The organism is Prevotella sp. oral taxon 313, from assembly GCF_003043935.1.
GTDB classification, from domain to species: Bacteria; Bacteroidota; Bacteroidia; order Bacteroidales; family Bacteroidaceae; genus Prevotella; species Prevotella jejuni.
Genome location: NZ_PYXE01000001.1, coordinates 461372 through 692057 on the forward strand (window position 1 = coordinate 461372; position 230686 = coordinate 692057).

The 230686-nt window shown below is 43.6% G+C and carries 142 protein-coding genes and 3 tRNA genes (2 of these 145 cut by a window edge); 68 read left to right on the forward strand and 77 right to left on the reverse strand.

Annotation, left to right across the window (positions count from 1 at the left end; genetic code table 11):
- Together AXF23_RS01845 and AXF23_RS01850 are read right to left on the reverse strand one after the other, a co-directional pair.
- Window positions 1–3038: the 5' portion of a glycoside hydrolase family 95 protein gene (locus AXF23_RS01845; protein ID WP_107624108.1), read on the reverse strand. 454 nt of this gene lie to the left of the window's left edge; the window shows 3038 of its 3492 coding nt (coding positions 1–3038); it begins with the start codon at window positions 3036–3038; the stop codon falls past the left edge of the window.
- 269 nt (window positions 3039–3307) lie between these two features.
- Window positions 3308–4618, reverse strand: a complete 1311-nt coding sequence (locus AXF23_RS01850) for a hypothetical protein (RefSeq protein ID WP_089365610.1) — start codon at window positions 4616–4618, stop codon at window positions 3308–3310.
- Window positions 4619–6895: 2277 nt separating this feature from the next.
- Between AXF23_RS01850 and AXF23_RS01860 the strand changes: the two genes are divergently transcribed.
- Window positions 6896–7990, forward strand: a complete 1095-nt coding sequence (locus tag AXF23_RS01860; protein WP_107624109.1) for a DNA adenine methylase — start codon at window positions 6896–6898, stop codon at window positions 7988–7990.
- Between the two features lie 1009 nt (window positions 7991–8999).
- Here AXF23_RS01860 and AXF23_RS01865 read toward each other — a convergent pair.
- The 13 genes from AXF23_RS01865 to AXF23_RS01935 all read right to left on the reverse strand — a co-directional run bounded on the left by AXF23_RS01865 (window position 9000) and on the right by AXF23_RS01935 (window position 23256).
- Entirely contained in the window at window positions 9000–9977 is a 978-nt protein-coding gene (locus AXF23_RS01865; RefSeq protein WP_107624110.1) for a F0F1 ATP synthase subunit gamma, read from the reverse strand.
- 12 nt (window positions 9978–9989) lie between these two features.
- Window positions 9990–11573 carry a F0F1 ATP synthase subunit alpha gene (gene atpA, locus AXF23_RS01870; RefSeq protein ID WP_009010250.1) on the reverse strand — a complete coding sequence of 528 codons (1584 nt, stop codon included), beginning with the start codon at window positions 11571–11573 and terminating at the stop codon, window positions 9990–9992.
- A gap of 14 nt (window positions 11574–11587) precedes the next feature.
- Window positions 11588–12124 (reverse strand): F0F1 ATP synthase subunit delta, encoded by a 537-nt coding sequence (locus tag AXF23_RS01875; RefSeq protein WP_009010251.1) that lies wholly within the window; start codon window positions 12122–12124, stop codon window positions 11588–11590.
- Window positions 12125–12130: 6 nt separating this feature from the next.
- The gene (gene atpF, locus AXF23_RS01880; RefSeq protein WP_089365616.1) at window positions 12131–12643 is read right to left on the reverse strand and encodes a F0F1 ATP synthase subunit B; all 513 of its coding nucleotides are present in this window, start codon (window positions 12641–12643) and stop codon (window positions 12131–12133) included.
- A 55-nt stretch (window positions 12644–12698) separates the two neighbouring features.
- Window positions 12699–12938, reverse strand: a complete 240-nt coding sequence (gene atpE / locus AXF23_RS01885) for an ATP synthase F0 subunit C (RefSeq protein WP_107624111.1) — start codon at window positions 12936–12938, stop codon at window positions 12699–12701.
- Between the two features lie 95 nt (window positions 12939–13033).
- The gene (atpB, locus tag AXF23_RS01890; RefSeq protein WP_107624112.1) at window positions 13034–14131 is read right to left on the reverse strand and encodes a F0F1 ATP synthase subunit A; all 1098 of its coding nucleotides are present in this window, start codon (window positions 14129–14131) and stop codon (window positions 13034–13036) included.
- Between the two features lie 3 nt (window positions 14132–14134).
- Window positions 14135–14545 (reverse strand): hypothetical protein, encoded by a 411-nt coding sequence (locus AXF23_RS01895; RefSeq protein ID WP_176414837.1) that lies wholly within the window; start codon window positions 14543–14545, stop codon window positions 14135–14137.
- Window positions 14546–14575: 30 nt separating this feature from the next.
- The gene (locus AXF23_RS01900; protein WP_107624113.1) at window positions 14576–14815 is read right to left on the reverse strand and encodes a FoF1 ATP synthase subunit delta/epsilon; all 240 of its coding nucleotides are present in this window, start codon (window positions 14813–14815) and stop codon (window positions 14576–14578) included.
- A gap of 39 nt (window positions 14816–14854) precedes the next feature.
- Window positions 14855–16378 (reverse strand): F0F1 ATP synthase subunit beta, encoded by a 1524-nt coding sequence (atpD, locus tag AXF23_RS01905; RefSeq protein WP_107624114.1) that lies wholly within the window; start codon window positions 16376–16378, stop codon window positions 14855–14857.
- A gap of 66 nt (window positions 16379–16444) precedes the next feature.
- Window positions 16445–17422, reverse strand: coding sequence for a 6-phosphofructokinase (gene pfkA / locus AXF23_RS01910; RefSeq protein ID WP_089365620.1), 978 nt, complete (start codon window positions 17420–17422; stop codon window positions 16445–16447).
- Between the two features lie 1602 nt (window positions 17423–19024).
- Complete coding sequence (locus AXF23_RS01925; protein WP_107624116.1) at window positions 19025–20215, reverse strand: YncE family protein; 1191 nt, start codon at window positions 20213–20215, stop codon at window positions 19025–19027.
- A gap of 26 nt (window positions 20216–20241) precedes the next feature.
- Entirely contained in the window at window positions 20242–22656 is a 2415-nt protein-coding gene (locus AXF23_RS01930) for a TonB-dependent receptor (protein WP_107624117.1), read from the reverse strand.
- 6 nt (window positions 22657–22662) lie between these two features.
- Complete coding sequence (locus AXF23_RS01935) at window positions 22663–23256, reverse strand: TetR/AcrR family transcriptional regulator (RefSeq protein WP_107624118.1); 594 nt, start codon at window positions 23254–23256, stop codon at window positions 22663–22665.
- 1853 nt (window positions 23257–25109) lie between these two features.
- On the opposite strand from AXF23_RS01935, the gene AXF23_RS01950 reads away from it, so the two are divergent.
- The 6 genes from AXF23_RS01950 (at window position 25110) to AXF23_RS01975 (ending at window position 35309) form a co-directional block, all read left to right on the forward strand.
- On the forward strand, window positions 25110–28424 hold the full coding sequence (locus AXF23_RS01950) for a SusC/RagA family TonB-linked outer membrane protein (protein WP_107624120.1): 3315 nt from the start codon (window positions 25110–25112) through the stop codon (window positions 28422–28424).
- Between the two features lie 11 nt (window positions 28425–28435).
- Complete coding sequence (locus tag AXF23_RS01955; RefSeq protein ID WP_107624121.1) at window positions 28436–30019, forward strand: RagB/SusD family nutrient uptake outer membrane protein; 1584 nt, start codon at window positions 28436–28438, stop codon at window positions 30017–30019.
- Window positions 30020–30031: 12 nt separating this feature from the next.
- On the forward strand, window positions 30032–30919 hold the full coding sequence (locus AXF23_RS01960; protein WP_107624122.1) for a zinc-binding metallopeptidase: 888 nt from the start codon (window positions 30032–30034) through the stop codon (window positions 30917–30919).
- 158 nt (window positions 30920–31077) lie between these two features.
- Window positions 31078–32355, forward strand: a complete 1278-nt coding sequence (locus AXF23_RS01965; RefSeq protein WP_107625764.1) for a DUF4302 domain-containing protein — start codon at window positions 31078–31080, stop codon at window positions 32353–32355.
- 2 nt (window positions 32356–32357) lie between these two features.
- Window positions 32358–33425, forward strand: coding sequence for a BACON domain-containing protein (locus AXF23_RS01970; RefSeq protein ID WP_107624123.1), 1068 nt, complete (start codon window positions 32358–32360; stop codon window positions 33423–33425).
- A 1707-nt stretch (window positions 33426–35132) separates the two neighbouring features.
- Window positions 35133–35309, forward strand: a complete 177-nt coding sequence (locus AXF23_RS01975) for a hypothetical protein (protein ID WP_233251215.1) — start codon at window positions 35133–35135, stop codon at window positions 35307–35309.
- A 505-nt stretch (window positions 35310–35814) separates the two neighbouring features.
- Here the strand turns inward: AXF23_RS01975 and AXF23_RS01980 are convergent.
- A tRNA-Asp gene (locus AXF23_RS01980) sits at window positions 35815–35888 on the reverse strand.
- A gap of 437 nt (window positions 35889–36325) precedes the next feature.
- Here AXF23_RS01980 and AXF23_RS01985 point away from each other — a divergent pair.
- The 6 genes from AXF23_RS01985 to AXF23_RS02010 all read left to right on the forward strand — a co-directional run bounded on the left by AXF23_RS01985 (window position 36326) and on the right by AXF23_RS02010 (window position 41401).
- Entirely contained in the window at window positions 36326–36805 is a 480-nt protein-coding gene (locus AXF23_RS01985; protein ID WP_006045148.1) for a hypothetical protein, read from the forward strand.
- Window positions 36792–37190, forward strand: a complete 399-nt coding sequence (locus AXF23_RS01990; RefSeq protein WP_107624124.1) for a hypothetical protein — start codon at window positions 36792–36794, stop codon at window positions 37188–37190. The genes AXF23_RS01985 and AXF23_RS01990 overlap by 14 nt, the downstream gene beginning before the upstream one ends.
- Entirely contained in the window at window positions 37187–39253 is a 2067-nt protein-coding gene (locus AXF23_RS01995; RefSeq protein ID WP_107624125.1) for a bifunctional DNA primase/helicase, read from the forward strand. Before AXF23_RS01990 ends, AXF23_RS01995 begins: the two co-directional genes overlap by 4 nt.
- The gene (locus AXF23_RS02000) at window positions 39241–39549 is read left to right on the forward strand and encodes a helix-turn-helix domain-containing protein (RefSeq protein WP_107624126.1); all 309 of its coding nucleotides are present in this window, start codon (window positions 39241–39243) and stop codon (window positions 39547–39549) included. Before AXF23_RS01995 ends, AXF23_RS02000 begins: the two co-directional genes overlap by 13 nt.
- A gap of 189 nt (window positions 39550–39738) precedes the next feature.
- Window positions 39739–40503, forward strand: coding sequence for a type IV toxin-antitoxin system AbiEi family antitoxin domain-containing protein (locus AXF23_RS02005; protein ID WP_107624127.1), 765 nt, complete (start codon window positions 39739–39741; stop codon window positions 40501–40503).
- Window positions 40496–41401, forward strand: coding sequence for a nucleotidyl transferase AbiEii/AbiGii toxin family protein (locus AXF23_RS02010; protein WP_107624128.1), 906 nt, complete (start codon window positions 40496–40498; stop codon window positions 41399–41401). The genes AXF23_RS02005 and AXF23_RS02010 overlap by 8 nt, the downstream gene beginning before the upstream one ends.
- Window positions 41402–41461: 60 nt before the next feature.
- Here AXF23_RS02010 and AXF23_RS02015 read toward each other — a convergent pair whose 3' ends face one another.
- The 3 genes from AXF23_RS02015 to AXF23_RS02025 all read right to left on the reverse strand — a co-directional run bounded on the left by AXF23_RS02015 (window position 41462) and on the right by AXF23_RS02025 (window position 51386).
- The gene (locus AXF23_RS02015; protein ID WP_107624129.1) at window positions 41462–47791 is read right to left on the reverse strand and encodes a helicase-related protein; all 6330 of its coding nucleotides are present in this window, start codon (window positions 47789–47791) and stop codon (window positions 41462–41464) included.
- 92 nt (window positions 47792–47883) lie between these two features.
- Window positions 47884–49956: a type IA DNA topoisomerase gene (topB, locus tag AXF23_RS02020; protein ID WP_107624130.1), complete on the reverse strand. Its 2073-nt coding sequence runs from the start codon at window positions 49954–49956 to the stop codon at window positions 47884–47886.
- A 20-nt stretch (window positions 49957–49976) separates the two neighbouring features.
- Entirely contained in the window at window positions 49977–51386 is a 1410-nt protein-coding gene (locus AXF23_RS02025) for a DUF3945 domain-containing protein (RefSeq protein WP_107624131.1), read from the reverse strand.
- A 219-nt stretch (window positions 51387–51605) separates the two neighbouring features.
- Between AXF23_RS02025 and AXF23_RS02030 the strand changes: the two genes are divergently transcribed.
- From AXF23_RS02030 to AXF23_RS02075, 10 genes are all read left to right on the forward strand, one after another.
- The gene (locus AXF23_RS02030; RefSeq protein WP_077195302.1) at window positions 51606–51812 is read left to right on the forward strand and encodes a helix-turn-helix transcriptional regulator; all 207 of its coding nucleotides are present in this window, start codon (window positions 51606–51608) and stop codon (window positions 51810–51812) included.
- Window positions 51813–51845: 33 nt separating this feature from the next.
- A complete protein-coding gene (locus tag AXF23_RS02035; protein WP_199222147.1) occupies window positions 51846–56417 on the forward strand; it encodes a hypothetical protein in 4572 nt (1523 codons plus the stop codon).
- A 62-nt stretch (window positions 56418–56479) separates the two neighbouring features.
- Window positions 56480–58477 carry a fibronectin type III domain-containing protein gene (locus AXF23_RS02040; RefSeq protein WP_233251216.1) on the forward strand — a complete coding sequence of 666 codons (1998 nt, stop codon included), beginning with the start codon at window positions 56480–56482 and terminating at the stop codon, window positions 58475–58477.
- Window positions 58474–61701, forward strand: a complete 3228-nt coding sequence (locus AXF23_RS02045) for a SprB repeat-containing protein (protein WP_107624133.1) — start codon at window positions 58474–58476, stop codon at window positions 61699–61701. The genes AXF23_RS02040 and AXF23_RS02045 overlap by 4 nt, the downstream gene beginning before the upstream one ends.
- A gap of 33 nt (window positions 61702–61734) precedes the next feature.
- Entirely contained in the window at window positions 61735–66753 is a 5019-nt protein-coding gene (locus tag AXF23_RS02050) for a hypothetical protein (protein ID WP_146156720.1), read from the forward strand.
- On the forward strand, window positions 66750–67172 hold the full coding sequence (locus AXF23_RS02055; protein WP_107624135.1) for a hypothetical protein: 423 nt from the start codon (window positions 66750–66752) through the stop codon (window positions 67170–67172). The genes AXF23_RS02050 and AXF23_RS02055 overlap by 4 nt, the downstream gene beginning before the upstream one ends.
- Window positions 67173–67288: 116 nt before the next feature.
- Window positions 67289–67516: a hypothetical protein gene (locus tag AXF23_RS02060; RefSeq protein WP_107624136.1), complete on the forward strand. Its 228-nt coding sequence runs from the start codon at window positions 67289–67291 to the stop codon at window positions 67514–67516.
- Between the two features lie 344 nt (window positions 67517–67860).
- On the forward strand, window positions 67861–69216 hold the full coding sequence (locus AXF23_RS02065; RefSeq protein WP_107624137.1) for a PKD domain-containing protein: 1356 nt from the start codon (window positions 67861–67863) through the stop codon (window positions 69214–69216).
- Between the two features lie 39 nt (window positions 69217–69255).
- A complete protein-coding gene (locus AXF23_RS02070; RefSeq protein ID WP_233251217.1) occupies window positions 69256–70911 on the forward strand; it encodes a TonB-dependent receptor in 1656 nt (551 codons plus the stop codon).
- 12 nt (window positions 70912–70923) lie between these two features.
- Window positions 70924–72402, forward strand: coding sequence for a RagB/SusD family nutrient uptake outer membrane protein (locus AXF23_RS02075; RefSeq protein WP_107624138.1), 1479 nt, complete (start codon window positions 70924–70926; stop codon window positions 72400–72402).
- On the opposite strand, the gene mobC is transcribed toward AXF23_RS02075, so the two are convergent.
- The 3 genes from mobC to AXF23_RS02090 form a co-directional block, all read right to left on the reverse strand.
- Window positions 72392–74395 (reverse strand): conjugal transfer protein MobC, encoded by a 2004-nt coding sequence (gene mobC / locus AXF23_RS02080; protein WP_107624139.1) that lies wholly within the window; start codon window positions 74393–74395, stop codon window positions 72392–72394. The two genes, AXF23_RS02075 and mobC, sit on opposite strands and share 11 nt — an antisense overlap.
- Before the next feature lie 66 nt (window positions 74396–74461).
- Complete coding sequence (gene mobB / locus AXF23_RS02085) at window positions 74462–75739, reverse strand: conjugal transfer protein MobB (RefSeq protein WP_107624140.1); 1278 nt, start codon at window positions 75737–75739, stop codon at window positions 74462–74464.
- A complete protein-coding gene (locus tag AXF23_RS02090; RefSeq protein WP_370445500.1) occupies window positions 75736–76155 on the reverse strand; it encodes a plasmid mobilization protein in 420 nt (139 codons plus the stop codon). Before AXF23_RS02090 ends, mobB begins: the two co-directional genes overlap by 4 nt.
- Before the next feature lie 584 nt (window positions 76156–76739).
- Between AXF23_RS02090 and AXF23_RS02095 the strand changes: the two genes are divergently transcribed.
- The 16 genes from AXF23_RS02095 to AXF23_RS02170 all read left to right on the forward strand — a co-directional run bounded on the left by AXF23_RS02095 (window position 76740) and on the right by AXF23_RS02170 (window position 89684).
- Complete coding sequence (locus AXF23_RS02095) at window positions 76740–77543, forward strand: division plane positioning ATPase MipZ (RefSeq protein ID WP_107624142.1); 804 nt, start codon at window positions 76740–76742, stop codon at window positions 77541–77543.
- Window positions 77530–78057: a DUF3408 domain-containing protein gene (locus AXF23_RS02100; protein WP_107624143.1), complete on the forward strand. Its 528-nt coding sequence runs from the start codon at window positions 77530–77532 to the stop codon at window positions 78055–78057. The genes AXF23_RS02095 and AXF23_RS02100 overlap by 14 nt, the downstream gene beginning before the upstream one ends.
- Window positions 78054–78824, forward strand: coding sequence for a hypothetical protein (locus AXF23_RS02105; protein WP_107624144.1), 771 nt, complete (start codon window positions 78054–78056; stop codon window positions 78822–78824). Before AXF23_RS02100 ends, AXF23_RS02105 begins: the two co-directional genes overlap by 4 nt.
- Before the next feature lie 133 nt (window positions 78825–78957).
- Window positions 78958–79257: a DUF4134 domain-containing protein gene (locus AXF23_RS02110; RefSeq protein WP_004342556.1), complete on the forward strand. Its 300-nt coding sequence runs from the start codon at window positions 78958–78960 to the stop codon at window positions 79255–79257.
- A 4-nt stretch (window positions 79258–79261) separates the two neighbouring features.
- Complete coding sequence (locus tag AXF23_RS02115; protein ID WP_006046155.1) at window positions 79262–79597, forward strand: DUF4133 domain-containing protein; 336 nt, start codon at window positions 79262–79264, stop codon at window positions 79595–79597.
- Window positions 79594–82107 (forward strand): TraG family conjugative transposon ATPase, encoded by a 2514-nt coding sequence (locus AXF23_RS02120; RefSeq protein WP_107624145.1) that lies wholly within the window; start codon window positions 79594–79596, stop codon window positions 82105–82107. The genes AXF23_RS02115 and AXF23_RS02120 overlap by 4 nt, the downstream gene beginning before the upstream one ends.
- 27 nt (window positions 82108–82134) lie before the next feature.
- Window positions 82135–82764 carry a DUF4141 domain-containing protein gene (locus tag AXF23_RS02125; protein WP_004353763.1) on the forward strand — a complete coding sequence of 210 codons (630 nt, stop codon included), beginning with the start codon at window positions 82135–82137 and terminating at the stop codon, window positions 82762–82764.
- A gap of 51 nt (window positions 82765–82815) precedes the next feature.
- Window positions 82816–83853 (forward strand): conjugative transposon protein TraJ, encoded by a 1038-nt coding sequence (gene traJ, locus AXF23_RS02130; protein WP_107624146.1) that lies wholly within the window; start codon window positions 82816–82818, stop codon window positions 83851–83853.
- Window positions 83854–83898: 45 nt separating this feature from the next.
- The gene (gene traK / locus AXF23_RS02135) at window positions 83899–84522 is read left to right on the forward strand and encodes a conjugative transposon protein TraK (protein WP_107624147.1); all 624 of its coding nucleotides are present in this window, start codon (window positions 83899–83901) and stop codon (window positions 84520–84522) included.
- Window positions 84523–84526: 4 nt separating this feature from the next.
- Window positions 84527–84829, forward strand: coding sequence for a hypothetical protein (locus AXF23_RS02140; RefSeq protein ID WP_004353772.1), 303 nt, complete (start codon window positions 84527–84529; stop codon window positions 84827–84829).
- Window positions 84822–86093 (forward strand): conjugative transposon protein TraM, encoded by a 1272-nt coding sequence (gene traM / locus AXF23_RS02145; RefSeq protein ID WP_107624148.1) that lies wholly within the window; start codon window positions 84822–84824, stop codon window positions 86091–86093. Before AXF23_RS02140 ends, traM begins: the two co-directional genes overlap by 8 nt.
- Window positions 86094–86142: 49 nt before the next feature.
- A complete protein-coding gene (traN, locus tag AXF23_RS02150; protein WP_107624149.1) occupies window positions 86143–87093 on the forward strand; it encodes a conjugative transposon protein TraN in 951 nt (316 codons plus the stop codon).
- The gene (locus tag AXF23_RS02155) at window positions 87087–87677 is read left to right on the forward strand and encodes a conjugal transfer protein TraO (RefSeq protein ID WP_107624150.1); all 591 of its coding nucleotides are present in this window, start codon (window positions 87087–87089) and stop codon (window positions 87675–87677) included. Before traN ends, AXF23_RS02155 begins: the two co-directional genes overlap by 7 nt.
- A 12-nt stretch (window positions 87678–87689) precedes the next feature.
- The gene (locus AXF23_RS02160; RefSeq protein ID WP_107624151.1) at window positions 87690–88148 is read left to right on the forward strand and encodes a DUF3872 domain-containing protein; all 459 of its coding nucleotides are present in this window, start codon (window positions 87690–87692) and stop codon (window positions 88146–88148) included.
- Window positions 88149–88159: 11 nt separating this feature from the next.
- The gene (locus AXF23_RS02165; RefSeq protein WP_107624152.1) at window positions 88160–88666 is read left to right on the forward strand and encodes a glycoside hydrolase family protein; all 507 of its coding nucleotides are present in this window, start codon (window positions 88160–88162) and stop codon (window positions 88664–88666) included.
- Window positions 88667–88772: 106 nt separating this feature from the next.
- On the forward strand, window positions 88773–89684 hold the full coding sequence (locus tag AXF23_RS02170) for a bacteriophage abortive infection AbiH family protein (protein WP_233251218.1): 912 nt from the start codon (window positions 88773–88775) through the stop codon (window positions 89682–89684).
- 134 nt (window positions 89685–89818) lie between these two features.
- Here AXF23_RS02170 and AXF23_RS02175 read toward each other — a convergent pair whose 3' ends face one another.
- From AXF23_RS02175 to AXF23_RS02310, 19 genes are all read right to left on the reverse strand, one after another.
- Window positions 89819–90037 carry a hypothetical protein gene (locus AXF23_RS02175; RefSeq protein WP_006948373.1) on the reverse strand — a complete coding sequence of 73 codons (219 nt, stop codon included), beginning with the start codon at window positions 90035–90037 and terminating at the stop codon, window positions 89819–89821.
- 8 nt (window positions 90038–90045) lie between these two features.
- Entirely contained in the window at window positions 90046–90300 is a 255-nt protein-coding gene (locus AXF23_RS02180; protein WP_006948374.1) for a hypothetical protein, read from the reverse strand.
- 27 nt (window positions 90301–90327) lie between these two features.
- Window positions 90328–91602, reverse strand: a complete 1275-nt coding sequence (locus AXF23_RS02185; protein WP_107625766.1) for a PcfJ domain-containing protein — start codon at window positions 91600–91602, stop codon at window positions 90328–90330.
- A 4-nt stretch (window positions 91603–91606) separates the two neighbouring features.
- Window positions 91607–92026 carry a PcfK-like family protein gene (locus tag AXF23_RS02190; protein WP_006948376.1) on the reverse strand — a complete coding sequence of 140 codons (420 nt, stop codon included), beginning with the start codon at window positions 92024–92026 and terminating at the stop codon, window positions 91607–91609.
- Window positions 92027–92048: 22 nt separating this feature from the next.
- On the reverse strand, window positions 92049–92480 hold the full coding sequence (locus AXF23_RS02195) for a hypothetical protein (RefSeq protein WP_107624153.1): 432 nt from the start codon (window positions 92478–92480) through the stop codon (window positions 92049–92051).
- A gap of 677 nt (window positions 92481–93157) precedes the next feature.
- Window positions 93158–93577, reverse strand: a complete 420-nt coding sequence (locus tag AXF23_RS02205) for a hypothetical protein (protein WP_233251219.1) — start codon at window positions 93575–93577, stop codon at window positions 93158–93160.
- Between the two features lie 140 nt (window positions 93578–93717).
- Window positions 93718–94185, reverse strand: a complete 468-nt coding sequence (locus AXF23_RS02210) for a DUF1896 domain-containing protein (RefSeq protein WP_107624155.1) — start codon at window positions 94183–94185, stop codon at window positions 93718–93720.
- A gap of 25 nt (window positions 94186–94210) precedes the next feature.
- Window positions 94211–95443 carry a site-specific integrase gene (locus AXF23_RS02215; RefSeq protein WP_107624156.1) on the reverse strand — a complete coding sequence of 411 codons (1233 nt, stop codon included), beginning with the start codon at window positions 95441–95443 and terminating at the stop codon, window positions 94211–94213.
- A gap of 356 nt (window positions 95444–95799) precedes the next feature.
- Window positions 95800–95873 (reverse strand) — tRNA-Asp (locus tag AXF23_RS02220).
- A gap of 351 nt (window positions 95874–96224) precedes the next feature.
- The gene (locus AXF23_RS02225) at window positions 96225–96743 is read right to left on the reverse strand and encodes a GNAT family N-acetyltransferase (protein WP_042855784.1); all 519 of its coding nucleotides are present in this window, start codon (window positions 96741–96743) and stop codon (window positions 96225–96227) included.
- 3 nt (window positions 96744–96746) lie between these two features.
- The gene (locus AXF23_RS02230) at window positions 96747–97949 is read right to left on the reverse strand and encodes a glycosyltransferase family 2 protein (RefSeq protein WP_107624157.1); all 1203 of its coding nucleotides are present in this window, start codon (window positions 97947–97949) and stop codon (window positions 96747–96749) included.
- Window positions 97950–98402, reverse strand: coding sequence for a hypothetical protein (locus AXF23_RS02235; protein ID WP_107624158.1), 453 nt, complete (start codon window positions 98400–98402; stop codon window positions 97950–97952).
- A gap of 8 nt (window positions 98403–98410) precedes the next feature.
- Entirely contained in the window at window positions 98411–99019 is a 609-nt protein-coding gene (recR, locus tag AXF23_RS02240; protein WP_107624159.1) for a recombination mediator RecR, read from the reverse strand.
- Between the two features lie 168 nt (window positions 99020–99187).
- Window positions 99188–99682: a hypothetical protein gene (locus tag AXF23_RS02245; protein ID WP_199222148.1), complete on the reverse strand. Its 495-nt coding sequence runs from the start codon at window positions 99680–99682 to the stop codon at window positions 99188–99190.
- A gap of 1575 nt (window positions 99683–101257) precedes the next feature.
- Window positions 101258–101416, reverse strand: a complete 159-nt coding sequence (locus AXF23_RS15910; protein WP_158267678.1) for a hypothetical protein — start codon at window positions 101414–101416, stop codon at window positions 101258–101260.
- Between the two features lie 2285 nt (window positions 101417–103701).
- Window positions 103702–104115, reverse strand: coding sequence for a hypothetical protein (locus tag AXF23_RS02295; RefSeq protein WP_107625768.1), 414 nt, complete (start codon window positions 104113–104115; stop codon window positions 103702–103704).
- 2535 nt (window positions 104116–106650) lie between these two features.
- The gene (locus tag AXF23_RS15915) at window positions 106651–106743 is read right to left on the reverse strand and encodes a smalltalk protein (RefSeq protein WP_157600212.1); all 93 of its coding nucleotides are present in this window, start codon (window positions 106741–106743) and stop codon (window positions 106651–106653) included.
- Between the two features lie 494 nt (window positions 106744–107237).
- Window positions 107238–107771 (reverse strand): HU family DNA-binding protein, encoded by a 534-nt coding sequence (locus AXF23_RS02305; protein WP_089365636.1) that lies wholly within the window; start codon window positions 107769–107771, stop codon window positions 107238–107240.
- Window positions 107772–108266: 495 nt separating this feature from the next.
- Entirely contained in the window at window positions 108267–108752 is a 486-nt protein-coding gene (locus AXF23_RS02310) for a D-Ala-D-Ala carboxypeptidase family metallohydrolase (protein WP_107624163.1), read from the reverse strand.
- 3352 nt (window positions 108753–112104) lie between these two features.
- On the opposite strand from AXF23_RS02310, the gene AXF23_RS02330 reads away from it, so the two are divergent.
- A complete protein-coding gene (locus tag AXF23_RS02330; protein WP_107624165.1) occupies window positions 112105–114039 on the forward strand; it encodes a DUF262 domain-containing protein in 1935 nt (644 codons plus the stop codon).
- A 1-nt stretch (window position 114040) separates the two neighbouring features.
- Window positions 114041–116704 carry a DUF262 domain-containing protein gene (locus tag AXF23_RS02335; RefSeq protein ID WP_107624166.1) on the forward strand — a complete coding sequence of 888 codons (2664 nt, stop codon included), beginning with the start codon at window positions 114041–114043 and terminating at the stop codon, window positions 116702–116704.
- 1134 nt (window positions 116705–117838) lie between these two features.
- Here the strand turns inward: AXF23_RS02335 and AXF23_RS02340 are convergent.
- The 11 genes from AXF23_RS02340 to AXF23_RS16205 all read right to left on the reverse strand — a co-directional run bounded on the left by AXF23_RS02340 (window position 117839) and on the right by AXF23_RS16205 (window position 139557).
- Window positions 117839–118918 (reverse strand): hypothetical protein, encoded by a 1080-nt coding sequence (locus AXF23_RS02340; protein WP_199222149.1) that lies wholly within the window; start codon window positions 118916–118918, stop codon window positions 117839–117841.
- A gap of 2 nt (window positions 118919–118920) precedes the next feature.
- On the reverse strand, window positions 118921–124056 hold the full coding sequence (locus tag AXF23_RS02345; RefSeq protein WP_107625769.1) for a DEAD/DEAH box helicase: 5136 nt from the start codon (window positions 124054–124056) through the stop codon (window positions 118921–118923).
- 56 nt (window positions 124057–124112) lie between these two features.
- Window positions 124113–125183 carry a DUF1848 domain-containing protein gene (locus AXF23_RS02350; RefSeq protein WP_107624167.1) on the reverse strand — a complete coding sequence of 357 codons (1071 nt, stop codon included), beginning with the start codon at window positions 125181–125183 and terminating at the stop codon, window positions 124113–124115.
- A gap of 3097 nt (window positions 125184–128280) precedes the next feature.
- On the reverse strand, window positions 128281–128946 hold the full coding sequence (locus AXF23_RS02375) for a hypothetical protein (protein WP_107624169.1): 666 nt from the start codon (window positions 128944–128946) through the stop codon (window positions 128281–128283).
- Between the two features lie 934 nt (window positions 128947–129880).
- Window positions 129881–130600 carry a hypothetical protein gene (locus AXF23_RS16195; protein ID WP_233251221.1) on the reverse strand — a complete coding sequence of 240 codons (720 nt, stop codon included), beginning with the start codon at window positions 130598–130600 and terminating at the stop codon, window positions 129881–129883.
- 226 nt (window positions 130601–130826) lie between these two features.
- On the reverse strand, window positions 130827–132563 hold the full coding sequence (locus AXF23_RS02385; RefSeq protein ID WP_107624170.1) for an LlaJI family restriction endonuclease: 1737 nt from the start codon (window positions 132561–132563) through the stop codon (window positions 130827–130829).
- 9 nt (window positions 132564–132572) lie between these two features.
- Complete coding sequence (locus tag AXF23_RS02390) at window positions 132573–134435, reverse strand: DUF4268 domain-containing protein (RefSeq protein ID WP_107624171.1); 1863 nt, start codon at window positions 134433–134435, stop codon at window positions 132573–132575.
- 553 nt (window positions 134436–134988) lie between these two features.
- On the reverse strand, window positions 134989–136098 hold the full coding sequence (locus AXF23_RS02400; RefSeq protein WP_107624173.1) for a HigA family addiction module antitoxin: 1110 nt from the start codon (window positions 136096–136098) through the stop codon (window positions 134989–134991).
- Window positions 136082–136414: a hypothetical protein gene (locus AXF23_RS02405; RefSeq protein ID WP_009010290.1), complete on the reverse strand. Its 333-nt coding sequence runs from the start codon at window positions 136412–136414 to the stop codon at window positions 136082–136084. Before AXF23_RS02405 ends, AXF23_RS02400 begins: the two co-directional genes overlap by 17 nt.
- Before the next feature lie 1307 nt (window positions 136415–137721).
- Entirely contained in the window at window positions 137722–138882 is a 1161-nt protein-coding gene (locus AXF23_RS16200; RefSeq protein WP_233251222.1) for an ATP-binding protein, read from the reverse strand.
- A gap of 75 nt (window positions 138883–138957) precedes the next feature.
- Complete coding sequence (locus tag AXF23_RS16205; RefSeq protein ID WP_233251223.1) at window positions 138958–139557, reverse strand: AlbA family DNA-binding domain-containing protein; 600 nt, start codon at window positions 139555–139557, stop codon at window positions 138958–138960.
- Window positions 139558–144615: 5058 nt separating this feature from the next.
- Here AXF23_RS16205 and AXF23_RS02420 point away from each other — a divergent pair.
- Window positions 144616–144984 carry an SMI1/KNR4 family protein gene (locus tag AXF23_RS02420; RefSeq protein WP_107624175.1) on the forward strand — a complete coding sequence of 123 codons (369 nt, stop codon included), beginning with the start codon at window positions 144616–144618 and terminating at the stop codon, window positions 144982–144984.
- 392 nt (window positions 144985–145376) lie between these two features.
- Complete coding sequence (locus tag AXF23_RS02425) at window positions 145377–145727, forward strand: cyclopropane-fatty-acyl-phospholipid synthase (RefSeq protein ID WP_107624176.1); 351 nt, start codon at window positions 145377–145379, stop codon at window positions 145725–145727.
- Between the two features lie 1202 nt (window positions 145728–146929).
- Here AXF23_RS02425 and AXF23_RS02435 read toward each other — a convergent pair.
- Together AXF23_RS02435 and AXF23_RS16050 are read right to left on the reverse strand one after the other, a co-directional pair.
- Window positions 146930–147451 carry a hypothetical protein gene (locus AXF23_RS02435; RefSeq protein ID WP_233251224.1) on the reverse strand — a complete coding sequence of 174 codons (522 nt, stop codon included), beginning with the start codon at window positions 147449–147451 and terminating at the stop codon, window positions 146930–146932.
- 224 nt (window positions 147452–147675) lie between these two features.
- Window positions 147676–148314 (reverse strand): hypothetical protein, encoded by a 639-nt coding sequence (locus AXF23_RS16050; protein WP_199222151.1) that lies wholly within the window; start codon window positions 148312–148314, stop codon window positions 147676–147678.
- A 4-nt stretch (window positions 148315–148318) separates the two neighbouring features.
- Between AXF23_RS16050 and AXF23_RS16055 the strand changes: the two genes are divergently transcribed.
- The 5 genes from AXF23_RS16055 to AXF23_RS02475 all read left to right on the forward strand — a co-directional run bounded on the left by AXF23_RS16055 (window position 148319) and on the right by AXF23_RS02475 (window position 158932).
- Window positions 148319–148543: a hypothetical protein gene (locus AXF23_RS16055; RefSeq protein ID WP_199222152.1), complete on the forward strand. Its 225-nt coding sequence runs from the start codon at window positions 148319–148321 to the stop codon at window positions 148541–148543.
- 6168 nt (window positions 148544–154711) lie between these two features.
- Entirely contained in the window at window positions 154712–155398 is a 687-nt protein-coding gene (locus tag AXF23_RS02460) for a hypothetical protein (RefSeq protein ID WP_107624179.1), read from the forward strand.
- A 591-nt stretch (window positions 155399–155989) separates the two neighbouring features.
- Window positions 155990–156652, forward strand: a complete 663-nt coding sequence (locus AXF23_RS02465; RefSeq protein ID WP_009010307.1) for a ParA family protein — start codon at window positions 155990–155992, stop codon at window positions 156650–156652.
- A 300-nt stretch (window positions 156653–156952) separates the two neighbouring features.
- Window positions 156953–157585 (forward strand): hypothetical protein, encoded by a 633-nt coding sequence (locus tag AXF23_RS02470; protein WP_199222153.1) that lies wholly within the window; start codon window positions 156953–156955, stop codon window positions 157583–157585.
- A gap of 696 nt (window positions 157586–158281) precedes the next feature.
- On the forward strand, window positions 158282–158932 hold the full coding sequence (locus AXF23_RS02475; RefSeq protein ID WP_107624180.1) for a hypothetical protein: 651 nt from the start codon (window positions 158282–158284) through the stop codon (window positions 158930–158932).
- 552 nt (window positions 158933–159484) lie between these two features.
- On the opposite strand, the gene AXF23_RS15785 is transcribed toward AXF23_RS02475, so the two are convergent.
- Window positions 159485–159679, reverse strand: coding sequence for a hypothetical protein (locus tag AXF23_RS15785; protein WP_146156721.1), 195 nt, complete (start codon window positions 159677–159679; stop codon window positions 159485–159487).
- Window positions 159680–161122: 1443 nt separating this feature from the next.
- Between AXF23_RS15785 and AXF23_RS02480 the strand changes: the two genes are divergently transcribed.
- The 3 genes from AXF23_RS02480 (at window position 161123) to AXF23_RS02490 (ending at window position 163366) form a co-directional block, all read left to right on the forward strand.
- The gene (locus tag AXF23_RS02480) at window positions 161123–161311 is read left to right on the forward strand and encodes a hypothetical protein (RefSeq protein ID WP_107624181.1); all 189 of its coding nucleotides are present in this window, start codon (window positions 161123–161125) and stop codon (window positions 161309–161311) included.
- A 254-nt stretch (window positions 161312–161565) separates the two neighbouring features.
- The gene (locus tag AXF23_RS02485; protein ID WP_089366854.1) at window positions 161566–161787 is read left to right on the forward strand and encodes a hypothetical protein; all 222 of its coding nucleotides are present in this window, start codon (window positions 161566–161568) and stop codon (window positions 161785–161787) included.
- A gap of 37 nt (window positions 161788–161824) precedes the next feature.
- Window positions 161825–163366 carry a hypothetical protein gene (locus AXF23_RS02490; RefSeq protein ID WP_146156722.1) on the forward strand — a complete coding sequence of 514 codons (1542 nt, stop codon included), beginning with the start codon at window positions 161825–161827 and terminating at the stop codon, window positions 163364–163366.
- A 345-nt stretch (window positions 163367–163711) separates the two neighbouring features.
- On the opposite strand, the gene AXF23_RS02495 is transcribed toward AXF23_RS02490, so the two are convergent.
- Window positions 163712–164971, reverse strand: coding sequence for an ATP-binding protein (locus tag AXF23_RS02495; protein ID WP_107624183.1), 1260 nt, complete (start codon window positions 164969–164971; stop codon window positions 163712–163714).
- 715 nt (window positions 164972–165686) lie between these two features.
- On the opposite strand from AXF23_RS02495, the gene AXF23_RS02500 reads away from it, so the two are divergent.
- The 4 genes from AXF23_RS02500 (at window position 165687) to AXF23_RS02515 (ending at window position 169390) form a co-directional block, all read left to right on the forward strand.
- Window positions 165687–166922, forward strand: a complete 1236-nt coding sequence (locus AXF23_RS02500) for a replication-associated recombination protein A (RefSeq protein WP_107624184.1) — start codon at window positions 165687–165689, stop codon at window positions 166920–166922.
- A 446-nt stretch (window positions 166923–167368) separates the two neighbouring features.
- Window positions 167369–168319 (forward strand): D-2-hydroxyacid dehydrogenase, encoded by a 951-nt coding sequence (locus AXF23_RS02505; RefSeq protein ID WP_107624185.1) that lies wholly within the window; start codon window positions 167369–167371, stop codon window positions 168317–168319.
- Window positions 168320–168566: 247 nt separating this feature from the next.
- Window positions 168567–169214 (forward strand): trimeric intracellular cation channel family protein, encoded by a 648-nt coding sequence (locus tag AXF23_RS02510; protein WP_009013381.1) that lies wholly within the window; start codon window positions 168567–168569, stop codon window positions 169212–169214.
- 102 nt (window positions 169215–169316) lie between these two features.
- A tRNA-Arg gene (locus AXF23_RS02515) sits at window positions 169317–169390 on the forward strand.
- A 684-nt stretch (window positions 169391–170074) separates the two neighbouring features.
- On the opposite strand, the gene AXF23_RS02520 is transcribed toward AXF23_RS02515, so the two are convergent.
- The 3 genes from AXF23_RS02520 to AXF23_RS02535 form a co-directional block, all read right to left on the reverse strand.
- A complete protein-coding gene (locus AXF23_RS02520) occupies window positions 170075–170968 on the reverse strand; it encodes an Abi family protein (protein ID WP_233251225.1) in 894 nt (297 codons plus the stop codon).
- 983 nt (window positions 170969–171951) lie between these two features.
- On the reverse strand, window positions 171952–172188 hold the full coding sequence (locus AXF23_RS02530; RefSeq protein ID WP_107624186.1) for a hypothetical protein: 237 nt from the start codon (window positions 172186–172188) through the stop codon (window positions 171952–171954).
- Between the two features lie 324 nt (window positions 172189–172512).
- Window positions 172513–174306 carry a M6 family metalloprotease domain-containing protein gene (locus tag AXF23_RS02535; protein ID WP_107624187.1) on the reverse strand — a complete coding sequence of 598 codons (1794 nt, stop codon included), beginning with the start codon at window positions 174304–174306 and terminating at the stop codon, window positions 172513–172515.
- 2007 nt (window positions 174307–176313) lie between these two features.
- On the opposite strand from AXF23_RS02535, the gene AXF23_RS02550 reads away from it, so the two are divergent.
- On the forward strand, window positions 176314–178014 hold the full coding sequence (locus AXF23_RS02550; RefSeq protein WP_107624188.1) for a glycoside hydrolase family 10-like protein: 1701 nt from the start codon (window positions 176314–176316) through the stop codon (window positions 178012–178014).
- Between the two features lie 1676 nt (window positions 178015–179690).
- Here AXF23_RS02550 and AXF23_RS02565 read toward each other — a convergent pair.
- The 6 genes from AXF23_RS02565 to AXF23_RS02615 form a co-directional block, all read right to left on the reverse strand.
- On the reverse strand, window positions 179691–180749 hold the full coding sequence (locus AXF23_RS02565) for a hypothetical protein (protein ID WP_107624190.1): 1059 nt from the start codon (window positions 180747–180749) through the stop codon (window positions 179691–179693).
- 962 nt (window positions 180750–181711) lie between these two features.
- A complete protein-coding gene (locus tag AXF23_RS02570; RefSeq protein ID WP_107624191.1) occupies window positions 181712–183664 on the reverse strand; it encodes a hypothetical protein in 1953 nt (650 codons plus the stop codon).
- Window positions 183661–184341, reverse strand: a complete 681-nt coding sequence (locus tag AXF23_RS02575; RefSeq protein ID WP_107624192.1) for a hypothetical protein — start codon at window positions 184339–184341, stop codon at window positions 183661–183663. Before AXF23_RS02575 ends, AXF23_RS02570 begins: the two co-directional genes overlap by 4 nt.
- Before the next feature lie 3761 nt (window positions 184342–188102).
- Window positions 188103–189197 (reverse strand): glycosyltransferase family protein, encoded by a 1095-nt coding sequence (locus tag AXF23_RS02605; RefSeq protein ID WP_107624194.1) that lies wholly within the window; start codon window positions 189195–189197, stop codon window positions 188103–188105.
- A gap of 142 nt (window positions 189198–189339) precedes the next feature.
- On the reverse strand, window positions 189340–190323 hold the full coding sequence (locus AXF23_RS02610; RefSeq protein ID WP_199222154.1) for a glycosyltransferase family 2 protein: 984 nt from the start codon (window positions 190321–190323) through the stop codon (window positions 189340–189342).
- Window positions 190275–191168 carry a glycosyltransferase family 2 protein gene (locus AXF23_RS02615; RefSeq protein WP_107624195.1) on the reverse strand — a complete coding sequence of 298 codons (894 nt, stop codon included), beginning with the start codon at window positions 191166–191168 and terminating at the stop codon, window positions 190275–190277. Before AXF23_RS02615 ends, AXF23_RS02610 begins: the two co-directional genes overlap by 49 nt.
- Before the next feature lie 57 nt (window positions 191169–191225).
- Between AXF23_RS02615 and AXF23_RS02620 the strand changes: the two genes are divergently transcribed.
- The 3 genes from AXF23_RS02620 (at window position 191226) to AXF23_RS02640 (ending at window position 195123) form a co-directional block, all read left to right on the forward strand.
- Window positions 191226–192731 carry an oligosaccharide flippase family protein gene (locus AXF23_RS02620; RefSeq protein ID WP_107625773.1) on the forward strand — a complete coding sequence of 502 codons (1506 nt, stop codon included), beginning with the start codon at window positions 191226–191228 and terminating at the stop codon, window positions 192729–192731.
- Entirely contained in the window at window positions 192718–193728 is a 1011-nt protein-coding gene (locus tag AXF23_RS02625) for a glycosyltransferase family 2 protein (RefSeq protein WP_107624196.1), read from the forward strand. Before AXF23_RS02620 ends, AXF23_RS02625 begins: the two co-directional genes overlap by 14 nt.
- A 1164-nt stretch (window positions 193729–194892) precedes the next feature.
- Window positions 194893–195123 (forward strand): hypothetical protein, encoded by a 231-nt coding sequence (locus tag AXF23_RS02640; RefSeq protein ID WP_107625774.1) that lies wholly within the window; start codon window positions 194893–194895, stop codon window positions 195121–195123.
- 1771 nt (window positions 195124–196894) lie between these two features.
- On the opposite strand, the gene AXF23_RS02650 is transcribed toward AXF23_RS02640, so the two are convergent.
- The 10 genes from AXF23_RS02650 to AXF23_RS15920 all read right to left on the reverse strand — a co-directional run bounded on the left by AXF23_RS02650 (window position 196895) and on the right by AXF23_RS15920 (window position 209890).
- Window positions 196895–198592: a hypothetical protein gene (locus AXF23_RS02650; RefSeq protein ID WP_107624197.1), complete on the reverse strand. Its 1698-nt coding sequence runs from the start codon at window positions 198590–198592 to the stop codon at window positions 196895–196897.
- Between the two features lie 26 nt (window positions 198593–198618).
- Window positions 198619–198810 (reverse strand): hypothetical protein, encoded by a 192-nt coding sequence (locus AXF23_RS15790; protein WP_146156724.1) that lies wholly within the window; start codon window positions 198808–198810, stop codon window positions 198619–198621.
- A 659-nt stretch (window positions 198811–199469) separates the two neighbouring features.
- Window positions 199470–199655 carry a hypothetical protein gene (locus AXF23_RS02655; RefSeq protein ID WP_107624198.1) on the reverse strand — a complete coding sequence of 62 codons (186 nt, stop codon included), beginning with the start codon at window positions 199653–199655 and terminating at the stop codon, window positions 199470–199472.
- Window positions 199656–200043: 388 nt separating this feature from the next.
- Window positions 200044–201963, reverse strand: a complete 1920-nt coding sequence (locus AXF23_RS02660; RefSeq protein ID WP_107624199.1) for a hypothetical protein — start codon at window positions 201961–201963, stop codon at window positions 200044–200046.
- Window positions 201964–202081: 118 nt separating this feature from the next.
- Window positions 202082–202273 carry an aminotransferase gene (locus tag AXF23_RS02665; RefSeq protein ID WP_107624200.1) on the reverse strand — a complete coding sequence of 64 codons (192 nt, stop codon included), beginning with the start codon at window positions 202271–202273 and terminating at the stop codon, window positions 202082–202084.
- 1289 nt (window positions 202274–203562) lie between these two features.
- On the reverse strand, window positions 203563–205575 hold the full coding sequence (locus tag AXF23_RS02670) for a hypothetical protein (protein ID WP_199222155.1): 2013 nt from the start codon (window positions 205573–205575) through the stop codon (window positions 203563–203565).
- A gap of 88 nt (window positions 205576–205663) precedes the next feature.
- Complete coding sequence (locus tag AXF23_RS15795; RefSeq protein ID WP_146156725.1) at window positions 205664–205852, reverse strand: hypothetical protein; 189 nt, start codon at window positions 205850–205852, stop codon at window positions 205664–205666.
- A gap of 1983 nt (window positions 205853–207835) precedes the next feature.
- Window positions 207836–209428, reverse strand: a complete 1593-nt coding sequence (locus tag AXF23_RS02675; RefSeq protein ID WP_107624201.1) for a hypothetical protein — start codon at window positions 209426–209428, stop codon at window positions 207836–207838.
- A 57-nt stretch (window positions 209429–209485) separates the two neighbouring features.
- The gene (locus AXF23_RS16465) at window positions 209486–209611 is read right to left on the reverse strand and encodes a hypothetical protein (RefSeq protein ID WP_255413675.1); all 126 of its coding nucleotides are present in this window, start codon (window positions 209609–209611) and stop codon (window positions 209486–209488) included.
- A 138-nt stretch (window positions 209612–209749) separates the two neighbouring features.
- Window positions 209750–209890 (reverse strand): hypothetical protein, encoded by a 141-nt coding sequence (locus AXF23_RS15920; RefSeq protein ID WP_158267679.1) that lies wholly within the window; start codon window positions 209888–209890, stop codon window positions 209750–209752.
- Between the two features lie 1337 nt (window positions 209891–211227).
- On the opposite strand from AXF23_RS15920, the gene AXF23_RS15925 reads away from it, so the two are divergent.
- From AXF23_RS15925 to AXF23_RS02690, 3 genes are all read left to right on the forward strand, one after another.
- The gene (locus AXF23_RS15925; protein ID WP_158267680.1) at window positions 211228–211398 is read left to right on the forward strand and encodes a hypothetical protein; all 171 of its coding nucleotides are present in this window, start codon (window positions 211228–211230) and stop codon (window positions 211396–211398) included.
- Between the two features lie 28 nt (window positions 211399–211426).
- On the forward strand, window positions 211427–213409 hold the full coding sequence (locus AXF23_RS02680; protein ID WP_107624202.1) for a hypothetical protein: 1983 nt from the start codon (window positions 211427–211429) through the stop codon (window positions 213407–213409).
- A gap of 520 nt (window positions 213410–213929) precedes the next feature.
- On the forward strand, window positions 213930–214001 hold the full coding sequence (locus AXF23_RS02690; protein ID WP_233251322.1) for a transposase: 72 nt from the start codon (window positions 213930–213932) through the stop codon (window positions 213999–214001).
- Between the two features lie 421 nt (window positions 214002–214422).
- On the opposite strand, the gene AXF23_RS02695 is transcribed toward AXF23_RS02690, so the two are convergent.
- Together AXF23_RS02695 and AXF23_RS02700 are read right to left on the reverse strand one after the other, a co-directional pair.
- Window positions 214423–216264: a hypothetical protein gene (locus AXF23_RS02695; protein WP_107624203.1), complete on the reverse strand. Its 1842-nt coding sequence runs from the start codon at window positions 216262–216264 to the stop codon at window positions 214423–214425.
- Between the two features lie 28 nt (window positions 216265–216292).
- Window positions 216293–216520, reverse strand: a complete 228-nt coding sequence (locus tag AXF23_RS02700; protein WP_107624204.1) for an aminotransferase — start codon at window positions 216518–216520, stop codon at window positions 216293–216295.
- 1101 nt (window positions 216521–217621) lie between these two features.
- On the opposite strand from AXF23_RS02700, the gene AXF23_RS02705 reads away from it, so the two are divergent.
- The 6 genes from AXF23_RS02705 to AXF23_RS02725 form a co-directional block, all read left to right on the forward strand.
- Complete coding sequence (locus AXF23_RS02705; protein ID WP_146156726.1) at window positions 217622–219340, forward strand: hypothetical protein; 1719 nt, start codon at window positions 217622–217624, stop codon at window positions 219338–219340.
- A gap of 57 nt (window positions 219341–219397) precedes the next feature.
- On the forward strand, window positions 219398–219559 hold the full coding sequence (locus AXF23_RS15930; RefSeq protein WP_158267681.1) for a hypothetical protein: 162 nt from the start codon (window positions 219398–219400) through the stop codon (window positions 219557–219559).
- A 523-nt stretch (window positions 219560–220082) separates the two neighbouring features.
- Window positions 220083–223460, forward strand: coding sequence for a SusC/RagA family TonB-linked outer membrane protein (locus AXF23_RS02710; RefSeq protein WP_107624206.1), 3378 nt, complete (start codon window positions 220083–220085; stop codon window positions 223458–223460).
- A gap of 156 nt (window positions 223461–223616) precedes the next feature.
- On the forward strand, window positions 223617–225449 hold the full coding sequence (locus tag AXF23_RS02715) for a SusD/RagB family nutrient-binding outer membrane lipoprotein (protein ID WP_107624207.1): 1833 nt from the start codon (window positions 223617–223619) through the stop codon (window positions 225447–225449).
- A gap of 100 nt (window positions 225450–225549) precedes the next feature.
- Window positions 225550–228582 (forward strand): endo-beta-N-acetylglucosaminidase, encoded by a 3033-nt coding sequence (locus AXF23_RS02720; protein WP_107624208.1) that lies wholly within the window; start codon window positions 225550–225552, stop codon window positions 228580–228582.
- A gap of 427 nt (window positions 228583–229009) precedes the next feature.
- Window positions 229010–230686 carry the 5' portion of an endo-beta-N-acetylglucosaminidase gene (locus tag AXF23_RS02725; protein ID WP_107624209.1) on the forward strand. 2070 nt of this gene lie beyond the right edge of the window, so the window shows 1677 of its 3747 coding nt (coding positions 1–1677); the start codon lies at window positions 229010–229012; the stop codon falls past the right edge of the window.

Genomic DNA, 230686 nt, shown 5'->3' on the forward strand with positions numbered 1-230686 from the left:
ACGAGCTTGTCGTTGTAGCTCTGTAAGAGCATCTCAGCCACACCCGCTGTGTAACCAAAGTTACCATCAATCTGATAAGGCGCATGTGCGTCCCAAAGGTTCTCATAGATACCTCCTGCAGCTTCGTTAGTTCCAGTGTCCCAGGTCTGCTGCAAGGCTCGTTTGATGAGGTTATGACAGTGGAAACCCTCGTAGGCACGGGCATTGAGGTTTATCTTATGGCCCAGTGACCAGCCTGTTCCATGACCATCACCACGGGCTATCAGCGACTGACGAGCTGCCTCAAAGACGGTCTTATCGGCATCTTCACTGATCTGAGAGCAGGGGTAGAGGCCCATTAAATGGGAGATGTGACGGTGTGCCTTATACTCGTTAACACCAATCTTACTTGGGTTATTGAACTGTGAAGAGTATTTCCACTCACGGAGATAAGTCTGTCCATCAGTGGGATTAACCTCTGTATGACACCCGTCATCAAGCTTTGCAAAGTAAGTGGAGAGCGAGTCTCGGAACGACTTAGACACCACGTTATCACCGAGAACAGCAATGGCTTTGCGCGTGTTGTTGAAGAGGTCCCATACTAACTGTTGACTGTGTGCGGTCGCATTCTCGGTTGGTCCGTGTTCAGGCGACCATTCGTCAGGACATTCGTATGTGCCGTCAGCAGCCTTGACAAGTTTCTTAAACCAATAGTCGACAGCCGTCTTCATTGCTGGGAAGGCCTTTGTGCGTAGGAACTCCTTGTCCATTGTGTAGGTGTAGTGCTGCCAGAGGTGCTGACAATACCACGCATTGGCAACGGTATAGGTATTGGCAAAGGTAGTACCCGAGCCATAGATGTTATTCTCCGTTGGTAGTGTCCATCCCGTGTTGACGTGTCCCATGTCCTGTGCAAAGCGTCTCCATGTAGGTTTCACACATGCTTCTCGATAGATGTAATCGAGGAATGGGCGATGAAGCTCAGACAGATTGGTAGGCTCAGCAGGCCAGTAATTCATCTGTACGTTGATGTTTGCATGGATATCTGAGTGCCATGCTGGGGTGTTATTGTCGTTCCATATACCCTGCAAGTTGGCTGGTAGCGACACACCACGGCTTGAACTGATAAGGAGGTAACGCCCGTAATTGAAGTAGAGCTCCTCTAAGAAGAGGTTGTCATGTTGGTTGTCACGATAGTTGCTGATGAGCTGTGGCGTTGGGATAGTGTTCTTACTATCAGCGAGGGTCAGCTGACAACGGTCGAAGAGCGACTTATAGTCGGCTTTATGGGCTGCTAACAAGGCATCGTAACCCTTGTTCTCTGCATTGTTGACGGTCGCTGCGGCACGTCCTGCAAGACGGTCGGCTCCTGAGACATACTCGGCTGCGTCGGGGTCGAAATCGGTCAGGCCACGGAGATAAACAGTCATACTATTAGCGCCACTGACCTCTATCAAGCCCTTTGCATTCTTAGTGACACTACCGCCATCGGTCACGATGCGCGCTGCACAATAGTAGCTCTCTGGGGTTGTCGCACCCTTGTCATTCTGGCGTGCCACCTTCCCCTCAAAGGTTATTGTGGCCTGATTGTTATTATCAACGGTATAGTTAACGTTCTTACCGTTCTGATTCTTCAGTGTGAGGGTGGTATTGATTTTACCCTTCTCTGAGGCTGTGTAGCGGATTACCAAGCAACTATCGGGATTGGTAGCAAAGTAGGTTCGATGGTAGGATACGCCATCCATCGTATAACGCACACCTGCTATGGCATCGTTGATATCAAGGTAACGCACGTAGTCGGTCACCTTCGTCAATTCACGACTGCGTATATATAGGTTACCAAAGTTAAGATAATAACCGTAGGCTGCCGTACTTGTCAGTCCTCCGAGCTTTCCACTCCATAGCGTTTTATCGTTGAATTGTACGTCGTCAATGGCTACATCGCCCATTAATGTGGCTCCGAACTGTCCGTTACCAATAGGAAGACAGGAGGTCATCCAGTTGGTTGCGGGCTTTGTGTACCATAGTGTGTATTTGTTGGCAGGGTTGAAGGTAGTAATACCAGACACGGGTACCATCTCATCAGAGGGTACGAAGCGCACCACATTACCGCCATCGCCTAAGTCCCAGAAGCTGATGTACTTACCATCGCCTGCCCCTTGGAACATATTAAAGAAATTGCGTCCACTGGTAGACTTACCTATCTCGAAGCCACCCAACGTGTTCTTCGACTCTACCATCGTAAAGAGTGTGTCCTTCACGGTGCGGCTCTTGGTTGCATTCACGTATGAATCGCTGACGTAGAGTATCTTTCCACTCTTGCTGACAAAGCTGTACTTACCATCTTTCTCGGCCACTCTCCACAGCATATCATCGGGATTACCATTATGCAATGACGCTGTCTGACAGGTAGCCTTCTCTCCCTTAGCACTTAGAAGCCAGTTGCCTGTCTGGAACTGAATGTAGTAATAGATGGGGTGAGCCGCTGTTGAGAGTACAGGCATCGTATAAGGGAACACCATCTCGTCCTTATCAACAAACGAGAAGAGGTTGTTGACGTCGCCTATGGTCCATAGTCCTAACTCCTGACCGACCCTTATCTCAGCCACTTGGTTCATGGCGTTGCTGCCTGTGGAGTCTGGCGCAAGCTCTAACGCACCCTCCCCATAACTGCTGTTCGTGCTCTGAAAGATGTGGAATGATTGGATATCTGTAGCCTTAGTAGCCGCCATAAAACGCGAACTATAAGGATTTGTGCCATTGACATAGAGCGTGCGACCGCTCTTACTAACCAACTGGTACTTCTTATTATGGCTAAAACCCTCTGCCTCAACAACCTTCCATAACTGGCGGTCGGCGCCCATGACCTGTGGAACAGCCGTGCGACAACCTTGCTTATCGCCCTTCTCTTCCAACACGTTATTAGACCGAAGATACTTAACATAGTACCAATGCTCATTGCCTACGGTACTAACACGAGGGTAGCCTTGTGCCATCACTTGTCCTACACAGACTGTAGACAAGAGGAAAAAAGCACAAATACGCTTACAGATATTCATAGATATATAATAATGAGATATGTTGTTATAATTATTTACGTTTGAACGATAAGACGAAAAAGGGGGTTGTATCAAAATCGTGTCAGTGGTCAACAACAGGACTGCACACTACGTGCTCCTATGCTTTACCTGCTGACAGGGCACACACGCTGGTACGCCCTTGCTTTTGATACAGCCCCTTAACCCTATCAGTCGGTCAACAATGCGGTAATCACTCTTATTCTTTGCACTGCTTCCCGACCGATGAGAGTTAGTTTATTCATTGTGAATTACTTCACAACAACCTTCTTGCCATTTACAATGTATAAGCCCTTTGCAAGACCATTAAGGCTCTTTGATACCAAACGACCATCGAGGGTGTAGACATAACCATTTGCCTGCTTGTCCTGTACCTTAACGTTTGAAATGCCAGCAGCTACTGTTGCTGCGTCTGAAGCCTGTATCTGTTCCGCGCTCAATATATCAGTGATTGGGACGAACTTGAGGGCGTTGTTAGAGTCATTTACCTTCCACTTACCCATGAGATGGTGCCATGCTATGTTACCCCAAGCGTTGAGGAAGTTGGTAGAATTCCTATCCTCGCTATCACCAATAGAGTAACATTCACTGCCCTGGTTGCTATCGAAGATATGAAGAGTCTGTGGTTCGGTAGTTGCCATGAAAGCTCCTGTCATCTTACCGCCTCCACTCTTGCCGTTACGAACCCATTCACCAGCCTCGTTCTTCTTATACATATCGTTACCACCAGGCATCTCTGTTGCCAATTCAGCGTACTTAATATACTGACCAGCCTCGTTTACGAGAACTATCTCCTTTGTTGATGCATCGAATGAGGTTACATGCCATACCTTAAATCTAAAGTCTGGGTCGTTTTCTATCAGTTGATCAGCAATCAAAGTATCCTTGTCTACAGAGAGGATCAGCTTATCACCTGTGAGGCCCTCCAAGTTTGTTGGGCCATTCTCAGGCTTGTTTGCTGCAGCTCTGTTGAACTGAATGAAGTAACGAGTACTGTTGTCACCCTGCTGGAAAATATTAAAATTGAAATTCCAAGTAGGAATCTCTACCTCAGAAGCCTTGACAAAGTAAACCTTAGAACCGTTGTCACCATCAGCCCAAGGACCAAACTCACTGCCTAAGCTCTGTCCTCCGAAGATGTTAACGTATAAGTTTCCACTTTCGCCCGCCTTCATCTTGATAGCACTGTATGCATTTGAAGGATCGTCATCATGAGCTGTAATAGTGAAATCCTTGAAGTTTGAGCCTGGATCAGTACCTGCTGCAAGACGTTCACCTTCGTTTGTGTACATCGTCCACTCCTGCCCGTCAACAGTAACAGTGAATTTCCAAACATCATTCTCGCCCTTTGTACAAGTCCAAGTCTGCTTTTCCTTGTCACCTTCTGTAGCTGCCTTAGCTGTCAGCTTACCGCCGTCTTCATTCGCAGTGATGTAACCCACCTTGTTGTTACCTACTGCAATGTAATACTGTTGACCACTCTCAGGAGTAGCAACCCAGTCCTGTGCGAATGTTGACAACGCAACAAAGCACAATGAAAGTAGTGTAAAGATTTTCTTCATAATTGTAATAAATAATTGGTTTTTGTATATTTTTAATTACTTTTAATGCCAACTTTTAGGCGTTCTAACCGTTTACTTTTTAGGTTTATGATTTGTTCTGTTATTAGGTTTTATGCTTTAGGCTTCTTTAAAGGAGTCGTTTTCCTCTTAAAGTCGGTCACAAATATAAACATATTCTTTTGAATATTCATTGTTGACTATACAATATTTAATATATTTAACACTTTCCTCTCCACCACTGATGGGTGTTGGGTGAATCAGTGGAAAGTCCGGCCTCACCCCCAGCCCCTCTCCGAATGGAGAGGGGAGTAGTATGTGAGGTTACCCCTACAGGGCTGCTTGCATACTTCGTAGAGTTTTATTTCTCACAGAACTCACAGATTTAACAGAACATTTCAACCAACGTTTCGACCCCACAGAACGCCTCCGGCATACAGAATTCACAGAACGTTATAGCTAAAGGTGGGTGTTGGGTGGTGAGTGTTAGGTGCTGATGATTAGCTAACGTTGGCTGTAAGGTTCTGTGAAATCGGTTGACTTAATGTCTCTGTGGGCCTTTGTGTGTTCTGTTCATCTGTGTTTTTCTGTGAGAGAAAGATTGTTGGATACTCGCAGTGGGGAGTTATATCTCTCACAGAGCGCACAGAGTTCACGGAGCCTTTTGGCGCACATTTCGAGCCCACAGAAGGCCTTCGGCATACAGAGAACACAGAGGCCTTTCAACTAAGATTGGCTGTAACGTTCTGTGTTATCGGTTGACTTAATGTCTCTGTGAGATGCTGTGTGTTCTGTTCATCTGTGTGCTCTGTGAGAAAAAGAATATTGGAGAATTGTCGTGGGGAGTTTCTTCTTTCACGAAGGGTATTTCTTTTTCTCACAGAACTCACAGATATAACAGAACATTTTGGCGCACATTTCGATCCCACAGAACGCCTCCGGCATACAGAATTCACAGAACGTTACTGCTAAAGCTGGGTGTTGGGTGATGAGTGTTAGGTGCTGATGATTAGCCATAGGGGTATCTCGGTGATCACTCCCCTCCCTTTTGGGGAGGGGACGGGGGAGGGGCCTCTTCCTCACATGGGTATCTCGGTGATCACTCCCCTCCCTTTGGGGGAGGGGTCGGGGGAGGGGCCTCTGACCCACAGAACGCCTTCGGCATACAGAGAACACAGAGCATTTCTGCTGAAGATTGGGTGAAAATTAGGAAAGAGGAGAATTTATAGAGTAATAAAAAATCATTACATTGTAGTGAAAGAAATTTCCTCTAAATAAGAATATAACGTACCTTGCGATTACTTTTATAACCTTCACGAAATCAGAACGTTACGAATAGTGTTTGAGAACATGCCCCTCTTGCTCGTAGAAGACGCCCTTCTTGTGGCAAGAAAGGCATGTTCTCGAACGCAGAAGGGCCTCTTCATGCTTCAAGCTCAGCCCGTTCTCGATTGTAGAAGGGAACAGTCTGTGAAATATCTTGACATTTCCTGTTTGCATGGTTAGTATTCTTGCTAATGTTGGCCCCTCCCCCATCCCCAGCTGGCCCCTCCCCCGTCCCCTCCCCCGAAGGGAAGGGGAGTGATTACCGAGATACCCATGTGAGGAAGAGGCCCCTCCCCCGTCCCCTCCCCAAAAGGGAGGGGAGTAATCACCGAGATACCCCTATGGCTAATCATCAACACCTAACAACCATCACTTAACACCCATCTTTAGCAGTAACGCTCTGTGAACTCTGTATGCCGGAGGCCTTCTGTGGGCTCGAAACTGTGCGCAAAAAACCTCCGTGAACTCTGTGCGCTCTGTGAGAGAAAAAATCACCAGCGTGAGAGAAAAAACTCTCCAGCAAGTTACATGCGTCTCATCTCATAGAGTGGGTGCGTTCTATTTCTCACAGAAAAACACTGAAGAACAGAACCTTTTGGCGCACTTTTCGAGCCCATGAGGGGGAGGGGCCAGCTGGGGAAGGGGGAGGGGCCAGCTGCTATTAGTACGTGAAGTTACCCCAACAAAGTGGCTAATAAAAGGAGAGAAAACTTTGTTTATTGTTTGTAAGTATTACCAAAAAATAATAACTTTGCATCAAACAATAATATTCTCACGTAAGACGAAGCTATCAAAAGGATTAAAGGTTGCCCGCTGATAACTTACACTTTTAAGCCTACACCAGACAGTGTTAGGCAAAGTCATGTGTTTTGTTCACGATAGCTAACAAGCAAAGCTATTCGAGATGGGCTGAGACTATCATTTAATCTTACCAATAGTAGATACATTAGTATAATGGAGTGTTCCTTATTCAAGAATGATTATCTGAATTATAAGTTCCCAGAACCACAGTACTTGGGCGCGAAATACATTCATAGGGCATGGATTGCACAATTCATCCCGACTGACTCGTGCGTTGCTCTTGACGCTTTTGGAGGCTCACAATCCATTGCTTATCTGCTGAAGCAGATGGGGAAGACTACCTATACTAACGATTTCTTGAATTTTAACTATCAAATTGGTAAGGCACTGATAGAGAACGCTGGGAACGTACTTAACCAAGAAGACATTGACATCCTATTCTCTCCTAATCAGAACCCGACGGAATATAACCTGATAGAAAAGCTATACGCAAACCTCTTCTTCTACCCAGAAGAGGCGGCTTGGCTCGATAGCTTTAGAAGTAATGTGCCTCGTCTACAAAACACATTCAAGCAGTCACTGGCCCTGTCGGTCATGTGTAGGAGTATGACAAGGAAGGTTACGATGGGCCACTTTGCCCATACTCAAGCATTAACCTACGCTGAAGACCCTGCAAGAGTGAAGAGAAACCGCAGCTTAATACGCCCTTTAAGGGACATCTTCCTTGATATTCTGCCACACTACAATGCTGCTGTTTTTGATAACCAAAAGGCCAACAAAAGCTTTCAAGAAAATATACTGGACCTACTGCCGACATTGTCTGATGTCGACTTAGTCTACTTTGACCCACCTTACTGCAATAGTCATGCGGATTACCAGTCCTTTTATCACCTCCTTGAGACCTTCGTCGAGTATTGGAAAGACAAACAATTCGTCAATGGCATCAAGCGTTATGAACCTAAGAGATATAGTGGCTTCGATAAAAACAGTGAGGCTATTAACAGCTTAAAACTGTTGTTTGAAAGGGCACAACATATCCCCACTTGGCTTGTTAGCTATAATGACCGAAGCTACCCAGACATAAATACGATGGTGAACATGATTGAACCTTATAGAAAAGTTAAGGTAGAACATAAGAGATATACCAATGGTAGAGGCGGGAAAGGTAGCGTTGCGGGGAGTAGTGAGATTTTATTATTCTGTAAAAGCTCCCCTTCTTCGTCCAAAACCTTTGTCTATGACAAATGAGTTGAAGGTGGATTGCAAGTGGTGCCTTTCCTCTCATCGCCCCTCTCCAAGCACGAGAAAGAAGCCCTCATATCCTCTTCACGCCAAAACAATAGGCCGAATATGTAAACTATTTTCGTCACTCTCCCATCCTGCCCATGCCCTTCAACGTTCGAGAACATGCCCTTCTTGCACGTTGAAGACGCCCTTCTTGATGCAAGAAGGGCATGTTCTCAATTCGTGTTCGTAACTCTCTGAGGACGTGGTGGTTATATTCCACTTCCTTATCAATATTCCCATCGTAAGTAAAGGGCGACCTTGTCGTGTCCTGTAAAGGTTTTTCACGCAAGTTAAGTATGACTCACATCATCACAAAAGGGGTCGCTCACCGATTCTTAGCTTAGCTTCCTCCCACGTTGGGGAGGTTTATCTCTCACAGAGCACACGGAGGTCACGGAGGTTTTAAGCGCACGGTTTCGAGGCCACAGAACGCCTCCGGCATACAGAGTTCACAGAGCGTTACTGCTAAAGCTGGGTGTTGGGTGATGAGTGTTAGGTGCTGATGATTAGCTAACGTTGGCTGTAACGTTCTGTGAAATCGGTTGACTTAATGTCTCTGTGGAACGCTGTGTATTCTGTTCTTCTGTGTTATCTGTGAGAAAAAGAATATTGGAGAATTGTCGTGGAGAGGTTTTTCTCTCACAGAACTCACAGATTTAACAGAACCCATTTGCGCACTGTTTCGATCCCACAGAACGCCTCCGGCATACAGAGAACACAGAGCGTTTCAACTAATGTGGATACTAATAAGTAGACAACTCGAAGCCTGCATCCTTCTTATAGGGGTATCTCGGTGATCACTCCCCTTCCCTTCGGGGGAGGGGAAGGGGGAGGGGCCAGCTGGGGTCGGGGGAGGGGCCGCTATCTTTCTAACCCTGCCTTCTTCTCCACAAAAAAGGGGACAAGCATTATTGCTTATCCCCTTTTGTGGTTAGACTCAGTCCGTGCACGGTGTGCGACGACCGAGTGATTAGTTGTTTACCGAACCACCCATGATATCGAGCAACTCAGATGTGATGGCTGCTTGACGCGACTTGTTATACTGCAAGTTGAGTGAGCGAAGCAGGTCGTCGGCGTTATCCGTGGCGGTCTGCATGGCAACCATTCGTGCTGCATGCTCTGAGGCATTACTGTCTAAGAGGGCAGTGTAGACCATGAGATGTAGTAGTTTCGGTACGAGTGATGTCAAGACAGTATGCAAGTCGGGCTCAATGATGAAGTCATCATTCAGAGGAGTGACAGTCTGACTATTAGACTTCTGTGTTCCAGTCTGTCCCTTCTTCTTAAGGTAGTCCTGCGCTGCTTTCGTCGAGATGTTCGAAGAGAGGTCGCGCACAGTATCCTCATTAAGTTCCTCTTCAAGGTCGATAGGTAGGAAATTCTTACGTTGTAAGACCTGGCTACCAGCACTTTTGAAGTGATGGTAGATGATTTCCACCTTATCGAACTCACCTTTAAGCCATTTCTGTCCTAACTCTTTAGCGATATTACGGCACTCCTCAGAGTTAGGTTTATCAGCGAGTTGCGGATAGGGATAGACACATTCATATCCACGCTTCTTCGCTGCCTCGAACACTTTTCGGCCTACGGGGTAGATGACAATATCCTTGTCGGTCAACCCTTTAGCATGATACTCGTCGATAGTCTGCTGTAGGAGCTTGATGACATTGGCATTGAATCCCCCACAGAGCGAGCTGTTAGAGGAGAAAACGAGCAAGGCAACACGCTTGACAGGTCGCTCTTCATCGAACGGAGTGTCCGTATCGGGTGTAGAGACAAGGAACGTCTTTAGAATGTGTTCGAGCATCGCCTCGTAGGGAAGCATACTCTCGATAGCATTCTGTGCATGGTGCAGCTTACTCGAGGCCACCATCTTCATGGCACTTGTAATCTTACGCGTGCTCTGAACACTGGCTATACGAGTCTTGATTTCCTTTAAGGATGCCATTCTTTATAGTCTTTATTTGAATTGTCCGGCAATATTGCCCATGACCTCTTCGATTACCTTGATAGATGTATCTTCAAGCTTACCAGCAGCCAAGTCGTTGATGACGTCGGCATGAGTGGTGCGCATGGTGTCGAGGAACTGGTCCTGACAAAGGCGAACCTGGTCGACTGGTACGTCACGCATCAAGCCATGTACACCGCAGTAGAGGATAGCGATCTGCTCTCCTACAGGCATTGGGCTATACTGTGGTTGGATAAGAAGCTGGTTGTTCTTACGTCCACGGTCAAGGGTCATAGCGGTGACCTTGTCCATGTCAGAAGAGAACTTTGAGAACGCCTCCAACTCACGATATTGGGCCATATCAATCTTCAACGTACCTGCAACCTTCTTCATACTCTTTATCTGTGCAGAGCCACCTACACGCGAAACGGAGATACCCACGTTGATAGCTGGGCGGAAACCTTGGTTGAAGAGGTCGGTTTCAAGATAGATCTGACCGTCGGTAATAGAGATTACATTGGTAGGGATGTAGGCTGACACGTCGCCTGCTTGGGTCTCAATGATAGGCAGTGCGGTGAGCGATCCACCTCCCTTTACATGTCCCTTCATACACTCTGGCAGGTCGTTCATCTTCTCTGCAATCTCCTGCTGGTTGTTGATGCGCGCTGCACGCTCAAGTAGTCGAGAGTGGAGATAGAACACATCACCAGGGTAGGCCTCACGTCCTGACGGACGACGAAGTATCAGTGATACCTCACGATAAGCCACCGCCTGCTTTGACAAGTCGTCGTAGATGACGAGAGCAGAGTAGCCTCGGTCGCGGAAGTATTCGCCGATAGCCGCACCCGCAAACGGTGCATAGTACTGCATAGCAGCTGGGTCGGCAGCCGTTGCGCTCACGATGATGGTATAAGGTAAGGCCCCACGCTCCTTGAGGTTCTGCACCAGTGTAGCCACGGTAGAGGCCTTCTGTCCGATAGCAACATATATACAATAGACAGGGTTGCCCTGTTCATAGAAGCTCTTCTGGTTGAGGATGGTGTCAACAGCAATGGCTGTCTTACCCGTCTGACGGTCGCCAATGATAAGCTCACGCTGTCCACGACCGATAGGTATCATGGAGTCGACCGCTTTCAGACCTGTCTGAAGTGGTTCCTTAACGGGTTGACGATAGATAACACCCGGTGCCTTACGGTCGAGTGGCATCTCGAAAGCGCCGGTGAGGTCTATTTCCCCCTTGCCATCGATAGCCTCTCCAAGCGGATTGACGACACGTCCCAAGAAGTTATCATTCACTCGGATAGAGGCAATGCGGTGGGTTCGCTTCACGCTCTGACCCTCTTTGATGCCCTCAGAAGGACCAAGAAGGACACAACCAACATTGTCTTCTTCCAAGTTCATGACGATAGCCATGGTGCCATTCTCAAATTCAAGCAACTCGTTGGCTTCAGCGTTTCGAAGGCCATAGACACGTGCCACGCCGTCACCGACGGTCAGTACGTTGCCGACCTCATCAAACTTTTCCTCGGAGTTGATGCCTTGCAGTTCCTTAATAAGGATTTCAGACACCTCACTTGGTTTAATTTTATCTGACATGTTTATTATTCTAATTACTGTTTTAATTGTGTGAGGATAGCATTCAGTTTGCTCTTCACGCTGGCATCCATCCGATAAGTGTCATACTCAAGGATAAATCCACCGATGAGTGAAGGGTCAACCTCAGTGTTGAACTCAACTGTTCCCTGCGCTCTGGACTGTACCATCTCCTTCATCTTGTCCTCTGTCTGGGCAGAGACAGGCGTGGCTGTGACCACCTTCCCACGTATGATATGCTTCAGCTTACGGTAAAGCGTAACATAGTCATTCGACATGAGCTGTAGCAGGTCCTCTCTGTCTTCTTTTAAGACAAGGTCGAAGAAATTCTCAACTAACTTAGGACAGTCGCCACCACAGGCTACTTCCAATAGCTTGCGCTTCTTCTCCTTCGGAAGCATCGGGCTCTCAATCGTCATGCGGAGGTCGGACACTTGGAGGTAGCTCTGGGCAAGTGTCTGCATAAAAGCATACACCTTGTCCTCGATACCCTGCTCACAAGCAGCCTTCAAGAGCGCACGAGCATAGCGAACCGATATTACACCTGTATTCATAAGCGATTATTTACTTTCTGTTCCGTTAGTAGAAGTAACGTCATCCAATAAGCGATCGATAAGCTGAGTCTGCTCGGCTGATGTCGACAACTCCTTCTGCAGTATCTTCTCAGCTATCTGTACAGAGAGCTCGGCAACCTGTGCTCGGATGTCGCGGATGGCAGCCTGCTTCTGACTCTCTATCTCTGCCTTGGCTTCTGAGAGGATGCGAGCACTCTCTTCGTGTGCTTTCTCCTGTGCCTGTCCGACTATGGTATCACGTGTCTCAGACGCTTCCCGAAGGATTTGCGCCTGTTTCTCACGTGCTTCCATAAGCAGCTCCTCACCTTGTTTCTGAATGTTAGCAAGCCTCAAGTTGGCTTCCTCGGCTTTGGCAAGGCTCTCGTCAATATACTCCTTACGCTCGTTCACCATCTTGATGATAGAAGGGAAGCCCCATTTCCATAAGACGAAGAAGACCACTAAGAAGACGAGTGTCATCCAAAAGAGTAAGCCACTATCTGGCAATAATAATGACATAAGCTGCTAAATTACTTTTCTTACCAATTTTGATTCAATTATTCTTCTGCGCTGTTTAGAATACACAGAGGAGCGCAATGATTGCAGCAAAGAAGGCAACACCCTCTACCAATGCCGCTGCAATAATCATAACAGAACGAAGCTCACCGATCTTCTCTGGCTGACGAGCCATGGCATCCATAGCCTGACCACCGATACGACCAATACCAAGACCTGCGCCTACGGCTGCGATACCTGCACCGATAGCGGCGCCTAACTTTGCAGTTTCTGCTGCTAATAACAATGATGTCAACATAGTTTTTTGCTTTTTAATTATTAATTGTTTTTTGTTTTCTTGTCGTGAAGTGGGTGACAAGGATTGCTTATCGCCCACTGTTTGTTTACTGCTGTTTATCCTTCTGCCTCATGGACACGTGCCAAAGAGATGAAGACGGCACTTAACATCGTGAATACCAGGGCCTGAATGAAACTTACAAGAAGCTCCAAGAGCATCATGAAGATACTCATTGCCACACTCACCACCGTCATGGACGTACTAAGGACTATACCCATCGTAGCCATGATGAAGATGATACAGGTCAGTGCCAACGCTATAGCGTGTCCTGCCATCATATTGGCAAAGAGACGCACCATCAATGCGAAGGGCTTAGTAAAGATACCGAATATCTCTACCACAGGCATCAAAGGCACCGGAACCTTCAACCATGCGGGTACATCTGGCCAAAAGATATCCTTCCAATAATGCTTTGTTCCTGAGAAGTTGGTTATTAAGAAGGTGCAAACAGCTAAGAAGAAGGTAATAGTGATATTACCTGTCAAGTTACCACCCCCCGGTGGGAATGGTACGATACCCATGATGTTAGCCACGAAGATAAAGAAGAAGCAAGTCAGAAGATAAGGTGCATAGCGATCGGACTCCTTACCTAATGTTGGCTTGATCACCTCATCGTAGACATACATCACAAACATGTGCATCAAGCCAGTAAAGCCTTTTGGGGCCTTATCGGTCACCTTATGGCGACGACACCAGCGTGCTGGTATCAAGATACATAGCATGAGAATGATGGCATCAATGAAGAGTACGCACACCGACTTAGTGATTGAGATATCGAAAGGACGCACTTCTGTGCCATCCTTCTGTATCTCGACGATACGTCGTTCATAGTTTCCTTTCGTCGCAATGAACAGGTCGGGGTTGTTCTTACAAGGTCGATAACCCGCATGCGGACCACTCTCTAAGGGCTCCTCAGCGAAGTCTTCAGCCCAACCCATGTACCAGCCGTTTGATGTCTTCACAATGACTGGCAGATTGATGATGATAGGCTTATCTCCAATATTGGTTACATGCCACTCGTATGAGTCCTTGATATGTCCCCACAATATCTCCTGCAGGTTTACTCCCTCCCCTTTACTCTCTGACGCCGCAGCACCAGGTAGCAACAGGAAGAGCATCATCACCATGCAAATCAGATGCTTGAGATATTTCATTCGTTATTTATTAATTTTATTGTTCTTTTCCACTTTGTAAAAATAGAAGGTATCGAATACCAATAGTATAAGGTAGAATATCATGAAGATAACGGCGAAGCTGATCAGTCTCGTACGGTCCTTCACCACAAAGGCATAGACGACTATCACCATGAAAGCCAATAGCATCCGCAGTCCTGACGCTGCAAGATAGAACTTATTGAGCACTGCTGGCGACTGACTGACGATGGCCTTCCACGCACCTCCATAGACAGAGGCTGTGACAACGGAGAAGACAGCACTAATCGTGAGCATCGGTATGTAGGAAAAACGCTCTGTCAGCTGTACCACAAGTATCCCAATAAGATAGAGCGCAGCGGCAATCCACAGGCTATACTTATAGTATTTCTTATAGACTTTATCGTAATCCATCATACTAACTATGCTCTCCGTCGATTATCTTACTTAGATTTCTACACAGAGGTCGACGTTATTCTTCTTCACCTCGACGAACCCGCCTACTATCTGAAGCTCTGTCTTCACTCCTTTTACGGTATAGGCTACCTTGCCTTCAACGAGCGTTGAGATGATAGGAGCGTGATTGTTAAGGATTTCGAAAGGTCCTACTGCTCCTGGAACCATCACACTATCCACCTCACCTGTGAAGACAATCCTTTCGGGAGAAACTATTCTAAGTGTCAACATAGACAATTCAATTATTATTCTATTTGTACAAGAAGATGATTACTTAGATGCTTCTAACAGCTGCTTAGCCTTCTCCTTGACATCTTCTATCGTACCAACGTTCAAGAAGGCCTGCTCTGGTAGGTCGTCTACCTCACCATTCAAGATGGCATTGAAGCCCTTGATAGTCTCCTCGATTGGTACCATAACGCCCTTAACACCCGTGAACTGCTCAGCAACAGTAAATGGTTGAGAGAGGAAACGCTGCACACGACGCGCACGGTTTACCACCTGCTTATCCTCATCAGACAGCTCGTCCATACCTAAGATGGCGATGATATCCTGCAACTCATTATAATGCTGCAACAGCTGCTTTACTCTCTGCGCACACTCATAGTGGTCCTTACCAACAATCAGCGGGTCGAGGATACGTGAAGTACTGCCCAGTGGGTCTACCGCAGGATAGATACCAAGCTCGGTGATCTTACGACTCAACTCCGTTGTTGCGTCCAAGTGAGTAAAGGTAGTGGCTGGCGCTGGGTCGGTCAAGTCGTCTGCTGGCACATAAACGGCTTGTACAGAAGTGATTGAGCCATGCTTCGTTGAGGTAATACGCTCCTGCATAGCACCCATCTCACTGGCCAATGTTGGCTGATAACCAACGGCTGAAGGCATACGACCCAACAGTGCTGACACCTCTGATCCGGCCTGTGTAAAACGGAAGATGTTATCGATGAAGAACATGATATCTGCTGCCTCACCATTCTTACCACCATGGTCACGGAACTCCTCAGCAACGGTCAGACCTGACAAAGCCACGGAAGCACGTGCCCCTGGTGGTTCATTCATCTGTCCATAGACAAGAGTAGCCTGCGACTTCTGCAACTCCTCTTGGTCAACAAGCGACAAGTCCCACTTGCCTTCATCCATGGCTTTGCGGAATTTCTCGCCATAACGGATAACACCTGACTCCAACATATCACGTATCAAGTCGTTACCTTCACGCGTACGCTCGCCGACACCGGCAAAAACAGAGTATCCATTATGACCCTTAGCGATGTTATTAATCAACTCCATGATAAGCACCGTCTTACCTACACCGGCACCACCAAAGAGTCCAATCTTACCACCCTTCATATAAGGCTCCAATAGGTCGATGACCTTAATACCCGTCTGAAGCATCTCCTTATGCGTAGAGAGGTCTTCAAACTTCGGTGCCTCACGGTGGATAGGGTATGCACCTTCCATATTCAGTGCCTTCATACCGTCGATAGGCTGGCCTATAACGTTCAACATACGACCCTTAATCTGGTCGCCAGCGGGCATGACGATAGGACTACCCGTTGGTACTACCTCAAGGTCACGTTGCAAACCATCCGTATTGTCCATGGCCACACAACGTACAGTGTCCTCTCCGATGTGTTGCTGTACCTCGATAATCAAATCCTGCCCATTAGCTCGTTTAACACGCAGAGCATCGTGAATCTTTGGCAGAACCTTCTCAGGATTCTCGCCCTTAGTATCAAAGTAAACATCGATAACAGGACCGATAATCTGGGAAATGCGCCCATTAATCTGTGACATAAAATATCTTTCTTGTTTTTTTATTATTACTTCTTCTATATATATAATAAGGTGGAAGTGGTGCACTTAGATACTCAACTCGTCGAGTACCTTGATGAGTTTCTTGTCGAAAGGCTTGTCTGAACGGATTGCCTCAGACAATGGGACGTAGACTACCTCGTTGTTTCTCACACCTACCATAATATTGCGCTGACCCTGTATAATGGCTTCTATGGCTCCAACACCCGTACTACTTGCAAGGATACGGTCGCGAGCTGATGGCCGACCACCACGCTGCAAGTGGCCAAGAATTGACACACGAACATCATAATCAGGGAACTCATTGCGCACACGGTCGGCATAATACATCGCACCACACTTTGGACTCTCTGACACAATGACGATACAACTTCTCTTAGACTTACGTATGCCGCGCTCCATGAAGCGTGCCAACTGGTCGACATTCGTGGAGTCTTCTGGGATGATAGCGGCCTCAGCACCACTCGCAATAGCCGAGTTCTGAGCTAAGAAACCTGCATCACGACCCATCACCTCCACAAAGAAGATACGTTCATGGCTCTGGGCAGTATCACGAATACGGTCTACACACTCCACTATCGTGTTCATCGTCGTGTCATAACCTATCGTACTGTCCGTACCATAAAGGTCGTTATCTATCGTACCAGGCAAACCGATACAACAATAATCAAACTCTTGTGCAAACAACATAGCACCCGTCAGCGAACCATTACCGCCGATGACCACCAGAGCATCAATACCCTGACTAACAAGGTTGTCGTATGCTTGCTGTCTACCCTCCTTTGTTGTGAAACCTTTTGAGCGTGCCGTCTTAAGAATCGTACCGCCCTGACCGATAATGCCACTGACATTCTCGGTCGTAAAAGGCTTTATGTCACCTGTTATCAATCCTTCGTAACCTCTATAGACGGCCTTTATCTCAAAACCGTTATATATGCCTGCTCTGGTCACAGCACGGATAGCTGCATTCATACCTGGGGCATCACCGCCTGAGGTCAAGATACCTATTGTCTTTATCTTACTCATAACATTATGTATGTCTTAGACTCCCTTTTTACGAAAATCTACTCAATCATCCGCAAAGATAACAAATAAATACATATAGACAAAGCCGAAAAGAAAAAAAGTTGTGAATTATGTCAGAAAAAGAAGATAAGGAAGCCCCCCTCACACAACACCCGACACAGAAACAAGCGGCCCCTCCCCCGTCCCCTCCCCCGTAGGGAGGGGCGTGATTACCGAGATACCCCTAACGGCTTGCCGCTCGTTGCTTACGGTGCTATATGCGGTTGTATCATACCTTGTTCTGCACACTCTGTATCTTATTTGAGGTACATTAAAATCCTTGTTAATGGTGTATATTCTGTCATTCTTTGTCACTCTGTCATTATGTCTATAACCATTAAAAACACAACTCAACATGTTCTTTCTGTCATTCTATGTCTTTATGTCATTCTGTCTATAACCATTAAAAACACGACTCAACATGTTCTTTCTGTCATTATATGTCTTTCTGTCATTCTGTCTACAAACATTAAAAACACGCCTCAACATGTTCTTTCTGTCATCTTATGTCTTTCTGTCATTCTGTCTATAACCATTAAAAACACAACTCAACATATTCTTTCTGTCATTATATGTCTTTATGTCATTATGTCTTTGTATATTAAATTCTCGTTCAGTATGTATGTTTCGCCTGTCTCTGTAACCTACATGAAATCAGGAGGTTGCAAGTTGCGTTGAAGAAGGGCCTTATCAAGCATCAAGAAGGGCGTGTTCTTGGACGTAGAAGGGCATGTTCTCGAATGGAGAAGGGCATGTTCTTGAAACGAGCGGGGCTGAGAATGAGTGTTCTGTTGGCTGTAAGGTTCTGTGAAATCAATTGACTTAACGTCTCTGTGGGCCTTTGTGTGTTCTGTTAATCTGTGTTTTTCTGTGAGAAAAAGAACACACCCTCTCTATGAGATAACACACAAACAACTCGCTGGGGAGATTTTTCTCTCACAGAGCGCACAGAGTTCACTGAGCATTTTGCGCACAGTTTCGAGCGCACAGAAGGCCTTCGGCATACAGAGGTCACAGAGCGTTACTGCCAAAGGTGGCTGTAACGTTCTGTGAAATCGGTTGACTTAATGTCTCTGTGGAATGCTGTGTATTCTGTTCTTCTGTGTACTCTGTGAGAAATAGAACGCACCCACTCGTATGAGATAACACACAAACAACACTCTGGGGAGTTTTTTTTCTCACAGAACTCACAGACGTAACAGAACATTTCAACCAACGTTTCGAACTCACAGAACGCCTCCGGCATACAGAATTCACAGAGGCCTTTCAACTAAGATTAGCTGTAACGCTCTGTGAAATCGGTTGACTTAATGTCTCTGTGTGCCTTTGTGTGTTCTGTTCATCTGTGTTTTCTGTGAGAAATAGAACGCACCCACTATGAAGAAAAGATATGTGAGGTTACCCCTACTGGCCTTCTGATGATAGGAGATAAGCTGCTAAACATACAGAGGACATACAGGGGTATCTCGGTGATCACGCCCCTCCCTTTGGGGGAGGGGACGGGGGAGGGGCCGCTTGGGGGAGTGGCAAGCTGGGGAGTGTAGTATGTTCAGCGGCCCCATCCTACCTCAACTCATGCACTGCATACGGTGCACCAGAGGTTTTTACCTTGAGGGTCTCGTAGGTGGAGGTGGCTGGATGGTAGATGGAATAACCCATTCCTTCGTCAGTAGACATACCGAAGATGATGTCATTACCCGACTTACAGATGGCTGCGGCCCACCCTGCTGTGGCGGAGAGGTCCAACTTCTTGCAGGTCATATTGTAGAGATTAATCTCGAAAGGTTGGAAGCATTTATCGTGGACATAGTCTGGTGGGTTGCTTGCTGCACCTGGTATGTTGAGGTAAGCATACACCTTTCCGTTGCCGCCATAGACCTTCACGTACGCATACGACGTCTTATTACCTTTGACACCCACTAAGTTAACATCAGCAAGGGTGAAGCAGTAGGATTTATCAAAGTCTGTTTCTCCTTTCTTAATACGCAGGAATCCCTCCTTGACACCCGGTTGATAGCCGAACATCGCTACACAGTAAAAGTAGATATCGCCCTTCTCATCGATGAAGGGGTCGCCGGCTGGCGACTCACCAGAAGCCATTGAGACACGAGGATCACTGACGACTTTGATTGGCTTATCGGTCTTTGTGTCAATCAAAGCCACGTAAGCACCCGCCTCACAGGTGTAGGCTGACTTCATCTGACTAAGTGCCACGTAGAGTATTCCGTCTCTTATGACAGATGCGGCAGGCTCTGGATTATTGTCACCAACGGCTTTCCCCAAGGAATACTCCGCCAAGTCAATCTCTCCAACCTTCTCCATTGTGGTAGGGTCGATGATGATCACCTTTCCTAACCCATGACAAGAGACGTAGGCCTTATGGTCGGAAGCGAAGGTGATGCACATTGCTACCGCTCCACTGGGTAGAAGGATAGTGTTCCCTTCCTGCACGAGTTTACCCTCTTTCTGGGCATATTTATAGATGTGTTCGGTGTCGGTAATATACACTTTCCCCTTATATACGAAGGAAAAAGCACCCTTTGGCATCACCAGCGCATTATCGGTATTGAGCGAGCCAACGTTCATGTCTTTGAAAACACTTACGTATGTATTGTCTCCGATGTTAACACTATGGACGAAGCCCATCTCCGTCTTGGCCGGTGTAGGCGGTGTGTCAGATGAGTCTTTGTCGCAAGATAGTAGTCCGACGGTCGTGAGCAGCATGATAGCTGCGGTTAAGAAATAATGTTTCATTGTGTTTTGATTAAAGAAGTTAATAATTATAAGCTCATTGCCCCACCTGCCAGTTTGTCTCTGAACAGGTTGAAGCGTAGTTTTGCCTTTAATGTTCTTCCGGGCAGAGGCATCTTAAATTCCATGTAGTTCTCCTTGTTGAAGACGTTTTCTAACTCAAGGCTCAGTGACATGTTATTATGCCATAAAGACTGTTGGAGGCCTATCGTGAAGACATCATTGGATGGGATACGCCATTTCCTACGCTCCTCTGCAAGCGAACTCATCTGCCATCCCCAGTCAAACTCGCCCACATGCGACACGTCGATATAGACTCTCGACAGCTCTCGGCGCCCTATCAAGCCCTCTGCATGGTACTCCATGCCATAGTTATAGTAGAAGGCAGGGATGTTAGGGACGTGCTTATTATAGGTAGGGTTGCTCGTTCCTTGTTCGTCATTAAACCATCTTTGCTTGTCTCGGATGTCCTGTAAGGTCAGATTAAAGTAGAGATAGACATTGCGTGTGACATCCACTTTCACGTCGGTGTCCATTCCGATGGTCCTTGTCTTCCCTAAGTTCGTATAGATAGAACGTGTGTCAGCAGGGAAGAGTCTTATCATGTTCTTCATCATCATATAGTAGAAATTCGTCTCCCACTGTACCCTCATGAGTCCGCACAGTCCTCTTCTATCGACGATAAAACCAAGGTTCAGATTATTCCCCACCTCTGGCTGCAGGTTGACCGACGGTTTGATGCTTACCCCATTACCAAAGAGTTCGCCCGTATCGGGTATCCTCACGTTATGCGAGAACGACAGCTTCACCCGCACATCCTTCCATAGTTCATAGCTGAAGCCCTCACTGAAGCCATAATACGACCGTTCCACACGGGTCTGCTTCGGTGCTAACTCGTCTGTTGCCTGCCCTTTCGCCAGTGCGTCACTGGTTCTGTAAATCCTCGAGTTAAGGTAGTAGATGCTGAGAGTCAATGCGTTTTGAAACCGATGATTAGCCGAGACAAACAGATGACTGAGGCCGATGTTGTTAGCAGTCATCCTGCTTGGATAGGCACTGGGGTCAAAGCCAAGATAGCCTTTCATGCGTTCGTCCTTAGGAGTATAAGCCGAGTAGGCGTATTGGTCATTGAGATTAAGAGTGTGCCGACCCCGTGTATATTTCAAGTTAAACTTACTCCTCACCTCAAACTGCCGATCATGCGACTCGTTGAACAGGTTGTCATCCGTCTCTCCTACGGCTTGCGTGACGGTTCCGTCCCATTGTCTCCTCGTAGTGGCGGTGTCTGTCATATTCGAGCGGATGATAGGTGTGACGATAGCATACTTCATATCTAATCCTTTAACGAGGAAGTCTTGTTTCTCCAACACGAGGTTTGGCATGATATTTATCCCTTTTGTATAGGCATGACGAGCGTCGAAATTAAGCGACTGTATCCCCTTCTTGTTCTGATAAAAGGCACATTCTAAGTCGAACTTATCAAAGTAGAGCTTCCTAAACCCTATCCCCACATGATAGAAATTGGCTTCGTAATAGTCGTTCCGACGTCTCACCTTTCTATAGGCCGACGCTGGCAGATTGGTCTCGAACACTGGCCACGACATCATATAGTCGTTTTTCGACTTATTCTTAAAGAATGCCACGTTAAATAATATCCCTGGTCGGCTAAAGAGCTTTTGTCCACTTACGAGCGTCTTCACCGTCCCAAAGGATGCCAACTCCTGTGTGAAGCCCACCAAGTCGCACTCGTCTTCTCGTGTGACGATGTTGATGGCGCCTCCTAAACCGTCTCCGCCATACTCCGCAGGGACAATTCCTTTATACACCTCGATATACTTGATGACGTCTATCGGGATGTCGTTAATATCGAAGGAACCGTCAGGACTGTTCAGTGGGAACCCATCGATATATACCGCCACACGCTTCCCTTCTAAGCCATGTACCGAGATGCGCGATGCACTACCCAGTCCACCTGCCTTCCGAACCTTAATTCCTGATGTCCTCGTCAGTATCTCCTCAATGCTACTCGACCGTCCTCTCAGTTTCGCACCGTCCACAACTGTCACGGCCATAGGGCTTTGTCGTATCTGGTTTATCTCTGCACTCTGTGCCGAACTCCGCACGACAACCTCACGCAACGAGGTCGATGAGGGTTCAAGATAGTAGTCTCTTGTCACATCACCACCCGCTGCAACGACCTCCCTCAGCCGTTTGTAGCCTACTGCCGACACCTCTATCGTGTAAGCACCCGCTGTGGGAACCGTCAGCTGATAGTCGCCAGCCTTGTCAGAGAGGGTCTTCTGCTTCGTTCCCTTGACTGCTATGCATGCTCCACAGATAGGAGTCGACGTCTCTTTCTCCATGATCTTACCCCTTAGCAGCCGTTGGGCCGCCACGAGCAGAGGACACAGACACACGATTATGATAAGGATTAATCTCTTCATACCTACTTATTGTTTTATGAGTTCCTGCCACCCAGCCGTGTTGTAGCGTATATATTCGGTCAGAGCCTGCCTCACCTCCTCTTGCTGAAGGTCGGGTCTTGACACAATCTCACCGATAATCGTCAGCCATGTAGAGGCGCTGATACGAAAGAAGAGGGGCGACACACTCGTCTCCACCTGCTCCATGTAAGTCCTACTTATCGCCACTTGTTCGTCGATAAAGGTCTCACGGAAATTCTCTAAGGAGGTGCCCTGCGATTCAAAGAGCAGTAGCCTCAACTCCTCCTTATATAAGAAGATGATGCGAAGCATACTCGATAAGAATTCCTTCTGCCGTTGTCGAGAGAAGTCAAGACGCTTTTCCTCGTGCTCACCCTTGCTGTGCTCCGCCATACGCTCGCCTATCACAGAAAGCAGCGGACGAAGAACAGCACAGAAGATATCGTCCTTTGTCTTAAAATAGTTGTATATATTCCCCAGCACAACACCAGACTTAGCCGAGATTGTACGCATCGATGTCTTCCTATAACCACACTTAACAAACTCACTGCGGGCGGCCATGACAATCCTACTCCGCACGTCTTCTTTTAATGTTTTCATAATAGTCTTATTAACGGACAATGTCTTGTTTTGTTCATAAAAAAAAGCGTATTGCATTCAATCTGCAATACGCTTTCTTCCACTTGACGTTCTATGGCATTCTAATCGTTTCTCCATTCTGTCGACTTTTGCTGCAAAGATAGGCAAAGATTTCGGTCTTGTCAATACTTACTAATAGGTATTTTAAGTCTCTGTCGCTCTGTTGTAATGTGGTTGACGGTGTAGCCTTAACTCTCTTTCATTCCCCCTTTCTCCCAACCTCCTCACCCGCTTGTCAATAATTTTCGCCTGTCATCAAGGCAACACATGCCCTTCTTCATTCAAGACCATGCCCTTCTCCATTCGAGAACACGCCCTTCTTGCGTGCAGAACACGCCTTTCTTGGGGCAAGAAGGGCGTGTTCTCAAACGCAACTTATAACCTTCTGATTACTTGTGGGTTATGAACTCTATCAAAGGAGGCTCCACCCTCTCATTTTAAGGATAGTTGGCTCAGTTATATGTAAAGGTTTTTTACGCTCCGAGTTGGGATACATGCAAAGGGGATAGAGAGTTTTTTCTCACGCTGGGGAGTTATTTCTCTCACAGAGCACACGGCGGCCCCTCCCCCTTCCCCTCCCCCGTAGGGAGGGGCGTAATATGTGAGGTTACCCCTATTGGGCTGCTAACACGGTTCTTGGGTAGTTCTTTCTCTCACAGAGCGCACAGAGTTCACTGAGCATTTTTGCGCACAGTTTCGAGCCCACAGAACGCCTTCGGCATACAGAGTTCACAGAGCGTTACTGCTAAAGGTGGCTGTAACGTTCTGTGAAATCGGTTGACTTAATGTCTCTGTGGAATACCGTGTGTTCTGTTCATCTGTGTAAATCTGTGAGAAAAAGAAGGTACCCTCGATATGAGATTAGGCCTATGAGACTTGCTGCGGAGTTTTTTCTCTCACAGAACACACAGATTTAACAGAACTCATTAGCGCACTGTTTCGATTCCACAGAACGCCTTCGGCATACAGATATCACAGAACGTTTAAGCTAAAGGTGGCTGTAAGGTTCTGTGATATCGGTTGACTTAACGTCTCTGTGGGCCCCTGTGTGTTCTGTTCTTCTGTGTTCTCTGTGAGAAAAAAAACATTTGCGAAACTCGCTGGGGAGGTTTATCTCTCACAGAGCGCACAGAGTTCACGGAGGTTTTTGGCGCACATTTCGAGCCCACAGAGGGCCTTCGGCATACAGAGTTCACAGAGCGTTACTGCTAAAGGTGGCTGTAAGGTTCTGTGAAATCGGTTGACTTAATGTCTCTGTGGAATGCTGTGTGTTCTGTTCTTCTGTGTTTTTCTGTGAGAAAAAATATGTCATTCTTCTTTTGTCATTATGTCATTATGTCTAAAAAATCACACCTGTCTTCTTTTGTCATTATGTCATTCTGTCTTAAAAAAAACACCTGTCTCCCTTTGTCATTATGTCATTATGTCTAAAAAATCACACCTGTCTTCTTTTGTCATTATGTCATTCTGTCTAAAAAATCACACCTGTCTCCCTCCGTCTCTCTGTTACTCTGTCTTAAAAACCACCCCATCTGTTACTCCTGTCTTACTCTGTTACCCTGTCTCCCATACCCTGTCTCCCTCATGCCGTGTGTTCTCCTGTCTAAAGATGTATATGTTTGTATTTTTTATAAACTATCTATTATTTCGTTGCACACTCAGTTTTTTTTATTAAATTTGCACAATTAATACAACAGTTGATTAACGGAACGAATTAAATTGATCAATCCTCTTGCGATAAGAAAGGAGTTTTCTTGTAATAAAGGAGCAATCTAATAGAATGAATAAAACCAGAGTAAATAAAAACAAAGTTTATGAGTAAAAAGTTACTTATTTGTTTTGTCATGCTGTTAACCTACGTTTCAACAGCATTGGCACAAACGAAGATTTCGGGAACCGTGGTGGGTGCCGAAGATAACCAACCCGTTATCGGAGCCACCATCATGGTCGTAGGCACCAAAGCGGGTGTAGTGACCGATGTCGATGGAAAGTTCTCGCTGACCACTGACGTTGCTAATCCTCAAGTCACTGTGGGCTATATCGGTATGGTCTCACAGACGTTGAAGGGCACTACCGACATGAAGGTGGTGCTTAAGTCGAGCACACAAGCACTGAAGGAGGTGGTTGTGACGGGTCTTACCCGCACCGACCGCCGTCTCTTTACAGGTGCTACAGACAAGGTAGATGCCGACAAGGCTCGTCTAAGTGGTGTGGCCGACATCAGTAGATCATTAGAGGGTCAGGCCGCTGGTGTGTCTGTTCAGAATGTCAGTGGAACCTTCGGTACAGCGCCAAAGATACGCATCCGTAGTGCTACCTCTATCTATGGAAGTAGCAAACCACTATGGGTTGTCGACGGAGTCATCATGGAAGACGCCGCTAACGTGGGTGCTGACGACTTAGCATCGGGCAATCCAGAGACCCTCATCTCGTCGGCCATCGCAGGACTCAACGCTGACGACATCGAGAGTTTTCAGATACTTAAGGACGGTTCGGCCACCTCTATCTATGGTGCAAGAGCCATGGCTGGTGTGATTGTAGTGACCACCAAGAAGGGAAAGCAGGGTCAGGCCCACATTAGTTATACGGGTGAGTTCACCTCACGTTTGGTTCCTTCGTATCGTAACTTCGATATTCTCGATTCAAAGGAACAGATGGGTATCTATCGAGAGTTGGCCGATAAGGGTTGGCTAAACTTCTCTGAGGTGCTCAATGGCAGCGAGTATGGCATCTATGGAAAGATGTATGAGCTGATAAACACGTATTATCCAACCACTGGTCGCTTTGCTTTAGAGAACACGACCGAGGCTCGCAACCGTTATCTCCAGCGTGCTGAGTTCCGCAATACCAACTGGTTTAAGGAGCTGTTCTCGTCAAACATCATGCAAAGTCACTCTATTAGCTTAAGCGGAGGAACGCAGAAATCAAACTACTATGCGTCGTTCAGTGCATTGTTAGACCCAGGATGGTATAAGCAGAGTAACGTCAACCGCTATACTATCAACGTCAACCTTACGCATCATCTGGCTGATAATCTGTCGTTGAACCTCATCGGTGGTGCCGCTTACCGTAAGCAACGCGCCCCAGGAACATTAGGTCAAGATGTCGACGTAGTAGGTGGTGAGGTGAAACGCGACTTTGATATCAACCCTTATTCATACGCCAGCAACACCTCAAGAGTGCTGGATCCGTCGGCAACCTACGTAGCCAATTATGCGCCATTCAATATCTTCCATGAGTTAGACAATAACTATATCGACCTGAACACACTTGATGCTCGTTTTCAGTTAGAACTGAAGTATAAGCCACTGAAAGGCTTGGAGTTGTCGCTCTTGGGTGCTTTTAAGTATATGACCTCCACACAGGAGCATTATGTGAAGGACGACTCCAATCAGGCTTTGGCCTATCGTGCGATGGCAAACGGTATTATCCGTGATGCCAACAAGTATCTCTATAAAGACCCCGACAACCCTTACGTACTGCCAATGAGCGTCTTACCTTACGGAGGACTGTATCATAAAGGTGATAACCGCATGAGTGATTACGACGTGAGAGCCACTGCCAATTACAGTCATACGTTCGCTGAGAAGCATATCATGAACCTCTTTGGGGGTATGGAGCTGACCAATATCGAGCGTCAACGCAATGCCTTCGAGGGTCCGGGACTACGTTATAATGCGGGTATGGTACCTTTCTATATCTATCAATACTTCAAACGTTCGTTGGAGTCGGGCAACACCTTCTATACTATCACACCTACTAACTCTCGCAGTGTAGCGTTCTACAGCAATGCAACCTACAGTTATCAAGGACGTTATGTATTCAATGGTACGCTGCGATATGAGGGTTCTAACCAGATGGGAAGGAACCGTAGTGCACGCTGGATGCCTACGTGGAACGTGTCAGGAGCATGGAATGTGCATGAAGAGAACTGGTTTGCAAAGCTCTCACCACTGTCTCGTCTGACGCTGCGCGCCTCATACAGTCTGACAGGTACACCTCCTGACGCCTCTTATAGTAACTCAACAGCTATCCTCACAGCCTCAACACCGTTCCGACTCTTCGCTGAAGACCAAGAGCCACAACTTGAGATTAGCGAGTTGGCAAACTCTACCTTGACCTATGAGAAGAAGAATGAGCTAAACCTTGGGTTTGATGCTTCGTTGTGGAACAACCGCTTGGGCATCACATTCGACTATTATACACGTAAGAACTTCGATGAGATAGGACCGATGGTGACCGCTGGCTTGGGTGGTGAGATTATACGAGCTGCCAACGTGGCCGAGATGAACTCGAATGGTGTTGAGCTCAGTCTCTCCTCTGTCAACATGCGTACAAAGGACTTCACATGGACCACCAACTTCATCTACTCGCATGCTACGACGAAGATAACAAAGCTCTTTAACCAAGGAAACGTCATGAGCTTGGTCAGTGGTAACGGTTTTGCAAAGAAGGGTTATCCTGCTCGTGCACTGTTCTCCATACCTTTCGTGGGACTGAACAACGACGGTGTGCCTATGGTAATCAATGAGAAAGGACAGGTGACTACCGATGATATCAACTTCCAAGAACGTACACAAACAGACTTCCTAAAGTATGAAGGGCCTACTGACCCTACACATACAGGATCATTGGGAAATATGTTCACTTACAAAGGACTCCGTCTGAACGTCTTCTTTACATACGCCTTTGGGAACGTCGTGCGCCTCGACCCTAAGTTCAGAGCACGTTATAACGACCTCGTTTCGATGACGAATGCGTTCAAGAACCGCTGGATGGCATCAGGAGAAGAGAAGGAAACCAACGTACCAGGTATCCTCTCTAAGAGCCAGTATATGGCCAACACGAATGTGCGCTTGGGTTATAACGCTTATAACTACAGCGATGTACGTATCGCAAAGGGCGACTTCATTCGTCTGAAAGAGATTTCCTTAGGATATGACTTCCCTGCTGCAATGTTCCAACACAGCATGATCAAGAACCTTGCCTTGAAGCTTCAAGCAACCAATCTCTTCCTCCTTTATGCCGACAAGCGCCTCAACGGACAAGACCCAGAGTTCTATAATGTGGGCGGTGTAGCATCTCCTATGCCAAAGCAATTTACGTTAACAGTGAAACTTGGACTATAATACTTACGAAGATGAAAGTCAATAAATATATTACCTACTTGCCAGTAGCTTTGTTATCACTTGCCTTTACGGCGTGTAACGATTTCTTGGACAAGTATCCCGACAGCCGTATGGACCTTAAAACGCCTACGGAAGTGAGCCAACTCTTGGTGAGTGCTTATCCACAAGCTCACCCTGCTTATCTCACAGAGATGTACTCTGATAATACTGATGAGCAACTCCATAGTACGTGGAGTGCCTTCGATAGATTTCAGGAGCAGGCTTATCAGTGGAAAGACATCGATGACGTCAGCAATACGGAGACTCCTTACCAGCTGTGGTCGGCCCACTATGCAGCCATCTCAGCATGTAACGAGGCCATAGAATACATCGATAAAACCGTTAAGGACACGCAGACTGAAGAGGAGTATAGCGCACAGTTGGGCGAAGCCTTGCTCTGTCGTGCCTTCTCAATGTTTCAGTTATCAACCGTCTTCTGCCAGGCCTACGACAAAGCCACAGCCGATAAGCAGTTAGGACTGCCTTATCCTACACAGCCTGAGAAGGTCGTTGGACGCACTATGGAGCGTGGCACGTTGGCCGAACTCTACCAGAAGATAGAGGCCGACATGCTTAAAGGCATATCACTCGTTGGTACGAAGTATGCTAAACCAAAGTTCCATTTCACCAAGCAGGCCGCTTACGCCTTCGCTACTCGCTTCTATCTCTATGCTCAACAGTATGATAAAGCGGTGATGTATGCCAATAAGGTATTAGGCGAACACCCTACTGACATCCTGCGTAACTGGGCTGAGTGGAACCGCTTAGGACCAAGTGGAAACGTACAGCCAAACGCTTTCGTGGCTGCAAGCGACAATGCTAACATCCTCTTGTTGACGGTTCCTTCACAGTGGGGAGTCATCAGTATTCCTATTCTCGCTGGTAGTAAGTATGCCCACGGAGAGCTGATTAGCAAGAACGAGACCCTCCAAGCACCGGGACCATGGGGTGACAGCGGTTCGACACTGAACTATACTGTCTTATATAATAATGGTGTGTCAAAGTATTGTCTACGTAAGATTCCATACGTACCAAAGGTGATTGACGCTACAGCCGAGATTGGTGTGCCTTACGGAGAGTATGCTGTCTTCAACACCGACCTCACCCTCTTGGAGCGTGCCGAGGCTTATGCCCTCTCAGGACAGTATGCCAAAGCGTTGCAGGACATCAATAGTGAGCTATCTGTCTTCTCAAAGAATAGGAAGCAGTTGACGCTGGCCGAGATACAAGACTTCTATCGCTCAATGGCCTACTACACGCCGACGAAGCCTACTCCAAAGAAGGCTCTTCACCCATCGTTCAGTATTGAGTCGACAACACAAGAGCCTCTCTTGCAGTGTCTCTTACAGCTGAAACGACTCGTGACCATCCACGAAGGACTCCGTCTGCAGGATGTGAAGCGTTACGGAATAACCCTCTATCGTAGGAAGGTAGACGTTCAGTCGAACGTGACAGCCGTCACCGACTCTATGAAAGCTGGTGATCCACGACTCGCTATACAGTTGCCTCAAGACGTTATCACGGCTGGCATCACAGCTAATCCACGTAATAATTAATAAAGAAAGGTTATGAAAAAGTATTTATATTTGGTCGTTACCGCACTTGTAGGCTGTGGTGTGCTACTGTCATCATGTAGCGATGACAAGATTGAAGGCGACTCTATCTTCTCGACAGCACCCGTGCATCGCAACCCATTCGACCAGTGGTTGTATAAGAACTACACCATGCCTTATAACATAGAGTTTCAGTATCGACTCAAGACAGAGGAGACCGACCAAGCTTATAACTTTGTTCCGGCCGACTCAGCAAAGTCGGTTAAGTTGGCTATCCTCACGAAGTACATGTGGTTTGACGCTTATGCAGAGACCGTTGGACTTGACTTTGTCAAAGAGAACTCGCCACGTATCATCGTTGTCACGGGTACTCCTGGCTACACACGCTATCGCACTGAGGTCATCGGTAGTGCTGAGGGCGGATATAAGGTGCGTCTCGGTAAGGTCAATGCACTCACTGATGACCAGCTGAAGGACTATGGTAGTATGACAAACTACTATTTCCATACCATGCACCATGAGTTTATGCACATCTTGAACCAGAAGAAGCCGTACGATGAATCGTATGATAATATCTCTCGTTCGGACTATGTTAGTGGCAACTGGACCTCTATCCCTGATAAAAAGGCACAGAGTATGGGATTTGTTTCGGCCTACTCTATGGAGAACCCTGCCGAGGACATCGCCGAACTCTACTCTATCTACGTGACGAGTACACCACAGGATTGGGCCACTATCATGCGCAATGCGGGTAATAAAGGTGGCTCTATCATCAACAGAAAACTAAAGATGATACGTGAATACATGAGTAATTCATGGAATGTAGACATCGAACTGCTGCGCAACGCTATCCTCCGTAGAGGTGGGAAGATTGGTTCGCTCGACCTTAACACGCTGGAGTAAGAATGGTGTTGTACGTATATTATCAATAAACTAACAATCAAGGGGTTACGACCTTAGCCTCCTCTCCCACAAAGGGACTGCCGATGGGCAAACAAGACGGCCCACGGCTGCCGAGAAGACAAGGCCAACTGACCCAATAAAAGGAAATGGATAAGCAAATGAAAAAGGTATATTTACTGTTCATGGCTATCATGCTGACGCTCTCTCTGCAGTCGTGTCTGCATGACGATAAGACCACCTTCGACCTCCCAGCGGCCGACCGCATAGAGAAGAAAGTTGCCGATTACAAAGCACTCTTAGAGTCGGCTGACGACGGATGGGTGATGCAGTATTACACAGGTAAGAACTATAGCTATGGCGGATATACGTTGTTACTGAAGTTCAAGAACGGCAACGTGACCGCTATGGGCGATGTGAAGGATATCGAAGCACAAGCTACTTCGGGCTACGATGTCGTGAAAGACCTCGGTCCGACACTCTCTTTCAATGGCTATAACGCTGTCATTCACCCCTTGGCGGAGACCTGGTTGGGTAGTCCTGACGGTGCGCAAGGCGACTATGAGTTCTCTATTCTCCGTGCAACAAACGATAGTATCTTCCTTAAAGGACGTAAGTGGCACAACGAGATGCTCCTCACTCGTCTGCCTAAGGGTACTAACTGGGAGGAATACATGCTCGGTCTTGCCACGGTGATGCAGGGGATGAACGTCGAGACCTACGACTTTGTCTTGGGCAATGACACCCTCGCTCAGGGCACACTGACGCAGGAGGTGAGACGACTCAACGTCACCATTGGCGACTCTACATGGTCGATGCCATACTGTACCACCAATACGGGTATCGTACTTCGTCAACCGCTTGTCATCAAGAACAAGAAGTATCAGCATTTTACATGGAATGAGGAAGACCACTCGCTGACGCAGGACGACCTCAAAATCATACAGTTCTTGCCGAAGAGCCATAAGGATATCGACTTCTGGATAGGTGAGTGGCAACTCAAGACGAGCCTCCGCAAACGTATCAGACTTACCTTGGAGAGGGGCACGGTGGCTAATACACTGAAGGGAAAGTTGAACCTCAATAACGTCAACTACGAGATTCTCCTCACCTACGACCCTGCCACAGGCCACTTGGAGTTGCCGGGACAGCCTGTTACCGACCCTACTTATAAGTATCCGGCAGGTATTCTTCTGATCCCAGCATCCGCTAAGGAGGGTAAACTCTTTGGTGAAGGAACGGGTAGTCTGTTCTTCACTTGGGACGACGACATGGAGCGTGCGAAGGCTGAAGACAGTGGACAGATAACGGGTCACACGGTTGACTCCTTCTTTGGAGTGGCTTACGGCGAAGACCTCCAACCGGTCACTGACGCACAAGGCAACTATGTCTATGCCTTCACGCTACCTAATATTCAATACATGACGAAAATTAATTAAGGATGAAAAAGTATATTTCTTTATTCATGATCGCTGCTGCGGCCGTACTCGGAACGGCTTGCAGCAACAATGAGAACGAACTGCCGGAGTATGCCGCTGGGCTGAATGTCGTGAAGGCGGAGACGGCCTTTAATGTCGTCGGGGGTACAAAGGAGGTGAAGATGACGTCTGAACCGGCCAAGGCTTACGCTCAAGACGCCTGGCTGACGGTGACGAAGAAGGCTGAGACGCTCCTCCTGACAGCAACAACGAATACGAGTCCACAGAGCCGTAACACGCTCTTGGTCGTTAAGAACGCTCAGGGCGACTCTATCACACTGAATGTTCAACAGGAGGGTATCACCTTTGGACTCCCTGCGGGGCAGGATATCTACACTGACGACAAGGCGGTGCAGAAGACTATGATTGCTACTGCAAACCTGCCTGTGACCTATACGACAACTGGCGACTGGCTTTCTGTGGACGAACAGAGTGGTGAACTGACCGTGAAGGCGACGGAGAACACTACGGGTAAGGCACGTGTGGGATGGGTCATAGCAAAGGCTGCAGGACTGGTCGACTCGCTGAAGGTGGTACAGGCTGCTCTCTCCGATTTCGTTGGCGACTATGTTCAGACGGCGAAGATGCGTGACGCGAACCGTAACTTGGTTCGCAAGACGTCTAACGTACGCATTGAAGCGACAGGAACGAATAAGGCGAACTTCATTGTCGACAATAAATACACGTGGCCAGTAGACTTTATTCCGGGCAAGGGCTTTAAGATGACGAATGGTAAGGTGGTCTTTAAGCATGAGGTGCAGACTGGGGTTTACGAATACTACATCTCTGTCATCGTGGCTGATGACTTTAGTAAGGAGCACGAGACGGCTATCAATGGTACGCAGGAGAGTATCTTCTTGGCTATTGACAATGCTGGTAAGCTGGGCTTCAAAGAGTACCAGAAGCTGGCGTCTGAGCAGACTTTCTCTTCTTACGGATGGAACCGTTTCTCTGATTCTAAGCCTGTCATGGGGGCCTACCGTGGTATCGGGGAGGTCTATGTGGAGCCGACAATAGAAAAGACAAATTGATTGATTGGTTGACGAGTTGACGAGTAGACAAGTTAACCAGTTGCTTGTAAAGACAAAGTATTTGTTAGACAAAGTAACATGCGAACTGTCCCAGTAAACAAGGGAATGGTTAGACAGAGTAACAAAGGAACGGAGATTAGTAACACGTTAACAAGTTAACGAGTCTGCCATGGGCTTGCTGAGACAGAGTAAAAGTAAGACAAAGTAACATGCGGACGTGTCTCAGTAGACAAGGAGATGGTTAGACAGAGTAACAAAGGAACGGAGATTAGTAACACGTTAACAAGTTAACGAGTCTGCCATGGGCCTCTAACGTAGACTGAAACGTATGGCAAGTTGACAAGTTTACGAGTTTGACGAGTTGACCTGTTGCTTGTTGAGACAGAATAAAAGTAAGACAAAGTAACATGAGGACCTGTCTCGACAGACAAGGGAATGGTTAGACAGAGTAACAAAGGAACGGAGATTAGTAACACGTTAACAAGTTAACGAGTCTGCCATGGGCCTGCTGTGACAGGATAAAAGTAAGACAAAGTAACATGTGGACGTGCTACAAGTTAACAAGTTGACCTGTTTGACGAGTTTACAAGTTGCTTGCGAAAAGCGAAAGAATATACTGACATATTTTAGTTGACGAGTGAGTGAGTTTCTAAACTTGCTCGCTCGTTTTCTTTTAACTGCTTCTCATCAACATTATCTATTAACCCTTCTACTCGCAAACCCGTTTACTTGTCAACTTGAACACCCAAGCCATCAACCCACAAACCCGTTTACTCGTCTACTTTAACAGCCTCCTCACCCACACTATCAATTAACCTGTCAACTCGTAAACTCGTCTACTCGTCAACTGTACTCCCCCTTTTACAGAAATAGAAAAGCCTCTTCTCCATTCGAGAACATGCCCTTCTTGCATGCAGAACACGCCCTTCTTGAGGCAAGAAGGGCATGTTCTCAAACGCAACTTGTAATATTCTGATTTCTTGAGGGTTACAATCTCAATTTTAAGGGATATCACACTACCTTTTAGATGGTAATTCAATTGAATTTATGTAAGGCTATTTTACCGTCTTTCTAATTCCTCTAAAAGGTGGAAGTAATCATGGAGTAAGTCTTTGGGGAGTTTTTTCTCTCACGGAGGGGAGTATTTTCTCTAACATAGGGGAGTTTTTTCTCTCACAGATCTCACAGATTTAACAGAACCTTTTTGCGCACTGTTTCGATCCCACAGAACGCCTCCGGCATACAGAATTCACAGAACGTTACTGCCAAAGATGGCTGTAAGGTTCTGTGAAATCGGTTGACTTAATGTCTCTGTGAAACATTGTGTGTTCTGTTCTTCTGTGTTCTCTGTGAGAAAAAATATGTCATTCTCACTTTGTCATTATGTCATTATGTCTTAAAAAAAACACCTGTTACTTTTGTCCTCATGTTACTCTGTCTTCAAAACGACCCACCTGTTACTTTTGTCTTCATGTTACTCTGTCTTAAAAACCACCCCGCCTGTTACTCCTGTCTTACTCTGTTACCCTGTCTTCCTTACCCTGTCTCCTCCCGTCCTCATGTTACTCTGTCTTAAAAACCACCCCATCTGTTACCTCTGTCTTACTCTGTTACCCTGTCTTCCTTACCCTGTCTCCCCTGTCCTCGGTTATTCTGTCTTTCAAGCGGAAGCAAGAGGAGAAGAAAGCGGCAAGTCTTTTCCTGCGCATGGGGAACTTTAATGAGCGGCAAGCACAGATTATCAAGCTCTTTGCTGATGAACCCACTGCAATGGTGACCATCAAAGACTTGGAGGTTAAATTCGGTGTTAGTCCAACGACAGCCAAGTCGGATATCATCGGTCTGTTAGGTGAGAACATTGTCTCGGAAATCTCATTAAACTAGGTGAAAAGGGCTTATATCAAAGGAGATGGCTTAGACGAAATACTCTCTAAAGTGTAGGAAGCATCGTTGTCAATTCTTTCCAATTCTGCAAACATTGGAAAGAATTGGAATACATGACGGCTTTATTCAACCTTTGTGAGGTGCCTTTTTCGTTCTGAACACGTTTTTCATGAAACTTGATTAGGGTTACAACGCCTTAAGCCTTTTGTTCGGTAGCCATAAACAGGCACTCATCGGAATTACATCAGGCGGTCGCCTCCGTTCTGAGGCAGTATTCTGAATGAGGCGTTAGGGGCTGGGGGCGGTTCCCACTCATACACTTCATGCTACAAGTGGGTTATAATGATTACAGCTACAAGCGGCTGTTCTGGGTCGGCACTTATACACATCAACAGACAAGTGGACGGTGAATATTACTGTTATTAGGGCAGAGTTCGATTCTACACATACAAGATTAAGACTCGAGAGGATACAAAAAAAACCTCGGTAAATACCGAGGTTTAAGCGGTGCGTACGAGACTCGAACTCGTGACCTCCTGCGTGACAGGCAGGCATTCTAACCAACTGAACTAACGCACCAAGCATTACAGAAGGGGTTTCAGCGGTGCGTACGAAACTCGAACTTGTTTCTGTAACACTCTGTATCACAACTATTTTTATCACTCTCTTTCTTCTATGTAGCCAATTTGTAGCCTCAATAGAGTATTTTGAGAGTACTTAAATAATTTGCTCTCCTGACATCAGCTATGTCATTTCGGGTACAAAGGTACATAAAAAATGAACTACTGCCAAATATTTGAGTGAAAATCTTTTAGAAAAATTCTGGCTACAATTTCAGTGCACGGTGCAAGTCCTTATATATAAAAGGGACTTGCACCGTGCACTGATGGTCTATGCCGTAGAAAAGCAATTAAAATTGCAAATGGTATTATATTACCAACATTGGCAATCTAATATTCTAAAAAAAGGTTTATTTCTTTAGAACTTTGCACTTGGAAATCAATTTAATACACAAAATGGATAAGAAGATGATACCTCAAAAGGGAGAGGGACGCTTATTTATCGTGCTTCCCACTCTTGAAACCATGCTGTCTTCTTGCGATAACAGCAAGATGCGAGCCCAAGGTGCCGGTATGGAGTATTCCAATTTTAGGAAACATTGTAAGATGCAGACGGATTTGAGAATTGAGACCTATACCAAATGTGCCTCCGCATTCGATATGGATGTGCTTCTTTTGCATCTTCCCAAAGGAATGATAGAATCTTTGGTGCATACCACTGAAGATAAAGACCATAGTTTCTTTACAATTGAAAAAGAAGATCTCATCTTTTTATTGAACAAGCTCTGTCATGTAGATCACAAAAGAATGATTCAGCATATCATATTTCTAGCCAACCGTATAGTAAAAAAACAAAATAATATGTCTGAATTTCGAGATATGATGGAAGCTATTGAGAAACTTATTAAAAAACTGATGCATAATGACAGAGAATAACATGCTTTCTGCCACTCTTTTGGAAGAGATACATTCCTTGAAAGAAAGTATAGATCAAATTGCAGGCTTCATTCTTGAACTGAAACAGAATTATGTTGTTTTGGAAGAAAAGATTGAACTGAACTCTTCTGATGTATTGCGCCTTCTCGGTATATCCAGAGCTTCACTGGCACGATGGAGAGACAGTCAGGTAATCCCTTATCGTTATGTTTCCTGCAATCATGTGGTCTATCCTTTCAAAGGATTATATATTGCAATCAAGACGGGACGTGCTTCCTTCAAAGGTTTTCGTAGAGTGGAAGCTCTTCAAAGGCTCAATGCTTACAAGGACGGTATCCTAAAAGGATATATGGGAGACTCACAAATTTCGTTTGAGGAGCTATGAACATTAAGGAAGAGATATTGGAACACACAAACAGGGGACTGGAAATTTTTTGTTTCTATATGCCGATTGATTTCGTTCCCAAACGGAATTTCCGGAATCCACTTTATAAGGACAAACGGGCATCCTGCAACATCTACCTTGATACAAAATCGCAATGCTACCGCATGAAGGATTTTGGGAACGAGGCATATTCGGGTGATTGCTTTTGGTTTGCAGCAACGATGCTTGGTCTCGATGTTCGATCGGATTTCAAGAAAGTCTTATTGACTATCATACAGGATTTAAATCTCAATATCACCATGGATTTTAAGACTGAAGAGAATAGAAAAACAAAATCTTTCAAGGATATTCGTCTTGTTTCTTCAACATCAACCAATGTAAAAGAAGAACTTTCCGAAAAGAAAAAGATATTTAAGCTATACGAACAACCTTTCAGGGCAGACGAAATCGCCTATTGGCAACGTTATGGAATAACTGACAAGGTTTTACAAAAATATCATGTGAAGTCACTGTTCCGTTATGAGACAATTTCCAATCAAGGGAATCCTTTTAGTCTAACCTCTACTAAGAATGAACCTATCTTTTGTTATGTAATGGGCGATTTTGTCAAGATATACCGCCCAAACAGCAAGTTACGGTTCCTTTATGGAGGGAATAAATCGAAGGATTATATCTTTGGTTTTGAACAGCTACCAAGTAAAGGGGATATTTTATTTATCACTGGCGGAGAGAAAGATGTATTGTCATTATCTTCGCACCATTTTAATGCAATCTGTTTCAATAGTGAAACAGCCTCCATCCCTGAGCCTATTATCGAAAGTCTGCAACTAAGATTTCGACACATCATTCTGCTTTATGATACGGATGAAACCGGATTAAGAGAAGCAGAGAGGCAGGCCAAGCAGTTGGAACCATACCATGTATTTTGTCTGAGTCTTTCTTTGCAAGGAACAAAAACCGAAAAGGACATTTCTGATTTTTTTGCTTTGGGAAAGACGGCAAAGGATTTAACTTCTTTGTTAACAGACAAGCTGTCAAGTATATATACCCATACAATTATGATGCTACAATCATGTGAAATAGACTATGAGAATCCTCCTGATGCTTCAAAGTCCATCGTAGCAGTAAATGGTGTGCCGCTGGGTACGCAGGATAATCTGCTTTGTATTACAGGGGGCGAAGGAACTGGCAAAAGTAATTATGTGGCTGCCATTCTTACTGGGACATTAGGAACAGAACGGTTACCTGCCGAGAGGACATTGGGATTGGAAATTACGCCCAACCCTAACGGCTTGGCGGTATTACACTACGATACGGAACAGTCCGAGGCACAACTGCATAAAAACTTGGGTAAAACCTTACAACGCGCTTCACTGAAAAATGTGCCGAAGTTTTACCATTCCCTATATCTAGCCTCGCTCTCACGCAAGGACCGCTTGAAACTTATCCGTGAGAGTATGGATTTGTTTTACCACAAACATGGAGGTATTCATCTTGTGGTAATAGATGGTATAGCCGACTTAATACGTTCCGCCAACGATGAAACGGAAAGTATAGCCATTGTTGATGAACTCTACCGATTAGCAGGAATATACAATACTTGCATCATCTGTGTGCTTCATTTTGTGCCTAATGGTATAAAGCTACGTGGGCATATAGGATCGGAACTTCAACGCAAGGCGGCGGGCATTCTCTCCATAGAAAAGGACGACAATCCTGAATACTCGGTCGTAAAGGCATTGAAAGTCCGTGACGGAAGTCCGTTGGACGTACCGATGATGCTTTTCGGCTGGGATAAGGCTGAGGACATGCACGTCTATCGTGGCGAGAAGTCTAAAGAGGACAAGGAAAAGCGCAAGACTGATGAACTCATTGCCGTTGTCAAAGAAACCTTCCGAAATTCTTTCAAGCTCACTTACCAAGAACTTTGTGAGGTTCTGATGCGCAAAATGGAAATCAAGGACAGAACTGCAAAGAAATATATTGCCTATATGAAAGAGCAGCATATTTTGATACAAGATACAAGTGGGAATTATCAAAAAGGAGAATTATGCCATACTTAGATCAACAGCCAGAAAATGTATGGCAGAAACGCCTGTTTGATAAACTGAAGAATATGGAAGACAAGCTCGACCGTCTGCTTGTCCTACGGGAACAGGAAGTAGATACGACCATTCACCCTCCATTGAAACCCGAATACTTGGATATCATAGATGTCTCCAAAATTTTGAAGGTGGAACAAAAGACTATATACAACTGGGTTTGGGCAGGAAAAATTCCCTACCTTAAAGCCAATGGCAGGTTACTTTTCCTTCGGGAAGAGATAGATGAAATGGTACGGAAGCGAGAAGGGTGGTAGAAGTCAGTTCTATACAAGTATATTGGAAATGCTCATTTTTTATTTCATTCTTTTTTTTTCACTATGGTTGAAATATTATCCTGCAAGTCAACTATTAGTTTACTTTTGGGAAAATAATTCAACCAATCGACTGTAATTAGTAAAGTCTTTTGTACCTTTGCGGTTGGTTTTAATTACAGCAAGTAAACTATGAGTATACTAAAAGGAAAAAAAATAAACCAAATGCTTCAATCCGGGCAAAAGAACGGATTGCTGTTTGCGACATGGCTCGTAAAGCATGGCTATTCCAGGCAGTTGTTGAGCAGATATCGTTCTTCCGGTTGGTTATCCTCTCTATGTAAGGGAGTCATGTACCGCACAGGCGACACGCTGTCCGCTTTTGGTGCTTTGCAGTCCTTTAACGAACAAGTAGGAAAGAGTTTTCGTGTTGCAGCGCATTCTGCTTTGGAGCTTTGGGGTTTCAACCATTATGTTCCTATGGGCAAACCCCTGTTAATGGTATCAACGGCAAGTGATAAAATGCCACAATGGATGAAGCATGACATTTTCGACCGTGAATTTAAGTTTTTCAAGACAGAGGTGTTTACCAGTGCACAGATAACAACTTTAACATACTTGGACTGGAGGCTGCTTATATCCTCCCCTGAGCAGGCCTTTATGGAATGTCTGTTGTTAACTCCACGCCAATATAACTATATGGATCTATTTTATATAATGGAACAGTTGACCACTCTGCGTCCGAATGTCGTCCAATCGTTATTGGAAACCACAAAACATTACAAAATGAAGAGGCTGTTTCTATATATGGCTGAGAAAGCGGGGCATTATTGGTATGAAGATTTAGACCTTACAAAAATAGATTTGGGGACACATAAACTCCAACTCGTCAAATCTGGTATATATATCAGCAAATATAAGATGATTATACCAAAAGAATTAAACGATTATGAATGATCAACAATATAAAAAACAGGTGGCATTGTTACTACGCATTCTGCCTTTGGTTTACAAGATAACGGACTTTGCTGTTCATGGAGGTACGGCTATTAACCTGTTCCACCAGAATATGCCGCGTTACTCGGTTGATATTGACCTTACCTATATTCCGATAGAGCCACGCACGGCGAGTTTGGAAAAGATAAATCAATATCTCGGAAAACTGAAAACAAGTATAGAACGTGCCATTCCCGGAATACATGTGGAACATAAATCCGAAGTATGGAAATTGCTGTGCACACATGATGGCGCTACGGTGAAAATAGAGGTAAATGGTACAAAACGGGGCATACTTGGAGAGGTTGAAATTATGGAACTCTGTTCGAAAGCGATGGAAGAGTTTCAAGCCAGCTGTAAGGCACGTATAGTTCCTTATGCTCAACTTTATGGGGGGAAGATTACAGCTGCCCTCAGCCGCCAGCACCCACGTGACATGTTTGACTGCAAATACATGAAAGACCAAACACTTGAAGATGTAAAAGACGGGCTTATCTTATGCTTATTGGGAAGCGACAAGCCTATCGTAGAATCTCTGTCTCCTAATAGCATAAACCAAGAGGAGGCACTTGAAAACCAATTCAAGGGAATGTCAGATATTCCATTTACCTATACAGACTATGAGCAGGCTCGTGAATCCATTATTAAAAAGGTAAATGACAGCCTTACAAATACAGACAAGGAATTCCTCGTTTCCTTTGAGGAGGGAACACCACAGTGGGAGAAATGTTGCGCAGGTGATTTAAGCCAATATCCATCTGTACAATGGAAATTACTGAATATAGGTAAACTTAAGAAACAGACTCCCGATAAGCATAAAGAAGGAATAGATAAGCTAAAAGGTTATTTGCAGGTATAATGATAAAAGTCAGACATTCAATACGGATGTCTGACTTTTATTTAGCCCCTCGGCATGTGTTTAGTGTCTCCATTTGGGTCTAAAACTCTGTAAACGGCTATTATCTTCTCTGTCTTGGACAAGATAGCTTTCGTTCTTTACTCCTCCAGAATGATAATGGTCGGATAAACCCTCTCCTTGCTTCATTTCTTCTGTTTCCTCTTTTTCCTCTTTTTTCCCCTCTGGTGGAGCAAGGGTAAGCGCAATCTTTCTGTCCAATTCAGCAGCTTCACTTTTAAGTGAGCGAAGCTCATCCTCTTTTTTCCAAGAACTGTTGGCAATGTTAGTGTAAACGTCTTTGTTGGCCACAACCTTTGCCATTTCCTTCTCATGCGATTCTATCACCTTTGGAATACGCTCCAATGCGTTAATGAAGTTCTGACACGCAAGTTTCGGGTCAGTTGCCAACTTTCCATTATTGTAAGTGTAGTAGATAGACTCCTGTCCTTTCACAAAAAAGCGGTTCACCGAACAGTCGAATAAGTCTTTGGAAGTACTCTCTGTCTTGACCATAATGGAGAAACCATAGATTTCGCCAATTTTGTTGTACTCTCCTTTGGTGCGTGCTTTTTCGTCTATTTCCTGCAGACGTGCAGCAATGATCTTGATATCAGTGCTGTCTTCCACACCTTTGATAGTCAGTTTATTGACGGGAAATCCTTCCGTATCACGTTCAACACGCTGCTCAAATAGAGCCAGGTCTGACTGTGCCTCCTTTATTTTGTCTGTATGGAAGGATACAGAACTCTCAATCTCTGCCAACTTGCCGTTTGCTGTATCACGCTCACGGAGAAAGTTCTTGCGCTCTGATTCCAAGGTGGTGATTTTCTTGTCAAGTCTTGCTTTTTCCAAAAGGTCGGTGTTACCTGAAAGTACTGCTACGTATTCTGAAAAGTTCATGCCGCTGTCCTCATCCATTGAACCCTCGTCAATGGTACGGCTACCAAGCGTGTTTGTTTTTAGCTGATTAATGAAGAGCTGCTTGTTATGCAGCAGGTTAAACTTGTAGCTATCCAAGGAACGTTCCACGGCATAGATAATCACATCGACCTTGTTGTCCGCAAATTCCTTGGCGATAAGGTTTCCCTTGCGCACCGCTCGTCCGTTACGCTGCTCTAAGTCCGAAGGTCGCCAAGGCGTGTCCAAATGATGGACTGCCACGGCACGTTGCTGAGCATTCACACCAGTACCCAACATAGAGGTAGAACCGAAGATAATGCGAATGTCACCACGGTTCATCGCATCCACCATCGCCTTCTTAGCTTTCTCATTCTTGCATTCCTGAATGAAACGTATTTCATAGGATGGAATATGATAATCCTCTACCAACTTTCTCTTGATTTCCGAATAGACATTGAAATCTCCACCGGGCTTATAAGTACCTAAATCAGAGAAAACAAACTGCGTTCCTTTTTGTGTATCGTACTTTTGGTAATAGTCATTGAGCATCTTGGCACAGTGACTTGCCTTGTTGTCTATATGATCTGAGTACCCATTTTCATCAATCATACGTAAATCAAGGCTCATCTTGCGCGCGTAGTCTGTTGCAATAAGCATCTTTGCCCTTTCCTCACTCTCACTCAGAGGTGCACGTCCTAAGATTGTAGCATCGCCACTCTTGGCAAACTCCATCAGCTTGCCGATAAAAACTTCCTGCTCGGGTGTCGGTGGTATGTTGTGCAGTATCTCATTCTTCTCAGGGCGGTCGATACCGATGTCTTTGGCAGTGCGAAAATCGCAAATCTCCGCATAGAAAGCAGCCAGTTCAGGCACCTTGATGAAGGTACGGAACCGCTCTTTCTGAATGATGTCGTTCGTGATGGAGAACTCGTAATCTGTGGATTTCTTGGCAAAGACGGCTGCCCATGCGTCAAAGCTGTTGATACCTTGCTTTTCCAAAGCCTGCGGACGAAGATACTTGAACAGAAGATACAACTCCGTCAGACTATTTGAAATGGTCGTTCCCGAAAGGAAAGTGGCTCCCAAATCCTTGCCGGACCTCTCCTGTATGGTACGAATAGCAAAGAGCATGTTTAAGGCACGTTGTGAGCCATCAGGATTGCCCAAGCCCGACACACGATCGTGGCGTGTGTTGAACATTAGGTTCTTGAATTGGTGCGATTCATCTACAAAGAGGTGGTCAATACCCATCATCTTAAAATCTACAGCATCGTCCTTACGCTCTGCAATGCTATCCTGTATGTTCTGCAACTTGGCTTCAAGCGTCTGCTTGCGCTTCTCCAATCCTTTGAGCATCCCACGAGAGATGTCTCTTCCTTGTTGCCGCAACACTTCGAGGTTCTCTTCCACGGAGTCCAGTTCCTTCTGCATAATCGCTTCCTGTATCTCCATGGCCTGCGGTATCATGCCGAACTGTTCGTGCGTAAGTATGATACAGTCCCAGTCGTTGTTCTTGATATCGTTAAAAATACGTTGGCGGTTCTGCTTATTAAAATCGTTCTTACCTGGATAGAGTACCTTAGCATTAGGATAAGCTTTCCGAAAAGTGTCGGCAATATCGAAGACGTTTGCCTTTAGTCCGATAATCATCGGCTTGTTTGAGAGTCCCAATCGCTTCATCTCGTAGGCTGCCGTACACATAATGAGCGTCTTGCCCGCTCCCACCTCGTGGTCGCAGATGCCGCCACCATTGGTTTTGAGCATCCACACGGCATCTTTCTGACTCTTGTAGAGGTCTGCAATACCCAATCGTCTGAGGTCAAGATCGGGAAACGTCTGGTGCGTGCCGTCAAAGTTGGGGCGAACGAAGCAGTTGAAAAGGCGGTTATACCTGTCTGAGAGCTGTTGTTTGAAGGTGTCGGGCGTGCGCCCGAGCCAATCGACAAAGCCCTGTCTGATTTCCTCTATCTTGGCATTTGCCATCTGGATGGCATGTCCGTCCCTTACTTTAATGGTCTTGGTCTCTCCCGTAACCTTGTCCGTAACTTCCTTGCTCTTGTTGATGTCGGGAATGGTATTGTGCAAGGCGTGCTTCAAGAGATTGATACCGTCATAGCGGCGGAACTCACCCTGTACGGCATACTTGTGCCAGATATTAGCATTCTTTCGGTCGCAGACAATGCTGTACTCATCCATATTAGAATGATAGGATACGCCAATATCCGTCTCGAAGAACTCCGAGGCGAACCTGCCATAGACTTTGGCAGGTATCCAGCGTTCACCGAGATTGAAGTCAAGGTCCGCAAATGGAATGTGTGTCGGCGTAGCTGCACGCAGGGCAGCAAGGCTCTGCTTTGCCTCTTCGTGGTCGGGATGGTCCAAGAGCCACGACTCGATACGCTCCGCCTTTTCTATTACATTGCCCGAAATGAACTTGTCCGCCACCTCATAGGCATTCGTTTCAGGATTAAAGTAGATACGACCTTCCAAGGAAGAAATAATGTCGTTTTCTTCCATATCAGGTAAAAGCGAACTCATGTAGTCAAGTTCCACCGTACCGTATTTGTTGAGCGATGCACCCAATGCCTCCATTGGGTCTGCGGCAACGGTCAGTTCCGTGGTGGAAAATGCCGTCGGATGATCAAAGATGTCCGCCTTGACGTATCTGCCGTTTTCGGAGCGTTCCAAGAAGAGCATTTCCACACCTGTAGCATCCATCTTGATGATGTCGGTGTTCGCCTTTTGGTTAAAGTAGCCCCAGCGTGCAACATAGTCATCATACAGGTGGTTGAGCCTGCTGCGGTCCTCCTTGTCCTCTGCATGGTTCTCTGCCTCGTAGTCATAGAGACGATGATAGCACTCCCGTATCTCGATATAGCTTTTTAGACGGGAAAGCTGCGCATACGGCAAGTCCATCGGGTTGAAGGTCGGATGTCGCTTCAGGTCAGAAAGAAACCCCACCTGCCCTTTCTGCACGACAATGGAGCCGTCTCTTAGGTGTGAGTCCGGCGAAGAGAGAAAAGGACGTGGGGAAGCGTCAAACTCCTTTCTGACTTCTGCTATCGGCTGTGGCTTGCGTTCCTCGTCTTCGTTCATGAAGTCGAAAAGGGATGGCTCACGTGAAGAGGAAGAAGCTGCTTTCCTGCTACTACGGGTACGACGTTGAGGAGAGATTACTGACTTTTGTATATTGGACTCCGATGGTTTCTGGGGAGCAGTTTGAGTTATAGGACGGCGTGCCTGTGAAGTTCCTGAATTATCCTTGATTTCATTGTTCACACGAGTAACTTCTCTTGTCCAAAGGCTGTATTCCTCCGGGGCAAACAGTGACAGTTGCTCCGGTTGTCCGATATCTTCTATGTTATTGTCCACCACCGGATGATGATCGTCGTCAAAGAATATTGTCTGTCCGTTCATCTCTCTTGGGGCTTCAATATCCGTACGGATTTCCGACCTTTCCTGTTCGTATTGTCGGTGAAGTGTCAAGGCGGGTACACCTTCGGGTGCAGGTTCAACGTTTATGGATGGTTGCTCTGACACAGATTGCTGTGGTACAGACTCCGATGATGGTGGTTGCAACGGAGTGGTCTCTCCATTGGAAATGGTATTTTCTGTTGCCTGTACCTTGGTAATGGTAAAATCGTCCGGTTCTATGACTTGCCCGACATTAATTTCTGTTTCAGTTTCCAACTCTTCCTTGGATATCTTGATTCCAGAAGTACCGTTCACAGTCTTCTTAACCGTGTCTTCTGTATTTGTTACCGCTTCTTCCTTGATTTCCTCTGCCACCACTTCTTCTTTGGTATATTGTCCCCTGACTATTTCTTCCAGTTCGGCTATCTCGTGCAATTTCTTAGGAGAGAAGTACAGGTCACGTTCAATGCCCAGTCCTCTTACTTTTACGCCTTCCATCTCATCGAGGGACATATTGCCAAGCTCCCAGCCATAACCCATCGTGACAGCACCGAAACCAATACGGCTCTTAGGGTCATATTCCAGAAGGTAGGCTGTGTATGCTCCCATAGGGAAGAAATAGCGTGCATAGGCTATCTTATCGCCTATGAGTTCCTTTTCCGTGCTGTAAAGTTTTGGTAGTTGCTTCCTGATACTGTCGGGCATGAGGTTATAAGCATCATTTATTCCCTCATCTTCAGTCTTTGTCTTCTCAGTTTCTTCTTTCCGACTTATGGTAATACCCAACTTGCGAAGCTGTTTCTCTGCTTCTGCCTCCCGCTCTGCCTCTGTCATCGGTATACCTGTTTCATATAGTTTACGGTCGATACGTTGTTCCATTTCAAGGGAGAGCCGTGTTCGGAGGCTTTCTGCCATCTCCTCAATCCCTCCCGTGAACCGATACTCCCATGCAGGTCTTCCATAAGGGTCTGTACCCATTATGCGCTCTGTGGCAATGGTGCGTTGAGAAATTTCCTTCCAATCTCCTACAAAAAGAGAGTTATGCTTGAAGACGACTGAAGACCCTTCTTCTTTGGAAACAGAAACGGTTTCTACGAACTGCTGTTCGATGCCCTTGCTGATTTCTTTACCTGTCTGCTTCTGTAGGACGATGAGGTCACTGCCTACGTCCGTTCCTGCATTGTCTGAAAACATACCCGATGGCAGGCGGAGGGCGGAGATAAGGCGACTGCTCTGCATGAGGTAACGGCGTATGGCTTCATTGCGGGGACTGTCCAATACGCCCTGTGAGGTGATGAATGCCAAAATTCCACCTTCCTTGATGCAGTCCAGACCTTTCACGAAGAAGTAATTGTGGATGGCACGTGTGGACTCACGTTTAAGAGTGTCCTTACCTTTGCTGTATTCTCGGTCATAGACCATGAAATCTCCAAAAGGAATGTTACTTGTTACAAGGTCGTACTTATCCTTGTCTTCCAGCTCTCCAATAGCTTCAAAAGGCTCATTTCTGACGAAGATGTTCCCTTTTCCATAGAGGTGCAGGGCTTGGCTGATACGGGCAGTGAGCAGGTCCTTTTCCATTGCATCTACAACTCCCGCTTGCCTTGCAAATGCCTCGGCAAAGGCACCCATACCCATAGAAGGGTCTAAACATCGTCTTACCTGCAGGTTTGTGGAGGCAAGTGCATCAGAGATGGCAGAAACGATACGGGTATCGGTATAGAAGGAGGTCAGTACGCTTGCCTTGATGCTCTCCCAATACCGCTTGGCGGTGTTAGCATCTAAGGCTTCACGATAAATCATCTGTTTGAGCTGCTGTGTAGGTTCAAAGAGATTCTGCTCTGACTTGCTCCAATAGCGTATATCATCGGGATTGTCTGTGCGATTGAGTACACATTTCAAGCCACCGAAGCCCTGATAGTTTCGTAAGATACTTTTTTCAGCTTCGGTGGCTTCGCGGCGTTCTTTTTCCAGGCGCAAGACCACACGGATAGCCTCCGTGTTGGCTTGCAGGACTTCTTTTTTATTGTATGCCATAAGGTATAACGTATTCTATTATGGGAATAATCACTCTGACACCTAAGCTTGACCGTAATGCCAGACTTTAGTATCAGAAATGAAGTTGTATGCTATTTCCGTTTCTTGTTTTGTTCAAACTCAAAGGTGGTGGTATAATCATCCTTCAGAACAAGTCGGGCATTGAATTTCTTGCCTGCCTTGCTGGTCAGCCCTTTAAGGATAGGCGTACGACCAGAACTTATCAAATCACAAATATTATCTTCAGAGAGATGTATGCCACAGACTTCACGAAACACGTGGAAACCACAGGTTTCATGCCTGCACTTGGCTACCTTGGCATAGATGCCGACACTCTGCTGTCCGCATTTTGGGCATCGGTAAACAGGATAGGACTTCTGATCTGAAGAAAGCGAGAGGAGTTCCTCGCAGATGGTGCCGACGTATGAGTTGATGCCTTGTGAAAACTTATCTGCAGGCATCTTTCCCGCTTCAATAGCAGCAAGAGCAAGTTCCCAACTGCCTGTCATCTCAGCATTGGCAATCTTCTTATCTTTGACAATCTCATAGACTGCCAGCCCTTTCTCGGTAGGTATGATGGCTTTCTTGTCCCTTCGGATATAATCACGGAGAATAAGCGTCTCGATGATGTTGGCACGGGTGGCAGGTGTTCCGATGCCATATTCTGCCATTGCCTTGTGCTTATCGTCTTCCTTCACATCCTTGCCTGCATTCTCCATAGCAGAAAGCAGTGTTGCTTCTGTGTAGAGAGGTTTAGGTTTGGTCTTATGCTCGGTGATGTCCGCATTGACAAGTGATAGGACTTCACCTTCTGCTAAGTTCGGCAATGAAGACAAAATCTGTTCATCACCATCTTCTTTCTTATCTGCTTCCGCTTCTTTACCTTTCTGTACAGCTTTCCAACCTAAAGAGATTTGTCGGCATGCTTTCCAAGTAAAGGTGTTGGTGCCATCCGTGAACCGCACCTGCATACGCTCTTCCTCTGAATTGGAGGAAAAGGATTCGACAAAGCGATTGACCACCATTTGATAGACAGTTGTTTCATCTGTCGACAATCCTGATGGTGTTTCACCTGTTGGAATAATGGCGTGGTGGTCAGTAATCTTTGCATTGTCCACAGAATGGGGGTTAAGTGGATTGGATAGTGTCTTGCCTATCTTACGCAGCAGGGCGGGTACTTCCTCGAAGACATCCTCACTGATGTAACGGCTGCCTGTGCGCGGATAGGTCGTGATTTTCTTCTCATAGAGACTTTGGGCTATTGAGAGGGTTTTGTCCGCTGAAAAGCCGTAGCGTCTGTTGGCATCCTTCTGTAAGGCAGTAAGGTCGTACAAGAGTGGTGGCGGTGTACCAGCCACCTTTCTTACGACCGATTCCACTGTAAGCTGGCTCTGACTGCGGAGCGTAGCGAGGGCTGTCTGTGCCGATGCTTCACTCTCATAGTCTGTAATGCCAATGGCTTTCAGCGATACGCCCTCTTTCTCTGTAAGGACGAATAATTTCCAATAGGGTACGGAAGAAAAATCACGGTTCTCTATGTACCGACGGCAGACCATAGCCAATGTCGGGGTCTGTACCCGTCCCAACGAATAGCCTCCCCTGCGGGCAATGGACAGGGCACGGCTGGCATTGATACCCACGAGCCAGTCGGCTTCGCTTCTTGCCTTGGCGGAATGATAGAGATTGTCGTAATAGTTTCCAGGTTTGAGATTGGAAAGTCCTTCACGAATAGCCTTATCGGTGAGGGAGGAAATCCACAAGCGGTCGAAAGGCTTATGGCAGTTTAAGTGTTGGTGGATATATCTGAAGATAAGCTCACCCTCTCGCCCTGCATCGGTGGCGACAATGATACGATCTGCCTTATCAAAGCAGGAACGTATCACCTTGAGCTGTTTGAGTGCCGCTGGATCGGATATATACTCCTTGTCCCTGCGCGCTTGTCGTACTACTAACTGAAAAGGATTGGGACGGATGGGTAAGTCTTCGGCTTTATAGGTAGAAAAGCCATAGGCTTCGGGCATGGCAAGGGCGATGAGGTGTCCCATTGCCCAAGTAACGAGATAACCGCTGCCTTCCATATATCCTTCTTTTTTACTCTTTGCCCCTACGATGCGGGCAATATCTCTGGCTACCGAGGGTTTCTCGGCGATAATACAAGTTGTCATAGTGTAGAATGGTTTTAAGGTTACATCTTACGTCCACGGGATTTCTTCTGTTTGTTCTCGTCCTGCTTTTGCTTCTGCTCAGCAGTAGGTTGAGTCTGTCCCGTTTTTAGCGGTTCTTTCACGTTCTTGGTGGCTTCATTCGTCTTGCCGTGGTTGTTCACGGCTACCTGCGTTTTGTGTTCTTCGGCTACGGCAACCACCTTTTCTTTGCCAGTCTCCTGCTTCTTGTCAGGATTCCACTTGTAAAAACGTGGTCTATTCTGTTCCTTGTCCATACGAACGTATGCATTGAATGATTGTCCCTGTTTGTCCACCATATTCTTTAGATATAGTGTACGACCGCTATCCAAGGCTTCACGCTGTTTTTCTGACAGCTCCAAGCCGCAGAGCTTATGTGGGATGCCTTGCTGCTGTGTCTGTTTGTGTTCCTGTCGTTCTCTTAAACTCTTGTTGTCGCCAAAGATAAACTCAATGCCTTTCCGCTCGGCATTGACCTGCAGGGTTGCATTGAATGTCTTACCACTCTTGGCAGTCATGCCTTCCACCTTCACGGCTTTGCCTTCCACAAGATCTTTGTACTGGATATCAGAGAGAGATACGCCCTTGATTTCCTTAGGGATGTTCACACGGTCAGCACGCAGTGCTATAATTTCATTGGTCTGCGGATCAATAGAAACGTAAGCAGAAAAAGGCTCAGCCTTCTTAGGTGTTACCTCAATAGTCTTGCCAAGATTACCCGTAGCAAGGAGTTGCTCCTTTTCTTCGGGAGAGAACTTGTAACCCATATAGGGAAAGTCAAGCTGTGGTTCTTTTCTCAAAGGATGAATTGCCAAACCGATATTGCCGTTATCGTCCGTGCGAAAAGCAAGGCGAGCTTCGGTGTAGATGGTTGTGTCTCCAATGGGAACGGCAATCGTCAAAAGATTGCTCTTCTGCCAATTGAGCATCTTTTCCAATTCTCCACTCTGCTCCAATCGCTCACGGGTAAGTCCGAGATTATCGAGTTGCTTCCAATCAACCTTCGACTCATCGATGGCAGTAGCATTCTTCTGCTGGGGCAGATAGTCCTCAAAGGGAATGCCTATCTCTGCCAGCTGCTGTTTACTTTCAGACTTCTCACGGCTTTGTAACATAGTACGCAGGTTGTACACGCCCTGCTCCACATTGTCTGCCAATACCTTGTACAACCCGAAATGAGTCGGGTTATTGAACTGTTTGAGGAAGTTAGTCATGAAGTTTTTGAGAAGTCCATCCTTGTTGTTGAATTTCAAGAACGCTGCCTGATTGGCAGCGATTGCCTCGGTGGTTTTAAGGTTTCCCTTGTCGTCAATACCCGACACAACGGACAACTTGCTCGCTTCCTGCTCACTTTTTACTTCCGTGCGGTCTTCCAAGACCAGCACGTAATTGTCATTGTTATTTGATTCCATTGCTTGATAATTTAAATGGTGAATACTGTTATCAAGCAGCTAAATTATAGTAACATTCTTAAAGATTTAAGAGTAAAGGAATTAGCGGGAATAGTCAAGAAATAACAGGAAAAAGATGGACATATAAAAAATAAAGAAGAATTTGTTTGCAGCGTCGCTAAAAATCAACTACTTTTGCAAACGAAAGTTAATAACCTTGTAGAGTTATAAAATCAAATTATGGCTGTAATAAATAGAATTAAAGCTGTCTTGGCTGAAAAGCAGCTGACCGGCAAGTGGCTTGCTGAAGAAATAGGAAAGTCTGAAAATACCATATCAAAATGGTGTTCCAACAAGGTACAGCCCCCATTGGAAGTGCTTTTAGAGATTGCTACACTACTTAGTATAGATATCCGAGAACTCCTTATCTCAACGAAACCTCTGTAAATACGAATGATTCACATCTTTTGAATTTGTCACATGAAAAAAATAACTCTCGCCATTACGGGGCTTCTAAAATTCAATATTAGCAAATATAAGCGAATCACTTTTCTGCTTTGTATCCTGTTATTGAGCATACATGTATCCTATGCTCAGACTAAAAGTAATTCAGTACAGCAGATAAACGAACTCAATGACATGTTTGCTCGCATTGCTGCGAGTAATTCTTATGTGGAGGATTTGAATTATAATGATGCAGAAGCCATAAACCTTCCTCTTGGTTTGAAACGAACAATTGGTGGTATGGAGATAACGATTGCCATCAGTCGTTTTGCCTTGCAGACTTCTTCTACAGAGCTTGGCGTTTACGCAAAGGCGGTCATTCCACAAGGAACAAAAGGCGGGCGTACAGTGCTTTTCTTTGGGGCAGAAGGAATAAAAGGAACACATACTGGTGGTCTGGCAGGAGAATTGAAGCTTTCGCTCCTGCACGATGTCGAGATACCTTTCAATCGCGGAAATACAAAGATTGTCCTTAAGGGTAATGGACTAAGCAAGGACAGGGGTATTTCTCAAAGTGACACCTACATGACCATCGGCTGTGATGGTTTCCATAATTTAGCCATTGACGCAGAAGTACACTTTCCAACCTCCCTCATAGTCAGGGCCGGGGGACAAGATACTACAAATGGCAGTACTTATAAACCAGCTACAAATAATATAATTAAGGATAGGAATTTATCAAATCAAGTCATAGGTCATTTTAATACTGTTATAGAAAGTTGGAATGACCTTCTTGTGTCTTTAGACCTACCAAATTTTGAAATCAAAGGACTGAAAGACTACGTATTCTCATTGAATAACGTCATTTTAGATTTCAGTAGTAAGCGGAACGCCAAAACGATAAGTTTTCCAGAGGAATACCAGCAATATTATCTTCCCGATGAACAGGTGCTATGGAGAGGGATATATGCAGAAAATGTCTCTGTAACATTACCGGAGGCTTTTTCACGAGCTAGTTTCTCGGCTAAGGGATTGTTAATCGATGATTATGGTATAACGGGGCTTTTCTCTGCCGATAGTATTCTCTCGCTTGATAAGGGCAGTGCTGACGGCTGGCGGTTTTCTGTTGACCATTTTGGACTGAACCTTATGGCCAGTGAACTTGTCGCCGCAGAATTCACGGGGCGACTAGGCTTGCCGTTCAAGGGTAAAAATACTACCTTGGGATATGAAGGATACCTGCAACCTAATAATGAATATACGATGCGGATTAAAAATGAAGATGCACTTGATTTCTCCATTTTTAAGGCAAAGGCTCATCTCGAAAAGAATTCCAGTGTCACTTTACGCTTAGTAGAAAATCGTTTTATCCCAGAAGCAATACTTCATGGATATATGACTCTTGGAAAAGAGGGAAACAGCGACTCCACATCACAAACAAAATTTGATAAGATTAGTTTCCGCGGTCTTAGACTCACGACAGTTGCTCCTTACATTTCCGCAGAATACTTCGGTTATGAAGGAGAGGCAAAATTGGGACACTTTCCTTTATCTATAAATAAACTTGCACTTAATCATTCAGATACACAGCATGTAAGATTAACAATAGGGGCAGGGATTAATCTTGGGAAGAACTTATTTTCCGGAGCAACGGAATTAAACCTCCTTGCAAAATATGAAAATCAAACTTGGGTGTTTGATAAATTAGAGGTAGGTTCCATTGCTGTAAATTCTGTTATCGCAGGTGTTATAACGCTGAACGGGCATCTCAATTGGCATAGAGGTGATGCGATTTACGGTAATGGGTTCGCCGGTGATGTAACTCTTGGGTTTTCTTTTGATGGCAAGGTAGAAAAAGATACGAGTATAAAGTCAAAGCATGATATTTCCATTACTGCTCGAGCTGCTTTCGGAAGAAAAGATGATTTCCGCTATTGGTATGCTGATGGAATGGCAACTTTCCATCCAGGCATACCAATTATCGGAGCACTGACTCTTAACGGAATAGGTGGTGCTTTAACATCAGGGGTGCGTGCTGAAGGTAGAAGTCCGGAAGGTGGGCGCTTTACCAGTTCAAACTATATCCCTGATGCCTCTATGGGCTTTGGATTCAAGGCTTCTACTGTTATTGAAATCGGTAAGGTCGCCTATGGCGAAGCTGCTTTTGAAATGATATTTTCAAAGGCAGGTGGATTGGCATCTGCAGGATTCTATGGTTATGGGGAATTTCCTAACAGGGGAGGAGGCGGAGGTAATACCTCTGTCAGTGACAAGCTCGAAAAACAACAGCAAACATTCCCAGCCAAGTTATCGGAACAGTTTAAGCAAAATGACTGGGCACAGTTAGCCAAGGCCATCAAATCTATTCCAGGAGCAATTAAGGATATGGGACTATCAGGAACATTATGTATCCAGATGGATTTCCAAAACCATGTACTGCATGCCAGTTCTGAAGTTTATCTCAATACTCCCGCAGAATTCATTCGTGGTGTGGGAGAACGAGGTCAGGCCGGTTGGGGAGTTCTGCATATAGACCCCAAAGAATGGTATTTGCATTTAGGCACTCCGTCCAACAGGCTTGGCGTACAGTTGGCAGTAGGAAATATTCTTGCCATAAAGACTGGCTCTTATTTTATGGCAGGAAGCCGTATTCCAGATATGCCGGCTCCCCCACAGGCTGTAGCCGACATATTGGGACAAGACCTAAACAGGCTGAGTCTTGGACGGAATCTAAATGCACTAAGTACGGGGAAAGGATTTGCATTCGGATCAGAACTATCCGTCAAGACCGGTGATATTCAGTTCTTGATAATGTATGCTAATTTCGATGCAGGTTTGGGTTTTGATGTGATGCTCAAGGATTATGCACAGGCACAATGTCGAGGCCGTTCCGGTATTATCGGTATGGACGGTTGGTATGCTATGGGGCAAACCTATGCCTATTTACAAGGAGAATTGGGCGTAAAGGTAAAGTTATGGCTTATCCGTATCCGTGTACCGGTAATCAAGGGCGGTGCAGCAGCTCTTTTGCAGGCAGGACTTCCTGATCCAACCTTCTTTAAGGGCTATTTAGGAGTGAATCTCAATGTGCTCGGATTGATTAAGGGTAAGGCGCGTTTCAAACTTTCCATCGGTGAGGAATGCGATGTTGTAATACCGGGGAGTTCTCCGATAGAAGAACCAATGATAAATGATTTGGCTCCTGCTGATAAAGAGAATGAAGTCAGCGTATTCTCCGTTCCTCAGGCAACTTTCAACATTGCAATAGGAAAGAGTTTCGAAGCGACCACTGATGCTGGAGAAACGACCTATTACCGCATCAATCTCAAGGAATTCATAGTCAAAGATAAAAAGGAACATGTCATACCGGGTAAGCTCCTTTGGGGAAAAGATAAGACGGATGTTCGTTTCCAGTCTAAAGAAATTCTTCCTCCTAATACAGATTTGACGGCAGAAGTCCGTATTGTTTTCGAAGAATTGAAGAATGGTGTTTGGAAGCCGGTACTGACCTCAGGGAAACCAGCCTTTGAAGAAAAGATAAATCATTTTACGACAGGTGGCGCGCCGAGTGACATTCCTATGCGGAATATTGTCTATGCCTATCCAGTGATAGGGCAGAGATACTTCCTTCCCAAAGAATACTCCAAAGGCTATGTGCAACTACAGTTTGGACAAAAATACCTGTTTGAAAAAGGTTTTGACTACAAGCTTAGTTTTGTAACAAAACAGAATGAGCGTATATCTACAGATTTCAAATATAACGAAGCAGAGAATCGCTTAGAGTTTACTCTGCCGGAATTGAGAAGGCAGACAGAATACAAATTAGATTTGGCGTATTCTGCAGCACAGAAGGATATGGCAAACGACAATAAAAAATCTTCTGAAATTAAGGAAATAAAAGACAAAGATGATTTCTCAGGACAAATTGGTGGCGACAAAGCTATAGCAAAGATTTCCAATGAGATGGAACAATCGATTCTGAAATATGATTTTACAACCAGTCAGTATGCCACTTTCAGAGAGAAGATGCGAAGTGTCAAGGTCCGTGATAACCTTGCCATAGATGCAGGTGTTGCGCTGTTGCTTGGAGCTAATGTACAAGGTAAGGAAGCCTTCGACGAAGCTGAAGTCATCGGTGTGGAGAAGACTCAATACAAACCTTTGCTCACTCTTCGCTCCGACCTCAAGGAAGAATATTTCAGAGGTGCAGTCTTGCCACTTGTTTATGAAGGATACCCTTATGGAAATATTCATCTCTCCGAGAGGGAAGAACAGCCAATCGGCGTCCCTCCCTATAGAGCTTTCTCACCAAGCCAGAACTACCTTTCAGCTTTACATTCAGAATCGGTGAACTTATCTTTATATCACTTCCCCTTTACATTTGATGCTTCTTTGGTATCATACAATGATTATCGAGACCTTCAGAATAGAATCATAAATAGTAGGGATGCTGTTACCCCGCAGGTTTACAATCGGTTTGTCATGGGCTCTTTGCCTGTTTTGAAAAAAGGCAAGTATCAAACAACTATCAGTTACGTATTGCCTGATGGAACAGTAACAAACAGTGTAGACTTCATCTATACAAACCAACTTAATTTGAACAAATAAATATGCGTTATATTAAGAAGACTCTTTTTCTGTTCGCTTTCTGTATTTACGCCCTTATTGGAATGGCACAACAGAAATTGACATCCAATATCAGAACCCGTGCAGAAATACATTCTGACCGTATTCTCTTGCGTTGGATTCCAAGTGATGCGAAAAGTTGGGACTTGCTTAATCAATATGGTGTTCGTTTGGAGCGTTTGACAGTATCACGTTCTGGTGTCGTATTGGATAAACCTGAGTTGAAAGTTCTTTCGGAAAGGTTGAAACCAGAAGCGACAGATACATTAAAACGGATTGCAGCACAATATCCGATGGGAGCAGTCATTGCACAGGCTGTCTTTGGGGAAGACTTTGAAGTCAGTTTGGGTAATAATCCTATATCTAAGGCCATTTCCCTTGATGAAATGCGGCAGCAACGCTATTTATTTTCTCTTTATGCCGCGGATCTCTGTTTCCCAATGGCTAAGGAAATCGGCTGGGGATGGGAGGATAAGGATATAAAAAATGGTGAACGGTACTTGTACCGTATTACTCCTCTTGTACCTAAGGGAAAGTATCAAATAGGGCAAGGGTCTGTTTTTACCATTGTCGGTGATACAGCTAAACTAATTCGTCCCGTCGGATTGTCTGCCCGTTTTAGCGAAGCCGGGGCTTTTTTATCGTGGGATTATAATACGCTATCCTATCTTTATTCTTCTTATTTTATTGAGAAGAGCGAGGATGGTAAGATTTTTAAGCCAATTTCAGACTTGCCCGTTACACGCATTGCAGATGTGGATAAGAATCCTTATGCTCCGATTACCTATTTGGATAGTATCCCTGAAGGGAAGGCCATATATTATAGGGTTGTTGGCGTAACGCCTTTCGGCAGTAAGGGGGCGTACAGTGATATTGTTTCCGGGATTGCTTATCCTGCTTTGAAGGCTATACCGATGATAACAAGTTCCTCATTTGACAGGAACGGTGGAGCAGACATATCTTGGCAGTTTGATGGTGCATCACAGGAGTTAATCAAAGGCTTTAATGTTCTTCATTCTACTGACGACAAGGATTATACCATTCTTATCGGCAACCTCAATCCACAGCAGCGGAATTATCATATAACGAATATTGGAAGGCATATCTATTATAAAATTGAGGCAGAAGCCAAGCAAGGTGCTTCTACCCGTTCTTTACCGGTACTTATCCAGCCCGTGGACAGTGTGCCGCCGGGAATACCACAAGGTTTATCTGCACAAATAGACAGCCTCGGTGCCGTGCATTTGTCATGGAAGCCCAATTCTGATGCTGATATTTATGGTTATCGGCTATATCGCGGACAAACAAAGGGAGAGGAACTGATTCCCATTACGGATTTAGCCATCCGTGAAACAGCCTATACGGACAGTATAAACCTTGACAACCTAAATAATAAGGTTTATTATGCTTTAACAGCCCTTGATGAACGATATAACCAGTCTGATCTGAGTGAGACGATAGAGGTTATTAAGCCAAATGTTATTCCCCCAACGACACCTGTAATTGTCGGGTGGAAAGCAGAGAATGGGAGGAATATTATTGAATGGACCCAAGATGAAAATCCCTATCTTGCCGGATTTATTGTGGTACGTACTGACGTGGAGGACAGAACTCGTCTTGTTGCTCGGCGTGTTGAAAGTCCCATAAGTATGAGGTATGAAGATTATGACATTGAATCAGGGAAAAGTTATCTCTATCAGGTGATTGCTTATACCTCTAATCAGTTACGTTCTCACTTATCCAATCCTATAATATTGAAATCTAAGATGCAAGGGATGGACAATGATTCGATTAAATTCGACTTGGAAGCCTTGCCAGAAGGTATCGCTATCAAATGGAATATACACTATAATGATTTGATGTCCGTAGCATTATATAAGTTAGACGATTCCAAGACAAAATTCCTTTATAGAGAGAATCTACCGGCTTCAGGAGAATTTGTAGATAAAGAAATCTTACAAGGAAAAGAGAATGAATATATCTTAGTCGTTAAAGCAAAGAATCATAGCTCAATAAGTCAAAAGAAGAGGCTCAGATTATGAAACAAATAAAATATTTCTTATCAATATTGCTCTATTCAATATGTGCATTTCCTATGAATGCACAAGTAGAAGGGGAGTACCAATTAACAATTTCATTTGGCAGAATGAGAAATTCAGGAAATCCAATGAATTCTACAGAATATAGCATCTCTAGCGTATCCAATGTTGGAACTAAATTCTTAAGATATTGGAAAACTGGTTCTCTTGATAAGGGAGAGTATTTTAATGCCCCCTCTCCTATTATAAGTAGATTTACAAAAAAAGAAAGACCCTATAAGTTATTATTTTGGGGGAAACGTACATGGGGTTGGGTAATTCATCATTCATCAAAAGGGGATAATGAATTGTTGATAGATAGTAATACCCCCTATCTGCATAGGGTAGTTTCTCATGGAGATGATGGGAAAGACTTCTTTCCTTTAGTACAAACAATATTGACAATAGAAGTCCTTCCTGTTTTTATCCATCTCCATTACTACACCGATAAAGGTCAAGGAACGGCGTCCTCTTTGAACTTGCTGCCGGACAATGATGTTATCACGTTGAAAGCAACTAAGGGATTTGTGGAATCCACCTATAAGTGGCAATATCAAACAATAGGCGAGAGTATATGGCATGATATGCCTAATACAGTATCTTACAGTGAAGGTAAATCTGTTGTAACATTCAAGGGGACAGACCTGTATGCACGAAGTGCATTTAACGAACTGGTAAGGCAAGGGAAGAATATTCTTTTCCGTATCAATGCTATAACTGACGAAACTAGAAATGAGGCTGACTATAAAAAGATTATATTGACACCGACCTATTCTGCCCCTCATATTCTATCCCATGATATAACATTGGAACAATGCCATCAATCTGGTGATGCATCTTTACGTGTATTCCTTGACAGACCACTCTGGCCGGGAGAAGCTTTAGCTGTTTTTAAAACAGGAGGCACAGGTTCTAATATAGATGCACTTGATGCTGAAAATAGTTTTCGAATTAACGACCTTGCTGCAGGTGCATATACGTTCCAATTAAGGGGCACGCACAGTAATGGTCAAAATACTTATCGTGAAACTTCGAAGCATATTTTAAATGTAACGATAAATGAACGGCCTGCCATCACCCACTCCTTTATCCAAAAGAATATCAGTTGTTTTTCCGGTCATGATGGAGAGATTATGCTGACGGCATCCGGTGGAACAGGGAATTTCACCGCTACACTTACAGATGCAGGCGGTTCTGTTGTGCAGACACAAACATTCAATACGGGCAATGTAAGTTTCAAACGGCTATCAGCTGGCAATTATACCTTACGTGTGCAAGACAGCAATGGTTGTGTTGCTAAGACATCATCAGGAGAAGAACTTATCCACCAAGTGATACTTACAGAGCCAAGTGAGGCTGTAAGTATTACAGAAAAGAGCAAAACCAGCCCTTTGGCCTATCAATCTTCCGATGGGGCTATTCAAATAGCTGTTTCCGGTGGCACCCCTTCCGCTTCCGGATATACAGTACGTTTTGTGCGGAAGAGTGATGGACAAGTCTTTGCACCAACAGATTCGCATTCGGATGGTAATCAATACATCTATACACTTCGCAATATTCCTCGTGGCGAATATACTGCTATAGCTGAAGACATGAGATTTGCTCTGTTAGGGAATGAAGACAAACAGGATCCCTGTGGTTGCCATGCGCAATTAGCAATGACACTTTCTGCACCGCCTCTTTTAACTGTAGATGTTGAAGAAACACATTTTGTCAGCTGTCATGGTGATAGTGATGGGGAGTTGACTGCTCATGGAAAAGGTGGTAAACCTATTATTTCCGCACAGCTTCCCTATACTTATGCTTGGTATAAAATATCAGGAAGTACAAAAGAACAACTTCCGTTGCAGATAGACAGTGTTGCCCATAATCTTTCAACGGGGCAATATCAAGTTAAAATTACAGACAGCAATGGAATATCCGTAGAATCGGCTGTGTTTGAACTTAAACAGCCGGACTTGCTGTCACTGTCATTTACAACACGCCCACCTTCATGTAGCGGAGGAGCAGGACTTATTTCAACAACCGTAACCGGTGGTACGGCTCCCTATACTTATGAATGGAACAAGGAAGGAGCAACGGAAGCAAATCTCACCATCAATGAAGCAGGCAGCTTTTTTGTCAGAGTTGTAGACAGTCGCGGCTGTTCCATTACCGGGAATGTCGAGGTAACAACTCCTGAAGCCATTTATATCAAACCAACGATTACCAATCCGACTTGTTACGGTGCAGACAATGGTGCAATATCTCTTGAACTGTCAGGAGGTACGGCTCCTTATACCATACATTGGGAAGATGACAATACCATATCTACACCTAATCGGGAACATCTCAAAGCAGGAGAGTACGTAGCTGTCGTTAGCGACCAAGCCGGCTGTTCCCTCCATTATCGTGTTGTCTTGGAACAACCGGAAGAGATGACGGTAAAACTTAATGGCGGGTTTACACTTTGCCATGAGCAATCACGTAAAATAACAGCCATACCGAGCGAAGAAAATGTCACCTATCAATGGCTGCATGACGGACAAGTCCTAACAGAAACCGGCAAGGAACTTATAGTAAGCAAAGCCGGTCATTATCGAGTTGTTATTACGAATGAGAAAGGTTGTACGGCAACAGCTGAGGTTGAAATCAAAGCCAGCAACACAGAATTGCCTTTGGATATAACCATACCGTCATCTGTCACAGCTGGTTCTCCTATTCATGCTGTCAACATCAGCCGTATAAGGGCAGACAAATTAGAATGGTCCTTGCCCGACAATGCTGTTATTACAAGCAAGTCCAACGAAAGTGTTGTCTTTACCATTCCAACACCCGGTATCTATGAAGTAACACTCACAGGATATTTGGGTGACTGTTCTACGGTTGTCAGCCAAAGATTAGAAGTCCTTGGTGAAGGAGGAGTAGTTTTGCCCGATGGAAAAGGAGATGCGATCAAACAGTTTTTGGTTAGCCCTAATCCGACTACAGGGGATTTTAAAGTATATGTAGAACTCAAAGAACCAAGAGATTTTACACTTAGACTCCTCTCTCCGACATCTGTTGAAATGGATAAAAAGGAGATTAAAAACATCCAAAAGCATACTTTTGAGTATGAATTGCGTGGTGATACGGAAGGAGTATTCAAAGTGGAGCTGTCTGTTGGAAACGAGAAATCCACACTTAGAATCACGAAAAAAAGAAAATAACAATTGATAGGACTCATGATAAAAGCAGGTCATATGAACAGACAACATACTCATTTCTATTGGCGTTTTAAGGTTTTATTGATTTTCCTCATCCTTTGTTGGGCAGGAAAGCAGCAGGGGTATGCCCAGTACTATCCTATCCATGCCACCGTTCAATGGCCGTCTCCTCAAAGTCCTTACTTGTCGGATTATTATAGCGGAAGCCGTGACAGACTGATTGTCAATCTGCTCAACCGCGACCTGCAGCAACCTTTACTCTTTGCCAGACTACGCATTAAGATTAAGAGCACAGGTTTTCTTGCCACCAGCCGTGAGGAAATCAGCTACCCGATGCTGGAGCTCAGTGCAAATGTCCCGACCCGCCTGACCAATATAGACCTGTCCCCCTATCTTCAACCACAGAACCTGCAAATTAATGGCAGTCTGCGTAACGGACAGTTACCCACCGGATATACGGAGTTCTCTGTGCAAGTGGTAGACTATTATACTGGACGAACGCTTTCTGATTGGCATACGGGACGTTCCTATTTGGATGTGAAGAAACCTCCGATTCTCAACTTTCCTGAAAAGGATGCCCAAATTGGAGTCACAGAGCCGCTCTATCTTCGTTTCCAATGGATGCCCCGTCATCAGGGACTTGCAGGCACAGAGTATGAGTTTGTGCTCAAAGAACTTCCCAATAACGGAGCTGCTCCACAATCAGCCTTTGCCTACGGCAATGAAATTTATCGTGTCCGCACGCGCAATACGACTTTGAATTATACCCATCTTGAACCAGTTCTCTTCCCTAACCGTTGCTATGCATGGCAGGTGCAGGCCATAGCCCGTGACGGTGTTGATGAAGTGGGTATGTTTGAAAACGGCGGTTATAGTGAAATCAACTGGTTCTATCTTAATGACAACTGTCAGGCACCGACGGGTTTGAGAGCCCTTCCCCGTTTTGCCAAGGTGGATCTTTCATGGAACAAAGTTATAGGAACCACTGGCTACATTGTGGAATGTCGTCCCAAGACCAAGCTCAATACTTATGAATGGAGCAGAACCCGGATAGCAGGTGAACACCTTACACTGTCCCAATTGAAATTAGGTTGGACATATGAATGGCGTGTGGGGACGCTTTGTACGGATGACCGTCCGGTATTCTCTGGTGTCAGTGAGTTTACACTCAGCAAACAGAATGATGAGCTACTGGCTGACTGTGGAAAGGAACCTGTGAGGAAAGACCTGTCGCAGGAGCCGAACTTACGGATAAAGGCAGGGGACATCGTTACTATTGGTGGTGATTATCCCATGACCATCATCGATGCTGTTCCCCTGGGGGATGGCTGGTACTCCGGACGTGGCAAGACCCGACTGAAAACCATTATTGACGCTCCTGTTGCGCTTCGTTTTGACCGTCTACGCATCAATGTGGATAACTTTCAGATAGACGGTACGGTAGAAGCGTCCTACGATGAGAAGAAGGGGAAGATAGCCAACCTTGATTATGTTGATGATGGCGGTAAGGATATAAAACCTGCTACTATCCGTATGCGTGAACATAAAATGGGCTTTACACTCCCCGATATACCACAATTTATATACAATCCCAAGACAGGAGAATTAGAAACAACCGATGCTGATGGTAATCCACAGACCATAAAAGTAGATGTGCCAGAGAATGCCTCGTATGAGCGTATTTTCCCTATGCTCGTTACTGACAAAAAGGGAAATACCTATCAGATTAGCCCGTCAGAACAAAATACCGAAGGGACTGGCAATGATGTCGAAACGGGGAGAAAGGACGAAAAGATAGAACTTAATTGTGAACGTGTGAATCGTGTTGGAGATTTCAATACGGAATCTCTGTCAAGCAAGTATGGCTATATACACTTTAAGCCTGGAGAGGGGAAATATGCCTTTGATGATGGTCAGGAGAAATGGTACAAGAAGAGTGTTAAGGTAGACCGCTTTTACAAGCCATTTGCCAAAGGCTATATTGCACCTTGGAAACTTGTTCCTGTGGGAGAGAATGATGTTGTTACGGCAAAGTATGATGGCTTGAGGAATATTGACTTGAAAAAGGTTCACTTTGCCTCTGAACCCAATACTGCTGCACTGCCGGCAAAGCTTAATGAGGCAGAACAGACATGGACGATTAGCCTGCGTTCCGTATCGTCTGGTGCAAGTTATGATGTTTTTGCCGTCTACGAAGGAGTGGTTATCGGCAAACTCCGTGTGGTGAGCTATACGAAACAGCAGCATAAGGTAACTCTTGTTCCGATAAACGAAGTTAAGTTAGATAAATCTGCTATTGAACAGCAACTCAATACCATCTATAATCCTGTTGGCGTGCAGTTTACAGTGAATGTGGATGAAAGCATGCGCGGCAATTATGACTGGGAAGTAGAAAGTGAAAAGGATGGACTGCTGAGTACGGTCGGCAAGTCTTTCTGGGGCTATGACAAGGAACTCAAGGAGAGCCAAGAAATGCGTAACCTGCAGAAGACTTACCAGCAGGAAGCAGGGACACCTGACGGCGTCTACCTATTTGTTCTTAATGGAGCCAAGGGGTTTGAGGGACAAAAGGAAGGTTTACTTGGTGAAATGCCTCGCAAAAGTAGATTTGGATATATCTTTGCAGATAATGGTGTCAAGGTAAATTCATTGGCTCATACCATTTCCCATGAATTGGGACATGGCATTTTCACACTTCAGCATACTTTTGATGCTGAATATGGGAAAGGTACGCAGGGAACAACAAACAATTTGCTTGATTACACTGAAACGGGAACCGACCTTGCTGCTTTCCAGTGGAATATCATGGCCAATCCTGCAGTATTTACCATGTTTGACAAGAGTGAAAAAGTCAACTTGACAGAAAAGGTTGCAATGGTCTCTGGTAGCAATTTGGGAATAAGTCCATCTGGACAACTCATCTATCGTGTAAATACTCCTGTTCGTGACGGGACTATTGTGAAAATCATTCATATTGGTTCTAACCGTATTTGGGGATATGTACTCTATGGTGGGGATGGAAAGCTAATAGATAATTATTCATGGAATAATAATGTAAAAGACTATGTTAATCAGAATGGGGTTAAAGCAGGAGATAGCAAAGCGAAAAATATCAAAATATTTTATAATACAACATCAGAACCAAGTGAAGTTATAATCTATAAATATCAGGGTGATGGTTGTGTTTATGCATATGCGACAGCTACTTGTACATCCAATCCTATAACAGGAGAAGTACATCTTCTCAATCAAAGTGAATGGAAAACAGAAATACTTTGGAATGCAGATGTCTCATGCCGTAGTGCGTATACGGGGAAACAGGTTAAACTTTGTCCGGATGAGAAGTTAAAGAGTGATAGCATATCTCTTTCCTCACTTAGTAATAAAACAGATATAAAGATTGTTAATGAAGTCATAGATTCTGTTTGTATTACTTCCCTGAGGACTTTGCCATACAATAGAATAATCGACTTAATAGAAATAATTGTTTCATCAAAAAATATAAAAGAACCTTCAGAAAGATCTATCTTACGTCTTCTCTCTTGCATAAAAGGACAAGATTATTCAACCTTTTTTGTAAAATTAGAAGAGAATGAAGCGTCTTTGCTAAAAAAATTGATAGCTGGAATGGATGATGTGAGAATTCTTCCTTGGGAGGGACGGAATTACACTCGATTCATAGACATATTAGTATCAATGTATTTGGAAACACCAAAATTTTATAGTTCAAGAATCGAGTCACAGAGTTCTGTACTAGTTCTAAATTTGGAGCCAATTCGACTATCAGAGACAATGGCTGGATATACACAATATGTGTATAAAGGGGAATTAACAGATGAAGGTAAGGTTGATATTAAACGTAGGACTGAGCATATAAGTTATGTAAGAAACATAATTACTTCTAACCAACAGGATGAAATTGTTACAAAATTATTACCCTTTTCACCTATTTTACTTTTGCCTAAAGATTTAGAAATTGATTTAATAGGAGAAGCTTTAGGGGGACAGCTCAAAGACTCAACATATTATATTGTACCAGCTGTTTTTTTACAGTATTATAATGATAAGCTGTTTAACGACAAAGTAGAAAAAAACTCTTTACTTGCAGTTGATATTGCTACAATTGCTCTAAGTGGAGGAACAGCGTTAGCTACAAAAGTCCATTGGGCCCGTAGACTTTGGGCAATGGCTGAAGTTGCAGGAGCCGTTGGGAATATTGCGATTAACACACAGATGATTAGTAGCCCTAGAGTGAAAGAAGTGGTGGAGATTTACAACGCTGCTATGGGGCTTATCGGTTTAAAGAACCTAGGACAAGGTGGCTATAAGTTTGTCAAAGAGTTGCCAGAATCGTTGAATCAAAGTTTTAAAAACCAATTAGTATCTAAATATTTAGATTATCGAATAGCAATAACTAAGTTGAAGAACTCCAATGATTGGGCAGAACTCTCTGCAGAGGTAAGGCAGAATGTAATAAAACAAGAAAAAAGTTTTATAGCTTTTGCAGACGCTAAAAATCTTCCAAATGATAAATGGGGAGCACCTGATGATATTTTTATCAATGGTAAAACCAAACAGGATATTTTAAGTATCAGGAAGGGGGAACGTCCAGCACCTGAAACCTATTTAAAGACACGTTATATAAAAGAGCATTTGGCTAAGTTTGAAGGAGAGGTTTCTTGTCTTTCGTTTGAGAAATCTGTTAATACTTATGGACAAATAGGAAGAGATGATGGATTATTTATAATGCCCAAAATAGAGATGGACAAACTTTTACAAAGAACGGGTAAAAACATTTCACAGATTGAAAACGAATTGGGTATTCCAGAAGGTTCATGGTCTTCAAAATTACATCAAGGTGATAAATTGATTAGAGTTGATATTAAAATTAACACACACTCTAAATTAAGAATACCATCAGGTAATGAAATAGGGGCTGATGAATTGCTATGGATTCCTGGAGGCAAGACTTTAGGAGGTTTCTCAGAGGCAATTATAGAACCCATAAAAGTAAAAAATACGAATATATACACAACTCAAATAATTATCCAATGAAAAGAGAAGATGAAATAATCAAATCATTGAACTACACGAGGTGTTCAAAAGAATATAATATTGTTAAAAAATCTGTTTTTGACGGAAATCTGATAAATATTATAGTAGCAAAGCATTATGATAGTAATGCCGAGGTGATTGATTGTTCAAATATTGTATGGGCTCTGCATGCAATGTTAGTGGATAATGAAGTAAGCCTTGACAGAATAAATAAAATAATTAATGATGTTGAAGTAAACAGAAAAAATGTTTGTAGGATACTATACTTCATTTATCTATGTAAAATAAAATTATATATAGATCGCTATTTGGTTTTTGATTATAGTAATCTCTATGAAAGGATAAAACAAAAAAAAGAATTTACTCAGTTGAGATGCTATAGCACTTTGATAAATGAAATAGAAGATTTCCAGAGATAGTTCGATGTTAAATATATGCTGCAAGTGTCTGGAAATACTGCCTTACCAACAGAAGCTATTATTAAAACGGAAGGTATGATAAAAGATATTGATTACAGTGTTAAAGAGATTTTAAGATGAAGAAGTTAGTGCAAAAGAAAGATTGGGATTATTCTATATATAATGTAAATGGGGTAAAAATCATTAGTGTGGTTTTTTACAATAGTTTTGTGGATTACTCGCGAAGTTTTCTTTTGAGGAAAGAAGAAGAGTGTTATAGTTTTGAAGAATTTGCTATATTGGCCGAAAAAATTAGAGATAATGTGACTATATACGAAGATAGAGAGATTGTGCCCACATTATAAGTTGTCAAAAAGACGAATATTTTGGAGAATATTAATCTAAAAATAAAATTGAGGAGTTTGTAATTCAGTCCGAAATCAAATTGACAAGAAAGGTAAATTTGAAAACAGGCAAAATAATAACGTTTAAATAAGTTAATATGAAGAGAATTAAAATTATTAGTTTATTAGCGACATATATTTGTCATGATCCATTTGCATATGTCAAATAAAGAATTATGGAAAAGGGATTAATGAAGAAAGTATGGAACTATGCCTAGAGTTACTGGTTTATATGTTCAAAGATAATTCATATATAGAAGAGAATCTGCATGGTGCATGGTATAACAGAATATCAAATAAGGAAAATGAATAATGATAATATCCCATTTCGTTCAATAGTAATATTGCTTTTTACAGTTTTATTATCGTCTTGTCTCAAAGAGACAGCTGTCCCAATCGAGTCTGCATTCTCAATCGAATCATCAGAAGATAAGACCTCTCCTGTAACCATCCAATTGAAAAACGAGTGTTATGGGGCTGATGCATATGAATGGACTTTTGAGGGTGGCACCCCCAGTAGTTCCAATGAGAGAACTCCGGCTAAGGTCGTGTTCACTCAGGCTGGTGAGCACAAAATAACTTTGCGAGTGTGGAATGCTGTAGAGGAAAGGACAAGTCAGCAAACCATCAGGGTTGATTCCGCCATGACTATAGACTTTGATTTTTCAATCGCTCTCAACGACATTGCCCCGGGCATGGTATCTATTACCAACAAGAGTAAGGGTGGAAGTCAATACGAGTGGACTTTTGAAGATGGTATTCCCTCTACATCCAACCTACAGCATCCAGGCACGATAACCTTTGCGGATGGTGGGGAGCATAAAATCCATCTGAAAGTATTCAATGGCAGTAAATATGAGGAACTAACTAAAAGTCTGACCCTGCAACCTCCTATACAAGCTGATTTTTCGTATGAACCTCTACCTGTAGATCAGGATTGGGAAGCACCACTTACGCTGGAAACGACCAATTTCACCACTGGTGGGTTATCTTATCGCTGGGTATGCGCAGGAGCCAATGTAATGTCTCCTACAGACGAGACGACAACAATTCGATTTGAACATGCTGGTACTTATAAAGTACAGATGATTGCCGGCAATGGTAAAGAAGAAAAAATAGTAGAGAAAAGCATCATTATCCAACCAAACAGTGGCATTATCAAGCAGAATAATCTAAAATTCGGTATCAATGAGGCAAAGAACAGTGTAGGATGTTTTTACTCTGCCAAAGAAGGTGGTGTGGTAACATCAAGTAAGATTGTGGAGAAAAAGTGTGGAGCATGGATTGACTTCGGTTTCTTTGCCCTTAACTCCTCTTTCAATTACTGCTACTTCTTTGCACCCAATCAGGCAGAAGCCAATTCTTTCCCAAAGATAGACAGTGCCCAAGGAGCTACATTCATTAACAACCCCAGTTCTATGGGAATTAACATTACCAATGCCGTCTTTGACAACATCAAAAAGCCTTCCGACCTGAATCAATTCACAAAATGGTCGGAAACAAATCAGACAATCTTCAATAAAACCAGCGCACCACATTTCGTGCTGGTGCGTACTGCAGACGGTAGAAAGGGAATCATCAGAATCAAGGAGTTCGTCAAAGATGGCTCACAATCCTATATTATAGCAGATGTCAAACTCGAAAAGAGAGCTGGGGAATAACAACATACACATATAAGACATATGAACAGACCTCATATTATGCGTATAGCTTTGGGTATCTTCATGTTTATAGCATGGAGCAACGCCGTATCAGCCCAAAATGTGGAGGAGATACTGGAGTTTCGCAAGAAGAAGCCGCTAAAAATCAGTGGTAGCATTTCAGCGAATGCTACCCAATTCAACAGTACGCCCAAACAATCCCGTCAATCCTTTACTTATCAACTGTCCGGTTCAGTAAACCTGTCGCTATATGAGTTGTTGAACATTCCCTTATCGTTCAACCTGAACAATTATGGTTCAAACTTTTCTTACCCATCATTACCTAACAGACTGAGTCTTCATCCTTCTTATAAGTGGATACGGGCACATATCGGTGATGTGTCGATGAGTTTCAGCCCTTATACGCTTAATGGTCATCAATTTACAGGTGTGGGGATAGAACTTTCTCCTGCCAGATGGAGACTTTCTGCAATGGGTGGACGGCTTTTTAGAAAGGTGGATATTGATGCTTCTAATCCTGCAATCCGTCCTAATTATGAGCGTTGGGGATACGGTGTTAAAGCCGGATATGATGGAGAGAAGTTCTCCGTCGGCGGAACAATCTTCACTGCAAGGGATAAACAGAGAGACATCTCTTTCGATTCAGATGCTTTGGGAATATATCCCAAAGGCAACATTGCCATAGGAGTGGAAGGAAGTCTGAATGTAATCAAAAATCTGAAGCTATCCTTGGAATATGGTCTGAGTATTATGCAACGCGATTTAAGAACGAAGGAGAGAAACCACTACCATGCTTTCAAGGCCGACCTGACATATAGCCTTTTGGGAAATACCATCGGTGTTGGTTACGAACGAATCAGTCCTGACTACGAAACACTGGGTGCATATTACTTCAACAACGATTATGAGAACGCAACACTCAACTATAGTCGTAATTTCTTTAAGGACAGACTGAGCCTTGCACTTAGTGGAGGTGTACAGAGAGATGACCTTTCCAACCAAAAGCAGGAAAGGAACAAGCGCTTTGTGGGTTCTGTCAATATCAATTTCACACCCAATGACAGGTTCACTGCTTCGATTTCCATATCCAGCTATCAAGCGCACCGTAATATTAAATCCTCATTTGACTACATTAATGAGCGAACACCATACGAAAACCTTGATACCCTGCGGTTTACTCAGTTGAACAACAGCATAGACATGAATCTGAACTGGCGATTGCGAAACAGCGAGACACAATCTCATACACTTTCTGCCAATGCAAGTTATCAGGAAGCCGCAGACAAACAGGGGCGTTACATCATGCCGGGCAATCTGACCAGATTTATGAATCTTGGCGCCAATTATGGCATAGACTTCACACCTTTGGATTTCTCTGTGACAGCAGAAATAAATGCCAGCAATAATTATGCATCACGCAAGAATGTTCTGACGATAGGCCCAGCCCTTACCTGTTCGAAACATCTTTTTAAGAAAGCCTTAACAACAGGACTGACACTATCTTTCAACCAAACTCAGGAAGCGGGAAGGAAGTTGGCAACAATCTACAATGCACGGTGGCATGCCAGTTATCGTTTTCTCAAACGGCATGGATTAAATGCCAGTATTGCCTATCAGCACCGCTCCCTGTCAGAAGCGACATTAACAAATTCTTCTTCTCTGACCAGTCAGATAAGCTATAGTTATTCATTTTAAAACAAATGATTTATGCGAAATAATATAAAGTCAAAAGTTTTACTTCTTATAATGGGAGTTATTTTCGTTTCTTCCTGTCAAAACGAATCCGTAGAACCGGTAGGAAATATAACGAAAACGTATGGGGACTCAATAGCAGCCCGCGCAGCTGTGAATGAACTTTATACCAAAGGTCTATCACAACTTTATCTTTCTACGGATCAAGATAACGGCATACCCTTGGCATGGGGAAGTTACCTGTCGGGACTATTTGAAAGTGAGGCGACTCAGGGCTATTACCCTGCACTTACAATGCAAAATATGACAGCCTCCTCTGTCAAGGATTTGGCTAAGCAAATATATTCCACCTGTTTTGATGGAATAGAGGCAGCGGATACCATCATCCAACAAATACCAAATACGTTAGGATTAAATCCGGCAGAACAGGTAAGACTTATAGGTGAAGCTAAATTTTTCCGTGCCTTCAACCGCTTTTATCTTATCCGTGTTTTCGGGGCGTTCCCTAATAAACGGACAGACTCCTCATACCTCAGCATGGAAGCATCTTATGCCAAAGTCGAGAAAGATTTGCTTGAAGCCATCGCGACTTTACCGGATAAAAGTTTTGTTGAAAACAAATCGCATGTGACATCTTTGGTCGCTCGTGCCTTGTTGGGTGATGTCTATCTGCACATGAGTGGCAGACCGTTGCAAAAGGACAAATATGTTCAGGCAGCAGAAATACTGCGCCCTATTATCAAGTCAGGCAAGCACCAACTTGCTTCCAATGGCGTCCGCGAAGACCAATCCGCTTTCAATATGCTCCGCACAACTCCTACTAATGATGAATATCTATATGTCATTTATGGAGAAAATACGCTCTCGCGGGCTTCTTTTGCATTTCCGAAAATAGCCAAGAACTGGGATAATGTCAAAGAGCATGTGGCTTTTAACGCTTTTCGACCGACACGTACTCTTTTAGCTTGTTATGGTGATGAAGACTTGAGAGGAAAAGATCACCAGTTTTTCCATACTTTTTTCAAGGTAAAGGATGATGGTAAGACCATTTTTGAAATCTTTTCCCCAGCTCCATACTATTGGCTTTCCTCCGGTACGGAGATAACTGCACAGCCAAAGCAATATGTCGGTGTCTATCGTTATGCAGAGATTCTGCTCATGGCTGCCGAAGCGATAGCTCGCAGTGAGGGTGTTACCCCAGAAACAGTAAACTATCTGTCCCAAGTCCGCACACGTTCTATCCCTACCAAGTTAGTAGAATTAGAGAAAACACTTTCGGTATTGACCACAGATAAGTTTTTGGAGGAAGTTTGGTTGGAGCGTTTAAGGGAATTACCGTATGAGATGAAACAACTTTCAGACATTGTACGTACAAACTACTATCCGGTCTACAAGGACAGTATATTACGGTTTGTCCCGCTTCAAGAAGCAGTCACTCCTCAAGGCAAATTATTAGAGAAACAATCTTTCTTTCTACCAAGACCTACTCCTTAATTAAGTGGGTAAGTTCTGGAGTGGCTTTTATTCGTTCTATCTCAGAATTCACGAGAGAGAGTATCTCTTGTTTTATTTTACGGTAGTTGGCTTCGATAGTCTCTTTGAGATTGTCGGAGCCATCTTCATTTATGAAGTCTGCGATTATGGGGATGGGTTGATAGGTTTTCATTTCTGCCGATACCTTAGCACTATTCACGACGATCTCTGCATGGAAGATTTTCTGGTCAATACGCTCGTCAAAGTTGTCGGACACAGCACCGACAAACATTCCCTGTGTGAGGTTACTGATTTTGGATGCAGGGATAAGACTGTCCATCTGTGTGGAGATAGAGGTGGATTTGTCATTACGGTTGATAGTCATTGATTGACGTTGCTGGAGTACCTTTCCAAACCGCTCAGAAAGAGTCTTAGCTGTTTCTCCTACCACTTGTCCAGAGAAAACGTTACCTACAGTGTTCTGTATTACCTTGCTCTCCTTGTCTCCATAATCACGGGTAAGTTGTGAGAAGTCCTGAAAGCCCAAACATACGGCAACTTTATTGCTTCGTGCAGTAGCAATGAGGTTGTCAAGCCCACGAAAGTAGATGGTTGGCAACTCATCGATAATCACTGAGGATTTGAGTTGCTTCTTCTTGTTGATGAGCTTCACAATACGACTGTTATACAAACCGAGTGCTGCCGAATAGATATTCTGACGGTCGGGATTATTACCAACTACAAGGACTTTCGGCTCATTAGGGTTATTGATGTCAAGTGAGAAATCATCGCCTGTCATCACCCAATAAAGAGCAGGTGAAATCATTCGTGAAAGTGGTATCTTGGCACTGGCTATCTGTCCCTGCAACTGGTCCTGCGCTCCGCCTTCCCAAGCATCCATAAAGGGTGAAAGGTAGTTGGCAAGTTCATCGTAGGAGGTGAGTATCGGGAATATCTGTGCGTAGGGACGGTTAAGGAACTCGATGGCATGAGGAAAAGTACAATACTTACCGTTCTCATAGATTTTTAGAAACCAAATGATGGCTGCCAGCAAGATAATTGGCGACTCCACGAAGAAATCTCCCTGCTTCTGTATCCACGAGCGGTTAAGGTTGAGCATGATGGTATAGGCACTCTCGTAGGCATCCGATATATCTGTCATAAAGGCAGGATTGATAGGATTACACCGGTGCGACTTTCTCGGATCATCGAAGTTGATTACATAGAACTGCGGCTTTACTTTATATGCATCCAAGTGATGAAGCAGGTGATTGTAGGCTATCTCCGACAAATCGGGGAACTTATAATCGTAGATATACATCGCAAAGCCTTTCTCTATCTGCTGCTTGATGTAGTTGTTCACGATAGCGTAAGACTTACCCGAACCCGGTGTTCCAAGTACCATTGAGGCACGGAACGGATTGACCACGTTAATCCAACCGTTGTTCCATTTCTTCTTATAGTAGAAGCGTGTAGGAAGATTGACGGAGTATTCATTTTCCATCAAGCGCGTTTCCTGCATGAAACTTTCGTTCTCCGTGTTGAAAACATCGTCCATAAGGTTGTTTTTGAGTAGTCGGCTCATCCATACACCTGCCATCAGCAGGCAGATATAACCCACGGACAGTGTGAAGATATATAAAGTAGCTGCCCCGATCTTGCCGATGGGCAATACCAGCAGCCACCAATTAAGAAAGAAAAAGACAAAGCCTGAGAAAAGTACCGTCCAAATCTTTGGCCAAGTGATTTTCTCCTCTTTCACGCCTTTTGTCCCAAGGCAGGACAAGGCAAGGAAAACCACACAAAAGAGTTTTGTCCAGAGGATAGACGAAAACAATCCTGTGGTACGCTGGAAATTCATCAGTATCTTATCCACAATGCCGAGCGTAAAGCCCCATGTATGGAACGCCTCGTAGCAGAACCAATAGCAGTTAATGAGAAGGAATATCACCGATATGCCTCGCATAAAGTCCATGACTTTACCTAATGCCCTTAAATCATCTTCTTGTGCCATAATCGTATTGTTTTAAAGCCTCCCCCAACCCCTCCGAAGGGAGGGGAGATAGAAATGCTCGTTTATTTAATGTTTTCTTCGTCTAATATTTACCTTACTTAGTTTTCGGAGCTTACGCTGCCATGCAGCTTCTCTCCAATCATCGTTGCCCGTAGATAGGAAAGAGCCATCTGCCATATCCTCGATAAGTTCATCGACAAGGTTGTCGCTTTCCTCTGTATTTTGTTGTAAGGGATGAAGGATTGATGGTTCCAAACGGACAGACGGACTGCCATACAAGGTTTCGTCCAAGAATGGGTTATGGGCAGGATTGGAGAAATAGGCATTAAAAACATTGGCGGCATATCCCTTGCCCAATCGTGAGCCATTAAGAGCAATGCCCTCCTTGTCGTCAATGAACGTGATGCCATATATTCGCCCGCTTTCGTTCTTTCGGATAAACACACGCAAGCCTTGTTCTTCCAGTCTTTGCTGAAGTTCTTCCTCTGTCTTTGGAGAGGTACGCATTGTTTGTAACACCCTGTACCTTATGATTGATATCAATGGCTTGATAGCTTGTTTGGACTTCTGCATCCTGTTCTGCACGGCTGTATAGCCCACACCACGTCCAATGTCCGATGCGTTGATGGGTGTGCTTACTTTGCCTCCCTTGTCATCAGTCGGAACATAGACAAGTCCGTCATATTTCTTTCCCCGAAACTCTGTTTTGATTTCCTCTACGGTAAGGTTGTATGCAGAAAAGATGGCGTTCAGCTCGCCCAAGGAGCAAAAATGATAATGTTTCATTACCATTCGGACAACATTTGACACCTGCTCCTTAATATTCCCTTTACCAATATCCACCTTGGGCGTTTCTTCCACCGCTTTGTTAGCAACCTTTGAACTTGGAATGAGACCAAATATTCTTTCCAAGGCATCAGTAATCTTCTTGCTCCTTCGCTTTTCAAACTTGTCGTTGATTTTCTTTCCCTCACCGTCCACCCGAAGCGACACGATGTGTATATGCTCACGGGCGATGTCGTTGTGTTTGAACACGATATAAGGTTGATTGCCATAGCCGAGTGCCTCCATATACTCCTTGGCTATCTGTGTGAGCCTTTCATCGGATAGTTTCTCGTCTGGATGCGGATTGAGGGAGCAATGGAACACCGTCTTTTTTGTTCGGCATTTCTCTGGAATAAGTGCTTGCATATCGGCAAACACCTCTGCCATCGTATAATTTCCCTCTTTGTCCTGATACAATTCAGCGGCAAGGAGAATGCTTGCTTCCCCTTTCTCCACCTTTTTGAAGTTGTAGCCGAGTGCTCCTCCAAGGTTCTCTGTACTTGAAATCTTCGCAATCATCTTTTGCGGTAATCTATGGTAAGACTGATAGCCTGCTCCTGCAAGGCGATGATTTGAGCCGACAAATTTTCTAATTTTTCAAGCATAATCTGTGCGAACTTGACCGAATGATAGCTGTTGATGGCACGCACGGTTTGGTTATACAGTACACCAATCTTATGGATTTGTGCCGTAAGTTCTGAGAGCTTTCGGTAATATTCGACGGCAGATTTGTCCACCGTAATCACCTTGAAACTCTCCCCAAGAATACGAGCACGCACGAAGTCCGACTTCGTTTCTGCACCTGAACGCTGAAAGAGATCAATCGCCCTTTGCTGGTCTTTGGGGTTGGGTAACCGCACATGCCAGTTGTCCCAACGAGGCTTTTCTGCCTTTTTTCGTTCTAAACGATATTCTGTACCTTTATTCATATTCATTTGGTCTTCTAATTACGACTTTGGAGTAATTTATCTCCCCTTCGGGGCAAGGGTCTTTGTGGTACAAACGACGGTTTGTGTTACAAAGACACACCTTGCCAATATCAAGAGTTGATGCAATAGAAGCATCCACCCTTTTGGGGTGTCTGCTTCGGAACGTTACCTCCATGTATTATTCTCGCCTGCAAAGTTACGGCAGATTTTCAAATATCTCATTATCAGAGATATTCACTCTTTTTCCTCGTATTTCCCTGCACTTCATCGCTGTAATAAAATCAGTAGAAATATCATTTATTTTGCAATCAGAACGAGCGAACAATGGTATGATAACACAAGCAAAAGATATATCATATTACCGCCTGCTTGCACCAAAGATGACAAGAAGGAACAATACATATTCATAACAATTTATTGTCATGACAAACTATTGTCAATACAACAAATTGTAAGAACTTGAAATCGTCCTTTTGGACTATCGCCCGAACCATACGCAGTCAGAGCAAACTGTCCGCTGATGACTCTTAATAATGAGAGAATATCCAAACATCAAATAGACAAATAATATGAACTAAGAAATTATCATTATGGAGAACAAAGAACAATGCCCCCTTTTTCTGGGCTTCTCTTCCCAAAAGGGAGGAGTGGGAAAAAGTACTCTTGCCGAAATCGTAAGCAGCATATTGTACTACGAACAAGGCATCAACCTCTTCGTGATGGACTGCGACCTGTCGCAAGACTCTTTCTACAAACTGAGGGAACGTGAGAAAAGTATCGTTCAGGAGAGCGAAGAGCTTTCCAAATCCATGCAGGAGTACTTTCATCACCTCGGCAAAAAAGCATACAGAATTTACAAGTCTGCACCCAAGGAAGCCGTCAGGACTGCACGAAGTAAAATCGACGGTATCAGCAACGAGAAGTACCAGTTGGTTATATTTGATTTCCCAGGACATGCTGGAACAACCGAACTGATGGAACTGTCCCTTCAGATGGACTATATCCTTTCTCCGATTGAAGCCGATATTCAGTCGCTGGTTTCATGTCTGGCATACGCCAAGACTATCACGGAGATTGGAGTTTCGATGTCCGACTCCCGGATAAAGGACATTATCCTGTTCTGGAACAAGGTGGACAGAAGAGTAAGGAACATCATCATCGATGAATATACAAAGCTCATCCATGAATACGAACTCACGCTCCTGCCCGGCTATGTATATGCCACGCACCGCTTCTCTCACGAACTTTCCACATACGGACTGCGCGGAGTGTTCCGCTCTACCTATCAGCCCCCTGCAAGGGGATTACGAACGGGTACGGGGCTGGACGAACTCGTCAATGAGATAATTCAACGTCTCAAACTAAAAACGAAAACAGAAAATGGCAACGATTGAGGAAAGAAAGCAACAGCTGGAAAACAAGCTGAAGAAAATGGCAGAGGACAATGTCGTGGTGAAACCTGTCACGATACCAAACTCCTTCGACCCTTCCGAGGATACTGAGTCCTCCCCTGCAACATCAAGGGAGGAAGACAATAATTTAGAAGAGACGAAAGAAACGAAAACAGCAAAAGAAAAACCGGTAGATGAAATAGAAAGAGAGGAAACGGGGAACACGGAACAGAAACGGGAAAGGAAGCCGAGAATGGAAAAGCCCGGCGTGTCCTCCCTTTCCATAGAGGACTACCGTTCCCTGTACTTTCATCCCGTCCGCTCCCAAATGCGGACAGCCTTCTCCATTAATCTGGAAACGCTACAGAACCTGCGCAACGTGTTGCAGGACTTGGGGGAGCGTGTTTCCATAGCCGCATATATAGACAACATTCTTAGGGAACACCTGCGTGAACATTTGGAATTGCTCAACAGTGCGGCAGCAAAACAAAGACGCAAGACAACAATAACACTATGATGGAAACAATACTTTTCAGTTTTATACTGATACTCATCATCATTTGGATAATGCTGGGTATCCTGTACTTCTATATGCGGTATGTATCTCCGTATGGTATCCTTATCAAGAAAAATAAAAAGGGCAATGAGCAGACTAAGGAGAATGAAGCGACGAAGGAAAAAGACGGACAAAAAGGAGAAGGAACAGAAGATCAAGCCGAGTTTGTACTGATTGGCAAAAGCCGTTCCATTTCCCCTATTATCCCACAAGTTCCCTCTGCTTCTTCATCTGAAAATTCAGAGCAGAATAGTAATAATTTTGCACCTCAAAACTCCGAAAAGAAAGAGGACATGAAGGAAGAGGATAACGAGATGGACGTTGATTTCGAGATGGAGCGAGTTGATGAGGATGAGGTCGCCCGTGAGGAATTAATTCTGCCCATTGAGCCCACATCGGACGAAACCGAGATGTCAGGGCAGTCCGTCCTCGCACGTGACTTAGTCCGCCTACAAAAATGGGCAAAGAACTGTGAGGAGGCTGATGAGAAAGAAGTCAAAGAGACCATTCGGCAGCTTCAAGACTCAGATCTATTGGATAAGTACAAGGAGAACATCGCCAAGATGCAGGGTGAGCAAACTTCGCTATTGGAGAAAATCCGTAAAGCGGAAGAACAAAGCAAGCAACAAGCAATGTCGTTTTCTCAAAACTCAATACCGGCAGATTCAAGCGCTTCTGACACTTCATCCGATAATGACGACGACAAGCCTCTTTCATATTATCTGTAAACAATCAACGATGGAAGCGGGAAAAGAAAACGGCTCATTAACAGCTACAAGGTTTCCACATGAAAATGTGCCTCTCTTTCCCCTTCCTTTTAAGAACAAGCAATTTTATCACACTTAAAATTATAACATACAAATGAACAAAAAAATTACACTGATGATGCTCCTGCTGATGACTGCCACCATAGGAGCATACGCACAAGGCAATGGCATTGCCGGAATCAATGAAGCAACGAAAATGGTAACCTCCTACTTCGATCCCGGCACGAAACTCATTTATGCCGTAGGGGCGGTAGTGGGGTTGATTGGAGGTATTAAAGTCTATAACAAGTTCTCAAGTGGTGACCCCGATACGAGCAAGACCGCAGCCTCTTGGTTCGGTGCGTGTATCTTTCTCATTGTGGCTGCCACTATCCTGAGAAGTTTCTTCCTGTAAGGCGATGGCAGCATTTGAAATCAACAAAGGTGTAGGCCGGACGGTGGAGTTCAAGGGCTTGAAGGCGCAGTACCTCTTCCTCTTTGCAGGAGGCTTGCTGGCAGTCTTTATTCTTGTGGTCATTCTCTATCTCTGTGGAGTCAGCCAAATTACCTGTCTTGTCATAGGTGTAGTGGGTGCCAGCCTTGTGGTATGGCAAACGTTCACCATGAATAGAAAGTACGGGCAATACGGGCTGATGAAAAAAGGAGCAGTGCGTATGCACCCACGCTACCTTGTGAACCGCCGTACGGTCTGCCACCTTATCCGTAACCTTCAACCAAAAAAAGCGAAGAAATGAGAAATAAAAGCAAGATAACCACCTTGGAATCAAAGTTCCCGCTGCTCTCCATCGAGCAGGGCTGCATGGTGAGCAAGGATGCTGACATCACGGTGGCTTTCCGTGTGGAGCTACCCGAACTCTTTACCGTCACTTCTACAGAATACGAAGCAATGCACTCTGCCTGGCATAAGGCTATAAAAGTGCTACCCAATTACAGTATCGTACACAAGCAGGACTGGTTTATCAAGGAGGACTATCAAGGAAAGCTCTCCGATGGCAGCCTGAGTTTCCTTGCCCGTTCCTCTGAACGGCACTTCAACGAGCGTCCGTATCTCCACCACTCGGTCTATCTCTTCCTTACCAAGACCAACAAGCAGCGTATGGCGCAGCAAAGCAATTTCTCTTCGCTCTGCCGTGGACACCTGCTGCCTAAGGAAATCACCAACAAGGATGAGGTGATGAAGTTCATGGAAGCTGTAGACCAGTTCGAGCGAATCATCAACGATACCGAGCAGCTAAGAATTGTCCGTATGACAGAAGAAGAATTGATTGGTACAAAGGAAAAAGGCGGTTTCTTGGACCGTTATTTCTCCCTCTCGGAAGAAGGACACGCCTCGTTGGAGGATATTCGCTTGGGTGCTGACCTTGTGCGTGTGGGCGACAATATGCTTTGTCTGCATACACTTTCCGATACGGACGACCTGCCTACAACAGTCAGCACGGACAGCCGATATGAGCGACTGTCCACCGACAGAAGTGACTGCCGTCTTTCCTTTGCCTCACCCGTAGGGTTGATGCTACCCTGTAACCATATTTATAACCAGTACCTCTTCATAGAGGACAGCGACGCCAATCTTGAACGTTTTGAGAAGCAGGCAAGGAATATGCACTCGCTGGCACGCTACAGCCGTAGTAACCAAATCAACGAGGAATGGATACAGGAGTATCTCAATATCGCTCACTCACAGGGGCTGACATCTATCCGTGCCCACTTCAACGTGTTGGCATGGAGCAGCGATAAGGAAGAACTTCGCCAGATCAAGAATGACGTGGGTTCGGCACTTGCTCTTATGGAATGCCACCCTCGTCACAATACCATTGATGCGGCAACGCTCTACTGGGCGGGTATTCCTGGCAATGCGGCAGACTTTCCCGCAGAAGAGTCATTCTATACTTTCATCGAGCCTGCCCTCTGCTTCTTTACGGCAGAGACGAACTACAAGGATTCGCTCTCTCCCTTCGGTATCAAGATGGCTGACCGCCTTTCAGGAAAACCTGTTCATCTGGACATATCGGATTTGCCGATGAAAAAGGGAGTCATCACCAACCGTAACAAGTTCATCTTGGGTCCTTCGGGTAGTGGTAAGTCTTTCTTTACCAACCACATGGTACGCCAGTATTACGAGCAGGGGGCGCACGTCCTCTTGGTCGATACGGGTAACTCATATCAAGGCTTGTGTGAACTTATCCACCGCAAGACCAAGGGCGAGGACGGCGTGTATTTCACCTATACCAATGAAAGTCCGATTTCCTTCAACCCTTTCTATACGGATGATTACTTCTTCGATGTAGAGAAAAGGGAGAGTATCTGTACGTTGCTGCTCACGCTCTGGAAAAGTGCTGATGAGCATATCACTAAGACCGAGGCAGGTGAACTTGGTTCAGCCGTAAACTCCTATATCGAGCTGATATGTGCTGACCACAGCGTTACACCCTGTTTTAATACCTTCTATGAGTATCTGCGGGATGTGTACCGAAAGGATATGGAAAAGCGAGACATCAAGGTAACGCTCTCGGACTTTAATATCAACAACCTCTTAACGACATTGAAGCAATACTATCGTGGTGGTCGATATGATTTCCTACTGAACTCGGACAAGAACATCGACCTGCTTTCTAAACGCTTCATCGTCTTTGAAATTGACCAGGTGAAGGATAACAAGGACCTCTTTCCTGTGGTAACGATTATCATCATGGAGGCCTTCATCAACAAGATGCGCCGATTAAAGGGTATCCGCAAGATGATACTCATTGAGGAAGCATGGAAAGCCATTGCTTCGGCAAACATGGCAGATTACATCAAGTATCTTTATAAGACGGTGAGAAAATATTTCGGGGAAGCCATTGTCGTAACGCAGGAAGTGGACGACATCATTCAGTCGCCCATAGTCAAGGAAAGTATCATCAACAACTCTGACTGCAAGATACTGCTCGACCAGCGCAAGTACATGACCAAGTTCGACGGTATACAGGCGATGCTCGGTCTTTCGGAAAAGGAAAAGAGCCAGATTCTCTCCATCAACCAGAACAACGACCCCAACCGACTCTACAAGGAGGTGTGGATAGGTCTGGGCGGTATGCAGAGTGCCGTCTATGCCACGGAAGTGAGCATGGAGGAATACCTGACCTACACCACGGAGGAAACCGAGAAGGTGGAGGTGATGAACAGGGCAGCACAGCTTGGTGGAGATATCGAAACGGCTATCCGTCAGCTTGCCATAGAGAAAAGAAACAATAAAAAGAAATAAGTACAAACCATCAAAACTATAGTAACAATGAAAAAGTACATTTTCATGGCTCTCTTAGGATTGAGCCTTTCTGTTCCCAAAGCCCACGCACAGTGGGTAGTAACCGACCCTGGCAATTTTGCCGGCAACATCGTTAATTCGGTTAAGGAGATAGCAACAGCTTCGAAGACAGTGAAAAACACCCTTGACGGTTTTAAGGAGGTGGAGAAACTCTACAACGACACCAAGAAGTATTACGATGCCCTGAAGAAGGTGAACAACCTCATCGGCGATGCCTACAAGGTCAAGGAGTGCATCCTGATGGTGGGCGACATCTCAGAGATTTACGTCACCTCGTATAAGAAGATGCTTTCGGACAAGAACTTCCGTCCTTCAGAACTCGCGGCGATGGCTTCGGGCTATGCCAAGCTTCTGGAGCAGAGCGGTGAGAGTCTCAAGGAACTAAAGTCTATTGTCAAGAGTAATGTTTTCTCGATGAACGACCATGAACGAATGCAGGCCATCGACCGTATTTATACCACGCTGAGGGAAAACCGCTCGCTTGTATCCTACTACACAAGGAAAAACATATCCGTGAGCTACGTGCGTGCAAGGGAGAAGAACAACCTTGCCTCTGTTAAGGCGCTCTATGGTAATACGGCAAGCAGGTATTGGTAAATCCACAGACAAAAAAGAACTTGAAAGAACTTTCATAAAACACTTTTGCTTATGGATTTTGCCAGTTTACATGAGCTGCTACGCTCAACCTATGACGAGATGATGCCACTCTGTGCCCAGATGACAGGCATTGCCAAGGGCATTGCGGGCTTGGGTGCACTCTTTTATATTGCTCTTCGGGTATGGGCTTCCATTGCCCGTGCCGAGGCGATAGACGTCTTTCCGCTTCTCCGACCTTTTGTCTTAGGCTTTTGTATCATGTTCTTCCCGACAGTCGTACTGGGTACGATGAATGCCGTTCTCTCGCCCGTAGTGCAGGGAGCGGAGATGATGGTACACCAGCAGGAGGGGAACCTTGCCGAGCTTACTGCCAAGCGAGACAAGTTGCAAGAGGAAGCCTACCTTAGAAATCCTGAGACAGCCTACCTTGTCTCCAACGAGAAGTTTGATGAGAAGATAGAGGAAATGGGTATCATCGGACCTGAAGATGCTGTGACGATAGCGGGTATGTATGCCGAGCGTGCAGCCTATCAGACCAAGCAATGGATTATGAAGATGGTACACGACCTCTTAGAACTTCTGTTCCATGCTGCAGGGCTTATCATCGACACACTACGCACCTTCATACTCATCGTTCTTGCCATTCTCGGTCCGATAGTCTTCGGCATTGCTGTATGGGATGGTCTTGCTGGCTCACTTACGGCATGGTTCTCACGCTATATCTCTGTCTACCTGTGGCTGCCTGTTAGCTCTATTCTTACGGCACTGCTTACAAAAATACAGGTGCTGATGGTACAGAAGGATATCGAAGCACTCAGTGACCCTAACTACCTGCCTGATTCGGGGACATGGTATTACATCGTCTTCTTCCTCATCGGTATTGTAGGCTACTTCTGTGTACCTACCGTGGCAGGCTGGATTATCGAAGCTGGAGGCGGTATCGGCTCATACGGTCGTAATGTCAACCAAACAGCACAGCATGGTGCGCAAGGCGCATATACCGGTGGCAAGGCTGCTATGGCTGGCGCGGGTGCTGCTGTGGGAAATGTCGGTGGACGTATCAAGGGTGCACTGCTCAAAGGAAAATAGAAATCGAACAATAATGCTTAATTAATCAACAGATATAAAAGAAAAATGGAATTCAAATCACTTGGTAATATCGAGACCTCATTCAGACAAATAAGACTCTATGCCTTTGTCTTTGCCATCGTATGTGTGGTAGTAAGCGGTTATGCCGTCTATGCCTCATACAGCTTCGCAAAGGAGCAGAGGGAGAAAATCTATGTGCTTGACCAGGGAAAGTCGCTCATGCTTGCCCTCAGTCAGGATGCAAGCCGAAATCGTCCCGTAGAGGCAAGGGAGCATGTACGTCGTTTCCATGAGCTGTTCTTCACCATCGCACCCGATAAGGATGCCATTGAGAAGAATATGGAGCGTGCCTTTGTGCTGTGTGACAAGTCGGCTTTCAACTATTACAAAGACTTGGCAGAGAAGGGTTATTATAACCGTGCCATATCGGGCAATGTCAATCAGCGCATAGAGGTGGACTCTATCCACTGCAACTTTAATACTTACCCTTATGCGGTAACAACCTATGCACGGGAGTTTATCGTCCGTCAGAGCAACGTCACAGAGCGTACTCTTGTTACGACCTGCACGCTGCAGAACTCTGTCCGTTCGGACAATAACCCACAAGGTTTTCTTATGGAGAACTTCCTTGTGAAGGAAAACAGGGATATACAGACCTATAAACGATAAGGCTATGGCAAGGAAAAGGAACTTTTTACTCTCACGTCACTATCTGCGCTTTCACCTATGGCTCCGCCATCGGTGTGAACGGCTCACGATAAGGCAGAGAAAGGAAATCGTCTATGGATTGAGCTTCATCTATCTGCTCTGCTCGCTTTGGATGATAGCGCAGTTTTTCCTTCCTCCAAAGAAGGAGAAACTACCCATCCCCACGGGAAAGCTGACGGACAGTCCGATACGGACGGACAGTACTTTACAAGAGTTACACGGTAATTTTTATCTACAACATCATCAAACAATCAAAGAAAATGGATAATAAACAGAAAGAACAAATGAAGAAAGGCTTGGTCTTCGGAGGATTAGGACTGCTGTTTGCCCTCTCAATGTGGTTTATCTTCGCCCCTTCGGGCAAGGATAAGACTGCAGCGGAGCAGGGGCTCAATGACAGCATCCCACAGGCAACGACGGAAAAGCTCACCGAAAACAAGCTCAAAGCCTATGAATTAGGCGACAAGGCACACGAGGAAGAACAGACCCGCGAGGAGATGGGCAGGCTGTCGGACTATTTTGCACAGAACACTGCTCCATCAGAGGAGCAGCGTGCAGAGACAGCTGCTTCTACGGCAAAGATAGAAAACTCCATGCATCGCTATGAGGAGAACAACCGGCTCTTAAACTCTTTTTACGCTCCCGACCCACACGAGCAGGAGCGTGAAGCCCTGCGCTCAGAGATAGATAACCTTAAAAAGGAACTCTCTGCCAAAGACAGCAGGGAGGACAATGAGGAGAAACGACAGCTTGCCTTGATGGAAAAGAGCTATCAGATGGCAGCGAGGTATCTTCCCAAGACTTCTGCAGCTGCACCATCTTTGGGTAATGACTTTACCGAGGGTAAAGGGCAAACGGCAACGAACAAAGGTCAGGGTATGGGCAGTAATATAAGCGGAGGTTCGGCCGACTTGCCTGCAATGGAAATCTTGGTGGAACGCAAACAGGTAGTGTCCTCACTGGGGCAGCCGATGAGCGACGCTGACTTCATCAAGGAGTATGGCACGAAAGCACGCAACTTGGGCTTCCATTCGTTCGCAAGCACGGCTGTACCTACGATGCGCAATACGCTGAAAGTAGTAGTGGACAGGACTACAGTTCTTAAGGAGGGTGACAATGTCGTGCTTCGTCTGCTGGAAACTGCCAAGGTACAGGGACTGCACATTCCACGGCAGAGCCGACTCATAGCCGTTGCCAAGATTGAGGGTAACCGTATGCACCTGCTTATCAAAAGCATTGAGGTGGACGGGCATATCATAGCCGTCAAACTCTCGGCATACGACACAGATGGGCAGGAGGGCGTGTATATACCAGGTTCGGAGGACATCAATGCACTTAAGGAAGTTGGGGCGAACATCGGCGGTTCAATGGGCACATCCTTTACCTTCGCTTCCTCTGCCAAAGACCAGATTATCTCCGAGGCTGCCCGTGGGGTGATGCAGGGTGCAAGTCAGCTGCTTCAGAAGAAACTTCGCACCGTCAAGGTAACGCTTAAGGGTGGCTACCGCCTTTTCTTGGTTCAGTCCAAATAAAACAATCGAAAATGATAAGTAAAAAATAACATCAAATAAAAAAGGAACAATGAAGAAAATTATTTTATCAATGGCTATGCTAGCCATGGTGGGAGCAACAGCCACAGCACAGGAAAACAATGATGGTTTGACACCGAGCCGTCCGCTTACTTCGGGAGAGCTTTTTCAAGGTATGAGCCGTGCCATACCAACAGGGCGTGTCGTACTGCCTTATGGTCTTGACGTTACCTTTGACAAGACCGTGCATCTTATCTTCCCTTCTGCCATCCGATATGTAGACTTAGGTTCACAGAACATCATCGCGGGGAAGGCGGAGGATGCCGAGAACGTACTACGTGTAAAGGCTTCGGTGAAGGACTTTGAGACGGAAACCAATATGAGTGTCATCTGTGAGGACGGCTCTTTCTATGCTTTCAACGTAAAGTATGCTGATGAGCCAGAGAAGTTAAGTATCGAGATGAAAGACTTTCTCTCCACGACGGAAGGCAGGCTGCCAAGCAATCGCTCTGACATTTACTTCAAGGAACTCGGCAACGAGTCGCCCGTATTAGTAAAGCTGATGATGCATACTATCTATCAGAACGACAAGCGTACCATCAAACATATCGGTGCACAGCAGTTTGGTATGAAGTTCCTGCTCCGTGGTTTGTACGCCCATAATGGCTTGCTGTATTTCCACACTCATATGGAAAACGGCACGAATATGCCTTACTCGGTGGATTTTATCACATTTAAGGTGGTTGATAAGAAGATGGCAAAGCGTACCGCTATACAGGAGCAACTGTTACAGCCACTTCGTGCCTATCATCAGGTGATGCAGGTGCGTGGCATGGGTAGTGAACACACTGTCTTTGTGCTCGAGCAGTTTTCTCTTGCAGAAGACAAGCAGCTTGAAGTGACACTCTATGAAAGAAATGGCGGTCGTACACTGACCTTTTATGTAACGGCAGAAGACCTGCAGATAGCAAAGAAGATTGATAACCTCAAACTGAAATGGTAATGAAGAAGAACAATATCATTCTGACAGTATGCGTTGCGGTGGCTATGACTTTCAGTCTGCCATCGCAGGCACAGCGACTGATACCCAAGCAAAGGGGAATAGAGGTCGTGGGGAGTGTTCCGCTTATCAAGGGCGAAAAGTTCCTTGCTGCTGACAATTTCGGCATGGGAGCATCACTCACCCGATATCTGGGGTGTGAGAACTATACCTTTGTTATGGCAGAGTATGAACAGCAGAATATGCCGTACCGAGATTATAACATAAAACTCAAAGATGCTCTCTTGCAGGTGGGTTATATGCACCCTATTCTCTCCGACAGAGGTAAGAACGTGTTTCTTTATGGCGGCATATCCGCTTTGGGTGGCTACGAGCAACTGAATGAGGACAAGAAGCTGCTGCCCGATGGGGCGACACTGCTCGACCGTTCCCGCTTTGTCTATGGCGGTGCCGTGCATGGCTCGGTGGAAGTGTTTCTAACAGACAGAGTTCTCTTTCTTGTAAAGGCGCAGGGACGTTTCCTCTTTGGCTCGGACGTGCATTGTTTCCGTCCGGCTGTTTCAGCAGGACTAAGGTTTAACTTTTAAGTAGAAGAAAAGATGAAGAAGATATTGAATACGATTTGGGTAATGGGTGTGCTGACCCTTGCCGTGTTTTGCCTATCTGCTTGTGATAGGGAATTGGATGTTCAGCAGTCTTATCCGTTTACGGTGGAGACAATGCCGGTTCAGAAGGACATCATAAGGGGACAGACAGCTGAGATACGTTGTACACTCAAACGAGGTGGTGAGTTTGCTGACACTCGCTATACGATACGTTATTTCCAGTCTGACGGCAAAGGCTTGCTAAGAAATGATAATGGCACAGTCTTCAAGCCGAACGACCGCTATCCACTAACAAAGGATGTGTTTCGCCTATACTACACCTCGCTCTCATCTGACCGCCAGACGATTGATGTATACGTGGAGGATAGTTTCGGTAAGGTTCAGCAGCTGACCTTTAGTTTTAACAACGAGCGAGAAGAGGGCAGGGATAAGCCTGCATCTTCTCGCCACTAAGAACCTAATTGATGCGAACGATAAATTCTTTCATTTTACTTTGTGTATTCTGCCTGTTCAGTCAGCCGACCCTTGCCCAGCGCAGGGTGCGGTTGGCAGACTTGCCACCTTTTGAACGTGCGGTAGTTGTTGTGAAATATTTTGAGGGACTGCACAGCTGGAAGAATTATCCGTATGTTGGATATGGGCATCAGCTGCAACGGGGAGAGCACTACACGGCAGATATGACGGAACGGCAAGCAGACTCATTGCTCCGTGCCGACTTATGGAAATGCTTTGAACACTTTAAAGGCTATGGTAAGGATGCCCTGCTGCTCAGCCTACTTGCCTATAACGTGGGTGTGGGGAGATTGCTTGATTATGGTAAGCATCCCAAGAGCCGATTATTACAAAAGATTGAGGCAGGAGACAGAAATATCTATCGTGAGTATGTTTCGTTCTGCAAATACAAGGGAAAAGTTTTGAAAGGATTGGTCAAGCGCAGACAGGTGGAGTTTACCCTATTCTTTATTCCTTGATTTTCCAATCAATCTTCCTGTTTGTTTAATCAACTTGCGAGTGAGTTTTATTCCCGTTTTTCGTATTTGTCACTATTAATAAGTAACTTTGTAGAAATTTTAATTAATGAGAAATGCGATGGCTACACTTCATATAATTGGCAATGGCTTTGACATTCATCATGGCATAGCTTCTTTGTATAGTGATTTTAGAGAATATGCATGGGAACATTCTGGCTCAGATGGGTATTGGTTAGGGCAGTTAGAAACGTGTTATCCCACGAAGAATAAAAAAAATGGAGAACTAGAACTATGGTGTGACCTTGAATATGCTTTAGGAAATATTGATTTTCAGAACGCATTCGATGAATCGACAGAAGATATTGAATTGGAGGAAGACCATGAAATGCGGTTTCAAGCTCAAATGGAGGACGCCCCCAAATATCACCTAGAAATGATGTTCGAGGCTTTCCATGGTATATTTGAAGAGTGGGTTAATCAAATAGATATAGATGCTCAGCCTGTAGTCTTGCCACATTTTGACAGAAATGGCATGTTTCTATCTTTCAACTATACCGAAACATTGGAGACCCTTTACAGAATTCCAAAGGCACAAATCAATTATATACATGGAAGGCGAAACTGTAATCAAAGATTAGTTGTTGGGCATATAAACAACCTTAATGGAAATGATTTCCTTTCAGAAGATCCAATGATTTATGAATATGAGGCATACGATAATATTGCTGAAGTTGTAAATGAGCAGCAGAAAAATATTTCTGAAATAATTAGCGACAATGCTAAGTACTGGAGCAGTTTAACCAATATAGATAAAATCGTCATTTACGGACACTCTTTATCTGATATTGATTTAGATTATTTTGTAGAGATAGCTAAACATGTCACACCAGATGTTCAGTGGTTCTTTTCCATTTATTATAATAATCCACAAGAGCGTGACAAAGAAATTTCGAGAGTAAAAGACTTTATCTCGAAGTTAAAACTTGATGCTTCAAATTGTCAAACGTTTACTCTGTAATTAAACCTATAATGCAATTCTTGCGACTTTCTTTTGCTTCTTTGCTTTGGTCGCCTACTCGTTCAAAGACAAAGAAAAGAAGCCACGCAAATTTTCGGTTTGCGTGGCTCTTGGTCTTATTCAAGACACTGTTTCTACACCTTCGTTATTCTGTCTATTCGCTTGTTGGGGTGTCTGTCAAATGCCCAGTTTATCTCATCATCGGGCAGGGTGCTGTGAATGCTTCCACCCATAACCAATCCACAATTTTGCAGGACTTTCTGCCGTGCTTCCTCCTTGCTCTCGGCAACCACATCGAATACGCCGTCAAAAACATATTCCGTGTAAACTAAAAATCTCTGTTTCTTCATCATTCCTAATCTTAAAATTCAACCTTTAATAATCTGTACTCCTTTGGCTCTCCATTGGATAATTTGCGGTGTTTGAGCCAAAAGTGATGTGCGCCATAACCATAGGCGAAAAACTTGTCAAGTTCCGTTTCTTCGGCTATTTTGCCTATTGCCGTCCTTAACTCTTCCTCATTGTCGGATAGGGTTATTGCATTGATAACCCTGATGAGAATGTGCGGTATCTCGTCCGTGTAGTTATAGATGATGTTTTCTATCTCTGTTTTCATATCTCTGATATTTTAATGGTTCATACTTCATGCAGTTGCTTTCATTCTTTGGCTTATTAGTTCTCGATTAGCATTAACAAGGTTCACTATCTGTTCGTGATACTCCGTATTCTTGTTGCACACTCCACGACTTTGCACCACTTTGAGCGTGTCCAGATTGACCTCAATCGTTTCTATCCGTCTGCCCTCAATGGTTGCCGAAAGGATAAGCGAGTTTTCTTTGAGATAGTAAGCATTGTCGAACACGCAATGGTGCATTGATACACCTTCTTCCAAATGTTCTTGCACGCTCTCTAATACGTGGACTTGGATTGTGCCGTCTGTGAAACAGATACCAAAGAACTTGGATTTGAGTTCGTGGAAACGCTTCTCTTCCTCCATTGCCTTTTTGCGTTTCGCCGCCTTTTCTTCCTTTTCCCTTTGTCTGCGGAGTTCGCTTTGTCTTAGGTCGTGTTCCCTATGCAGGTCGGTGGGGCAAACATACTTCGGGTTGTGTATGTCTTTATTCAATCTGCGGAGCATATCCACATAGTCACACCATAGAGAAATATCCTCTATCTCATAGCCGTTGCGAGTGGCAACTTTGTAGGACTGCCAACAAGCGTCAAATGTCGATTTGTTGTTGAGGAAATAGCGTAAATGCTCCATTCGTCCTATTTTTATCAATGTTTCCACTCTGCTGTCAGAAAGCAATGCAGGAATGAGTGTTGTCGGGGCAATGTCGTAAAAATTATCCTTGAAACCATTCCTGCGGAGTGTGTCTGTAACCTTGAATTTAGGATATATCTGCGAATAGGCTGCATATCGGTAGGCTTCATTGTCGTTACGGATAGCCATAGGGGTATAGTAAGAAAAGGTATCAACATATCTGCCCAATGTGCGTGGAATGGCAACAATGGCTTGCTGTCCTTTTGTGTTCCACCAATACTGACCGATTTCAAGTGCATGATATTGTGCCTTACAGCCTTTCTCTATTCCCACAACAAGTAGGAACATGCGCAATACTTGAAACTCTCCACAAGTGGTAAGTAGGGTGAAATAATGCTTCTGCTGCAACTTGCGCTCATAGGTTTCCTTGACCTGCAACTTTGCCCTGCAATGAGGGCAAGTGCAAGTTTCTCTATGTTTGTTCATTATCCAACTATGCCCACAATCCATACAAGTGGTGCGACCTTTTGGCAAGCGGTAGGCGAAGTGGTCAATACACTCACGGAATGCCCACTTACTTTGTTGCTTTGTTATCGGGCGAAGATACTTGCTTTGTTCCAAAACTGCCTTTTCATATTTGTTTCTCGGTTTCATAGGCTTAAAAATCAAATAGTGATGGTTGTACTTGGGTTGCTATGTTCTCGGTCTTTTTCACTCGTGCGTTACGGCTCTGTAACTTGGCAAGTTCCTCACGCTGATATTGCTTAATGGCTTCCTGCCTTGCTTCGGCTTTTTCTTCCTCTGTGAGTTCTACAATGTGATTAACGGCAACTTGGCAAGAAACAGCCTTACCCACCTCTATATCGTCCTCATCGTAGTAATGAACAGCCATAGAGAAGATTTCATCATCATCAAAGCCGTTGCAACCGCTTTTCTGCACTTCATTAAGAATGTAGGTGATGCACTCCTCGATATTCTTGTTCGGTTTCATCAAGTTAGGGGCAAACAAGGGGTCTGTCATAGCACGCTGATTGAGATACTCGGCTATTGTCCGTGTGAAATGTTCTGTTCCTTTCATTGTCGTATATGTTTTGATGTTGTTAATACTTGGGAATTTCTACTATTTGATTGATGCGCCCATATAGGTAGGCTCTTAGGCTTGTTCTGTCGGGTGCGTAATACTCTGTCCATTGTCCGTACTGATTGACAAGATTTTTCTTCAGTACGTCAAAGAAGTCAAAGCGATAGCCTTGTAGGGGAACGGCTGTGCGGAAATAGGTGTTTGAGTTTACCGCTTCGCATAACCAATTCTTTTCTTCACGGCTCATACACTCGCCACAATTGAGTTTCACACGCAGGAGATATACTTTACTGCTACAAAGGCTCTCCAAAGGGGGAACGTCCCATTGTACAAACTTAATTGCCAACACTTGCTCACTCTTTTCAGCCGTAGGGTTAATGCGGTAATGAGAGGAGGAGCTATATCCTTTTCTGTTCATCGAAGATGTTGTATTTACTTTTTGCTTATCCATAGCGACATTTTTTTTATGCGTCCAAAGATCGGAGTATGCTGATTCCTTTTTGTAGCAAAATAGAGGTAGCGGGGCAGGCTTACACAAGGTTTTGGCGGAAAATACAACCCGTAGGTGTGGAGATTTTCCAGACAAACCAAGCGGCACAGACCTTTTGAAAGCCACAAACCCCGTACTACCTTTGCGGATAAAAAGGGAACAGCATCCGTCTTCTTTATTTCGCATATTGTGGAGCATTGGAAAAGAAGCAAAAGTGCAACGCTCATAGTGGAAAATAGAAAAGGTGGCTATCTCGAAATGCGAGATAACCACCCATAAAAAACGCTCATTACTGGTCAATAATGGACTAGGACTTTACCTTTTTGGTAAACTTCTACAATATTCTCTTACGAATTCCCACTTACCAAAGCGAAAACGTGTATATGCACGAACATGCACAGGCTTTCCGTTGCAGCACTGGACTGTTTGGTGATTTTGAGACAGAGCCTCGTTCTAACAGTTCTAAAAAGAACGAAGATGTCTATTCAAAATTTTAATCATTTTATTTAACCAAAGTAGTTTTACCTATTGCAGTTAGCAGCTAATAGGGCTACTTAGGAAATACAAAGATAATAATTACATGTGAAATACTGAGCTATAATGAATTTTTAAGTTTTAATAACGGCTATGCGTGCTTCTCAAAGCACGCATAGCAGAATAGCACAGAGAATTGCCAGCCAGAAGAGAATGCTCAGCAGCGTAAATGTCACTTTTAGAATTACCCTGACTATAAAGCGTAGTATCAGAAAACCTGCAATGACTGACACGACAGTTACGACTTGCGGCGTTACCATCTTCGAGATAAGCCAAATGACACCGATAACGATGGAAAGTAGGATTGCGAGTTCGATAAAGCGTGTCCAAGAGAAGCGGCGGACTTGCTTGGGAGAAGTCGGCTGCTGCTTGATATTATCGCTTTTGTTCGATGCGTCTGCCTTGACGAAGGCAGGTGTGTGAACGATTTCGTCAAGCCGTGAGGACAATGGAAGCTCGCTTCTATTGTCTCGGCGAGAAATCGCACTTTTAAGAGCGTCTTGATTCATGATGATTGTATTCATATCGGAGCTTTTAATAGTTTCAAGAGCAATAACAAGATGCGCAGGCTACACAAAGACAAGTGTTTGTACAAACTCTTGGCGTGTGGAGCGGAGCGTTTATCTTGGCTCTTGACACTACAAAAGCTCCCGATGGTGCTACATCAAGTCATGTTCTCACTATCGACGGTTGGCAGGCCATTAACCTCTATAAGCAGAACGATTGTCCCTGTCAGTTCGGTGTAGAGTTTCTCATACTCTGGACTCGCCCCAAAGTCGTCCGTCAGTTCATACTTATCGAAAACGCTTTGCACAGCCTTATTCTTTAGAAGCATTGGTGTTAGTCTTTCAGGAAGAGGAGAAGGGAGTTCTTTCTCGAACTCATTCTCTAAGACAGACACAAGCGTGTCATACTTGGAAAAGTGCAAACCTTGATATAATACTTCGCTTGCCATCGTCTCCGCCTCGGGATGAGAAAAACCTTGTGCTATAGCATCGCAGTAAGTTGTCAATGCCTCGTCTGCGCGAGCAGTTATAAACGTATTTTCATTCACTCTCTCTGAAAAATGCTCTCCGAGATACGCTTCCAACTTCAAACGGAAGTAGGAAAGCTCTTTCTTTGTTGTTGTCATAATCTTCTTAGTTTAGGATTGTACATTATTTTGAGTTGATGCCCATGGCAACATTGAACTTGTCTAACTTGCCAGCCAACTGTTCCATATCGTGTTCTATTTTCTTATTGGTAATACGGGCATAAATTTGTGTCGTTTTAATGTTGGTATGTCCCAACATCTTCGACACACTTTCCATAGGAACGCCCTTGCTGAGCGACATGGTCGCAAATGTATGGCGAGCCATATGGAAAGTAAGATTTTTGACAATACCGCAAATATCAGCTATTTCTTTTAGATAAGCATTCATTTTTTGATTACTTAGTACAGGAAACAGTTTTCCTTCACGATAAGTATTATTGTTATATTTAGCTATAATCTGCTTTGGAATATCAAGAAGAAGAATATTAGATTCTACATTCGTCTTCTGTCTCTTCGTCATAATCCACTGTTTATCGTCCATACTAACTAAATGTTCTGGTGTGAGATTGGCAACATCTATGTATGATAGCCCTGTGAAACATGAGAAAATGAATATATCACGGACAAGAGATAAACGAGGTATCGTAAGTTTTTTATTCACAATTTTGAGAATTTCTTCATCAGTGAGAAATCCTCTGTCGACAAGCTCCAAGTGAAAATGGTAATTAGCAAACGGATCATGGTGCAGCACACCCAATTTCCGACCTAAAATGGTAATTGTCTTAAAAATCTTCATTGTCTTTGTTGCTGTGTTACGACATTGTCCGGCAACTGTTTGAAGATAAAGGTCAAAATCATAGATGACTGTATAATTTAATTCACACAACTTTATATCTGTCCGACCATATTTCTGCTTCAGAAACTCTGCAAAGTGACGCTTGCATAATTCATACTTTCGCAAAGTAGTAGCAGATACAGAAACTCCTACTTGCTTTCGGAAGTCTTCATTATGCTTCTCGAAAAGAGCCATAAACGTATCTATGTCCCCTTTCTTTCCTAAAAACTCTTCTTTGATTCGTTCCAAACACAAATCATCTGAAAACTCCAAACGTCGGAAGATATTAAGCAACCCATTACTGATATTATCGAGTTGCAAATTCGTCCTCAGGACTTCAGTTGTTCGACCTTTGAGACGTTCTTTGTCAATATCCCAAAGAGACTTCAAAACAGAGATTCCCGTTGATCCAATCGAGAGACGCTCATTATTGAGATAGATTCTCAACATCACTGGATTCTTCCCTTCTTTGTTCACATAATTACTTCTAAGATAGAATGTTGACTTAAAAATTGACTTCATAAATACTTGTTTTTAATTGTAGCCATAGTATGGATTTTGTGTAGCCAAAACTAAAAAGTTGTGTAGCCATTTGTATCCACAACCATGCTGCAAAGTTCAACATAATTTTCAAATGATGAGCAATTCTTACGTACTCTTGATGTACTCTGTAGCCACTCTTGGCTACAATTTTTGAAATTCAAGAATTTCTGTAGCTGAATTGTAGCCGTTGTGGAGTATTTTGGGATATTTTTGTGTATCTACACATACTCCGAAAAGAGGAAGTGATACAAAACAAAAGTATCATAACTCCTTGAAGTTATGATACTTACGATTTTCTTTAGAAATCTCTGATGCTATTTTCAGAGTACTTAAAGCGGTGCGTACGAGACTCGAACTCGTGACCTCCTGCGTGACAGGCAGGCATTCTAACCAACTGAACTAACGCACCCAAATGAAGGCGTAAAAACCCTTTTTCTGTTTTGCGAGTGCAAAGGTAATAATAAAAATCTATACCACCAAAATTAATCAACGCTTTTTATATAAAAAGTTACATTACCCCTCTGCACGCATGACAACCATCGCGGAATATCCACTTCCCGATAGTCTCTTATCTGTAAAACACTTTGATTGTAGACGCATAAATATCCTCAAGCACTATCAACGTCCTATATATAATAAGGTAAAACACTCCTGTGCTCTCGTCACAAGTCCTAAAGAATATCCACACTCAGATAGTCTCCTATCTAAAACACCTTTGGACAGGAGGCTGATAAAAGTCCTCAAGCGCAGACAAGAGGCTTTAGATGAACAGTTGCATTACCCTTGCATCCTTATAACGACCATCGCAGAAGATCCACTCCTTCAGTATTGCGCCCTCTGTAAAACCAATTGAAAGGAGGCAGTGGTGGGACACCTCGTTATCAACATCGACCACTGCATAGATTTGTTTAAGGTGGAGCATGTTACGACTGTAGTCTGTCAGCATCTCAATAGCAGCCTGTGCGTAGCCCTGTCGACGAAAGGCTTTCATGATGATGATACCCATCTCCGCCCGTTGATGCTTCGGATCGAAGTCTACAAGGTCTATCACTCCCACCGTCTCCTGCTGTTCGTTCTCGATAATCAATCGCACCTGTCCGTCGATATAGATATCGTTCTTCGCATCAGCAATATAGTTATGCAATGCGTAGCGACTGTAAGGAACATTCGTGGCACTGACGTTCCAGAGGCTACGGTCGTTCTCTATGTGATAAAGCATATCGAGGTCTTCTGGCTCCATCGCCCTAAGTCTTACCCTCACATGTCGTTTTTTTTCCATGTCTTAACCTCCTATTATCTCAGTCATCGTAATGACTCTATTGTCTTTTGGATGGTAGAATCCGATGTGTACATTGCTGATGGGCTGGCGTGCGAAGGCGTTTAAGATGTCTTGATAACGAAAGCGACTGGTGTCGTAGGCCACACAGTAGGGTTTACTCTGTCGTCCTATCTGTTGGAGTATTTCGTCATGAATCTTCATCAATTCGTCCTGTTCGGCTATGTGATACTCTGCTGTCAAGGCGTTATCGGCTGCGAGTTGTTGGCAGGCAAGCGTCATCTCCTCACTTCCCACAAAGATATAACGAGGGTAAGTGCGGCTCTTTGCGGTGCGGAAGCCCAATTTCTTTCTCACGGCATGGGCTGTGGTACGCATCAGCGAGGCAAAGGCTTTCAGATAGATAGCCCCCTTGATGGGCAGTCGCCACAGTGCGTTCATACCGCCATAATGCTTGCGGAAGAAGATGAGCATGGCATCATAGAAGACGTGGACATATCGGAAGCTCGACTTCTGGGTGCTCTCTCCCTTGTAGTGGAGGATGCGCACGGGCAGATACCAGTTCTCGTAGCCGCCTTTGAGCAGTCGATAACTGAGGTCGACATCCTCGCCATACATAAAGAAGTCCTCGTCTAAGAGGCCTATCTGGTCTAAGGCCGACTTGCGAAGGAAGCAGTAAGCACCGCTGACGACCTCTATCTGTCCTGCAACCTCCCATGAGAGCCCCCCCATATAATAATGTGCAAAGCGACGACTCTGTGGGAAATGCTTACACAGACCGACCATCTTATAGAACGAGACCATCGGCGATGGTAGGCCACGACGGCTTTCTAAGGCTCGGCTACCACTATCGTTAAGCATCTCAACACCATGCCCGCCTGCCTTTGGATGGCTGTCCATAAAGTCGAGCGACGCACGGATAACATCCTCGCCCACAACGGTGTCGGGGTTTAAGAGGAGTATATACTCACCCTGACTCTGCCTGATTGCGATGTTGTTACCCCCTGCAAAACCTAAGTTATGAGCACTGGCAATGAAGCGCACAGTAGGGAAGCGGGGACGAAGATAGGCTATCGAACCATCACTCGAATGGTTGTCGACCACAAACACCTCGGCCTCTATGCCCTCTAAAGCACGCTGCAGACTCTCTAAACACTGCTCGAGATAGTATTTGACGTTATAGTTTACGATGATAACACTCAGTTTCATTTACTCGTGCTCAGGGTTGTCTAAGGAACATTCATGCTCGCATCGCTTCTTGCTGGGATAGACGAAGAAGAGACTTAACGCCAATATCACAGCGAGATAGAAGAAACTCACGGCATCACCAAAGGCATAATAAAAGAAGATGTTGGCTATCATTGGCAGACAGAGTAGCATCAGACGGACGCTACCCCACACAAGGAGCTTACGACTGACATGGCTCTCATCCGACTGCAAAAGCGTCTGCACGTAGCCTATCTTGAAGAGGAAGAGGGCAAGAGGGATAGCGGCAAGGGTCAAGAGTTGCATCAGGAATTGCAGACCGACCATCTTTGCGCTCTCTATGTCGGCCCAGTTGCCTGGGAGGACGAGCCGAAGTTCGTACACTCCAATGATTATCAGCGTGATAATACACGCACCATAAAACTCCGAAAGGAGTATTTTTCTTGTTTTATCCATAGGTTTGTTTAAGATTCAAGCGGGGTGCGGTTTAGGATACTACGCCCTAAGGTCACCTCGTCAGTATATTCAAGTTCGTCGCCAACAGAGATGCCGCGTGCGATAACCGATAGTTTCACACCCGTCCCTCGCAGCTTGCGTGAGATATAGAAGTTGGTCGTGTCGCCCTCCATCGTACTGGCTAAGGCAAGGATAACCTCCTTCACTGTGCCGCCCTTGACGCGTTCTACAAGCGAGTCTATCTCTAAGTCGTTCGGACCAATGCCGTCCATCGGTGAGATAATACCGCCTAAGACGTGATAGAGGCCGTGGAACTGCTGGGTATTCTCTATCGCCATGACGTCTTGCACATTCTCGACTACGCAGACCACCGAGCCGTCGCGACGTGGATCGGAGCATATTCCGCAGACATCATCATCGGAGAGATTATGGCATACCTTGCAATATTTCACGTCATGTCTGACCCTTACTACGGCATCGGCAAAGCCATCCACATCGGCAGCCGACTGTCGGAGCAAATGCAAAACAAGGCGTAGAGCGGTCTTACGCCCCACACCTGGCAACTGTGAGAAGGCCTCTACGGCCCGTTCTAAGAGTTGGGAAGGATACTGTTGCATGCTTTTGAACGATTCTCTCTGACCAGAGAGACGAAGGGAAGAGACTACCGTGGCAATCCGTTCCGCTGGTTTCTAATAGTCGTATCAACCATCGGTCGACAAAGGATACACGCTCAGCCTATCCCCTGCCGACTGATGGCTATTCATCTTACAGGCTTGCCTATCTGCTTAATCGTCAAAGAGATAGATACCCAAACCTATCTTCAAACCAATCGTTGAATAGTCATGATCCTTAAACGACTGGTCGAAGTAGAGAGCAGGCTCTATCGTCACCGAACGATTAACGAAGAAGGCATAACCCAACTCAATGCCTGGCATGAGGTCGTTATAACTGTGGTTGGCATGGAGCAGTTTCACACCAGCACCCAAGTAGAGGCCGTTCTGTGTGATGTAATAGCGTCCACCAACACCCACACTGATATGGTCGGCAACAGCCTCTGAGCCATTATGCACCGCATCGACATTAGCCAGTACCATCACATTGTCCCATGGGAAATAACCAGCCTTAGCCTGTACGCCTAAGTTAATACCGTCCTGACCATTATAATGCAAGTCGAGTCCTGTCAGAGAAGCACCCAAATAGCCCTTCCCCTCTTGGAACTGTGCAGACGCACAAAGGCTTACCATCATTGCTGCAACGAGCAGCATACATCTTTTTATCATTCCTTTAATATGAATATAAGTTATACTTTAAGATTGACAAATAATTCTATTACGCTTCTGTCAACATTCTTAGACAAAGGTAAGGATAATATTTGGATAAAGGAAATAATTGACATTCTTTATAAAATAAGGTGGGGGTGGAGGGCAAAAGATAGCGGGCAATGGTCCAACCCCAGCTGGGCACAACACCATCCCCAGCTGGCCCCTCCCCCTTCCCCTCCCCCGCAGGGAGGGGCGTGATATGTGAGGTTACCCCTACTGTGCTGCTGACAAGGGTCGTGGGAAAGTTTTTCTCACACGGAGGATATCTTGTTCTCATACGGAGGATGTCTTTTTCTCTCACAGAACTCACAGATTTAACAGAATCTTTTTGCGCACAGTTTTGATCTCACAGAACGCCTCCGGCATACAGATTTCACAGAACGTTACTGCTAAAGAAGGGTGTTGGGTGATGGGTGGTGGGTGCTGATGATTAGCCTTGGTGGGTGTTGGGTGATGGTTGTTAGGTGTTGATGATTAGCTAACGTTGGCTGTAAGGTTCTGTGAAATCGGTTGACTTGATGTCTCTGTGGAATGCTGTGTGTTCTGTTCATCTGTGTTATCTGTGAGAAAAAGAACATTTGCGAAACTTGCTGGGGAGTTTTTCTCTCACAGAACTCACAGATTTAACAGAACTTTTCCACCAACGTTTCGAACTCACAGAAGGCCTCCGGCATACAGAATTCACAGAGGCCTTTCAACTAAGATTAGCTGTAACGTTCTGTGATATCGGTTGACTTGATGTCTCTGTGAACCTTTGTGTGTTCTGTTCTTCTGTGTTTTTCTGTGAGAAATAGAACGCACCCTCTGGTTGAGATAAGACCCATGAGAGTCGCTGGAAAGTTCCTTCTCTCACAAAGGGTATTTCTTTCTCTCACAGAGCGCACAGAGTTCACTGAGCCTTTTGGCGCACGTTTCGAGCCCACAGAAGGCCTTCGGCATACAGAGAACACAGAGCGTTTCAGCTATCGTAGATACCGATAAGGAGACAAAAAGCAGCCTACATCCACCTCACATGGGTATCTCGGTGATTACTCCCCTTCCCTTCGGGGGAGGGGAAGGGGGAGGGGCCGCTATCTTTCTGGCCTTTGTGTGTTCTGTTCATCTGTGTTCTTCTGTGAGAAATAGAACGCACCCTCTCGATGAGATTAGGCCTATGAGACTTGCTGGGGAGTTTTTTCTCTCACAGAACACACAGATTTAACAGAACCTTTTTGGCGCACGTTTCGAACTCACAGAACGCCTTCGGCATACAGAGAACACAGAGGCCTTTCAACTAAGATTAGCTGTAACGTTCTGTGTTATCGGTTGACTTGATGTCTCTGTGGCCTTTGTGTGTTCTGTTCTTCTGTGTTCTTCTGTGAGAAATAGAATGCACCCTCTGGTTGAGATAAGACCCATGAGAGTCGCTGGAAAGTTCCATCTCTCACGAAGGATATTTCTTTCTCTCACAGAGCGCACAGAGTTCACGGAGGTTTTTGGCGCACATTTCGAGCCCACAGAACGCCTTCGGCATACAGAGAACACAGAGGCCTTTCAACTAAGATTAGCTGTAACGTTCTGTGATATCGGTTGACTTGATGTCTCTGTGAACCTTTGTGTGTTCTGTTCTTCTGTGTAAATCTGTGAGAAATAGAACACACCCTCTGGTTGAGATAAGACCCATGAGAGTCGCTGGAAAGTTCCTTCTCTCACAAAGGGTATTTCTTTCTCTCACAGAGCGCACAGAGTTCACTGAGCCTTTTTGCGCACATTTCGAGCCCACAGAACGCCTTCGGCATACAGAGAACACAGAGGCCTTTCAACTAAGATTAGCTGTAACGTTCTGTGATATCGGTTGACTTGATGTCTCTGTGAACCTTTGTGTGTTCTGTTCTTCTGTGTAAATCTGTGAGAAATAGAATGCACCCTCTGGTTGAGATAAGACCCATGAGAGTCGCTGGGGAGTTCCATCTCTCACGAAGGATATTTCTTTCTCTCACAGAACTCACAGATTTAACAGAACATATTTGCGCACTGTTTCGAACGCACAGAACGCCTCCGGCATACAGAGAACACAGAGTCCTTTCAACTAAGATTAGCTGTAACGTTCTGTGATATCGGTTGACTTAATGTCTCTGTGAAATGCTGTGTGTTCTGTTCTTCTGTGTAAATCTGTGAGAAATAGAATGCACCCTCAATGAGAAAAGGGACGCTTGAGGCTCGCTGGGGAGGGTTTTCTCTCACAGAACTCACAGATATTACAGAACATTTTTGCGCACTATTTCGAACTCACAGAACGCCTCCGGCATACAGAGTTCACAGAACCTTTCAGCTATTATCATTACTAATAAAGGACATAATGAAGCCTACATCCTATTTATAGGGGTCTCTCGGTGATTACGCCCCTCCCTTTGGGGGAGGGGAAGGGGGAGGGGCCGCTATCTTTATGAACCTTTGTGTGTTCTGTTCTTCTGTGTTCTTCTGTGAGAAAAAGAAAACACTTGAGAGTCGTGGGGAGATTTTTCTCTCACAGAGCGCACAGAGTTCACTGAGCATTTTGGCGCACAGTTTGAGCCCACAGAACGCCTTCGGCATACAGAGAACACAGAGCGTTTCAGCTATCGTAGATACCGATAAGGAGACAAAAAGCAGCCTACATCCACCTCACATGGGTATCTCGGTGATTACTCCCCTTCCCTTCGGGGGAGGGGCCGGGGGAGGGGCCAGCTGGGGCCGGGGGAGGGGCCGCTATCTTTCTGACCTTTGTGTGTTCTGTTATTCTGTGTTCTTCTGTGAGAAATAGAACGCACCCTCGCAAGAGTAAGACGCTAAACATTTCAACAGTGATTGTCAAGATATTTCAGTTGCCATGTCCCTCTCTTTTCATCGAAAGGCCAAACTTGGAGCAAAAAGATGCTCTTCTTCATTCGAGAACATGCCTTTCTTGCACGTTGAAGACGCCCTTCTTGGAGCAAGAAGAGCATATTCTCGAATGTTCTTCGCAACTTTCTGATTTCGTGTGGGTTGTAAAAGCAATCATAAAGTACGTTATACTCTTATTTAGAGAATATTTAGCTGAATGAACTGTAAGGTTTTTTCATTTCTCTATTAACACCTAACATTCAACACCTAACACCCAACAGAAGCCTCACCCCCAGCCCCTCTCCGAATGGAGAGGGGAGTGATCACCGAGGTTACCCCTCCTTCGCTGCTTGTGTCTTGATAGGAGCGTGAACTCACTCCGATACCTCTATAGCTATTCATCAACACCTAACACTCAACACCCAACACCCATCTTTGGCAGTAACGCTCTGTGTTCTCTGTATGCCGAAGGCCTTCTGTGGGCTCGAAACTGTGCGCCAAAATGCTCAGTGAACTCTGTGTGCTCTGTGAGAGAAAAACCTTTACGAAGTATGTAAGCAGCCCAATAGGGGTAACCTCACATATCACTCCCCTCGCCATTCGGAGAGGGGCTGGGGGTGAGGCTAAGTCCAATAGGGGTAACCTCACATATCACTCCCCTCCCTACGGGGGAGGGGAAGGGGGAGGGGCCAACTGGGGCTGGGGGTGAGGTCACTGTGAGTTCTGTGAGAGACAATGTGTTTTTATCATCGAAACCATTTAAAAAAAAGAAACGGCCGAGCACACGCTCTACCGTTATCTCCGAATAATTATCGTCTCGCGACGCTAATGTATCTACAATCTTTACCTAAAATATAACTAAAAACCTAAATCTATTACTAACCTAAACAAATCTTCTTTCTGTATGAATAATCCTGAGCAATCTTTTTATTACCTGTAAAGACTAAACCTTGTAACCAGATAATTTTCTCTTGAATTACGATGCAAAGTTAGCAATAATACACATAACTTGCAAGTCAAACGACATAAATTATCTCTTTATCGACTAATTATTGACTTATATCAAATAATAAGTCCGCCTCCTGTAGTACGCTCAGAGCCATTCTGAGCAGCACCACAAAGGGCGGACAAACATGTTAACGACGGCGGCGCCTAATCTCTAAACGCATTGGGTCTTGTATCTTTGCATCGACAATCAACTGCAGGTAGCGTTCACGGAGGGGCCCCACTCGCACGTTCTTGCGGGCCCGAACGGATGATACCACAGACGAGGGATTGCACGGGACACGCACGTGGAGCACACGACAGATGTGCCACACAATCGACTGAAAGTCCATCAACCGACCCTGATGGTCGGTCAGCTGACCTGTCTCCCATACAATGTGAGCAAGTTCGATGAGGTCGCACTTCAGTCCTGTCCAATACAGTCCTTCTTCTTCGCTCCTATTGATAAGGTCGCAGAAGTTATTCACGAGCTTTCTTATTAGCTGTTCCTCGTCCTCTTGACTCCAGAGGTGAGTAGTCTTCATCATAGTTTTCGCTCTCTTCATCATTGCTTTTAGTGTTTTTGATTGTTATATAACTGTGTTTCATCTATCTGCCTCCTCGTTTAGTCGTGACACTTTGTAGGTCAGTAGGAGAAGTCGGCGAGCGGCAGTGGCATCGTCCCTCACCGCAACAGCCTACTGGGGAGAAGACTGTTACGTAAGGTTGCTGCAAAGATAAATGACGCTTGTGCAATAAATGTTCAATGCTGAAAAAATTTTACTTAAATAATCGTAACGGGGGAAGAAGTTCACGAGTTGACCATTTGAAAAGTAAACAAGCTATAGGTGCTGCGCCCCTTCACGTCCGCCTTACATACTCTTTTCGCATCGAAAAGTCGGTCTCCCACTCGCTTTCAAACGCTTGGGTCGGCACGTGGGGGAGGTGGCCCCTCCCCCAACCCCAGCTGGCCCCTCCCCCTTCCCCTCCCCCGTAGGGAGGGGCGTAATATGTGAGGTTACCCCTACAAGACTGCCAGTAAGAGGTATCACGAAGCCAACATCCACTCAATAGGGGTATCTCGGTGATTACGCCCCTTCCTTTTGGGGAGGGGAAGGGGGAGGGGCCACTACTTGCTTTGAACCCTGTGTGTTCTGTTCATCTGTGTTCTTCTGTGAGAGAAAAAGAGGTCCTCCCTGAGTAAAAGAATACTAACCATGTAAATAGAAAATGTCAAGATATTTTGCAGACTGTTCCTTTCTCTTTTCGAGAAAAGGCCGAGTATGCAACAAGAGGAGGCTCTTCTACGTTCAAGAACATGCCCTTCTTGCGTCAAAAAGGGCGTCTTCTACGAGCAAGAAGGGCATATACTCGAATGCAAAACGTAACACACTGATTTCTTGTGGGTTATATCCTCGGTTATAGGCAATGACATCTGCTTATATTGAGGGTGGCTAACTTGGTAGGTTGTAAGGGTTTTTCATCATTCTACTGCGCCTCACCTCTCACAGTTATCACCCCAGCGATAGCAGTAACACTCTGTGTTTTCTGTATGCCGAAGGCCCTCTGTGGGGCAGAGGCCCCTCCCCCTTCCCCTCCCCCAAAGGGAGGGGCGTGATTACCAAGATACCCCTATAACAAGGGTGTACGCTTCGGTTTATCCTCATATTGGCAGCCCCATAGGGGTAACCTCACATTTCACTCCCCTCCCTACAGGGGAGGGGAAGGGGGAGGGGCCACCTCCTCATGGGCTCGAAACTGTGCGCAAAAAGGGTCTGTCAAATCTGTGTGCTCTGTGAGAGAAAAAACTCCCCAGCGTGTTGTTTGTGTGTTGTATCATACAGTGGGAGCGTTCTATTTCTCACAGAAATACACAGAAGAACAGAACACAAAGGGTTTCACAGAGACATTAAGTCAACCGATTTCACAGAACCTTACAGCCAACTTTGGCAGTAACGCTCTGTGTACTCTGTATGCCGGAGGCCTTCTGTGAGTTCGAAATAGTGCGCCAAAAAGCTCCGTGAACTCTGTGCGCTCTGTGAGAGAAAAAACTCCGCAGCAAGTCTCATAGGCCTAATCTCGTCGAGAGGGTGCGTTCTTTTTCTCACAGAAAAACACAGATGAACAGAACACACAGGAGGCAGAAAGATGATGGCCCCTCCCCCGTCCCCTCCCCAAAAGGGAGGGGCGTAATCACCGAGATACCCCTATAAAAAGGATGTAGGCTTCGTTATGTCCCTTAATGGCAGTCTTGTAGGGGTAACCTCACATACTACTCCCCTCCCTACGGGGGAGGGGCCGGGGGAGGGGCCACTCGTTTCGCGGGTGAGGCCGCTGTGATTTCTATAAGAGAAGGAACTGTCCTGCTTTTTTATCATGTTACTTTTTTGTCGCCAAACAACGCTCTTCATAAAACGAAAAAGGTTACTAATCTGTCGCACCACAGGCTATTTATTTGACTTAGAACACATTGCAAAGACAAATAAAAAGGCCAAATAAAGTGGGAAACAAATTAGTAACCGATAAAAGAACACTATAACAAAGCAAAAACAAGATAATTGTAAAGAAAAGAGACAACACACCCCTCTTTCCTCCCCAGCCGTCGCCTTGCACCTCCCTATTTGTCGACAAAACAGGAAAAAGCCTCCCTTATTGTCGCACATAAACTACGATACTGTCGGGGAAAACCTCCCATAAAGTCGCACATAACCTACGTTTGTGTCGGTCGACAGCTTCATAACCGTCTGTGATAGAAAGAGATACAACCAACCAACTAAGTCTTATAAGTGACCGATAACGACTGTCTAAGTTCAAGACAGGTGTGTTGTTGAAGCGTTTTAAGTATATGATACACTATACAACCAAGTCTTCTAAGCAACCGATAACGACTGTCTAAGTTCAAGACAGGTGTGTTGTTGAAGCATTTTAAGTATAAGATACACTACACAACCAAGTCTTCTAAGCAGCCGCTAACGACCGAACAGACTTAAGACGAGGGAGTTGTGGGTGATTTCTACATACGAGATTCACCACACAACCACGCCTTGTCGGCAATTGCTAACGGCTGAACAGACTCAAAACGAGGGAGTTATGGATGCGTTCTACATACAAGAAGTAACGCCCAAGGTGGTTGCCAACGCTGTAAGAATAGTGATAAGAATATGCAAGATATTCTTCCAAACTGGTTTATTCATAATTGTAAACAATGGTTTTGAACAATTCCTCCATGCTTGTCGATGCTCGTCACGTCACATGAAACGCTCTAACTCATCCCGTAAAACGGTCCATCACGATTCACAAAACATTCTAACATGTCTCATAAAACGGTCCATCACGATTCATAAAACATTCTAACATGTCTCATAAAACGGTCCAACACGATTCATAAAACATTCTAACATGTCTCATAAAACGGTCCAACACGATCCATAAAACATTCTAACATGTCTCATAAAACGGTCCAACACATCCCAAGAAACGCTCTAACACGCTCATAGCGAACGGACTACACCGACACATCACAGGCAGGAACTGTAAGGTTAATGACGATATATTAATAAGGAGCGGAGGAGCTTCGTCGGCTCTCCCCCACCCCCTTTCGCTCGGTTGCGACCGTCGTTCAACGCTCAGCCTCAACGACTTAGCGACCCAGAACGGCCACTACATCCATCGGCTCAAGCCTCATCGACTACGCATGAGACTCGCCCGTCGGGGTAGACTCACCAGCCACAGGACCCGCTGATGGCGTTGAGGTCTTGTCCTTACCGCCCTTCTTGCTGCCCTTCTTAGGCTTGGCAGCAGCGATAGGCGAGTCATACTGCTCAGCCTCCTGCACTCGCAAACCGTCGAGAAGTTTGTTGACACGACGATGAGAAGCGTCCACCCTCACCGCAGGGACAAAGATAACGTGAGCACCAAAGATGTCGCGCTGTGGATTGAAGTCCTTTGCCTTCTCAACACCAGATGAATGGATGCCCACACGAAAGGTTCCCAATCCGTCGAGCTTCACACGGTTACCGGCCTTGAGCACCTGGTTCATTTCGAACACCAACGCACTGATAACTGCCAGAATATCAGGCTCTGTGACGGTGCAACGGGCACTCACACGATTAGCAAGGTCTTTCACACCAACAAGGTCGGGACTGATTGCGCGAGCATACCAATACCCCTTGTGCTTACTGTTACTACGATTGTCTTGATACATACGGAATTTGATTGACATAACTTGAATGATTTTAATAAGTGAAACAATTAAATTAAGGACATCTATGCATAGTTCATGACCTATTCTAAACAATGGCTTGCATGCCTGTCATCTGCCTCTCCACTCCGCCCTCCCCTCACCACGGATTGAGGGGAGGGACATCTGCACGGAAAGTAACTGCGACAAAAAAGTGTAAAATTAAGTAAACAAGTGAACAAGTAAACATGTAAATGCGTAAACGAGTAAACAAGTAAACACATAAACAAGCGAACAAGTAAACATGTAAAAAGACAAATAACTAAACAAGCAAAAGCCTAAAAACGTATAAAAATATAAAGGTAAAAGTTGGAAAACACAAAAACGTAAAAACATACTTCACCATAAACATAAAGGATTAAAAATATGAAAAGATATTCACGTAAATAATTAAAATATTACTGTTCAGCGTCTTGAAGGGCCTACCCCACCGTTTCGGCGACAAAAAAGTGAATTGTTTTGCCCTCGCTCTGACGCCTATTTCTCCCCGAGAATCTGGTGTCTGTTCCTCCCATCCCGCCTATAACTGATGTGGATCCATCGCTTACAGGTGGCCTCCAACGGCTCCAAAATCATCTGATCGAAGTCTGTTTGACGAAGTATAGCAGCGTATTTTCGACACATCTCTGCCCCTGTGACGTGGATATCCACCGCCTCACCCCGCAGGTGTTGGGAGTCGAATGCCCCATGAATGGCCTTATTCAGCACCGGCGAACGGTAGCCACTCGTGACAATAACACGGCCGACACGACGACGGAGGGGTTCGAGCACACACGCACAAAGGGCCTTGAGATTTTCCATCACCTCCTCGCGAAGCACCTCACCATCGCGCCCCTCCGTCTTAGGCACGTTCTTTATCCGCCGCTTCACGGCCTCACCCGAGCGCATCATCTCGCCCACCGTGAAGTGTGGTGAGAGTCGTTCGCTAAGGTCTATCTCGCTAAAAAGATTATCGTTCATCATATACCTTATATATAATAGATTGTTTGACTTCTCATAGTCTGGTCCATCTCCCACCGACAGCCTCGTCCTCCTCAGCCCCGCCAGTCGTCTGATGCCCAGCCTGTCACCGTTTTCATTCCTGATGACGATGCAAAGGTACAACACAAAAAAGCCGATCGCAAGCAGGATATATGTAGTAATATAAGTAGCCAGACAAGGTATTTCTTGAAGACAGAATAACAGGGGACGGGGGGAGACAGGATAATTCTTTAAGACAGAGTAACATAAAGACAAAGGAGACAGGGTAATTTTGAAGACAGAGTAACATGAGGACAGGAGTAACAGAAGGGGTGGTCTTGAAGACAGAATAACAGGGGGACGGGGGGAGACAGGTGTGGTTTTTTAGACAGAATGACATAATGACAAAGGGAGACAGGGTATGGTTTTGAAGACATAATGACATAATGACAAAAGAAGAATGACATATTTTTTTTCACAGAAGAACACAGATGAACAGAACACACAAAGGCCCACAGAGACATTAAGTCAACCGATTTCACAGAACCTTACAGCCAATGTTAGTTGAAAGGCCTCTGTGACCTCTGTATGCCGAAGGCGTTCTGTGGGATCGAAATAGTGCGCAAAAAGGTTCTGTTAAATCTGTGAGCTCTGTGAGAGAAAAAACTCCGCAGCAAGTCTCATAGGCTTTATCTCATCGAGTGGGTGCGTTATATTTCTCACAGATTTACACAGAAGAACAGAACACACAAAGGTCCACAGAGACATTAAGTCAACCGATTACACAGAACCTTACAGCCATCTTTGGCAGTAACGTTCTGTGAATTCTGTATGCCGAAGGCGTTCTGTGAGATCGAAACTGTGCGCAAAAATGCTCTGTTAAATCTGTGAGTTCTGTGAGAAAAAAACCTACCCAGCGAGTCTCGCAATTGTTCTTTTTCTCACAGAGAACACAGATGAACAGAACACACAAAGGTCCACAGAGACATTAAGTCAACCGATATCACAGAACGTTACAGCCACCTTTAGCTTAAACGTTCTGTGATATCTGTATGCCGAAGGCGTTCTGTGAGTTCGAAACGTGGGTGGAAAAGTTCTGTTAAATCTGTGAGTTCTGTGAGAGATAAAACTCCCCTGCGAGTCTCATAGGCCTTATCTCATCGAGTGGGTGCGTACTTTTTCTCACAGATTTACACAGATGAACAGAACACACAAAGGCCAGAAAGATAGCGGCCCCTCCCCCGACCCCTCCCCCGAAGGGAAGGGGAGTGATCACCGAGATACCCCTATGGGCTGGATGTAGGCTGCTTTTGCCTCCTTATTGGTATCTTCATTGGCAGTAACGCTCTGTGATATCTGTATGTCGGAGGCGTTCTGTGAGTTCGAAACTGTGCGCAAAAATGCTCAGTGAACTCTGTGCGCTCTGTGAGAGAAAAAACTCCCCAGCGTGTTGTTTGTGTGTTGTATCATACAGTGGGAGCGTTCTATTTCTCACAGAAAAACACAGAAGAACAGATTTCACAAAGGCCCACAGAGACATTAAGTCAACCGATTTCACAGACCCTTACAGCCACCTTTAGCAGTAACGCTCTGTGAACTCTGTATGCCGAAGGCGTTCTGTGAGCTCGAAACGTGTGCCAAAAGGCTCAGTGAACTCTGTGCGCTCTGTAAGAGAAAAAACCTTTACGAAGTATGCAAGCAGCCCAATAGGGGTAACCTCACATATCACGCCCCTCCCTGCGGGGGAGGGGTTGGGGGAGGGGCCACCTCCTCATGGGCTCGAAACTGTGCGCAAAAAGTTCTGTTAAATCTGTGCGCTCTGTGAGAGAAAAAACTCCCCAGCGAATCTCAAGCGTTCTTTCTCACATGGAGGGTGCGTTCTCTTTCTCACAGAAGAACACAGATGAACAGAACACACAAAGGTCAGAAAGATAGCGGCCCCTCCCTCTACCCCAACCGTTCACCCCTCCGTGTCCTGCTGTTCAAGCCTACAAGGCACTGCTTCGTAGTCCCCTCCCTCTCCCTGCAACAAGTCTTCTCTGTCGTGAAAAATCATTACATATCACCAAACTAACTACCTCAAGACAAGTAAACATTATCATTTACAACCAAGCATATAACCCACAAGAAATCAGCGAATTACATTTAGCATTTGAGTATATGCCCTCCTTGCTTGCAGAAGACGCCCTTCATGGAACAAGAAAGCCATGTTCTCGAACATTGAAAGCCCTCTTCTTGCATCAAGCCAGGCCTTTATTTGAAAAAAGAGGAGAATGGTTAGCGAAATATCCTTACATTTTCTATTTACATAGTTAGTTTCCCGTCTCTCACAAACGACATTTCCTTCTCTCACAAACGACAATCTTCTCTCTCACAGATTTACACAGAAAAACAGAACAAACAAACTTTCACAGAGACATTAAGTCAACCGATTTCACAGAACCTTACAGCCATCTTTGGCAGTAACGCTCTGTGAACTCTGTATGCCGAAGGCGTTCTGTGGGCTCGAAACGTGCGCAAAAAGGCTCAGTGAACTCTGTGCGCTCTGTGAGAGAAAAAACTCACCAGCGAGCAAGTACAAGTGATAAGTAACACGTATAAGCCCATATTCGGGGCATTAGCGTAATTCGTAGTAACACGTATAAGGCTCGTATTCGGGGCATTAGTGTAATTCGTAGTAACACGTATAAAGCGCATATCGGGGCATTAGGGGTATTTGCAGACATATACATTAAGTATTCGTGGATTATATATAGTAAACTGTATATAACATAGGTATTGGACATCAACATGTAAGACAAAGAGGATGTTGTCAGGATAGAAGCGAAAAAAGATTGATTAATGAGGAAAGAGTAGGCCCGTAGGGACTGTTCTAACCAAATATAATCCATTACAGAAAATAATCATTAAAATCGCAGGGACTGAAGGATTTTATTTGTACTTTTGTCCTGTCTGTGGCTTAATCTGCACTCATCTCCATCATTAAGATACGTGACTGCTGCGACATGGTAGACTCCAGAGCAACCTTTCCGTGGCTCATGTACTGAGTATTAAAACTTAAATCAAAATATTACAAAGATAAATACATATAGACAACTCGCTACGACAAGACGAGGAACTAATAAGGATAGGCTTACATTCTTCGAGAAAGTAAAGTTCAAGATCAATTTTCCCAATAAATGAAACGGATGATACAAACCAAGGAAAAGAATGGATGTAAAAACTGAGTATTATTGGTGAAACAGCAAGGTCGCCATTAAACCTCACGATAAAAGCAACGTTTACAATCCTATTCTCGAAGACAACTGTGCCTAAAAAGAATTCTTTTAGAAAATAATTTAAGAACCAATTAATTATGGATTTAACGAAAACAAGCAATATTGTAGGATACTCTAATCCTATTGAAATGCCTGTAAGTGAGTTATTAACAGGCAGCTTCAGCTTCTCCATTCCGTCGTATCAACGGGGATATAGATGGGAATCATCAGAAGTAGGAGTCACAAATAATGCTGTTAAGCAAGTTGACGACCTACTTAACGACCTCACTTCCTTTGTGAAAACGAACATAAATAAGAAAGCCAATTATTATCTTCAGCCGCTTATGGTAAAGCCCAAAGTTGTCCAGGGCGGCAGCTACGAGTGGGACGTATTAGACGGACAACAGCGTTTAACAACAATGCTTCTTATTTTGAGATGTATCAAGGAGAAGTTATATGCAAATTCCAACCTCCCCCTTTACACCTTGAAATATGAAAACAGAAAGCAACTTGATTTCTCAAAAATATCCTATAACCCATCCTCCCCAGACTACAACTACCCTTCCCCGGCACATAACTTAGACAGCTACTTTATTAGAAAAGCCAAGGACAGGATTGAACGATGGTATAATGATGAGCTATCAAACAACCAAGCTCTGCAAGACAAGATAAAGGAGCTACTCGTCTACGAAGACGCATCTCGCGGTTCGTCTACTCCCCCTAATCTACGAGCCATCTTCATTTGGTATAATGTAGAACCTATCACTACGCCAGATACGACATTGTCAGGAAGTCACATTCACGATATTGAAGTCTTTAACCGACTAAATCGAGGAAAGATTAGTCTGACAGATTCCGAACTCATCAAAGCCCTTTTCCTACTCTGCATCAAGTTATCGCCATCGTCAGGAAGTTCGCTCATGACTTCAGAGACACTCGTAAGGAAATGGGACGAAATGGGGAAGAAATTCCAAAATGATGGTTTCTGGAAGATGATCTCGCCTAAAGACAAAGATTACAGCAACCGTATGGACCTGCTCTTCGATTTCATAAAGGACTGTAAGGGTGGTAAGACCAGCACTTCATATCGCTACTATTATGACAAGATGCACAATCTTCTTACCACACCTAACCCTGCACAGGTAGAGTCACTATGGACTGAAATCAAGATGTTTTTCGATACACTCTGTAAGTGGCATGAAGATGTTCATAAACACAACTATATAGGCTATCTCGTTGACTGTGGAGAGAAAATGTCAGAAATCTACAATAAATTGAGTCATTCTCAAAGCTTGACAGATCTTATCAAGGCCAATCTAAAACTTTCCTGTATAGAGGATTTAGAAGAACTAAGCTATCAAGAACGTGAATCTTTTAATAAGATTAGAAAGATATTACTCCTCTTTAATGTCCTGACCTGCGACAAGTTTGGACAAAAGTTCCCTTTTGACCTCTACCGTGACAATTCTTATGACGTAGAACATGTGAACTCGCAGACGGATAATCCTATCGAGAAGATAGACGAAAAGAAAGGATGGATCATCGAACATGCCATCCCATGCTTGTGGGTTGACCGCAGAGAGACGGATGCCCAAGGTCATTTCACCCAATCAGCAGTTGCAGCAAGGGAACTCATCATCAAGGGTATCCTGCTACTAAAGGATTTCAAGAAAAATTGGAACAAGGATGTAGGGAACAAATTCAAGCCTTACAGAACAGAAGTGGAGAATTACTATGCTTGTGGTGATAGTTCAAAATCAATGGCCAACAAGGATTCTATAGGAAACCTTACGCTTCTTAACTCATCTATCAACAGAGAATATAAGAATGCACTCTTCCCAAAGAAGTTGCGCACAATAAAAAGAAGTGATCAAGAAGGAGCATACATCCCTCTGTGTACAAAGTATATGTTCTTGAAATATTACTCAAATCCCCAGAAAAATGTATCTGCCTTCAGTATGATGCGATGGCAGGCCGAAGACCAGAGAGATTATACCAACGCAATAAAAGAATCAATTAAAATAATCATCTGATATGGCTTATTATAATTTACAAACACTCCTTCACCGTACTTTTTCATGGACTATGACCTTACCAAATGGTCAGACACAATCAGGAAACAGTGTACGCAATATTCCTGTACGAATACCAAAGATTCAACGAGACTATGCTGAAGGACGTGAAACAGAATCAATTGAACGAAAGAGGCATAGCCTTCTCAATGATATTTTAGATGTCGTGTATGGCCTCCGACCGAGCCTGTCTTTTGATTTCATCTATGGTTACATGCGTTCTAATGGTAAGAACTTATCTGGAAATGGGTGGCAGAATACTCAATTACATCCCCATATAGCATTCGAGCCGCTTGATGGACAACAACGTCTGACTACATTATTCCTGCTATACTGGCTGTTTGGCAGGAGTGCTGACTTGTGCGACAATCATCACTCACTCTTTATTTATGAAACACGTGACACCAGTGAGGAATTTTGTCATTGGTTAGTAAACCAACAAGCAGATACTTTGATTTCAGAATGGGAAGCTAAGCGTAAAGAAATAAAAAGCTTTAACACCCAGCAAAAAGAGAAGTGGAATTCTGCAAAAGATGCCAATGGACTTGTGGACCCAATCACAAACAGATTACGTTTCCCATTATTACCGATACCGTCCCTATTCGTGTATATGCAAGCCCTCAGCACATTCAAATGGGATTGGCATGATGATCCTAACATCCGTTCTATGATTAAAGTCTTGGAGACAACCGTTCATTATCTCCATGAACGCGGATTAGACTATGCTTCAGGCATCGAGGCTAATGCAAGACTTGATGACATAACCTTTTTACTTCTTGACAATCTCGATTGTGACGGCGACCAGCTTTTTGAGAAGATGAATGCACGTGGCAAAGCACTTACCAGTTTTGAAATCCTCAAGTCAACACTTGAAGAAGAGATGGAGCAACAAGGCTTACCAACATCACACGATAAATTAGCAAATGATTGGAGGAATGCTATTGACGGAAATTGGATAGACTACTGTTGGGATAACTCAATGATTGGTCCTTCTCCAAAGCTCGAGAATGTAAGAGAAGTTGAGAAGAAACTTGAGAAACTCCTCATCCGAATTGCTGGAAAGTCTTTTTTCGCAACGAACATAGAAGGAACACAGGTTAATAACACTACTGTAAAAGATTATAAGTCATTGTTTGAAAATTCTATTTCAGGACGAGGAAGCGTTAACAAAGTCATTGACAGATATGTTGAATATGTGCGATACGAACGCTCCTTAGAGAATACGAATTTTTCTAAGATGGACTTTCAAAGCATATATAACGATATGCAGAACCTGCTCTATGAGGATTCAAAAGGATGGCATGACGCTTCTTACCTCCTTCCACAGCTAAACAGAGCAAACACCTCAACATTAATGGACATGTACATGATTGACAGTCCTACACATAATACACGTGTCATGATTTATGCTATGTTAGCTTATCTACGTATTGCACCATCTCAAGTTATAGACAAGGACACCACGGAGAAAGCTAATTTCATAGACTGGATGCGTTTTATTCGTAATGTATATAATTCTGATAACAAGAACTCAGGATTAGATAACTTTAATGATGTTAGAACCTCAATCACTGCTATTGACAAATGGCTGACGGAGTATGAAACGAATTATAGGACTAATAATAAACAAGACATCCTGTTATTAATCAAAGACTATATAAAGAACAATGCCTATAGACAAGAACAAGCACGACTTGACGAGGAAGCAATCAAGGCTGAATTAAGGATTAATGGCACAAACGGAGTACCTGCAAGTGCTTGGGAGGAAAGTATCCTAAAAGCCGAAAACAATTTTTATTTATGGGGACAAATAATAGCTCCTCTCTCATGGTCATTCAAAAACCAATCTTATGACAAGACTGCATTTGATGAATATGTCGACCGGCTTAATCAGATTTTCTTCAATCCTTTACCCGAAGAGGGTCCTGTTGATGCACTACTTTTTCAAGCTATGCTTTGCCTACAGGATTATCGTCACAACCTGAGAAACCATTTAGGCAGTCTGGGCAGATTGAACAATAATAGAGATTTCAGCTGGAAACAATATCTACGAAGACTTGACCCTTCTACAAAGTGTTACGGTAGATTGTTTAAAGAGATGATTGATTTATGGCTACAGCCTACAAACACGCATCGCTCATTTGAGGATTTATTAAGAGAAATCATTAAAACAAACAAGACAAAATACAGTGTATCTGATTGGCAATATTATATCGTTAATATTGACAATCCAAAGACATTAATAAACATTTTCAACTTTGTTCGTACCAATGGCAGATATGTGTACACGGCACCAGGAGGCCATGCCTATTATTTCCGGTCAAATACATTTCGGACAGTTTATCGCTACGAATTATTAACAACATATCTCGCTTATGAGAAAAGATTACTGACAAACGGAGTTACCTCTACTTGCCTAACCTCTACAGCCGATGAGCTTGGGGCACACGTTGATTTCATCATGCCTAATGGCAACCTCATTCGATTAACGGCAAGTGATGGAGCTTTATATAATATCGAACAGCAAAACAATGGAAAACAAACACCGATATTACTACATAGTAATATAAATATCAATAATGTTGAAACCGAACTCATCAACCTTGGAGTAATATCTTCCTTATAACAATATTCCTCTTCTCAACAATTTGAGAACAAGATATCCGTCTTATAAGGATTGACAGCCTAAGAGAAAGCCCACTGGTATTTAGCAAATTCGCTAAACAGCAGTGGGTTACTCGCTATCCTCCTCCAACGACTGTAGTGCCTCAACACTCAACTCTACCACCACCAGATTCATACACAACCGAAAAGGAGTTGGGACAATCCAACTCCTCTTCTATTCCCATCAATTGATTTTAGGCGACTGATAAGCCACGATTTTTGGTGACGAAGCTATTCATAGTGCACATACGAGGCTGTCTCACCATTATTTTTAACATCATTCTTATGTGTATTCAACATTAAAGATATGGAAAAGAGTTAACACTTTTGTTTGGCTAACCTACCTCGTGAATTCAACAAGCAAGTGCAAATTTACTTAATTAGTTCGTAAAAGCAGTCCTGTGGTGTTCTAAAAGGCAGATTCAACAAGTAAGTACAAATTTAAGTATTCTTTTTATAAAAGCATTGAACTGGTGATACAAACTTCAAAAAAAATTCTTAGTTTCATGTTAATCAGCTACATGATTTTTCTCATTTCTGATGTAAATATTCTTTGAAACAATTTCCTTAAGCTATATACTATCAGATAAGTCCATTCTCGTTTACAATAGCTCCTTTCTGTTTTGAGGCTTAACTGCCTACGATGTAGACTTTCGTGTATTGCCACCTTGGTTATTATTACATGACAAGCAACGTTTAGTAGCGTTATCTGTCGTCATTGTTTTAATATACTTTTTATACGACATAAGTATCTTAACAACCATTTAGGCTATATCCTTAGCATACTTTCTTTTGTCACGTTTTCTCATGTAAGCATATTTGTACTTTACTCTATCGTTTCAAGCATATAACCCACAAGAAATCAGACTATTACACATACCATTCGAGAACATGCCCTTCTTGACCCAAGAAGAGCGTCTTCTCGATGCAAGAAAGGCATGTTCTCAAATGCAGAAAGGCCCCTTCTTCTACCTGCAGAACACTAATAGCATATCGGACGCAGCCGCCTTTTGTTGTGAGAGCCCATCATGAAGAGTATTACAGTCAGCACTAATGCGTTTACATGTAGCGGCATCTGTGATGACAGCAAGCACTCTCAGAACTTATGAATAATAAATCTGATGACCTTTAAGACAAATGGGGCAAGAATAGCAATCAATATTAACCAGCGATTAATTAGGATATTCTTACGGTTCGATGCATACTGGTCAGCGATCTGCTTCCCTAATTTCTCTATGGCAACCTCGTTTTTACTTATATTCCTTTTGATATCTTCTGTTTGAATAAAGAGTCTGCGAAACTCCTTACTCATAGCATCAGCGAGCATAGTCCTACTGGCTTCTACCCTCTGTGAAAGGTGATCACACTGCCTGGAAATACTTTCTGAACTTTCTTTCAGGCTATTATGGATGGAAAGGACATCTGTAGAAATCTTGTCCTGCTTGGTCTTTAATGCAGCTGTTATTTCTATTGTATGTTCTAATTTTGTAATTAAGTCAGCGTTCTGCTTACCTAAATTCTCGATGGCAACCTCGTTTTTACTTATATTCCTTTTAATATCTTCTGTTTGAATAAAGAGTCTGCGAAACTCCTTACTCATAGCATCAGCGAGCATAGTCCTACTGGCTTCTACCCTCTGTGAAAGCTGATCACACTGCTTGGAAATACTTTCTGAACTTTCTTTCAGGCTATTATGGATGGAAAGGACATCTGTAGAAATCTTGTCCTGCTTGGTCTTTAATGCAGCTGTTATTTCTATTGTATGTTCTAATTTTGTAATTAAGTCAGACGACATGTCTATCGACTGTTCTATTTTCTTCTTGAAAGTGTTTAATACTTCACTACTTTTAGCAAGCTTATTATTCTGCGAAACAAAATCAGCAAGTATGTCAGAAGTATCTTTCTTGAACTCTGTAATAATGGTGTTACAATTGGCCTCTATAGCAGTAACAGCCTCTTTAATTTCTGTTACTTTCTGATTTCCCATCTTACCGATTTCCTCTTTCAGGCGTAATGTTTCCTGTAGGACATCATTAATAGATGCAACATAATTATTGACAACGTTCTGTAGTTGTGAACTTGCGTTGACCGTGTCTTCAACCTGTTGCTTAGCAGAACTGATGTCTTGGAGATTCTTCTCGAGTCGCTCTAATGCGACATTTATGTCGTATGCCATAGTTATTTATTTAAATATTTCTTCGTAATCTTATTAAAAGTCTCTTCATGAATGAAAAGCATAATAGTGTCCTTACCTTTATCCAAGATTTCGTCTTGAATGTAAGCATCGTGAACTTTTGTACGGAGTTTTTTATTAAACACTTCAAGTAAGGTCCACATATCATTCCCTATGTTTCTGTAAAGCGTCATAAACCCTTCAATATAACTGTTATAGGCCGTTGATTTTAATGTTTCATTGTTTCCAGCACCAAGGAATGTGATACAATAAGTAAGCAATAACTGCAGTGCAGCATTTTCAGGATGAGCACGCAGGCAAAGTAATGTTGCACCATAGAGATGTTTGACATTATCGACCTCGCTGCCAGATCCATCCTCCGTCATGGCCCGTATATATTTCTCTACGACGTCAAAGCCATCCAGTCCCTGTTCGTCAGTATCTTCCATAAGCGAATAATGCCTATTCCCAAACTTGTAGCCTTTGCGTGCATATTTAGAGTTAAAGTACAGATGAATGAACTCCTTCAGCCATTCATCATTGCCACTATTATGTCTCTCGGTGATACTATCTTCGCAGGCAATACGCATATCATCAATGGCACGATAACGTTTCTTCTCCAAGTTAGTATAGACAAAAGCCGTCAGATAGCCCAAACACTTATCGAGGTAGTTACGTCCATTCTGATTATCAATCTCAGCGACCTTCTTCTCAGCTTGCTCCGAAGAGTAATATTTCATGAAGAAATCGAGCATACACTGCCGGAACTCTTGGTCTGAACGGTTACGTATCTTAAGCTCATAGGTTTCTGAAAGATAGTCAATGGTAACGTCCTCCACCAGTCCTATACAACAAAGTCGATAGATAGCCTTATCGGTATCGTCTTTGTCTCGCTTCTGGTAAAAGATAAATTTTAGTTTCTGATATGTAGCCTTGTCAGCATGATAACATAACCATCTTGGGTCGTTGGAACATTTTGCAATCTGCGTAAGCAAATCGTTGAAGTCCCCTATCTTATTTGTTTGTAGTGCTCCATATCTGTTTTCATCTATGTCTTTCCAGTTTTGTTTCTTAGCAATATTTGTAATTTCAGCTTTCAACATTGCGTCGAAACTATCTGGGGATTGTTTTATTTGATTTTCCCATGATACCGTTACATAGACATACCCATCTTTGTCAGCTTGAGACATAGCGTGGTAAATACCAGCCATTAGGTTGCTTCCCCCCTCCAATGGAGTGAGAAGTCCTGTTGCTGAATGGTCTGAGTAAGTTGAAAGAATATTAATAAGTGCATTTGTAACGTTTACACATACGCCATATTCAAACCCAACATAATTGTAGGACGGACGCAACGAATTCAAGAAGACATAGCCATACTGTCTTTTACTATCTTCCTTAGAGAAAATAGTGATAGTATCCTTCTTCAGATTAACCTTCAAGCAGATGTCGTCATTACCCATGATTTCACGTAACTTCCCTTGTATCTCCACGACATAAGTTGGCTTTATATTCAAGATGCGATCAGTCAGTTCATGGAGAATAACTTTCTCCTTCAACAAGCCTCTGAATGAATTGTTATGGAACCACAGGTCGATGCCTTTATCAACATTCTCAAGATAACCATTCCTATGAATTATGTCGACAAGCTTCTTAACCTGTTCGTCCGTTCCCCCTGCCTTCTTACAAAAGGAAGGGAAATCATCGGAAAGAACATATCGATTATTATAATTCCAAAGCCAACGAGGGTCATCCTCTCCCATATAGAATCGGATGTCATTTATTTTATCCATGGTCAGATGGATAAATTCCGTAGGTTCGTAAAGAATATAAGAAATAGCATTCTTCTTGTCGCGCCCCCCACGTCCAGCTTCTTGAACATAACTTTCTATGGACGAAGGATGGTTAACGTTAATGGTAAAGCGGATGTTTGGTTTGTCAATACCCATACCAAAGGCCTTTGTGGCTACCATTAAATTCATGTCATTATTATTGAATGACGCCATAGCTCCAGAAGGTTTGTCACCCCCCACGAAAGTACCAATCTTTAACTTCTCCTTTTTTGACTTTAGGACATTAGAGATACCTGCTCGAGTTCCCTTATCATTATCGTTTACTCCAAAGGTTCCCTTAGCATGAGGACAGAAAATGATTCCTGCATAAGGGTATTTGTTTTCTTCGTCGGAATTATAGAAGCTCTCTTTATCGAAACACTCCAGCGCACATTCTGCGTTGTGTCTGTTCATTTCCTCGAGTTGCGAAGGTATGGTATCGAGAAGCACAGACATCTCTTTTATCTTAGCGTCGGCTACGATATCTCTGAGTTTCCACTCATCAACATTCGCATTCAGTAAATAAGGATTTTCATCTTCTTTTATCGAGTCAAAGTTTGCTTTTACCTCTATGATACGATAGGTCAATTCAGGGCGTGCGTCATTCTCTGGTCGGACAATCGCTTCGCTGTCAATTGTCAGATTACCCCCTAAAGTAAGTTCCCGTTCGACATCGGCTAACACATCAAAAGAGGCCGTCGCAGTAAGTCCGATGATAGACAACGGGCGTTTAGACTTTGTGTGCATGAAGTTAATCATGTTCCTGCCCAAATGAAGATAGGATGTGCGGAAGTCATGACCCCACTCTGAGACACAATGCACCTCGTCTATGATACCATAAGAGAAATAGACATGGTTCTTCTCGGTCATTGAAACCAAACTTTCTCGGAAGTTTGGCATCATAAACCGCTCAGGAGATAGCAACATAAATAGTACGGCTCCCCGCTGCAACATATTCAGCTTTTCGGCTTTCTCCCTACTACTCATACCACTGTTAACACATTCGCAGGCATCTATTCTAACACTGCGTAATCCCCTAACTTGGTCGACCATCAATGATACTAATGGGTCAACTATAATCGATACACCGGGTTGTAATATACATGAAATCTGATAAGTCAGAGATTTTCCACCACCCGTAGGAAGTAGTCCGATAGTCGTTTTGTCTGCCAAAGAATGACTGATAATCGGCAACTGTCCTGGTCGGAAGGAAGGTTTACGGAAGATGTCACGTAGGAAATAAGTCAAGACATTTTCACGTTCTGGTATGTTAACATATTTACCAGTAGTATCTTTGACTACCAACGGAGGATATTGAATGTTCTTTGCAGAACAGATAGTTCGATGTCTCTTCTGATAGTGAGAAGAACGAACGATATAAACAGCATCAGCCTTGATAGTAAGTGGAAGGGCATCAATATTATCACGCAATAACATAGAGATATCCACGCAAACATCAAAATGTTTGTGGGGTATCTCCAAATTAACCGTCTGCTCCAAGTGTAAGGGTGACTCAGCAAACTCAGCAGTAGAGACAATACAAAGATTAATGCTGGGCAAAGGATTGCTTTTCCCTGATAGAGAATAGATGTTCCTAATCTTTTCTTGCAAAACCTCTACGGCTAACGCCGCACAAGGTAGGTCGCGTTCTACGACAGCAACATTCCACTCTGTAGCGCCTTTCTTAAGACATCCTGCCATTAAAGCCTCTATTAGGACTCGTTCAAGTCTTGCTATTGCCAACGGACAAAGCACAATCTGTAGGGTTTCATTCCACGTCCCAGACAATTCTTTCTTGCAATTTGCCTCTAATATCTGCAGATACCGACCCGTTGATTCCTCTTTTCTCCAACTGTGAAGGAAAGAATTAGCCTTCAACTCTTTTATGTCGTATGTCCTCTCGCCTTGTGTTGTAATATCATCGCCCTGTTGTTCATCACGATGCCGTTGGAAGATATTACTGTGATAAAGCTTACCGCCTTTCTCTATTATAAAGCCTGTAAGAGACTTGCCATACGGTATATTCATAGCAAAGTCCACACATTGTTCTTTGTGAAAGTTGCTGTCAGGAATGTCAACAATTGTCGAAAGAGGACGATGAGGTTCAAGAACCTGTATCAAATACTCGTTTTCACTGTTCTTTAAGGTATGCTCAATGAAGCCTTTTTCAAAGCTACTTTCCAACATATCTCCATTATAGTATTCAGTATTAAAACGTGGGTCTATAATGTGTAAGGCTTCATAGATTTGTTCAGAAGAAATAGAATGAGTTGATTTATAATTAAGTATTGCCCCTTCTACAGGTTTTTGTGAAATACCAAATAAGCTTGAGAACGTGTCTTCTACAAATATAGGAGCTTTCGTCGGAAGGCCACGAGAAACAATATTTGCCAGTACTGCCAATTGAGCATCACACTTATCATATACACCCAACTGAATGTTTGATTTTACATCGAATACGGATAATGAACGATAAAGACTCTCTGCCTCGTTAGAACCTTGAGCATCTTGATATTCTTCGGCTACTGCATCCAATACGTAACCCGCAAAGAACTGATCTTGTTTGTGGGACTCCTCAATACGTTTTCTAATATCCCTAATAGCCTCTACACGCTCGAAAGCCTTATCAAATATACGCAAAGAGATTGTCCATTGGTTTACCCATTCTCCTCTATCCTTGTCCATTATCGCAAACATCTCGTCAGGATCAGTTGCAGCAATGAACTCGCTAATCCTTCGGGAGTTTGAGTAATAGGGACCAATACAGATGAATGTATTGGCTGCATTAAACGATTGTTGAAAAAGAAGGATGAATTTAGCTAAGTCGAAGCCCTCTACATCCAAGATATTACTGAATAAATGGATCTTTCTATGATTAGATTTCTCAAAGTCATCCACACATAGACTATCAAAATCTTTCGTAATAGTCTTGACAGTATAATTAGGATTAATACAAGCTATAACGTCTGATGCACGTTTAACAGCAGCCTTAGATGGTTCTATCAGATTAATGTTTAATAACTTTGGTGTAATCTTACAAGAAGATAGAAAATCTAAAAGACATATAGTTGCCGTACCTTGCCCACAACCCCAGTCGTAGATTTCAAAGTCTTCTGATAGTAATTGCACAAAATTGGGTATAGCATCAAATGCAACATCAAGCTTAGCTTTGTGCATCTTTCCAAAGCTATGCAAATACATATTCAGGTGGGCCTCATCGTCCAAAATCCCTTTACCCCTGTCTAAATCGTGGTAAAGTTTGTCGCATTCAACCCGCTCCACAGGAAGGAGAGACTCCGCAGTTTCTCTCATTCCTATGAATGATAAATTACCTTTTTCCTTAAACAATCGTATAAAGTCGGACATAATTATTTACCTGTAATTGTATCTGCGTTCCTATTTTGTTGATGTCGCTTCCAGTTTTCTATAGCACGTTCCTTGGTTGTATTGGCATAACAATATTCACAAAGATGTGGACAAGTGTTATACTCACCGATATCCTTTGCTGCCATACAACCGCATAAAGCCCTTTGACCAGGATCTTTCTTATGCATACTAATAAAGTATTGATTATGAGGAAGACGAATGGCTCCTTCAGGAAGCAAATCGTCAGCATCGTCAAACAAGGAGGGGGAAGGCATTGGCTTAACCTTTACCTTCATAAAGTCCATCAGCCTTTTATCGTCCCATGCTAAGCGAGTTATGAGGTCTGCATCAATACAACGGTTATGGAGAATACCATATTTCTCAATATCAATCTTCTCACTGCAGGTTGCCAGCTGATAGTTCCATCCACGTTCTCTATTCATTTCAGAGAGTTTTGCAGCAAACTCCTGCATTTGTTCCTCGGTCCACTCATGATAGGGAACACCGCTTTTCTCTAAGTTGTATTTAACTTTTTTGTAGGTCGCGATGTCTGCATAAGAGAACACAAGTTTCTCTGTATAACCCAATAAAGAGTCACCTATACCTTTTACTTTATCAAGTAAGGTCTCTATGGAAATATCATCTGTTAGAATCATTGGGTCGAATCTCCAAATAATACTCCCAACTCCTAATTCCTTAACTAATAACTTAAAGGTCTCAATACGGGTGGAGAGAGGAGGAACTTTCTCTAACTGATAGCCCTCATAATCATTCAGTGTATATTGAATGTAACATTTAATATTACGCTCCTTCAGTATAGGCAAGTATGGCAATAAAGGACGTGGATTCTTCGACCAGAACACAATAAAGCGTGTATTCTCGTAAGAAACATACGACTTAACACCATTAAAAGGGTTTGTCCATGCGGAATATCCCTTCTCTAATCGGTCGAAGAACCAATCTGCATAGAAAGCCGGAATATCCGTACTTCTACTTGCAGATATGATAATGGGAGCCTGTGCCTTCACCGTTTTGCCATCAATTACAATATCAGTATGCTCCCAAGTTGCCATTTCTAAATCTTATTTTAGCATTCATTTCTATCCTGGATTGACACGTTCTTCAAAGCGTATAACTCATATAAACATCTTAGAACTGTTAGAGATAATAAAAGAATAACATTATTAGTCGAAGTTAGAATCAGTGCTATACTTGCTCTTATCAAAATAAGGGACATGGAGGGGTGCAATATAATTATGCCCATATATCTCCATTATATATCACCGTATAAGGATGATCTGAGTGTAACACTTATAGATTTATACACACAAAGGTACACAATACTTTCCTTATAATGGAAGATTTGGAGGGGATTTTTTATATTACTTTAATATTTACTAAACCTTTGATCTGCTTCTATTTTATTTGTTTCGCCAAACCGCTATTTAGTCTCTGGGGTCATAAATTATATCTTTCTATCATACTGTGCACTTCTATCTTGTAAGTGTACGTGCTATATACAGCCACATTTCGTAGCATCAGCGTAATTCGTAGTAAAACGTATAAGGCCGTATTAGGGCCATCAGCGTAATTCGTAGTAAAACGTATAAGCCCATATTCGAGGCATTAGCATAATTCGTAGTAAAACGTATAAGCCCATATTCGGGGCATTAGTGTAATTCGTAGTAAAACGTATAAGCCCATATTCGAGGCATTAGCGTAATTCGTAGTAACCTATACATTAAGTCTTCGAGGAAAAATATAGACCTAAAGAAACATATAAATGGCTGAACCATATTATCCTCTTAGAGGTTTGTTATATTCAATAATTTACTTATCTTTGCGATTGAAAAGTTATATCTGTAAAATTTATAGCCATAACATTTTATGAAAAAGTTCTATGATAGAGTACGCGAGATGACCGTTCTTAGGGATTTACAGGCTCAGGCATACAACGATTATTCCCGCTTTATTGTGCTCACAGGCAGGAGGCGCGTAGGTAAAACAAGCCTTATATTCTATCAGTAGCAGGCTAATAGGGGTAACCTCACATACTAACTACCAGTTGGCCCCTCCCCCGTCCCCTCCCCCGAAGGGAAGGGGAGTGATCACCGAGATACCCCTATGGGCTGGATGTAGGCTGCTTTTGCCTCCTTATTGGTATCTTCATTGGCAGTAACGCTCTGTGAATTCTGTATGCCGAAGGTGTTCTGTGAGATCGAAACTGTGCGCAAAAATGCTCTGTTAGATCTGTGAGTTCTGTGAGAGAAAAAACTCCACAGCAAGTCTCATAGGCCTAATCTCATATCGAGGGTGCCTTCTTTTTCTCACAGATTTACACAGAAGAACAGAACACACAGCATTCCACAGAGACATTAAGTCAACCGATTACACAGAACGTTACAGCCAATCTTAGTTGAAAGGCCTCTGTGACCTCTGTATGCCGAAGGCGTTCTGTGGGCTCGAAATGTGCGCCAAAAAACTCCGTGACCTCCGTGTGCTCTGTGAGAGAAAAAACTCCCCAGCGAATCTCAAACGTTCTTTCTCACATGGAGGGTGCGTTCTTTTTCTCACAGATTTACACAGAAGAACAGAACACACAGCATTCCACAGAGACATTAAGTCAACCGATTTCACAGAACCTTGCAGCCACAGAAGCCTCACCCCACTGCCCCACTCATTTCAAGAACATGCCCTTCTCCATTCGAGAACATGCCTTTCAACGTCCAAGAACATGCCCTTCTTGATGCTTGATAAGGCCCTTCTTCAACGCAACTTGCAACCTTCTGATTTCATGCAGGTTACAGAGACGGATGAAGCATACATACTGAATGGAAATATAATGCTTGTAGGCATAATGACACAAAAATATATAATGACAGAAAGAACATGTTTTGTCGTGTTTTTTATGTTTATAGACAGAATGACAGAAAGACAAAGAATGACAGAATATACACCATTAACAAGAATTTTAATGCACCTCAAATAAGAAACAGAGTATCCAGTACTATGATATACACAACTGCAAATAACACCACAAGCAACGAACAGCAAGACGGTAGGGGTAGCTCGGTGATCACGCCCCTCCCTGCGGGGGAGGGGTCGGGGGAGGGGCCAGTTGTTGTTGAGAGAGGGGCCGCTCATTCCTTTATATTTATAGACAGAATGACAGAGTGAGCTAACTTGCTTTATTTACTGGGTGTCCTCAATTCCTCAATGGCTGGTAAATTGTTGGCTGACCAACGAGGCGGAGATTATTACATCTACCTCGAGTATATACGCAACCAGCCTATTCCTATTGCGATTTCCAGGCAGTAAGAGGAGGTAGCTCAGCTCGTCAGAAGCATTACGAATAAGATTCAGGCAGGAAAAACAGTGAAACGAAACAAGAAAAAGTTAGTCAGATAGTTCCCACACTATACACATAATCTACCCGCACTATTTACTGATTAATGCGTATTTACGCCGAAAAAACGAATAGAATATTGATATTGTGAGAAAATGAGCCATACCTTTGTAGTCGCAAAGACTGCGTTTTTACGCATAAATAACTAATAGGAATGAATATAGAACGACCCATTTATCTACAAAGGCTAATGGACCGACGCCAGAATGGAATGATATAGTTCATTACAGGATTGCGTCGGAATGGCAAATCGTATCTACTCTTTACACCGTTCTACGAGTATCTTCTCAACACATCAACACGATTCTCAACTCAGAACAAGTAGCCGTATTTGAAGATATTTTGGTCTCATCCGAAATATGGAGTGATAAACTAAAACTCTTACATATAAGGCACACAGAGTCACAGAGGGGACGGAGGTAACGCAATGTCACGGAGGTGCGAGGGCACAAAGAGCGACGGAGATGCAGCATACAGATTCTTGACAAATATTTTGGAATAAACGTTTTGTATATAAATTGCTAATAGAATTGGCAAACAAGCTCCGTTGCTCTATGCACCGACGGTGCCTCTGTTACTACTATAGCTTTGTATTTAATAATCCTCCGTTCTCTCCGTGTCTCCGTGTGACATTGCTTCAAACTCTAAACACAAGTGGCAAACCTTATCACTCCAAAATCCTGAAGACCCATATTTTGGTCTCATGTCTGCTCTTTAATATTTCTAAGCGAAACAAGAAACCAAAGTTCTTCAAACAACAAAGTTCATAGGCAAGTCACCTCGATTTTAATATGTAGCATTGCGGATATAACCTTAAGCACTCTTGCCTTGTCTTTTGTTGTCGTTGGAATCGTCACCCATCTATTGTCACCTATCTGAACCTGATACTTAGTCTGTTGTGTAGAAGTAATGAGATCATAATTACCCCATGGGATATGCTTGCGCATAATGGTTTCTACGCCCAACTTCTTTATCGTCCCAAGATAGGTTTCCGAGGCTCTTACACTATCAAAACATTCACCATCAGCAAACCTTACAATAAGACGATCTCGTGTCCGCTGCCTCTTCTCCTTCGCAGATGCGGCCTGCACCTCAAAGCCTACACCCATCTCTAAGACGAGCCCTAAGGAGAGTTGCTGACTGATAGAACGAAGTTGCATATAGCGTGTCTCGGTGTCAGCCTGTGTATTAAGATACCAACCGTCGCAGATGGGCTTCATCCACTCCTTATACTGTGGATAGATGGTCTTAGATAGTAATGGGAGGTGACACATCGTCATTTCTATTGAGGGGAACCGCTCGGCTCCTATCTCTACCAAAGCCGCTATCATCGTGTTTACAGATTTGCTACAACAGATTACCTTCCCATCAGGAAAGGTGACACGAAGTAATTTCTTCTTTGCTCTTTGACGTAATCTTTCTACTTCCATCTTTACTTAATAAGAATTAGAAATTAGTTAAACGAATATTTACTGCAGAAACCTTATTGCCCTACAAGGATAAAATAACTCTACAGGTTGACTTTTTATCCTACTCCTAAGATTGAAAAAAGCTCCATATCACTTTTGTGTACAGCTCATCACATTCTCTTAATATCGAGAAAACGATTCCATTTCTATAATAAAAAGGATATTCTATCTATAGATTATAGCCGTTTAGTTGTAAGCATAGGTCTTTGTTGCATACAAATATCGTAATTATATTTTAATTACACAAACTATCATCTGCCTTTTTTGCGTCAAAACAAAAACCACGAGCCGTTACTTACTTGGTCTGCATAACCTACTCAAAAAAAAAGAGCCGCAAGGATGCGGCTCTATATAAGGTAGGACGGCTGCGGAGCTTGAAGTTATCGTACTTATATGCAGACACTCATCCTACTGTAAAGATATAAACAAAATTTATTAAACGATGAAGTCTCAGAGTTGTCTTCACAAAAGTTTCTCTTTCTGATAGCATTTCTACAATACTCTTAAACCCATCAGACACTTGCTTAGGAGTCTTATAAAAACACAACAGCCAAGGATAAGTTCTTGACTAAGACTATCCTGTTTCGCAGTTTGGTCGCAGTGGTCATATCTCCCACAGCACAAAGATAAGTATGATTTTCTAAATGAGTAAATAATATAAAAAGGATTACAACTTTTATCTTATAGCTAATATAAGTTTACAAGTAAAAAAGTTTACAAGTGGACAAGCTAATAAGTTAACGGGATATACACATCCACGTTTTATTCATTAAAAGAATAACTCTATTTTTCCTACCCTCTGTACTAAGGCTACTCAGTCTTGCCATATTCTCATGCCTTTCGCTTTTATCGAATTTAAGTTATAAACTCGAGCATAAGTCCCCAAGCTGTTTCCTTATCGTTTACAGCCTTTTAAGGCTTGCTCATTCTTACCGTCTTCTATTCTAAAACGGTTTGTACGTAAATCGATTAAGTATGTATTTGTATCGTCAGCTTGCGCACTTTCTTCGTCGAAAGTCATCATAACAGTCCATATCTTGCGTTGACGTATATTGATGTAATAAATCTGTTCATAACAAGAAAGTGTATTGGCATTATTGTAATATTCATAGCATAGAATCGAGTCAGTGACCACGTTGTTCACAGATAACAGGACATAGGCACTTATATGTTCCTCCGTACTATTTTTTTTCTTATATATTTTGAGTGATAGCTGATGAGTCTTATCTAATTTCAGAGCCGAGCGAGACATCCTTGAAAGTATGCTGTAATAATTTATTGACAGTTTTTCAAGTACACAACCATCCTTTCCTCTTGCACAAGAGCTATTAACCTGACTTGGAAAAGTAGTATCGGCGACAAGACTATCACCAAGTAGAAATCTTTCCTTCGTGGCCTTTGAGCCGAAACGCTGACACGTTTGCGACAGAACCTTCTGCTGAGACGAAAACGAGAAAAGTAGTAAAATAGACAGGGCTATGACCTTTACAACCATTTTATTAGAGCCTGATTGTAAACGAGAAGCGCATAGTGTTCTTCCTTTCCCTTGGGTAGCATCGCTAAACACGTTACTGCCCCTACTACCCATTTGATGATTGTATCCAATTATCTTCATTGCTTATTTGTGGATAACAAAACCGTTTTTTACTTATCTGATCATTAATACGTAAGTTAAGCCACCATAACCTCTCCACGTTTCTGCAGGCATGAAAGACACGCAACGAGTAAATGGCTTACATGAGAAATAACAGATTTGCAGGATGTTAACAACGACAAACTAATCAGTTGAATGAGACAATCAACTTGTCTACCCGTCTACTTGTCCACTTGTCAACTCATTCTTAATGTGTCTGTGTTCTTATCCTTACCAATACATCCTGTTGATCTTTTTCTAATTTGAACTTCTCAACAAAAAAGTAATCTTTGAGTTGATTAAGTAGCAACTTATTCTCCTGCTGATACTTCTCTCCCTTCTCAAGTGCCAAGGAGTAGATATCCTTATATTGCTCAAAAGGCGCGTAAAACTTTCCCAATAGTTGCTGGAAATGTGTCTTAAAGTATTCTTTATCATCAACACCAGTCTTAGCTTTGATAAAATAGAAGTCATAATCCTCATCCAACCATTTCTGTATCTCTTTACAAAAACACTGTCTTACCTTCATTTTCCACGCAGTCTTCTGACTTTGATTATCTCTCGCATACAGTGAAAGAACGTAAAGGAAGTTCACATCATAATGGGACAGCAACAGTGTGTCACGGTCAAAGAGTCGGTTATCAAACTGTACCCGCTTGTGCCTGTTTCTCTTTCTGTCGGTTTTCTCTATATTGTCATCGTCATAACTGAACATTTCATTCAGCTTTGCCGATATAAAGAAATTAGGTAGGATATTATAGCCTTCTGTCACATCATCTCGCAGGCGAACACCCGAAGATGGCTTATCACCATTGCTAAAAATATCAATGTTCCATTGTATAACATTCCGTGCATAGGTGTATTGCTTATAGATTGACTGACTTCCTAACTCATGACCAATCTTATAATACTTACTATCCCCGATATAATACGTTTGCTCGTTCTCCCCAGCAATAAGACTCTGTGACGTGAACAGATGATCAACGATTTTCCCATCCTCTTGCTGTTTCTCCATACCATCTGGCAATGGGTTATCGCCTATCAGTTCATCAATAATGGCTTCAAAAACAACATAGAAGTTTTTAACCAACAAGTAGTCCCGTTGTTCAGTGGCAACCATCACCTGCTGTGCTTCGTCGAAGAAGTTATAACACAAATGCCATAGCTGTAAGGCTTTATCAGAGAAATACTTATACTTTATCTGTCGTAAACGTGTCTTACCAAATCCATTGAGATAGGTATCAAAACGCTTACCGGTAATGAGCTGGAACTGGCAACAGATATCCTTCGGAAAACCGTAGGTGTCACCAATATAATTTAGGATGGAAAAGAAGATGATGAGTAGTTCTTCATCAAAGTTTATCTGCCTTCGCTTGTTAACTGGGTTTAGATAGACAGCCTGCTCATTCTGAATAATAGCAGTCTGTGTTGCTATCGTTCGTTGCCAATTAATCTTGTTCAGACCACTATGCAGATTTTTTATGATAAAGAAGAAAAAACTTTGATTGTCTTGATTGAATTGTATCAGCGACAGAAGAATATCAAGGTAGGTATTACTCTGTCTGCGTCCTCGATGACACATCTGTGCTATATATGATTGACAAACTATTCTCGTATCATTACGTCTATCATTCTTATAGACCACAATGGCACGATATATCCACACAGCAAACTTATAAAGAAAACTACGCTCTTTGGAGTCGAAAGTATCTAAGTTGGCTATATCCTCTGGCTTATACTTTCCAAAAACAAGTTCCTGACCGTCAACATCCTTCAGCAAAACCTTAGGAAGAATAAAGACACAATCCTTGAGTAGCATATTATAATAATACCCTACGTAATGGATAGACACCCTACCCTCCATATTCTCTAAGGCATCAATACCATAGAGAATGTCCCTGACCTTAGAGACATCGTACTGATATTCTTCTATAAGGATTCGCATAACGAGTGTCTACTGCTGCTTTGAATACTTAACAAAGACCTCACGCATACGAAGTATTCGTGTAATAATAAGATCGAAGATGGTAGTCCAATGTTCCTTATCCTCAAAATCTATATTGTCTATCCGCTCTACAATCGTACTTGATTTCTTTTCTGGATTCTCACGCCACTCATACGTTGTATCCATCTCTGCTTCAATATCCTTTTTCTGATCAGCAAGATGATAATAAGTATCTGTGGTTCTATCGAAATATACTTGCAGTGCAATAGCACGCTCCCAAAGTTTCAGAACTACAGACATATAGAAATCAGCACCAGACACATAGAAATTCTTCCAATGATCCTTACCAGCCTTCTTGGTTCCTCCAAAGTAAGTCTTAAAGTCGTCATTCTTTTGTGCATAGGCTAAAAATGCCTCCCAAAAATCATAACGCTTTCGTTCTGACACCGACCATGTAGCCCTTGGATTCTCGGAGTCATCGGTATTCTCTGCCTGTCCGTTATATTCCTCTTCGCTTTCCTCAACTGGTGTTAAGCCTAAGTTACCAAGGAACTGTGCCACTTTCTCCGCCCTTACCTTGGTCTTCATTTCGCCCTCAGTATAGAACTTTGCAAACGTTAGTTTTCCACCTTCAACTGTATCATCAAAGATAGGACCTACTAAATCGAAGTCCTTAAATACATCATTCCAAAGGTAGAAGACAACCTTACCCACAAATGTCTCTGCGCTAATAACGCCTCCATGTGCCTTACAAAAGAAATAGCCCAACTTCTTATCCTCTGAATTGGTCGTGCTCTCTATCTTCTTGTTTATCTCCTCTAAGAACTGCCACCAGTCATATCGACTGCCCGCAACATCAATGACATAACCTTTCTTTGCATCCGATATTGGCATATAGCTCCAATCCCAACGACGCTTAAAGGCTGAGTCTATAGGGAACAAACTCTGATCGCTGGTATTCATCGTTGCCCAAATAAACAGATTACTTGGTAACAGAAGAATATTTCCCTCCAACACCTCGCTCACTACATCACGACCACCATAAAGGCTATTGATGGCACCTGCTTGAGGAATAGTCAATCCCTTTAGTGCTTTAGCCACATAACGTTTCATATCGGTATCTGCTTTCACAGGATAGTCAGAGAAGCCGCTATGGTTGCGATCTAAGAGCTGAAACAAATCACCAAAGATCTGTGCACAATTACCTCGATTAATCTCTTCTATCACTAAGAACTGTCGCTGTGGATTGCCTTCGTCACACGCAGCATACTTCTCCCACGCAGCAATATATGCTTGTAGAAAAGCCTGTGGAACAAACTCATAGACAATCTTCTCCTCCGTCAGTATCTGCGCATGCTCAATGACAGGATGTCCCGACAAGTCACGCATCGTTATCTCTCGCGTCGTCGGCTTATATGCTCCCACAAAAGAAGAATAGTCACTATCAGGATGGAATGTAGTACGGATGACATCCTCCCCCTTTATCTCCTGATTGATTGTAAATGACTTACCAGTACCAGGTGCACCGTAGAAGATTTGCTGGCGGGGGAGACTGCTTACGTTATTCTTTACTTTATGAGTTGATTGAAGAACCATTTGAGCCATTACCGACAGTGTTGACGTATAACCATACTCAAACTTATCTATCTCACTGCGCCCAGACAATGCTTGTCTTGCAGATTCAGATGTAGCATCAGAATGCTCACTCCAATAGTTTACATATTCTTCCAACAGACTCTTTGAGATGGTACGTAAGCCTGTAGCACCTTTACTTGTTGACCTTACCAAATAACATAATCTGTCTTCATCAACTATCTCTACCTGCCCATTGTTTGATACATCACCAATCTGTAATCTGTTATTCAACCCCATAATTTATATTCATTTAGCCTAAGATGATTTAGTTATATCCTATATCTCGATAATGATAATGAGCCATATAACTAAGTAATATACGTGTTTTGTCATCGACTTAGAGAACCGTATTCTTTCACTCTTACCGCAGTAATTCTATGTGATTACATTCTCCTTGCTCTGTACACAACAGTGTTATATATACTCTCTGCAAAGATAATCATTTTCAAACAGAATGACAAATAAAGACAGAAAAAACAAAGGAATACAAAGACAAAGGAACAGAAGACAGAATGACAGAAAGGACAAAAGTCATAACGAAGCGAAAGCCATAATGACATAAGGGAAAGAAAAACAAAATGACAAAGCCCCCCAACCAATGGTCACTGACCGAATTCGTCATTTAAAGTTCCTATGAAAAAAAGAAAAGGCTCCCAAACCCTTCCCTTCGGAACTGCAATCCGACGCGGTATTTGTGAAACCTTTCCTATTTCTGTTGCAAAGATACAACTTATCCAGCTAAAAACAAAAAGGAGTTAGGAAAAATGCCCCAACTCCTCTTCTGTTTTTATCAATTGATTTTAGGTGATTTATAAGCTGATGTCTGATACCAGTTCGTATCATGCTTATATCTTGATACCGCTATAGACGGACTGACGCCATGCCGTTTAGCCTCTTTTGCTATAACACTGACAACCTTATGTGGAGACAAAATTTTACAGCCTGCCCCAATAATTTTATTCCATACATCATCAGGAATGAGTTGCTGCCTTGCAAAGGCATTAGCTTCTTTTTCGCGTGGATCTTTGGAATAAAGAGTTTCTTCTGTAGATATAAACGCCTGATTATCTTCCGAAAGATGCCTTTCAATATGACACAACTCGTGAAGAACATCAAAAGCTAACTTATCCATATCATTATAACGATAAGTAACCGTGATTACAGGACAGCCATCTACCAATGTAGAATAAGCATCAACAGGCGTTTTATCTAATTTCTCAACATAAAGATAGGCGATTCCATACTCATTAAGGCAGTCCTTTATACCTTGTGTCGAAAGTGTACCGTTATTCGCCATATGTGCAATCTCACTTGCTGCCTTCAATCCATTTCCCTTTTGATACTTCTTATCTATTGTTGCACGTGATATTTCCAACCAATTAAGAATAAGCCAAGTTTGCATATTCTTCTCATCAATGTGTACTTTCTCACTATGCTTGTAACGACCAACTACCTGCAGACTCAACTCTTTAGATGACAGTAAATCAAAATCGAATAATGCTTTTAATTTCGTTACTCGCTCAATACATGAAAGAAGTGACAAGTTTAACCGCTTATAAAGCTGCTTTAAGTTAAAAATACCCGCACACGATTCTTCGTATTCACGAGCTTCTTGTTCTTCGCTTTGCTTTTCATCCATAGCTTTACGGTCATACATATAACCGCTATGCAGGTTCATCCAGGTTTTATAGGGTATTCCTAAATGACTCTCTAACTTCATTGCCAAATCATCATTCAGGTTTCGTTTACCGCGTATAAAGGCATTCAGATGAGTTGCCTGCACACCAATCTGCTTTGCAAAATCCTTTTGCTTGATACCACGTTCCCGCAACTCTTCACGCAAGATTTCTCCTGGGTGGATTGCCCTGACAGGAACTAATCTGTTATTTCTTGTTGCCATAATGTGTACTATCAATTTCTATTAATTCTACTTCAATGCCATCGTCCGTCTCTGAAAACAGCAGCCGCTCAACCAATCCGTTTACAAGTCGTACAGAACTGATAGGCTTGTCCTTCTGGTGTCTGAGTTTCTCATAGTGTAAGAAACTAAATGCTTTTAGTTCTTCAGTTGACTCAACGTTATAGATCATACTAACGGCACGGATATAGCCTCCTATCAAGCGTTTGTTCTTACAAAGTTTCTTGTATTTTTTATCATTGGTCTTACCGGTTTCATATAATTCGGACAAGGCTTCTTCCTTGAAAATTATATTCATGCGGTGAAATGCTTCAATTATATAGTGCAAAGATAGAATAAAATTACCAAAAAAGGTAATTTAGAAACGACGTTAACACTTTTTTATAAGTATCTTTATCCCATATCGTCCATTAGAGCCTAATAACTTATATGGCTTTAACCCAAGAATACAAAAAGAGCCGCAAGGATGCGGCTCTATATAAGGTAGGACGGCTGCGGAGCTTGAAGTTATCGTACTTATATGCAGACACTCATCCTACTGTAAAGAAGGCGGTACAGCATCACTGTTAGAAATCCTTTCCAACATAGCCTCTGTGTTCTCTACTGCAAAGATACAATTTTATCAACCAAAATACAAGTAAAACTCATGGTTTTTCTACATGTCTGTATATTCCAATTCACTCATCTCCGTACTTTCTCCCCCTACATATTTAATGCTAAAACGTTGACTCAATAGCTAAATACATTACCTGCAAACATTCCTTTTTTCGTCTACCCTCCGCACTTATCCAGCCTGATACTTATCATCAGATAGCTATTAATTCTTAATATATGGCTGCAAATTCTGTGTCCTCTGTCGTCTGCTTGCAGACGTTTGTGGGTTCCCCCGTTAGCAGCTTGGCCTCTGTTCATCTGTGAAAATCTGTGAGAGATAAAACTCCCAATGTCTTAAGACGTTCGCAGAAAGTCCTCTGTTAAATCTTTGAACTCTGTGAGAGACAAAACTCCCAACAACTTAAGACGTTCGCAGAAAGCCCTCCGTTAAATCCGTGAACTCTGTGAGAAATAAAACATACCACGACCTAAGACGTTCGATGAAAGTCTTCTGTTCAATTCATGATCTCTATGAGAGACAAAATTCCCAACGAACCTCTCATCTCTTTTTTGGTTCTTACGAAATATGGAGTAATAAACTAAAACTCTTATATAATAAACCACACAGAGACACTGAGGGGACAGAGCTAAAGGCAATCTCACGGAGATGCTGACGGCACATAGAGCGATGGAGCTGTAGCGTACAGACTCCTGACAGCTCTTGGGATAAACGCTTTGGACATAAAGTCACTAATAAAACCCGCAACCAACATCCGTCTCTCCACACACCGTCGGTGCCTCCATGCCATCACTTGCTTTGTTTTAATAATCCTCCGCACCCTCCATTTCTCTGTGTGACATTTCGTCAGAAACCTAAGTTTAGGCGGATCATTAACACTCTAAAATTATGAAGAACGCAATTTGTATCAGTGTCTCAAACGTAAACTAACGATGCGATACCGAGGTCAGCGACTGTTTCGTTAATTCTATATCGTTTGTATATTGACCATTTTACTTGTTTTCTGTAGCCATATATCTTTGCGTAGGTGCAGTTTTGGCTTCCTGCAGCGCACACAGACTTCCATCTTCCAAAAGTGAATCTATATAGTTCCGCTTCATATAATAGCGGTCTGATAAGTTCAACTCCCTTGCTATCTCAGCAAGCGTCCGTGGACTCTTACAGAACTCCAAAATCCTTATCTGTTTTTCTTCCTTGTGCTTACTCCTTGACTTTTCATCAATTACTCCTTGACTTTTACTCCTTGACTTTTCATCAATTACTCCTTGACTTTTACTCCTTGACTTTTCATCAACTACTCCTTGACTTTTACTCCTTGACTTTTCAACTTTTCTAAAGTTCTGATTAACCCCATAAGAAGTCCAACGTCCTCTGCTTTCTGTAACAAGAATGTTCCTTTCAACCAACGAGTATAAGAGTTTTCCTACTTGTAGAGAGTTTTTGTCTAAGAGAGTTTGTATCAAACTATTCTTTACAGTTCCTTCTGTCAAAGCCACTGAGAGAATCAAGACTTCTTCGTTATCAAGCGACTGAAAGACTGTTTCACCAAGAATAGTACGTAGCTGCTGTATACATTCTTCTGATATAACAGATGTCATAGAAATTGTCAACTCTACTGTGTGTAAATCATTAGATTCACAGAGTAATGGCTTTCTCCAGTTTTCTTTCTTACAAGCATCTACAATAGTCGGGAAACCAGAACCAATATTATCACCATAGCCCAGCATACGTAGCATAGATTGGATATGAGGGTTACGTGCTTTAGAATTTCCTCCCTTGTAGATATCTGCAATAGGCAGTTTCAGAGAACCTGGGTTGGAAAAGTAGAACCGATCATCATGCTTCTCAACTCTTAATACTCCTTCTATCATATAATCTGCATGGATTACCAGGTTGGTCAATGCTTCACGAATGGCTTTATGTATCGGCGTATCGTCTTCTCTTTCTGTACCTTTAAGAATAAATGGGCGTCTTATGTCACGTACTAATTTTGCTAACACACGGGTAAAGAAATTATAGAGATTGTTCTCCCAACTACCATCATAGGTCATCCTGTCGCTCCAACGACTATCTGGTTGTAGGTTTGTCATATCCAAATAGTCCAAACGGATATTATCAAAACGCTCTCTTATAGCTAATCCCTTTCCAAACATAAAAAGACCAGCCAAGGTCAGTCCCTCTCGCCCAGTTGCTCTATCCTTGGTATATCCTCCTAAATTTCTAAGAAACTACTTGTCATCATAATCGTTTAATAAATGTTCTGGGTGGGCAGAACGAAACCTATTGCGAAAAGCACTCAGCGTGGGAATGTCTATATCTTCCATATTATAATGGTCTATCAAGATACCATCGTTCCCAGCATCATTAGAGTCGCGTATCATTGCTTTTACCTCCTCCTCGGTGCAATGATAATCTCCTTCATGATTCCGCTTATAAGTTCCTTTGTTTAGGTTTTCATTTAAATAAATAGGACGTTGTCGATAATCTGCCTGAGGAACATGTATAGACAACAGACATCTCCCTTCATACTCCACAACCTCCACATCTGTGTCAGTCAGAATGTTGGTACTGACTTTATCACTGTTTAATGTGTCAAAAAGTTCCTTCTTTAGTTTCTCTGGATTCTTGATACCCGTTGTCGTGTAGAGTAGATTTCCTTCTCTTCCTTTTTGTTCTGATATCCCCAAAAGAATATAACCACCAATCGTATTGGCAAAAGCAGAATAAGTCTCCCATACAGACTTTGGGATACTATTCTCTGCCTTTTTCGTCTCAAAATTGATTCGCTCTCCCATTAAGAGTAACGTGGTAATATCTTTTGTTTCCATATTCAATTGTTTGCTGCGAGTAAGCTTTTAAGTTCCTTTATCTCATTGTAGATCTTCATCTGCTTACAGGCTCAGTTAGTAAGTGCAAATTTAGGCAATCTTTTCATAAAAGCATTGAACTGGTGATGCAAAATTCATTTTTTCTTGGTTTCATCCTTATCATATACACAATCTTTGTGGTTCTCCCGAGATATACAGTAATAACAAAAGTCCTTACATAAAGGCACATAGAGACACCGAGTGGACAGAGGTAAAGGCAATATCACAGAGGGGCCGATGTCACAAAGAGCGATGGAGGTGTAGCGTACAGACTCCTGACAACTCTTGGGATAATCGCTTTGGGCCATAAAGTCACTAATAAAACCCGCAACCAACCTCCGTCTCTCCACACACCGATGGTGCCTCCATACCATCACTTGCTTTGTTTTAATAATCCTCCGCACCCTCCTGCTCCCAGTGTAATAATTCTTCAAAGTTCTAAACTTAGGCGGCTCTTTTCACTCGCAAATCTCTTAAAAGGCCCCTTTTTCTCACAGAACTACACAGAAGAACAGAACTCACAAAGGCCCACAGAGACATTAAGTCAACCGATGACACAGACCCTTTCAACTAAAATTGTCTATAACGTTCTGTGATATCTGTCGTCTGCTTGCAGACGTTTGTGGGTTCCCCCGTTAGCAGCTTAGCCTCTGTTCCTCTGTGAAAATCTGTGAGAGATAAATTATCCAACGATTCACTTATCTTAGTTTTCTCACAGAACTACACAGAAGAACAGAACTCACAAAGGCCAACAGAGACATTAAGTCAACCGATGACACAGACCCTTTCAACTAAAATTGTCTATAACGTTCTGTGATATCTGTCGTCTGCTTGCAGACGTTTGTGGGTTCCCCCGTTAGCAGCTTAGCCTCTGTCCATCTGTGAAAATCTGTGAGAGATAAAACTCCCAACGCCTCAAGACGTTCGCAGAAAGCCCTCCGTTAAATCCGTGAACTCTGTGAGAAATAAAACATACCACGACCTAAGACGTTCGATGAAAGTCTTCTGTTCGATTCATGATCTCTATGAGAGACAAAACTCCCAACGAACCTCTTATTTATAGACTCAGTGAGAGATAAAATTTCCATATAGTCCCCTCTCCCAAAGTATTACTTCCCACAGTTCAAACCCCACAATCATCAAGAAATCAGACCGTTACACATACCATTCAAGACCATGCCTGTCTTACTTCAAGAAGGGCGTCTTCTCCATGCAAGAAAGGCATGTTCTCAAATACAGAAAGGCCCCTTCTTCTTTTTTAATACGCACGCATTGCATTCATGTGGGGCAAAACAAATTTACATCAAGATAAAATACTCCTCCCCCTCACATGCCTTCCATTCTCCCCACCCGTTTCCTTTCCACCCCCACTCCACTCCCTTTCCGTCCCCAGCCCACTCTCCCCTCTCCGTTACTCCCCGAACTTGTTCATCTGTTACCCTGTCTCCTCTCGCATACAACTTGTTAACTCGTCTCCCCATCAACTCGTCAACTTGCCCGTTACTCCTCGAACTTGTTCATCTGTTACCCTGTCTCTTCTCGCCACCAACGTGTTCCCCTGTCCCCCTTTCTCCTGTCTTCTTACCCTGTCAACACCATCTATTAGCCCCTTATCCTGCCCTTACTTGTAAACTATTTTTATCATCTTACTTTTTTGTCGGTACTAGTCTAAAACACTGCAACGCTAATTCTTCCCTTTTTGTCACCCACTTCTACCGTCAAAAAAATAACTATCAGTAAAACAAGTCATTAACATGTCACACAAAAGAAGAGGATAAGGTAAGATTTAGAAGTCCAAAGCCACGAACACAGACAACACACAGAGAGAAAAGAAACAAAACCCCTCAAAATTCGACTTATTTGTATATTTATTTCACAACAACCCACGATTCCCTCCCTATCCGTCGCAGTCAACCTCCTAACTTGTCGTCTACACCCCCCAAGTAGCTACTAAACTGTCGCACCATACTTACCTTTCTGTCGCATCATACTTACTTATCTGTCGCCGCTAACTTACTAATTTGTCGCCAAACATCCTTGTAACTCGTTGAGTGTTAAATGTTTCAACGGTCCTTACTAAATCTTATAAAGATTGTATAACGATAATCTAACCTGAGAAGAAGTTTTTTAATTTAAAAGTATATAGAATTTCTTGCCGTGTGTGAAGACGATTTTAAACAAATTTCTAATGCACCCTCCCTTTTTGTCGCACTTGTCTTCTCGCCCCCTCCTCACGCCCCACCCTCCGTTTTCCGACAACGTTCTCAGACGTTGGGCGGCGCGGATGGCCCGATACGTATAGCTCATTTCGATTTTTTCGGCACCTTTTTCTTATCCTTTTTCAGCCTTTTCTTTCAGTTTTTTCATGGCTCGTTTTCCCATAATTGTAGTCCATGCAAGATGCGCTCCCGAGCCCTTTTATCTTCTGTCTCTTCGTCCTTTCTATGCTTTTTGTCGCCTTTCAGTGTGAACAAACATGATATTTTAAGTGATTATAAATGATTATAAATATATCTTTATATAATTAATTACTATTATATTAAGTGCTTATAAATCAACTAAATACAATATTTACGGTTATTCATAGCTATTAAGAATTATACTACTGTTAGTTTTCATTTGGTAAGAAATATATAAAAATGTATCTTTATAAGAATATCTTTATATCTCTACCCTACCCCTCTACGTACCAACTCAGTTTTTCTTCTTTTTGTTTGTTTACTTTTCAAGTCGTTTGACCATAATTTTCTTAGTCGTTGTTCATCGTCGATTTGTATTCAGTTTACTATCCATTTCGTGTCCTCAAGCAGCTCTTCACAACCCCCAAAAACGGCAGAAAGCGACCTCCCTTTTTGTCGTCTTTCACTCTTCACAGCGGTCGAGTTTTTCCTCCCTTTTCGTCGCTTCTCATCAATCCTCGAGTCTTTACGCCAGTTATTTGCAGCTTCTTCGCCTACAAAGTACGTGCGACAGATAGGGAATGTATTTTTAACTGTCTCCTACCCTATCAGTGTTCTAACTCGTTAATAATAAGCATTTTACGCAGAAGAATAGCGTTATTTACGTAGAAGAAGTAACAAAACTTGTCACTTTTTTGTCGCACTTTACTTTCATCAACGCTTATAGCCTCACTGATTATCAGTCTTTTATCGTGTTTTATTAAGTGTTTTCTAAACATTCCCAATATGTCGTCTTCCTCCCTGAAGAGGTCATGTTCCTTATTTGTCGCAGCCGCTTTGTGCTTCTGTTCAGTTCGTTCAGATTGCTAAGAAAGAAAGATGTTCCTTTTTTGTCGACATAACCTGCGTGTGTATCGTCAGTTTTCTCTCCCTATTTGTCGCACTGACACCTACTAAGTGGATGGCTGTCCCCAGTTCTGTAAACATTTCTTACGCTTTCTTTCGAGTCTTAAATAGCTTATAACCCCCTGTGTTATTGAATTTTATGTATACTCTTTGTGTTTATAATAAAGTAATTAGACCCTTCAATGTATAGTCTTTTCATGTTTTATCATTCTATGTGTCCACCCCGTAAAGCCACTTGCACGGCAGCGAAAGGCCTCTTGCACCTGGTCTAAAAACGGTGACGAAATATGTTTCTATTACCAAGACGCTAACCATAGAAGTGCTAAAAATGACGTAGTCGACTGCTGCTTAATTCCCACATGATGGCTTTTGGCGACTAATAGGGAGCTTATCGATTCTGTCGGATAGGCTACTAAAGTTCGATATGTGAGCCGTTCGCACATCATCTTGTTCTGTGTTCTTCTGTGAGAAAAAGAAAGTACGCTCTCTATGAGATAACACGCAAACAAATCGCTGGTGAGTTTTTTCTCTCACAGAGCTCACAGATTTAACAGAACCCATTTGCGCACAGTTTCGAGCCCACAGAAGGCCTCCGGCATACAGATATCACAGAGCGTTAAAACTATCGTAGATACTAATAAGGGACAACACAAAGCCGATATCCTTCTTATAGGGGTATCTCGGTGATCACTCCCCTTCCCTCCGGGGGAGGGGTCGGGGAGGGGCCGCTATCTTTATGGGCCTTTGTGTGTTCTGTTCTTCTGTGTTCTTCTGTGAGAAAAAGAACATTGGAGACTCGTGGGGAAAGTTTTTATCTTACCGAGAACACAGAGCGTTACTGCTAAACTTGGCGATGAGGTTTGGGATAGATGAGAGTTCATAGGATGATAAAAAAATATTACATTGCTTTAAGAGAGACTTTTTCTAAATATGAGTATAATGTGTCTTGTGATTGCATTTATAACCTACACGAAATCAGAATGTTACGGATAGAATATGAGACTATGCCTTTTTTGCTCCAAGAAGGGCGTCTTCAACGTGCAAGAGGGGCATGTTCTCGAACGTAGAAGGACCTTTTCTCGGCACATGCTCGCACCCCTTTTCGAATGTAGAGAGGTTGGTTAGCGAAGAATCCTTACATTTCCTGCTCGCATACTTAGCATTCTTGCTGATGGTGCTCCCTCCTCCGTCCCCTGCTGTTTAGTTCTGCGAGGCATTGCTTCGTAGCCCCTCGCTCGACCAGCGGGGCAAAAGAGGCCTCGTCCCAGTCCCTTCCACGAACGCTTGATACAATAAATAGCAGGGGTGTTCGTTATGTTTATGATGATGTTAGGGCTGCGTATGGATGCTTGAATGGTAAATATAAAGTACAAAACACAGCGAAATTATTGAAGAAAAATCATACGTTTTGCGCTGATACTGGCACCCTCTTTTGCCCAGACCTAACTCTGTAAAAGTAGAAGGAGCGGACAATCAGCTATATATAGATAATGTTTGTCGTGGGCAGCCGAGCCTTGAAACAAACAAGACGGAGTGGGAATGATGAATGGGGCGTACTTTGAAGCATGCTAATAAAATGATTTATCAGAAGATGAATGATGCGGTGATGACATCAAAACAGGTTATGTAACCGATATGAAAGTCGCATAAACAATTAGAAAACCTATGAGACGAAGGTTTAGATAGGCTTGCACTTTACACATGAAATATAATTATGAACACAGAAGAAAATAATAAACAGATAGCTGAACTTGTGCAGCGACTAAATATGAAGTTTCCCAGTTCGTATGTTGATTTCCTATCCGAAATCGACAGAGGAGATGTGTTTGAAATAAAAGGAACAGGAATATGTATGTATTCTTACGCTGATCTGGAGGAAAGAAACCTGACGTATGAGATTGAAGCGTTCGAACCTAACTATTTTATGATTGGTCAGGACGGCGATTTAGCCTACTTTATTCGCAGAGATAATCCCAACGACGACTCGATATATTCAAATGATCTTGGAGCATTAGGGGCATCGGAGATGAAAAAGGAGGCTGATGATATTCTTCGTTTCATAGCTTTAGTCGAGGAGAAATAATTGTTTTGTCGATGTTTTAGGCTATTTGGAATAAGACGTAAAATACTGGGGGAGTATCTGACAACCATCTTAGTTCTGCACTGACGAATGGTTGTTTATGCCTTTTTCAAGCGGGGTGGAATGAGAAATTTACAAACGATACCTCTTTAATGGGTTGGCCCGATGAGCCTTACCGATGGTTTCTCTGATGCTAAAAAAAAGGCGATAAAAAGGGTGTCAAGAGTATTAACAGGCATTAGAAAGGAGACTTCTGTGCTAAGCGAAACTTAAGTAGGTTCGGATAGGGAGGAGCGTTCTATAACAGGTTGGACTTTGGAAGTATATAATAGTTAAATATCTGATATACAGTAGAGTATCGATGAGTAATCAAAAAATAACATGATAAAAGTGACATGGATAAAGAGCGTATTATAGAAAAGTTAGATTGGCTGTTTAAGTCGGCTTTATCAGCACCAGACCCAACCTCAGAGGAGTTTAAGGAAGAACAGTTCCTTTTCTTCGAGAACTATGTTCGATTTCTGCAAGATAACGGTTTTACCACGCGGGTTCTATTAAAGGAAAATGAAAAGGCGACGACTGAGTCGCAAATAAAAATTGGTGATTTGACCCCTGAAGGGTTGAAGTTTTATTTCTATGGGATAAGGAAATGGAGAGAGAAATACGACCGTGCGAAGGATAAAAAGAAAGCTATTAATGACTTTAATTTTATCGAGAAGAAACTGAAACAGTTTCGTGAACAATAAACTGAAAGGACTCGGAGACATTAACACCTTATTATATATAGTCGGCGTATCGGTGGGCATCACTTGTATTTAACCCTGTGTGTTCTGTTCTTCCGGGCTTTTCTGTGAGAAATAGAAAACACTTGAGAGTCGTGGATAGGTTTTTCTCTCACAGAGCGCACAGAGTTCACTGAGCCTTTTTGCGCACATTTCGAGCTCACAGAAGGCCTCTGGCATACAGAGTTCACAGAGGCCTTTCAACTAACATTAGCTGTAATGTTCTGTGAAATCGGTTGACTTAATGTCTCTGTGAAAGTTTGTGTGTTCTGTTCTTCTGTGTTCTTCTGTGAGAAAAAGAAAACACTTGAGAGTTGTGGATAGGTTTTTCTCTCACAGAGCGCACAGAGTTCACCGAGTCTTTTGGTGCACCTTTCGAGCTCACAGAACGCCTCCGGCATACAGAGTTCACAGAGTGTTTCAACTAATATAGAAACCATTAAGGGACAACACGAAGCCTACATCCTCTCCATAGGGGTATCTCGGTGATCACTCCCCTTCCCTCCGGGGGAGGGGTCGGGGGAGGGGCCGCTATCTTTATGCACCTTTGTGTGTCTGTTCTTCTGTGTAACTCTGTGAGAAATAGAACGCACCCACTCTATGAGATGATACACAAACAACTCGCTGGGGAGTTTTTTCTCTCACATTAGTTTTGTATGCTAAAGTCGCAGGGTATATTTTTCTCTCACAGAGCACACAGATTTAACGGACCCTTTTGGCGCACTGTTTCGATCCCACAAGATAGTGGCCCCTCCCCCAACCCCTCCCCCGCAGGGAGGGGCGTAGTATGTGAGGTTACCCCTATTAGGCTGCTAACACAGTTCTTGGGTAGTTCTTTCTCTCACAGAACTCACAGATTTAACAGAACTTTTTGGCGCACAGTTTCGAGCCCACAGAAGGCCTCCGGCATACAGAGTTCACAGAGCATTACTGCTAAAGAAGGGTGTTGGGTGATAGTTGTTAGGTGTTGATGATTAGCCATAGGGGTATCTCGGTGATTACGCCCCTCCCTTCTGGGGAGGGGAAGGGGGAGGGGCCTCTTCCTCATAGGGGTATCTCGGTGATTACTCCCCTTCCCTCCGGGGGGAGGGGTCGGGGGAGGGGCCGCTTCTTTTCGTTCGATAGTTCCAGTGCACAGGGTGGTCCCACATCATTCGTTATAGAGCCTATTTCTTCCGTTGAAATAATCCTGTGTCGTCAAGAAAATATCTTACAGTCTCCATACGAACTTTGGGATTAACGACACCTCCTATGATATCACCATTCTCATCAATCTCAACAAGGGTCTTATGATATTTATGTAACGTTATTACAAAGTCCTTTGTTATGGTGAAATCATTATAGTACATAATTTCAGAAATGAACCGACTGTCTAATAAGAGTCTGTCAATAAGTTTATTATTCTTATATGAGTTTATCTGAATATTAAGAAAGTCAATGTCGCTTTCTCCCGTGTAGTTGTATATAATTATTCTACAGACTATATCCTTATATACAATAGTTTTTATGGTATAATATGGTATCTTTTCTTCTGATTTGACATCAAATATGTTTTCTTTGATACCATTACACAGTTGGTCATTAGGCATAAAAACAGCCATTGGCAATGAGTCTGTATTGCAACAAACATACTTCACAGAGTCAGGAGTCATCTGGTAATATTGTTCAGCATCCTTAGAAGCGAACATATATTTCTCATTATGGACTCTGCTCTCTCTCCCCTTTTCTTTCGCAGCATAGCAATTGTAGAAGGAGAACAGGATTAGTAAAATAAATAATATATTATTCCTCATTCCTTAATGATATTTAAGTTGGGTGAATATCCTTGTAAATGTAAATGGTGATGATGGTTAGGGTATTTCTTAGTATGGGGTAGATCATATATGTTCCCACCTATCTTATAGGGCCAACCTCATAAACTTTTCCAACCAAATTTATATAATGCTTCATTCCATGCAATTTGTCTTTTTATATCAAGTTCGTGTGGAGTAGCGGTAAGGCCTAATATCTTTCCACTTCTATCTTTACGTAAATATCTTTTATCACAATTCTTCCCATTTAGATGGGAAGGGCTTACCACCGGCGAACCATCAGACATACTGAATCCATTACAAACAATATCATCAAAGCAGACCTCTAACATTTCACCTAAAAGGCTTGCCCATGTTTGCTCATTCGCGTAGGCTCTTTGTGAACTTATCGTTAGTTTATAATGCTTATTTCCATCTCTATATACGTCCTGTACACATCTTAAATCGATAAGATTAACAGTCCCACTTTTCGCTCCATACACTTTTGTAGGTTTAATACTCACAAAGCCAATTTCATACTTCTGTCCCTTTTCATCATGATAGATATACTTGTATTTATCCTCATATCCTTTCTGTATTGCTCTCGGAATATGTTTCTCTATTCTTCCATCCCAATAGACATGATATGTAACGATGCCTGGCACGATAGCTGTAATTGTTATGCTTCCCACTGTCTGTGGACGCTTATTCCACATCCATAGTAATCTACGTTCTATATTGAGCCACCTATTGATAGACATTTCATTGGAGAGATCTGAACGTAAGTGGTCATTTCTTCTTCGCAATGGGGCTTTCCTCCGTCTTCACCATCAGCTCCAAAATGATATTATCGGAGGGGGTATCCATCAGCATACGCAATGTCATTCATCAGCTAAAGACTACTTTGAGAAGGCTTTCCGGCCAACAGAAATTTCAAAAACAATTGTTGAACAGCCTGATAACATAGCTTTGACCATTAAGTATCAGTGATGTTTTATAGACATAGGTCTTGTTTATTTGGTTTCTGCAAAGATAGTTTTTTCTTTCAGAAATGCAAAGACATAAGAGAATAAATTACAGATCATACGGAATTAGGAGTAATAATTGGATGGGAACATGACTTGAGACTCCCCAACCGATAAGCTCCACTCGAGTCCAAAGTAGTATCTGCTCATTCTGTGTCCACTGTGAGAGATAAAACTCCCAACGAGTCTCTTGCATTCTTTTTCTCACATAATTACACAGGTGAATAGGTTTCACAAACCTACATAGATAGTGGCCCCTCCCCCAACCCCTCCCCCGCAGGGAGGGGCGTGGTATGTGAGGTTACCCCTACAAGACAGTGGCCCCTCCCCCAACCCCTCCCCCGCAGGAAGGGGCGTAGTATGTGAGGTTACCCCTACATGACTGCCATTAAGGGATATAACGAAGCCTACATCCTTTTTATAGGGGTATCTCTGTAATTACGCTCCTCCCTTTTGGGGAGGGATCGGGGGATGGGCCACCTGGTTGTTAGTATGTGAGGTTACCTTTACTGGCCTGCTGACACGAGGTGTGAGTAAGTATTTCTTTCACGCTGGTGAGTTTTTTCTCTCACAGAGCGCACAGATTTAACAGAACCCATTTGCGCACAGTTTCGAACTCACAGAACGCCTCCGGCATACAGATATCACAGAGGCCTCACTCCCAGCCCCTCTCCGAATGGAGAGGGGAGTAGTATGTGAGGTTACCTCAATTAGCCTGCTAATAGAAGGAGAGTGAATGCTAAACATTTGGAGGACATGTAGGTGTATCTCGGTGATCACTCCCCTCTCCATTCGGAGAGGGGCTGGGGGTGAGGCCTCTGTTGGGTGTAACGTTCTGTGAAATCGGTTGACTTAATGTCTCTGTGGAATGCTGTGTGTTCTGTTCTTCTGTGTAAATCTGTGAGAAATAGAATGCACCCTCGCTATGAGATGAGACGCATGTAACTCGCTGAGGTGTTCTTTCTCTCACGAAGGACTTCTCTTTCTCTCACAGAACTCACAGATCTTACAGAGCATTATTGCGCACAGTTTCGAACTCACAGAACGCCTCCGGCATACAGATATCACAGAGCGTTATTGCTAATGTTGGCTGTAACGTTCTGTGAAATAGGTTGACTTAATGTCTCTGTGGAATGCTGTGTGTTCTGTTCTTCTTTGTTCTCTGTGAGAAAAAGAACAATTGCGAAACTTGCTGGGGAGTTCTTTCTCTCACAGAGCTCACAGATTTAACAGACCCTTTTAGCGCACAGTTTCGAACTCACAGAACGCCTCCGGCATACAGAATTCACAGAACGTTTCAGCTAAAGACGGGTGTTGAGTGTTGAGTGTTAGGTGTTGATGATTAGCTAACGTTGGCTGTAAGGTTCTGTGAAATCGGTTGACTTAATGTCTCTGTGGAATGCTGTGTGTTCTGTTCTTCTGTGTCTTTCTGTGAGAAATAGAACGCACCCTCGCTATGAGATGATATACAAACAAATTGCTGGTGAGTTTTTTCTCTCACAGATCTCACAGATTTAACAGAATCTTTTTGCGTACAGTTTCGAATTCACAGAACGCCTCCGGCATACAGATATCACAGAGCGTTAAAACTATCGTAGATACTAATAAGGGACAACACAAAGCCGATATCCTTCTTATAGGGGTATCTCGGTGATCACTCCCCTTCCCTCCGGGGGAGGGGTCGGGGGAGGGGCCGCTATCTTTATGGGCCTTTGTGTGTTCTGTTCATCTGTGTAAATCTGTGAGAAATAGAATGCACCCTCGCTATGAGATGAGACGCATGTAACTCGCTGAGGTGTTCTTTCTCTCATGAAGGACTTTTCTTTCTCTCACAGAACTCACAGATCTTACAGAGCATTATTGCGCACAGTTTCGATCCCACAAGATAGTGGCCCCTCCCCCAACCCCTCCCCCGCAGGGAGGGGCGTAGTATGTGAGGTTACCCCTATTAGGCTGCTAACACAGTTCTTGGGTAGTTCTTTCTCTCACAGAACTCACAGATTTAATAGAACTTTTTGGCGCACAGTTTCGAGCCCACAGAAGGCCTCCGGCATACAGAGTTCACAGATCATTACTGCTAAAGAGGGGTGTTGGGTGATAGTTGTTAGGTGTTGATGATTAGCCATAGGGGTATCTCGGTGATTACGCCCCTCCCTTCTGGGGAGGGGAAGGGGGAGGGGCCTCTTCCTCATAGGGGTATCTCGGTGATCACTCCCCTTCCCTCCGGGGGAGGGGTCGGGGGAGGGGCCAGCTGTGTTAGGTGTTGTGACCTCTTTCTTATAGGGGTTTCTCGGTAGTCTTTTCCCCCACCCTTCTCTCTCCTTCCTCCTCTTACTGTTTGTCAATATTTTTACTCCTCTCAATCTTCCCACATGCTTCTCTTGATTTAAGAACATGCCTTTCAACGTTCGAGAATATGCCTTTCTTGCGTATTGAAGGGGCCTTTCTTGTATCAAGAGGGGCGTCCTCTTCAATACTCTACGTAATTGTTTGATTTCTTGTGAGTTATATGCTTATCTCTTTGAGGTAATTACGTCTCTCAATGATGTAGCTTTAATCGAAATAATGTAATGATTCTTTCCGCTTTTGTAAGTTGTTTGATTGTAAGCGAATCGGTTTCATAACTACTCGATTGAGGTACATGCACGTCTTATTTAGTTTTTCATTTCTCATGCTCAAGTATTCATTTTTGTTATCGTTCAGTTATTTTTTTTCGCCGCACATTCCCGATTTTTGTTTACGTGAACAACCCCCAAGAATGTTTTTATACATATCTAACGAGCGTAGAACACTCTTTCTGTTGTGTAAAAGATAATCCATCATTATACGAGTCCTCACATTGTTCTGTTTATTCAAGTATTTTTGTTCCTCCCACAGTCCTTTAGTCTCTGTGATTTCTGTTCCTTTTAGGGTTCTGTACAAGCCCTCTGTCAATTCTGTTCATTTGTGAACTCTGTGAGAGATTAATATTTCCACGAGAGTCTTATATTCCTTTCTCTTACATTGTATTACAGAATTTTGTTCACAAAACGAGTTCACAAAATGAGTTCCCCTCACCCTTTTCTCCTCTTCACCCTTTTACTGTTTGTCAATATTTTTACTCTTCTCAATCTTTCCATGTGCTTCTCTTGATTTAAGAACATGCCTTTCAACGTTCGAGAATATGCCTTTCTTGCGTATTGAAGGGGCCTTTCTTGTATCAAGGGTGACGTCCTCTTCAATACTCTGTGTAATTGTTTGATTTCTTGTGAGTTATGTGCTTATTCTTTCGAGATAATTACGTCTCTCAATGTAGTAGCTTTAATCGAAATAATGTAATGATTCTTTCCGCTTTTGTAAGTTGTTTGTTAGTAAGCGAATCGGTTTCATTACTACTCGATTGAGGTACATGCACGTCTTATTTAATTTATTATTTCTCATGCTTAAGTATTCATTTTTGTTATCGTTTAGCTATCTTTCTTTCGCCGCACATTCCCGAATTTTGTTTACGTGAACAACCCCCAAGAATGATCCTATACATATCTAACGAGCGTAAAACACTCTTTCTGTTGTGTAAAAGATAATCCATCATTATACAGGTCATAACATTGTTCTGTTTATTCAAGTATTTTTATTCCTCCCACAGTCCTTTAGTCTCTGTGATTTCTGTCACCTTTAGGGTTCTGTGCAACTCCTCTGTCAATTCTGTTTATTTGTGAACTCTGTGAGAGAAGGAAATGTTCAGTGCTTTTCTTGTTTATTATCTCATAAAATAATTACTCGTTTTTGTCTCGTCAATTAGTACAGATTTTTGTGCATCCAAAGAGCTGACAGAGGTATTTAGAGTTATTCTATCCCTTTTTTAAGCTGCCTTTTTCCTATCCATCCCACCCATTACAACTGTTCCCTCTTTTATTCTGTTTCTTTTTTAAGCAGCTTTTTCCCTATCCATCTCACCCGTTACAACTGTTCCCTCTGTTATTCTGTCTTCTTTTTAAGCAGCCTTTTCCCTATCCATTTCACCCGTTACTACTGTTCCCTCTGTTATTCTGTCTTCTCTTTAAGCTGCCTTTTTCTTATCCATCTCACCCGTTACAACTGTTTTCTCTTTTATTCTGTCTCCTTTTTAAGCAGCCTTTTTTCCTATCCATCTCACCCGTTACTACTGTTCCCTCTGTTATTCTGTCTCTTTTTTAAGCTGCCTTTTTCCTATCCATTTCACCCGTTACAACTGTTCCCTCTTTTATTCTGTCTCCTTTTTAAGCAGCCTTTTTTCCTATCCATCCCACCCGTTACAACTGTTCCTTCTGTTATTCTGTCTCCTTTTTAAGCAGCCTTTTTCCTATCCATTTCACCCGTCACAACTGTTCCCTCTGTTACTCTGTCTTCTTTTATCCACTCTCTCACCTCCCCCACCCAACCATCGTTACTGTTTCTTTTGTTACTCTGTCTTCTTTTTATCCTGTCTCTCACCTCCCCCACCCAACCATCGTTACTGTTTCCTTCTGTTACTCTGTCTCCTCTTACCCTGTCCCTTTTTCACTTTTTTGTCGCACTTTCTCATCGTTGCTTTTCCTTGTTATTTCTCCTCTACGAAAGCATATTTTCGTTAAGTGTTGACCTTATTTTTTTGCTCTATTCTATCCCTATTGTCTATTACAAAACCATTTATTTATGTCTTTATCTGTACATATTTTCATATTATTATCTAAGTATATAAAAATACTTTTAGTCCTTTAATGATTTGCTTGTTTACTTACTTTGTTTTTATTTTTGCTTTTTATTTATGTAAGTAGACTTTTGTTTTATTGTTTAATAATATAAATCACTATTTATATAAGTATAGATTATTGTATTTAATGGTTTATGTTCAGTAAATATATAAATACGTAATAGTATATATAATACCATATTTAATTAACTATATAAATATATATTAAGCTGCAAAACTTAGTTTTCATTTGCGATTAATATATAAACATATATACAAATATATGCTTTTATTACCTACACAATATTACTCATTACGTCGTTCTTTTTACGTCTTTTTTTATACATTTGGATTTGTTCTTTCTTGATAATTTAGGTGTTCTTTCTTTTCAACAGGCGCCGAGTTAGTTCTCCACCCTCCCCTACTTTTGTTTTTGTCGTCCCACGTTTTGACTCTTTTCATGGTTTCATCGCTCCACTTTTCGCATTTATTGTAATTTGGAGAGGGATCTCTTAGTCACTGTGCTAAAGCATTTTTGTTTCTTTTTAACCGTTTCCTACGCTTTTCACAGTTCTATCCTTGTAACCTATTGATTGTAAGAATTATATATATCTATCTAAATCACTATTTATATCTTTACTTCTTTCTTTGGCTAAAAGTTATAGGTTTAGTTATAGATGTTTATTTGCTGACTTCCTCGTTACAGTCTTTATTTTCGTTTTAGTCCGATGAAATCGCTTAAATTTGCTGTTTTTCTTTGTTTGAATCTTGTATTTGTACGACCGCTTTGCATGTTTTTTTAGAAATAATTAGTTGTTACTCTCTGATTTAGAGTATTCTGCATTTTTATATATTCAACTATATATATGAATGTATTTTTACCCCATTCTATCGCTAATCTAATCCTCTCATTCTACTCTTGTCTTACTTTTTTATAGACTCTTTGTTCTCAGTTTTTATCATTCTGAATGCTCATAACTCGTGAAGGAGGTTTTCCCTTTATTCGCTGAAGATACCCTCTTTTTCCCTTAAATACGTATATAACTGTTTCTTTATTTATGTATATGACTGATTATACTATTATACATGTAATTAAATATATATCTATTTCAGTTGCAGGATATATGTTTGTAAACAAGTAAATATATAAATATATTTTCCTTAATGAGTATCTTTTTGATTGTTTCCTAATATTTTGTTAGTTTTTAATCGATAGTTTTATAAATTTATTAGATGTGTAACTACATAAATATATATAAAGATTAAGACTTAAAAGAGTATTTATTTTATTGTATTTATGCCTACTTGTCTTTTTATTTTTCTCATTAAAAATGTTTAGATGTATTTGTTTCTTTCAATAATTAGGCGTATATTTGCAAGTATAAAAATATAACCACATCATTATGTGTGTATTTGTTTGAATCTATTTTAATATAATTATATATGAAATTAGGTACTTTTTCGGTTTCATCTAAGGCGGGTGAAGTACTGAATTGGAGTATGGGTTTATACCTTGCTTTTAGTGGTCTCAGTCTGATAGACAACTGGACGTCGGCCCCCAATGAGGGACAGGGATTGATCACTCAGGCCTTTGCTACTTTTCAGAGCAGCTCCATGATTCAAGTGATAGAGGCCGTTGCACTTCTCGCGACAGAGTTAACAATGTTGGAGGTGTTCCGCAGGTGTCTGAGTCGTAACAAGCATTTCACTGCACAATTGGCGGTCATCGTTGTGATGGTCCTAACGTTCTTGATTGCTGCCGCATCCAATCTCCCTATGTTCTTATGCACGCCAGAGGAGATGAGCAGCGGGGTATCGGGAGTAGCCTTAAGCAAGTTCTCAACTTTCTCAATTGCCTGTGGTCTTGTACTCTTCCTTACCAACCTCGTTCTCTGTATCCAATTAATTGTGAAATATGCTGGGAGAATCCGTCTTTACGGTGCTTCTTTGATAGGATGTGACGTGGCAATTTCGCTCGCCAACATGGTTTACGGCTATATATATAATAATGTGGGCGGTGTTACGATGGACCAGATAACGACCTACGGTACGATTGTTTCTATCCTTAGCTTTGTTCTTGGCTTAGCACCTTACTGCCTTCTGCGCAGAACAATGGTTGCAGCAGACTAACAGAAAGCTCATTATTAATAAGGTAGTAGGACCTAATCGCATTTTTGCCCCTCCCCTACCCCACTCTTGATGACGTCCGATGCTGATAGTATAGGAAATCTTTAATAATAGAGGCTCATAATTTGAGTATTTGTGGGAAGGGACACGAGTGGTTGAGAAAATCGACAAAATGAGAGGGGTTAAAGGTGGGTAGATGTGACAAAAAGTAAGGAGAAGAATACCAATTGGCTTTTATTTAGTCTATAATATTGGCCTAATGTGTCATATTGGACTGATAAGGCTAATAAGAAGATAGCCTATCGGCTTCTAAAAAGGTAGACTAAAAAGTGGGAAAGAGAGGCAATAAGGCCTCAGATAGCTGTTCTTAAGGATAAAAACCATAAAAAGGAGCTTTCTTGGACCACATTAGGCGGCATGAGCCTCGAGACAGGCTCGGGAGATACAAAACATCGAAGAGTGACAAGACAGATATGTAATCCGATTGAAATATATATACGTAAATAGCTTAAAGAGCTAAAATATAAATATTCGAAAGCATAGATACGTAAATAGACAAGTACGGAAAAAAGTAAAAACATAAATATATAAACAATGAAGAATAAGAAGATCGTTTTCGCAAATCAGAAGGGTGGAGTAGGGAAGAGCACGTTGTGTATACTCTTTGCCAACTATCTTGCTGCAAAGGGTAGGGACGTTTGTATCATTGATACCGACTTGCAGAAGACTATTCTGATGCAGCGTCGGAAGGACAAGCTCATCTACGAGGGCGAAGAAGAGCCTTACAATGTGCAAGACTTCGACGTGACAGATGTCGAGACTATGCAGTCGTTGGTTGATTCAGCCTCTCAGGTAGAGGGCTACGTACTATTCGACTCGCCTGGTAACATCAGCGAAGACGGTTTAGCACCACTCTTCGTGGGGGCCGACTACATCGTCTGTCCTTACGAATACGAGGACAAGGCGCTGGACTCAACGGGCGTCTTCGTGCAGGTGCTCAACGTGCTACGCGAGCATAACCCACAGATGTCAGCCAAGCTCTTCTTCGTCCCCAACCGCATCGACCCACGTATCGGTACGGCTGAGGAGCAGGAGATGTGGCGGCGAACAGATGAGGTGTTTGGCAATTTCGGACTTGTCACACCCGTCGTCAATAGCCGTGCAACACTGAAACGCACAAACACCTTCGAGCTGCTGGGTACGCAGCGCGACGCTGTTAAAAAGGCGTTTGATTATATGCTGAGGAGGATGAAATAAAAACCTCCCCCCAGCCCCCTCCGAAAGAGGGGGAGTGCCTAACGGGATGAAGTTGGATAAAACAGGTTAGATAAACGAGATCTAATAACGCAGATTAGATAAATGATGTCTAAGAAAGCAGGTTAGATAAATAAAATCCAATAAGGTTGTTTGGACAAATGTAGTTAGACAATACTAATCGAAAAAGACTTCGTGAGGGCGCGATAGGGGAGAGAGGATGACGAAAGGACATATCAAAAGAAGGAAATGATAAGTCCACGTTTATATATAACAAAGTAAAAACAAAGAAACAAAGATACAATGGCTAAGAAGAAGAAAACAATGGTGGTGATGCCAGGTGCGATGACCGACTTGGCGCATAGGGTACAGAAAGGACCACGACCAAATCCTATTACTAATTCAGAAGAGACGGCGATGGATGAGCAGGAGGCTACCGAGCCTGTACAGTATGATACGAACAACGTTGAGCAGGAGGTGCGTTCTCAGGTTGAGGAACAGCAGCCAGAGGAGTATGCTGAAGCTATTGCAGATGTTGATGAGCCAGCAGCAGCACCAACGGCCCCTACAAGTTCGTTCCGTCGGGTAGAGCCCAAGCAGGAAGCAGTCGACCGCAAGGACCGCACCGCACCGGCTGCGAAGAAGCTACCAAAGGCTGAAGGCCGACAGCTCGCACGTGAGTATTCACTCGCAAAGGACAGCGGTGAGGACAGTTGGCAGATTTTCCTCGACCTGGCACGCGACTATAAAGCACGCGACTCACGTCTGGCCACGGTCTATATCGACTCCGATCTCAAGGGCGTCCTCGACCGTCTGAAGTCTGCTACGAGTGTGAAGCTCCCTTCAACAGCCCTACTGAGTGCCATCGTTGCCCGCTTCGTCTTCGAACACGAGAAGGATATCAAGAACGCAATCTTTGGTGAGAGCTTACTGTAAGAACTATAATAAAAGAACAAAACAGCAGAACAATAGTAGGCCCAACTGGCTCCCCCTCTTCGCCGAAGAGGGGGGAGTGAAATGCGAACTAACCCTTGTGGTTAAGTTGAAACTACGAATTCCTCGAATGACACGAATGTTTATATCCTTTGAGGTATGAACTACGAATTTCTCGAATGTCACGAATGTTTGTGAGCTTAGCACTACAAATTTCTCTAATGACACGAATGTTTATAACCTTTGAACATTGAGATTGAACTACGAGTTCCTCGAATGACACGAATGTTTATAACCTTTGAACATTGAGGTTTGAACTACGAGTTCCTCGAATGACACGAATGTTTATAACCTTTGAACATTGAGATTGAACTACGAATATCTCGAATGTCACGAATGTTTATAACCTTTGAACATTGAGGTATGAACTACGAATTTCTCGAATGGCACGAATTATTTAGCAATAAGGATTCGCACAATTAGAGAAATTCGTAGTGCTGTATTGGTAGTTTACGAGTTTACAGGTTTACGAGTAGACAAGTTATTTGTAGCAATAGACCACAGTTTACATTAGTTTTCATAATAATGGCATACTGATGAGAACTTCGTTCGAATAATTATACGTATTATGAATTATGAATTACCAAAGGATTATGAATTGTTTTTTAATAGCCCTCATCGCATAAAGGAATATACTGAATGAAGTCATTGATTGTAAGTACTGTTTTTCTCTTAGGGCTTTTAGGACTGATCTATACGGTTAATTATCTTTACTATCGTTTCTCCCCAGTTCGTTCATTCCCGAGTGTTACCACCCTTTCTGCAAGAGCTCTCTTGGGGATGTTCATAAGTGGAGTAGGTTACTTCGGTACGCTCTTTTGCTTGGTGTCCTTTGATAGCGAATTAAGATTAACCCATTCTGTCTCTCTGCAGATATATCTATGTATTGGAGTGTTTCTGCTGTTGATAGCAGCGATAGTAGGTATTTTTCGATACGACAAAGGTGTTTGGCTTCGTCGTAATCCTAATCATAGCAGACTTTTCCTTCCCTCGTGGAATGAAGGATCTAAGAATATGGGTGTTTCAATAAGCAGGGTTGATGATATCAATTATGGTCGCGGCGTAAGTTTCTCATGGTTTGATGGACGTTTTATTACTGCAGGAAGACACAGCGTAGCGTTTGAATACTATGAATATAATTTTATGGCTCACCGCTCTATACGTAAGATTATTTACAAAAAAGAGATGAGTTTTAATTTCAAAGCAGGTGCGGTATATGTGATAAAGATAATTCCAGAGAGGCAAACCTTCCAAATCACACAAGATACGACAGTTAACTTTGGCCTTTGAGACTTGAACTACGAATTCCTCGAATGGCACGAATTATTTTAACCTTTGAGCATTGAGTTTTGCACATTGAACTTTATGCTCTGTACGATTAACGACTACGAATTCCTCGAATGGCACGAATTATTTTAACCTTTGAGCATTGAGTTTTGCACATTGAACTTTATGCTCTGTACGATTAACGACTACGAATTCCTCGAATGGCATGAATTATTTTAACCTTTGAGCATTGAGTTTTGCACATTGAACTTTATGCTCTGTACGATTAACGACTACGAATTCCTCGAATGGCATGAATTATTTTAACCTTTGAGCATTGAGTTTTGCACATTGAACTTTATGCTCTGTACGATTAACGACTACGAATTCCTCGAATGGCACGAATTATTTAGCAAAAAGGATTCGCGCAATTAGAGAAATTCGTAGTGCTTTGTTGGTAGTTTACGAGTAGACAGGTTGACGAGAGACGAGTTACTTGTAGCGATAAATCATAGTTAACATCGATAATTATGAGTGGTAGTTGACGAGTAGGCAAGTTGACGAGTAGACAAGTTATTAGCATCGATAAGCCACAGCTAACTTCGGTGATAAAGCCACAGCTAACTTCGGTAATAAAGCCACAGCTAACTTCGGTGATAAAGCCACAGCTAACATCGGTAACAAATAAACAGCTAACCATTCTTCCTCTATCATCTTGTTTTGTAAAGATAATTCATTGCTTGAAAATAAAAGGGCGTTAATACCATTCAAGTTAACGCCCTTTTAGCTTGCAAAAGACGCCCTTTAAGCCCCTTGCTAACGCCCTTTTGAACCCTTAGTAAGCATCTTCTAAACCACACGTCTTCAACTGTCTGATAGAAAAAGACTTACGATGGCTCTGAGACCATGAATTCTGAACCCTGTTTCCACGTTCTGTAAAACCAAAAAGTAAAATAAATTCAAATGACGACTACGAATTGTGATACTTTGAACTACGAATTCCTCGAATGACACTAATCCTTGCAAACCTTGACCTTTGAACTACAAATTTCTTGAATGGCACGAATTATTTAGCAATAAGAATTCGCGCAATTAGAGAAATTCGTAGTGCAGTATTGGTAGTTTACGAATTGACCAGTTATTTATAGTTCTTCCTTAAACTAAAATGCTTATATAATAGGGCACACAGAGTTACGGAGAGGATGGAGATAAAGGCTATGTCACGGAGGTGGGGATGGTACAAAGAGAGAGGGAGGTAAATGCTATGTCACGGAGGGGGGCACACAGAGCGTGGGAGGCGTAGCATACAGCTTCCTAATAACTCTTGAGATAAATGCTTTGAGCATAGAATCTCTAATAAAACAGGCAAACAATCTCCGTCGTTCCACGCACCGACGGTGCCTTCGTGGCTACCAATGTTTTGTTTTAATAACCCTCCGTAGTCTCCATTTCTCTGTGTGACATTTCGTCAGAGACCTATGCTTAGGCGAATCATTATCACTCCCAAACTCTGAATACCCAAGTTTTTGTTATGTGGTATGAGTTGGAGAAATATATAAGGTTGATTGTAATAGATAAAGTTACTCACCCCTTACAGTATTAATTTGGTTATAGAAATCTGTTACTCCGCCAAAAGGCGTTAACCCTGTTACTTTGTCTTATCGTACCCTGTCTACAATCCGTTCGCTTTGTTACCCTGTCTCTTTCCGTACCCTGTCTACAATCCGTTCACTTTGTTACCCTGTCTCTTCCCATACCCTGTCTACAATCCGTTCGCTTTGTTACCCTGTCTTTTCTCATACCCTGTCTACAAGCTGTTCACTTTGTTACCCTGTCTCTTCTCGTACCCTGTCTACAAGCTGTTCACTTTGTTACCCTGTCTCTTTCCTTACCCTGTCCTCGGTTAACACCGTCTTAACAATGCTATTCAGTCAAAACGAAGTTTCCTGTCATTCCTGTCAGCCATTGCCTCCATCTAACTCGTTAGAACACAGTAGGGCTACACGAAATGTTAAAAGTGACAGCAAATAAGAATAAAACTTTTTCTTGTAGTAATGTGTAATAAATCCATTCTTGCGTTGAAAGCCTTTGCTCTCCATGCTTTGAGAGAAGAGTAAGTTTTTTATTTTAATTTTTCTTTGCCTTTTCTTTGTGGGATTTAATATTTATTTTTATCTTTGCACCCAGTTAAGTTAAAATTAACCAGTATTTCAAATGGAAATGATAAAGAATATTATTACGGCTATTGGATGTGACCTCCTCACAAGAGGTGCACAGACATTCTGTGGCGTAATAGATTCTTTAACAAAAAAAGATAGAAAAAAGAGCGAGAATTATTTGGTAGTTCCAAATAATTGTGTACTCTCTCTCTCTCTCTCTCTCTCTCTCATAGGCCAGGCCTAACCTCCCCACTTCTTTCTTCATACGCGTGCGCGCGAGGAGCGCCGTGTGAACCCATGTAGACAAAGGAATTGTAGTGATTTCCCTTTGTCTTTTTTCGTGTGTTGTTTGCTTGATGGCAATAGAGAATTTAGGCAAACAAGTGGTGGGAAAGTAAGACGATAACCCCAACAAATAATCAACTCATAACGATAATCAAAAGTAGAATAAAATAAACATGATGCACGAAGGTGTATCGCTAAACTCAAATGAAAATTATGGAAAAGGTAAAGAGGGCTTACGCACAGCCTGCGTGTGGATTTGTCTGCACAGAAATTGAGACTTTAATGAATCAGGCAAGTGGTTCTGCAGGAACTATTGGTCATGGTAGTCAAGCTGGCGATGCCAAGCAGGCACCGGTCTGGATGGACAATGAAGAGGATGAGGAAGAGGAGAAGTCTTCATGGGTCTCAACGAGAAGAAGCGATTTATGGGATTAATAAATTAAGTAACTAAAGAAACAAAAAGGGAATAATTATGAATAAATCAATGAAACAACTAACGCAATTTGCTGCGTGTGCAGTAGCTGCTCTGTCTGTTGTGGCTTGTTCAAGTGAAGACACCGCACAGCAGGACAATGCAAAGCAGAATACCACTAAGGGAGTTGCTACTTTTGATGGTTCACAGCCAGGTGATGATACACGTGCGTTGACACGTACAACAGCTACCTATACACTTGGTGGCGATGCTAAGGTGTTCTGGACGTTAGCTGATAAGATTTTCGTACAGGACGATGCGAATACTTTCCACCAGAGTGGTGCGGCTAATCTTTATAACCCATCCAATAAAGCAAAAGCAACATTCAGTCTTGCTTCTGGTTCATTTACATTGAACAACCGCGAGGTGCGTTATACAGGTGAGAATGGTACAGACGCTAACACTGTGACCATTGCAACCACACAGACACAGACCACAGCCAACGACTTTAGCCATCTTGGTACATCAGGTGATTGCGGTACTGCAACAGCAACAGGCAGCAATGGTAATTACACCTTTACACTCAACCATAAAGCCAGTTACCTCTGCTTCGTACCACGTTGTATGAATACCGACCTTGGTCCAAATATCAAGTTGACAAAGATTAAGGTAACAGCCGATCAGCCTATCGCAGGTAAGTATGACTTCTCTACAGGAAGCCTTGCACAGAAGGCAGGTGAGACTTATTCAAACACCGTTACGCTTAATACAAGCGACTTCTCACTAAATACAACCACTTCATCTCTCGCCACTAACGGAGCTTATATGGTTGTTGCACCTGGTACCTATAACTTTACAATCACTTATACGATTAAGGACCCTGCTACCAATGTTGAGGGCGATATCGTTAAGACTATTGCAAGTTATAATTGTCAGGAGGGTAAGATAAATGATATTACTGCTAACCTTACTCCAGAGGATTATTCTTCTTTGAAATATTATATGTGGGATGCACAATCTCATTATTGGTTGGGACATGAAGGTGTACAGCCATATCTTAATAAAGCATCTGCAAGTGGCTACCCTACTGCTACTGATGTAAATAGATATTATAACTCAGCTCATTATCCTGCACAAGCAACTAATTCTTGTGCGAACTGTCCAAATGTTAATGAAATAGCATGGTATGTCGATAGGGGGAATCCTCATTTTGAGAGAGTTACTCTCTGGTCTATGCGAGGACATCTTTATATTGGAGGACTTTGGTTGTTGCATAGAAATAATATACCAGGTTTTAGTTCTGTGAAAGCACCAGATGGAATAGATTATGTACACTCTAATACAGATATGTCATTAATGAAAACTCCTACACAAGGAAAGCCAACCAATCTTAGTGATTATTTCTTTTTACCAAGTGCTGGTTATTATGGTAATCCTGAAGGACGTTTTGACGGAATCACTTATGGTGGTTGGTATTGGTCTCGGTCAACATATATGGATACTCCATTTGTAGAATCATATCTATTGCATTTTAGAAGTACTAATCTAAATGTTATTAGATATCAAAGACTTTATGGCTTTAACACGTGGACTGCTCAATAATGATTTATGCCTAAGTTCTTTGGAGTAAATTAGATCTTTGTTAAAGAAAAGCAAACTTTCAGAACTTTATCAACTTATGTGATACTTACATTAATAAAGCATTATATTAACACTTCGGTAATTTAATTTTCGTTTTCTTGCCTCCTAACGTTCCCGTAGCGTTTTGGGGGCAGGTTTTTGTTATGTGGTATGAGTTGGTGATATATAAAAGATAGATGGTAATAGATTAGTCTACTCACCCCTTACAGTATCGGAAGTGCACACTGCCCCCAATGCTTTTTGCGTATTATTATATGAGGTATAAGTTTTTCGTCCTTAAAAGAATCTGTTTTTATCCGATTGCGTTTAACCCTGTTCAAGTATTTTCTTGTCTGTCAAGAAATCCAAGAGTCCGACAGTCAATACTCCGAGTTCGTCTTCCTTGCGGTGGATATCATCACCTACAATGACAATCTTACGGAAGTGGTCATTGATTGACAATAAAGGACGTCGCTCTTGCTGTTCCTTTTCTGGCGTAGGCATGTGAAAGGCTGACTGGATATACACTCTGTATGGAGGGCGGTTCACCACAAAGTCTACCTCCAACTGTTTTCTGACAAACTTACCGTTCTCATCCTTGCCACCAAGTTCAACCAATCCTACGTCCACATTATATCCTCGACTTCGAAGCTCATTATAGATAATGTTTTCCATAATGTGCGTTTCCTCTTGTTGGCGATAGTTGAGAATGGCAGCACGTATGCCGATGTCTGCGAAGTAGTATTTCGTCTCGGTACCAATATATTTTCTTCCTTTCACATCATAGCGCAAAGCTTCTTCTATCAAGAAAGAGTCTTTCAGATAGTCAATGTATTGTTTTATAGTGTCTCTTTTTATGGTTACCCCTTGTGAAGATTGAAAAGTATTGGCTATTCTCGTTGGATTGGTTGACGAACCAATGCCCGAGGCTATTACACGCACCAATTCCTTCATTCCTTCAGGATTACGCAGATGGTTGCGCTCAATTACGTCACGCAGATAGGTAGTTTCATACAGACCACGCAAATAGTCTGTTTTCTTTTCTTCCGTTTCAAGCAAAGCCACCTGTGGCAGTCCTCCAAAAGTATAGTAATCCAACCAAGCTTTGCGTATATCTCCACCAATACCACTAAAGTATTCGTCAAAGGTGAGAGGCCATATGCGTATCTCGTCCCCTCTACCTCGGAACTCAGTCACAACATCACTTGATAGGAAGCGAGAGTTTGAGCCCGACACATACACATCTACATTCCTCATGTGTGTCAAGCTAAGAATAACCTCCACAAATTCTTCTACCAACTGTACCTCGTCCAAGACAATATAATAAGGTTTGCCATCATCCACAACCTTTGAATCTATATAGTCGAGCAAGGTATCAGGCTTCCTCAACCGCCTGTTTCGGAAATCATCAAGTTGTATCTCAATGATGTGACTATCAGTTACCCCATGTTCCAACAGCCAGTTATGCCAGATGTCAAACAGCAGGAAAGACTTTCCACATCGTCTGACACCTGTTATAATCTTCACAAGTCCATTCCCACGTCCTGCGATAAGTTCATCCAAATATTTCTTACGTTCAAATATCATATTAGAGTACTATTTTTGATATTAGTATCATATTTTACACCACAAAGATAACTTTTTTATTTCGAAATACAGCATAACCAATGGAAAACTGCGTTTAAGAAGTATAAAAATGTGATAAAACAGTATGATAGGCTACATTTCTATTGGTTCTTATAGAATAAAAAGGGATGATTGGCAATCATATTCTTTAAGGTAGTCGTTTCAACCGTACCCCTTCATAAATTTCGTCATATAACTTCTATTCACCACATTACGGGGTCGGTTTAAAACGGGGTCTTCAGGATTTTGGAGTGATAAGTTTTGCCACTTGTGTTTAGAGTTTGAAGTAATGTCACACGGAGGCACGGAGCGGACGGAGGATTGTTAGACACATAGTGATAGAAGGCACGGAGGCACCGTCGGTGCATAGAGCGACGGAGCTTGTTAGCCATTTCTATTAGTAATTTATATACAAAGCGTTTACCTCAAAATAGTCATCATGAATCTGTACGCTACACCTCCGTTGCTCTTTGTGCCGTCGGCACCTCCGTGACATTGTGTTACCTCCGTCCCCTCCGTGCCTCTGTGTGCCTATTATATAAGGCTTTTAGTTTCACACTCCATATTTCGGAAGAACCTACCTTATCACTCCCTATTTCGGAAGAAGCTCGTTTCATTCTTTGTTATTAGAGATAAATTCAGTACTTTTGTAACTACATTATAATAGGAGAGAATTATGGAACCATTGGCAGAACGGCTGCGACCACGTAGGCTTGAAGACTATATCGGACAGGAACACCTTGTCGGTGAGGGTGCTGTGCTGCGTCGGATGATTGATTCGGGGCGTATTGCGTCGTTTATCCTATGGGGACCTCCGGGCGTGGGGAAGACCACCTTGGCACAAATCATAGCCCAACGGCTGGAGACACCATTCTTTACGCTCTCGGCAGTGACGAGTGGTGTGAAGGATGTACGTGAGGTTATAGAGCGTGCACAGAGCAATCGTTTCTTCAATTCGGCCTCACCGATCCTCTTTATCGACGAGATTCATCGTTTCTCGAAGTCGCAGCAAGACTCGCTCTTAGGGGCGGTGGAGAAGGGGACAGTCACCCTGATTGGTGCCACAACAGAGAACCCTTCCTTCGAGGTGATACGTCCGTTGCTCTCTCGCTGCCAACTCTATGTGTTGAAATCATTGGAGAAGGCCGACCTGCTGAAGCTCTTGCACCGAGCAGTGACGGAGGATGTCGAACTGAAGAAACGGCATATCGAGTTACGGGAGACGGATGCCATCCTGCGTTATAGCGGTGGTGACGCTCGTAAGTTACTGAATATTCTCGACTTAATCGTGGCTGCCGAGACTGGCGACGACATCGTTGTGACGGATAAGATGGTGGAGGAGCGACTGCAAGAGAACCCCCTGGCCTACGATAAGGGCGGTGAGATGCACTATGATATAGTGTCGGCTTTCATCAAGTCGATACGTGGCTCCGACCCCGATGCGGCCCTCTATTGGATGGCTCGTATGATAGAAGGAGGCGAAGACCCTAAGTTTATTGCGCGTCGTGTCGTTATCAGTGCGGCAGAAGACATCGGACTGGCTAATCCGAATGCGCTTCTTTTGGCCAATGCGGCCTTTGATGCCGTGACGAAGATTGGTTGGCCCGAAGGGAGAATACCCCTGGCTGAGGCGGTGGTCTACCTCGCTCGTTCGAAGAAGGACAACTCTGCTTATAAAGCCATCAATCGAGCGATAGAGTTGGTGCGCCAGACTGGTAATCTGCCTGTGCCTCTCCATCTGCGTAATGCGCCTACTCTGCTGATGAAGGACTTGGGCTATGGCGATGGATATAAGTATCCTCACGACTACGAAGGACATTATGTCAAACAGCAGTATATGCCGGATGAGTTGGTAACCGACTCCACACAGGGACCCCTCCCTAACCCTCCCCGAAAGGGAGGGGACGCCTAACGGAGTGGGACCTCCCCCAACCCCTCCGAGAGAGGGGGGCGCCTAACGGAGTGGTACCTCCCCCAACCCCTCCGAGAGAGGGGGGCGCCTAACGGAGTGTTATCTCCCTATGTTTCCCCTTATGATAATAATAATGTGTAACGAAGGCAACCAAGTGGTAAATCGAAGCCTACCACGTTGTAGCGTAAAGTCAATCACGTTGTAGTCTGAAGCCTATTAAGTGGTAAATCGATGTCTATCACGTTGTAGTACGAAGACTATCATGTTGTAATGCAAAGCCTGCCATGCGGTAAATCGAAGCATATTAAGTTGTACCCCAAACCCAACCAAATTCTACCTCAAACCCAACCAAGCTGTACCCCGTTAGGCACTCCCCTCCTTCGGAGGGGTTAGGGGAGGTCCCCATTGGGGAGGGGTTGGGGGAGAGGTCCTAACACCCAATAAACATGAAAATAGTAATTCTCGACTGCCATGCAGTCAACCCTGGCGACTTGTCATGGGAACCCATCAAAGAGATAGCAGACTGCGTTGTTTATGAACGAACAAAGCAGGATGAAGTCGTTGAACGAGCTAAGGATGCCGACGGTATCCTTATCAATAAGGTGAATATCACACGTGAGCTACTCGACCAACTGCCCCGATTGAAGTATATCGGAGAGCTTGCAACGGGTTATAACAACATCGATGTTGAGGCCGCTCACGAGCGTGGCATCGTCGTTTGTAACATCCCTGCGTATAGCACGGACAGCGTGGCACAACACGTCTTCGCCCTCCTCTTCAACGCTACGACACATGTCGACCACTACGCCGAGGCTGTGCGTCGAGGCGAATGGAGCAAGCAGAAGGACTTTTGTTACTGGGATACGCCCCTCATAGAACTCTCTGGTAAGACCTTAGGTATCGTTGGCTTGGGCCATATTGGGCAGAAGGTGGCTGGGATAGCACATGCGTTAGGGATGGACATCTCGGCTTGCACGAGTAAGAACAGTAGTGACCTTCCTGAGTGTATCCGTAAGACAACCCTCGAGGGACTGCTTAGCACGTCGGATGTCATTACCCTTCATTGTCCGCTGACAGCTGCCAACACACGTATGATTAATGCCGAAACGCTGAAGAATGTGCGCCGAGGTGCAATCTTGATCAACACTGGCCGAGGTGGACTCATCGACGAACAAGCTGTTGCTGATGCTCTGAAGAGTGGACAACTCAGTGCTTACTGTGCCGACGTGATGACCGATGAGCCACCACACAACGATAATCCGCTCTTCAATCAGCCGAATGCTTATATCACTCCTCATATCGCTTGGGCTACACGCGAAGCACGCGAACGCCTCATGAATATCTGTGTTGAGAATATAAAAAAGTTCATCGAAGGAGAACCACAGAATAGGGTTTGATGAGTGATGGGTGTTAAATGTTAGGGTGATGGGTGTTAAGTGTTAGGGTGATGGGTGTTAAATGTTAGGTGTTGATGGCTTGCGATGCAGCTTTCCGCTGACAGGCTTGTATACCCAAAACACCCTGCTGTTAGGGTGATGGGTGTTAAATGTTAGGTGTTGATGGCTTGCGTTGCAGCATTTTCCCGTCCCCTTTCGCTGAAATAAGGCCTTTAAGGCATCTTTTAGTTAGTTTTCATAGACAAAAATGTTATACACTGACCCACATCTTGTCCGTACGCTGCAGGTGATACTGGAGTTTCTTGGGACATTTGCGTTTGCCATATCGGGTATCCGACACGCCGCACAAAAACACTTCGATTGGTTCGGAGGGTATGTGTGTGGCTTTGCCGTCGCCATCGGGGGCGGTACCATTCGTGACACCATGTTAGGAGTACGACCCTTCTGGATGACTAACATCATGTATGTGCTATGTACGGGTCTGGCCCTCTTCTTGGTTATCTTGTCACGACGATGGATTAAACGACTTAGCAACGCATGGTTTGTTTTCGACACACTCGGCCTTGCCCTCTTCACGATAGCGGGTATTCAGAAGACTGTCGCACTCGGTTATCCCTTCTGGGTGGCTATCATCATGGGCTGCATAACCGGTGTGGCGGGTGGTGTCATCCGTGATGTACTCCTAAACAATATCCCTGTTATCTTCCACAAGGAAATCTATGCCGTAGCAAGTGTGGGCGGTGGACTCATCTATTGGGGCCTCTTCGCGCTCGGTATGTCGCTTCCTCTGACCGTCATCATCACCTTCGTCGCCATCTGTATAATTCGTTTTATTGCAGTGGGTTACCATATCTCGCTGCCAACCCTGCAAGATGAAGATGAAAAAAAAGAGTAAAAAAGATAGTAAAACATTTGGTGGTTTGGGGAAAAAGTCCTACCTTTGCACTCGCAATTCAGCAATGAAGCCATTCATTACTCCACTTGCAACCATAACAATGGTTCCGTAGCTCAACTGAATAGAGCACTTGACTACGGATCAAGAGGTTACAGGTTTGAATCCTGTCGGAATCACTTAAGGACACTCGTAAGGGTGTCCTTTTTTTTGTGTGGGTATAAGGAAGCCTCACCCCCAACCCCTCTCCGAATGGAGAGGGGAGTGATCACCGAGATACCCCCATGCTTAGCTAAATTTAATCTTTAATTTCGTTGTAACGATTTTTCGCTTCCCTAACACGTAATACATGCTTTTGATGGTTATAGAAGAGGCTTTTCTACGTTTGAGAACATGCCTTTCTTGTCACAAGAAGGGCGTTTTCAACGAGCAAGAAGGGCATATACTCGAACGCAGAACGTAACAAGCTGATTACTTGTGGGTTATATCCTCGATTATAGGCGATGATAGCTGTGTGTTGTGAGGGTGGTCAGCTTGGTGGGTTGTAAGGATTTTTTATGGGAGTTATCATGCTAAAATACATAAAAATAAAAGCAGAGTATATTGGTCAGTTGGCAAGTTAGCGAGTAGATAAGTAGATATGTTGTTTGTAATAAGAGACAGGATGATATAGGAATAAGCTTTTTTATTTAACTCATCAAAATGCTCATAAGTGAACTGTTTATATGTTTCATTCTTATTATTTCATTGTTTTCTGCAAGTCAATTTATTCCCTTTATATCAAGCAACTGGTCTACTCGTCCACTGGTCTACTCATTGGTTTGTTTTTAGTTGAATATATTAAATACCAGTAAATATTTATCTTATCGCCAAAGCGGTTCGTTGTCCCATCCTGTTGGGAAGCCCATTGCAGCTACATCTACATTAGGATAGGAAATCAGTAGTAGCTTTAGTTGTTTTTTGAAACTATTGTTTGGGTGAATAGTATTTTGTAGGTATGCTAAGCAACAAAGCTGAGCATACAATTTATTATTGGAGACTTCGGTAGGATTTATCCAATCTCCATTAAGCGTTTCTGGTAGTTTTGGCTGAATAGGATAAGCTCTATTCCAAGTCCTTGAGTGATGAGCCAGATTGTTGCGGAGAGTAACTGCACATTTACACCAGCTTTCTAATATCTTGTGTTGTGGTAAATTAAACTCTCGTGCAATGCTTTTTTTTATCTTTGTATTCGATAGATTGCATAAGATACGTGATAGAGTACCGAAGGAAACCACCTCTAAACTCTTCCAAACAGGAGGTATTATTGGGTTAGAGTATTTGTTTAAATGCTCCTGTATGAACTCTTCTTTTGAGCGGAACACTTCCTGTTGGATGCGAATAGAGCAATCGGTGAAAACCTTCTTGTCTGTAAATAGCTCCCTATCCAGTATCCAAAAAGCACCATAAGCCATCGAGAAGTGATGAATAAGTTTTGATCGAAGGGCTATTTCAAAGCTTTGTATGGCAGTGAAAAGCAAAGCTCTTAGTTGCTTATCAAAGTGATAAAGCTTGATGGCATTATCGAAATGGCTGTTAGACTTAAATATGTGAGATGCTTTATCTTGCTCCATTGGGCGGAGATAGTTCGCCAAACGGAAATAACTCATGATTTGTAACTGTGTCAAAGCTTCATTATCATTTTTAATGATAAGCCCTCTATCTTTCAGCATCTGGAGTATCTGAAGATAATCCAAAGGTTGTTTTGTGTAATTCATAAGCGTATAAAAAGCAAAAGTTCCACCCTGGTACGCATTCTTAAGAGGCGTGGTGGAAACTGTCGCTGCAAAGATATATCTTTTATTTTAGTCTTGCAAGCGTTTTAGAATAAATTTTCGAAAATCAATGAATTAGGTGGGTTGAGATGGTATTGGCGTGGTTGTGTTTCTACTAATCACGTTTATTTGTAAACTGTTTTTATGTGTCTTGCATGGAGTATATGCTTTTCAAGATAGAAGAAGAGGCCTTTCTACGTCTGAGAACATGCTCTTCTTGCCATGAGAAGGGCGTTTTCTACGAGCAAGAAGGGCATATACTCGAACGCAAAACATAACACGCTGATTACTTGTGGGTTATATCCTCGGTTGTAGGCGATGATAGCTGTGTGTTTTGAGGGTGGTCGGCTTGGTGGGTTGTAAGGATTTTTCGTCATCCTGCTGACTTGTTTCAGATAAGGGAGTAGTATGTGAGGTTACCCCTACTGGCCTGCTTGTGTGGGGCATGAGAAGGTTTCTCTTTCACGCTGGTGACTTTTTTCTCTCACAGAGCGCACGGAGGTCACGGAGGTTTTAAGCGCACAGTTTCGAGCTCACAGAACGCCTTCGGCATACAGAGTTCACAGAGCGTTACTGCCAAAGATGGCTGTAAGGTTCTGTGATATCGGTTGACTTAATGTCTCTGTGGAATGCTGTGTGTTCTGTTCTTCTGTGTTTTTCTGTGAGAAAAAGAATGCACCCACTCTATGAGATGACACACAAACAACACGCTGGGGAGTTTTTTCTCTCACAGAGCGCACGGAGGTCACGGAGGTTTTAAGCGCACAGTTTCGAGCCCACAGAAGGCCTTCGGCATACAGAGTTCACAGAGCGTTACTGCTAAAGGTGGCTGTAAGGTTCTGTGATATCGGTTGACTTAATGTCTCTGTGGAATGCTGTGTATTCTGTTCTTCTGTATTCTTCTGTGAGAAATAGCACACCCCTCTCTACTTCTGATGTTTATATACAACGTAGAAGAAGATACATAATGCGATGTCAGAGATGAGGCTCCCAAAGGCGCTAAGAAATGGTGAATACGTATATACTAAATTCAGTGGGAAGAAATCAAAGGTATCTACAAAGAATGAAATGATACCTGTGTTGTAGGCCAAAAAGTAAAGAGAAATCACAAGACTGGTGATTGCACCAATCAAGCCAATTAATGTTGCTGTTTTAATTTTCATATTCTGTTTGTTTTAGTTAATATCTTCTCAGCCTCAAAGATGGGTGTTAGGTGATGGGTGTTAGGTGTTGATGATTAGCGATAGAAGCGTCGAAGCGGGTCCACACCTTCATCAAGACATAAGCAGCTTCATAGGGGTATCTCGGTGATCACGCCCCTCCCTTTGGGGGAGGGGACGGGGGAGGGGCCACTATCTCATAGGGGTATCTCGGTAATCACGCCCCTCCCTTTGGGGGAGGGGACGGGGGAGGGGCCACTACTCCATAGGGGTATCTCGGTGATTACGCCCCTCCCTTCGGGGGAGGGGACGGGGGAGGGGCCACTGCTAATACACCTTACGTCCTCTCCCTTCCTTATCCTTCACGATAACTATCTGGCGTCGTCCTGTCTGTTGAGGGTTGGTTTTTATGCCAGAGAGGGTGTAGGCAGCAGACGGCTGAGCGGCATTGTCAGCAGGGAGCGAGGTGATGGCTGCAGTTGTATTCAGCGGTGTATAGCGGAAAGAGATAGTGTTATCGTGGTTCTTCGCAATCCCTGTTATACCCGCTAAGTCCGTCACTCTATAGTTCGTATAGAAGCTAAGGCGGGGGTCGGTAGTGCTCGTCAGACTATTGTTCAAGGCCGTTGGGAAAGGGTCATTGTCCTGTGAGTCACTATCGAGGATGCCATCCGCAGGCACTATCGTGAACCGTGGATGACGCTGAGAGGCAGCCGCATTGAGATTGTTCATCCTCCACGCCGCCGCATCATAGTCCACATGGAACACCATCAGGCCGTGGGCAGGCAGCTCACTGTCCCATCTGTAGGGCGTACGGTTCTCTAAGATATAATACTCATCCTTGTTGTCAGGGTTATAGAGGACGTACGCCTCACCACCTTCCGACAGTCCTTTCATATCCTTCACGTCCACGGCAGCATTGCCGAGGGTGGTAGGCTTCAGCCAACCCATGAACGCCTTCTCGTAAGCATCATATCCTGCAGGCACCGTGCCGATACCCGTTCCACCATAAACATTTACTAAACTCTCTGGTCCACCATTGTAGCTACCGCCACACATAAGGTCGTATCGTCCCGAGCCAACGTTCGTTCCGCCCCTTGTATCATAGAAGTCAGGGAGCCCTAAGCAGTGAGAAAACTCATGACAGATGGTTCCTATGCCCGAATAATACAGTCGTTGCATACCGTTGACTTGTGCTCTAATAATCTCATTACTACAAGCGTAGGTGTCAATCGTCTGTCCATTGAAATGGAGCGCACTCAGTCCTGCGTCCGTGAGCGAATACTTATGTGGCCAAACCGTGTCTGCATTGCCACCCGTAGCCTCGCCTTCACCCGCATAGATAACGTAGACCTGTTCCACTTCTCCGTCTCCGTCCCAGTCGTAGCGACGCCAGTCTACCTGCTCTTTGACGGCTTTACAAGCGTCGATAATCATCTGTGGCGCATTAGCATCGTTCATGTTCTGCGTGTGTTCACCGTAGTATTTATGCGGATGAGCCAACTTCACGGGTCCAATGACATCAAAGGTAAGGTCGAACCTACCGTTGCTCTGGTCCTTGAAATAGTCGTGCACACTCCCGATAGCACCATTGTCGTTCTTATACCCCTCCTCGTTAAGCATCTTCTCATAGAGGGTCTTGATGTCAGACTCACGTGGTCGGAGTGTGAGAACATTCTGTGGATTGGTGAAGGACTTGTCTGCGAACTCCACCAAGATGACGAGTCCCTTCTTACTTCCCTCCCATGTCGTCCCATCACTGAGTCCGAAAGGCTTCGAGCTGACCTGCTGTTCCTTGTTTCTCTGCAGTTGTCTTACCTCCTCCAGAGCGGCCGCAGCGAGGTCCTCACGGCCGTGTCTTAGTTCTTTATTATGTGCCAGAACCGCCGAGGCCACCAACTGCTGGCCAACAATATGGGCATAGTAGTAGTTGCCACGATAGGGCACAAGGGGAATACCATCCTCTGTCATGGCATAGTTAAAATGCTCATCACCGACGGTCATCACCTTCAGTAACGTGCCATCGGCCTGCTTAACTGTTCGCCAAATCGCCATCGCTGGTATGGCAAACGATGATGACGCGATGAGCAATCCAGCAAGGAGTGTAAATATCTTCTTCATCTTCTTGTCCTTAAAATGATTTCTATTAGATTATTGATAAAATGTAACTATCTCACAATAGATGGCTACAAAGATAAAGAAAAATATAGAGAAAGGAAAGGATTCGGTATGGTTTTCTGATGGGGAGGGATGTTGGGTGATGGTTGTTAGGTGTTGATGATTAGTTAAAGATGGGTGGTGGGTGATAGGTATTGGCTGTAACGTTCTGTGTTATCGGTTGACTTAATGTCTCTGTGGGCCTTTGTGTGTTCTGTTCTTCTGTGTAAATCTGTGAGAAATAGAACAATTGCGAGACTCGCTGGGGAGTTCTTTCTCTCACAGAGCACACAGAGTTAACAGAGCCTTTTTGCGCACAGTATCGAGCACACAGAAGGCCTCCGGCATACAGAGTTCACAGAGCATTACTGCTAAAGAAGGGTGTTGGGTGATAGTTGTTAGGTGTTGATGATTAGCCATAGGGGTATCTCGGTGATTACGCCCCTCCCTTTGGGGGAGGGGAAGGGGGAGGGGCCTCTGACCCACAGAACGCCTCCGGCATACAGAGAACACAGAGCGTTTCAGCTTTCGTTGGGTGTGATGTATGTGAGAGAGGAGAGTTCATGTGATGATAAATAATCCTTACAACCCACCAAGCTGACAACCCTCACAACACGCATATATCATCATCTACAACCAAGGATATAACCCACAAGAAATCAGTGTGTTACGTTTTGCATTCGAGTATATGCCCTTCTTGCTCGTAGAAGACGCCCTTCTTGACGCAAGAAGGGCATGTTCTCGAACGTAGAAAAGCCTCTTCTTGTAGCATACTCAGCCTTTTCTCGAAAAGAGAAGGGAATAGCCTGCGAAATATCTTGACATTTCCTATTTACATGGTTAGTACTCTATCTCTCAAAGAGGACCTTTCTTTCTCTCACGAAGGACCTTTCTTTCTCTCACAGAGAAACACAGAAGAACAGAATACACAAAGGCCCACAGAGACATTAAGTCAACCGATTTCACAGAACCTTACAGCCAACGTTAGCTAATCATCAACACCTAATACCCAACACCCAACACCCACCTTTAGCAGTAACGCTCTGTGACCTCTGTATGCCGGAGGCCTTCTGTGGGCTCGAAACGTGCGCAAAAAGGCTCTGTTAACTCTGTGCGCTCTGTGAGAGAAAAACTCCCCAACGATTCTCATGGGTCTTATCTCATAGCGAGGGGGCGTTCTATTTCTCACAGATTTACACAGAAGAACAGAACACACAAAGTTTCACAGAGACATTAAGTCAACCGATTTCACAGAACCTTACAGCCACCTTTAGCAGTAACGCTCTGTGAACTCTGTATGCCGGAGGCGTTCTGTGCGCTCGAAACTGTGCGCAAAAAGGCTCTGTTAACTCTGTGCGCTCTGTGAGAGAAAATACTCCCCAGCGAGTTGTTTGTGTGTCATCTCATCAAGTGGGTGCGTTCTATTTCTCACAGAAAAACACAGATGAACAGAACACACAAAGGCCCACAGAGACATTAAGTTAACCGATTTCACAGAACCTTACAGCCACCTTTAGCAGTAACGCTCTGTGTTCTCTGTATGCCGGAGGCCTTCTGTGGGTTCGAAACTGTGCGCAAATGGGTTCTGTTATATCTGTGAGTTCTGTGAGAGATAATATTCCCACCGAATTAAGCTATGCATGGATAGGCTCTGTTATATCTGTGAGTTCTGTGAGAGAAAAACATCGATACACCTCTAAATGACGCTGAACAAGGTGCAACACGAAGTCTACATCCAACTCATAGGGGTATCTCGGTGATTACGCCCCTCCCTTTTGGGGAGGGGATGGGGGAGGGGCCAGCTGTGGACGGTGTTGTGGCCGCCTGTGGAGTGCAGTGTGTCCTTCTTTCTCTTTAAGATTTCTTTTCCCCTATTAGTTTGCCATCTAACCATTTATGCCTACCTTTGCAACCGAAAAGAAAGGGGTAGATTATTATTAAGACAATCACGTCATATCATCAAACTTATATATGAAGAAACTCATTTTACTTACGTTCCTTTGTGTTATAACGATTATTTCACAGGCACAAACAAGTCTTGTTGACTATCTCACAACGGCTATGCCTAAGCGCGAGACACGTGCCGTCTGGTTGACAACACTCGCCAACCTCGATTGGCCAAAGACCTACGCTACATCGCCTGAGCGCATTGAGCAACAGAAACAAGAGCTCGTCGATATCCTCGACAAATACCAGAAGGCAAATATCAACACCGTTCTCTTGCAGGCACGAGTGCGTGCGGCAACGATTTACCCATCCGTTCTCGAACCATGGGACAAGTGTATTTCGGGCGTGGAGGGCGGCGTGCCGGGTGGTGACTACGACCCGCTGGCCTTCGCAGTGGCCGAGTGTCACAAGCGAGGGATGGAGATTCACGCCTGGATAGCCACTATTCCGGTAGGTGCAAAGAGTTCGCTTGGGTGCAGAACACTGATGAAAAAGGGCTTCCGCATACGTAGCTTCTCCACAGGATCGTATCTCGACCCCTCCGACCCGTCTGTGGCTCCCTATCTGGCAAGCATCTGTGGGGAGATTGTAAGGAATTATGATGTCGATGGAATCAACCTTGATTACATCCGATACCCCGATGGCTGGCCCCGTCCTTCCTATCGTCTGGGCGACACACCCGACCAGCGTCGTAGCAACATAACGGCCATCGTCAGGGCTATCCACGATGAGGTGAAGGCCATCAAACCATGGGTGAAGATGTCGTGCTCGCCCATCGGGAAGCATGCCGACCTCGGTCGATATAGTTCAAAGAATTTCAATGCACACGACAGGGTGTCTCAGGAGGCACAAGAATGGCTCCGACAGGGGTTGATGGACCAGCTTTATCCGATGCAATACTTCCGTGGTGACAATTATTACCCGTTCCTTGCCGACTGGATGGAGAACCGTTATCAACGTGAGATCGTCTCTGGCTTGGGTACTTACTTCCTTGATCCACGAGAGGGAAATTGGACTTTAAGCGACCTGACTCGCCAGATGTACGTCAGTCGTAACCTCGGTGCGGGACACGCTCATTTCCGTTCTTTCTTCCTCACAAGCAACAAACAGGGGGTCTACGACTTTGAGAAGCAGTTTAATGCGGCGTTGGCTCTCCCTCATGCGATGGTGACGACTGCGCCAAAGGGTGCTGCACCGGTTGCGGCAGGGGCGTCGCTGGTGGTGAGAAACGACGATAAGTCGGTGGTAATAAGGTGGAAATCGGTGGCTCCATACTATAATATTTACGTCAGCAACACCTACCCTGTCAACACTGACGACCCTCGTAACCTGCTCTTCGCACGCTATGTCGGACAGTCGTTGAGGCTGAAGAATGTTGGTTCTGACCTCTTCTTCGCTGTGAGGGGAATGAGTCGTTATGGCGTTGAGACGCCTGCCTTGCAGGAGGTTGATAATGCTGTTTCGCTCGCTCCGTCGCATGTCTCCTTGCTTGCTAACGATGGTAACACGCTCAGTCTGCCTGCTGCTGCTAAGCTGACGGATGCCGACCATTATGTTGTACTTACCTTGCAGGGGTCGGCTGTGCGCTCTGTCAAGGCGAAGACCATACATAATAACCAGCTGAACATCGCCTCGCTGCCCAATGGCATGTACTCCCTCCAGGTCTGGGGACATAAGAAACGCAGCTTCCGAGTGGGATATTTCATGGTTAGACGGGGTAGCTGAGAGACAGGGGAACCGTGGGTAGGAGAAGACAGGGTAACAGAGTAGGGGAGACAGGGTAACAGAGTAAGGGAGAGAGTACGACTGGCCCCTCCCCCGAAACGACTGGCCCCTCCCCCGGCCCCAGCTGGCCCCTCCCCCGGCCCCTCCCCCGAAGGGAGGGGAGTAGTATGTGAGGTTACCCCTATTGGGCTGCTTGTGTGGGGTGTGGGGAGGTTTTTCTCTCACAAAAAACATTCTTATCTTTCATGGTGGATATTTTTTCCTCTCACAGAGCGCACAGAGTTCACGGAGCTTTTTGGCGCTCATTTCGAACCCACAGAAGGCCTCTGGCATACAGAGTTCACAGAGCGTTACTGCCAAAAAAGGGTGTTGGGTGATAGTTGTTAGGTGTTGATGATTAGCCATAGGGGTATCTCGGTGATCACTCCCCTTCCCTTCGGGGGAGGGGACGGGGGAGGGGCCAGCTGGGGAAGGGGGAGGGGCCAGCATTAGTAGGAACACTAACCATGCAAATAGGAAATGTCAAGATATTTCGTAGGCTGTCCCTCTCTACAATCGAGTCGGGGCCGAGTATGAAGCAAGAAGAGGCCCTTCTGCGTTCAAGAACATGCTCTTCTTGGTCCAAGAAGGGCGTCTTCTACGAGCAAGAAGGGCATGGTCTTATGTGCTAAGTATAACTTTCTGATTTCCTGTAGGTTATAAAAGCAATCGCAAGGTACGTTATACTCTTATTTAGAGGAAGTTTCTTTCTTTACAATGTAATGATTTTTTATCACTCTATAAATTCTCCTCTTTCCCAATTTTTACCCAACCTTCAGCAGTAACGCTCTGTGAACTCTGTATGCCGGAGGCGTTCTGTGGGCTCGAAACAGTGCGCCAAAAAGCTCCGTGAACTCTGTGCGCTCTGTGAGAGAAAGAAATATCCAGCATAAAAGAAATGACTCCCCACGACTCTCAAGTGCGTTCTTTTTCTCACAGAAAAACACAGATGAACAGAACACACAGCATCTCACAGAGACATTAAGTCAACCGATATCACAGAACGTTACAGCTAATCTTAGTTGAAAGGCCTCTGTGAACTCTGTATGCCGGAGGCGTTCTGTGGGTTCGAAACTGTGCGCCTAAAAGCTCCGTGAACTCTGTGAGCTCTGTGAGAGATAAAACTCCCCAGCGAGTTGTTTGTGTGTTGTATCATACATTGGGAGCGTTCTATTTCTCACAGAAGAACACAGAAGAACAGACCACACAAAGCTTCACAGAGACATTAAGTCAACCGATATCACAGAACGTTACAGCTAATCTTAGTTGAAAGGCCTCTGTGAACTCTGTATGCCGAAGGCCTTCTGTGGGTTCGAAACTGTGCGCAAATATGTTCTGTTAAATCTGTGTGTTCTGTGAGAGAAAAAACTCTATGACATGTGTAAGCAGCCCAGTAGGGGTAACCTCACATACTACTCCCCTCTCCATTCGGAGAGGGGTTGGGGGTGAGGCCTCTGTGCGCTCTGTGAGAGATAAAACTCTGCAGCGAGTTGTTTGTGTGTCATCTCATCAGGAGAGGTGACTATAAAGTTCTTAGATAGAACCTCTTTTTTATTAATCAAGTCCTATCACTTGATTCCTCAAAAATGCCATGAATATAGCGAAAGCTCGTAAACTTCGACTTACGAAACGGAGCGTTACCTCCTTCCCCTCACATATCTCTCATACAGGGGACGGAAGGTGGGGGGAATGGGGTGGGTCTTGGCTTGTTGTGAGAGGAACTCTATGGCTGCTTCTCGGTTGAAGGAGTCGGCTGTTGGGGAGAGTATCTTTTGGAAGAGCTGAAGGCTCCATGGGGAGGGATAGGCCCATAGCAAGGGGAGGATACCACCTACGTAGGCGTCTTGCTGACTGAGGGCGGCATGGCAGGCAGACTTGGCATACCACTCAAAAGAGGGGTCGTTCCATGTGGTGACGGCCTCACATCCTGCGTCGCTGGCCATTCCCTCTCGTTTCATATTGGCTTTTAGCAACCTGTTCATACGCTCGCGGTCGTTCGGATTCTTATACTTTGCGAGGAGAGGAAGGACGGCATCGTTGCCTTTGTCGGCCTGCTCAACAACCGTGGGATAGTAGGTCTTTTTGGGTTTGAAGTCTATTACCAACCCGTCAGCAAACCCTTGTGGCTTCGAGTAGTCGAAGAAGATGAGGCTATCGAGGGCGTTACGTAGGGGGGCGGAGAGCTTGAGCTGGCTGTGGTCGTAGCCGTAGACGATGATAGCAGCACGGTTATAGGGTTCGTCGTAGCCGCAGCAACCAGACATGAAGTCTACGTGTGTCGTGTCGCTAAATGCCTGTCTCAATACGTCAAGTGCTTGGTTATCACCCTTATAGAGTAGGACTCGGAAGGCCCACAGGCGTGCTATGTGGGATGTGTCGGTGTTGGCAATGTCGACTAACTGGTCGGTTGTGGTGTGACGACTTAGTTGGTTGGCATAGACAAATTGCTTGGATGGTGTGCCAGCGACGCCTATCCCTCGTGAAAGAGCCATGTAACGGCAGCGGTGGAGGGAGTCAAGAGCTATCTTGGCGGTGTCAGACAGCTGTGCAGATGGTCGTGCACAAGCGCTATGGCTACCGACAAAAAGAGCCAAAAGGAGCAACGACAGGATAGCGTGGGCAGCCCTCTTGAAGACAGAATAACCCGTGGAAAGATGGAGACAGGGTATGGGAGACAGGGTAACAAAGTAAGACATATTTAACAGAAGGGGATGTTTAGAAGACATAATAACATAGTGACAGATGGAGACAGGGTATGGGAGACAGGGTAACAGAGTAAGACATATTTAACAGATGGGGTTTATTTTGAAGACAGAATAACATAGTGACGATGGTGACAGATGTTTTCTTTAAGACAGAATAACATAGTGACGATGGGAGACAGATATTCTTTTCAAGACAGAATAACATAATGACAGATGTAGACAGATGTTTTCTTTAAGACAGAATGACATAATGACGATGAGAGACAGATGTTTTCTTTAAGACAGAATAACATAGTGACGATGAGAGACAGATGTTTTCTTTAAGACATAATGACATAATGACAAAAAGAGACAGATATTCTTTTTAAGACAGAATGACATAATGACAAAAAGAGACAGATGTTTTCTTTAAGACATAATAACATAGTGACAGATGGAGACAGATGTTTTCTTTAAGACAGCATAACATAATGACAAATGGAGACAGATGTTTTCTTTAAGACAGAATAACATAGTGACAGATGGAGACAGATGTTTTTTTGAAGACAGAATGACATAATGACAAATGTTGAAGGAGTATAACTATATAATAAATAAGGTGGAGATGTTGAACAGATAAGGTGGGGATATTGAACAGATAACGTGGGGGACTTTAATAAATAAGCTGGTGATGTTGAACAGATAACGTGGGGATATTGAATAGATAACGTGAGGGACTTTAATAAATAAGGTGGGGATGTTGAACAGATAACGTGAGGGACTTTAATAAATAAGGTGGAGATGTTGAACAGATAGTGTGAGGGTCTTTAATAAATAACGTGAGGGACTTTAATAAATAAGGTGGGGGTCTTTAATAGATAACGTGATGAAAGTAGGAAGAAGAGTTTTTCCAACCATATCAAACTATGTCCTGTTGGGGGCTCCCCTCCTTCGGAGGGGCTGGGGGAGGTCCCTCATCTCTCCTTCTCCCCATACTTATCAATGAGGGGGCGGAAGGCAGTTGGGACCGCATTCTGTTCTGCTTTCTCTCTTAGGACGTTCATTACAACATCCTTGATGGTGAGGGGGTCGTTCCCAGAGAGTATCTTCTCGAATAGATGATAACTCCAAGGTGCGGGATAGTCCCACATGAGAGAGATGTAACGAGGGTCATAGTACAACCCCTTATCCTTGTCGGCTGCAAGACAGATAGTCTTCACATACCATTCAAAGTCGGGCTTCTTCCAGATGGTCTGAAGCATGTAAGCCATGTCAGTCTGCTTCCCCTTCTTCTTCAAGTCGAGCCTCAGTAGTTTGTTGATACGGCCTATGTCGTTTGGATTCTTGTATCGAAGGAGGAATGTCAACACGTCTGTGTTTCCCTTATCGGCCTCTTTAATAATGGTGGGGTGGTAGAGCTTGAGCGGACGAAGGCAACCAAGGAGGCCGCCCCTATACCCATATCGCTTCATGTAGACGAAGAACAACAAATTGTCGATAGGTGTCTGCATCTCTTCTGGCCAATTTGTGCTGGCTTCATTATAGTATCGAAAGGCCAAGCGGTTGTATGGTTCTACCTCATATACTCCCATTCTCGACATCAGCCAGACGCTTGTTGTGTCGTTGATAGCCCTTCTCAGTATGCCAAGCACATGTTTGTTAGGTTCTTCTGATAGGAACCGTAAGGCCCAGAGGCGTGTGATATGCGATGGACTCGATGTGGCTAACGCTACCAGTTGGTCGGTAGTAGCGTTGTAGTATATCGAGTCTGCGTAGTCAAACTGTTCGAGTCTATAGGCAGGGTCAATGCCCTTCTTCTCGCTTTCGGCAAAGTAGCTCTCTTTGTTTAAGGCGTCAACAGCCATCTTAAGAACCCTCCGCGACTCCTCCGTCTGTGGTCTTCCACTTCTGACACTACGCCTTTTTTGCATGTATCTGTCGTATAGTGATTGGAAGAGAGGAGGCACCTCACCCTCGTCAGCTCGACTTTTCATGTATTCCTTATAGTCCTCGATGTCACTGTATCGGTCCTTTCCTGCGAGTACGTTCTCGATGAGTTGATAGCTCCAAGGTGCTGGGTAACGGAAGAGAAGAGGCAGATAAAAGTCTGCGTTATAGTCTTTTGGCTTACCGATAACAGCCTGGCAAACATGCTTAGCATAGTCCTCAAAGTCGGGCTTGCCCCATGTCTCGACAGCATTACAGCACATTGCAGACACCTCCCCCTCCTTTTCAAAGTCGGCCATAAGCAGTCTGTTGATACGCTGACGGTCGTTAGGATTCTTATACTTAACCAAGAACGGCAAGATACCCACCCGTCCACTGTCAGCAGCTTCGGCAGCAGCAGCATAGTAGTTCGGCTTCGGTTCAAGCTGTTCGAGTATCTCTGTGTCATAGTCATAACGCCTCATAAAATCAAAGAAAGCCATACTGTCTATCGCCTCCTGCGTCTCCTTCGTCTGAACATTCTCCTGATCGAAGTAATAGTTCTTAAAGGCAGCGAGGTTGAACGGCATGTTTGAGTAGAGACAGCCATATCCTTCTTGCGTCTCAGTGGTGTCATTGACAGCCGCTTTCAGCACGTCGACCACTTGTGGATGAGGTTCCTCCAATAGCAATCTGAGTGCCCAAAGGCGTGTGACAGGGCTTGAGCCAGTCTTAGCAATCGTCGCCAACTGGTCGGCAGTGGCGTTTCGTCTGAGCCAATCAGCATAGTCATATTGTGCAGACGGCGTCCCATTCGTCCCCAGTCGGTAAGTTTGTGCAAAGAGTCCAAACTTGTTTAGTGAGTCAACGGCCATCCGAATACTATCGGGCAAGTCGTCCCTGTCGGTCACCCCACCCCTGAAGCTACTGCCAAGGAGGGTTAGAGCGAGGAGAGTCACTACGAGGTAAGCATGTTGTTTAAGTGCGGGATAGTTCATCATTGTATGTTTTCTTCTAAGTAATCTACCAGTGAGAGGCCGATTTTAAGGTTGCGTCTGCGGGCAAGTTGTTCCACTCTTTTCATCTGAACCGAGTCTAACGGGTCGTCAGTGAGCTGTTCGAGTACACGGATAGGACCAATGTGATTGTTGCCAAAGGGGCCTTTCTCAATGTGAGGCGAACAGTAGAAGGCGATGGCATTCAGCGACTCGTACACCTTTATAGAGTCGAGACTCGCATAGCTATAAGTAGACTGTAGCCTCTCCGTCAGGCCCTCCACTTTATAAACCCCTATCTTTTTATTGTCGAAGAAATCGTACGTTCGTCTTACGAGGTAGTCTCCGTCCTTACAGTAACAGGTGGCTGGGAGAAAGATGTCGGCCCCCAAGAGTTGACAGAAAACGGACATTAGCCACAGCGCAAAGGCCATCAGTGCACTGTAAAGACGTATATACAGTTTCCATCTACTCTTTCGTGCGGCAATCATGAGGGCGAAGGGCGACAGTAGGGCAGTCCATAACAGTACGTAACCCAGTCCCCATCGCAGGTGGATGGCGTCATACATTAATATAAATATCAGTCCGTAGAGCCCTGCCGAGACAAGTTGTATCAGCATTATAATCGTTAGTTCCCAGCTCCACGTCCGTCCTTTCTGTCCTTCACATTGCTGTCTCTGCATCTTGCTAATGGTAGTTTCTCCGCAAATATACGGTTTATTTTCTTAAAAAGCAAGGGAGGGGAGGGAAAAAAGAAGAGTGAGCAAGACTCTACACTAGGTGGCTCAACACTCTACACCAGCTGGCCCCTCCCCCGACCCCTCCCCCATAGGGAGGGGAGTGAAATGTGAGGTTACCCCTATAAGCCTGCCAACAAAGAACATAACGAAGCCTACATCCTTTTTATAGGGGTATCTCGGTGATTACGCCCCTCCCTTTGGGGGAGGGGAAGGGGGAGGGGCCTCTGACCCACAGAGTGCCTTCGGCATACAGAGTTCACAGAGCGTTACAGCTAAAGACGGGTGCTGAGTGTTGAGTGTTAGGTGTTGATGATTAGCTAACGTTGGCTGTAAGGTTCTGTGAAATCGGTTGACTTAATGTCTCTGTGGAATGCTGTGTGTTCTGTTCATCTGTGTTCTTCTGTGAGAGATAGAACGCACCCTCTCTATGAGATGAGACGCTTGTAACTCGTTGGGGAGGTTTTTCTCTCACAGAGCCCACAGAGTTAACAGAGCTTTTTGGCGCACAGTTTCGAGCCCACAAGATAGTGGCCCCTCCCCCAACCCCTCCCCCGCAGGGAGGGGCGTGATATGTGAGGTTACCCCTATTAGGCTGCTAACACAGTTCTTGGGGAGGTTTTTCTCTCACAGAGCGCACAGAGTTCACTGAGCCTTTTTGCGCACAGTTTCGAGCCCACAGAAGGCCTCCGGCATACAGAGAACACAGAGCGTTACTGCTAAAGAAGGGTGTTGGGTGATAGTTGTTAGGTGTTGATGATTAGCTAAAGAAGGGTGTTGGGTGATAGTTGTTAGGTGTTGATGATTAGCCATAGGGGTATCTCGGTGATTACGCCCCTCCCTTTTGGGGAGGGGACGGGGGAGGGGCCTCTTCCTCATAGGGGTATCTCGGTGATTACGCCCCTCCCTTTTGGGGAGGGGACGGGGGAGGGGCCAGCTGGGGACGGGGGAGGGGCCACCATTAGTAGGAACACTAACCATGCAAACAGGAAATGTCAAGATATTTCACAGACTGTTCCCTTCTACAATCGAGAAAAGGCCGAGTATGCTACAAGAAGAGGCTTTTCTACGTTCGAGAACATGCTCTTCTTGCCACAAGAAGGGCGTCTTCTACGAGCAAGAAGGGCATATACTTGAATGTAAAACGTAAGGTGTTGATTTCGTGACGGTTATAAAAGCAATCGCAAAGTATGTTATACTCTTATTTAGAGGATGTTTCTTTTTCTACAATGTAATGATTTTTTATTACTCTATAAATTCTCCTCTTTCCCAATTTTCACCCAACCTTCAGCAGTAACGCTCTGTGTTCTCTGTATGCCGGAGGCCTTCTGGAAGCCTCACCCCCAGCCCCTCTCCGAATGGAGAGGGGAGTGATCACCGAGGTTACCCCTCCTTCGCTGCTTGCGTCGTGATGGGAACGTAGATTTACCCTGATACCTCTTTGCCTAATCATTAACACCCAACATCCATCACCCAACACCCTTCTTTGGCAGTAACGCTCTGTGTTCTCTGTATGCCGGAGGCCTTCTGTGGGCTCGAAACAGTGCGCCAAAAAGCTCCGTGAACTCTGTGCGCTCTGTGAGAGAAAGAAATATCCAGCATAAAAGAAATGACTCCCCACGACTCTCAAGTGCGTTCTTTTTCTCACAGAAAAACACAGAAGAACAGAACACACAGCATTCCACAGAAGGCCTCCGGCATACAGATATCACAGAACCTTACAGCCATCTTTAGCTGAAACGCTCTGTGCGCTCTGTATGCCGGAGGCGTTCTGTGGGCTCGAAACGTGCGCCAAAAAGCTCCGTGAACTCTGTGCGCTCTGTGAGAGAAAAATCTCCCCAGCGAGTTACATGCGTCTCATCTCGTAACGAGGGTGCGTTCTATTTCTCACAGATTTACACAGATGAACAGAATACACTGCATTCCACAGAGACATTAAGTCAACCGATTTCACAGAACCTTACAGCCAACAGAGGCCTCACCCCCAGCCCCTCTCCGAATGGAGAGGGGAGTGATTACCGAGATACCCCTATATGTCCTCCAAATCTTTAGCAGCCCATCTCCTATCATTAGCAGGCTAATAGGGGTAACCTCACATACTACTCCCCTCTCCATTCGGAGAGGGGCTGGGGGTGAGGCCTCTGTGATATCTGTATGCCGGAGGCGTTCTGTGGGATCGAAATAGTGCGTAAATGTGCTCTGTTAAATCTGTGAGTTCTGTGAGAGAAAGAAATATCCAGCATAAAAGAAATGACTCCCCACGACTCTCAAGTGCGTTTTTTTTCTCACAGAAAAACACAGATGAACAGAACACATAGCATCTCACAGAGACATTAAGTCAACCGATATCACAGAGCGTTACAGCGAATCTTAGTTGAAAGGCCTCTGTGAACTCTGTATGCCGGAGGCGTTCTGTGGTATCGAAACAGTGCGCAATAATGCTCTGTTAAATCTGTGAGTTCTGTGAGAGAAAATACTTTCCACGAATGAATAAGTGCACTTAAAACCTCTGTGACCTCCGTGTTCTCTGTGAGAGATAATATTCCCCAGCGAATCTCAAGCGTTCTTTCTCACATGGAGGGTGCGTTCTATTTCTCACAGAAAAACACAGATGAACAGAACACACAGCATCTCACAGAGACATTAAGTCAACCGATATCACAGAACGTTACAGCTAATCTTAGTTGAAAGGCCTCTGTATTCTCTGTATGCCGGAGGCCTTCTGTGGTATCGAAACTGTGCGCCAAAAAGTTCTGTTAAATCTGTGAGTTCTGTGAGAGAAAAAACTTTCCACGAATGAATAAGTGCACTTAAAACCTCCGTGACCTCCGTGTTCTCTGTGAGAGATAATACTCCCCAGCGAATCTCAAGCGTTCTTTCTCACATGGAGGGTGCGTTCTATTTCTCACAGAAAAACACAGATGAACAGAACACACAGCATCTCACAGAGACATTAAGTCAACCGATTTCACAGAGCGTTACAGCTAATCTTAGTTGAAAGGCCTCTGTGAACTCTGTATGCCGGAGGCGTTCTGTGGGCTCGAAACGTGCGCCAAAAAGCTCCGTGAACTCTGTGCGCTCTGTGAGAGAAAAATCTCACCAGCGTGAGAGAAAAACCTCCCCCCACACGTTTCCAATATTCTTTTTCTCACAGAGGAACACAGATGAACAGAACACACAGCATCTCACAGAGACATTAAGTCAACCGATCTCACAGAACGTTACAGCTAATCTTAGTTGAAAGGCCTCTGTGAACTCTGTATGCCGGAGGCGTTCTGTGGGCTCGAAACAGTGCGCCAAAAAGCTCCGTGAACTCTGTGTGCTCTGTGAGAGAAAAAACTCACCAGCGTGAGAGAAAAACCTCCCCCCACACGTTTCCAATATTCTTTTTCTCACAGAGGAACACAGATGAACGGAACACACAGCATCTCACAGAGACATTAAGTCAACCGATATCACAGAACGTTACAGCTAATCTTAGTTGAAAGGCCTCTGTGAACTCTGTATGCCGGAGGCGTTCTGTGGGATCGAAATAGTGCGCAAATGGGTTCTGTTAAATCTGTGAGTTCTGTGAGAGAAAGAACTCTCCAGCGTAAGAGAAAAACCTTTACGAAGTATGCAAGCAGCCCAATAGGGGTAACTCCACATACTACTCCCCTCTCCATTCGGAGAGGGGTTGGGGGTGAGGCAAACTTCTCCCTCTTCCCTCACAACCCCCTATACAATTCGATATAGGCTTGGGCCACCTTGATAAAGTCGTGGTGCTTGCGGACATACTCATAGCTTTGGCGGCGGAGAGAGGGGACGAGAGAGAGGTTGTTGACCAGCTTTGTGAGTTCTTCTACGCAACTCTCGTAGGTGGGGAGGACGTTGATGATGGGGTGGAGGGCGGTCTCGTTGAGGATAGCATAGTTCTCTGGTTCGCCGCCACCGATACAGATAATACCGTGGGCCATCGCCTCTAAGGGATTCATCGAGGGCGTGTAGCTGTAGAGCTGGTCCATGATAGCATCCGAGCCCAGCATCGTTCGCACGTATTCATCAAAGGGTAAGCCCGTTACAAGCTTAAGGTTGAGTTTGTCAGGATACCGTTCTTTCACCGTCTCGGCCGCTCGCAGCATGATATCTGTACCTTTATAAGCCGACCGACTCTTACTAATTCCGATGAAGAGGTTTAGTCGGTCTGGTGGTGTGTCGGGTATGTTGGGCCTCTCACCCACCACGATAGGGAAGGGGATAAAGACCGTCTTCTTCGGGAAATGCGGTTCGTAGCATCGCCAGTATTCGTAGAGTCCTGTCACGATAGCGTCACACTCATTCGCCATCAGTATGTTAAGCCGTTCCTTCTCCGTACCGATCCAGTCCTTGCGCTCGGCCTTAGCCTCCTCGTTCTGGCGCAGTCTGCTACCGATATTAAAGTCGCTATACCGCAAGGGCATCGTCGTCGAGCACGTATCTACCCAATAGTAATCCATTCCGAAACCACAGAGTATCAGCTTCTTATTATGCTTCTTCAGATAACGGAATATCGAGCTGAGGCGTTCGGCTTTAAGTTCAAAGAACATAGGGTTGATGAACTGTACGACATCATAGCCTCGCAGGCGTGGCAGCAAGGTATAGATTTTAGCCAATAGGCGCAGTCCACCGAGTCGACCAGAGGGTCGGGCTACATCGATGTCACGTGGGTAGTTCTTCCAGAAGTCGCCATTCGAGACCACAGTCACCGTGTGTCCTAATTGGCGCAGACCCTGTGCCAGTGTGTTGTGTACGTTACTATATTCGCCTAAGAGGAGTATTCTCATTCGTTGTGGATGTTCTTTCGCTGAGGGAGAAGGGGTTAGTTGCTTTTTAGATCGTCCTGTCCATGTGTTCTTATTAGGCCATCACAGATGTCTTGGGATAGGACAGGTGTAAGACAGTCAGTCCCCTTCTCGTAGATAAAAATTACCGTTTCAGACGTAAAGTCATTAGTAGTAATCTACGTCCGAAACTACTGTTCGTCATTCTTCTAAACCATTTATACTTACTTGTATAATCCTTGTCAGGCAGCGGGAAGAGTCCGTGCTGCGAGAGACGTTGGAGTACATGGTTGAGATGAGTCTCGTCATGTGTGAGCGTGATGACATTGTAGATCAAGTCCATTGACAGTTGTGCGATGCGTCGTTCCATAGCGATACGCTCCTTAACAGGGAGGTGGTCCACCCCTTCTTGTAGTCGGTAGATAACCTGTTCGGCGTCAGCAAGGCGTCTGATGCGCCACCGTCTGTCACGTCTGTGCATGATTGAGCCCTCGCGTTTACGGTAGTAATAAGCCTTGTTATGGGTTGTGTAGATGTTTTCAGCACGTAGCATGAGTTGTGGGGTAAACTCTTCATCCTCATGGAGCGTACCCTTCGGGAAGCGAAGGTCGTGTAGTATGTCCTTATGAAAGAGGAGCGTACATACCGAGCCGTGTATATTGTTGTGTGTCATATACTCCGTTCCACTAACCGGACCCTGTGCGTCAGCGAGCGGTTTGACCGTCGTCTTATCCGTAGACTCAAACAGAATCATGTCGGCCTCTTGGTATCTAATGATGTCAAGGCACTGCTCGTAGGTGCTTGTCAGCAACATATCGTCGCCATCAACGAACTGAACAAAGCTGCCTTCAGCCAAGGCCAATCCCGTGTTTCGGGCCTGTCCTAATCCTTGGTTAGGCTGTCTGACGTAGATGATGTCGGCCGATAAGGCCAGTAACTCATTGATAGGCGAATAGTCGGCACCGTCATCCACGACGATAATCTGGCGTTCGGTCTCATTGAGACTCAATGCCAAAATACTGTTGACACAGTCTCTTAGTATATCAATAGACTCGCTATAGTAAGTGACAATGAAGCTTACTAATGGCTTATCTTCCTTATTTTGTGAATAAACTGGTTGAGTTGACATAAGCGTTTTAATCCTATTAGGTGGAGAATAAAGAGTTTCAAGGTTCCTTTGTAGGGTAGGACGGGTAGGAGGGGAGCGGCCTGTGTGGTCTCATAGACATCCAACTGAATGTTAACCAACGCCTCGTAATAGGCAGGAGTCAGTTCTCCCCATAGATGAAGGTGCTTGAGATGCGCCTTGAGGAGGTCGGTCAGTTCCTTTCCCCCAGCCTTTGCGGTGATGCCTCTGTCGTTCTGACAGTAATAGTACAGGCCCACGGAGGTAGTTGCCACTACCTTTGCCCGTTGCAGGAGATAAGGATAAGTATAGACATCTTCGAACACCTTGCCCACAGGGAAGCGTATCTCAGAAAAGAGATCACGTCGGAAAACTTTATTACAAGCGTAGGTGTGGAGGTGACCACCTCGTAGCCAATAGTCGCGAACAGAGTCGACTGGTGTATCGTCGAAGGTCAGCAAGCGTTCTTTCGACGCACATCCATAGTGCAGCAAGGCAGGATATTCAAGGATGTCGTAGTCGGGGTGAGCAGCTAACACAGCCAACAAGGCCGTATAGGTACCCTCGGCAACGAAGTCATCAGAGTCGACAAAGGTAAGATAGTCGCTTGTAGCCACGTCTATCCCTGCGTTTCTTGCCGCCGAAAGACCCCTATTTGTCTGGCAGATAAGCTTACAGTTCGCCCTGTCGGCCGTCATCTCCTCTGCAATCAGCCGTGAAGCGTCCGTCGAACCATCATCAATGAGCACCACCTCCATCCTGTTGTCTATCTGAGCCAACACACTCCTCAAGCAGCGACGAAGCGTGTCTTCAACGTTATAGATAGGTATGATAATAGATAGACTCATGTGATAATAGTTTGATGCAAAAATAATAAAAAACTTTGAAATGCGTTAGTTATTATGATGAAAAAAGCCTCTAATACTGACAGCTACCTACATATCTTAAAGTACATCAGCCTCTTTGGTGGTGTACAGGTGCTGAATGTGCTGATTGGTATCGTCCGTAACAAGTGCGTTGCAATGTTACTTGGACCGCAGGGAGTCGGTCTTATCTCTCTCTTTAACTCGTCAACAAGACTCATAGGCGACGCTACGAACTTCGGTATCCCTATGAGTGCTGTGCGCAATCTGGCTGAGGATTACGACAAGGGCGACGAGGAGAAGCTGACGACCGACATCGCTGTCGTGCGCTCATGGAGCTTGCTGACGGCCTTGTTAGGTCTTTTTATCTGCATAGCCCTCAGTCCGCTGCTAAGCCGTTACACCTTCTCATGGGACGGCCACACGCTTCATTTCGTACTGCTCTCGCCTTGTGTTGCACTGACAGCATTGGCGGGAGGCGAACTGGCCATCCTTAAAGGCATCCGTAAGTTGGGTGCTTTAGCGGCTATCTCGGTCTATAACGTCCTCGCAGCCTTGGTTCTAACCGTCCCACTCTACTATCTTTTCGGCGACACAGCCATTGTCCCTTCGTTGGTGTTGATGGCCTTGGTGCAACTACTCCTAACCATTGTCGTGTCCTATCGGCTCTATCCTCCACACGTCTCCTTGCGTAAGTCGCTATTAGACAAGGGTTGGGGCATGATACGTCTGGGCACAGCTTTCGTCCTCGCAGGCATCTTAGGCTCTGGAGCCGAGCTGATCATACGTAGTTATCTGAACAATGTAGCCGACCTGTCGACCGTTGGCTTCTATAATGCAGGGTTCATGATGACGATGGTTTATGCTGGTATGGTGTTCTCAGCGATGGAGACCGACTACTTTCCTCGGCTCTCTGGTGCAAATAGCTTACGGTTCACTTTCAACCAGATCGTCAACCGTCAGATAGAAGTGACGCTTTTGCTCATCTCGCCTCTACTGTCTTTTTTCCTCTTGTTCTTGCCCCAGTTGATTCTCTTCCTTTATTCTGATAAGTTCCTCCCAGCCCTCGGTATGGCACAGGTGTTGGTCCTGGCGATGTATGTACGGGCCATTCGCCTACCCGTAGAGTATATCCCTTTGGCCAAGGGCGACTCCCGTTCTTATCTAATCTTAGAGGGTCTGTATGACCTCCTACTTGTTTCTCTCGTGCTACTCGGCTTCTGGAAGGGACAACTCTTCGGTGCTGGATTAGGCGTAGCAGCGGCAGGAGTGCTCAATCTCGGCTGTGTCTACGGCTATACGTACGTACGTTACGACTATCGACTGTCGTCTTCCGTGGTGGTCTATACGCTCATTCAGATGACTATTGGCCTCCTCGTCTTCTTTTGTGTACGTTCTGAACATGACAGTCTACGCTGGGGAGCAGCCCTAACGTTGTGCCTCATCAGTACGATAGTCTCCCTTCGTGTGTTGAGATCGAAGTCGGGACTGTGGAACGCTTTGATTAATAAGGTGAAAAATAAGTTTACTCGCCATGCCAAAGATTAGTATTCTCGTTGCCGTTTATAACTCGGCTGCCTACTTGCCGCAATGCCTTGACTCCCTCTTAGGGCAGACTTTGCACGACATAGAGGTGCTTTGTGTCGACGACTCATCAACCGATAACTCCCTTGCCATCCTACGAGACTATGCCGAAAGAGACACTCGTGTGAAGGTGTTTGCCCTCGATGAGAACCATGGGATAGCCTTTGCTCGCAACGTGGCACTGTCGAACGCTTCGGGCGAGTTTATCTGCTTTGTGGATAGCGACGACTGGTTGGGTCCCAATGCACTTGAGTCTGTTTGCAAGACCTTCACCGACGAGGTGGATAGCGTACTCTTTCAGGTTGTCCTCCACTATGCTGATGGGAGCGAGAAAACCTATCCCATGCCCCCTTTCGAGGCCCTGTCGGGTGAGAGAGCATTTGTCGATAGCCTTACATGGAAGATACATGGAGTCTATGCCATCAGGGCAGCTATCCACCATGCCTATCCTTACGACGATGCCCTACGGACGTATAGTGACGAGAACATAACACGTATTCATTATCTAAAATCCCGTAAGGTAGCGGTCTGCGAGGGTGTTTACTACTATCGGCAGCACTCTTCTTCTACCACACACAGGGTCAGTGTGCGTCGTTTCGACTATCTCTTAGCCAACGAGCGTATGCGTTGTCAGCTTGTCGCCATGGGTACCTCCGAAGCCAACCTCCGTTGTTATGAGACGATGAGATGGCAGAATTTAGTGGGGTTATACCTCTTCTATTATCTTCATCGGCATGAGCTCTCGTCCACCGACCGCCAAGAAGCCTTGTCAATCATGCGCCACGTCTGGCAAACCATCCATCTTCAGCAGGTGAGTCCGTCCCTCCGCCGCAAGTTCGGCTATATCCCCTTTCGTCCCTCATGGCTCTCCCACCGCTCCTCATGGCTCCTCTTTCGTCTTCAAGAAGAGCTCTACTTCACCCTCCGCGCGCTTGTTGGGAGGAATAAGGAGAGTAGGTGAGGTTCCTGTTGGCTGTAACGCTCTGTGTTATCGGTTGACTTAATGTCTCTGTGCACCTTTGTATGTTCTGTTTTTCTGTGTTCTTCTGTGAGAAATAGAGCGCACCCTCGCTATGAGATGTCACACAAACAAATCGCTGGGGAGTTCTTTCTTTCACGCTGGGGATTTTTTTCTCTCACAGAGCTCACAGAGTTAACAGAGCCTTTTTGCGCGCCGTTTCGAACTCACAGAAGGCCTCCGGCATACAGATATCACAGAACGTTATAGCTAAAGGTGGCTGTAAGGTTCTGTGAAATCGGTTGACTTAATGTCTCTGTGGGCCTTTGTGAAATCTGTTCTTCTGTGTTCTTCTGTGAGAAATAGAACGCACTCACTGTAAGAGAAAGGGCGCTTGAGAGTTCTTGGGTAGTTTTTTCTCTCACAGAGCCCACAGAGTTAACGGAGCCTTTTTGCGCACGTTTCAAGCCCACAGAGGGCCTTCGGCGTACAGAGAACACAGAGCGTTACTGCTATTGCTGAGGTGAAAACTGTGAGAGGTGAGGCGCAGTAGAACGATAAAAAATCCTTACAACTCACCAAGCTGACCACCCTCAACACACGCAGATATCTTTGCCTACAACTGAGGATATAACCCACAAGAAATCAGTGTGTTAAGTTTTACGTTCAAGTATATGCCCTTCTTGCTTGTAGATGACGCCCTTCTTGACGCAAGAAGGGCATGTTCTCGAAAGTAGAAGTGCCTCTTCTTGTTTCAAACTCGGCCTTTTCTCGAAAAGAGAAGGGAATAGTCTGCGAAATATCTTTACATTTCCTGTTTATATGGTTAGTATTATGTCTCTCACTGAGGACTTTTTTTCTCTCACAGAAAAACACAGATGAACAGAACACACAGCATTCCACAGAGGTCTTGCGGCCGACAGATAGCACAGAACATTTCAGATAATATTGGCAGTGAGAACAGTGCTATTTGAATAAGACGTTTATCTCTTCATCGCAAGCCGATGTGTGAGTCGACTATCAATAAGACTGAAAAGAGAAAGTGTTGATAATGATACACCCTCTTTTCTTATGCCCGACGCAAAAATAATTGTGCTTTCGCTTTTGTTTTCACAGTAAAAGTCTTATATTTGCAACGTATTTGTTTTATAACAAACACGAATGGTTATGAACATAGTTTTAGATATCACTCGCAAGCAAGTAACGACATCAGAACTCCTTAAACATAGACCAAACCTGCGAACAGGTTTCTTGTCATCATTAGGACTGACGTCTGTAAGACGATTTGAACGTTATTTGCAAGGGAACGACAGAGAAGACCTCCAGCGTGATGCAAAGGTTATTGCAAGAGATATGAACATTGCTATAAAATACATCACAAATGGAAGAAAGAAATAAAAAGGACGCTGAGAACTGATTTCCTCTTCGAGGTAATAACATAACAAAGGAGGGTGTGTCATAATAGACACATCCTCTTTTCTGTTTTTTCTGTACTGTCTTATCTAAGTTCTGTATCCTCTGATGGCCTACATAATGACATAATGAGAAAGAGAGACAGATGTTTTTTTGAAGACAGAATGACATAATGACAAAGAGAGACAGATGTTTTTTTTGAAGACAGAATGACAGAGTGACGGAGAGAGACAGATGCTTTTTTGAAGACAGAATGACATAATGACAAAGTGAGACAGATGTTTTTTGAAGACAGAATAACAGAGGGACGGAAGGAGACAGATGTTTTTTTTGAAGACATAATGACATAATGACAAATAAAGAATGACATATTTTTTCTCACAGAAAAACACAGAAGAACAGAACACACAAAGGCCCACAGAGACATTAAGTCAACCGATATCACAGAGCGTTACAGCTAATGTTAGTTGAAAGGCCTCTGTGAACTCTGTATGCCGAAGGCGTTCTGTGGGCTCGAAACAGTGAGCAAAAAGGCTCTGTTAACTCTGTGAGCTCTGTGAGAAAAAAAACTCCCCAGCGTGTTGTTTGTGTGTAGTATCATACAGTGAGTGCGTTCTATTTCTCACAGATGAGCACAGAAGAACAGAACACACAAAGCCCCACAGAGACATTAAGTCAACCGATTTCACAGAACCTTACAGCCACCTTTAGCTATAACGTTCTGTGATATCTGTATGCCGGAGGCGTTCTGTGGGTCAGAGGCCCCTCCCCCTTCCCCTCCCCCAAAGGGAGGGGCGTAATCACCGAGATACCCCTATGGCTAATCATCAACACCTAACAACCATCAACCAACACCCGATATCAGCTATAACGTTCTGTGATATCTGTATGCCGGAGGCGTTCTGTGGGTTCAAAATAGTGCGCAAAAAGGCTCTGTTAGATCTGTGAGTTCTGTGAGAGAAAGAAAAGTCTTTCGTGAGAGAAAGAGACGCTATGTAGCGGTGAGCATATCTGGCTTGTGGTGACATCGGTTATTCTTAAGCTGCATGAAAAACATTTACAAAGAGTGATGAGATAGACTTTTATTTACGATGGAAATATTAGCAAGAAGGAAGAACGTAACCAGCATGATTTCAGAGAGTTATGAACACGAAACGAGTATATGCCTTTCTTGCATCAAGAAAGGCCTCTCCTTGTATCAAGAAGGGCATGTTCTCGAACATTGAAGGGCGTCTTTCGCAACCTTTAATGGCCTCCCTTATATTTAAGAACTATGAAAATAGCTTACAAACACAGCCTGCTTAATCCACCAAAGCAACCCTGCCTCGTCCACAACCCCACTCTGTAATGTCCACACCTCCTGCTTGTATCACCACAAACCCATTTCTCTTCGTCCACGAAATCATGATTACTCACCACCAACCCCAATCTCTATCGTCCACAATCCCACTCTACACCGTCTACAAGCTCATCCTGTATCATCCACTAAACCCATGGTTTTTCGTCCACGAACTCACTCTGCGCTCTCTCCAACCCCTCCCTACATTGCCTCCACCCCAATGTTCTCTACTCGTTCGCCCAAGGTCTTCTTCTTCACAACACACAAAAAAGAAGAAGCAAAAAACTACTGTCTTTTACTTCTTCTTTAATCTCTATTTCTCGTCCTACACCCCTTATGCGTGATTACCCATAATTAGGTAGGTCGGCATTTATTCCCTTCTACCTTTGGAGAAAGGATGGGGTGAGTCCGTTTGTCTTACTGTCCTACATAGATAGGACGGATGCTGTGCATATTATTCTTGTTAATCAAAGCTTTCTGAGTAGTACCAGAGAAGCCCTGATAAACACCCAAAGAATTGCTCATTATCTGTGGCATGAATGCTGCAGCATTGTCATTACCAGTATTACTTGTTGAGGTCCAGTATCCAGCCTGACTACCTGGCTTATCAATAGCACCAGTATAAGTATAATATATACCAGCCATAGGGAAGAACAGTGCATTGTCAAAATCTGACTTAACAAACTGTCTCAAGTTGTTACCAGCATCAAATATAGAAGCCGTATTACTTGGATTAAGTTTTTTATTGTTCTTATCTAAGACTAAACCCTTAAGCTTATCTGGCACGTTTGGATCAAACAATACGCCATAAACCTTGTTGCCATTATCATCGATAAAGTAACCGACATACTCTGCAGTGGCTTTCATCAGATTATTGAAATCCGTAGCACTTGGAAGTTTCCACTTGTTGTTAGAAGCGTATGCAGCCAAATCACCATGCTTCTTGTCTGAGCTAATAACCCCTTGTATATCTCTTCTTTCAGTCCAGAATTGTCCAGTCTTTGTATAGTCGTAAGCATATTCAATATCACCCCATCTAAAGTGATCAAACTTAACATCATTTGGATTATAAGTAGGAAGAGACATTTGTAAATCCGAAAGTGGTTCTGTAATTTTCGAAGGTGTATACATATAATAGTCCCAAGGATTCTCTGCAAGGTGATAACCATCTACCCAACCATTTATTTTAGTACCTGTAGAATACTGGAGGTTATACTTACCCCACTTAACACCATTAATAGGAATGTATGGACTGTCTTCCTTAACTTGCACTGTGAAAGGATAAACCTTAGCAGCAACAAGATTAAAGTTTGGAGTGCTTACAGCGAAACGATAGGCCTTATTATCTGTTGTGTACACTTCAAATGTAGGGCTGAAGTGGTTCTGTGGCAATATAGCTACATATATCTTCTCAAGTGATACTGGTGAATTAACTTCTATCTTACCAGTTTCAAGACTCTCTAACTGATTGCTCTGAATATTATAAACAGCCTCTGTAAGAACATTAGAAAGGACGAGCTTCTTGATGTTCGTAAGCTTAGTACCGCCGACTGTGAAGTCTAACTCTAAGACAGAATACAACTTTTTCATATCAACGCTACCTGATGCAGAAGCACCATTTACAGTAACCTTTCCTTTTCCATAGCTATAATCAAAGTACTTTAGATTCTCCTTAGAACCATCTTGACCCTTATTACTATTGATATAACTTTTAGTCATAATTACTGGCATTTTGCCTTGATCAAATCCTGTAACGTATGAACCAGGATAGAAAATGCCTAACTCGTCACCATTCTTACATGCAATCACACCATCAAGTGTTGTTCTTGTACCAGTGCTACTTGCAGTTAACACGCCATAACGAGACTCAGAAGAAGAACCCGTAAAGGTGCGGTTAAAAGCCATAAATCTATCACCAGTAACCCACTTATTATCAGCATCAATATTAACTTCTGAACGAGTTTTTGCATCGCCAGTAGAGATGCTCAGTGCACGCTTCGCTGTCTCATTAGGACTAACAGGAGCTTTCTCCTCGTTATTCAAATCGCTTGAACATGATGTCAAGCCTGCGACAATGACACCAAGGATAAGACCGTAAATCTTCTTGAAATTCATTAGTTTTTCTTTTTTAATGGTTTAATTTACTCTTCATCATAATCGAATGGGTTTTTCTTAGCACCACCTCCAGCCGTAGAAGGGCCAAGTACGATAGGATCCGCCCTCTCAAAGTTTTCGTTTGTAATACGAAGACCTTTATCACTTCCAGCCAACATAACCTGCTCAGCAGCCATGGCTATACATGAACTGCATGGCTTCACATAATCTTTTTTCATTTTAATTGAGTAATTTAATCTTATATTTTTGGATGAATTGATTTCTTAAAGCGTATCGTTTTTAGTTTAAAACATTAATATTTCAAAGTGACATAAACTGATTCTTGATTATACTTTGCGTGATCTTTAATTTAGTAATGCGGCACAAAGGTACGATAAAAGTATCAGAGAAGAATAGAAATTTGGTAAATATAATAAAGTTAACATACTTTTAGTGAAAAGATAACATTCTGTTACACTTCTCTTTAGACCATGTTATGAACTCTCTTGGGTAAATTGTTAAGATAATAGTTAAGGCAACAAAATGTCGCAGAAGGTTTTGTTGTACAGAATTATTTACCTGTCTTTAGATTGGAAACGGTGATCTTTAATCATGCTGTAAATATGGTCTTAGTACGTGGGAGTAGTGATAATAGTCGTTTCTTGAGGGGTTACGCTAATAATAGTGAGAATTGATAAGTAGGGCGTAATTATCCTTTCCCAAGCAGGTACATGCTTAATAAGGTGAGTCATTAGGCCACAATTGAGGCGAGTCTGTCGTAACCTAATGCGGAACAGCCTGTTACGCTGCATGGAGAGGGCCGCATTAATACGCCTTTCTGAAAGTGATGATGTGTAATAGTGTCGTTATCCAACATGGTAGAACCCCTCTTAAGCCTTTATAAGATATCGTCTTCATTCTCAATCTCTTTGCCGCTTTCATTATCAACACGTAACGTCGGAGGTTGGTTCTTGTCGTTACTATTTGTCGTGTTATTATTATTATTTGTATTACCCAACAGTGCACCTTCTTCGTTCAGAGGGTAAACTTCACAAAAAGGGCTTGTATAATTCTTCTTTCTCATTACGTTATATTTTAAGTGTTTATTGTCAAATAAGCTGTAAGAACGATAGGGAAGGGAGGTCTGCAGATAGTCCATAGATATGCCGTCAGACAACCTTAAATTCGTAGACAAAGTTAATTAATATTTTTGAAAAAGCACTATATTTATTAAAGTTATGGAACTGCATAGCAAAAAAAGGCCTAAAATTATCTTATTAGCTATATTCTGAAGCAGTTATTAGGTCATTCTTCTTTTGTTTTATAGTAGAACAGAGTGTTTTTTTAACATAAAGGTTTGCAAGTATAACATGATAGAAGAAATAAAGAAAAAGAAATGAGCTCGGTAAGAAACCGAGCTCACAACCAAATTAATTAAGCATGACCATTGGCAGTGCCTTAGGCATGTTTCCTTATTTAAGACCTATCGATTTGCGTAGATTAAGATAATCTTCGTCTAATGTAGGATTATCACTGGTACCATCACCAGAGTCCCAAACTGGGCGGATAGCCTTAGCTTGTGTCTTAGGGTGTTCTGCCCAGTTCCATTCAGCTGCGCCAAAGAAGAAGTCAGCTGAGCGGTCATTCCATTTGCTATCGTCAGTTGTCATGTATTGACCGTATGCGTTACCATCGCCTGATAGGTCTCTCATCTTCATACCAACAGCACCAGGGTCACGCAATCCGGTATATGGCAAGAACAATCCCTTGTTAGCTTGCACAAGCGCCGTAACATTGGTGTAGTTATCTATTGACCTTACAAAACGTTTTGCAGGGAAACGACGATGGCCGCCACTGGTACTGGTTGTGAAGTAAGCACCATAAACTTTAGTACCCTTATCTGTGTAGCAATAAGCAGGGATTGCACGTGCTTCTGTGTAGAGCTTCTTCATTTCGTCACCAGATGGCATACGATAGCGTTGATGCTTGCCCTTTGTATAATACCAAGCAATGTCACCACGTGTTGCGCCAGTTCCATTTATGTCCCAATCAGTATAAGAACCAGGGCTTGAAGGATAATAAAGTTTCTTACCTGCAACACTATATTTAAATAGATCACTATTCTTCAAATCCAATGCCTCTTTAATAAGTCCATATCGGAAGAGGTCAACATCCTCTGCCTTCTGAGTTGGAAAATTAGCAAACTGAGAAGTAGTGTTACCAGCATTATAATTGGTAATATTTCTATTCCCATCTAAGGTCACTGCACGCTGTGATATCCACCACTGCGCTGGAGCAATACCCCAGTATTCACCATTGGCAGGACCATAGTGTATAAAGTTACCAGTAGCCCATTTCACGCCTTGCACCTCAACCCATGGCTTTGGATATACAGGCTTCATGTGAAGGATATCAGTATGGTAAACCTTATCAGCGGCGAGCGTTACGTTGTCATAGTCCTGCTCATACTTCTTTCCATTAGCATAAACCATGATATGTATCTGCGTGTAGTTGCCAGGTAACAAGGCTACGTAAGTGTACTGATTATTAGCAGAAGTAAACTTCGTACCTTTTGCTGGGACAACAGCGATAGCTCTACTCTCTTCGTATGCATCGTCATTAACAAAGCTGTTATTCGTCAAGTCAAGTACGCCAGAAGCCTTGATATTTGAGACGTAGACAGAGTCGATGTTTGAGAGTTTGTTGTTATTCTCATCAGTGAAGCGTAAACCCCAGAAAGAAACGAGTCGCTGTAATGTTCCAATCTTGACGTTTAGCTTGTCACCTTCTACACTCTCAGGGTGAGCACTCTTAGTCTGATAATCGAAACGACTACCGAGTGTAGCTGCAGTACCATCTTGGCGACTAAGGTTGAGACTAACGTATTTTTGTGCTTTAGCACTTGGAACGTATGATATAATCTTTGATACAGTACCAACTGCTACACTCTCCTCTTTCCTTTCAACTGGTGTGATGGTTTTGTTAGCACCCTTTAATGCCACAGCAGGGTAAAGGAAGCTAATGTTATCACTTGTTGACATAGAGCGACCAGCTGCAGCAATGTCGCCTTTGAAGCTTGCGGACTTGCCACCTCTGGTTGATGTCAATACAAAATAGTTGTTTCGTTTGCCTTCATCGCCATTGACGAATGCGGCTAACTCGTCGTTTTCTGCCCACTCAGAAATGAGTCTTTTCCCATTAGCTGGGTCAACAGCGAGGGCACGAGTGGCTGTTCCTGAACCTTGAGCAGGCTCGGCTGATGCAGTGACATGATATACCTTTGGGGTATTGTCAGTCCCTGCTGTTTCTGATAGTTCGTCAGTCTGACAAGCAGACAAGGCAATTGTGACAGTGCCCAAAAGGGCAATTGCTATCTTACTTGATTTTCTCATAAAATCGGTAATTATAAGTTAAATATATAAGTTGTTATACTGAAGTACATCTTTTTGTACTCGTCTTCATTTCCTCCTTTAATCATCTTTACCGTTTAAGTTTATGCTTTTGTGTTCCTTAGATGTCCCACTCTCTTTCAGTCTTCGCCGAGCTTTGAAATGGGTTGTTACCACTGCGGTTCTGATGTGCTGGGTCACCACCTTCTTCTGGGTCTGATGTACCTGCAGTAATGTTTGATTCTCCAGCTAAAAAACCCTCTACACGCATTGCATAAAGCTTCGTTTCTGGTTCTAAATAAGTTTTCTTCATCGCTATGTTATTATTATTTTAATTTTAATAATTAGTTACCATTTTCCTTGCAGAAGTAGTTAAACTTGCTTACAAAGTAGAATACAAAGTTAAATATAATATTTTATAGATACTAATGGTTTAACCTTTATTTTCATGAATAGGGCTTAAAAGATGTAAATAAGTTTAGTATTTTTACAAAAATAACTATATTGTCGTGCGTAAAGTGGGGTCTCGCAAATGTAAGACAAGGTATTTTTAGACAGAATGACATAATGACACGCTTGGGCAAAATGACATAACGACAAAAGGAAGACAGGGTAACAGGGAGACAAGCATGGCTTTTAGTAACACTTTCGGAGGGCGGATAGGGGGGATAGAAGGGGATGAGAAAAAGGGTTCTTCCGTTAAATGTGTAGATTGTTAATAGAATGAGATTAATCCACATACATGGCATGATTTCATCCAATAAGATTGTTTTATAAAGGCTCAACACCCAACAACCATCACCCAACACTGGTATAATTACCTCCAATAAGATTGTTTTATAAGGGGGGGGTAAACTATATGATAAATGTAATTAGGTGTGATGTCTATCTGTCGTCTATAAACAATTTATTCCTATTAGCCTAATTAGGCTATTTAGTCCAATTGGGCTAATTAGGCTAATAACTTATTATTCTGTTATAATTTTTCACATCATAATTTTGAATACATGCTCTTTTGGCTTCTAAAAGACGCCCTTTTGGGTTGCAAAAGATGCCCTTTAAGACCCTTGCTAACGCCCTTCTGAAGTCCAACTAAGCACCTTTTACTTTATACTTGGTAACTAATTGATACGCTGTTGATTGTAAACCTGCTTCATGTGTGTATTTTTGTCGTTAGTTATAGGTGTTTTCTTTGAAATTATGTAATGATTTTTCAAACCCTTGTCTGCAGATTTTCGAAGTCTTAAAACGAAAAGATTTTCAATGAAAGAGGGTGAAAATAGGATAGATAGTTGACTGTCTCAGCCATATTTTTGTTTAATGAGTAACTTTGGATCTTACGTTAAAGCACTACGAAAAGCGTCCACACATTTAACGGAAGAACCATTTTTTAGACAGAATGACATAATGACAAACTTAGACAAAATGACATAACGACAAAAGGAAGACAGGGTAACAGGGAGACAAGCATGGCTTTTAGTAACACTTTCGGAGGGCGGATGTGGGGACAGAAGGGGATGAGAAAAAGGGCGTGTGATAAACAAAAGAGCGACTCATTGAGCCGCTCTTTGTATGGTTAGAAAGCCTCACTAATCCTTACTATTACCATGCAGGACTTTTCAGCCAAGGGAGGAAGTAGTGGGTGTATCGCTTGTAACGAGGCCAATTGGGATATGTGTTTGCATTCTGTGTAGCACCATTAGGACTGAGGTCATTATATTCTGATTGCTTTTCGTATGGGTTTGTTGCATTCTTAGTATTAAGCCAATAAGTGCCTAATTGGAATGTTCTTACAATGATGTCGTCCTTGCTTAATCTCTTCCAAAACTCTTCGTGGCACATGTAATAACCTGCTACATTCATGGATAAGTTATAATTCGGACCTAAATAATAAGTCTCTACCTTTATCTCACCAGATGTTGCCTCAGGAGTTGGGAACGTCATTCTGACAGCTACTTTATAATTATTTGTACCATTAGCGTCTATACCACCAAACGCTTTAAAGTACATAATGGCATACATGACTCTATTTCCTTGCTCAGTGCAGAACCAGTTAGAAAACTTTCTTTGCTGTCCATTGATGTCTACGTAATCACCATGACTGTTTGACGATATTGCATATCCATATTCTTTTCCGATATACGATGGCTGTACAGGACCTAATTTCTGATTTTTGTTTAACTGTACCTTTGGGTTGTTAAAGATAGGAATAAACTCAGAGTACTTAGGTAGTCTGTACAGTTTACTATTCAGAGAAGGGTAGTAATTATCGGTTTGCGTTCCCTCAGCAATACCTTCCGCATCAGCTCTTCTCTTTTGTTGCATAGCGTTTCCCTGTCTATAAGCCCACAAACGCTCAATAGGCAAGGTTGGACGTACTATTCTTAGTGTCACATCATAGCTGGAACCTTTCTTGAGTTCGTCGCTGAAGCTGGCTAAGAGATAACGGTTGCGCATATCAGGAGCCCATGTCTTTGGGTCTGTAGTGTAGGTAGAGACATTATTGGTGAAGTTTTTTCTTTCCGCATTAGTCACGTCTACCTTACCGAAAAGCAAGGTTTCATTGACAATACCACCAGGGTAATTACTTGTCTTCGTATAGTCTACAGGCATCAAGCAGATAAGGAAACCGCGGTTGGTCTTTGTGTTTGAAGCGGCTTGCCCTGACTTCTTATAGCTATTAAAATAGATGTAATTGTTGAGATCGCTTTGTCCTTGACGAAGTGAACCATCATCCTTAGCCGACTCATAGTTTAGCTTGATATTCGTTGTATAATGTTCTGCGTTATACTTCTTGTACTCAGCCGAAGTACGCGTAATAGCCTTTGCGCTGTTTGGCTCCCAGTAAGAAGATGCCAAGTCGGCATCATCAGAAACATCATTGCCGACGTTGAACTTATATGAACCAGAAGAGCAGAACGCATTACTCTCTAACGTAACCTCACGATTAACCTTTGTGTTAAGCCCTACACGGTTCTCCAAAGACAGAACGAGGAATACTCCCTGTGGCTTGAATACCATCTTCTTGGTCTCATTATAGAGTTTCAACTTATTTCCTTGCTTAACGATGCGGCGCCAAGTAGTTGCGAAAGGACACGAAGTTGTAAACTCCTTACCCTTTTCTATCACGTTGATAGTAGTCTCGGTGTTCACTTCTAAGTCGTCACCTTTCTTCTCTCCACCGCCCATAAAGGCCATGATATACCAATCGCCACTCGCCAGATTGCTCGTAGTAGACAATTGGTTAAGATGGAACTTCACGACGGAACCTTCTTTTTTGACGGTCCAGTTGGCCTCGACAACTTCTTTTTTATTATGCGTCTTGTCATAAAGCACGACAACCGAAGGCATTGTCTGCTGTGTGATATTCAGTTTTGGATATAGCACAGTCTTCCCACTAATATTCTCCTCGCTGACCTTGAAAGGCATATTAGCCCTTGTCTGTGCTTGGTTTTCGGGATTGTCAGTGCTTGCTTCTATGTCTACGTCGTATGTCTTTACAGCTCCCGTAGAAGAAGTAGTACCTGTGTTTGAATTGTAGTCTACATTTGTTTCGCTACACGATAGGCATAGCAATGAGGCTAAGATAGCCATTGAAAAAACTTTTATGGACATTGTTTATCTCTTTCTAAGTATTGTTATAATAGTCTTACTCGTTATTAAAATCACCTGTCAGCGTACATTCTTGTGTGCTGCATGAGGATTATTGATCGTCTATGTCGTCCGTCAAACTTCCGCCATAGTTAATATCCTCAATACTTGCATCTGGTCCTGAACCCGCTAATAAAGTTACTGTCTCAACAGCAATGATGCTTACACACGGTGTAACATACTTCTTACTTCGGTTTGCTGATACTCCACACATCTGAGCGTCTTCGTTTTTTTGAAACATAATAATATCGTATTAAAATTTAATCGTACATTTATAGTAAGCGCAACCACTTGTTGCTCAACTCTCTTAATTCGTTCACTCTCATTCGGCTGTAAGTTAGTCTTTTGAGTAGTTCGGTCTGCAAAGTTACGAAGAAAAGGGGAGATAGCAAAAGGATTATTACACTTTTTTATATCTAAAACGCTTTTCTTCTTTTAGTCTGCACTATGACATGGGTTTTACACAATCTGTCCAATAATAAAACAAAAGGTTCTTCCGAAGTATGGAGTGATAAACTAAGGCTCTTAAATAATAAGGCACACGGAGTCACGGAGAGGACGGAGGATTACTAAAACAAAGCAATGGAAGTCACGGAGGCACCGTCGGTGCATAGAGTGACGGAGCTTGTTTGCCAATTCTATTAGCTTAAATACAAAGCGTTTATCCCAAAATAGTTATCAAGAATCTGTATGCTACACCTCCGTCGCTCTTTGTGCCATCGGCACCTCCGCGATATTGCGTTTACCTCCATCGCCTCCGTGACTGCCAGTGCTTTGCTTTGATATCCCTCCGTACTCTCCGTGTCTCCGTGTGACATTTCGTCAAAGTTCTAACCTTAAGTGGCAAACCGTATCACTCCAAATTCCTGAAGTCCCCTTATCAACTGAAGTTTGTAAATTATTTTCGTGCGCATCAAAACCAATACATGCTCTTTTGACTTCTAAAAGATGCCTAATTGAAGTGCAAAAGATGCTCTTTTGAAGTCTAACTAACGCCCTTTTGGAGTCCAAGTAACGCCCTTTTATTTTACTACTTTATAACTAATTGACTTACTGTTGGTTGCAAACCTGTTTCGTATATGCATTTTTGCCGTTAGTTATAGCTGTTTTCTTTGAAATTATGTAATGTTTTTTCAATCCCTTGTCTGCATATTTTCGGTTCTTTCAAAATATACAGTGATAAACTAAAAGTCTTATATAATAGGCACACGGAGTCACGGAGGGACGGAGAATTATTAAATACAAAGCTATGATAGGCAACAGAGGTGCATGGAGCCAAGGGGCTGTTTGGCAATAGAAACGTTACACGGAGGGACGGAGATAAACGCAATGTCACGGAGGTGCCGAGGGCACAAAGAGCTACGGAGGCGTAGCGTACAGATTCTTGATAGCTTTAGAGGCAAATACTATGACGCGAAAATGTCTAATAAAACTGGCAAACAAACTCCGTCGCTCTATGCACCGACGGTGCCTCCGTGACATTGCGTTTACCTCCGTTCTCTCCGTGTCTCCGTGTGAGATTTCGTTAGAATCCTAACCTTAAGTGGCAAACCTTATCATTCCAAAATCCTGAAGACCCAAAGAAAAAGAGTTGCATCAAATACAAAAATACAGTATTTTCTTTGAAATCATGTAATGTTTTTTCAATTCCTTGTCTGCATATTTTCGGTTCTTTCAAAATATACAGTGATAAACTAAAAGTCTTATATAATAGGCACACGGAGTCACGGAGGGACGGAGAATTATTAAATACAAAGCTATGATAGGCAACAGAGGTGCATGGAGCCAAGGGGCTGTTTGGCAATAGAAACGTCACACGGAGGGACGGAGATAAACGCAATCTCACGGAGGTGCCGAGGGCACAAAGAGCTACGGAGGTGTAGCGTACAGATTCTTGATAACTTTAGTGGCAAATACTATGACGCGAAAATGTCTAATAAAACTGGCAAACAAACTCCGTCGCTCCATGCACCGACGGTGCCTCCGTGACATTGCGTTTACCTCCGTTCTCTCCGTGACTCCGTGTGACATTTCGTCAAAGTTCTAAACTTAAGTAGTAAGCCTTATCATTCCAAATTACCGATGCGCCAAAGAAAAAGAGCTGCATCAAATACTAAAAACAGTATCGACGCAGCCCTTTGAGTTTGTCAAAAGCGATAACCCTTAGGTTATCAATCTTTCTCTTTCGCAATTAATCATGGTGTATGTCCGCTGAAAGACCCTTCTATTTGAACTCCATTACGGGAAATGCGAATGTGTGGAAATCAGTCGCAATCTCTATAGAACTGTTAGAGAATTCCATATAATACGCATTACCTCCTATAAATGCACTTGATGACCAATAGAGTCCTTCTTCGGCTAAAACTCCCAGTAAACCAGTATCATAGTAGCCTAAAGCTGGCAGGTAGAAGTAGTCGGCTGGAGAAGGTACGCCCATCGTTATTTGGTTGTTTGTCATTTGCTTATCCGTTGTACGCAGGTCAGTAGTGCGGTCAGCTGATATCTCTGTAGAGTAATTATTCTCTTTTAACAAGACCGCTTTCTTCTTAAACCACATACCGCCTTTATACAAGTGCCCCATGGTCGACCATAGCTCGTCAGCATCCCAATGTGGGTCGCCCTTCATCGCATACCATGACATTTCGTTGACGTTAGGCATTTTGGCGCAAGAGTTTACTGCCGTGCGTGAATAGTCGTTCTTGTGTCGAGGATTGCCCTCTTCTATTCCATAAAGATAAGTATACTTATCATTATGATTATAAAAATCTTCAGGCATTGTACTATTTTTTGTTACCTGCCAAGGCGATGCACTGTTCCATTCATGTCCAAACCAGAAGTTTTCTTTTGCATCCCACAGATAATACAAGCCGGCATAGTCCTGTGGATCGAGGTTGGCGGTTATGTCGTGGATTGTTCCCGGTTTACAGTCGAGCGTAACATACTTCGTTACTGTACCTTCAATCGTACCATCATAATTGTCCGTGGCGTTGCTAAGCCAGTAGCGAATACGGAATGAATGTTTACCCGGAGCAACAACGGCATAGGTTGCATTCTTGCTCATGTCGTCGGCTTCATTGTCGAGTGCAAAGCCCGAACCTGTTGTAACGGTGATTGTCTTCGAACCGTTAGAAGCAAGGCTCAGCGTGCCGTCTGCTGCCATGTTGTATTGTCCTGCAATATTGTTGTCGGCTACGATTTCCACCTTTATAAGTTTACTACGCTTTACGAAGGCATTGCTTGTTCGAGGGATAAGACAGAGATAAGATGCCTTGTGTGAGAGTGTGAAAGCATAGCCATCACGAGTCTTTGAGGCTGTAGCAATGCCACAGTCACCTGCCTCGCCCGCATGATCGAAGTTGTTAGGGGCTGTCTGTGTCTGTGCTGTCTTTATGTCTACTTGTGCCTGTGAGCCAGTCACCGTCGTGTTTGTATATAGAACGTCATGTGTCAAACCGGTATAAGTGCCAGTGAGTGCAAACTGTCCTCTTGCCTTGTTGGCGGCTGTAGGGAAGGTTACGGACGCACTCTGCTTCCACTGTCCAGCATCGTTCTTCACCCATATCTTGTCGTTATTGCTCCAGTTGACAGCCGCTCCGCCAGCCTTTGTGTGGTTGAGGATTGCCGTACGTGTGGTTGCCTCTGGTAGTGAATTGCCTATGAAAGCCGTTGCACCAGCAGGCACACCAATATTATTCTCTTTGTCGTCTGCCGTCGTGTTATCGTTCGTACAGCTACCTGCAAATAGCAAGAACGCACAACCGTAACAGAGGGTTCGCATGATTGCGTTATTGATCATTTTATGTTTAAATGTTCTCATCTTGTCTTGTTTGATTATAGTCTCAAAAGTAGATAATTCTTTCTTTTTAGTTGTTAATTATTGGAATGACTCCGCTTCCCAGTCTTCTTCGTCATCCATGTCGTCCCACTCTATTGCTCGCTTAGCGTCGCCTACTGGCACGCTACCTTCGAGTGTACCTGCATTGCCACTCGCATTCTCCATCAGCGCTTCTACATCTACGGCAAAAACACCAATCTGAGGTTTTTGATAAACTTCCTTTTAAATAACATAATTTCGTTTTTTTTTTGTTTTGAAGGAACACCGTTATCGTGTTCCTAATATTGTTCAACTCATTCTTGTTTATATTGTTTTTATATTGATTACTTTCAATAGTTCCTCGTCGTCTCCACGTTGCCTCCTCGGCACATCTACATGCTTGCTTAGGGTCGCAATGCTCACGCTCGTTGCTTTTATATGCTCTGCTGTCATCTCTATGTGCATACGCTCGTACCTTTCTACGCACACAATCTTTTGCCCGCAACTGTGGCTATAACAAGCCGTAACATACGAGGCGTTCCTCATCAGTCACTTTGCATTACTCACATAAAAACCTGTTGTTATACTGTTAACAATAGATACCAAACACATACAACTGCAACTGCTTGTTGCTCATTCGAATACAGTTCTAATAAATACAGTTTTGAAACTGTTTACAAAGGTACAACTTTGTTTTTATATACACAAGAGAAAGGGGCATAAAGTGCTCAAAAAGAGGCGAAAAGGGAGCAGACAGCTGAGAAAGAAGGAGGAATACCCCTTTCTTTGAATACTGTATGCCCCGCCTTCATCTCCTTTATTCTTCTTTCTTCTCTTACTTTTTGCTTTCTTTGGGGTCTTCAAGGATTTGGGGCGATGAGGTTTGCCTTTGGGGTTTAGCAGTTTAAAGAAATGTCACACAGAGGGACGGAGCGAATGAAGGAATATCAAAGCAAGCACTGGTAGGCGCACAGAGGCACCGTCGGTGCGTGGAGTGACGGAGCTTGTTTGCCAATTTTATTAGCAATTTATATACGAAGCATTCATACGAAAAGAGTTATCAGAAATCTGTACGCTACACCTCCGTCGCTCTTTGTGCCACCGGTACCTCCGTGATATAGCCTTTACCTCCGGCTTCTCCGTAGCTCTGTGCGCTTTATTATATAATCGTTTTAGTTTATCACTCCATATTTCGGAAGAACCCTTTTTGGGTGTTTGCTTTGCGATTTCTGTTTTTGGTTTTACTACTAGTTCTTGTGACATAACATTAAAAATCTATTGGAACAGACTATTCCACATATTAATTCTTAGGAATTACAGACTCTTTTCAAATTGTCTTATAAGACATTTTAGATTCTCTTATAGGACATTTCTAATTCTCTTATAAGACATTTTTAATCCTCTGATAGGTTCAGATAATCAATCTGTTGCAAACGCTATTTTTTCTTCTGAAAATAAAACTGATGTGCAGAATATGAAAACTCTGCACATTAAAGTATATTTAAATATGAAAAAAGCCTTAACTTGTTTTTAGAAAAAGGATTGATTTACATCAATAAATTCTTTGTTTAGCTGTTTAAAAGAAATTATTTTACCTAAACTTTGTTATATATTTATAATTATATTACTACCTTTGCAGTCCTAAACTAACTATTTTTTTTGATTTTGTAAAAACAACAGTAATTAGGATTTTATAACGTAATAGTTGAATTGAATTTTTTATTCTGAAGCTGAAAAAGTTCTGCCCTTAAGGCTTGGCAGAGTATGAAACGACTTAATTATAGTATTAAACAAATAATAAAATGAAAAAAAACTACGTTCAGCCCGATTGCCGTAGCATTCGGTGCTTAGAAGAAGCCGCTATCCTTGCAGGTAGCCCTGGTGATAAGAACATCGGTAAAAAAGATCCGAAACACGAGACAAATGGAGAAGATGAAGTGCTTGCTAAGCCTTCATGGGAGTTTGACAACTAAAGAAGCGAAATTAAAAAGTAAAATTAGAATGAAAAAAGACATTCTTAAAGCCACCGCTGTGGCAATATCGTTACTGTCATTAACGGCATGTAGCGACAATGAAGAGATAAATGGCGGCACAACTGAGCCAAAAAGTTACACCTATGACCTCAGTCTGAATGTTGGTGACAGTAAGAGTGGAAACTCATCACAAGGTAGCACTCGTTCTCTGAAGCTTGATGGCAATAACAATGTGGTATCAGGGTGGGAAGATAAAGATAAGATGTTCGCATATAACCTCTCTGACAAAGACCAAAGTGCAGAGTCTGCTTATAGTATGATTGATATCAAAAGCTATAAGAATCATTCGGCTGTCTTTACAGGTAAGATAAAGAGTGTAAATCCTGTAGTAGCAGGAGACAAGTTTGTTTTGTTCTATCCTGGAACAGCTCTTGAGGATAATTATACTGTTGAGCAGGTAGACCCTAACATCTTTAATGAAGTAGATAAGAAAAATGATATTGACCTTAAATATCATGTTTCGGAAAAGGATGACAAGAGGGTAAACATCAAGAGAACCGTTTCGCTTAATATGAAGGAGCAGGATGGTCTTCTTAAGACAATAGACAAGAAATTCGACTATAACTGGACTGTAGCTACGGTTACGAAAACGCCAGAAGCTAATAAAGAGGTTGAACTGAATGGAGACCTTGAGCGAAAAGTTTCTCTATGGGGTATGAAATTCAGGGATGCTAACGGAGCACCAATAACGGATATCTATAAGGTAAGGGTTAGTGGTATACGCTCTTATGATGTTCTTGATATGTCGAATGGTAGTTTTGTAGGAACTGATGACGAGAAGGAATATACTGTCGACGCATCCATCACGGACAAAAAAGCAATCGCTTCACAGGGTGGATATATCTGGCTTGCGTTCCTGGCCGACAACAAAGAAACAGAATTTACCATTACTGTTTATACGCCAAATAAGCTGTATACAAAAACTGCAAAGAGGGTGATGAACGTAGGTACCGACTTCCGTACAAGCATTACTGTAGATGCCATCAAGCCTGAACCTTACGTTACAGTAAATAACGTGAAGTGGGCAACTGGAAACTTTATTCACTATAAAAAAGGTTCGCAGGAGTACTGGGGTATAGCTCCAGCACAATGGTGGATAAGTAACTATGCTGACGCGCCAAAAGTTGATAATTCTTTGGGCTCTACGCAGATTAATTACGATCCGAATAACCTTGGCTCACAATTCTGGTATATTGGCAAAAGCAATGGAAGGTATACGCAGACAAATGAAGACTTCGATCTTTTCCGCTGGGGAGACATTGCGTATATGATGAATTTCTCAAGGCAACTTGGTTACGCAGGCTTCGCAAACACAGACATCAAAGGCAATTATTACTATAACAGAATAGCTCCTGGATTCAATTACACAACAGACAGGAATAAAGCATGGTATGGCGATTTTGTTCTATATCATACAAATGATGGAAAGCATAATTACAGATATGCTTATCCTAGCCTTAAAGAGCTTGAGAGTCTGACAAAAAGCAAAACCTTTATTCCTGGTTTCTGCTATACCGACAAGGGTAACAAGGTTTATGGTGCTTATATCAGCGACTATCCTTATCCAGGAGCGGCAGCGAAATTCCCAACAGGAAAGAAGCTGTGGAAATACCAGGATGTAACAGGACTTGTTCTGGCTAACAAAGGACTGTTCCTGCCTATTACGGGTTACCGCGAAGATCATAGCGCAACAACAGTTTATCGCTATGTAGGTCAAGGCAGTGAGTTCTATTCTGTATACCAGTGCTCTTGGGGAACTGCTGCGACATCTACCACGCGCGGACTAAAGTTTGGCTCACAATCCAGTGCGAAAATGGGCCCAACGCAGAGGCAAGCAGCCTCTCCTATCCGCCCGGTACTTGTAGATGACAATGTAAAAGGCAAGCCTGTTGATGCAGCAAACTTCACTCCTTTCAATCATATCATCCGACCTGATGCAAGACTGTATTAAAGGCTTAGGAATAATTTGATTTTATTCCCGAATACCCATAAAAAAGTGCAGAAGGATGTATGAAGAATACGCTTTCTGCACTTTTTATTTCCAAAACAGAATACCCCCACCATAGATGGATGAAAGTCCAGCTGTGGTGGGGTTTTTCGTTTTACCGTAAACGGGTCATCAGGAACAGGTTATTTGTGGTTAATGGTGTAAGCTACGGAATGATAACCATTTTCAGACATCACTTTCTAATAACCTGAACTCGGGTTAAGTATCATACCACTCTTCCGTTTGATTTAGTACAACGTCTCTTTAGGCTCAATCTTTTGATTGGGCCTAAAGATAATAATAAAACAGATTACTTTAGAATAATGTAAGCTTCCCTGAATGTTGCTCTATAGCAAAGTCTATATTCACTGCTGGCTTCTTCTCAAAGAAGCTGTAGGCTACAATAGCAGAGAGAACATTCATTGCGAAATTTAATATGCTTCTATGCCTTGAATGCACTAAATGAGCTACATTTTATGATAGAATTCTTTTAAGGAAAAGATCTGTAATAGAGACTATCAATGATGAGCTAAAGAATGTAGCTCCTTCTCCGTAGCTCTGTGTGCTTTATTATATAATCGTTTTAGTTTATCACTCCATATTTCGGAAGAACATTACTTTGTTACCCTGTCTCCTTTTACCCTGTCTTCCCTGTCTTCCTCTGTTACCCTGTCTTCTTTTATTCTGTCTCCCTTCTGTCTTACTCTGTTACCCTGTCTTCTTTTATTCTGTCTCCCTTCTGTCTTACTCTGTTACCCTGTCTTCTTTTATTCTGTCTCCTCTGTCTTACTCTGTTACCCTGTCTACACTTATTCTGTCTTCCGTGCGCAAGTCATTAAAACGAGAAACCCCACCACAGTAGGACTTGCGTCCGTATGTGGTGGGGCTTATAGAGCCTTGCTTTTATGCGTATAAAAGCATAAACTAAACTTTCTTGTTAGGCTTTAGACAAAGCCTTTATGCGTGATACTTTTGCCTTATTTGATGTTGGCAAATGGCGCATAAACAGGATCCTCTTGTTCATCATCATGAACCAATACAGGGCGGATAGGGCATGCCTGACCCTTTGGTGCTCTGTCAAAGTTCCACTCTGAAGGACCAAAGAAGAAATCATAACACATTACTAAACTTTCAGAACTCATATACTGTCCATAAGCTCCTCCGGTGTACAACATGTCTCTAAAGCCTATTTCATCTTGTCTTGCAAGACGTCTACCAGTAACAGGTAGGAACAATCCCTTATTAGCACGGACTAATGCTGTTACATTAGTGTACTTGTCAAATTTCTTTGCTTTTGTTGGGAAAAGTTTCTTCTGTCTTGCAGCATCTGTACTCCTGTGGGTAGTAAAGAATCCGCCATAGACTACTGTACCCTTATCTGTATAACAATATGCAGGGATAACATTTGCTTCGTTGAAAAGCTTTTCTAACTCTGTCTTATTTGGCATACGGTATTGTCTATGCTTATTTCGAGTATAATACCAAACAATATCACCATATTTCCCGTCAGAGCTAATCTGCTGGGAGATGTCACCAGTCTGACTCCAAGAGTCTCCACCATCACCGATTCCTATAAACTTAAGAGCTTTAGCAATAGAGCCATAACGGAAGAGATCAACGTCTTCTTTTGTCTGAACTGGACCACTTGCAAACTGTGATGAAACGAGTTTATCACCAGTAGCTACCTCCTTACGTGAACTATTTATGTATATAGCACGTTTTGAAATCCACCACTGTGCAGGAGCAATACCCCAATACTCTTGTCCATTCTCCTCATAGTGGATGAAGTTACCAGTAGCCCATTGTACATCTTGTACATCAACAAACGCCTTCTGCTTAGTATCTTCCATCTTCAATATATCTGAACGATAGATTTTACCAGTATCGAAGTTGAGTGAGTTATATGACCTTTGTAGAACTTTTCCACCTACATAGGCTGTTACAACAACATCTGTGTATGTACCAGGGATGAAGGCTACATAAGTATACTTGCCATCTTTAGAACTAAACTTCGTACCTGTTTTTGGCTTGAGGATAATGTTCATAACCTCGTCTTCTTCGTTCTTATCAATATATTCTCCACTATTGAGGTCGAAGATGTCTGAACCTTTTACGTTTGAGATATAGATTGAATCGATGTTTTCAAGAGGACGATTGTTCTCGTCTGTGAAGCGTAATCCCCAGATAGTAACGATACGCTTAAGCTCGCCAAGGCTTACGTCGACTTTCTTTCCTTCAACCTTCTTTGGCTTCTGCTTAGTCCATTGGAAGTCGAAACGCTCACCGATTGTCTCTGCAGTACCATCTTGCTCAGTAAGCTTTAACTCAACACGATCTTGTGTTTTGTCGCTTGCCTCATGGTAAAGACTACTTCTATCATCGCTTTTAACAACAGGTGTAATGGTTCTGTTATTGCCTTGTGCAGCCTTACCAGGATAGAGGAAAGCAATCTGGCTATTAGTAGTGAGTGCCTTCTTAGAAGCGATATCTCCGTCAAAGCGGCTTTTACCGCCTAATTTCTTATTTGTAATATAGCTATAGTTGTCGGCTTGAAGACCATCATCGCCTACTACATAAGCCAAGATATCATCTTCTCTACCCCATTCAGACTTAATCTTATGGTCAGCATCTTCACTCAGAACACGTGTAGCAGGTTCCTGCTGCAGTGCGTTTGTACCATCAGCAACGAGGCTATAAGTATGGATAGTTGTATTCTCGGCTGTAGAGTTGTCTGCATCGTCATGACAGCTTGTTAGCAGTGGAGCAGCCATCAAGAAGCATGCTACAGGAAATAAGACATTCTTTTTCATTATCTTCATTTCTAATCGTTATAAATAAAATCTTTAGTTATTCCTCTTGTGAAAACCAACTTGGCTGCTCCTTGCTCTTAGCTGTGCTACTTGCAAATGGGTTTGGTATAGAGCCATTACCGCTACCATGTGTTGGGTCACCTCCTTCAATAGGGTTTGTTGTTGTCGCACTAATCACTAAAATGTGTGACTCAGCTTGTACGTTAATACACGTACAAACAGGCTGAAGATAAGATTTCTTCTGTGTCGTTACATTCCTTTTCATAACTTAATATCGTTTTTTTATTTCGCCTAAAAATAGTAGTTACTTATCTTATTTTCTACTAATTTCTTTATATCAATCTACCGTTTCTTAGTTTTCGGTGCAAAGTTAGTACTTTGTACTGATATTAACAAATATTTAGCCAATAATGTTGCACAAGACTATTAATATCCATTTGTAATTGAAAAAAGTTACTGTCTTAGTATTCCATTAACCATCTCTTACAGTTTGTCCTTGCCGAAGCAGTAAGAAGAGGAGGAGAATAATCAGAAGAAACAACAACAACGAGGTGCAATCAAAATAATTTTTCCTGTCATGTCTATCATCCTCATTCTGCTTATAGTACACTAATATCCAAACAGTTATGCAAAATGTTAAATGTGACAGCAAATGATTTTAAAACTATTTTCCTTATTAGTAACCTTCCGATCACCCAACCTCAGCCCCTTTACCTCTCTCTATTGAGCTTTATACCCACCTATGCTTGCGACCGCCCCTCTATATAATAATGTGTAATCAAGGTCCTGCTTGTTTATCTGTTCCCCTACCTTATTTTACTCTTAACTTGTTCCCCTTGTTTACTCCTTAACTTGTCAACTCATTATGTGTCATGTCATCTATATAAATTAAAGTGTTACTACGGCCTCGCCTGTTCATCTGTTACCCTGTCTCCCTTTACCCTTAACTCGTTCTCCTGTCTCCCTTGTCTCCAGCATACAGAGTAACATGTTACTACAGCTTCGACTGTTCATCTGTTACCCTGTCTCGCTTTACCCTTAACTCATTCCCCTGTCTCCCTTGTCTCCAGCATACAGAGTAACATGTTACTACAGCTTCGACTGTTCATCTGTTACCCTGTCTCGCTTTACCCTTAACTCGTTTCCCTGTCTCCTGCCCCTATTCTCCAGTCTTTTTCCCAGTTTTGAAAATTTTAACTGAAAACATTGAGCATTTAATAAAATTATTGTTACCTTTGCATCCGATAACAAAGAAAATGACTATTAGATTAATTTGTATGAGTTTTAGGGTATGGTCGTCTTAGGCGAATAGCTTGAGGTGTCTTATACAAAATCCGCTTATTTATTTAAACACAGTATTAATAAAATGAAGAAAAATGTTTTGAAAGTATTCGTGTCGGCGTTAATGGTGATGGCTGCCGTAATGAATACAGGATGTAGCAACGAAGCCGGTCTTGCAAGCGATGTACAGCAAGAGCAGGTATCAACAGAAGGTACAGAACTTTCATTCAACTTTGATCTTGCTGGCTATGGCAAAGAGCAGTCAGTGGCAACCCGTGGTGTTGCAGGAGAGGCAAAGGGTCGTGTGATTGCCAGCTCTGTATCAAGTTTAGGTGATGGTCTTGAGGCTTACACAGAGGTAGTAGAGGATACGAAGCCTCAGACACGTGCTGGTAACACAGCAGCTCCAGCACAGAACTACACTATTCTTGCTTATAAGGATGGTCAGAAGAAAGGTGAGTGGGTAGGCTCATACGATGGTTCAAAGTTTACGCCTAAGGCAGGTTCTTCTTCTATCCAGGCGTTGCAGCCAGGAACCTATACATTCTTTGTCTTCAGTGATCACTTGGCATACAAGGATGGTAAGATTATCATTGATATCAATAAGGGTTCTGTCAATGCACTCTTTAATAATCAGCAAGTAACAATCCAGGCACAGAAGAAGCAACAAGTTGACTTCCATCTTTTTTCACCATACGCAAGAGTGAGAATGAAGATTAATGGTTTCTCAAGTCAAGCCTTTGAGGGTTCTATCAATGGTGCACTGACGTATCAGGCAGCTGCTCCAACTGATGAAGGCGGTGTTAAAGAAACCTGTACTATTGAACCATCTGTGCCATCAGCTGTTTATGCTAACGTGACAAAGGCTGGTCAGCTTAAATATCAGCATTTTACTAATAATATTGAGGGGCCTCAAGAGAATGGCGTTATAAAGACATCTTACATTATCACTCCAGAAGATGCAGGCGTTTATTTCTTGGCTAAGACACGCTTAAATAAGTTGTCATTCCAGTTTGCTCCAGAGGCTACTGGTACTATCTATAAGAAACCAGTTGCTAATAAGGTGCTTCCTCTTAATCTTAATGATGTAGAGTTGAAGATTGGAACAAGCTATACTATCTCGCAGACTATCTATTATTCTGCTGATTATCTCTTCAATGATGGAACAGTAGGTACATTGGTTCCTAACTTGAAGGCAGGACGCACACCAGTAGCACTTGTCGTTGATAAGACTCGCAGAGTATGTATGGACCTCAATGAAACTGGTGAAAAGCAGTGGGCAATAAGTGTTGGTGTACAATGTAAGCAAAACGAAAATCAGGACGAAAGTGGCTTGAGAGCGACTATTGCAAGATATGATGGTTATGACCAGACATGGGAAAAAGGCGTTACATGGGGAATTCCATTGCCTAACTACTCTTGTAAGGCAGATAAGTGGCAGTGTCCAGCCTTTAACGCTATGAAAGATTTAGGCGAAGTTAATAGTAATAAGTGGTATGTACCTGGTGCTGGTGAGTGGGATTCTGCTCTCAAGTATCTTGGAATAGATGATCCAGCACATGGTTTCGACTTCAGTAGTCAAGAAACAAACGCATGGGGTGGCAGCTTGGGATATCGTCTTCAGGAGGTTCTCTTCTATCAGGCAAATGGAGTTCCATTGACAGGATGGTATTGGGCTGCTAACGATTGGAAAACAGATAATATACATAAAGGTATCACTGTAACAGCAGGTGCTGAAGGTGCACATTTTGGTGGTGCACGTAAAACAGATAGGACCAAAGTTAGACCATTTATCAACTACTAAGCGTAATCCTTACGAGGATACATTAATCAAGAAAGTAGAAACTTAGAATTATATTTTATGAATAAGATCGAAGCAAAGAAAAGCTACTTAAAGCCAAGTGTAGCGTTGGTACACGTTGAGGCGATGAGTATGATCTGTACGAGTGTAGAGCCTAAAACGATAGTGAAAGAAGATTTTGAAGACGGAGGCGAGCACAAGGCAGAGAATGTTGAGTGGTAAAAGGACTTAAAGCAATAGTTCTACCTCTAAGCATCAAAACAATATAGATGTGTTCGTGATGGCTTACCTATAAGCTGCAGAATACGGACTGTTGATTATAATATAATGCGGACGAAACCCATTGGGCGAGTTAAGTATGTGTTGTTCCTTAAAGGAATTATGACACGAAATACTTAATCCCTCCAATGGGTTTCTTTTTGATAGAAGGGGAAAGCTTATTAGCCTAATTAGCCCAATAGCCTTATAAGCCCAATAAGCCTAATTAGCCTTGTTGTGAGTGTTTATATTTGTTAAATATCAATTTTTGTGTAAGTATTTTAAATCTTTAAGTTGTTTGAATGATAGGTGTCATTAGACCAATCTTCTGAAGCATAATGGGAGTAAGTAAAGTGAACAAGAAGTCCCAAATAACCGATGCCTTACTATATAATAAGGTGTAACAAGATGGAATATTGACAATACCTAAAATCAATTGAAACAAAATTAGGAAAATAAATAAATAAAAGTTTAAAACCTAAACCTGATGAGAATCTTTAAAGAATCAAAGCAGAAGCATCTGTACTTCTCGGCTGCCTTTGCTCTATCATTAGCATTGGCACCAACAGGTGTCTACGCAGGTACAAACACCAGTGCTGCAGTACAGGCTGTACAGCAAAATGGTAATCACAAAGTGACCGGTCGTGTCGTTGACTCTACCGGCGAACCGCTTATTGGTGCTACTATCCTTGTTGAGGGTACCACTAATGGCACAGTAACGGATATTGATGGTAACTACACCCTCAATACCACTCCAAATGCGAAGCTTGTCTTCTCTTACATCGGTTATGCCGCACAGACCATCCCTGTTGGTGGTAAGGGCACTGTCAATGTAACATTGAAGGAGGAAGCTAACACCATGAACGAGGTCGTTGTTACCGCCATGGGTATTATGCGTAAGGAGAAGTCTCTTACCTACGCTACCCAGCAGGTAAAGGCAGAGGACCTCATGAAGGTGCAGGATCCTAACGCTGCTAACTCACTCGAGGGTAAGGTAGCTGGTATTACAATTACACCAAGTGCTGGTGGTGCTGGTGGTGCTTCAAAGATTGTTCTTCGTGGTAACCGCTCTATCCTCGGAAACAGTTCTCCACTTATCGTTGTTGACGGTGTACCAATGAGTAATGGTATTCGTGGTCAGCAGGGCATGGGTGCAGAGGGTTTCGGTTCAACAGGAACTTCTGAGGGTTCTGACCCATTGTCATTGATTAACCCAGACGATATCGAGTCTATCAACGTCCTCAAAGGTGCTAACGCAGCTGCGCTTTACGGTTCACGTGCTGCCAATGGTGTTGTGATGATTACCACCAAGCGTGGTCGTGAGGGTAAGGTTGATATCAACGTTACTTCAAACGTCACCTTCGATTCTCCATTGTTGACACCAAAGATTCAGAAGACTTATGGTGCAGCTTATGACCAGGCAACAGGTGCGTTGTCATTGAACAACTGGGGTGGTAAGCTCGCAGACCGTGCAGACAACGACCTCGTTGTACGCACTCCATTGGATGAGCGTTGGGTAGGTTATCCAGAAGAGCAGATTGGTACAGACGCAAGTGGTAATCCAATCATGGCACGCCGTCATAACGTCTATCTCCGCAACCATGCAGGTAACGATGTAGACAACTTCTTCCGCACGGGCGTTACGACGAACAACTCTATCTCACTTTCAGGTGGTACAGAGATTGCACGTACCTACGTGTCTGTAGCAAACAGCCATGCAACAGGTATGATGCGTAACAACTCATACAACCGTAACTCTATCAGTTTCCGTCAGACTTATAATTTCTTCAAGCGTTTGCACATTGATGCATCATTGAACTATACTGAGTCTAAGACTAAGAATCGTCCTGGTGGTGGTACAGTAGGTAACCCTCTCTACCATCTTTATACTGCCCCTCAGAACATTGATATGGATTACTACCGTGACCACTACATGAATGCAGAGGGTAAGTGGCTTTCTAATCCAGGTTCATATTACAAGCTCAATGGTTCTAACTTTGCTTGGGCAGCAGGTCAGCGCACAACTCTGACGGGGCCACAGCAAGAGTGGGCATATCTCTCTCATCCTAACAACAACCCATATTGGTTGATCAATTCAGGCAACAGCCAACAGAAGGAGAGCCGCCTCTTCGGAACCTTGCAAGCAAATGTTGACATCTATGATGGTTTGACTTTCCAAGCACGTGTCAACTACAGCCAGATTCGTTTTAAGAATCATGCAACTCGTTTTGCTACCACTTTCCTCCCTGCATCGATGGAAGACTACGGTCGTCTTTGGGATTCAGACGAGAAGACAACAGAGTTCTATACCGACTACCTCTTGTCATATAACAAGACCTTCGGTGACTACTCTGTATCAGCAACAGCAGGTTATGTAGGTCATACCATCAAGGGCGAGACAAAGGGAACAGACGCCGTAGCAACTTACTATGATCGTCTTATGCGTAAGCTCCCAACAATGGTTAACTATTTCGAGACCAGCGCAGGTGGCTATGGCGTAACAAGTACTTCAAAGAGTTCAAACTGGGACCGCTCATACCTCTTCACAGCACAGTTAGGTTGGAAAGAGACCGTTTACTTCGATGCTTCTTATCGTCGCGACTGGTATCGTCCATTCCGCTACTTCAAGCAGTTGGGTAAGATTGATACCGATAACTACGGTTACTTCGGTGTTGGTGCCAACGCTATTGTAAGTCAGTTGGTGAAATTGCCAGACTGGTTTAACTTCTTGAAATATCGTGTTTCTTACTCATCAGTAGGTAACTCTATCCCTAATAAGGCATACGGTGCAATGAGCCGTAACCTCCAGACAGGTGCATTGTCAGGTAACAAGTTGCTCGACTTCTCACCAGTACCAGAGGAGACAGGTTCATTCGAGACAGGTATCGAGTCATTGTTCTTGAACAACCGTTTGAGCTTCGACTTCACCTTCTATAACACTATCGTTCGTCACCTCTACATGGAGCTTGGCTCATTGGGTGGTAACACCGAGTTGCTGAACTCAGCAAAGGTGCGTAACACTGGTTTCGAGACAACCGTTGGTTACGACTTCAAGTTCGGTAAGGACCTCCGTTGGCGTACCTCTTATAACCTCTCATACAACGACAATGAGATTCTTGAGACAGGTTATGATAAGGACGGAACATCACGTAAGTATCAGCAGACTGTAGGTGAGGCAAAGGTAATCTACCAGAAGGGTGGTGCTATTGGTGACATCTATGCAGGCGACTTCATGCGCGATGCAAATGGTCATATCGTATTGACAGCTAAGGGTGAGCCAACATTCGACAAGACAGGTTCAAACGACCGCTTCCTCGGTAACATGAACTCTAAGTGGCAGATGGGTTGGACCAATACCTTTAACTATAAGGAGTTCCAGCTTTCATTCCTCATCAACGGTCGTATCGGTGGTAAGGTACTCTCATTGACAGAGTCATATCTCGACTATATCGGTGCTTCAGAGCGTACAGAGGCAGCTCGTCTCAGCGCAGAGCGTAACAACATCGTTGCAACCAACTATGGTAACGTACCAGGTATGGAACTCAATGATGGTAGCGGTCGCATCGTTCCTATCCAGTCATATTATCAGGCATTGGGCGCATCAAGCAACCCATCAACCTATCTCTACAACGGAACAAACTTCCGTCTTCGTGAGCTTTCATTGGGTTACACCTTCCGTGACCTCTTTGGTATGAATCGTAACTTGACCCTCTCATTCATCGCTCGTAACCTGTTCTTCATCTATAAGGATGCACCAACAGACCCAGACGTATCTCTGTCTACACAGAATGGTCTCGGCGCATTTGAGAGCTTCAATATGCCATCTTCACGTTCATTCGGTTTCTCATTGAAGGCTAACTTCTAAGAGAAAAGGAGTGAGAAAGGAGTGAAGAGTGTGAAAGGGAGTGAGAAACAAATGTAATGTTTGACGTCTTGCTCCCCACGTAACACAACCGTTACAACACATCTTTAGCTCCGAATAAGCTTAAACAATACAATAATATTCAAAAGATAAACAACAATGAAAAGTAAACATATAATCGTACTCATGGCGATGGCATTGCCAACACTGGGTCTACAGTCATGTCTTGACTATGACAACCCTGGTGATGAGTTCAACTCAACAACCAAGAATGTTGAGAAGGTGACAAGCCGTGGTGACGTAGATAAGATTCCTTTCCGTCAGGCTACAGATGCTGCAGCAGCAGATGAGGCACTCAATGCAATGCAAGACTTGCTCGATGCTGGTGTTGGTGGACAGTTCTCTATGCGTGGTGGTAAGAATGGTGAGAACCCTGGTCCACACGCTTATCAGTATCAGTATTCTCTCGGTGTTGACAACTATGCTGAGTACACGGTTGTTCCTCATACTTTCTTCCAGTATTCAAAGATTCGTTTGGCATCGTCTTATGCTATCGACCAGAAGTGCTATGGTGGTGCATGGGGCTCATTCACAGAGATGAAGACCTCGCTTGTGCCTATCTTGAATAATGAGAAGGTAAATGCTGTTCCAGAGTTGAAGGCAGCTTATTTGACTCTTTTCAACCAGCAGGCTGTTGAGGTAGCTGACGTTTATGGTCCAATGCCTTACCGTGAGTTGAAGACTAACTTGCAGGTAGGTCCTTACACCTATAACAAGGTTGAGGATGTCTACAACGATGCTGTTGCCAACCTCGACACAGCCATTGCTTGTTTCCATTACTTCGATCAGAAGCCAGCTGCCTACAAACAGAAGATTAAGAGTGCGTTTGTTGATCGTTTCGTAGTTATGACCGATGGTGGTGCTGCTGACGGAACGTTGAAGGCATGGGCACGTTATGCCAACTCATTGAAGTTGCGTATCGCTATGCACATGGTAAAGAGCGACCCTGTTCGTGCACAGAAGTTGGCTGAGGAGGCTGTTGCTGATGGCGTTATTGAGAATGAGGCACAGAGCGTTTCAATCCGTCCAGGTGTGATGGGCTTTAGTAATCCATTGCCAGGCGTTGAGAATTGGGGTGATGCTCGTATGAGTGCAACAATGGAAATCACATTGAAGACCTTCAATCACCCTTGGTTGAAATATCTCTTCAAGAAGAACGACAACGTTATTAAGAACAATAAGACAGGCGAGACAACACCTGCTGACAGCCGCATCTGTGGTATCCGTACCGGTACACATCCAGGTGAAGGTCAGGGATATGATGAGAACCAGTACATCGCATTCAGTAAGCTGAACGAGCAGTACTTCAACTCTGCACCACTTTATTTGATGAAGTATGCTGAGGTTTGTTTCCTCCGTGCAGAGGGTGCACTCCGTGGTTGGAACATGGGTGGTTCGGCTCAGCACTTCTATGAGGAGGGTATTCGTCATGGTAACTGTGAGGATCCAGAGATGAAGTCTATGGACGGTGAGGGTCCTAACGGACAGCAGAATGTAAACTGGTATGACGCTTGGATTGACACTTATATGGCACAGGAGAACCCAGTAGCTTATGTTTATAAGGATCCAACAGGTGATACACCAGACGCTGCTTCACCAATCCATGTTGGTGTAAAGTGGAACGACAGCGACTCACAAGAGACAAAGCTCGAGAAGATTATCACTCAGAAGTACCTCGCTACTTATCCTAATGGCTTCGAGGCATGGGTTGACCTCCGTCGTACAGGCTTCCCACGTATGTTGCCAGTATTGAACATCGATGAGGCTGATGGTAGTTTAGTTCCTGGTGATATCATGCGTCGTCTGCCATTCCCTGGCACAAGCGACATCGCAACAAAGCAGGATGTTGACAACACAGGTATCCCAGCATTGGGCGGTCCAGACAAGATGGCAACTCGTCTCTTCTGGGATAAGACCACTTCAAACTTCTAAATGAAACTCTGAATTGAAACAATAGCCCAGTAGGGTGGCATAAAACGTCACTCTACTGGGAACTAAATTTATTAAGTATTAATTACAAAACCTAAATTACATGAATAAAAAATCTACTCTTAGTGCATGGATCATAGCAGCTATGATGGCTATGGCTCCTGTAGGTGCTAATGCACAAACATACTCTTCAACAGCTTCAACACAGGTGTTCGACTTGTCAAAGTTGGGCGATCAGACCCTTCTTGAACATTTTGCAGACCTTCTTGATAACGGCAAGAAATATCCTACTGATGCCGACCTTACTGCATGGGGCATCAAAGACGAGGTAGAGTTTATCCGCTCACACGTCAGAAAGCGTGCTATTGAGTCACGTGCTGACCGTCTTCTCCAAGATACTTACGAGAATCGTAACCTCTTTATGAATATCCCTGGTGGTGCTGGAAAGAACCTCGGTGGCTATCCTTCAAAGACATTTGCTAACGATAACTTCTCAATGTGGAACTATACCAACCTGTTTGGTGCCTGGAACTACGGACTTTTCCAAGCACCAGGTTCATGGGCTGATGCTGCTCACCGCAATGGTACAAGCATCTTCGCTGGTATTAAGTTCTTCGATCATACAACGGGTGGAGCTGCTAACAGTTGGGCAAGCTTTATCATGACTCGTAATAGCGATGGTAGCTTCCGCTATACGCATCCTATCATCAACTGTATGCGCTTCCTCGGTTTCGATGGTATCAACTATAACTGGGAGAATACAACAAAATACCAAGATGACGATAATGTAGCTTTCCATAAGGAACTCTATAAGATTGCGAAGGAAGAAGGATTCAACGACTTCAAGATTATGTATTATACAACGAGTTCAAGTCTGACATCATATAACTCAAAATACATGTGGGGTCAAGACAAGGACAATCGTATCTGTGAGGTGATGTTGAACTATGCTAATAGCGACTTTAGTTGGTATATGGATAGTTCTGTAAAAGAGGCAGAACGCACTATGGGTTCAGCTGATGGTCTATACGCTGGTGTATGGATTGTTAGCATGAACAGACGTTGGAATAACCTCAATAAGAACGAAGAGGCTAAGCGTTGTGGTATCTGTCTGTGGGGTGAGCATGCAGAGAGCCGTTTCTGGAGTTATAACACTGGTGGCGACGCTATGTCTCGTATGTCTAACTATCAGGAGTATCTTGAGCGTGCTTTCTCTGGTGGTAACCGTAACCCATTGTCACGTCCAGAGATTAAGAACTATGGTAATGAGGTTGAGGCACAGGGAGGTAATCCTCCATTGGCAAGCTTCGCTGGTCTTGCTTCTTGGATTCCAGAGCGCACAGCTATCTCAGGCAACCTTCCTTTCGCTACCCACTTCAACACTGGTAATGGTGAACGCTATAACTATAAGGGTAAGAAGACTGCAGGCTCATGGTATAACATGAGTAGCCAAGATGTCGTGCCTACTTATCGTTGGATGGTTGTTAAGCCAGAGACTGAAGTAGCCAGCACTGACGTACAGCCTTCATTCACCAATGAGGATGCTTACACAGGTGGTGCAGCACTTCGCTTGAAGGGTGTCAACAATGCAACTGCTACAGACGTTGTTCTCTTCAAGACTAACCTCACTCCTTCTAAGGGTAAGGTAGTTGCTAAGGTAGCTATCAAGACTGGCAAAGAAGGCAATAACGACTCAAAACTTTCTCTCATCGTACGTGTGAATGGTGCTTGGAAGGCTTATGCTTTGGGTAACACCGAGAACGCAAACTGGACAGAGAAGAAGGTTGAGTTGAATGATATCACTGCTGGTCAGAAGATTGAGCGTATCGGTCTGCGTGTGAAGGATTCAGATGCTGACTATAATGTACTTGTTGGTAAACTCGAACTCAACGACGACGTGACAGCAACACCAGCTAACGTGAAGGATTTGACCGTTCAGGTGAAGGAAGAAACAAAGAATTCTCTTTCTGTTAAGGCGGTATGGGGAATTGATAAGGACCCAGGACAGAATCCAACCGTTTATAACGATGAGGCAAATATCGACCACTTCGAGATTCTCTATAAGAACGGTGAGAATGGTAAGGTGTCTGAGGTAGGACGTACATCACAGTGGGCTACACTCGTTCCTAACATCCAGTTCACAAGTGTTGACGACAAACCTTTCATCGGTGTTCGCTCAGTAAGTACTGACCTTAAAACCTACTCAAAGACACAGTGGATTGCTGTGCCACGTGCTCAGCAGTCTGAACTCCCAGAGGCACAGGAAGAGGGCTACGGAACAGTTGAGCTCGACAATGCTGCTGCTGGTGCAGAAACAGCTCGTAAGATTCGTTATGTTCAGAAGTTCCAGACAGAGGGCGGTACAAAGAATATCGATTACACTGCTGAGGGTCCTGCAGGAAACGAGACGAACTATGTTGATGCTACGAGTCAAGAACTCGAAGTGGCACAGGGTGCGACTGTGAAAGTGAAGATTAAGGGCTATGAGGCAACTCAGATCAAGGACCAGAGCAATGACGACCTCCGCTATTGTATGGGTAAGGCTTGGATGGACTTCAATGGCGACAAGCAGTTCAACCCAGAGAATCTCTCTGAGAATCCTAACGAGGGTGAGTGTGTTGTATTCTTTGGTCAGGTTCGCAAGGGCGTTCCTGCACAGGTACAGCAGTTGAATGAGTACACCTTCAAGGTTCCTGAAGATGCTAAGCCAGGTCAGAGCCGTCTCCGCCTTGTCTTCTGTGACGCATGGTTCCAGGGCGGTTTGACACCAACTGGTAAGTTCAATAAGGGCTTCGCTATCGACTTCAAGGTGACTATCACTGGTTCTAATGCTGCTCGTGGTGCTAAGGCTGACACCCATGATAAGGGTGTTGCTGACGAGCCAGAGTTGCTCGAGGGTGGTTCTACTAATATCATATCTGCTAATGTAGGTGGTGCTTCACAGCTTACTGTTGTTGGCGGTAAGGTGGTATTCGAGAATGTTGAACGTGCATGGGTATTCTCTACTGACGGTCAGACTGTAAAGAGCTTGGTTAATCCAAAGTCTTTCAATACAAATGAGTTGCCAGCAGGTGTTTACCTCGTTAAGATGCAGAACAACAATGTTATCCGTACACAAAAGATTACGATTAAGTAATAGGTGATATAAAATGAGGTTATCTGACTTGATTCTATCGAGTCGGGTAGCCTTGTTTTGTTTGGTAGGTAAGCTTTCTGATAATAAGTATGTCCGATAAAACGTGGCTTTTGTTAGGGTAGTGCATCCCTCGTCTTATGAACAGTGGAATGTTCCTTTAGCATCTTTTTTAATGGTGCGGAGCATCCGCACAAGTGGTGTTAAGCCTTCGCACACGATGTGCTAAGCATGAATACGACGAATGGAAATGAGAGACGTGAGGCACAGTTGACATCTATAAAGCTATCGAATGACAGGTAAAGTCTACTAAGCGGTACCAACGAAGGATACAGTTCTCGGGCAACGTCTGTTCTCCTAACGAGTGGAGGCAGATCTAAACGGTAATAAGATTTATAATTATTCAATAACATTAAAACCCAAATCAATTATGAGAAGAATTAATTTACTTCTTTTTGGTTGCTGCCTAATTCCATCAACCTTGATGGCACAGGAACTTAAGAGCAACTACATTCAGTGGGGCTTTGAGTCTCAGCAGTTCCCAGGTAAACTGCAGAACTGGTCAAAGTCGAACCCTAAAATCAATGACGATGATAACTTCTTCATCTCTCGTGTAAAACCAAAGCAGCGTTTCCGTTATACGGACACGCAGGTTCGTACAGACCTTACAGATACGAACGACAAGAAACTCCTTGCTTGGTTGCCATGGAACGTGCCAAGTAAGAACGCCCTTCCTGATGGTGTCTTCGATTCTGAGGTGTTCTCAATGTGGCCTTACGTAACTCACTGGGGTGACTGGAACTGTGGTTTAGGTCGTATTCCTGCAGCTTTGTTGGACGCAGCACATAAGAATGGTGTGCCTGTATCTTCTGTTGCTGGTATTCCATATGGTGGATTGTCTGGTGCGTGGAGCAGTGCTTTAGAGCAACTTGCTACAACAGATGTGCAGAAGGCAGCTGCTTACATGAATTACTTTGGTTATGATGGTCTTGGCTACAACTCAGAGTATTCAGAGTATTTTGGTGCTGGTCGTGTAACAAGAAAGCTAAGAGATTTCCATGTGAATCTTAACAAAGCAATCAGACCAACCAACCCAATCTATGAGAATATATGGTATGATGGTACCAATGATAAGGGACGTATCTCTTTTGACCATGGTTTGAATGAGACTAACAAGAGCATATTTGGTGCAAAAGACCAAGAGGCTGCTAACCTCTTCTTCAACTATAACTGGAACTCTTCAACATTGTTGCAGAATACAGTTGAGATGGCTGAAGAGATTGAGCGTAACCCATTAGACATCTATGCTGGTATCAACATGCAGGGTGGTGAGCCACGTACAGGTTCACGTTGGACTTTGTTGAAGAATTATCCAATCTCTATCGGTCTTTGGGGTGCTCACTCACAGAACATGTTCTTTGAGAGTCGTGGTGAGAAGGGTAGTGATCCTGAGACACAGCAGCGCACTTATATGTTGCGTACTGAGCGTTGGTTCTCAAGCGGTTCACGTAATCCGGTTAACTCTCTCCAAATCAATAACAGCTTGAACTACAATGCTGATAATACAGACTTTGCTGGTATGTCAGCGATGATGACCGCACGTAGTTCTATGTCTTGGGACTTGACACAGGAGCCATTGATTACTTACTTCAACCTCGGTAACGGTAAGTTCTTCAACTACGGTGGTGTACGTCAGAACGATCGTCCATGGGCTAACGTAGGTGTACAGGATTACTTGCCAACATGGCGTTGGTGGTTTGCAAGCAAGTTGCTCGGTCGTACCGCTGCTGATGTTCCTGCAACTGGTCTTGATGCAGAGTTCGTATGGGACGATGCTTACATGGGTGGTTCTACTGTTCGTGTACATGGTTCTACTCCTAAGGAGTATCTCCACCTCTTCAAGACAAAGTATGCTTTGAAGACAGGCGACGTTATCACCTTCCGTTATAAGGTTAAGGGTGGTAAGGCTGATGCTTCTTTGGTATTCGCTACAGAAGATAATGTAAACGCTGAGAAGGCTTATCCAGTATTGACAACTGCTGATGAGGCTGATGAGGACAAGTGGGTTGAGAAGACTATCACTGTTGATGGTACTTTGAACGGTAAG

Bases quoted from the DNA above. Each gene is read 5' to 3' on its own strand.
- AXF23_RS02230 (WP_107624157.1), bottom strand. From the start codon at position 97,949: ATGAAACTGAGTGTTATCATCGTAAACTATAACGTCAAATACTATCTC.
- AXF23_RS02460 (WP_107624179.1), top strand. From the start codon at position 154,712: ATGAAATTAGGTACTTTTTCGGTTTCATCTAAGGCGGGTGAAGTACTG.
- AXF23_RS02530 (WP_107624186.1), bottom strand. From the start codon at position 172,188: ATGAAAATTAAAACAGCAACATTAATTGGCTTGATTGGTGCAATCACC.
- AXF23_RS02115 (WP_006046155.1), top strand. From the start codon at position 79,262: ATGGCAGCATTTGAAATCAACAAAGGTGTAGGCCGGACGGTGGAGTTC.
- AXF23_RS02480 (WP_107624181.1), top strand. From the start codon at position 161,123: ATGGAAATGATAAAGAATATTATTACGGCTATTGGATGTGACCTCCTC.
- AXF23_RS01895 (WP_176414837.1), bottom strand. From the start codon at position 14,545: ATGATGGATTACGATAAAGTCTATAAGAAATACTATAAGTATAGCCTG.
- AXF23_RS02045 (WP_107624133.1), top strand. From the start codon at position 58,474: ATGAAACAAATAAAATATTTCTTATCAATATTGCTCTATTCAATATGT.
- AXF23_RS02385 (WP_107624170.1), bottom strand. From the start codon at position 132,563: ATGCGAATCCTTATAGAAGAATATCAGTACGATGTCTCTAAGGTCAGG.
- AXF23_RS02050 (WP_146156720.1), top strand. From the start codon at position 61,735: ATGAACAGACAACATACTCATTTCTATTGGCGTTTTAAGGTTTTATTG.
- AXF23_RS02015 (WP_107624129.1), bottom strand. From the start codon at position 47,791: ATGGCATACAATAAAAAAGAAGTCCTGCAAGCCAACACGGAGGCTATC.
- AXF23_RS02605 (WP_107624194.1), bottom strand. From the start codon at position 189,197: ATGAGAATACTCCTCTTAGGCGAATATAGTAACGTACACAACACACTG.
- AXF23_RS02180 (WP_006948374.1), bottom strand. From the start codon at position 90,300: ATGAAAACAGAGATAGAAAACATCATCTATAACTACACGGACGAGATA.
- AXF23_RS02570 (WP_107624191.1), bottom strand. From the start codon at position 183,664: ATGATGAACTATCCCGCACTTAAACAACATGCTTACCTCGTAGTGACT.
- AXF23_RS02720 (WP_107624208.1), top strand. From the start codon at position 225,550: ATGAATAAAAAATCTACTCTTAGTGCATGGATCATAGCAGCTATGATG.
- AXF23_RS01995 (WP_107624125.1), top strand. From the start codon at position 37,187: ATGAACATTAAGGAAGAGATATTGGAACACACAAACAGGGGACTGGAA.
- AXF23_RS02465 (WP_009010307.1), top strand. From the start codon at position 155,990: ATGAAGAATAAGAAGATCGTTTTCGCAAATCAGAAGGGTGGAGTAGGG.
- AXF23_RS01935 (WP_107624118.1), bottom strand. From the start codon at position 23,256: ATGAAAACATTAAAAGAAGACGTGCGGAGTAGGATTGTCATGGCCGCC.
- AXF23_RS02030 (WP_077195302.1), top strand. From the start codon at position 51,606: ATGGCTGTAATAAATAGAATTAAAGCTGTCTTGGCTGAAAAGCAGCTG.
- AXF23_RS01970 (WP_107624123.1), top strand. From the start codon at position 32,358: ATGAAAAAGTATATTTCTTTATTCATGATCGCTGCTGCGGCCGTACTC.
- AXF23_RS02655 (WP_107624198.1), bottom strand. From the start codon at position 199,655: ATGAGAAAGAAGAATTATACAAGCCCTTTTTGTGAAGTTTACCCTCTG.
- AXF23_RS02520 (WP_233251225.1), bottom strand. From the start codon at position 170,968: ATGAATTACACAAAACAACCTTTGGATTATCTTCAGATACTCCAGATG.
- recR (WP_107624159.1), bottom strand. From the start codon at position 99,019: ATGCAACAGTATCCTTCCCAACTCTTAGAACGGGCCGTAGAGGCCTTC.
- AXF23_RS01860 (WP_107624109.1), top strand. From the start codon at position 6,896: ATGGAGTGTTCCTTATTCAAGAATGATTATCTGAATTATAAGTTCCCA.
- AXF23_RS02235 (WP_107624158.1), bottom strand. From the start codon at position 98,402: ATGGATAAAACAAGAAAAATACTCCTTTCGGAGTTTTATGGTGCGTGT.
- AXF23_RS02615 (WP_107624195.1), bottom strand. From the start codon at position 191,168: ATGAGTCTATCTATTATCATACCTATCTATAACGTTGAAGACACGCTT.
- AXF23_RS01975 (WP_233251215.1), top strand. From the start codon at position 35,133: ATGGGGAACTTTAATGAGCGGCAAGCACAGATTATCAAGCTCTTTGCT.
- AXF23_RS02305 (WP_089365636.1), bottom strand. From the start codon at position 107,771: ATGTCAATCAAATTCCGTATGTATCAAGACAATCGTAGTAACAGTAAG.
- AXF23_RS02160 (WP_107624151.1), top strand. From the start codon at position 87,690: ATGAAGAAGATATTGAATACGATTTGGGTAATGGGTGTGCTGACCCTT.
- AXF23_RS02390 (WP_107624171.1), bottom strand. From the start codon at position 134,435: ATGGGGTTGAATAACAGATTACAGATTGGTGATGTATCAAACAATGGG.
- AXF23_RS02170 (WP_233251218.1), top strand. From the start codon at position 88,773: ATGAGAAATGCGATGGCTACACTTCATATAATTGGCAATGGCTTTGAC.
- AXF23_RS02695 (WP_107624203.1), bottom strand. From the start codon at position 216,264: ATGAAGATAATGAAAAAGAATGTCTTATTTCCTGTAGCATGCTTCTTG.
- traM (WP_107624148.1), top strand. From the start codon at position 84,822: ATGGATAATAAACAGAAAGAACAAATGAAGAAAGGCTTGGTCTTCGGA.
- AXF23_RS02475 (WP_107624180.1), top strand. From the start codon at position 158,282: ATGAAGTCATTGATTGTAAGTACTGTTTTTCTCTTAGGGCTTTTAGGA.
- AXF23_RS02485 (WP_089366854.1), top strand. From the start codon at position 161,566: ATGGAAAAGGTAAAGAGGGCTTACGCACAGCCTGCGTGTGGATTTGTC.
- atpB (WP_107624112.1), bottom strand. From the start codon at position 14,131: ATGAAATATCTCAAGCATCTGATTTGCATGGTGATGATGCTCTTCCTG.
- atpA (WP_009010250.1), bottom strand. From the start codon at position 11,573: ATGTCAGATAAAATTAAACCAAGTGAGGTGTCTGAAATCCTTATTAAG.
- AXF23_RS02715 (WP_107624207.1), top strand. From the start codon at position 223,617: ATGAAAAGTAAACATATAATCGTACTCATGGCGATGGCATTGCCAACA.
- AXF23_RS02660 (WP_107624199.1), bottom strand. From the start codon at position 201,963: ATGAGAAAATCAAGTAAGATAGCAATTGCCCTTTTGGGCACTGTCACA.
- AXF23_RS02215 (WP_107624156.1), bottom strand. From the start codon at position 95,443: ATGAAGTCAATTTTTAAGTCAACATTCTATCTTAGAAGTAATTATGTG.
- AXF23_RS01865 (WP_107624110.1), bottom strand. From the start codon at position 9,977: ATGGCATCCTTAAAGGAAATCAAGACTCGTATAGCCAGTGTTCAGAGC.
- AXF23_RS02090 (WP_370445500.1), bottom strand. From the start codon at position 76,155: ATGAATATGAATAAAGGTACAGAATATCGTTTAGAACGAAAAAAGGCA.
- AXF23_RS15795 (WP_146156725.1), bottom strand. From the start codon at position 205,852: ATGTTTCAAAAAAACGAAGACGCTCAGATGTGTGGAGTATCAGCAAAC.
- AXF23_RS02055 (WP_107624135.1), top strand. From the start codon at position 66,750: ATGAAAAGAGAAGATGAAATAATCAAATCATTGAACTACACGAGGTGT.
- AXF23_RS02105 (WP_107624144.1), top strand. From the start codon at position 78,054: ATGATGGAAACAATACTTTTCAGTTTTATACTGATACTCATCATCATT.
- AXF23_RS01960 (WP_107624122.1), top strand. From the start codon at position 30,032: ATGAAAAAGTATTTATATTTGGTCGTTACCGCACTTGTAGGCTGTGGT.
- AXF23_RS02700 (WP_107624204.1), bottom strand. From the start codon at position 216,520: ATGAAAAGGAATGTAACGACACAGAAGAAATCTTATCTTCAGCCTGTT.
- AXF23_RS02575 (WP_107624192.1), bottom strand. From the start codon at position 184,341: ATGCAGAGACAGCAATGTGAAGGACAGAAAGGACGGACGTGGAGCTGG.
- AXF23_RS02350 (WP_107624167.1), bottom strand. From the start codon at position 125,183: ATGGCAACTTGGGAGCATACTGATATTGTAATTGATGGCAAAACGGTG.
- AXF23_RS02175 (WP_006948373.1), bottom strand. From the start codon at position 90,037: ATGATGAAGAAACAGAGATTTTTAGTTTACACGGAATATGTTTTTGAC.
- AXF23_RS02295 (WP_107625768.1), bottom strand. From the start codon at position 104,115: ATGAAGAGAGCGAAAACTATGATGAAGACTACTCACCTCTGGAGTCAA.
- AXF23_RS02425 (WP_107624176.1), top strand. From the start codon at position 145,377: ATGGATAAAGAGCGTATTATAGAAAAGTTAGATTGGCTGTTTAAGTCG.
- AXF23_RS02210 (WP_107624155.1), bottom strand. From the start codon at position 94,185: ATGACAACAACAAAGAAAGAGCTTTCCTACTTCCGTTTGAAGTTGGAA.
- AXF23_RS02490 (WP_146156722.1), top strand. From the start codon at position 161,825: ATGAATAAATCAATGAAACAACTAACGCAATTTGCTGCGTGTGCAGTA.
- AXF23_RS02565 (WP_107624190.1), bottom strand. From the start codon at position 180,749: ATGTCTTACTTTGTTACCCTGTCTCCCATACCCTGTCTCCATCTTTCC.
- AXF23_RS01850 (WP_089365610.1), bottom strand. From the start codon at position 4,618: ATGAAGAAAATCTTTACACTACTTTCATTGTGCTTTGTTGCGTTGTCA.
- AXF23_RS02000 (WP_107624126.1), top strand. From the start codon at position 39,241: ATGCCATACTTAGATCAACAGCCAGAAAATGTATGGCAGAAACGCCTG.
- AXF23_RS02400 (WP_107624173.1), bottom strand. From the start codon at position 136,098: ATGGCAACAAGAAATAACAGATTAGTTCCTGTCAGGGCAATCCACCCA.
- AXF23_RS02680 (WP_107624202.1), top strand. From the start codon at position 211,427: ATGAAAAAAGACATTCTTAAAGCCACCGCTGTGGCAATATCGTTACTG.
- atpD (WP_107624114.1), bottom strand. From the start codon at position 16,378: ATGTCACAGATTAATGGGCGCATTTCCCAGATTATCGGTCCTGTTATC.
- AXF23_RS02470 (WP_199222153.1), top strand. From the start codon at position 156,953: ATGGCTAAGAAGAAGAAAACAATGGTGGTGATGCCAGGTGCGATGACC.
- AXF23_RS02140 (WP_004353772.1), top strand. From the start codon at position 84,527: ATGGCAAGGAAAAGGAACTTTTTACTCTCACGTCACTATCTGCGCTTT.
- atpF (WP_089365616.1), bottom strand. From the start codon at position 12,643: ATGTCATTATTATTGCCAGATAGTGGCTTACTCTTTTGGATGACACTC.
- topB (WP_107624130.1), bottom strand. From the start codon at position 49,956: ATGACAACTTGTATTATCGCCGAGAAACCCTCGGTAGCCAGAGATATT.
- AXF23_RS02165 (WP_107624152.1), top strand. From the start codon at position 88,160: ATGCGAACGATAAATTCTTTCATTTTACTTTGTGTATTCTGCCTGTTC.
- AXF23_RS01985 (WP_006045148.1), top strand. From the start codon at position 36,326: ATGGATAAGAAGATGATACCTCAAAAGGGAGAGGGACGCTTATTTATC.
- AXF23_RS02010 (WP_107624128.1), top strand. From the start codon at position 40,496: ATGAATGATCAACAATATAAAAAACAGGTGGCATTGTTACTACGCATT.
- AXF23_RS15925 (WP_158267680.1), top strand. From the start codon at position 211,228: ATGAAAAAAAACTACGTTCAGCCCGATTGCCGTAGCATTCGGTGCTTA.
- AXF23_RS01990 (WP_107624124.1), top strand. From the start codon at position 36,792: ATGACAGAGAATAACATGCTTTCTGCCACTCTTTTGGAAGAGATACAT.
- AXF23_RS02500 (WP_107624184.1), top strand. From the start codon at position 165,687: ATGGAACCATTGGCAGAACGGCTGCGACCACGTAGGCTTGAAGACTAT.
- AXF23_RS01875 (WP_009010251.1), bottom strand. From the start codon at position 12,124: ATGAATACAGGTGTAATATCGGTTCGCTATGCTCGTGCGCTCTTGAAG.
- AXF23_RS02675 (WP_107624201.1), bottom strand. From the start codon at position 209,428: ATGAGAACATTTAAACATAAAATGATCAATAACGCAATCATGCGAACC.
- AXF23_RS15915 (WP_157600212.1), bottom strand. From the start codon at position 106,743: ATGAATAAACCAGTTTGGAAGAATATCTTGCATATTCTTATCACTATT.
- AXF23_RS02035 (WP_199222147.1), top strand. From the start codon at position 51,846: ATGAAAAAAATAACTCTCGCCATTACGGGGCTTCTAAAATTCAATATT.
- traJ (WP_107624146.1), top strand. From the start codon at position 82,816: ATGGATTTTGCCAGTTTACATGAGCTGCTACGCTCAACCTATGACGAG.
- AXF23_RS02650 (WP_107624197.1), bottom strand. From the start codon at position 198,592: ATGAATTTCAAGAAGATTTACGGTCTTATCCTTGGTGTCATTGTCGCA.
- AXF23_RS02065 (WP_107624137.1), top strand. From the start codon at position 67,861: ATGAATAATGATAATATCCCATTTCGTTCAATAGTAATATTGCTTTTT.
- AXF23_RS02335 (WP_107624166.1), top strand. From the start codon at position 114,041: ATGGCTTATTATAATTTACAAACACTCCTTCACCGTACTTTTTCATGG.
- AXF23_RS02005 (WP_107624127.1), top strand. From the start codon at position 39,739: ATGAGTATACTAAAAGGAAAAAAAATAAACCAAATGCTTCAATCCGGG.
- AXF23_RS02330 (WP_107624165.1), top strand. From the start codon at position 112,105: ATGGATTTAACGAAAACAAGCAATATTGTAGGATACTCTAATCCTATT.
- AXF23_RS02620 (WP_107625773.1), top strand. From the start codon at position 191,226: ATGAAAAAAGCCTCTAATACTGACAGCTACCTACATATCTTAAAGTAC.
- AXF23_RS02190 (WP_006948376.1), bottom strand. From the start codon at position 92,026: ATGAAAGGAACAGAACATTTCACACGGACAATAGCCGAGTATCTCAAT.
- traK (WP_107624147.1), top strand. From the start codon at position 83,899: ATGGAATTCAAATCACTTGGTAATATCGAGACCTCATTCAGACAAATA.
- AXF23_RS02060 (WP_107624136.1), top strand. From the start codon at position 67,289: ATGAAGAAGTTAGTGCAAAAGAAAGATTGGGATTATTCTATATATAAT.
- AXF23_RS02625 (WP_107624196.1), top strand. From the start codon at position 192,718: ATGCCAAAGATTAGTATTCTCGTTGCCGTTTATAACTCGGCTGCCTAC.
- AXF23_RS02535 (WP_107624187.1), bottom strand. From the start codon at position 174,306: ATGAAGAAGATATTTACACTCCTTGCTGGATTGCTCATCGCGTCATCA.
- AXF23_RS02075 (WP_107624138.1), top strand. From the start codon at position 70,924: ATGCGAAATAATATAAAGTCAAAAGTTTTACTTCTTATAATGGGAGTT.
- AXF23_RS02155 (WP_107624150.1), top strand. From the start codon at position 87,087: ATGGTAATGAAGAAGAACAATATCATTCTGACAGTATGCGTTGCGGTG.
- AXF23_RS02705 (WP_146156726.1), top strand. From the start codon at position 217,622: ATGAAGAAAAATGTTTTGAAAGTATTCGTGTCGGCGTTAATGGTGATG.
- AXF23_RS02550 (WP_107624188.1), top strand. From the start codon at position 176,314: ATGAAGAAACTCATTTTACTTACGTTCCTTTGTGTTATAACGATTATT.
- AXF23_RS02375 (WP_107624169.1), bottom strand. From the start codon at position 128,946: ATGGAAGTAGAAAGATTACGTCAAAGAGCAAAGAAGAAATTACTTCGT.
- AXF23_RS15930 (WP_158267681.1), top strand. From the start codon at position 219,398: ATGAATAAGATCGAAGCAAAGAAAAGCTACTTAAAGCCAAGTGTAGCG.
- AXF23_RS02245 (WP_199222148.1), bottom strand. From the start codon at position 99,682: ATGATAAAAAGATGTATGCTGCTCGTTGCAGCAATGATGGTAAGCCTT.
- AXF23_RS01925 (WP_107624116.1), bottom strand. From the start codon at position 20,215: ATGAAACATTATTTCTTAACCGCAGCTATCATGCTGCTCACGACCGTC.
- AXF23_RS02435 (WP_233251224.1), bottom strand. From the start codon at position 147,451: ATGTTCGCTTCTAAGGATGCTGAACAATATTACCAGATGACTCCTGAC.
- AXF23_RS02505 (WP_107624185.1), top strand. From the start codon at position 167,369: ATGAAAATAGTAATTCTCGACTGCCATGCAGTCAACCCTGGCGACTTG.
- AXF23_RS02100 (WP_107624143.1), top strand. From the start codon at position 77,530: ATGGCAACGATTGAGGAAAGAAAGCAACAGCTGGAAAACAAGCTGAAG.
- AXF23_RS16195 (WP_233251221.1), bottom strand. From the start codon at position 130,600: ATGAAGATAATTGGATACAATCATCAAATGGGTAGTAGGGGCAGTAAC.
- AXF23_RS02040 (WP_233251216.1), top strand. From the start codon at position 56,480: ATGGCACAACAGAAATTGACATCCAATATCAGAACCCGTGCAGAAATA.
- AXF23_RS01930 (WP_107624117.1), bottom strand. From the start codon at position 22,656: ATGAAGAGATTAATCCTTATCATAATCGTGTGTCTGTGTCCTCTGCTC.
- mobC (WP_107624139.1), bottom strand. From the start codon at position 74,395: ATGGCACAAGAAGATGATTTAAGGGCATTAGGTAAAGTCATGGACTTT.
- AXF23_RS02420 (WP_107624175.1), top strand. From the start codon at position 144,616: ATGAACACAGAAGAAAATAATAAACAGATAGCTGAACTTGTGCAGCGA.
- AXF23_RS02185 (WP_107625766.1), bottom strand. From the start codon at position 91,602: ATGAAACCGAGAAACAAATATGAAAAGGCAGTTTTGGAACAAAGCAAG.
- AXF23_RS02110 (WP_004342556.1), top strand. From the start codon at position 78,958: ATGAACAAAAAAATTACACTGATGATGCTCCTGCTGATGACTGCCACC.
- AXF23_RS02070 (WP_233251217.1), top strand. From the start codon at position 69,256: ATGCGTATAGCTTTGGGTATCTTCATGTTTATAGCATGGAGCAACGCC.
- AXF23_RS02205 (WP_233251219.1), bottom strand. From the start codon at position 93,577: ATGAATACAATCATCATGAATCAAGACGCTCTTAAAAGTGCGATTTCT.
- AXF23_RS02095 (WP_107624142.1), top strand. From the start codon at position 76,740: ATGGAGAACAAAGAACAATGCCCCCTTTTTCTGGGCTTCTCTTCCCAA.
- AXF23_RS02640 (WP_107625774.1), top strand. From the start codon at position 194,893: ATGAACATAGTTTTAGATATCACTCGCAAGCAAGTAACGACATCAGAA.
- AXF23_RS02610 (WP_199222154.1), bottom strand. From the start codon at position 190,323: ATGTCAACTCAACCAGTTTATTCACAAAATAAGGAAGATAAGCCATTA.
- AXF23_RS02670 (WP_199222155.1), bottom strand. From the start codon at position 205,575: ATGTCCATAAAAGTTTTTTCAATGGCTATCTTAGCCTCATTGCTATGC.
- AXF23_RS01965 (WP_107625764.1), top strand. From the start codon at position 31,078: ATGAAAAAGGTATATTTACTGTTCATGGCTATCATGCTGACGCTCTCT.
- AXF23_RS02120 (WP_107624145.1), top strand. From the start codon at position 79,594: ATGAGAAATAAAAGCAAGATAACCACCTTGGAATCAAAGTTCCCGCTG.
- AXF23_RS01955 (WP_107624121.1), top strand. From the start codon at position 28,436: ATGAAAGTCAATAAATATATTACCTACTTGCCAGTAGCTTTGTTATCA.
- traN (WP_107624149.1), top strand. From the start codon at position 86,143: ATGAAGAAAATTATTTTATCAATGGCTATGCTAGCCATGGTGGGAGCA.
- mobB (WP_107624140.1), bottom strand. From the start codon at position 75,739: ATGATTGCGAAGATTTCAAGTACAGAGAACCTTGGAGGAGCACTCGGC.
- AXF23_RS01950 (WP_107624120.1), top strand. From the start codon at position 25,110: ATGAGTAAAAAGTTACTTATTTGTTTTGTCATGCTGTTAACCTACGTT.
- pfkA (WP_089365620.1), bottom strand. From the start codon at position 17,422: ATGAGTAAGATAAAGACAATAGGTATCTTGACCTCAGGCGGTGATGCC.
- AXF23_RS16200 (WP_233251222.1), bottom strand. From the start codon at position 138,882: ATGTTTGGAAAGGGATTAGCTATAAGAGAGCGTTTTGATAATATCCGT.
- AXF23_RS15790 (WP_146156724.1), bottom strand. From the start codon at position 198,810: ATGAAAAAAGATTATGTGAAGCCATGCAGTTCATGTATAGCCATGGCT.
- AXF23_RS02665 (WP_107624200.1), bottom strand. From the start codon at position 202,273: ATGAAGAAAACTTATTTAGAACCAGAAACGAAGCTTTATGCAATGCGT.
- AXF23_RS01900 (WP_107624113.1), bottom strand. From the start codon at position 14,815: ATGTTGACACTTAGAATAGTTTCTCCCGAAAGGATTGTCTTCACAGGT.
- AXF23_RS02405 (WP_009010290.1), bottom strand. From the start codon at position 136,414: ATGAATATAATTTTCAAGGAAGAAGCCTTGTCCGAATTATATGAAACC.
- AXF23_RS16205 (WP_233251223.1), bottom strand. From the start codon at position 139,557: ATGGAAACAAAAGATATTACCACGTTACTCTTAATGGGAGAGCGAATC.
- AXF23_RS02345 (WP_107625769.1), bottom strand. From the start codon at position 124,056: ATGAGAGAAACTGCGGAGTCTCTCCTTCCTGTGGAGCGGGTTGAATGC.
- atpE (WP_107624111.1), bottom strand. From the start codon at position 12,938: ATGTTGACATCATTGTTATTAGCAGCAGAAACTGCAAAGTTAGGCGCC.
- AXF23_RS02225 (WP_042855784.1), bottom strand. From the start codon at position 96,743: ATGGAAAAAAAACGACATGTGAGGGTAAGACTTAGGGCGATGGAGCCA.
- AXF23_RS16050 (WP_199222151.1), bottom strand. From the start codon at position 148,314: ATGTCTATCAATAGGTGGCTCAATATAGAACGTAGATTACTATGGATG.
- AXF23_RS02495 (WP_107624183.1), bottom strand. From the start codon at position 164,971: ATGATATTTGAACGTAAGAAATATTTGGATGAACTTATCGCAGGACGT.
- AXF23_RS02710 (WP_107624206.1), top strand. From the start codon at position 220,083: ATGAGAATCTTTAAAGAATCAAAGCAGAAGCATCTGTACTTCTCGGCT.
- AXF23_RS02310 (WP_107624163.1), bottom strand. From the start codon at position 108,752: ATGATGAACGATAATCTTTTTAGCGAGATAGACCTTAGCGAACGACTC.
- AXF23_RS15920 (WP_158267679.1), bottom strand. From the start codon at position 209,890: ATGCACATAGAGATGACAGCAGAGCATATAAAAGCAACGAGCGTGAGC.
- AXF23_RS02025 (WP_107624131.1), bottom strand. From the start codon at position 51,386: ATGGAATCAAATAACAATGACAATTACGTGCTGGTCTTGGAAGACCGC.
- AXF23_RS02340 (WP_199222149.1), bottom strand. From the start codon at position 118,918: ATGGCATACGACATAAATGTCGCATTAGAGCGACTCGAGAAGAATCTC.
- AXF23_RS02195 (WP_107624153.1), bottom strand. From the start codon at position 92,480: ATGGATAAGCAAAAAGTAAATACAACATCTTCGATGAACAGAAAAGGA.
- AXF23_RS16465 (WP_255413675.1), bottom strand. From the start codon at position 209,611: ATGGAGAATGCGAGTGGCAATGCAGGTACACTCGAAGGTAGCGTGCCA.
- AXF23_RS02510 (WP_009013381.1), top strand. From the start codon at position 168,567: ATGTTATACACTGACCCACATCTTGTCCGTACGCTGCAGGTGATACTG.
- AXF23_RS02125 (WP_004353763.1), top strand. From the start codon at position 82,135: ATGAAAAAGTACATTTTCATGGCTCTCTTAGGATTGAGCCTTTCTGTT.